Raw genomic sequence first — 230686 nt, 5'->3', positions numbered from 1 at the left:
AGATCACAATCACCTTCTAGTTGATCCCCAGCAAGCAGATTTGTATTTAACAAAAAATTAGGACGTTCAGCTGGTGCATTACGGTCACATGCTGACTCAGTCAAGTTACTTTGAATAACTGTTGCATCAGTAGCGTCAGAAAGACAATTTGTATTATTCTTAGCAATAATACTATTTGAAATAAATGCACCATCTTCTAATTTAGAGGTTGTCGTACCACCTGTTGTGGTAGTTGATGTCCATTTAGGTGCCTGTAAATACAATCCTGCATCATTATAAATCATGGTAATATTATTTAATATCATCCCACTACGTATGTTTGCAACATATCCAACTTTATTATTATAAATCGTTGAGTTTCTGATCCCAAAAGCACCTAGAGAAAGTGCATTTGCAACTGCTGCATCATTATATGCACTTTGCACATATAATATTGAACCCATTGATTTAACTTCATTATTTCGAATAACAGATTGAGCAATATAATAGCGTGGGATTTCACTATAAATAACTGCACCTTGATCAGCTTTATTTCCCTCAAAAAGGCTATTACTTATACTAACAATACCAGCCATTTTTTTGTCTGAAAGTAATCCTTTATTATAAATTGCTCCTCCAAAAGTCGCATTACCATTCATTAATTTTGAATATTGAATTGTTAATATTTCACGATTTAGAATCAGGCCACCTTCAACTACTTTCTGCGATGACCCTTTAAGATTTAGTTCTTTTAAGCCCACTGATAAAAGTTCATTTTCTACATTATTATCATCTATAATAAAAATACTTTCCGAACCCAACATTTTAATAGTAGCATTATTTAAACCTTTTTTATTATCATTAAAATCAGTACTGGAAGCAGTATTAATAGTCATCGCTGCTTTAATTTGTATTGCCTTATTTAGAGTATATTCTTTATCACGTTCTAGAATAATAATCGATGAAGCATCTTTATTACCACAACCATGATAACCATTTTCAAACTCTTTTTGAGTTCTCAAATTTAAAAATTCAACAGCTTCACGTAATGAACAAACGGTATCATCTTTGTCTTCATCAACTAATGTTGTAACTTGAATATCCGCAGAATATACATGTCCAGTAATCGCAAATAAAGCGCAGGCAAGCGTCCGTTTGAGCATACCGTTCTCCTTCTATTTTCATTTTTCTTAGTATTGCAAACTACAAATTTGCAACCACATTCCTTTGTGCGTACTTTGTCATAGCTGTCAAAATTACTCAAGAAATTTTATGCTATTAGTGATATTCATCAATCAGAGCAAAAATTTGCTTAATCGTTGTATTTGAGAGCTTTGTTTTCTCACCTTTCAACATCTTTTCAAGTTGGGCAAGTGTCTGTAATAAAATGGAAGCTTGATGTGGCCCATTACTCAACAAATAATCAATAATTTGTTGGTCAAAATGAATACCACGTCTCGTCATAACAGAGTGTAATAAAGCCTGTCGATCTGTATATGAGCTTCCATTTGGTACTTTGACACTGACCGCTTGAGTCAGCCTCGACTGTAAGTCAGGTAATTCTAATTTTAATTCTATCGGTGCTACACGCGATGAAAAGACTAGTTGGCCCTCATGATTATTCATTAAATGAAAAACTGCTTTTTGCCAATGAGGTACGCCACTAATTGCATCAATATCATCTAATGCCACTAAATCATAAAACTCTAATGAAGTAATCGCTTCAATTGGTGCATCTAATAATTCTAATAATGAGACTTTTATTGCTCGACGACCTAATTCTAAATATGAATCACAAATTGCAGAGAGTAAATGACTTTTACCAGTACCAGCACCACCATAAACATAAAAGCGATTTACCAGTCCAGTATGTAACTGTCGTATCGCATCAACTACATGACCCCACCCTGGCCCCGAGAAATCGCTAATTCGCGCATCGAGCTGTGGTTCTATATCTAGTTGTAGTTGACGCATATCGTTAATTTGTTCCTCAATTACTTTAGATCATTTGAATGTGAAGTTTCGCTATCTTGAGAGTTTTTAATCTCAATATCAAGTTCTACATCACCAGCATCAACATTTATACGTTGAATTTCACCATGTGGAATACTGACCTCTATTGGAGATCCGTAAAACCGGCTTTTTTCGTAATTATCTCTTGCGTGTTTAAGTAGCACGACGATAACAGCCGCTACAGGCAAGGCAATCAGCATCCCTAAAAAACCACCCAGTTGAGCACCAGCTAGTACCGCAAATACAACGGCAACAGGAGATAGACCAATTTTGTCACCGAGTAAGAAAGGCTGCAAAATATATCCTTCGACCATTTGCCCAATCATAAATACAATACCCACTAAAAGTAACTGCATCCAATCAAGACCAAACTGGAATAATGAAGCAATCACAGCCGCGATAATACCAACACCAAAGCCTAGATATGGGATAATACTGGCCAAACCAGCAATCATTCCAATAATTAAACCAACTTCTAAACCAATGATTTGCAAGCCAACGGCATACACTATTCCTAATAGCAGCATTACGAGAAACTGACCTTTAACAAACGCTCCAAGGACACTATGACATTCACGAACAATGACTAAAGTTGATTCTTCATATGGACGAGGTATTAAACGACGCATACTTTGCAACATTCTTTCCCAATCAAGTAAGAAATAGAATGAAATGATAGGAATCAAAATAAATACGCCACCTAATTGAATAAAATTCAAACCAGATTGTGCTAAACGTAAAGCCATGACTTGAATACTATCTGCACTATAATTCGTTTGAATGTATTCCATAATTGCTTTAGAAATCTGTTCTGTATCCAACTCCATTGGGACAACATTAAAAGTATGGGATACCCAAGGTAGAAATGTCGCATTTACCCAATGTATACCTGCTGGAATACTATCTCGCGCATAGATTAATTGCTTCCAAACCAATGGGACAAGGAACCATAAAACAACTGTTAAGGTTACGCCAATCCCAACAAAGACGAGACTGATCGCCAACCAACGAGGTAATTTAATTTTTACAAGGACATCTACAAGGGGGCTAAAGAGATAGGCAATAAAAAAAGCGCCAACAAATGGTAATACAACTGGTTTTAATAGATACAACACCCAAAGTAGTAATGCGAGTCCTGCGAGGATAAAGATACGACGTAGTACCTGATCTTGCATAAAATCTAGCCTTTTTTCGTGTAATCGTTATAAATGGGAAAAAAATTTAATTAAAGATAGCATTTTCGAGCATAAATAACATAAGAGTTTCGTATATTCAGGTTATAATCTGCCGCCAATGCGGAGACTTCACTATGAGCAACTCAACTTCTACCCCAAATACTGGTTTAAGCTATAAAGATGCGGGCGTCGACATTGAAGCGGGCGACGCACTGGTCGATCGTATCAAATCAGTCGCAAAACGCACTACTCGTCCTGAAGTAATGGGCGGTCTTGGTGGTTTTGGCGCACTATGCAAAATTCCAAAAGGCTATGAAGAACCTGTATTGGTTTCTGGCACAGACGGCGTAGGTACAAAATTACGTTTAGCGTTAAACCTAAATCGCCATGACACAATTGGTCAAGACCTTGTGGCAATGTGTGTAAACGATTTACTCGTTTGTGGTGCTGAACCATTATTTTTCCTAGACTACTATGCAACAGGTCATTTGAATGTTGATGTTGCAGCAAATGTAGTAACGGGTATTGGAAAAGGTTGTGAACTTGCTGGCTGTGCACTTGTTGGTGGTGAAACTGCTGAAATGCCAGGTATGTATGAAGGCGAAGATTACGATCTTGCTGGTTTCGCTGTTGGTGTAGTTGAGCATAGTAAAATTATTGATGGCACTAAAGTAAAATCTGGTGATGTACTGATCGGTGTTGCATCAAGTGGTGCTCACTCTAATGGTTACTCATTGCTACGTAAAATTTTAGATGTTAAGAATGTTGATTTAACTCAAATCGTTGATGGTCGCCCACTTGCAGATGTTGCAATGGAACCAACACGTATTTATGTAAAACCAGTACTTGAACTTTGCAAACAAGTTGATGTTCATGCAATGGCACACATTACTGGTGGTGGTTTACCAGGTAACTTACCGCGTGTTCTTCCAAATGGCGCACAAGCTGTAATTGATGAATCAAGCTGGGAATGGTCAGAATTATTCCAACTATTACAACGCGAAGGTAATGTAGAACGCTTTGAAATGTATCGTACATTTAACTGTGGCGTTGGTATGGTAATCGCTGTTGATGCAAGCGAAGCTGATAAAGCCATTGATGTATTAAATACTCAAGGCGAAAAAGCATGGAAAATTGGTTATATCCAAGAAAATGCTGAATCAGTTGAAGGCGCAGACGAAAAAATTCGCGTGATCTTTGCATAATGAGAATTGCTGTCCTTGTCTCAGGCAACGGTAGCAACTTACAGGCCCTGATAGATGCAAATCTGTCAGGGCAAATCATTGGTGTCCTCTCAAATAAAGCTGATGCCTATGCATTGCAGCGTGCTGAGAAAGCCAATATTGCAACCGCTGTTATTTCACATAAAGATTATCCAAATCGAGAAAGCTTTGACGATGCTATGCATCAGCAATTGCTTGCTTGGGAAATTGACTTAGTTATCCTTGCAGGTTTTATGCGTATTTTAACGCCAAACTTTGTCAGTCAATGGCAAGGTAAAATGTTAAATATCCACCCTTCTCTGCTGCCTTTTTATAAAGGAATTAATACACATCAACGTGTATTAAATACTGGAGATCGCTTGCATGGTTGTACCGTTCATTTTGTCACTGCTGAGCTAGATGCAGGACAAAGTATAGCGCAATCCGCCATTCATGTGAGTTTACATGATAATGTAGAAAGCCTAGCACAACGTGTGCATGAGCTTGAACACTTCATCTACCCTCAGGTTGCAGAATGGTTATGTAATGGTCAACTCACGTGGACAAACGGTCAAGCATATTTCAATAAAAAACCTTTAGAACGACCAATTCAATTTGCTCAATTCTAAAAATAAAACACATCTTCGGATGTGTTTTTTGAAAAATATAATTCTTAATTTTTAAATAATTAGATTTTAACCCCAAATGAGCGCATCTGAATTTGTACTGAAAAATCATCTACACATAAAACTTTGGACTCAAAGCTCTCCGATTGTACCTTTCACAGATATACCACCGCCGTCTTCGTATTATAAATACACAATTGTCCTTGAATTGTTTCAACCTCGTGGCGGAAGATTTCTCTATGGTTTATTGGGTGCAGAAGTTGATATAAATTTAAAGAATAGTGAAATTATCCTAAATTTAACAAAGCATGATTTAGAAAATCGTATTTTTCAATCTGATTTCCTGAATGAACTTGATGAAGCAAAATATGGTTTGCCAATTGAATACACTACAGAATTACAAAAATTTATATTAGAAATATCCAACCAGATGAAATTTAATGATTTATATAAAATAAACTTTTGTTTTTCGGCTCATAGTGATATTGGATCTAATATCAAAATTTTCAAATTTTTAGCATTATTAATCCTTCAATATATACAAAATAGTGACTTAACTTTAGATGATCTAAATCAAACACAAGGATTTTTAGATCAAAACATATAAAGCCCAAAGTATGTATTTAATAGAAATAGAAAATACATACTTTCTTATCGACATGCTTCATTTAAAAATTAATCAAACTTCTAATTTTTTCCACAGTTTCAGTCGGATGCTCTAATGGGAACATATGTCCACCATTAACAACTGAAAAAGGAATACCCAATTTCCGTTTAGCAACTTGAGGAAGTTTTTCTTTTAAGAATACACTATCACGACCAACAACTAAATGAACAGGTACTCTAGGTTTTGGCATAGGTAACCACCACATCGATGGTGTCGTTCTAAACATTGCAACCTCATCCACTTTCGGAATGGTTAAAGTCACTCCACCCCTCAATGGATCATTGCTCAAAGCATGCTGAATATAAGCTTGGAAGCAATCTGCATCAAAGTGTTGATAAAATCCTCTAGAGCCCAAAAGTTCTGCTGCTTGTTCTCGAGATTCCCAATGATCACGACGACGTACTGATAGACCTGCTGGCGTAATTTTATCGACCAATTTAGGTTTAAACACTTTAGCAAGATGAAAAGCAAATGATGCTTTACCTATAATAAATGGTGGATCCAGCATAATCACTTGAGAAAACAACTCAGGACGACGATAAGATGCCATTAGTGTTAATACAGAACCTAACGAGTGTCCCAAGCCAATTACTTTTCGACCTTGTGATTGTTGCACGATACTATCAATGATTTGATCAACTAAATGCCTCCACCCATGCGTAATTGGATAACGTTTATCAGTGCCAATTTCTGCAACATAGATAATGTCATATTGATCTTTTAACTGCTCAAATAGCTTCTGATAAACTTTAGATGGAACACCATTAGCATGTGCAAAATGAATCAAAGGTTTCATAAGCGTTTCTTTCAATTTATATATTGATTGGTCGATTATCTCGCGCTGCAAATGCTTTGCAATTTAAAAGGGAGAACTGCCCAGTTACGTTTAAAAATAAAAAAGGCTGTGAATGATCACAGCCTAATCTTAATGATTATTGTATTTTTGCATTTTGTTGGGTTTGTAATTGTGCAGAAAGTGAACTACTGATTCCTTCACCAATCTTTGTACCCATACGTCCTAAAATTGACTCTAAAGGATTGCGTTGAACGGTATAATCTACTTTCTGATCTACTTTAAGATCGCGCATTAATGTTGTAATACTACCACTACGATCTGCAACACCTAATGCGATTGCCTGTTCACCCGTCCAGAATAGACCAGAAAATACAGCAGGATCATTTGACTTCAAACGCTTTCCACGACCTTCTTTGACTGCATTAATAAAATGTGTATGAACATTATCTAAAACAGCTTGCACATGTGCTTGTTGAGCTGGATTAATTGGCTTAGTCATACTTAGAATGTCTTTATTATTACCAGAAGTTAAAGTACGGTCTTCAACACCAAGTTTTTGCGCTAAACCACTCAAACCATAGTTTGGCATAATCACACCGATTGAACCAACCAAACTTGATGGGTTCACAATGATCTCATCTGCCGCAGAAGCAATATAGTAAGCACCCGATGCACCCATATCACCAATCACAGCATAGACTTTTTTATCTGGATGTTGTTTTTTAAGGTAACGAATCTCTTGCCAAATCTCATCAGATTGCACTGGTGAGCCACCAGGAGAATTAATATTCAATGCAATCGCTTTACTGCCAGTGGCTTCAAATGCACGATTTAATGCTTTATTGGTGTCTTCACTATTGACAGTAGATTGACCACTAGAAGAATCAATAGTTCCAACAATATCAATCACAGCTAAATGATCAGAGCTAACATTCGTATTTGATTTTTCTACAGAAGTTGAGCAGCCTTTGCTCATTGCGATCAATACGATTAATAAATACGCAAAACCTAAGCATTTAAAAAAAATGCTCCAACGTCGACTACGGCGTTGTTCTTCGACAGAAGCCAAAACAGCTTTTTCTAAAATCTGCCATTCTTTGCCTGTCACATTATTGCTATTTGTAGGTTCATTTTGTGGTTTTGGTGGCCAATCGGACATAAGATTCCAATCCAATATATTGTAAAGTGAATTTATTATATACGCTGATTTATAGAAAACTGTTTAAATAACTTGTTTTAACTTATAATTATTTTATACGTTATACTCTCCTCTTGTAATTTTTTTAATGTTTGATATATGGCACACCCCAAATCAACAAATAGTAATTACCGTCTCATACAATTTCTGAGTCATCAACCACTTAAATTAGGTCGTTTTATCGCACGCTTTGTTGCGTTATTGCTCAATAGCTTCCAGCTTTCTAAACTCTCAAAAATTATACAATTGAATTTACAGATCGCATTCCCTGAAGCATCTCGACAAGAAATAAATCAATTAAAAAAACAGGCAATTAAAAATGAATTAACCTCTTATTTTGAATTTGTGAGCATTTGGGGAGCTTCAAATGAGAAAAATATTCAGCGCATTCACAAGATTCATAATGAGCATTATTTTCACGAAGCCCTCGCAGAGAAAAAAGGGCTTGTCCTGATTATGCCTCATTTGGGCACTTGGGAAGTGATGAACGCATGGCTATCCAAACATACTCAAATGACCATCCTTTATAAGCCAGTGAAAAATCCTGATGCTGATCGTTTTGTTCGTGATGCACGTAGCCGTAATCAAGCGAATTTAGTGCCTACTGATGAAAGTGGAGTTCGTCAGATTTTTAAAGCATTAAAACAAGGTGGTACAACTGTTATTTTACCTGATCACACCCCTGATCACGGTGGTGAAATGATTAAGTATTTTGGTATTCCATTGGCATCAAGTAGTTTAAGCGCAAAGTTAATTCAAAAAACAAAGGCACGAACTTTATTTCTTTATGCTTTGAGGAATGAGCAAGGAGGATTTGACATGCATATCGAGCGTATCAATCCTCAAATTTATGAAGGCAATGCCGAAGATGGTACGCTTATTATTCATCAAACTTTGGAAAATTTAATCCAACGTCTTCCAGTGCATTATCACTGGAGTTATAAACGATTCAGTGCGAACCCTAGCTTACACAAAATTTATGATATTGATGTCAACGAAGCTTTAGCAAAAGTTGCTGAAGTTCGTCAGCAAGAAAATACTCAGCTTTAATCCTATAAATATTGTGATATGAAAATATTACAATATTTAAGCTATTTTCTTTCCAACCATTTAATTTGTTGTCTTTGCTGTATGAGCTCAACATGACCATTTTCAAAAATAAAACGAATTGTTCCTGCTTGAACCGTAGTTAATAATGGAATGTGTAGCGCCTGTAGACGATTTTTCAACTCTTGACTGGGATGACCATAACGATTATCAAACCCTGCCGAGGCAATCGCAAGCTTAGGTTTTAAAGTCGCTAAAAAATCATAAGCAGAACTATGTTTACTCCCGTGATGTCCCAAGATCAAAACATCTACTTTTAAATCGGGATATTGTTGCATTAATTTATATTCAGCCTCCCAACCTGCATCTCCCATGATTAAGAAGTTTTGATAAGGCTGGGCATTTAGAAACTGCAAATACACCACACAGGAATACTCATTTTGCTGATCCTTTGCATGAATAAGCTCATCTGCTTTAGGGGATAGAATTTCAACTTTTAGATTTTGATAGGACCAATGCTGACTTTGTTGACAAAATGAGAAATTATTTTTGAACTGCATTTTTTGGTCATATTCATTTGACTGTACTTGAGATATTTCAAAGTTTTTTTGAATAATAGGAAAAGCACCGCTATGGTCTTGATCAAGATGAGATAAGATTACATGGTCGATGTGGCGTACACCTTGTTGCCGTATAAATGGAATAACAACCCGCTCTCCTAAACTAAATTTATTTTCATTGTAAGAGCCCCCTGTATCAATCATGAAGATTTGTTCGGGATGTTGTAAAAATACAGCTTGCCCTTGTCCAACATCTAAAATATTTAAAACCGTAGGTTGAGTCTTTACACCTATACATATAGGTAAAAAACAAATCAATGCCCAAGCTTTAGGAATCGTCCCCCTCGGCATAAATAAAATAAGCATACCAAGGATTAAAGATACCATCATTAAGGGTGTATAACTTACCCCATATAAATGCGGTGAAATATTTTGCAAGATGTCTAAAATTGACATCAATATAGATAATACAAAATCATTAATTTGAAATAAAAACTGCCCTAGTGCAGGAATGATGAGCCAAATACATGCAGCCAGAATATCTAATGGCACAACGACACCGCCAAGTAAAGGAATTGCAATTAAGTTACTTACAGGTGCAATCCAAGAAACTTGCTGAAAGAAAATCAAGACTAATGGTAATAAGGCGATAAAGATCTTAGATTGCGATTCAACCAAAGCTTTAGCAGCTAAAAATATTTTTTGAGTCCACGTAATAGGCTGATCTTGCGGTAATTGCGCAATGGTTTGATAAACTCTAAGTAGAATAAAACACGCACCATATGACAGCCAAAAACCAGCGGATAGAATACTAAAAGGATCAAAAAGCAATAATACACTGGCACTATAGATCAATAAGCTAAATAGGTGAATCGATTGACGAAAGAAGAGAAAAATACTTGCAAGCAAAGCAGTCAATAAAGTTCTGATTGCTGGAATCTCAAAACCAACAAATGCCACATACACCAAAACACTGAGTAAAAATGGCAATAATAATAAAATTTGTTTAGGCTGCCATAAGTATAGATGTGGGTAGTAACGCTGTATGAGCCGTTGTATCAACCAAGACAACATGAATGCGAAGATCAACACATGTGGACCAGAAATCGCTAACAAATGTGAGATTCCAAGCTGTTGAAATTGTTGTTTCACTGTGTTGGATAACAGGCTTTCGTCACCTGTCAGCAAGGCTAAAAGTAAACCTTTGTGCTGAAGGTTAGATGCTTGTAACATCTGCCGAAATTCTAAGCGTTTCATCTCAACGCTTAACAAAAATTTAGCAGAAATGCTTTGCTGTTGCTTTAAATGCCCTTGATAACCCAAACGATAAATTTCATCAAAGCTTAAAGGTTGAATAGACTGCACTGAAAATGCAGACATTATATTTTGCTGCAAAAACCATTTTTCCTGATCAAATGCACCCACAACAGCATAACTATGCGCTGGTTTAATTTGACCATGAACTCGATAATAATGCCCCAACTCTAAGCTTTGCTTCTGATTTAACTGATATTTGTCTTGTTTTAAATAAAGTAACCAGTTAACAGGTTGCTTATGTCGATTAAGTACTTCAGCGATTTGTTTATGACCATCATCACTCAATTCATCTATGCTTTTAATATAAACAATTGCTTCATAGGATTGTGATTGAAACTCTTTTAATTGCAGTCTTTGTTCTAATGCGGAATCTGCAAAATGATATCCTATTGTAAACAATCCCCAGCTTGCACTGAGTAAAATAAGTGCTTTATAAAAAGGTCGATAAAAATAGGATTCTTTCTTGTATATGCCAAAGCTAAAGATCAGGATTGCAATAGCCAACCAAATCCACCATGTCAGCTCAATAAAATCAAGATGAAATCCCATGACTGCAATACCAGCAATCCAGCCCAATAAAATAATTTTTAACATGTAATTTTTTAATTAAGTTTTTGTTTTTTCTGAGCGCAAAATTAAAGCCCGTTTTCAGGGCTTTAACAAGACATTAAACAAAATAAATTATTTTGGATCAATCCATAAACCATCTTGCATATGCAAAATCGAATCTGCTGATTGAGCCAATTGCTCATCATGAGTCACAATTAACATCGCCATATTCAGCTCTTTTTTGAGATCAGTCAGCAATTCAAAAATACTTAATGCTGTTTTCCGATCTAAATTACCAGTTGGTTCATCTGCTAATACAACTGCAGGTTTCGTCACTAATGCACGCGCCAAAGCCACACGTTGACGCTCACCACCCGATAATTCACCTGGTTTATGATCTAAACGATGCGATAAACCGACACGATCAAGTAGGTATTCTGCTTGTCTTTTAACATCCTTATAATTACTTTCACTACGTAGCATCAATGGCATGGCTACATTTTCTAAAGCAGAAAACTCAGGTAACAAATGGTGAAATTGATAAACGAAACCTAGATATTGATTACGCTTATAACCACGCTCTGCTTCGCCTAAATTATCAAAACGCTGTCCTTGTAAAAAAACTTGACCTTGCGAAGGTTGCTCTAGGCCACCAAGCGCATGTAATAACGTACTTTTACCTGAACCACTAGAACCGACAATGGAAACAAACTCGCCTGCTTTTACTTGAAGAGATAAACCTTTAATCACTTCAACTTTGCTTTTACCATCATCAAAATGTTTATAAATATCTTTGGCTTCTAAGACGATCTTACTCATAACGTAATGCCTCAGCAGGTTGAACTTTGGCTGCACGTAATGCAGGATAAATTGTCGCCAAAAAACTCATCAATAATGAAACAGTAACAATCACCGTAACATCTTGCCATCTGAGATATGAAGGCAGATAGTGAACAAAATAGGCATCAAACAAGTTCAAACCTAGAGCAGTATTGAACCAAGAAATAATATCACTTATGGTCAATGCTAAAGTTACACCTAACACTGTTCCTGCAATCGTTCCAATGACACCAATCACTGTGCCTTGTACCATAAAAATTTTAGTGATCATGGACGGTGAAGCACCTAGAGTTCGCAGAATCGCAATATCAGATTTTTTATCTGTTACGACCATTACTAAAGATGAAACGATATTAAATGCAGCAACCACAATAATCAGAACAAGAAGTAAACCCACTAAGGTTTTTTCCATCTGAATCGCATTGAAAAGATTACCGTGCGTATACGTCCAATTCGATGCATAGAAATTACTTGGTAACTGTTTCACGATATCATCTGCAACCGATGGTGCGGCAAAAATATCATCTAACTTTAACCGTACACCTTGTGCACCATCAGGTAAACGCAATAATGTTGATGCATCATTTAAGGCGATATAACCCACCATCGAATCAACTTCTGCACCTACACTAAAAATCCCAACGACTTTAAAACGTTTAAAGCGTGGCACAACACCTGCTGGTGATGGTGTTGCTTCAGGCAGAACTAAGGTGACATTGTCATTTAAACCAAGACCAAGTGCATCGGTCATGTCCTTGCCTAGAACAATACCAAACTCGCCTTTCTTCAAAGCATTTAAATCACCTGAGACCATATGGTTTTGGATAATTGAAACCTTCTTCTCATATTCAGGTTCAATTCCTGTCACCATAATCCCAGCAACCTGCCCCTGCGCTGTCAACATCCCTTGTAATTGGGTAAAAGGTGCAACGCCAGTAACATGCGGATGATGCTCAACTCTTTTTACAAGCTCAGGCCAATCTGTTAAAATTTGAGTAGAAGAAACTGTTGCTTGTGGAACCATCCCTAGAACACGATTTTTTAATTCACGATCAAACCCGTTCATAACAGACAGTACTGTAATAAGGACAGCAACGCCAAGGGTTAAACCAATCATGGAAACCAAGGCAATAAAAGAAATAAAATGATTACTTCGCCGAGCACGAGTGTATCTCAACCCTATATACAGCGAAATTGGCTTAAACATACCATCTAGTCCGAGGTGATTTATTATGGAAAATTCACAACATCAGCTTGTTGAGGACAACTCTGAACGTCGAGTGATGTCTCGTATTGATGCTGTGTTAAGAATCAACTATCAAGTCATTCCTGACGACGTTGCGCTGAATGATCCTTATGATTCTCACTTTGTATTGCCACGCTATTTTCTACTACTTGCTGAATTAGATCAATTTGATCATGCATTTCGCTACGAATTAGAACAATTAAATGAAAAAGATCAACAAATTGCTCGCATATTATCCCTTTTCAATCAAAAATTGAATCTGATTACTGGTTCTTTTTACGACAATATCGTGCAATCCCTACTACCAGTACCTGAACAAGTTAACTTTTCCGAGAATGGCTTGAGCTTCTTCAGCTCACAAGATCTTAATGAAGGAACCTATATTCATATTACGTTGAGTCATCCTGAAAACTACTTTCATATCGCAGCAACTGCTCAAGTTGCTTACAGCTCAGCAGATGAACAAGGTAAATTCCGTATTGGTGCTTATTTCATTACCCTTAATCCACAAGATCGTGCCAAATTAGCGGAAAGTATTCAAGATTCACAACAAACTGAGAGCAACCCAAATTAAATATGAAAACGTCGTTTTCATATTTTCAAACGGCGATAGGTATTAAAATCTTTATAAAAGTAAAGACACAAACCTAATAGAATGATGCTTGCCCCAACAAAAACCTGTGCAGACAACTGTTCATGATTGAGGTAAGCGCCTATGAGTATTGCCAACATTGGGGTCATCACCGTCGTCAGTGACAAAGTGGTGGCTTTCAAATTTTGTACCAACTTGAAATAACAAAACATCGCAATTAATGAAGCCATTACAACAGTATAAGTCAACGCTAACAATGATTTCGGCGAAGGAAAGTGCGTTGGTGCATGTTGCCAAATCCAAGGTAGTAATAATATGGCTAAGATTGTTGAAACTAGAATTGAACCGGTTGCTTGAGCCATCGGTTGCACATTCGCATTGATTTTTTTCACCAGAAAAATAGAAAGTGAATATGCAAAAACACTCATCAGCATTAAAACAATACCTATCGGCTGCACATGCTTTTGACTTCCACTCAGACAAATCATCGCTAATCCAATAATTGAGGTTACCATCCCCAACCACTGTAAACTCGCTAACTTTTGTTGAAAACCAAATCTTCCAATCAGCCCAGCCATGATCGGAGCTAAGCCAAACATCAATGCAATCAACCCAGAACTTAAATAAGGTGTTGCTGCGTAGGTAAATATTTGCGAACCGATTAAGCTTAATGAACCAGCTACATAACTTGATAACGCAATTTTATGAATCGGGAATTTAACCTTTAATAGCAATAGCACGCTAACAGCCAAAGGTAAGGCAATAAAAAAGCGCAATACCAAAGCCCACATAGGATGTAAATCAGCAACACTCCAAACAATTGCCAATGGCGTGGTTGCCCAAATGAATACTAATAATCCATACGTCAGTACTAAGTTGATTCGTGAAGGCATATTTAGCTCAAGAAGCGGTTTTGCGTTTTTGTTTGAAAATAGTTTGATCTAAAGAGCTTGAGAATTCACGTTTATCACGTTCAGAAATAGGTGGTGGACCACCTGTTTGGACACCAGCTCCACGCAAAGTATCCATAAAATCACGTAAATGCAAACGTGCTTTAACATTTGCAACCGTATAAATTTCACCCCGAGGATGAATTGCAATGCCGCCTTTTTCAATTACTTGTGCTGCAAGCGGAATATCTTGTGTTATCACAATATCATTTTCATGCATACGCTCAATGATTTCTTTGTCTGCTTGATCTGCCCCACTCATCACCTGAATCGAATTAATCCGTAGAGATGGCGTAATCCCAACATTCTGATTGGCGACAAAGGTAACTTCTAACTGATAACGATCAGACGCACGTAAAATCACTTCACGTAAAATTTTAGGTAAAGCATCCGCATCTACCCATAATTTAAATGGCAGCACGTTGGCACAAGCTCATAAAAATAAAAATATAGTGTAGCAGATTACGGTAAAAGTAGAGTTAGCATCATTCGACTAATTGCTGTTATCCATTTCATTGATTAGATTTGAGATCAAAAACAGAAATTTGAATTAATTTTTAATGAATTACATATCCAGACTTGAAAAATGGATGTTACCCTCGATTTAATAGAATAAGTTCAATCTTTTTAGCATCACGCTTTATGAAAAATCAAAACAGTCCTGAAACTATTAAAATTCAAGATCAAAATTTCGGTAATCATGTTGAGCATTGGAACCTATTGACTGATACACCTGAAACAGATGTTCCCAAATGGTTAGGATTGGCACTTGATGCTCCAGTGATGCCTATGGGCTTATGTGAAGATGAACAAGACATGGATCAATCATTTTGGTTGATTCAAGGGCCAAAGGGTCAGTCTATTTCAATCAATCAAATTATTGCGGTTGAAAATCAAAAACCACGCGCATTAAAAACAGCATTCCCAAGTTTTGAAAGCCCATATAAATATGATGCACAAATTGAACGTATTATTACTTGTGATTCTGCAACTCAAGCAGTATTACGTCTGAGTTTAAATAAAAATACGGTTATTTATGCATTTGATAATTTATTTAGTGTTAATAACTGCCAATATGATCAAAATCAAACTTATCAAGTTCAATTTAATGCTTGGGCATATGAATTAGAATCAGTTGCTGAAAATGAGAAAATCATTGTTGATGACCCTGCATCGATTAAACATCACCGTGCTTTAAATGCTATTTTGGCTGAACATAATGGTGTTGCACCAGAAAACTTACAAGAGCTGATTAACGACTGGCAACCACAAACACCTGAAGATCACGAACCTGTAACCGTTGATTTTTCTAAAATGGTGGCATATTTGTATGGTGAAACATTAGGTCAAGAAGATGAAGCTTGGTTCCAAGGTAATATCGTTGGCAAAACAACCATGCAATTTATGCAAGATGAATATACGTTGTATGATGTGACTTTAGTTTTAGAAGATGATTTACCTGCAATTTTAATTCGAATTGCAACAAAAAATGATTTGTATAAAAACTTTAACATTGGCGAATATATTCGCGGCAACCTATGGATTCAGGCGAATATTTATGCTAAAACTGGTATAAAGTGACAAAAAATCACATAAATAGCATTTCTAGGCGTTCTAATGAAAATTATACCAGAACAGACAACCACCAGTTTGATTCATTCGAGTGATCAAGGTCTTAAACTTGATATTGGTGCTTTTTGCTTTTTTTTACTTGGTATGTTTTTAGCAGCACTCATTTTTCATCAAATTGGCTTATTTTAATTTTTAGATTTAAATTGTATTAATAAAAAAGCCCTCGTTAATGAGGGCTTTTATTTTATGGATGATAAATTGCTTAACCGTGACGTTTTGCAAACTCGTCCATGAAATTAACCAATGCTTGTACACCGTCTAAAGGCACAGCATTGTAAATACTTGCACGCATACCACCCACAGAGCGATGACCTGCTAAGTTAAGCAAATGGCTTTGCTCAGCTTCTTTCAAGAAAGTTTTTTCAAGTGCTTCATCTGCAAGTGTAAATGGTACATTCATGATTGAACGATTTGGAATTGCGATTGGATTATTATAAAAATCACTAGAATCAATATATCCATAAAGCAATTTTGCTTTTTCTTGGTTTACTTTATACATTGCGTCTACGCCGCCTTGTTCAAGTAACCATTCAAATACTAAACCAGACAAATACCAAGCATAAGTTGCAGGCGTATTTACCATTGAATCATTTTTTGCCTGATCTGAATATTTCAAAATGCTTGGAATTTCAGGTTTTGCTTGATCTAATAAATCATCACGCACAATAACGATCGTTAAACCTGCTGGACCAATATTCTTTTGTGCCCCAGCATAAATTAAACCGAATTTACTTACATCTAATGGCGCAGACAAAATGCTTGAAGAAAAGTCACATACCAACGGCGTATTAACGTCTGGTACACCTGCAAATTGTAGACCACCAATCGTTTCATTATCCGCATAATGCACATAAGCCGCATCATTTGAAAGATTCCAAGTACTTTGCTCAGTAATGGCGTGTTTCCCATCAATGAGCGTACCCGCTTCAATTACATTGATGTCCCCATAACGTTTTGCTTCTTTCAACGCTTTTTCAGACCAAATACCAGTATGAATATAATCAGCTTTCGCATTCTTGCCGAGCAAGTTTAAAGGAATTGCTGAAAATTGAAGCGATGCTCCACCTTGTAAGAACAATACTTTATAGTTCTCAGGAATGTTCATGAGCTTACGCAAATCCGCTTCAGCTTTTTCAGCGACAGCAACATAGTCACTACTACGATGACTCATTTCCATGATCGACAAACCTTTACCTTGCCAATCCAACATTTCTTGTTGAGCTTTCTCTAAAACGGCAGTAGGTAATGCAGCAGGACCAGCGCAGAAATTATAAGCACGCATGAGTTTTCCCTTGTCAAAGTGAAACAAATTGAAATGGGGATTTAATCATAGATTAGCGAAGGTTGCAGCAGCTTATCGAGTAAATATTTAAATTTTCGTGCAAAAAACATATAAATTTTTTAATCTGCTTTTGATTATTTTGATGCATTTTATTCACTGATCACAGTTTAAATCCCATTCTTCTTTATAGATTAAAAACTCTATTTTTTACAAATTCAATACACCAATTGAAGTGATATAACTATTTAATTAAAAACATAATATTTCAATTTTATAAAAAGAATTTAGACTATCTGAGGATATTATTAAATTGCGACATGCTCTTATGTTGAAACGACATGATCGACCGAACCTTCAGGTCAAACGGTTTCCAAAACAGCTCAGCCTATGTATGAGCCTGATTAGTTGTACCCTATTTTCATTACCATCATTTGCTCAGACCTTCAGTTATAGCCAAGCTGAACAATATGTCGTGCAAAATGCTTATAGTTCTCAAGCGCAACAAGCCTTACAGCAAGCATCACAATTAGAAATGGAAGCTGTTAAAAATTTAGGCTTACCAAGAATTGATTTAAATGCTCGAGCCTATGCATTTCATAGTGAAACGAGCGTGCCTCTTGAATCAAGTAAACGTCGTTTAGAAAACTCATTAACAAATAGTTTTGATGGAAAATTATCTCAATGGCAAAATGTATTACCTCCAGAAGTCATCGATCAGGTCAGCCAAGGTTTTGATCAAGTTGTTAGCGATGGTTTAAATAAAGTTCCAAATAACTTAGATGTCACTGTTGAAGATCATGATGTTCGTACTTCAGTTTCAATGGTTATGCCGCTATATACTGGTGGAAAAATTAATAGCGCTAAACAAATCGCCACAATTCAAGCAAAACGCTCAAATATTAGTGAAAAACAACAGCAAGATACACAACGTTTTGAAATGATTCAGGCTTATTTCAATGTGCAATTACAACAACAATTAGCCAAGTCAGCGCTGTTTAATTTGAATGCCATGCAAGAACATTATAACAATGCGCTAAAACTTGAAAAACAAGGTTTTATTAACAAGGGACAGCGTATGCAATTTGAAGTTGCACGCAATAATGCTGAACGTACCTACCAAAATGCACAGTCTAATTTAAAAGCGAGCGAATTTAGTTTACAGAATCTATTACAAACCAAAGAAAGTGTCAGTCTAAGCACCCCACTTTTTGTGAATTTAACTCAGAATCATTCTTTGGATAAATTGCTTGCAAATTATGATCAGAACTCAAGTTTGATTAAAAAACTACAAATAGATACTGAATTAGCCAATGAAAATGTGAAAGTTCAACAAGCCTCTAAAAAACCAAGTGTTTTTGCTTTTGGAGAATATGGCTTAGATAGCAAAGAAAATTGGATTGTTGGTGTGATGGCAAAATACAATTTATTCTCAGGTATAGACAATAATAAAAATATCCGTGCCGCAGAGCTCAAAAAATATGCAGCAGAGCTTATGACTGAACGGACAAAACAAGAAGTCGAAAATGTTTTATACAAATCTTATAGTGAATTAAATTCTTCGCAAAATAGCCATCAACTACTTACCCAGAATACCAAAGCAGCTCAAGAAAATTTAAGAATCCAACAACTTTCATTTAAAGAAGGTATGGGTACTGCAACACAAGTGATTGATGCACAAAATGCTTTAAGTGCTTTAAAAACTGAAATGGCACTCAACTCGTATAAATATATTTTATCTTTAGCTACCTTATTACAAAGCTATGGTTCTATTGATGAATTTAAGCTTTACGTCAATCAACCACGTACTGACTATATCCGCTAATTGGAGAAATTTATGAGCCAGAATCCATCATCATCCAATTCAGAACGTGATACAGATCAAGTCAACCAAACAATAGATGCTCAAACAAAAGAAACAGCATCTGAACCAGTTTCTCTAATTGAACATACAGAAAAAGTAGAAGCTGAAACAGCACCTTTGAATAAAAAAATTCCACCGAATAAATCATCTAAAAATGGAAAATTCAAACTTATTGGGTTAATTATCCTTATTTTATTATTCGGTTTAATTGCATATGGTCTATGGAAAGCTTATCAACCTCAGACCATTGAATTACAAGGTCGCGTTGAAGCAGAAACAGTACATATCAGCACTAAAGTTCCAAGCCGTATTGAAGAATTTTACATCACTGATGGACAACCCGTCAAAAAAGGACAGGCTTTGGTTCGTTTTGTTAGTCCCGAGTTAGAAGCAAAGAAAGAGCAAGCACAAGCAGCTTTACAAAGTGCTACAGCATTTCATTCGACTGTGTATCGTGGTGCTCAACAAGAGAATATTGAAACCTTATACGCCAACTGGCAAGCAATGAAAACCCAAGCTGATTTGGCAGCAACCACTTATAAACGTGGTGAAAATCTATTTCAACAAGGTGTCATTTCTCGTCAACGCCGTGATGAAATGTTAGCCGCCCAAACTTCGGCACGTGAAACTGCAGAAGCCGCTTATCAACAATACGCACGCGCAAAACGAGGCAGTACGGAGCAACAAAAATCAACTGCTGATGCACAAGTGGCTATGGCTCAAGCTGCGGTAAAAGAAGCCAATGCTTTAAACGAAGAGACCAAACTATATTCACCGACTGATGGTACTGTTTCTAAAACTTACGGTAAACCAACTGAGTTAGTCGCGACAGGCATCCCTGTAGTAAGCATTCTTGAAGACCATGATTTGTGGGTAAGTTTGAATGTCCGTGAAGACATGTATAGCTCAATTTATAAAACTAAAACTCTGGAAGGTTTTATTCCTGCACTCAACCGTAAAGCAAATTTCAAAGTGAAAAAAATTGATGCCGAAGGTGATTTTGCAACGATTAAGACAACAAGACAAACTGGCGGTTATGATATTCGTAGCTTCAAATTTCATTTAGTACCAGAGCAAACCATTCCAGACCTAAAAGTCGGTATGAGTGTTTTATTTAATATTGCAGAGGCAAAATAACCGATGTTTGCAGTAATGCTTCGGGAGTTGCGCTATTTAAAACGCCATAAAGCTGATTTTTTTATGGCGATCATTGCCCCTTTGTTGGTGATTCTTCTTTTTGGCAATATGTTTGCATCGGGTAAAGCTGAGCATTTACCTATCGTTGTGATTGATCAAGATCAAAGTGAAATGAGCCGTAAAGTCATTCATGCACTGAGTATCAATCATACTTTACAAGTAAAAACCATCACCACTAGCCAATATGAAGCCGAACAGCTTATTAATAAAACTGAAGCATGGGGATTCGTTTTAATCCCCGATGGTGCAGAACAAAGATTAGTACAAGCACAAGATGCACAAATTAGTATTGCCTACAATCAATCTTTTTTTAGTATTGGGAATACCATTTCTTCTGCAATGCTGATGAGTACATTAAACGGTATGGCAGATTATATGGGAGAGAGTTACTTATCAAATGTAATCCCCTACTTGGATGTTCCAACACCTCATATCAAAATTTCTACACTATATAATCCTAATATGAGCTATGAACTGTTCCTTGAGCCATTCATGGTACCCGCAGTTTTACATTTACTGCTTTGCTGTTGTGTGGCTTTTGCGATAGGACAGGAGTTTAAAAGGAAAACCCTGAATGAATGGGTTGACTCAAAACACATTATTTCTTGCCTGTTGGGTAAAATCCTGACCTATGTCTTTATTTTTTGTGCGTGGACATGGTGCTGGATGTTTTGGCTAGCACATATTCGTGGCTACTTTATTGCAGGCTCGCTCAGCCTAATTTTGCTTGCACAATTTTTACTTTATTTTTCTTATGCTGTCATCAGCAGTACCGTTGTATTAGCGACCAAAGATCTACCTAAAACCTTTGGTTTTATTGCACTTTACGGTGGATCATCACCTAGTTTCTCGGGAATTACCCTCCCCCTGAATAATGCACCAGCATTTACTCAATTTTGGTCAATGATTATTCCGTATACGCCTTATGCAAAACTACAAACAGAGCAATGGGTGATTGGTAGTGATATTTCCGTATCTCTCATTCCTTTTGGCATTTTAGTTATTTTCTCTGCTCTTTATCTAGGTTTAAGTATTCGTTTATTGAAGAAAAATATTCAGGAGCAAAATCAATGAAATCATTTTGCTTCTATTACATCCAAACGTTTAAAAATATTGTTGCAAATAGTTCTGTATTTACCACATTGATTGCAGCTGTAATCATGTATAGTTTTTTCTACCCTACTGCTTATAAAGCTCAGTCGGCAGCAGATATCCCAATTGTGATTGTTGACCAAGAACAAAGTATTTTAACTTCAAAAATTATTAGTCAAGCTGCTAATAGTCCACATATTCGAATCACAACAGTTACCGATAATTTCCTAGAGGCTGAGAAGCTCGTAAAAAATCAGAAAGCTGAAGGCATTTTACTTTTACCCGAAAATCTTACCAATAGTTTGAAACGCGGTGAAATAGGTGGAATTGGTCTTTACCTAAGTACAGCCTATTTCATTCGAACGAAAGAGGTTGGAATAGGGCTTGCAGGTTCAATTGAATATACCCTGCAAGAATATTTAGAAAAATTTGGAAAAACTTCCTCATTTCATCCTGAGATCTCAATTCATCAAATTCCTTTGTTTAATACATTATCTGGCTATGGCAGCTATATTTTTCCTGCTGTGTCCAGTCTTATCATTCATCAAACCATATTACTCGGGCTCTCAATGTTGATTGCGAGCTATAGAGAAAAAGGTTGGGTTGCCAACCGATCAGAATTTCTTGCGATTTTTGCCGCAATATTAACCATCGGATGTTTAGGTTGTCTCTATTTATTTGGCTTTACATTTTGGCTATATGAATATCCGCATGGGGGTAATTTCTGGGGAATGCTATTCGCTGTTCCGATTTATGTGAGTTGTATTATTGGTTTAGCAATGCTAGTTGGTTCTCTGGTCGATATGCCCGAACGTGTTGGACATTTGATTGTTGTAACCTCTGTGCCTCTATTTTTGTTAACAGGTACAGCTTGGGCACATTCCGCTATGCCAGAATGGATGCAATGGTTGGCATGGTTACTTCCTTCTACACACGGCGTGCAAATGTTTGTGCAATTAAATCAAATGGGTGTACCTATTGCTATTGTCGTACCCAAACTAATTTTCTTAGCAACATTAGGCGCAATTTTATTAGCTATTTCTTACTTCAGATTGGTTAAGAAATAGCGTTTCATGGTTTAAGTTGTTATTAAGGATATCTAGGCATATTGCTTTAATCGAAATTAATTAAAAGGTAAGAGTAAATCTCTATCTTATTTTTTAATTGACCTAAATGAAGGCATGGATATGGCTAAAGTGTGCTATTGCGCTGACGATTTTGCAATGAACCCTGAAATTTCAGAAGCGATTCTATTGCTCGTGCAAAAAGGAGTTTTACATGCAACCTCATGTATGACTCAGTCTGCCTACTGGCCAATCTCAGCCCAACAACTTAAGCCATTATCGAATCATATTGATGTTGGTCTACATCTAAATTTTACTCATTTATTCGATCGACAAATACCTATCTTCAGCCTACCTCAATTGATGCTAAAAGCATGGTTTCATCGTTTAGATCCGAAAATCATTCAACAAAGCATTGAACAACAATGGAATCTATTTATTTCAGAAATGAAGAGACAACCTGATTTTGTTGATGGTCATCAACACATACATCAGTTTCCTATTATTCGAGAGGTATTAATCGATTTTCTCAAGCAACATCATTTTCAAGGTTGGATTAGAAACTTAGAGTACCCTGTATTCATTCCTCATTATTCAGCCAAAACCCGTTTACTTTCAATGCTCGGTGCGCCAACTTTGGCAGCGATATGTAAGCAGAAAAATATCTATCAAAATAAAAATTTTGCAGGCATTTATGATTTTGAAGATTTTGATTACGCTCGATTAAACCAACAATGGTTAATGCGAGCAAAAGATCATTTATTAATTATGTGTCACCCAGCTATGGATGCTATTGACCACAAAGACCCTATTGCAGCAGCGCGTGTAAGAGAATTTCAATATCTGAATTCATCACAATTTCGTGATGACTGTCGACTTTATCAAATTTCACTCGGCCCAATGGATGCATTAAAATGATAAACAATCCATTTTTATCTTGTGTCGTCCCTGCGTATAACGAAGCAGAAAATCTAAAAAAATTTATTCCTGCTTTAGCACAACAATTGGAACAACAAAACTTACGCTATGAAATCATCGTAATTGATGATGGTAGTCAGGATCAAACTGTTGCTGTTTTAGAACAAATGCTGAATGACTATCCGCTACGCATACTAAAACTTTCTCGCAATTTTGGTAAAGAAGCAGCTCTAAGTGCTGGATTAGATTATGTAACTGGAGATGCAGCCCTCCTAATCGATGCTGATTTTCAACATCCACTAGATGCAATTCCAAGCATGATTCAACTTTGGAAAAATGGCTATGACATGGTCTATGGAATTCGAGATCGAAGTACGGAATCATGGCTTAAAAAAGTCTTCACCCGTTGCTATTACCATATACTGAACTTAAGTTCTTCTGTCGATATTCCTGAAAATGCAGGAGATTTTAGACTTCTTGATGTAAAAGTAGTCGATGCAGTTAAAAAGCTTTCTGAAAAAAACCGTTATATGAAAGGCCTATATGCATGGGTAGGCTTTAAAAGTATTGGAATTCATTTCACAGAACAACAACGTCAACACGGTCAATCTAGTTTTAATTTTAAAGCCTTATTTCAACTAGCAATGTCTGGGTTAACTGGGTTTTCCGACCTTCCATTGCGGCTATGTATCTATCTCGGCGCATTACTTGCAATATTTGCGATGAGTTATGGGGTATGGATTATTATCGAAACGTTAATTGAAGGTATTCGAGTACCAGGTTGGGCCACACTTGCTGCTGGTATGACACTTTTAGGTGGCATTCAACTCCTTTGCATTGGCATTTTAGGTGAATATATTGGTCGAATTTATGCAGAAGTAAAAAATCGACCTAAATATATTGTTTCAGCAGAATATTCACATATTCAACCAAAGCCTGCACTACAAGAAAAATAAAATAATGTAGCTTCCTTCTAATGCAAGTGCATATCCTACAATTCTTTCGTTTTGGTATGGTGGGTTTACTCGCAGCACTTATACATTATGTTGTAGTCACGCTGCTCATCCAACCCCAATATCAAATCTCATTAAAATACGCCAACTTTTTCGCCTTTTTAACCGCTTTCTGGATTAGCTACTTTGGCCATCGTATTTTTACTTTCAGAGTAACTTATCTTCAGCACAGGCAAACATTAAAGAAATTCATTGCAGTAGCCACGCTAGGTTTTCTTTTTAATGAATTTATTTTGCTCATCAGCCACCACTATCTTCACTTTCAGGTTTCCTTACTCGTGATTGCTAGTATTTGCATCACTTCAATTTTTACTTTTTTACTCAATCGTTATTTTGCATTTCAATAATAGGGATGAAATACATGCAACAATGGCTGCGATCATCTAAGTTTTTACTTATTTTTTTACCTCTTTGGCTATTCATTAGCTCATGTATTCGTCCCCTATCTATACCAGATGAAGGACGATATGGTGATATTAGTCGCTATATGCTCGAATCTGGAGATTGGTTAATTCCACGCATTAATGGATTACCATTTATGCATAAGCCCCCCTTATTACATTGGCTTTCTACAAGCTTAATGGAAATATTTGGTGTGCATATTTGGGTGTTAAGACTCGTTCCAACCTTGGCAGGTTGTATGATGTTATTCAGTCTTTTTATTTTTCTGAAGAAACATGTTTCTGAAAAAATTGCTCAGTTAACGATGATTATATTAGCAACAAGCTTGTTATTTTATGGCAGCAGCCAATATATCAATCATGATCTATTAGTTGCTTCATGGATGACGGTGTGTATCCTTAGCTTCGTTGACTTTACGCTTTCAGGTAAAAAAACTATTCTATTTTTAGGTTATTTTGCAGCTGCGGCAGGATTTTTAAGTAAAGGTCTAATTGGTGTACTAATACCGGGGCTCGTACTCCTTCCTTGGTTACTCTACACGCGCCAATGGGCTAAAATTCCCGCTCTACTTAATCCCTTCGGCATTCTTCTGTTTCTTGCATTAACCGTACCGTGGATCTATTTAGTTCAGTTAAAACACCCTCAATTTTTACATTACTTCTTTATTGATCAACAGTTTAGCCGATTTAATTCCAATGAGTTTAATAATAAACAGCCTTGGTTTTTCTACTATTTAATTCTTCTTGTCAGTTTTTTACCTTGGTTTCTAATCAGCCACTTTAGTTTTCCAAAACAACTCTTTAAACAATCTTTACCTTCTTCTTTACTATCGCTGCTTTTATGGTGGTTTATTTCTGTCAGTATTTTTTTCTCAATTCCACCTTCAAAGCTAGCAGGATATATCTTGCCAGTTGTAGCTCCTTTAGCAATATTACTTGCTGTTACCATAAGTCCAATATTAGATAAGATTGATAAAAGCAAACTTCAAATTTGGGGCACTGCTGTTTTTATTTTCATACTCGGCCTTGGAATTATTTTAACACCACACATTATCAAAAATAATCATGATTTTTATATAAATCATGCCATACAAATTTATGTGATTGGCACAATTTTATGTATAACTCCATTCAGCTTAGTGCTGTTATTTAAACAGAAAAAAATAGATTATTTAACGGGAATTTTTTTAAGTTTAATCGTATTTTGTACTTCTATTTCAGTAGCAATAACTGTTTTAGATACAAAAAATAATGCTGACCAAGTCGATTTTTCCAAACTCATCAATCACAATTCAGATGTAGTTTTTTATTACAATTATTTCTATGACATTCCTTTTTTACTGGATCTAAAAAAACCAGCTTATATTGTCAATGATTGGGATAAAGTCAAAACAGATAACTCTTCACTTGAACTAAAAGATGGGCTGTTATTTGAACCTGAACGTCAACAATATCTATGGAATAAACAGCAGCTACAAAAAGCTTTGGATCAAAAACAGCCATTACTTCTTTTCAGCAATCCTAATGGATACACTCCAGAAGACCCAAATGTAAAGGTTTTACATTATCGTAATTATGATATTTTTTTCATTCATCAACATCCCTAAATAAAAAAGGAAGCTGATGAGCTTCCTTTTTTATGAATAGGATATTTACGCTTCTGGCGTATCATCTTTTGGTTCTACTGTCGCTTCTTCAGAAGTTACAGCCTCAACCTCTGTATTTTCCGTTTCTTCTGTAACGTCTAACTCTTCGTCATCTTCTACAGCTTCAATCGAAACAACACCGACTAAGGTTTCAGCATCGCTTAAGCGAATTAAACGAACACCTTGTGCATTACGACCTGTGGTTGCAACCTCAGCAGCACGCGTACGCACTAATGTACCACCATCAGAAATCAACATCAGTTCTTTGCTTTCATCAATAGATACAGCACCGACAAGCTCACCATTACGTTCGCTGGTCTTGATTGCAATCACACCTTTACCACCACGTTTCTTGGTTGGGAAGTCATCTACAGGTGTACGCTTACCATAACCGTTTGCACAAGCACACAACACTTCACCTGTTTCAGGTACAACCACGAGCGAAACAATACGACTGACAACATTCGAATCTGATGAATCATCATTGTCATCACTATCATCATTTTCGACTTCAGCATCTTCAGATTCAATCATATTGCTTGCAAAACTCACACGCATACCACGCACGCCTTTGGCAGTACGTCCCATCGCGCGAACATCTGTTTCAGCAAAACGAATTGCCTTCCCTTCGTTCGAGAACAACATGATCTGCTGATTACCATCGGTAATTGCAACACCGATTAAAGTATCTTCTTCGTTCAATTCAATCGCACGTAAACCATTAGAACGAACATTGCTAAATTGTGCTAATTCAACACGTTTAACCGTACCTGATGCTGTTGCCATGAATACATAGTGATTTTCAGGGAATTCAGTCAACGGTAAGATTGCAGTCACGGTTTCATTTGCATCCAATGGAAGCAAATTAATAATTGGACGACCTTTTGCACCACGTGAAGCTTGCGGAACCTCAAACACTCTTAAACGATATACTTTACCAACATTGGTAAAACATAGAACTGTTGCATGGTTTGATGCCACAATTAAATGTTGAATAATATCATCATCTTTCATCGAAGTTGCAGACTTACCACGACCACCACGACGTTGCGCTTGATAGTCAGAAAGTGGTTGAGTTTTCGCATAACCTGTTTGAGAAACAGTCAATACCACTTGTTCTTCTGGGATCAAATCTTCACGGCAGAAATCAACGCCTGATTCAACAATTTCAGTACGACGCCCATCACCATATTGTTGCAAGATTAAAGCAAGCTCTTCACGGATCACATTCATCAATAAATTAAAATCATTGAGAATTGCTGTTAATTCAGCGATTTGGCCTAAGATCTCAGAATATTCTGCATGTAACTTGTCTTGTTCGAGACCCGTTAAACGATGCAAACGTAATTCTAAAATTGCCGCCACTTGCGTAGGTGACAAGCGATAAATATCACCAGCCAGACCAAATGGACGAGCAGGATCTTCACCTTCAATCTCATCTGGACGAACAGAAATCGCACCTGCTTTTTCAAGCAATGCAACCACACCGCCACCTGCCCACTCACCTGCTTGTAAACGCTCACGCGCTTCAGCGGGGTTTGCAGAAGTTTTAATGGTTTCAATAATGGCATCAATATTTGCCAAGGCAACCGTTAAACCCTCTAAGATATGCCCACGCTCACGTGCTTTACGCAATTCGAACATGGTACGACGAGTCACGACTTCTTGGCGATGACGAATAAATGCCGCAATAATATCTTTCAGGTTCATCAACTTAGGCTGACCATTGTCTAAGCAAACCATGTTGATGCTGAACGAGTTTTGAAGTTGGGTATGCAGGAATAAATTATTCACTGCAACTTCTGCATTTTCACCACGCTTCAAGTCGATCGCGATACGCATACCGTCTTTATCAGACTCATCACGCAGTTCAGAAATACCTTCAAGTTTCTTTTCTTTGACTAACTCGGCAATACGCTCAATGGTTTTTGCTTTGTTAACTTGGTAAGGAATCTCAGTAAAGACAATCGTCGTACGACCCGTTTTTTGATCTTCTTCGAAGTGATATTTACCACGAATATGCAAACGGCCTTTACCAGTTCGATAGGCATCAACAATACCTGATTTACCGTAAATAATACCGCCTGTAGGGAAATCTGGACCCGTAATGTGTTCCATCAAACCTTCAATCGAAATATTCGGGTTATTGGCGTAGGCTAAACATGCATTCACGACTTCTGTCATGTTATGCGGCGCCATATTGGTCGCCATACCGACTGCAATACCAGTCGTACCATTAATCAAAAGATTTGGAATACGTGTCGGCATCACTTGAGGAATGCGCTCAGAACCGTCGTAGTTATCTTCCCAATCAACAGTATCTTTTTCTAAGTCTGCTAAGATTTCATGGGTCAACTTTTGCATACGAACTTCGGTATAACGCATTGCTGCTGCGCTATCCCCATCGACAGAACCGAAGTTACCTTGACCGTCAACCAACATATAACGCAAGCTAAAATTTTGCGCCATACGAACGATTGTTTCATATACTGCGCTGTCACCATGAGGGTGATATTTACCGATCACGTCCCCGACAACACGAGCAGACTTTTTGTATGCTTTGTTATAATCATTGCCCAATTCATGCATTGCAAACAACACACGACGGTGAACAGGTTTAAGACCGTCTCTCACATCTGGTAATGCACGAGATACAATTACGCTCATTGCGTAATCTAGATATGAATGCTTGAGTTCGTCCTCAATGGCAATCGGTCTAATTTCCGATACGCTCATGCATACTCCTTGTTTACAAGTAGATGGCTCTACTTGTTTTTATGTATTCAATCTTGCAAAAATTTAGCTCAGAAACTTGAACTAAAATTAAAAAATATAGCGAAAAATTATAGCATAAAGCACTTATCAACAGGGAGTTTGCTAATCTGAAAATAGCATTTTTTTACAATAAAAAGTTTATTAGAATTAATAAGTTAAAAATCTAGTTTTCCATTTTTTAGTGAATAGAATAAAAGGTTATTTTTTAATCAAAATAACAGCATTTTTAACAAAGTATTTAATCCAGTTTTTTTAAATCAGCGATATAAATAGGCATATTCTCTTTGAAAGAAAATTAAGTCTAGCTCCAAGGACTTTGCTGTTAGCTCAAAGATCATGCTGTGCATTTGACCTCGATGATGCGTTTGATGGTTAAATAGGTGTGCCAATATTTCAATCAAAGGCTCAGTATAAACTTGACCTCGACGGACATAAGTAATCATTTGATGGAATGAAACTTCATCATGTTCATGAATAAAATTAATCAGACTTTGATCATGTTCAATTCGAGCATTCTCTAATTGGGCAAGTTGATTATAAAGAATCTCATCCAAAGTATATGTTGATGCAACAACGCCTTTGATACGTTCAAACCAAAGTATATCTCCTACCAACACATGATTTGCCGTTTGCATAAGAGATTTAAAATAAGCTTTACAGTCTTGATTTAATTGCTCCTCTGTTAAGCTGATGAGTGTAGAAAATAACTTTTGGTTTGCCCACTGATTATAAAGAGCTAGCATCTGAAAATAAGTCTTAAAAGTATAATTCATCTAACCATGCTCTTATTTATTTTCCTTATTTTTAACATAAAAACGCCCCTTTCGGAGCGTTTGAGAACTGTAAGAATTAAGGTGATTTAACCTCGACATCCATAGGTGCAGCAGTACGCACCCATACAGAGCTCCTCCCAAATAGCGAAACTCCTTTAAATGCTCGCACTCTGAGCAAACGGCCATTATTGGTCACTTCCCCCTTACCCTGATAAGTACGACCGCTCAAAACCTCTAACAAAGTCGCATTATTATATTTGTTTGGGTTTTTGGGATCTTTGGTCACACCAGAAACAATCTCCATCCCTAGAATAGGCTTATTCGTATTTGGTGAAGCACATTTCACACAATGCGTTAAGATCACACCGCTAACGTTGGGGTAACGATGAACAATTGTTCCAGAATAAGTTCCATCAATTTTCTTTTTAAATTCGATGATAGATAAAGGTTCACCCGTACGGTCATCAATACTTTTCCAATACCCTTCGATCGAATCAGCTGCATAAACAGTTGTACTCGCTAACACTGCCCAAAATACCCCCAAAACCCATTGAGATAACGAGTTTATTTTCATTTTGCATCTCCCTATATTTTGCAAAATTATTTTTTAATTGAAGAAAATTTCTTTTACTTTCTGATTGCTTAGGTCTAATCGTTGCTGTTTTTACAACAAATAATGATTTCTTCTAATCTCTTAACCATAAAAAAACCCTTGCATCGCAAGGGTTTTCAAACTTAATTCAGAGAATTAAAGTTTAGATACCAATTCTGGTACAACAGTGTTCAAATCACCAACTAACCAGTAGTCAGCAACGCTGTTGATTGGCGCTTCTTCGTCTTTGTTGATTGCAACAATAACTTTAGAATCTTTCATACCTGCTAAGTGCTGAATCGCACCAGAGATACCGATTGCCAAGTAAAGATCTGGCGCAACGATTTTACCAGTTTGACCAACTTGGAAGTCATTTGGTACGAAACCAGCATCTACAGCAGCACGTGAAGCACCTTGAGCAGCACCAAGCTTATCAGCTAATGGGTCAAGTACTTTGTGATAGTTTTCACCAGAACCTACACCACGACCACCAGAAACAACGATACGCGCAGCAGTTAATTCTGGACGATCAAGTTTCACGATTTCTTCGCTTACAAACTTAGAAATACCAGCATCTTTCGCTTCAGCAACAGCTTCAACTGCAGCAGAACCGCCTTCAGCAGCTACAGCATCAAATGCTGTACCACGAACTGTACCAACGATAATTGCTTCGTCAGATTGAACAGTTGCGATTGCGTTACCTGCATAGATAGGACGCTTGAAAGTATTAGCAGATTCAACAGCGATGATGTCTGTAATCATGCTTACGTCAAGAAGTGCAGCAACACGTGGAAGAATGTTCTTACCCGTTGTTGTAGATGCAGCTAATACGTATTTGTAACCGCCTTTTGCGATGTCAGCAACTAAGCCAGCAACGTTTTCAGCTAATTGGTTCGCATAAGCAGCATTGTCAGCAAGTAATACTTTGCTCACACCAGCAACTTTAGCAGCAGCATCAGCAACTGCTTGAGCGCCAGAACCAGCTACTAATACAGTAATATCACCACCGATTTTTTGAGCTGCCGCAACAACGTTTAAAGTTGCACCGTTAAGTGACTGGTTGTTGTGATCAGCGATAACTAAAATACTCATGATTTTATCCTTCTGTATTAGATCACTTTCGCTTCATTTTTCAATTTTTCAACAAGTTCGTCTACAGACTTAACTTGTACGCCAGCTTTACGTTCAGCAGGTGCTTCAACTTTAACTGTTTTAAGTTTAGTACCAGTTGCAACGCCATAGTCAGCAGGAGACTTAGTATCAAGCGGTTTTTTACGCGCTTTCATGATGTTTGGAAGAGCAGCATAACGTGGCTCATTCAAACGTAAGTCAGTTGTGATGATTGCTGGAAGACCAAGCTCAACAGTTTGTAAACCGCCATCAACTTCACGAGTAACTTGTACTTTACCGCCGTCAACTTTAACTTCAGATGCAAAAGTACCTTGACCAGCACCAAGTAAAGCACCAAGCATTTGACCTACTTGGTTAGAGTCATCATCAATTGCTTGTTTACCAAGAAGAATTAGTTCTGGTTTTTCAGCATCAACAACGCCTTTTAAAATTTTAGCAACTTCTAAAGCGCCAATTTCATCAGCAGTTTCAACTAAGATACCACGGTCAGCGCCTAAAGCCATTGCAGAACGAATTTGTTCTTGCGCGTCTTTAGAACCCACTGAAACAACAACGATTTCTGAAATCGTTCCTTTTTCTTTTAAGCGAACCGCTTCTTCCACTGCGATTTCACAGAATGGGTTAATTGACATCTTAACGTTAGTAAGGTCAACCCCAGTATTGTCCGGCTTAACACGAACTTTAACGTTGGCATCAACCACACGTTTTACAGCGACAAGAGCCTTCATGTAATCCTCGGCTGTTCTAAGCAAGTAAATGTAGTGAAGAGCATTCTAACTCTTCGATCGAAACTTTTTAGGTGCCCTATCTTGCAATGTATTTGGCATTTCGGTCAAGTCACAATTTTCGCTATGACTGTAAAAAAGATGAAATGCTCAGTTCACTAATTTTGGCAGGTTATTCAGCATATAAATATTGTTATACTTTCAGCACATATATTAGACTTTGATTTAGCTAATATTTTATATAATTCAACCACCTAAAATGGCTATATAAAAACACGTACAAAAGATCTGTAACCGATCATTTCTGATAAATCTTAATCCAATTTACATTTTGCAAAAACTTGGCAATAAAGTAAGAATGTCTGTTCAATAAATTGCAACTACAAATAAAAAAAACAGTCGGTTATTAAACATTCAACTTTGCAACATCATGTATCTTTTATGATCTAATTTTACTCAAAAAAGAATACCGCAATTACCATTTAAACATTGGTAATGGACTCCATGGCTTATGCAAAAAGCGTTTAAATCCAAGAAAAATTAAACTCTTATGAAAACTGCAATTCGGATATTGTTGCGTTAAATATTTAAAAGTTTGAAAGGGAATATTTGAACGTAATAATCCTAATGAAAAATCGGCATAATCAGCCTTTCTAAAATGTTCAACCAAGGGATATTCATCACATTCGGTAGCTGTTAGCTTGTGATGCTCCGTAATCATTAAAGTCAGTTCATTTTGCCAATCAGATAATTGATTGATTTCAAGATATTGCCTCATCTGCTGCACAGAGGGTTGAATGTAATCAATCGTTTTTGCTGTCCAAATACCAATATCATGAAAAGCAGCAGCAATCGCAATTTTATCACGGGTTTGTTGGCAATCATCTTGAGCTAGGATTAAACAGCAAAAAGCCACACGCTTACAATGATTCAAATAACCTTGATAGTCTGCACCTATTATTGTTTGATATTGAAATAAAATCTTCTCAATATAATTCGCACACTGAATAGATACTTCATTATCCAACGATAAAGCTGTTTCTTGTCGTTCACTCATTTTTTTGTGCTCGCGGATGGGCTTGATCATAGACTTTTGCTAATTGATCAAAATCAACATGGGTATAAATTTGGGTCGTTGATAAATTACTGTGTCCTAACATCTCCTGAACTGAGCGTAAATCACCGCTTGCTGAAAGCATATGGCTGGCAAAACAATGGCGTAATAAATGCGGATGTACATCGACATTAACACCTGCTCTTTGTGCTTGCAATTTAACGCGATTTTCAATTTGTCGAGGTTGTAATGTATTTCCTCGTTGTGAGATGAAAACTGCTGATTCGGCAGTAAAATTTCCTTGCCAAATTCGGTAAACTTTAAGCCATTCAATCAAACCTTGTTTTGCCTTGCTTCCAAATGGCACAACTCTCGTTTTATTGCCTTTACCCGTTATACGCAACAATTGTCGATTAAAATCAATATCCTTAATCTTTAATCCTTGTAATTCGGCTAAGCGCAATCCACTGGAATAAAGAAGTTCAAGCATCGCTTTATCACGTAGCCATAATTGTTGTTCGATCGGCTTCTCTGGCGCTGCCTGATCTAGAATCTGATTCACTGTTTCAATATCAATCATCCCTGGCAAAGGACGCGGCTGGCGCTTTAACCGAAAGTCTTCAGATGGATTTTGTTGTAGATACTGACCTTGCTCAGCCCATTTCATAAACTGACGAATTGATGTTAAATGGCGTTGCAGACTACTCGAACTCAGTTGATCTTGCTCAACTCTTGCAGCCAAATATTCCCTTAAATCAGATGCTTCGACATCTTCTAATCGTAGCTTTTTATATTCACAAAACTTTAAAAAATCGGTTAAATCACGTTGATATGCTGCAATCGTATGTTCCGATTGATTTTGAATGATGCGTTCTTTTAACCACATGGAAAGAAGTTTTGTAGGAGTTTCCAAATTTCTCTCCATCTTGGAATATCGACCAACTTGTATTTTAACAAATTTTCTTCTGATTTATCTTTAAACAAATCTCGAAGTATATATAGCTGTGTAATACAATATATTTCAAGTTTTTTGTAGCGCCATCACCATGTCAATGTTGCTTATCCCCTATCTCATTGCAATCTCCATTCTTACGATTACTCCTGGTCTGGATACAACACTCATCATCCGTACCGCAACACTTGAAGGTAAAACGAAAGCATTTCAAGCAGCTTTAGGAATTAATCTAGGTTGTATTGTGTGGGGAGTGATCGTGGCCTGTGGCTTAGGTGCATTGTTGATGACTTCGGATCTTGCTTTTAATGCTTTGAAATGGATAGGGGCAATTTACCTAACATGGTTAGGACTCAATCTCCTTTTAAAACCTCGTAGCCAACTTGCGAGTTTAAATAATTCAGCAGTGACAACGCAAAATTGGTTTATGAAAGGTTTTTGGGGAAATTTACTCAACCCCAAAGTCGGTATTTTCTATATTTCCTTTTTGCCACAGTTTATTCCACAGTCTGCATCTCCAGTAATTTGGACCATGAGTCTTGTGATGATACATGTAGTAATCGGATTGATTTGGTCAATTTTTCTAATTGCTGCGATGCAGTCCATTTCCGCTTATTTAAAGCAACCTAAATTTATTCGATACATGGATCGCATCACAGGAAGTATTTTTATCTTGTTTGCACTAAAACTAGCTTTAAGTAAAAGATAGTACGTAAAAAGCGTGCTGTAACACAGCACGCTCAATATCAGTTTCAATCATGGTCTAAATCATTTTTAAATAGGCATTTATTTGTATCGCCACTTCATCTGCATCCTGCTTTGCCAGTCCATGATCACCACCCTCGACAATATAAAGTTTTGATTTTTTAAATATCTGATTTAAATACTGCCCAACTTCGATTGGGCTAACTGAATCTTGATCGCCCCAAATGAGTAGTGTTTCTACCTCTATCGTAGATAAAAATTCCTCATAATCGACCTTTGTCGTTACAAACCAATCAGGGGATGCCAAATATTCTTGTCGATAAAGCTGACGCCAATCTTGTACCTGAAATCGATCTAAATTGATTCCACCTGAAGTTGCAATCAATACGAGACCTTTAACCAAATCAGTTTTCTGTAAGGCCGCAGCAATCGCAAAAATTCCGCCCATGGATTGAGCGATGAGAATAGAAGGTTTCTCAATCTGTGCAACGACATAATTGCTCAGATCATCAAAATTGTTAATCTCTGGATCTGCGGTCACACCATGAAAGCCTGGATAATGAATTATTTGTTTGGTGTAGGCTTCTGGAAGTTTGGCAACCAAAGGATTCCAAAATTGAGTATTTCCAGACGCGCCTGCAAGAAAAACTAAATTCATTTCATAAGCCTTCTATCAATTGTATGAGTAAAGGCTCAACTATTTCTTTAGCTCTCAGCTGCTCTATCCATACATGAGGAATATTATCATATCCAAAAGCAAGTCCTGCTAATCCACCTGCCACACATGCTGTTGTGTCAGTGTCCCGCCCAAAAGAAATCGCTTTTTTAATCACTGCTTGATAATCTGGCTCTTGTAGCGCTAAATAAGCTGATTTTAAGCAATCTACAACATAACCACTTCCCATTCCTCGTTCTAAATCATCAGGACGGATAAAAAATTCTAATTGTTCCAAGTCATCAGGTCGTTTTTCACAATATTGTCGTAGGATAGTTACAGCATGTGACCATGCGGCATTAATCACCATTCCTTTTAAAATATATCTCGCCCATAAACAATACAAGGCACAACATACTTTCGAGCGTAAATGCGCATGCGTAATATGTGATTGTAAATATGCAGCTAAAATTAATGCTTCGTCTGAGCCTTGATGCCACAATGCTAAAGGTAAAACTCTCATCAAAGCACCGTTACCATTGGCATGTTCATCATCATTTGCGACTTGCATGACTGGCGTACCTTGTAAATATTTTCGAATAGCGGTTGCTGTCTGCACACCTACATCAAATATTTGATAATCGGGGGTCATATAACCAAACTGATACCAATTCGCAATACGATTCATTAAATCAACAGCATCTAACTTTTGACAATGAAGTAAAGATGTCAATAAACACAAAGCTTGAGCACCATCGTCTGACCATGTGCCAATTGGAACATCAGGATAAGTTCGACTAAAATCTTTAGGCGGAATCATATCAATATCGATAATATGAGGTAGTTGCTCAGGTAAGTGAAATTCGTAAGGCACACCAACTGCATCACCAATCAATAAACCATAAATTGCACCACGAAGCTTATTTTGCATTTTTCTCTCATTTTCTTATTGTAAAAATAAAGGGTAAAAAGCCCAACTTGAGACTTTTTACCCTAAGATCAATCTAATTTACCCTTGAAAATAACGTAAATCCAATCGTGCATCGTAGACATGCGTGGTTGGACCTGTCATCCACACCACATCACCTTCACGCCAAGCGATATGCAACTTACCACCTGCAAGCTGAACTTCAACTTCATTGGCAAGTAAACCACGGCGCATACCACTGACCGCTGCTGCACAAGCCCCTGTACCACAGGCTAACGTCTCGCCAACACCACGTTCAAACACACGTAAACGAATATGCTTTTCATCAATGATCTGCATAAATCCAGCATTCACCCGTGAAGGGAAACGTGTATGTGATTCTACTTGTGGGCCAATACGCTCAACATCAGCAGTTAATACATCAGGTACAATAGTCACAGCATGAGGATTACCCATGTTCACAACATCAATATTGATACTTTGATTGTCTACAAGTTCTAGTGCGTATAAGCCTTCAATATCTTCATGTTCTTGGGTAAGAAATGGAATTTCTTCTGGAAGAAATTTTGGTGGTCCCATATTGACACGAACCCACCCATTGGCACCCAACTCAGGCTCAACAATACCCGCTTTAGTTTGTACACGAATTTTAGTTTTGGTCGTCAGTTGACGTTCATGTACAAAGCGAGCGAAACAACGTACACCATTACCACACTGCTCGACTTCAGAACCATCAGCATTAAAAATTCGATATTTAAAATCAACATCAGGAAAATCAGGCGGTTCAACAATCAGAAGTTGATCAAAACCCACACCAAAATGACGATCGGCTAAACGTTGAATGGTTAAAGTATCTAAATAAGCTCGTTGCGTGATCAGGTCAACGACCATAAAATCATTGCCCAAACCATGCATTTTGGTAAATTCTAAATACATCTCAATTTACTCCTCAGGCAATAAACGTTCTTTTTCCCAAAGTGATTCTATGGTTTCACGTTCACGAATTAAATAAGCTTGATCACCACTGACCATAACTTCGGCAGCACGACCACGCGTGTTGTAGTTCGAGCTCATTACAAAACCGTAGGCACCTGCACCTAATACAGCAAGGACATCATTTTCTTGAAGTGCTAAATCACGCTCTTTACCCAAGAAATCACCTGTTTCACAGATTGCACCAACCAAATCCCAAGTTTTAACTTCAACATCAGGATTTGGATTGACTGACTGAATATCCATCCACGCTTCATATAAAGCTGGGCGAATTAAGTCATTCATCGCTGCATCAATGATGGCAAAGTTACGATGATTAGTCGGCTTGAGTAAATCCACCTTGGTGAGTAATGCACCTGCATTGGCAGAAATACTACGCCCTGGTTCCATATACACTTTGAGACCAAGCTTTTCTAAAGCTGGTCGCATTGAATTAGCATACTCTTCAACACTTGGCGGAGTTTCATCTTTATAACAAACGCCTAGACCGCCACCAATATCAATATGTTTGAGGTTGATACCCAAGCGTTTCAACTGCTCAATCATGACAATGACACGATCCAAAGCATCAACGAAAGGTTTGGTTTCTGTCAATTGTGAACCGATGTGGCAGTCAATACCGACAATCTCAAGATTTGGTAATGAAGCCGCATATTGATAAGTCTCATTGACCGTATCACTTGGAATACCAAACTTGTTTTCTTTCAGACCTGTTGAGATATAGGGATGAGTTTTCGCATCCACATCTGGGTTTACACGTAATGAAATCGGCGCTTTCTTGTCTAATTTCGCTGCTACTTTTTGAATCCGATCAAGTTCAGCATGAGATTCAACATTGAAACATGCAATACCTACGGTCAAAGCTTTTTCAATATCAGCTTCGGATTTACCTAAACCAGAAAATACAATTTTTGAAGGTTCACCGCCTGCTGCGAGAACACGTGCTAGTTCCCCACCCGTCACAATATCAAAACCTGCACCAAGTTTTGCTAATACATTCAGAACAGCTATATTCGAGTTTGACTTCACTGCAAAACAGATTTGATGATCAATAAAATCAAAAGCACGATGCATATCTAAATAATGCTTCTCAAATGTAGATTTTGAGTAAACATATAAAGGCGTGCCAAATTGCTGTGCGAGCTGATCTAATGAAGATTGCTCAGCATGCAATACTCCATTAATGCGAGTGAAACTCATGAAGATGTCCTTATTTACAAACTTAAGGTGAGGTTGTCTGTGATACTGTTGAAGAGGTTGCTGCTTGGTTTTCAGCTTTCACATCATCAGATGACGTTTTAGCCTGAGAGGTTTCATTTTTATAAAGCAGGTATTTTGCACGTTTGTCATGATTGATATCAGAAGGTAATTGCAATGCCCCTGACTGACCACATGCAGTAAGTACCACACTACTGAATAATAAACCGATCGAACAAATGACTTGACGCATCTGAGCACCTAACTTTTACAATTCGGAGCAGTATAACGTGATCATCAGATTGGCTAAAGTCTAAACTTGAAGGAATAAAACAATATCCATAAAAAAACGCCGACTTAGATGCCGACGTTCCTGTTCATTACTTCTTTAACGGCTTACTTCTTTTTATTTAAGAAATAACCAATTGCCAAAATAACAAACCAGATTGGGCTGACTTTAAGTGACTCTAAAGTGGTTTCGTCCAAAGCAAGGAAATAAATCGTTGCAAGGAAGAAAATAATCACTACCCAACAAGTAAACACGCCACCAGGAAGTTTAAAAGTTGATTGTGCATGTAACTCAGGACGGTTTTTGCGGTAGTTAATGTAACTCCACATAATCACAATCCAGACACAGATAAACAAGATAGTCGATAGAGTGGTCGCTAAGGTAAACGCAGTAACTTCATCATTGGTTCCTGTCTTCACTTTATAAACGAATTGAACGAAAGCACCGATAAAAATACAGATCGAAGAAAAGATTAATGCTTTTGCAGGAACTGCCGATTTAGAAAGTTTTCCAAATAATTTTGGTGCTTGTTTATCCGTTGATAAACCAAATAGCATACGACTGGTCGAAAATACACCACTATTCATTGATGACATCACTGAAGATAACACCACCAAATTCATAATAATCGCCGCAGAAGCAATACCTGCTTGTGAGAAGATGTTTACGAATGGACTGACTTTAGGGTTAATTTGATCCCAAGGTGTTACACACATCACCACAAACAATGCCAATACATAGAAAATAATGATACGAATTGGAATTGAGTTAATCGCTTTCGGTAAGTTACGTTTTGGATCTTGTGTTTCAGCGGCAGTTGTACCGACCAGCTCTACACCGACAAAGGCGAAAATTGCAATTTGGAAGCCTGCGAGGAAGCCATCTAACCCTTTAGGGAACATACCACCATGTGTCCACAAGTTGCTAATACTCGCCGTTGTACCCGCAGCATTAGTGAACCCCGTAAAGATCATCCATAAACCAACCGCAATTAAGACAATAATTGCTGTGATTTTAACCATTGCAAACCAGAATTCCATTTCACCGAATAATTTTACAGTGACAAGGTTCAACCCAAGTACAAATAGAATCGCAACAGTACTAATCAACAATCCGCCTAATGGAGTAAATGACTCTCCCCCATTGAAAAATTCAAGATAGTAAATAATGGCTGATAGATCTGCGATACCAATCGTGACCCAACATAGCCAATACGTCCATCCAACAAAATAACCCGCCCAAGGACCGATTAAATCAGTGGATAAATCAATAAAAGATTTATACTTTAAATTCGATAAGAGTAATTCACCTAAAGCACGCATCACGAAAAACACCATGATACCGATCAAGCCATAAATGAATAAAATAGATGGTCCAGCTAAACTAATCGTTTTACCCGAACCCATGAACAATCCCGTTCCGATTGCTCCACCAATCGCAATCAACTGTAAATGTCGATTGGAAAGGCTACGGTGTAGCTCACCGTTTTCATTTGGTGAACCAAGAAAATCATTTGACATTGTTATATTCAACTCTCGAGTTTTATGTCACAAAATTAGCCTAAAAATCTAACAATAGAAAAAGTTTTTTCGGCTTTTCATCACTTTTTTAAAATTTCAGAACTTTTTAGTTGCATTTTTAATCATCTTTTCCTCTTTTATAAACCTCGATGTACAATTCCTTGTAATTAGCAGTTTACGTGCCAAAATCGAGTTTGGCGACTGTTATAGATAAAATTTGTATTTCAGATTTCCATAAACCAAATTTTTTAAAAAATTAATTGATCTATCACGTATCTTTTACGAGTAAATATGAGCAAAGTTAAAACAGTTTATCGTTGTGAACAATGCGGTGCAGACCATCCTAAATGGGCTGGTCAATGTTCAGAATGTGGCGAATGGAATAGCTTAACGGAAGTACGATTAGAGCCTAGTATTTCACACCGCGCGCGACCTAAAGTAGGTGGCTATGCAGGGCAAGTAGCCAATATTACAACGCTGAATCAAATCTCTGTCTCAAATGAAACTCGACTACAAACTGGCATCAGTGAATTTGATCGTGTACTGGGTGGTGGCCTAGTTACAGGTTCTGTTGTATTGATTGGAGGTGATCCAGGTATCGGTAAATCAACAATTTTATTGCAAACCGCCACGCATATGGCTAGTAAGAAAAGTTCAGCTCTTTATGTCACAGGCGAAGAATCACTTTCACAAGTTGCCTTACGTGCTCAACGTTTGGATCTGCCCACAGATCAACTCAGAGTTATGGCTGAAACTTGCGTGGAACGTATTTGTGAGGTTCTCGCACAAGAGCGTCCTGCTGTGGCCATTCTTGACTCAATTCAAACACTTTATACTGAAACATTACAATCGGCTCCAGGTGGAGTTTCACAAATCCGTGAGTCTGCTGCTTTACTTACTCGTTTTGCTAAAAATAGTGGTACAGCCTTATTTATTGTCGGTCACGTGACCAAAGAAGGTTCGCTTGCAGGTCCACGTGTCTTAGAGCATATGGTGGATTGTGTACTTTACTTTGAGGGGCAATCTGACTCACGTTATCGCATGATACGTGCTGTAAAGAACCGTTTTGGTGCAGTGAATGAACTGGGTGTCTTTGCCATGACCGACAAAGGACTTCGAGAAGTTGCCAATCCATCAGCAATTTTTCTCAGTCGTTATGATGAAGCGATTCCTGGTTCAATTGTAATGATCAGCCGTGAAGGAACGCGCCCTCTCCTCGTCGAAGTACAAGCTTTAGTCGATGATGCACACGGGCAACCACGTCGAGTAGCACTTGGCTTAGAGCAAAACCGTTTGAATATGTTACTTGCAGTGATGCATCGTCATGGTGGTGTGCAAACATCAGGACAAGATGTTTATGTCAATGTAGTGGGTGGTTTAAAGATTACTGAAACCGGCTCTGATCTTGCGGTTTTATTGGCTTGTGCATCAAGTTTAAGAGGTAAAGCTCTGCCACAACAATTGGCAGTTTTTGGTGAGGTTGGACTGTCTGGTGAGATTCGTCCTGTACCGAATGGTCAAGAAAGATTAAAAGAAGCGACCAAGCATGGCTTTAAATATGTCATTTTACCAAGAGCTAATGCACCGCAAAAATCTATCGATGGCGTTCAAATCATTGCCGTTGCACGCTTACATGAGGCTCTCACCGAAGCAATGCAATTGAGTGACGAGTTGACATAAAAAAACATATTTTTATAGTTGAAATTACAGATAAATACCTGCATAAATACATTTACAAATAGGATTTAAATAGGAATTTTCGATGCAAGTACACCAGCGTGGCTTGATGGCAGCTCTTTTAATGGCAACATTGGTTGCTGCACCACTTGCAGAAGCAAAACGTGCAGGTGGTGGAAAAAGCCACGGTATGAGCAGATCTAGTTCATCTAGTCAGTCATACCAACAATCTAACCCATCTTATCAGCAACCACGTCAAGTTACGCCTGCTCCACAACAAACTGCACCTCAAAAATCAGGTCCCGGTGTTGGTTCAATGGTTGCAGCTGGTGTAGCTGGTGCGGCGGTAGGTGCAGTTGCAGCTAATGCCTTAGCTGATGATAAACCACATAACCCAACTGCCACTGATCAGCAAACAGCGAATGCTCAAGCTGCACAACAAGCCCAAGAGCAAGAGAAAAAAGATGGAATCCCAACTTGGATCTGGTTATTACTGATCGCAGGCGGTGCTTTCTTTATTTTCCGTAAGTTCAGCGGTAAACAAAAAGTAGCTGCAAACAATCCTTATGCGCCAAATAATAACGGTCAAAATAATTTTGGTCGCCAAAATACAGCGCCTGCAACTGACAATACCAATATTTTTGGTCAATCTGTCGGTGGCGGTACGGCTGCTCCTCAAGCACCATTTGGCGGAGCATCAATGAGTAGTGGCAATCAATTACCTGATGGTACTGAACCTGCTGCGTTCTTACGTGTAGCTCGTCAGCGTTTTAATCATATTCAATCAGTGAATAGTGCTAGTAATATTGAAGAAATTCGTCGTTATTTAACACCTGAACTTTATTCATCTATGTACAGTGACATTATGGCCAACCAAGACCAAGATGTTGCAGAATTTAGTAATCTAAACGCAATGGTTGCAGATAGTGCGACTGAAAATGGTCAATACGTTGTTAGCGTCCGTTTTACAGGAACAGTAAGCGAAGATTTAAACAGCTTGCCACAACCTTTCACCGAAATTTGGCATTTTGTTAAGCCTGCTGGCTCACAACAAGATTGGGTTGTTGCCGGTATTCAACAAGCTTAATTGAATTAAACCTCACGTAATACATCCAAAGAGCTGTTTCGACAGCTCTTTTTTTGTCGATGTTCAGAGATAGAAATAAAAAAAGCCACTCTCTATTTTGGAGAATGGCGGAGTGTAAACCCTAATTTCGATTGCCTATATTTTTTAATAGATTTAAACAGGCAGTTAAGTAAACTCTATATCTCAGTTATCTTAGCGGATAATCAAGAATAAAAATATTCCTCGTTTGGGGAATAAAACTATTTTTGTAATAGGTTCACATAGATCTTCTTAGCTTATTCAGGCATTCAGGCATTCAGGCATTCAGGCATTCAGGCATTCAGGCATTCAGGCATTCAGGCATTCAGGCATTCAGGCATTCAGGCATTCAGGCATTCAGGCATTCAAATTAGAACAGATCTATTTGAGTTAGAACCTAATATTCTTGGTTTGTGTCCGTATCTATCGCTATCTTATGAGCCATAAAAAAAGCTTTGCCGAGGCAAAGCTTTTTAAAATGATTTGGCTTTAAAGCAAATCAAATCATGATACAAACTGTAAGAATAACCAGTATAAACCACCAGATAAACAAATCGTCGCTGGTAAAGTAAAGATCCATGCAGAAAGTATTGTCTTCACTGTTGCGAAGTTCAAACCTGATCTATTCGCAACCATGGTACCTGCAACAGCACTGTTTAAAACATGTGTAGTCGATACAGGCATACCCAAACCATCAGCAGCAGCAATGGTACTCATTGCAACAAGTTCAGCAGACATCCCTTGACCATAAGTCATATGGTTCTTACCAATACGCTCGCCGACAGTCACAACAATGCGCTTCCAACCCACCATGGTACCCAAACCGAGTGCAAGTGCGACCGCAACTTTAACCCAATTTGGAATGTATTGTAGGAATGAATCAAGATTACTACGATACTCTTTAACGGTTTTAGCTTGGTCTTTATCCATCTTCGGTAAAGCTTCTGCTTTGTCTAAACGTTTAAAAGTTGTGGTACTTAAATACATATCATTACGGATTTCGCTTACAGCGGCCTCAGGAACAGCTTTAAGATCACCATAATTTGCAACGCGTGTTCCTAAATGTTCCGTCATACTTGCAAGCGCTGGAACAACTTCAGGTGTTTGCTCTTTGGTTTGAATATATTTAGTGAGTACAGCACGCGCTTTCTCATCAGATAATTCATTTTGATTTACATTCAATACAGCAGCTGTTTGACTTGAAAGCTTTTCAAATGATTGAAGATGATTTGCATCTAAGCTTTTGTTTAGTGAATATGCTAATGGCACTAAACCGATCAAGATCAACATGATTAAACCCATGCCCTTTTGACCATCGTTAGAACCATGCGCAAAGCTCACGCCCGTACATGTAAAAATCAAAATTGCACGGATAAGAGGTGGAGGTGGCTTATTACCTTCTGGTGGTTGAAAAAGTTCTAATTGGCGTTTAAAAATTGTTTTTACCAACAAGAATACAATTGCTGCGAAAGCAAAACCGATTAAAGGTGAGAATAATAACGCCTTACCCACTTTAATGACTTGATCCATATCAATGCCGCTGGTTGCACCAGTTGAAGCATTTAAGAAATGGTTCATGATCCCCACACCTAAAATCGAGCCGATTAAAGTATGTGAACTTGATGCTGGGATCCCAAGGAACCAAGTCCCTAAGTTCCAAAGAATGGCTGCGATTAACAAAGCAAATACCATTGCAAAACCAGCTCCACTGCCGACATTCATAATCAGTTCAACAGGAAGTAAAGCAATAATACCGTAAGCAACAGCACCACTCGCTACCATAACCCCAAGGAAGTTACAGAAACCAGCCCACATCACTGCAACAGGTGCAGGTAATGCATTGGTATAAATCACGGTGGCAACCGCATTAGCTGTATCGTGGAAGCCATTAACAAATTCAAAGCCTAAAGCAATGAAAAGTGCCGTAGATAGAAGAATAACTGAATATAAACTCAAAGGTGGTACATGCGCTAAGTCAGCACTCACCTGAAAACCAATATAAATAAGTGTTGCAATAATAATTGTTAAAAACACCGGCATAAAAAATTTCGGTGTAGGAACATGTACATTCGTCGATTTTGCCGTAGAACTGGCAAGCGGTGAATCCGAAACAGGAGGAAGATTAGAATTCATGTAGACGGTAAGAGGATAATAAAATCCTCTGTATTGTTTAATTAAATTATGACAATTATATGACAAAGGACTGTCATATGAAGCCAAATTTTCATATTTTTCTTACATTTTTTTATGTTTTTTTTGATTTAAACCAAGATTATTTTTATTATTGTATAATAAAAACAATATCTTAATTAAAAATAAATTCAATCAAATCTGTTTGTCTGATTTTGCAACAAACACAACAAAATATGAAACTTATTTGTCATATTTCGAAATATACGTTGTCTTTTTAGGCATTATTTACCGAAATTATTGCAATTTCATGAAGCTTTTATGACATTTTCAAACTGACTGGATGAATCACATCATCCTGATGCTGAAAATACGCGCTTTTTGTTCGCTTCTGTTACAATGCCCCTGCTTTTTTATCTTCATCATCGACTGGGGTTTCTGAATGTCCACGCTTACCACCCTACAATCACTTCTTGCCCAACGTATCCTGATTATTGATGGTGCAATGGGGACGATGATTCAACGCCATAAATTAGAAGAACAAGATTATCGTGGTGAACGTTTTGCAGATTGGGCTTCAGACCTAAAAGGCAACAATGATTTATTGGTGCTAACACAACCACATATTATTCAAGGCATCCATGAAGCTTATTTGGATGCAGGTGCAGATATTATTGAAACCAACAGCTTTAACGGCACGCGTGTTTCAATGTCGGACTATCACATGGAAGACCTCGTACCAGAGATCAACCGTGAAGCAGCACGTTTAGCGCGTGCGGCATGTGACAAATATTCAACTCCAGATAAACCGCGTTTTGTAGCAGGTGTACTTGGTCCAACTTCTCGTACCTGTTCAATCTCACCCAATGTAAATGATCCTGCATTCCGTAATATTACCTTTGATGAGCTCAAAGAAAACTATATTGAGGCAACTCATGCATTAATCGAAGGTGGTGCAGACATTCTCTTGATCGAAACTGTCTTTGATACCTTAAACTGCAAAGCAGCGATTTTTGCGGTAAAAGAAGTATTTAAGCAAATTGGTCATGAACTGCCGTTAATGATTTCAGGCACCATTACCGATGCATCTGGTCGTACCTTAACAGGTCAAACCGCAGAGGCGTTCTGGAACTCGGTTCGTCATGGCGATTTACTCTCAATTGGTTTTAACTGTGCGCTCGGTGCAGACGCGATGCGTCCACACGTAAAAACCATTGCTGATGTTGCTGATACTTTTGTCTCTGCGCATCCAAATGCAGGTTTACCAAATGCCTTTGGTGAATATGATGAAACACCTGAACAAACCGCAGCATTCATCAAAGAATTTGCTGAAAGTGGTCTCATCAATATCACGGGTGGTTGCTGTGGTACCACACCAGATCATATCCGTGCGATTTATAATGCAGTTAAAGATATCAAGCCACGTCAAATTCCTGAAACCAAACCAGCCTGCCGTTTAAGTGGTTTAGAGCCATTTAACATTTATGATGATTCACTATTCGTCAATGTCGGTGAACGTACCAACGTGACGGGTTCAAAAAAATTCCTACGCCTCATCCGTGAAGAAAAGTTTGCCGAAGCTTTAGAAGTAGCTCAGCAACAAGTTGAAGCCGGCGCACAGATCATCGACATCAACATGGATGAAGGGATGCTGGATTCGCAAAATGCGATGGTGCATTTCCTCAATCTTGTCGCTTCTGAACCTGATATCTCACGTGTGCCGATCATGATTGACTCATCGAAATGGGAAATCATTGAAGCAGGCTTGAAATGTGTACAAGGTAAACCTGTTGTTAACTCTATTTCCTTGAAAGAAGGTTATGACGAGTTTGTCGAAAAAGCACGCCTATGCCGTCAGTACGGTGCTGCAATTATTGTGATGGCCTTTGATGAAACAGGTCAGGCCGATACCGCTGCACGGAAGCGTGAAATCTGTAAACGCTCTTATGATGTTTTGGTCAATGATGTCGGCTTCCCTGCTGAAGATATTATTTTTGACCCGAACGTGTTTGCCGTGGCAACAGGGATTGAAGAACACAACAACTATGGCGTTGATTTTATTGAAGCCACAGGTTGGATTAAGCAGAACTTGCCTCACGCCATGATTTCAGGCGGTGTCTCAAACGTTTCCTTCTCCTTCCGTGGTAATGAGCCTGTGCGTGAAGCAATTCATTCGGTATTCCTTTACCATGCCATCAAACAAGGCATGACGATGGGTATCGTGAACGCAGGTCAAATGGCGATTTATGATGATATTCCAAAAGAACTGAAAGAAGCCGTTGAAGATGTTGTTCTGAATCAGAACCAAGGTGAGTCTGGTCAAAACGCCACAGAGAAACTGCTTGAAGTGGCAGAGAAGTTCCGTGGTCATAGTGGCGCACAACGCGAAGCTGAAAACCTTGAATGGCGCAATGAATCGGTTGAAAAACGTCTTGAATATGCCTTAGTTAAAGGTATTACCACTTATATTGATGAAGATACTGAAGAAGCACGCCTGAAAGCCAAACGTCCTTTAGATGTAATTGAAGGCGCTTTGATGGATGGTATGAACGTGGTTGGTGACCTGTTTGGTTCAGGTAAAATGTTCCTGCCGCAAGTCGTGAAATCTGCACGCGTCATGAAACAAGCCGTGGCATGGCTGAACCCGTACATCGAAGCTGAAAAAACAGGAAGCCAGTCTAAAGGTAAAGTGTTGATGGCAACTGTAAAAGGTGACGTACACGATATTGGTAAAAATATCGTGGGCGTGGTCTTGGGTTGTAATGGGTATGACATCGTTGATCTTGGTGTGATGGTACCTGCGGAAAAAATCTTGCAAACTGCGATTGATGAGAAATGTGACATCATCGGTTTGTCTGGTTTGATCACCCCGTCTTTGGATGAAATGGTGTTTGTTGCGAAAGAAATGCAACGTAAAGGCTTTAACATCCCATTGTTAATTGGTGGTGCAACCACATCGAAAGCACATACTGCGGTGAAGATTGATCCTCAATATCAAAATGATGCCGTGATTTATGTGGCTGATGCTTCGCGTGCAGTGGGTGTAGCAACTACCCTGCTATCAAAAGAAATGCGTGGCAATTTTATTGCAGAACATCGTGCTGAATATGCCAAGATTCGTGAACGTTTAGCCAACAAGCAACCGAAAGCGGCTAAACTCAGCTATGCCGAATCGATTGAAAATGGTTTCAAGGTGGATGACAACTATGTGCCACCGATTCCAAATCGTTTAGGTACGCAAGTCATTACCAATTATCCATTGGCGACATTGGTTGAGTACTTTGACTGGACACCATTCTTTATCTCTTGGAGCTTGGCAGGTAAATTCCCGAAAATCCTGACAGATGAAGTGGTCGGTGAAGCAGCCACTGATTTATATAACCAAGCGCAAGCGATGCTAAAAGACATTATCGAAAATAATCGTTTTGATGCACGTGCTGTATTTGGTTTATACCCTGCACAACGTACAGGTGCGGATACAGTCAGCGTGTTTGATGAGGCAGGTCAAAAAGTTACGCATACTTTTGAGCATATTCGTCAGCAGTCAGACAAAGTCACAGGCAAACCAAATTTATCTTTAGCAGACTTTATTAGCACCTCTAAAGACAATACTGATTATCTCGGTGGTTTCACGGTATCGATCTTTGGTGCTGAAGAATTGGCAAATGAATATAAAGCCAAAGGCGATGATTACTCAGCAATCTTGGTTCAGTCCTTGGCGGATCGTTTTGCCGAAGCCTTTGCCGAGCATTTACATGAGCGTATCCGTAAAGAATTCTGGGGCTATAAAGCCGATGAAACTTTGGGCAATGAAGAATTGATCAAAGAGAAGTATGTCGGTATTCGTCCTGCACCTGGTTATCCTGCTTGCCCAGAGCATTCTGAAAAAGCGGTGTTATTTGATTGGTTAGGTTCGGAAGCGAAAATTGGTACTAAGTTGACTGAACACTTTGCGATGATGCCACCTTCTTCTGTCAGTGGTTTCTATTATTCGCACCCTGAAAGTGAATACTTTAACGTAGGTAAGATTTCTCAAGATCAGCTTGAGGATTATGCAAAGCGTAAAGGCTGGACACTGGATGAAGCGAAACGTTGGTTAGCACCGAATTTGGATGATTCGATTGGTTAATCTGTCTATCCCAGAATCCCCCTAAATCCCCCTAAATCCCCCTAAATCCCCTTTTTCAAAGGGGTAATAATCCATTCGCATCAAATATAAAAAATCTCCTCTATTGAGGGGATTTATTTTCTTCAAATAAAATATTAAGATTATTCAACGCTCTATTAAATAAAACTATTATTTAAGGTAATGAAATGTATTTTTTAAAAAATGTGAATATTGTAGGTTTTTGGGGTACAAGATCAATAAATCTAAAATTCAAAGAACATAGTAACTTTTTAATAGGTATCAATGGTTCTGGCAAAACAACTCTTGTCAATTTAATTGTGTCTGCACTTGAAGGAGATTTCGAAAATTTAATTAACTCTGATTTTTCTGAAATTATAATTAATTTGAAAAAAGATGGTTCGACAAAAGTAGCATCTTTAAAAATCACTAAGAATATGGATAGCTTAAGATATTACTTTCGACAAAGTGCAAAAGATAGTTACATAGACTTTCTTATTGATGAACTTCAAGAGTTTTACAGATATCCTATGCATTTTAGACGAGAAGGAAGACGTATAAGTAAACATCTAGTCAAATCACAAATGTCAAAACTATTTAACCTAAGTTGGTTATCAATTCATCGTACTACAACAGATTTTAGAGAAATAAAAGAACGTTATGAATCTAGTATTGATCTTAAATTAGATGAACTTTCGAACGATTTAGTTAGATTATTTTCATTCTATAATCAAAGAATAACAACAGAAATTGACCAATTTCAGAAGCAAGTTTTCTTATCGTTACTATACAAAAGAGAAAAACAAGATAGCCTTGTTGATACCTTCTTAAAATTAGATTCAAAAAAAGAAAAAGAGGCGCTTGAAAGTATTTTTAAACAATTTAATTTAGATATAGAAAGCAGTGATCTAAAAGCTAAAATTAATAATCATTTCACAGCATTTGATAAAGCAAAATCTAGATTAATTGGTAATAATGCTATCAACCTAACTGAATTTTCAGTTCTATTTGGCACTGATCGAATTGACTTCATTGTAGAAAAATGGAATGAACATCTTACTAAAAAGAAAATCATAGAAGAACCTAAGCACAAATTTTTAAATATTTTGAATTCAATGATGCAGAGAAAAAATTTCTATATTAATAAAAGAAATGAGTTAGAAATTGAAACGCAATCTGGGAAAAATTTGTCTTTAAAGCAACTATCCTCAGGAGAAAAACAGTTATTAATTATTTTGGGTGAAGCATTTTTACAAGAAGGTAAACGTTTTATTTATTTTGCAGACGAACCTGAATTATCGCTACATGTTTTTTGGCAAGAACATTTGGTTCAACATTTAAAACAACTCAATCCCAATGCACAAATTATTTTTGCCACTCATTCACCAGATATAGTGAGTTGTTTTGGAGAAAATATTATTGATATGGAGCAAATCATCACTGAAAATGAGGTTCGCTCATGAATCGAAAGCCATTTTTAAGAACAAGTAGTGGACTGAATAATTTACCTAAATTTTCTAAATCTGATTTAGTGGCTTACACTGAAGGCGGTAAAAAAAGTTATTCAATAATACAAATAGACCAAGGAGAATTCTCATCCCAATCGATAGATATAGACTTTTGGAAAGAAATACTTAATATCCATGGATGTACTAGAAAAATTTATTTCAAAGCTATTGGCTCTAAAACTAGCGGTGATGAATTAACACAACGAATTATAGAAGGTAAAGTTACTAATACATTAATATTCAAAGATAAAGATTTGGACCACTATTTAGATAAATATATTTCACATCCGTCTATTATTTACACTAAAGGTTACAGTTGGGAAAATGATGTTTTCACTCAAGAAAACATTACTGAGATAATTAATGACTATATTTTTTATGATATTCCTTTTAAATCTAAAACCAATATAGAAAATAGTTTTAAAAATTTGGAAAAAATTGGTTCAAAACTGATTAGATTAGAACTAATTTTCAGAAAGCATGGAATTAGATTTTTAACAAATGTCTCAGGTGAAGCTATAATTAAAAATGGTGAAATTGATATGAATTTTCTTATTAAGAAAATTAAATCTATTGCACAAAGCAACAGCATCAAACGGCCCTTTAAATATGTAAAAATTCAAAAATCTTTTAATTTTTATCTAGATTGTTACGGAAAAATTTTTGAAAGTATTTCTTATCACCTCACAGCAAATATTTTGAAAGAATTAACAGATATAAAAAATTTCTCTAAAGAAATTTTTCAGAGAAATGCCTTACGTATTTTTTTCAATTCTCTAAAAATGAATCATGATACATATTATCTTTCAGTAGCAACAAATATTAATGCCGCTTAAGATCAAAGGCTTAACCGTATCTCTAATCTTTTTCAGAAAGAGATTAGAGATACGCTTTTCTACAAACTGATAAATCTTCTCAATCACATAATCCAACTGATTTATTACCTGCCCATTATCAAACCTCAGCACGTTCAACCCCAACTGCGCCAAAGTTTGATCTCGATTCTGACCAGCTTCCATCCCTTGTTCGGTATAGTGCTGACCACCATCACATTCAATAATTAAATTTGCTTTGAAACAATAAAAATCTACAATAAAATTTAGCATTGGCTTATGTCTATAAAACTGTAATCCTAAAATCTGTTTACGTCTGATTCTTTGCCATAGTAGTTGCTCAGCATTAGTCATATTGCTCCGTAAATCACGGGATGGTTGTTTTAAATTTTTGTTATAAGGTTTCATCAATTTATCAGCTTTAGAGTTATTAATTTCTTTAAAAATTATTTTAATTTACAAAGTTTAACTCACTTTTAGTTGAGCTCATTCAAAATATCTCAAATAAAAAAATATCTCAATTCTTTAGAACTGAGATATTTAAAAATAAACGAACTATTTAGCCTTTGTATTTGGCAAAAATATAGTTGCAAAGCCAAGCAAAGGTAAAAGTGAACATAAACCAAATACCCATTCGATTCCATTTACATCAGCCAAATGACCAAGCCCTGCTGCTGCAATACCACTAACACCAAACATCAAGCCAAACATTAAACCTGAGATCATACCCACACGCCCCGGAACAGCTTCCTGAGCATAAACTACCATTGCAGCAAAAGCAGACGACAACACTAAACCTGTTATCACGGATAAAACTGTTGTCCAAAACAAGTTGGCATACGGCATCATCAAAGCAAAAGGCGCCATCCCTACAAAAGACACCCAAATTACCGCTTTACGCCCAATTCGATCGCCAATCGGACCACCTGCAAAAGTACCTAAAGCAACCGCTGCCAAAAATACAAACAAATGTAATTGAGCCGTTTGAAGACTAATCTGAAACTTATGAATCAAATAAAAAGTAAAATAGTTACTAATACTCGCGATATAAGTAAATTTAGCGAACATCAATACACTAATCGTAGTTAGAGCAATAATTAATTGGCGACCATGCAACTTGGTTTGTGTTTGATTGACCTTGGCAGCAAATGAGTTTTTTGCATGGCTAATCGTCCAGCGACTTACTCCAAACAAAACCCAAATCGCTAATAGTGAAAATACCACTAACCATGCAACCGCATGTTGTCCAAAAGGTACAATAATTAAAGCAGCCAACAAAGGTCCAATTGCAGTGCCTGTATTACCGCCAACCTGAAAGGTCGATTGAGCTGTACCAAAACGTCCACCCGATGCCATTCTCGCCACACGCGAAGCTTCAGGATGAAAGGTAGCAGAACCTACACCAATCAATGCAGATGCGAGCAACAATACGGTAAAACTTGGAGAAAATGCGAGTAGTAAAATACCGCATAATGTGACCATCATTCCTAATGGTAAAAGATATGGTTTTGGATGTTTATCAGTATACAGTCCAATCCAAGGCTGAAGCAGCGAACCCGTAATCTGATACACAAAGGAAATCAGTCCGACTTGCGCAAAACTGAGTGCAAAGTTTGCTTTAAGCATGGGATAAATAGCTGGTAAAACTGCTTGAATTAAATCATTAAGTAAGTGTGCAAAAGCCACAGCACCAACGATCTTCATGATCATACCTTGAGGTTGCTCATTTGTAGCAGTATTTGCAATACCATCATTCAACTGTATTGAAGACGTCATATCCGAAAAACTCCAATATCTTTAGATAAGACGTTTATTGTAATTTGTCGCTTATAAGGTTATCTTCCAATAATTATCGTATAAGTGACAAATTTTAACTTAGATTATGCACGAATCTCTTATTCAGTCTGATCAATCTGAATTGGTCATTGGATTGTCCTCTGAACATACTTATCGTGAGATTACACCCACACATACCCATACTAGAGCACAATTTTTATATGCTTCAACGGGAAATATTCAGGTTTTCACACCCAATAATGTCTGGTTGGTTCCGCCGATGTGCGCGTTATGGATTCCAGCAAATATTGAACACAGTGTCATTTCACTGAGTCATGTTAAGCTCAATACTGCACTCGTTGAAGTGAATGCTGCGGCATTAATGGGACAAAATTGTTTTATTATTCGCGTCAGTAATTTGTTGCATGAATTGTTGATTCGACTTAATCAAATTACACAAGTAAATGCGCCAAACCTTATTTCATCTCAGGATATTTCAGAAGCTTTACAAATTCTAATTTTTGAAGAAATTCATAGTGCCAATCTAATTCCCATTCAAATCCCTTGGCCCAAAGACAGACGTCTATTAAAAATCTGTCAAGCACTGTTACATTCACCTAAGCATTGCAAAGATTTGACTCATTGGGCAGATGAGATTGGGACAAGTTCAAGAACCTTAATGCGTATGTTTCAAAAAGAAACTGGACTGTCTTATCGCGCATGGATTCAACAGATGCATATCGCTCATGCACTCAGTAAGATTTCCAATGGTGAGTCAATCTCACAGATTTCTGAAGCACTTGGCTATACCAATTCAAGTGCATTTAGTGCAATGTTTAAACGACATTTAGGTAAAACACCACAGCAATTTCGAACCAATAAAATAGATAAATAACTTCTCCTTTTATAATTCTTTGTGCTTTTCAATTAAATCCTCTAGATTTTGATAAACATGCAATATTCGATCTTTATGGGTTCGTGCATGATCCAAACGCTGTTCGGGGTCAACCAAAAGCAAGGTATGACCATCATCAATTAAACGATCAATCCCCTCTAAAAACATCCGTTTACCTACATCATGAATCAGTGAAATCTGACTCAAATCAATCACGATTGTATTCTTATTTACTGGCTCACACTGCAAAGTCCGTAACAACATTTCAGCTTCAGTAAATTTCAATACACCACGCAGCACATACACACTTAATGACGCATTTTTCCCTGTCAGATAATGGCTTTGTACAATGGTTTGTGCCGAAGATGTGCCTTCCATCAAATGTAAGCCCATGTCACGTGATAACCGTTCTAAAATATCGATACCACGAACACTATTGCCATGCTCGTCTAACTTTGGTGAAAAAGCCGCAATACTGACCTGCCCCGGCAATACACCCAAGATTCCACCTGCTACACCACTTTTAGCAGGAATTCCAACCGTCGTCAGCCAATCACCAGCAGCATCATACATACCGCAACTCATCATCACACTAAGGACTTGGCGTACCACGGCACGATTCAATAATCGTTTACCTGTTTTAGGATCAACCCCACCATTGGCAAGAACACTTCCCATACGAACGAGATCTTTCACAGTGACCAAAATCGAACACTGACGAATATAGCCATTCACAATATCAACAGGATCGCTCTCCAAAATCCCGACGGTTCGCAACATATACCCTATCGAAAGATTACGATAGGCAGTTTTTACCTCGGACTGATAGACAGCATCATCAAAACGTAGTTCACGTCCAGCCAGTTCGCTCATAAACTCACGTAGAATTTCTGCGCCTTGTAGCCCTTCTTTGATTGGAATTAATGAATGTGTGGTGATTGCACCTGAGTTAATCATTGGGTTTTTAGGACGGCGATCATTCCCAAGTGAAATCTCATTGAATGCTTCTCCAGATGGTTCAACACCCACTTTGTCTAATACCACATCTATTCCAAGCTTTTGTAGCACGTACGCATAAGTAAAAGGTTTAGACATCGATTGAATCGTAAACTCGATCTCATCATCGCCCACCGAATAGATTTCACCATCTACGGTAGACAACGCCAAAGCCAACCGATTGGGATTGGCATTGGCTAACTCAGGAATATAATCGGCTAGACGACCACTATTATCAGTATCACAGGCATCAATTACGTGTGCCAAATAATCAGGAAGAGGCGTTTTCATGGTTGTCTGCCTTTAAAGATTTAAAGTGTTCATATAAATTAAATTCTATAATACAGAGTACTGATAATATTCAAATTATAGCTTTTGTAATATTTTTAATGTCTCAAGCAATTGTCAAAGCTCACCATATATTTTTAATCTCTAACCAATAAACCTAACTCATGCGCTCTACAAACAGTATCCCATTTAAATGATCGACTTCATGCTGAACAATACGTGCAGGAAATCCTTCATAAATTGTTTCAATCACTTCACCTTGTAAAGTGTAATAACGCAATTTAATTGCCTGAGCACGTTCAACCTGCCCACGCTCATCTGGCACACTCAAACAACCTTCTTCACCCAAACAGGTACTTTGAGAAAACTCTAATATTTCAGGATTGACCATCACCACGGCATCCATTTCAGGTGCATCGGGATAACGTGGATTTGATCGCGAAGCAACGATGATCACACGTTTGGAAATATAAACTTGTGGCGCTGCAATTCCGACACCATTGCGATCAAGCATGGTACGGTGCATTGCTGAAGCTAATTGCATTAACCATTCACTATTAAATTCACTTGCTGCGACAGGAGCAGCTTGAAGTTCTAAAACACCCTCACCCCGTTGTGCTACAGGTAAAATCACACTCATTAGATGACCTTATTATTTTTGACCAGATAGTGAATTACATACTATTTGATATTAGGTTGAGCTGCCATAATTTTCATTTAAGAATACTGCCTTAATATATGCGCGATAAAAATAACGTATGGCTAAACACAATGAATGCAACTCAGCTTTTTCTAGGTGTCATCTTTGGCTCGATTGGCTTAGGCTATTTTATGTACGGCAAAAAGCAAAAAATGACCGTGCCTTTAGTTTGCGGTTTAGTTCTGATGATTTATCCTTATTTTATCGAAAGTACGGCTTTATTAAGTGTCATCGGTGTGGTTATCTCAATATTGCCCTATTTTCTTCGTTTCTGAAATAAAAAAACTCCCCTTACGGAGAGTTTTCAATCTATTCAGAATTATAGATTTTTCTTTAATTCTTCTTCTACAATCTCAATTTCAAGTTGGCTAAATTTACGAATTTCGCCTTCAGCATGTCTTTCTAACATGCCGCCAATCAAAGGCACTTTGACTTTTACATTCCACGTCAATGCAATTTCTACTTTTTCACTATTCCCAGTCACTTTACGTTCAGCTTTGGCTTCTAAAGGTAAATTTGCGCCTAGCTCTACCGTTGAGGTTAAATTTTTTAAATCAGTAATATCAGAACGTTTTAAACGAAATGCATTTTTTAATAATTTTTTAGCCACATCTGGGATATTTACATCAAGATTATATTCACGACGTAAGGTATAAATATCACCTTTTACAGCAGACTCAATAATTTCTAAGTTCTCACCCGGAATACGCTTACATACTGCTTCATGCAATGAAGTATCAGCAACCAGTCTTGAAAAATCTTCAATTGAAACACCGTGAATTGTTTCATTTACCGTAAATTGATGTGCCATTTTTAAATTTCCGTTTAGTTTTAATTAGGGTTTTATCATCGCGGCAAAGTATATCATTCTCATTTGAATCACAAAATGTGAACACGTAAATATTCGTGACTAATCGGATTAATAATTTTTATTGTAATGATGTCTTATACCTAATTTTACCGTTACTCGTTCCGTTCGGCTGATATAGAGATAGTGATTACCATATTCGATGACTGCATAAAACTGCTCAGCGCCATCATCTAATCCTGTAGCAGACCATGTCGTCCCTTGTGGAAACTCATCTAACCATTCAGCTTTATAAAAATCTGAAACTGAGTCAAATGCGAGATAGCTCTCTGGATCTGCCATAATTTTTGCTGCGATTTGATCAAATTTTTGTTGTTTGAATGCTTCTAAACTGAGTAACACGGATGTTCCTATGCCTATAAATATGAAGAAAAATTACAAAAATACAGAGATTCTCTTAGACCCATATTTTGCTGAGGGATTTCCTATATTTCTAGATTATTTTCAGCGTTATCATAGGTTTTAGATGATCGTCCCATTTGCTAGAGTGGGTTCAATGTGTTATCAACTGCTTATACTTTTATCTTTTACAACGATAAACTATAAGGAGTAAATATGTCTTATCAAAATATTTTAGTCGCTGTTGATGATTCTCCAATTTCTTATGCAGCAGTTGAACATACACTGTCTTTAGCAAAATTATCAGGGGCAAAAGTAACTGTACTCAGCGTGGTGGCTGTTGATCCATATGTCGGTGTTGATTTTTATCAAGTTGCACCAGCCATTACCGATCATTTTATGCAGGCTGAAGCGCATGCTAAAACCCAACTACAAGATATTTCTCAATCTTTCATTCGCGATGGAATTGAGGTTCAAACCAAAATTCAGCATGGTGCAGCAAGTGAGGGAATTATTTTTGTCGCCGATGAAGTCGGTGCGGATTTGATTATTATGGGTTCACATGGTCGTACAGGCGTAAAACGCTTACTACTGGGTAGTGTAGCGCGTGCTGTTTTAACTGAATCCCATATTCCTGTGCTGATTGTGAAACAATAACGATTTGCTTGAATTGAAAAAACCTTATGCATCAGTATAAGGTTTTTTATTGCCTAAAATTTATAGATATGACCGCCTTGCCCCCCATATTGATGATCTCCAACCCTATTCCATATATTTAAAAGATGTTTCACTCAAACTAAGGCATTGCATTCACTTTCCAATGAAAGCGAGAAGATGACCGTCAATAAAAACAGCATGTTTAAAAATAAGACACGGTTTTACAAGGATGATCAATATGAAACTCAATCCACTGGTGATTGCTCTGTGTGGAATGTGCATGAGTACATTTAACCACGCAGCAGCACTGGATCAATCAGGACAATCCATTCTCCCTTTTCTGGAAAATGGCAATTATGTCGAGGTCAATGCCACAGCTGTTGATGCTGACATTTCAGGAAAAATTCGTAATCGTCCAGAACTGGTCAATGATCAGCAGAATCTTAATTCAGGCAATATGGGCAATAGCTTTCAATATTATAGTGCCGCACTCAAGCTGCAACTGACGGATCGAATCAGTTTTGGTCTGCTCTATGATCAACCTTTTGGTGCTGATATTACGTATCCGATGCAGTCCAACAATACCTTTTCGGACAATGAATTTACCCAGCAAGGTACATCGGTCAATGTTGATACTGAAAGCATTAGCATGATTCTAGGTGTCAATCCTTTTAGCAATTTTCAAGTCTATGGCGGAGCTGTCTATCAATCGGTCAAAGGTGATGTGACACTGCGTGGTAATTCCTACAGTGTCGCCTTTAATGGCTATGATGCCGAATTTAAAAAGAATCATGCGGTCGGTTGGTTGGTTGGTTTGAGTTATCAAATTCCTGATATTGCCTTAAAGGCAGCGCTAACCTATCGCTCCAAAATCGACCACGACATGCAAGTGACTGAGACCCAGTTCGGTCAACCATTGGAAGCGACGACACCAAGTAAAACCAGAATTTCAACACCACAATCGGTGAATATTGATTTTCAAACAGGTGTGTATAAAGACACCCTGCTCTATACCAATCTACGTTGGGTCAACTGGAAAGATTTTCATATTCGTCCTACTCAATTTGGCGCAGTTACTGAATATCTCACTGGCGTAGTCAGTAATGGTGCATATACAGGTGGTTTTGATTTAGACAGTTATCAGAAAGATCAGTGGACGGTCAATGTCGGACTTGGACATCAGTTTACTGAAAAATGGAGTGCATCGACTGAAGTCAGTTGGGACTCTGGTACAGGCGACCCTGCATCCACATTGAATCCAACCAAAGGATCTTGGGGTATTGGTCTAGGGGCTCAGTTTAATCCTGCCCCAAACTACTTTATTGCCGCTGGAGTTAAGTACTTCTGGTTAGGTGATGCAGTTGCTGAAGATGGCACCTATTACATTCCTGTACCAGGGATTAAACCTATTGCTGAACAGGCCGATTTTAAAGATAACAGTGCAATCGCTTATGGTTTGAAAATAGGCTATCACTTTTAATCACGACGTCTCATCAAGCCAAATAGGAACAGATCTGCTTCTGGTCTTGCTCCTACTTGGCTATGTTCTGGCTTTCAATGAAAGGATTAGCTTAGAATCTCAACAACATTATTATGATAATGAGTGCAATCTCTGGGAAAAATCCAATGAAAAAAATCTCTCTTGTCTTTTCCATATTTATATCTAGCTTCGTTTTTCCTTTTACTACTTTTGCCAATCCGACTGATCCCAAAGAAAATATGGATATTTTTATGGGCACCTTAACCATACAGGATAACAAAGCCATTTTAACGCGATGCGATATTGCGCAGAATGAATATGTGTTGAAAGATGCAGACTGGTCGAATGATAAGGCGGTATCAAGTTTTCTCTCAAAAGCCACGACACTCAAACAGCCGATTTATGCAGAAGTAATTGCAGCATATAAAAACGAAAAAGATATTAACATCCTCTTGGTCGATTCCATTGACAATCTGACTGAAGCAAAAAGCTGCCATTTGAGTGATTTATTTTAAGGCTCAAAATACACGGCAAGCTTTTAGCTCGAATATTGGTAATCGCAATACCGTTATTCACTAAACGTTTGCCATGTCTCAAAAGCATGGTTGCGATACAGCTTTAGCTCAGAGAACTGAGGGATAATCGCTTCACTTTGTGTGGGTCTTAAAAATACAAAATCATCGACCTGAATATCACAATCCTTAGGCACATTGACCAACTCCTGATTACTGCTACGCCCATACAACACATGCGTATGCGCTTGAGCAGGATAGACATAATTAGCCAACCAATAGCCACCATAAATAAACAGCGCCTTACATCTATGTGGCAATTTATCCAATAAAGACATTGAAGGAAGCTGAGTAAATGGCAATATTTTTAATACAGGTGCAGCAATCCAGAATGCTGGTTGTAATGCCCTTAAAAAATCACTGTCAAAATCACTTGGTTTTAATAGCATTGAACCAAAAGACAAGTCATTGCAGACACTTTCAGTGGTATGAAAACTAAAGGTTGGACTGCCGCCACCATTAAAACAAAGCTCATCCCTCCACAACGTTGGGAACTGCTGCTTAATTAGCTTTTGGTAATCGGCATAGGTCTGCTGTGAGCTTTGATAAGCCAATTCAGGCTTTTTAATGATGGCTGGGATTTTAGTGACATGTGCATCATAGCCCATCAAACCAGAAAACTTTAAATACTGCGGATACTGTTGAATCAACTTTAATATTTCGACCATTTGTGCTGCCGATTGCACGCCTCCACGGTGTAAACCCACATCAATTTCAATGTTCACCTTTAGACAGAGCGAATAGGTCTTGGCAATCTCGATATATTGTTGTAAGCGTTGCTTGCTATCAATCAGCCACTGAATATTGGCATTTGACCATTCCGCATGCTGATCAAAAAATTGATGGACTGCTTGAGCAGGCATCGGCTTACCCAACAAGATATCGGCTTCAGCAAAATTTTCTAAGATTGAAATAATATGTGGTTGATGGAATACCATAAAACGTTGAGTATTGATCTGCTCAGATAACAATTTGAGTAAGTCTAGGCTCGCTAATGACTTCACCACCAAGCGCGCTTGTAAATGTTTGGCATGAGCAAGACGAATCTGAACATGCTGGATATTTTGTTTTAAAGCCGCTCCATCAATAATGAGTTGCGGAGTCGCAATCCCCTGTTTTTTTAGATCGAGATTGAGTTGTTTAAAATAATGATCCAACATGGCTATACCTTTTTTATTTAATCGTGATCCTAAAAACCATCTTATACGAGGGAATGTCATCTACAACCTGAGCAAGCCAAAGCGACTAAAGCTTTGGCAAAACGCAAGAGTTTAAATACATCTTGCGAAGCTTGAAATGCTTCTCAGGACGAAACCAAAGTAAATCTAGCTGAAAGCTTCACCCTTAATTGGATGGCAATTCGATATGATTCCGTTAAGTACTTTCAACTCATAAAAATTCGATTTAACCTAAAAACAACCTTTCCAAATAGGGATTTAAAAACTTGGCTTCTGGGTCAAGCCGCTGACGCAAAGCCATAAAATCATCCCATTTTGGATATAAAGCACGAAGCTGGGTCTTGTTCATTTGATGCATTTTACCCCAATGCGGACGACCCTGATATTTCTGCAAGATCGGTTCAACCACATCAAAAATCAAACGCGGATCTTGTTTATGGTATTGATGCACCGAGATCGAAATCGAATCCTGCTGGTAAAATGGGCTGAGCCAAATATCATCCCCTTTGACAAAGCGAAATTCGAGCGGAAAAAAAGTGGCCACTTTATACGTTCTTAAGGCATGCAACACTTCATCCAAACACTCTATTCCGCGATCAACAGGAATCTGATACTCCATTTCATTAAACTTGGTATTACGCGGTGTTGGAAATATCTTGCTCGACCAATCGATATAAGTCGTGGGTTTAACAAAAATGCCGAGTAGCTTCTGTAAATAAGGATTCAACGAAGGAAAGTTTTTGGTCAACTCTGAGCATAAAGTCAGTAAAGTATCATCCGATGGAAAATTTTCCTTACGAGGCAAAACCGCTTCATCGGTCTCATCCAAGGTTTTCAGCATCAACTGCTTTTCATGGGAAAACACAAAGCACTCAATATGTCGATGCTGATGTTTCCATTGCTGAATGTGTTGCATCATGTCCTCGACTGGACAAAGCTGAATATGTTCTTTGAGCTTGTAACGAGGGCGATTCTGCATGGTGATCTGGGTCAAGATACCCAAGCTACCTAAAGAAACCCGTCCTGCGGCAAAGATTTCAGGATGTTCAGTGCGACTACATTTTAGGATTTCACCCGAAGCCGTCAATAACTCAAATGCTTCAACATAGGCCGAAATACAATGCAAATTTGCACCTGTGCCATGTGTGCCTGTAGAGACAGCACCCGCTAAGCTTTGCTGATCAATATCGCCTTGATTCATTAAAGCCTGATTGATGAATTGCTGCTGTAAATGTTGATCTAGGTCATATAAACGCGTACCCGCATAAATGCTGCTCTGACATCGATCAAAATCCGTCGATGCAATTCCTGCAATATGATCCAAAGACAATAAGGTTGCATCGGTACACACCAACGGCGTAAAGGAATGCCCAGCACCGACTACCCGTATTTTTTTCTGCGCCTGAACAATCGACTGTAGTTCTTGAATATTGGCAGGTTGCAAAATCTGTTGCGGCTTGGCTTTTTGAAAGCCAGACCAATTTGACCAAATCCCTTGTTTTAGATCACTCATACTGCCTCTCCTTGGCTAACGGCAGTTTTTAAATTGCCATGATTAGTGCGTTTTGCGAGTTCCTGCACAGGAATATGCGGTGGTCGTGTCATTTCATCGTAATGACGTCTAGTTTTTTCTAATAATAATTGTTCTGCTAAGCCTTGGAACTTGCTCTGACAGGCTGCCAATGTCCATTGACCAAATAAGGTATGCCCACCTTCATACGCCTGCACTTGGTATTCTTCATAGGTGGTGACATAACCCATGTAATCATTGCAGTACGATGCTAACCAAACTCTTTCAATCGAAGCCTGTGCGGCAAGCATCTGTTTAACTGTATCAACCACCCGCTGCCCTGCAATAGTGGTAAATTCTCCCGGACAACATATCAATGCCAAAGATCCTAATCGTACAATCTGTAAGGGAACCACACTTGGGACTAAAGGACTGTGTTGAATCGCCCCTGCTTTCACTTGTCGGTTCATTTCTGCAATCAGCGGATCAAGAATACTTGGCAGAAAACCAATCGGTTGACCTAGAATCTTTTTGGTGCCCGCTTCCAGTAAAATCCGTTTCGGCCCTTGAGAGGCATAAAGCTGCTGATACACCTCAAAGTCTGCTGCTTTTGGATTCTTCATTTTTTGTTTACGAAATTGATCCGCTAAAAATTGCATCCCCATAATTAAGGGTTTGGGTGCACCTAGACCATCAACAGGTGTACCTGCAAAAAATGCGGTGCCATGACAGGGCTGACTGGTCTTTGCATGCTTTTGACCCGCTGCGAATTGATCTGGAATTTCAATATTGCTCAGGTCTACATAGGACAGAACAGCATCGATCTTGCCTTCGACTTTATGTAAATTTTTAGGAATATTTGACTGTAAAGCCGTCAAAGCCAGTTCACTTTGATATCGCCCGTTTTGTTGCGCGTACTGATATTCCTGCTCGCCTTTAATCTTATTACGAATCTTGAGCTGATCTTTGCCATGAAAATGCGGCGATACGTCCCCTGCGGTTGCTTGAGCAAAAATCGTGACTGGATTTTGAATCCCTTGCTCAATTAAAGCCTGCTCAGAGAATGCGGCTGCATAGCCTTTATTATCGCCATCATAGGCGTTTAAAGAATTTCCCAAACAGGTTGCATGTACCCCAAATAAGGAAATAAAGGACTGTAGTTTTTGTTCACGATAGAAACCAATCAGTTGCATTTCACGATTCAAAGCTAAATGCGTTTCAGCTTCGGTACGTGGCTGAACTTCTGGATTATGATTATAGGCTTTGATCGAACGATTCCACGCCACAGGCGTCTGTTCTGGAAAATGCTGTGTCCCTAGAAAAATCTCGGTGTCTTGTTCAGACTCAATCGCATTTTGAATACTTAGTACAATCGCCTCAACAATCGCCTTTAAATGTTCAGGCACAAAACCAGGGGTTGGCATATTATACAAAGCTTCATAACCACAACCACCAGGCCCAGAGTGGGTATGGGTTGCCATGATGACCAATTGATTTTCATCAAATTGTGAGCCTAGGATTTGCGTGAGTCGCGCTACCGTTTGGCTGCGTATGGCATGGGTGATACAACCTACGTCCAAACAACAGATGACTAATCGGTTATATTGTTGATCGACAATACTCACGCTACGTGCAAATAAAGCTGTTCGTTGTTGATAAGCCCGATGTGACCATTGCCCATAACCAAACATAGCATAGCCCTTCGGTGTAATTTTGATTTGCTGTTTGTCCCAACCCACCTGATACATTACGACATCCTGTTCAATTCTTTTTTTAACTGTCTTAAAGCATGTTGAAAGTTAATCAAAATTATGCGATACCCAACAGGGTTAAAGACACTTTTCTTTGGGGGGCAAAACGGACTTATGCCTATACGCAGCAACTGTAAAAATGAACAACAGCAATTTATTCCACCAACGATTTTGGCCAGCCTGATTCATTATGCAGAGCAGCAACAGTGGGATTATGCTGTATGGTTTCAGAATTCAGGTTTAGACATTGTACAAATACAGCAAACCCAAGCTGTGGTCCGTTTTAGCCAACTCTGTGATGTGGTTGGTCAAGCCATGACTGCCTATCAACAACCTAACCTTGGTTTAAAGCTTGGCAATAGCGAAGGTTTAATTTCAATGGGGATTCTCGGTTTCGCCATGCAATCCTGCAAGACTGTTGCAGATGCCTTAGACATTGCGCTGCGTTATCATCGTATTTCAGGCAGTGTCTTAAATATCAACTTTTCCATCCACGCTGATCTCTGTGAATTAGAAGTCACTGAAACCTCTCCCTGCAATGAACTCAAAGCTTTTTTCTATGATGAATTATTTAGCAGCATCATCACCTGTTTAAATGCGATGCTGGGTGATCATGATGATGTGATCAGTCTTGAGCTCAGCTATTTCCCCAACCAATACCAAGAACAATATAAAACTATCTTTGGCTGCCCGATTCAATTTAACAGTTCTAAAAATATCATCTGCTTTAATACAAGTATGTTGCAACGTGGCTTAAAGAATTACAGCCCAGCCAACTATGCAACTGCCATCCAAATCTGTGAACAGGCCCTAAAAGAAATTGATCAGCTCAATCAGGTGGGTTATGTGCATTTACTCGACCATTTAATTGAACAGCAATTACCTGAACGTTTCGAGATGCAGCAAGCTGCTGAGCATTTACGTATTAGTGAACGCCATCTAAGACGGCAATTATTATTGGAAGGTCTGAGTTTTCAACAAATTCGGCAAAATGTACTGGAACGTAAAGCAAAGCAACTCCTTGAACAAAACCTGTCCATGAGTGAGATCAGCCTGCAATTGGGTTTTAGTGAATTACGTGAATTCCGACGTGCCTTTAAACGTTGGACGGGACAAGCGCCTTCGATTTATAAACAAGAGGCTCATCTTAATTAAATATACTTTGAAAATTCTGGATTAATTAATTGGTGCTATCTAGCCTTGTATAAAGAACTTCTCTCTGGAATCACTGGTGCTACACGTCATCCACAACCTGCGTGAGATTAATCAAATGCTATTTCTGCGATTAATTTAAAGAGATGTTGGAAGTAAACAGGTTTTGTGGATGACAAAGTTTTTGGTTACTTTTTCAAAAAAGTAACTCCAGCCGAAGGCAAATCCTAAATTAGGATGAGATCTCTGTAAGATTCCACCGAAGCGATCAAATTATAAAATAAAACCGAAGGGATCAAACTATAAAATAAAAAAGCTCAGGATTTTACCCAAGCTTTTTATCTAAAACTAAATATTAACTTGCTGCTTGATAAAATGGCACATCACCATTAATCGTGGCACGATGCATAATTCGATGCGCATCCCCATAATCAAATAAAGCCTTGTGCTGTGTGCAACGATTATCCCAAATTGCCACATCACCCGCTTGCCACTGCCAACGCAAATGGAACTGCTCATTGGTGGCATGCGCAAATAAATACTGCAACAACTCAGCACTTTCCGTCTCATCCAACTCATTAATACGCGTGGTGAACCCTTCGCTCACAAACAAAATTGGCTGACCCGTTACAGGATGTGTTCTTACCACAGGATGAACAACAGGTGGATTACGCTTAAATGTGTCTTCCAGCTTTTGACGCTCAACATCATTATGTGCAAAACGCTCAATCGGGAAAGACTGGCGAATATCATGCGTTGCAGTTAAGCCTTTTAACTTCGTCTGTAAATCTTGATCTAGCGCAGCAAATGCAGCTGCTCCACTCGACCACAGCGTATCGCCACCTACAGGCGGAATCTTAATCGCTTGTAAGACACAGCCCAATGGTGGTTTTTGGCTAAAGGTCACATCGGTATGCCAAAGTTCATTGTCACGTAAATCCTGTTTCCAACTATCCAATACAATGATTTCGGGTACATTCGCAACTGATGGATAGATCGGATGAATATGCAAAGAACCAAAACCACGCGCCAACTCCGCTTGTGCCTGAGGTGCAAGCTGCTGATTGCGGAAGAAGATCACATGATGATCCAGCAAAGCTTGTTGAATTTGTTGCGTAGTATTTTCATCAGCCGTGTTTAAGTCAACATCGTGAATAATTGCACCGATTGTTGGTTTAATAACTTCAATATTTAAGGTCATTTTCTACTACTCACACTTATAACTGTTGGCCATACCAAGGAGATAATTGCTTCTGTAACCAACGCAAAAACAATTCAAAACTAACCGCGACGATCGCAATCACAATAATGCCGAGAACCACTGTATCAGTAATCAGGAACTGTGCCGCAGACTGCACCATAAAACCAATACCGCGATCTGCTGCGACTAATTCCGAAGCCACTAGAGTCGACCAGCCCACACCCAAACCAATACGAATACCCGTTAAAATATGCGGTAAGGCGGTCGGCAGAATCACATGCCAAAACACTTGTGATTGGCTTGCCCCTAAAGATAAAGCAGCACGTTCACGATTGAGCTGATGGCTGAGTACACCATGCGTACTGCTGATAATCACAGGTGCAAGGATCGAAAAGAAAATCAAAAGCACTTTGGTGGTTTCACCAATCCCGAACCAGATCACCAATAATGGCAAATAGGCCAAAGGTGGAATCGGGCGTAATAACTCAACCAATGGATCAAGCACCGCGCGCACCCATTTGTTCAAACCCATCCATAAACCTAAAGGTACACCAATCGCAATCGCAGCCACTAAAGCCAACAAAACACGAGAAATACTCGCGGCCAAATGCTGCCACAAAGTCGCTTTCATAAAGCCTTGTTGACTGATTTCAAGAAACTTTTGCCATACCGCTTGTGGGCTCGGCAAAAATAGACTCGGGACAATTTTTAATGCCGTGATCAAATACCAGATCACCAATACGCTCAAGACACTGGAAAGGCTCAGCGCTAAACTACGATGGCGTGTAAAAAAAGCACCAATTGGACTAAAAAACGAAACCGACTGTGCTTGGTTTGTCGATTGTAGTTCCTCGACCTTACTCACCTCATAGGCTGTATTCTTTGCTTGCCCTGTCATACAGCCACCTCATGCCCTGCTTGTTTCTGCACACGTAGGCGTTCAAATAATTGCTCACGTAATTGAATAAATTTAGGATCCGATTTAATCGCACGAATCGATTCACCTTGCTTATAACGTTCCGCGAAATCTAATTTTAAGGTTTCGACAATTTTGCCAGGACGAGCAGTCATCAATACCAATTGATTGCTCAGCAGCAAAGCTTCTTCAATATCATGCGTGATCAAGAAGAAAGACTTATTTTGTTCAATCCACAAATCCAGCACCAACTGCTGCATGGTTTCACGGGTAAAGGCATCAAGCGCAGCAAAAGGTTCATCCAACAAAATAAACGCAGCATGACTCACCAATGCACGTGCAATCCCCACCCGTTGCTTCATACCACCCGACAATTCCCAAATATTGGCTTGAGCGACATGGCTTAAGCCCACGATTTTTAAGATTGCATCGACTTGCTGCTGAATCTCTTGCGCTTTTAAACCCTTAAGCTGTAAAGCAAAACCAATATTTTCAGAGACATTTAACCAAGGTAGTAAAGCATGATCCTGAAACACCACCGCACGGCGCGCATCAGGTGCAGTCACCACTTCATGGTCCAGTGTAATCTGACCTGAACTTGGCTTTTGAAAACCCGCCAAAATATTCAGCAATGTTGTTTTCCCACAACCCGACTCGCCCAAAATCACAGTCAACGTACCTTCTTCAATCTTCAGATTGATATCTTGCAAGACAGGTACGGTCTGCTTTGGAAAAGTTAAATGAAGATGCTCCGCAGCTAATACGCTCATTTCGATCTCCTATGGCTGTAAGAAATTGGTGGTCACATTATCTTGATAATCAGGCTTCACTTGATCGACCTTGCCTTGGCTCTTTAAGAAAGTTGCGGTGTCGAAAATATTTTTGGCAAACTCACCTGATAAAGTCGCTTGTTGCTGCTGACGATCCAAATAAATATTTCCTGAAAGCAACAATGGAATATCTTTTACATCAGAACCCGTCAGTTGCGCGATTTTCTGGATATGGTCAGCATTCTGCTCAAATGCTTTTGGATCTTTCTGGTACGCCTCAACTTGTTTCAAGCTGGTTTGCACAAAGGCCTTTAAAAACTCTGGATTTTTCTCAGCGAAATCTTTACGGACTACCCATAAATCATAGGTTGGTGCACCCCACTCGCCGACCTGTTTTGAGTCTGTTAATACATGACCACTGGCTTTGACTTTACTTAAAGCAGGTTCCCAAACATAAGTTGCATCGATATCACCACGTTCCCAAGCTGCTGTGATTTCAGGTGGACGTAAGTTAATAATCTTGACTTGATTATCTGCAATATTCCAATGCTTTAAAGCTGACAATAAGCTGTAATGTGTGGTAGAAACGAAGGGTACAGCAATGGTTTTGCCAATCAAATCTTGAGGGTTTTTGATGCCTGATTTGTTACTCACCACCAATGCCTCTGAACCACCTAATTTAGCCGTCACCAGAAAGACTTCAATTGGTAAATCACGACTTGCAGCTGCAGCCAGAGGACTAGAACCAATATTCCCAATCACCACATCACCCGAAGCCAATGCATTGACCACATCTGAACCTGCATCAAATTTACGCCATTGAATTGCTTGATTACTATCACGTTCATAATCACCATTGGCTTGTGCAACCTTGGTTGGATCCACACCAGTCTGATAGGCAATTACCACAGCCTTGTTATTTTTAGACTGAACAGGCGTAGCATCTTTTTGATTTTGATAGACAATAAAAGCAACAATCGCCACAAGGACGATCGCTGTAACAATTAACGACTTAGAGTTCTTGATGCCCATAATTAGATGATCTTTCAACAATATAGGCTTATGGTATGTATTTAGCTTTATGATTAAAAATAAGAAAAAATGCGTTATTTATGTTTTTTTAAGATATAGAAATCAAAATAATTGGACTTCTGTCATCTATTTTTCAAATCACTTCGATATAAAACACATGAATATATGCAATTTTTAGATTTATAAAATTAATTTTATATGTAATATATATAACAAATTTGTTGAATATATTACATGAATATATCATTACTCATTTCATCACTCCCCACTCAAAGCACCACTGCCCGTATGCGAGTATGGCGGTCAATTAAAGCAAGTGGCGCAGCAACACTCAGAGACGGTGTTTACCTCTTACCTGCTGAGCATTCAGAAAAATTTACACCAATCGCGAATGACCTCATTTCAGAGCATGGTACAGCCTATATTTTTCAAACGACTTCGACAGAACAGCTCAGTTTGGCTGAAATGTTTAGTCGCAAAGATGAATATGATTTGCTTTATCAGCAATTGATTGGGTTAAGAGAAAATCTAAATGAAATCAATAAAAAAGAATCCCTAAAACAGATTCGTAAATTACGCAAAAACCTTGAATCACTTATTGAAATTGACTTTTTCCCAACAGAAGCCAAAACACAGACCAGCAATGAAATAAATAGCCTTGAACAAATTATTCTACGTCTAGGCGAAATCAATGAACCTCAGATGAACCAAGGCAATATCCAAACACTGCTGCAAGAAAATTTTCAAAACAGAGTATGGGCGACTCGAAAACGACCTTGGATTGACCGCTTAGCCTCGGCTTGGCTGATTCAAAACTTTATTGACCCTCATGCAACATTCCTCTGGTTAGAAGCGCCAACAGACTGCCCATCATCTGCTTTAGGCTTTGACTTTGATGGTGCTACGTTTAGCCATATTGAGCATTTAGTTACCTTTGAAGTGCTGTTGCATAGCTTCTCACTACATCAAAAACCTGCATTAAAGAAAATTGCAGAGATTGTGCATTTTCTTGATGTTGGTGGTGTTGAACCACCTGAAGCCATTGGAATTGAAAAAGTGATTCAGGGATTAAGAAGTAAAATCCAAGATGATCAGCAATTATTAGAATTATCCAATTACGTTTTTGATGGCTTATATGCCAATTTTTTTCGAGAATAGTCATGCAACAACAACAAATCACCCCACCAGACCACCCCATAGTAAGCATCTCTTTTTGGCAAGCTTTTTTATTTTGGCTGAAATTAGGCTTTATTAGTTTTGGTGGGCCAGCAGGTCAAATTGCAGTGATGCACCAAGAATTGGTCGAACAGAAACGTTGGATTTCTGAAAAAAGATTCTTACATGCACTCAACTATTGCATGCTTTTACCTGGCCCTGAAGCACAACAACTCGCCATTTATATTGGTTGGTTGATGCATCGAACCGCAGGTGGCTTAGTTGCAGGCATTCTGTTTGTTCTTCCTTCTTTATTTATTCTAATTGCCCTGTCATGGATTTATGTTCAGTTTGGTGATGTGCCGATTATTGCTGGATTATTTTACGGCATCAAACCTGCGGTCACGGCGATTGTGTTTCATGCAACCTATCGTATTGGCAGTCGCTCACTCAAAAATAATTTCTTATATTTGATTGCCGCTGCTGCTTTTATCGCGATCTTTTTCTTCAATATTCCCTTTCCATTGATTGTATTGAGTGCCGCGATACTGGGCTATTTACTGAGTAAAAAGCAACCGCACTTATTTGCAACTCAAAGTGCTCATCAAAGTAATCAAAAACATTATGGTGCTGCCCTAATTGATGATGATACGCCTCCTCCTGCTCATGCTATTTTCCGTTGGACTCAACTGACTAAAATCCTCGTTATCGCAGCATTGTTATGGTGCATCCCAATGATCAGTTTAACCCTAAGCTTAGGATGGCAACATGCTTATACCCAAATGGCATGGTTCTTTACCAAAGCTGCATTACTGACTTTTGGTGGGGCTTATGCTGTATTACCTTATGTTTATCAAGGTGCGGTGAATCACTATGCATGGCTCAGTCCAACCCAAATGATTGATGGACTGGCATTGGGTGAAAGTACCCCAGGCCCACTGATTATGGTGGTTGCATTCGTTGGATTTGTGGGGGGCTTTAATCATGCCTTGTTAGGTGCAGATCATCTGTTCTTGGCAGGTACACTAGGCGCTGTCATTGTCACATGGTTTACTTTTTTATTTTCCTTTGTATTCATTCTCGCAGGTGCTCCGATTATTGAATCCACCCATAATGAACTTAAATTTACTGCACCACTTACGGCAATTACTGCTGCTGTCGTGGGGGTTATTCTCAATCTGGCACTTTTCTTTAGTTATCATGTGTTGTGGCCACAGGGTTTCGATCACGCTTTTAATTATGAAGCGGCAATCATCACAATTGCTGCAATGATTGCGCTGTTTAAATTCCAAATCAATGTGCTTTATGTGATTTTCGCTTCTGCACTTTGTGGTTTAGTTCTGTACCTATTTGTATAAAAATTCGCACTAGAGTTGATTCACGAATCAACTCTAGTTATTCCAATCTATTCAATATGATGAATTTCCACTGACGCATGCACAATTTCCTCATGAATTGCCAATGCAGCTTTGACTTGATCAGGATTAAGGTCAGACATCGCTGTTTCTAATCCAAGAATACAAGAAAATTTGCCTCTTCCGACCTTCCAAACATGTAAATCTGTAATCTCAACTTGTGGAAATTCGGCAATCACCTCTTTAATTTCTTGCACCACAGGATGCCCCATTTCAGCATCAATTAAGGTTTTTCCTGTTTCTTGTATAAGTCCCCAAGACCATTTGGCAACCAATAATGCGCCAATAATTCCAAGCAAGGCATCTAAAAAATTCCAGCTAAAATATTTCGCAGCAAATAAGGCAATAATCGCGAGAACGGAAGTCACTGCATCCGCAACCACATGTAGAAATGCGGCTTTTTGATTTAAATCATGATGATGGTGATCATGTGGGTGATGATGGTCGTCATGATGATGCTCATGTGAATGATGGTGATGGTGTTCATGCCCATCCTCATGTAACAACCATGCGCAGATCAGGTTGACGATCAGCCCAATGACTGCAATTGGAATGGCCTCATTGAAATGAATCGTGACAGGATGAAATAATCGTTCGATGGACTGAATCCCCATCAATAAGGCAACCACCATCAGCAAAATCGCACTGCTATAACCTGCGAGTATTTCTATTTTCCATGTCCCAAAACTAAAGCGTGGGTCATCGGCATAGCGACGTGCCATTCGATAAGCAAAATAAGCTAGACCTAAAGCCAACATATGCGAGCTCATATGCCAACCATCAGCGAGCAATGCCATTGAGTTAAACAACCATCCCCCTAAGATTTCAAACACCATCATAATGGCGGTCAAGATTGTGGCGATGAGAATTCTTTTTTGTGCTAAAGGATTTCCTTGATCAAACTGATGAGAATGACGGCGTTCTAGGTTAGTATGCTGCATTTATTTTAGCTTTTAAATATACTCCCCCCTAGTATATATTTTTTTGGAAAAAAAGTATGTCTCATCTACACCATGACAAGAAAATTTTAAATCGCGTGAAACGGATTCAAGGACAAATGACGGCGGTAGAAAAGTCTTTATTAAATCCTGAAAGTTCATGTATAGAGGTATTACAGCAAGTTGCTGCGGTCAAAGGTGCAGTCAATGGTTTAATGAATCAATTGATGGAATTGCACTTGAAAGAGCATGTATTAAAAGATGTTGATCAGGTCAATGAGGAGGAAGTACAGAAATTTCTGGCTTTATTACAGCGCTATTTATAGATACCAAATTTCATGAGTGAGCTGCTCAATCTCAGATTTATCATGGCTGACATATAACATTGGAATGCCTAATTCCTGTTTGACCCTTTGAAAAAAAGGAATGATCTCTGCTTTATGTGCTGCATCCAATGCAGAAAGTGGCTCATCTAATAACAACAATTGTGGTGAATACAGCAATGCTCGTCCCAATGCGACACGCTGTTTTTCCCCGCCAGATAGCTTGATGGGCATTCGCTCAATCAGATGTTCTAACTTGAGTAACTCAATAATATAGTCCAGTTCAAACTGACGTTGCTGCGGTTGAATATGCTTAAATCCAAACAATAGATTCTGCTTGACGTTTTTATGTGGAAATAACTGCGCGTCCTGAAAGACAAGACCAATACGCCGTTGTTGTGTACTCAGATTAATTTTCTGTGCCTGATCAAACCATGTTTGATTTTTGATTTTGATCCAACCTGCTTGCGGCGTAACTAAGCCTGCAATGCTATGTAAGATCGTAGTTTTGCCTGAACCAGAAGCCCCAAATAAACCAATCACGGACTGATCAGACTGAAAGCGTTGATCAAGATCAAATTGCCCTTGTTTGAGTTGGATATGACAATCAATCATCGTTAATGCCCACGCTTATTTTTTTGATAACGATTGAACCATTGCGCAAACCATAATGCAAAAAACGCCACAGACAAAGACAAGATAATCAATCGCCATACTGCGGCTTCAGTATCAGGCTGCTGCATCAGACTATACATTGCTAAAGGTAAGGTACGTGTTTCACTGGCAATATTGCCAACAAAAGTAATGGTTGCACCAAACTCACCCAAACTTCGGCAAAAACATAAAATGCTCCCCACCAAAATACCACTACTGGCAAGAGGTAATGTCACCTGCATAAATGCCCCGAAGGAAGATGCACCTAAAGTTTTTGCAGCCATTTCTAAACGCTGGTCGACCAGTTCAATCGCGAGTCGAATTGATTGCACCAATAAAGGAAAGCCCATCACTGCAGAAGCCAACACAGCCCCTTTCCAATTAAAAGCAAACTCTAAACCCAAGGGTGCAAGGTATTGCCCCAAAAGTCCTCGATTGCCAAACAACTGCAATAGCAAATAACCAGGTACGACAGGAGGTAAAACCAAAGGTAAAAACACCACAGTTTCAAACAGTGATTTTCCCCAGAACTCTTTTCGAGCCAAAACCCAAGCAATCAAAATAGCAGGAATCAAACTAAAGATAAGACAGGTTGCTGCCACTTTACATGACAGCTTGAGTACATCGAGTTCTTCAGGAGTCAGTATCATGATTCAGTTACTTGAGTACACTAAAACCATATTTTTTAAATACTGTCTTTGCCTGACTACTTTGTAAAAATTTATAGAATTTCATCGACTCAGCATTCTTCTTGACGAGACCCATCGGATAAATAATCGGTGGATGCGTATACTCAGGGAATATACCTGCGACTACCACATCTTTACTAATTGCAGCATCGGTCGCATACACAATACCCACCTGACATTCACCACGCGCTACAAAATTCAAAGCAGCTCGTACATCTTCTGTTTCCACCAAACGTGGTTCAAGTTTATCCCACCATCCTAATGATGTAAGTGCTTGCTTTGCATATTTCCCCACGGGCACACTTTTGGTATCGCCAGTACAGAGTTTACCTTGAACAACTTTGGTAGGGTCAAAACTTTTATCTATTTTCAATTTAATTGGGTGGTTTTTCGGAGTAATCACCACTAGACGATTACCCAGTAAATTCACACGATCACTTGCTGATAACAATTGTTTATTCTGTAAATAATCCATCCATTGCACATCTGCCGAAATAAATACATCAGCTGGCGCACCTGCTTCAATCTGCTTAGCCAGCGTTGAAGAACCCGCATAAGAAGTCTTTACTTCAACTTTATTTTTTTGTTCGTAGATTGTATCTAATTCATTCACCGCATTGGTCAAACTTGCTGCGGCATAGACCGTTACAGACTCATTCGCAAAAACATTGCTACTAGAAAATACGCTACAACCAAAGATAGTACATAAAACACGGATCGCTTTCATATTGATCGACATGCCACTTTTCCCTCATAAATCGATATATTTTAAAAAACATATCGAAAGATAAAAATATGCTAAAAATAACAGAGATTAGTACTTTGCTATTTTTGATGATGTTATGAGTCAAAATAAAATCTCACAGCATGATGAAATTCGATTTCACCTAATGTGAGTTCTTCCCAGTTTGGTGCAAAAATTAAAAACAACTCAATTTAGTGCAATCCAAATTATGAAACCTTTTCCCCTTTTGCAAAGGTCGCATTTTAAAGATTCTAATTTTATTGAAATCAGAACGATAAAATATACTTCATACTTAACGATATATTCTCAAAAACATAGCGATAAGCAAAAGATTTCACTCCAAAAATACAAGAAATATCGTTAAATATGTTTCAAGAACGAATCAGACGAAAAATACTTTGTATCTATTCCTAGATTCTGGGCATAGATATTTTCAACCAGCATCAAGCAATAGCTATGCCAAAAAAATTGGATGATTAATGCAGCTCACATAGAAACTGGCTGCTTTTCATTTATCATCAAATGCAACATGGGCTAAATATTAATACTAAGTTCCTGACTCCAAGTCGATTCAGGTTGTTGATGAATATGCCAACAAACATTTTGAACCGATGTCATCAATGACCTATTTTGGCTATCCCAATCAGGCAGCGTACAGTACGCAATATGAATGCCTTTCGGATGAAACTCTCTCGCCAACGATTGTGATAATGCTCGAACACCTGCAAACATGCTTTGACTTAGAAGATCGATATGCGCTGCCATCGTCGGTTGCCCTCCAAGAAAAATCAATGTGTCACCTTGCTGACGAAGCATCTGCTTGATTATAATTTGTGAAACACTGACTGCACTCAATCCCGTATTTTGCCACTGCTGTTCAATCTGTTGAGTTAAGTCAGTTTCTTTTTGAGGATATGGACGAAAGCTAGGCTGAAAGATACATAGTTCAATCTGATGTGCTTGCCGTCGAATATGCTGCATCAAATCTTTTAAAGCCGCCTGATTGATTAAGTTCAAAGAGACAAACGTCCATTCAGAATTTTGAGATTCAATCTTTACCGATTTTTGATTGGCATCATGTAAGACCTGATAAACATGTATTGCTTTATGCTTATGCTGTTCGATAAAAATTTGGCTCAAGGCTTGAATATCATCGCCGAAGAGAACAATACAAGACTGTTGCTTGAAATGTGATTGAAACAATCGTGTGAATATTTTCTTCATTTAGAACCGCTCCTGATATGGACGTAGGTCCAATTCATGTGTCCATAAATCACTACTTTGTTGATACAGCATCCAATAATTTTCAGCAATTGCTTCAATATTTAAACCACCCGTTCCACGCGTCAACCGAGCCAAACGTCCTAAACCAAACAAAGCTTTATTAACACGATCACCATCGACCATGCCATCAACCACCACATGCGCCACATGAATGTTTTGCGACTTATAGTATTGTGCGAGATTTAAAGCATATGATCTTAATGCAGACTTCCCCATAGTAAATGCTGCGAAAAATGGTTTTCCTCGCATTGAGGCACTTGCTCCAGTGAAGATCAAAGTGCCCTTTTGTTGCTGCTCAAAAATCTTTAAGCTACTTTGCGATACCCAATAGGCAGATAAAAAAGTAGAACGCCACATTTTCGTAAAAAACTGGAGCGACGTTTTTAGAAAAATTGAAGGAACATTACCGCCAACATTATGAATCACTGCAGCTATCTCTTCCCCTGAATGCGTAATCGAATCAAATAAAATCTGAATTTGTGCAGCATCTTCAGCATCCAAAGATTTTGCAATCGCTGTTCCACCTTGTAATCGAATTTCAGCAGCAACATTTTCAACCTTCTGCAACGTACGTCCAACCACATAGACTTTTAAACCTGCATCAGCAAAACGTCGTGCGACGGCTGCACCAATGCCCTGCTGAGCACCTACACCAATCACCACTGCACATGGTATAGGATCAGTTAGTGTTAAGCTGTTACTTGGCACACTCATAATTGAACAATCCATTTCGCAATGTGAGGATAGCTCTTAATTTTTGCACCCCATACTTTACTCGTCCGCATGATTTCTAAAAGTTGTGAGCCAACTGCAATATCAGCTAGTGTTTGCACATCCCCAACGAGCCAACCTGTGTTGCTTAAAACCAATTCGATGCGTTCTAAATGTCGAATAAACTCAGCCTCAATATCTGCTTTTGCCATACGCCCTGTCCCTTGCATTTTTAGTTGCAAACTCAGCGCTGATTTTAGTAACGGTTTCATCAAAATGACTTCATGCTTTGGACGACCTTCAGCACTAATTGCCACAGCATGATTAAGCGCGTCAGCATCACTCACTCGGAAATGAATTTCATAAAAATATAGCAACTCATCAGCCCAATCTTCCCATAATTCAACATAGGCTTTTTGCAAAGGATCTACTGGATACAAACGAGGTAAATCAGGGTATCGCTCATCTAGGTAACGCGCAATTCGAGTACTGTCTTGAATGCGTTGACCATCAATATCCAATACAGGTACTTTCCCAACCTTACTCAACATTGGAACTTTAGCGCCCAAGACACCGTTATAGTTGATGGTTTCAAATTCAATCCCTTTGAATCTCAGCATTCTTGCTACTTTTTGACAAAAAGGTGAAATTTCCCACTGATGTAAAGTAACCATTATTTTTGTTTCCTGTAAGTTAATGTCTTTATCACGATCAGATTAGTCACGCTGATCAATATATTCAATATAACCACGACCCTGCGTAGTGACTCCTGATCTACTACCGTACCAGTGATACCCTCCCACATAGCCAGTCGCTAAACCAAAAAGCATTGGCGTATCGACAGTAGCATTGATATCAAAAAGTAAGGTTTTATCTTTATCTATGACTTGCCACTTAAATGTTTTAGGCAAACTCATTAAACTGCCATCTTGTCCCAGCGCAGCTTCAACTTGTAAACTCAATACTTCAAAATGTACATCTACATCTAAATGAATAGCTGTTCCATCTGCTTGTCTTAACATCGCAAATGCTGCAATTGAATGGTCTAAGATAGTCACATAGCCCAACAATAATTGTGTTGTTGCATCAATCGTCAAAACTTGATAAGTAAAGAAATCCGCAGGAATCTTCAACCATTTTGGAATGGTTCTATTCAATGGATATGCTAATGAAGGTGCTTTCCAATGTTCCCATGTGGCTAAACCTGATACTTTTTGCGTCTGATCTCGATAGCTAATTTCGCCCTCATAATTCATCAATAGGCTCATGTGCTGATAAATCGCACTGTGGGCAAACCAAGAGTTTGCACCGGTGGCTGTGAGTTTTAAATCAACAGTGAAATCTTCTCTACGACTCACTAATCGAAAATGAGGATACTGCCCTGATATTTCCGCATTCTCACCAAATCTGATTAAATTATTTTGAGGATCAAATTGCATATCATGCTGAATCGAATAACTCGAAAAAGCATTTTCATTTGCCAAAGCAGTACCATGAACCAAAACTGCTGTATTTAATGGTCCATCTTTAGGATCAACGAAAGCATCAGCGTCTACCACTTTTAACCCAAGCATGCCAAGAATTGAAGCAAAACTTAGAAAATAATGTGGTGCAGGTAAATCAGCAATCATGATGCCAAAATGAGTGCCTTTAAATGGAAAAGGATTATTAATGGCTTGATAAAAATCTGGACTGGGATACGGAATATCTTGATTCGGACGAGCAACCCCCATGATACGACTTGCTGCCTGAGTCAATAAACCGATGGCATGATCTTTAATGCCATGTTTAACTTTACGACTATTCGGCAACATTCGTCCTGTTACCGTAACTGGGATTTCAGATTGAATTTGTTTAGAGATCATTTTTATTCTCAATTCATCAAAAATGTTTATTTCTCTTTCAATAATTGAATTGCTAAAGTGAAAAAAGAAGGTTTTTATACCTTCTTTTTGGTTGATTATTTTTGACGAATAATCATATTGGTTGCTGTGGCGTGAGCATACAGCTTTCCGTCCTCATCACGCAGATAGCCTTCGGAAATCACCAAATTACGTCCAACGTTAATCACTTTTCCTTCAGCAATAAGTTTTTTATTAAATGGCATTGGACGGCACATTTTGATGGCTAAATCTGTCGTACCATAGCCCTCACCTGCTGCTAGAACGGTATGCGTTGCACAACCTGTAACAGAGTCCAATACTGTCGCAGCAAAACCGCCATGTACGCCCCCTAAAGGATTGGTATGTCTTTCATCCGCAGTCGCAATAAATACAATCCGCCCATATTCAACTTCAGCAACACCTTCCATACCCATTGTTTTAGCAATTCCTGGTGGTGGTACTAAACCTTGTTGAAATGCTTGCATGATTTCTAAACCCGTCATTTGATTTGGAGTTTTCATCTATTTAATCTCTTTATGCTGTTGTGAAATAAAATGTTTAAGCAATTTGCTTTGATCTACGCTGTGAAATGGATTGCACAAATTGCTGAATTTTTTCTGCAATTGGTTGCGGGTGACTCAAAATCCCCCAATGCCCTGCACTCACTTCGGCATAGCGAATATCCTCAACCCACTCTTCCATACCTCGGCTCAATGACAAGGGCACAAACGGATCTTGATTCATCAATAACATTTGTACAGGAATGCTGGTGCGACGACGTAAAGGATTCAAAAGTGGTTTTACTAAATTCTGACGATATAGCCCCAAACCGCTCTTTGCATTTCTCAGTTGTGTTGGGCTTGCTTCGACTGTGGTATTTTCTAAATAACCCACAAGCGTTGACCACAACTTATCTAAACCTAAATGCCACGTCAGTTCTGGCAATATTGGGATCTGAAACATTGCCATATAACCAGATGCGGTTATGCGCTTAGCGACATTAAAATAGCCTTGAAAATTTCGTTGAGCCAATTGACGCTGAAACCACCAACCCACATGATCCGCACTCGGTGCTAATGCGGTATAAGAGGCAATTTGAGGCTTTAAACGATCCCCTAATACGGCTTCCCAAGCTTGCAAAGCCCCCCAATCATGACCAACTAAATGAATGGCTTGATCTGGGCTCATTGCTTGAATAACTTGAGATAAGTCTTGTACTAGATAATCAAAAGCATAGCCTTGCGTAGTTTCAGGAATATCAGACAACCCTGTGCCTCTTACATCATAAGCAACCACATTGAAATCAGCCGCTAAACGTTCGGCAACCAATTGCCAGACATCGGCAGCATCTGGATAACCATGTACCAATACGATTGTTTCTCGATCCGCATCTAAATGCCCCCAATGATAGGCTGCTAAACAGATATTGCCTGAATGCACATAACGCTTGGTTTTTTCAAAATGATTCATGACTGCACCTGCATAAAGATCTCGGCTTTTTGCTGATGAGCAAGTACACCCGCAGATTGAGCCAAATAGTTTTGTGCAAGCTCTGTCGAAGCTTCGTAAAACGGGTGATAATTGGGTTTAAAGAACCGTAAACTAGTGGTCAAAAACCACACAGGGCCAGGCATATAACCATTTAAATCCGAACGATGCCAAGCTTTCCAAAACGCAGGTCGCCATAAGCTTTTTTGCTGCTTCGGAATCAATGGATCATCTTGTGCAAGTTGTACTGTACCCGCCGCCATCAGGTAAGTAAAAATAGGTGCTGTCACTGCCATAACCGCAATACGCAATAAATAACTCCCCGAAATATGCTGATAAACATCATAAGCTACCGTGCGATGTTCAACTTCTTCGGCGCTATGCCAAGTGAATAAATCACTGACCACAGGATCACTCCCACGAGCTTCCCAATCGGAACGCGTCAAAACATATTGACCAATTGCAGAAGTAAAATGTTCGGCAGCAGCAACAAGCCCGACACGTGCATTCAGCCAAGGTCTTTGCCATGATTTCGGTAAGTTAAACCCTAAAGGTTTATCCGCTAATACATGATCAAATAGATTGACGACACGTTTATATTGCTGCTCTACATCAACGCCATAACGAAATAAATATGCGTCAATTGAGCTTTTATGTGCTTGAGAATGAATGGCTTCTTGTCGAATAAAGATCTTGGTATCTTCTCTTAATTTTTCATCTTCAATCAACGGCAAAGCTTTATTAAACATGCGACAGAAAAAATACTCACCACGAACCAAGGTAAAACTAAAATGATTAACACCATGACTGGCTAATGGATCTTGTGGAATCCAATGTAAGGGCGAATCATTCCATTCAAATTTCACTTGTCGAGGAATCATCGCCCAACTTGCTTTTGATGCTTGTGATTGCATGGGTTATTCCTCAAACTTAAGCAGGTAAATGATTTTCGACTTGGGATAATCCAATTTTTACTTTGGTTTTTGCGACGATTTCAGACTCATCACTGTCATTTGGATGAAAATTAAAGCGGTAATAATCTAAAAATTTAGGGATAAAAACTTTATATTTCTCTCTGCCATGTTGTGCAAATTTACGCCATGATTTTAGATTTAATAGTTGTTGATCACGTTTCAAAAGTACCACTTGATATACTGTCGACATAACGGTAATCATGGCTAAACTAAAAGTGAAAATCGCAACGCGCGGGATATAAGCACCCAATCCTTTGCCATATAAATATTCATACATATCATAGGCAACTGCTTTATGCTCAGTTTCCTCAACGCTATGCCATAACCATAAATTACGAATGGTTTCATCAGTCATGAGTTCATTGACATCTTTCATCATTTCTACCACAAGTACAGCGGTATAATGTTCTAAGCCCACCGTAACCAATAAATTCCATTTTTTGGGAAAGGTTCGTTCAATCGCTTTCAGGATAATCCCTGTGGTTTTTTCTAATGATTCAGGATCTAAACCATACTGCTGTGCACTACGATGAAATGCATGATGTTCTTTGGAATGCATGGCTTCCTGACCAATGAATGCTCCAATATCACGATCTAACTGTTCATTATTTTTGATTCGATCTCGTAAGGCACGAACTGATCGCACAAAATAAGACTCCCCTTCTGGAAACAGTGTAGACAAGCCCGTGAAATAATGGGTAAACGCTGGCTCATTATTACACCAATACTTCGGCATATCCTGAAACTTATAATCCATACGACGTACTGGGAATGATGCAGGTGTTTTTTGCTTTGATTTTTCTTTCAACACTGACATAGACATAACTCACCTCAAGAATTCATCTTAAAATAGTAAGTTCTAAAAAGGAACTTATGCAAACAAAATAACTATGCTAAAATAGCTTGTCAATAAAGTAGATATGATGGTGGCTAAAGTTGTCCTAAAATGACAGCTTGCTTCCTCTAAAGACAAACCGATGGTGTAAGCAATGAAATGGCATGAACTCGGCGAAATGAACTGTCCAATTGCAAGGACATTATCCATTTTTGGTGATCGTTGGACCTTGTTAATTATTCGTAATGCATTTATGGCAACACGACGTTTTGATGACTTCCAAAAACAGTTGGGTATCACGCGCCACTTGCTTACCGAGCGTATTAACCGCTTGGTTGAAAACAAGATTTTTGAAAAAGTGCTTTATCACGAAGCTCCCAAACGCTATGAATACAAACTGACAGAAAAAGGGTTAGCACTTTATCCCATCATTGTCTCGATGAGTGTTTGGGGGAATTTATGGCAGAATGAAGATAAACAGTTCCCAGAACTTCGCTACTTACACAAAAGTTGTGGCAATGTCATTCAACCAACGCTGAGCTGTAATTGTTGCGGTCAAAAATTAGATGCTCGTTTGATGTCACCTGTTTATTTTACTGAAAATATTTCATAGTCTATATTCAAGTTTTAGCTGTTTATTTAAATGCCCATACTGCTTAATTTAAAAGCTCTCAATCCAATACGATTAAAAAGAATTGCAGTATTCACAAGAACTTTACAACAGAAAAACTATATTTAAATTTTTAAGCGTGAAAGCTTATGCGCTACGGTTTAATTTTAGGTGATCAACTCTCGGAAGAGATCGCCACATTAAAAACACTTGATAAACATGAAGATGTGATTTTAATGGCAGAACTGGTTGAAGAAACCACCTCCGTAAAACATCATCCTCAGAAAATTGCACTCATTTTTAGTGCAATGCGGCATTTTGCCAAACATCTTAAACAACAAGGATGGACTGTTCGTTATCAAGTTTTTGACCGTTCAAAAACAACAAACAATTTTCTTCAATTTATTAAATATCAACTAGCTAAACAAGATGCAAAAGTTTTAGTTATAACCGAATGTGGAGAATACCGCTTACAATATCAAATCGAAAATAGTTGGGAAAAAGAACTCAACATTCCCATACAAATCCTTATAGACGATCGTTTCTTCTCTTCGATTCAAGCTTTTAAACAATGGAGTTCAACTACCAAAGTCCTACGGATGGAGTTTTTCTACCGAAAGTTAAGACAACAAACAGGCTATTTGATGCAGGCGGATAAACCAATTGGAGGAAAATGGAATTTTGATAGTGATAATCGTCAAAGGTGGAATGGAAATCCCTCTATCCCTCCTACTTTGGATTTTACTCATGACCAGATTGATTTAGATGTGATCGCTTTAGTTAAAGCAGAGTTTCAAGATCATATTGGTCAAATTGATCATTTCAACTGGGCAACTACACGCCAGCAGGCTCTTCAAGCCCTTAATCATTTTATCCAACATCAATTAGTCCATTTTGGTCAATATCAAGATGCTATGGTCAACCAACAAGATTATATGTTCCATAGCCTCCTTTCTCCCTACCTAAACTGTGGATTACTGTCGCCCAAAGAAGTTTGTGATGCTGCTGAATTAGCTTATTACAATAACCAAATTCCGTTGAACGCTGCGGAGGGTTTTATTCGACAAATACTAGGTTGGCGTGAATTTATTCGAGGCATTTATTGGCTGTGCATGCCGAATTATCGTGATCTCAATAAATTAAATGCTGAAAGAGACTTGCCCAGCTATTTTTGGACTGCTGAAACAAAAATGCAATGTATGCATGAATGTTTAAGAAACTCTTTGGAAAATGCTTATGCTCACCATATTCAACGCTTGATGGTGATTGGTAATTTCACATTACTGAATGGCATTTCACCCAAGCAAGTCAATGAATGGTATTTAAGTGTCTATGCTGATGCATTTGAATGGGTACAACTTCCGAATACTCATGGAATGGTTTTATTTGCAGATGCTGGTCTTGTTGCAAGTAAACCTTATGCAGCATCAGGTAATTACATTCATAAAATGTCTAATTACTGTCAACACTGCCATTACAATGTAAAAACCAAAACTGACCATGATAGTTGCCCATTCAACAGTTTATATTGGGACTTTCTACATCGAAATCGAGTCTTTTTTAGTTCAAATCCGCGAATGACAATGATGTATAAACAGTGGGATAAACTAGAATTATCTGAACAAAATCGTATTTTAAAACGTGCCTCCCATCTTCAAAATCAGATCGAAGAACTCTAAAAATGCATAAAAAATACATTTACCCGAGAAAGTTTGTCTAAATTGCCACCTTACATTTTCTTGGCGTAAAAAATGGGAACGATGTTGGAATGAAGTTCAATATTGCTCTAAAAAATGTAAGTCACAAGCTAAAACTAATAGTAAAAATCAGGCATCCAACTGAGATACCTGATTAAATGTCAAAAGCTTATGGTGTCCGATGAGGAGTTTTGATGAGCTTAGATAAGTCGTAACCTTGTTGTTTAGCTGTTTCAAGGTATGAGTTATAGGTAGCGTCATCAATTGTTGGTGTCTTAGAAAGAAGCCATAAATATTTCGTCGATGGCCCGCCTACCAATGCAACTTTATATTCAGGATCTACTCGTAAAACCCAATAATCGCCTTTCGTAAATGGCAGCCAACGTAAGCCTTTAGGTAAAAAACTAACTTTCAATTTACTATTCCCACTATTAGCAGGATAAGCCACACCTTGTGAACTATCCATTTGCCCTGTTTTAGTTCTACAGCTATTTAAGACCCCGATGGTTTTATCAGGATTAAGCGTATACACAGCAGTCGTATCACTTAGACAGTGTCGTTGAAAGTACATTGGTAAATGAGCGATCTCGTACCATTTTCCAGCATATTGGTTCACATCAATTTTATCGACAGCAGAGGGTTTTTCAGCATTTGCTTGCATTGGTATTACAACAGCAGTCATTGCAGCAGACAATATTGTCATGCCAAATAAAGTTTTAGCTTTCATTTTATCCTCTTGATTTTATCAAAATTAACTAAACAATTTATAAAGATAAAACCGTGAATAAAATGTGAGATTTACTCTTTATTACATTTAAAAACAATTATTTAACAACATCAATATTCAGTAAAAATACAGATATTTAACTGTCTAATATTCATCGATTGCGCTCAAATGAAAATTCATATTATTTCATTTAAACAATCTAAGACATTTCTTGGTAGGTTTTTGGTAGGTAGGAAAAATTTTTAAGCCTTGCATACTGAGCTTACAGTGATGAGATCACTGAATAACAAACAATGGAATATGGAAGAAGGAATCGCTCCATGGCTTTTAAAAATATTGCAGATCAAACTAACGGTTTTTACATCCCTTGTGTATCTCTCTTCGGGCCAGGCTGTGCAAAAGAAATTGGCACAAAGGCACAAAATCTCGGTGCAAAAAAAGCGCTGATTGTAACTGACCAAGGCTTATTCAAATTTGGCGTTGCAGACACCATTGCACAATATTTAAAAGATGCAGGCGTTGAAAGCCACATCTTCCCCGGTGCAGAACCAAATCCAACTGACATCAATGTACATAATGGCGTACAAGCCTACAATGACAATGACTGTGACTTTATTGTCTCTTTAGGTGGTGGCTCATCACACGATTGTGCAAAAGGGATTGGACTCGTCACGGCCGGCGGTGGTCATATCCGTGACTATGAAGGTATTGATAAAAGTACAGTACCAATGACCCCACTCATTGCGATTAATACCACTGCGGGTACTGCATCAGAAATGACACGCTTCTGTATCATTACCAATACCGATACCCACGTAAAAATGGCAATTGTTGACTGGCGCTGCACACCATTGATTGCAATCGATGACCCTAAACTCATGGTTGCAAAGCCAGCAGGTTTAACCGCTGCAACGGGAATGGATGCACTTACACATGCTGTTGAAGCTTATGTATCGACTGCAGCAAACCCAATCACCGATGCCTGTGCAGAAAAAGCCATTACCATGATTAGCCAATGGTTACGCCCTGCGGTTGCAAATGGTGAAAATATTGAAGCACGTGATGCAATGAGCTATGCACAATACCTCGCAGGTATGGCATTCAACAATGCATCTCTAGGTTATGTCCATGCCATGGCTCATCAATTAGGCGGATTCTATAATCTCCCACATGGTGTATGTAATGCGGTATTGCTCCCTCATGTATGTGAGTTCAATCTAATTTCTTGCCAAGATCGTTATGCAAAAATTGCTGAACTTATGGGTGTAAATACTGAAGGGCTTACAGAAACTGAAGCTGCTTACGCCGCAATTGATGCAATTCGTGAACTGTCATCTTCTATCGATATTCCATCAGGTTTAACTGAACTTGGCGTAAAAACAGAAGATCTTGCAATCATGGCTGAAAATGCTCAAAAAGATGCCTGTATGCTGACTAACCCTCGCAAAGCAACTCATGCCCAAGTTGTTGAAATTTTTAAAGCAGCATTGTAATCCACGCTTTTCCCGAGAAGTAAGCTGAATCTCTCCGACCGTTAGCTTACTTAATTTTAGGAATACCCCTCAAAAGGTATTCCCTTTTTTTATTTCATTCAGCTTCTCAATATCCAAAATCTAATCAAATTTCAACGATCTTGTGAACCATTTTTTCTAAATTAACCGTGTCTTTGATAAGGTCAAACGCTGCTATATTGTTTAAAAGTTATGAACTAAATTAAGTCAACCATATTGTTTTACGATTTGATTAGATGACATGTCTTTAGACAAATTTTTGTATTGCGAGCTAAATGACATCCCAAAAGATATCATCCATTGTTATTGAATAATAAAACAAAATTTTATTTTTTAGATCCGCTGTAGTTATGACATATCTCTGAATTTGCTCAGCGATTGATGAGCAGGATGATCTAAAGGTAACAATTCAATTAATCTTTCAACGGCATCAATTGCTTCAGGAAAATGAGCAACATGTTTCAGTAATACATCGATTTCTTTGGTTTTAAAAATCATATCGCTGAGACGTGATTCAAGACAATCTCGCCATGAGCATAGGAAAGGACTTTCTGTTTTTGATAAGAAGATACCCTTATACAATTGTAATGCTGAGGCGATATAACCTGAATCAAGTGCTTGTTCCACATACAAAAAATCAGCTTCTACATTTGCCAGTAAGCGATAAGGTCTTGAGCCTAGCATTCCGCCCAAAATATCACGTAACTGTGACATCTCAGCCTTTAACGTTCCAACACTGACTTTACGCTCACCATAAAGCGCTTGATGTAAATTTTCTAAATTTAAACCATTCGGACAGAGCGCTAAAATTGCCAAAATTTCAATTTGACGCGGCGTTAAAACCAAAGATTTATTATTAAACATCACTTGCGGTGAAGCAAAAGCACGGATATATAAACGCTGACGTTGCTGTTCAATCAGAGCAGTTTGAATAATAGATGCACAACGTTCAGCAGCTAATACACCGAGCGTATTGTGATTTTTCCAAGTTGTAGATAAATCCACGACACCTAACACTTGTTTGGAGTAGGGATCAATCACTGGCGCTGCATAACAAACCCAGTCATGTACTGACTCCATATAATGCTCATTTGAAAACACGCAACTAGATTGTTGAGTCTTTAAAGACAGAGCTAAGGCATTCGTGCCGACCTCTTCTTCTGCCCACTGACCGCCTGCAATAAAATGTACCTTTTCAGCCGCGCTTTGCATCTGCGTGCTCGATGCGGTCCAAATAATTGTACTCCCAACATCTCCAACGGCGATGACCATGGATGACTGGGCGGCAATATGACTGAGATCATTTGAGCACGCTTCTAAGGCTAAATCTAAAGTCGTTTTTGCTTTCTTATGTTGTGCCAATAAAGGTGCAGCCAAGCGCTCTTTTGGAATAGCAGAAGATGCTGAGCGTTGCCAAGAACTGGCAATACTTTGTCCTAACATTTCAGCACTTTGCGGCGACAAACTATTGTGTCGTTTCAGTTGATCAATTGATGTTCGTTGTTGTAATAGGTCTCGTTTTGTAAACATTTGTGTATCCCTTACTAATGACCACGGTTTCCAACCTTTCTCCAACCTTCCCAGCTATATCCTAATCAAATAGCGTACAAAAGTACCTTATACCAAAGCTGTAGATGCTTAACAGATCAATTATAAGCAAAGGAATATATATATGCGTTATGTCGATCCTAATCAACCTGATTCAAAGGTTCAATTCAAAGCTCAATACGAGAACTTTATTGGCGGTCAATGGGTAGCACCTATTAAAGGAGAATACTTCGATAATGTCTCACCTGTCGATGGCAAAGTATTTACAAAAATACCGCGTTCGTCAGCTGAAGATATCGAACTCGCATTAGATGCAGCACACAAAGCCAAAGCTGAGTGGAATAAAAGCTCTCCGACAGTACGTTCAAATATTTTACTTAAAATCGCTGATAGACTAGAACAAAATCTAGAATATCTTGCCGTTGCAGAAACTTGGGATAATGGTAAGCCTGTTCGAGAAACACTTGCTGCCGATATTCCATTGGCAATTGACCACTTCCGCTATTTTGCTGGTTGTATCCGTGCACAAGAAGGTGGCATTTCAGAAATCGATGAAGATACGATTGCTTACCATTTCCACGAACCTTTAGGTGTCGTTGGACAAATTATTCCATGGAACTTCCCAATTCTCATGGCTGCATGGAAACTTGCTCCTGCATTAGCAGCAGGTAACTGCATCGTATTAAAACCAGCAGAACAAACACCTGTAGGCATTCTACTCGTTTTAGAGTTAATCCAAGATATTTTACCTGCTGGTGTATTAAACGTTGTGAATGGCTATGGTGCCGAAGTAGGTCGTCCACTTGCCACTAGTCCTCGTATTGCCAAAATTGCATTTACAGGTTCAACCCAAGTTGGACAGTTGATCATGCAATATGCAACTGAGAATATTATTCCAGTCACTTTAGAACTCGGTGGAAAATCTCCAAATATTTTCTTTGAAGATGTTATGGATCAAGAAGATGATTTTCTTGATAAAGCACTTGAAGGCTTTGCAATGTTCGCACTCAATCAAGGCGAAGTTTGTACTTGTCCATCTCGCGCATTAGTTCAAGAAAGTATTGCGGATAAGTTCTTAGAAAAAGCCATTGAGCGTGTGAAACGTATTAAAGTAGGTCACCCACTTGATACTGAAACAATGGTTGGTGCTCAAGCTTCACTAGAACAACAGGAAAAAATCCTACGTTGCATTAACACGGGTCGAGAAGAAGGTGCTGAACTTCTTACAGGTGGTGGTGCTAGACAAGAAGTAGGTGAAGGTTTCTATATCGAGCCAACTGTCTTCAAAGGACACAATGCCATGCAGATCTTCCAAGAAGAAATTTTTGGACCAGTTCTATCTGTAACAACTTTCAAAGATTTTGATGAAGCCATCAAAATCGCAAATGACACCATCTATGGTTTAGGTGCTGGCGTTTGGGCTCGTTCTGCACATACTTCATACCGCGCTGGTCGAGCAGTTGAAGCTGGACGTGTTTGGACAAACTGTTACCACATCTATCCTGCTCATGCTGCTTTTGGTGGTTATAAAAAATCAGGCGTTGGTCGTGAAAACCACAGAATGATGTTAGATCACTATCAACAAACCAAGAATTTATTGGTGAGTTATTCAACTAAACCTGCTGGTTTCTTCTAAAACACGAAGAGCGATATTGCCCTATAAGTAAATATCCCAAATCAAATAAAAAGAGCAAGTGCTACGGTACTTGCTCTTTTTTTACCATCTCTATTTGAAGTTTTTTTAAAATTATATAAACAGCCAAATGATCATTTCCTAAAGTAAAAAAGACGAATCGCAACTCAAAGATTCTGAGTATAGATTCGTCTTTTATGAAAAATTAAGTTATACAGTTAAGCTTTGTTTTTATAAAAGATATTGTAGCTTGCATAGCATGCGATAATAAATAGAACACAGCAGACAAAACCAACTTGCATTGACGGATCTGCTACCATACTAATACAGGTAATGACACAGAATGCCCCACCTAAAATTGGTGTCAACGGAAACAACGGCGCAGCAAATTTAAGATCTTTTACCGTTTTTCCAGACTTGATCCATTGTCTACGGAAATTAAATTGGCTCACACAAATTGAGATCCAAACCACAACCATAGTAAAAGCGGCAACACCCAATAAATTTTTGAAAATGGTTTCAGGCGCAAATTGTTCAGATAATAAACCAGGAATTGCACCAAACATGGTGACAATAATGGCAATAATTGGCGTACCTGAACGTGTCAATTTTGCAAAAACTTTAGGGAGTTGATTCTGCGTTGACAATGACCACATCATTCGAGAAGCAGCAAATAAGCCAGAGTTGGCAGCCGATAATAGTGCAGTAATAATCACGAAACGAATAATATCTTCCGCATATGGAATACCGATGTAATTAAATACAGTTACAAACGGACTATTACTTACGCCACTCGCGTTAAGTCCAGCCATTTCATAAGGTAAAAGTGCACAAATCACCACGATCGTACCCACAAAGAAAATCAACAACCGCCAAATCGCAGCATTGATTGCTTTCGGTACTGTTTTCGCAGGTTCTTCAGCTTCGCCAGCGGCAACCCCAATCAATTCTGTACCAGAGAATGCAAAATTCACAATCAACATGGTCGCAAAAATTGGGTAAATACCATTTGGAAACCAACCATGTTCGGTCAATTTACTAAACAGCGGTGCTGATTCATGTCCATGGTAAGGAATGAAACCGAAAATCGCAGCTAAACCCAATGCAATAAAACAAATAATGGTAAGCACTTTAACCAAAGACAGCCAAAATTCCGACTCAGCAAATAACCGAGTGGAACTCACATTCAGCGTAAAGACCAGTGCCGCAAACAATAAAGTCCATGTCCACATGGATATGGAAGGAAACCACTCTTGCATGAGTAAAGCTGCAGCTGTGAACTCCGTACCTAATGTTGCTGTCCAAGTTAACCAATACAACCAAGTGATCATATAGCCTGTACCTGGTCCAATATAGGTTCTGGCATATTCACCAAATGAACCTGAAACAGGCATCTGTACTGCTAGTTCGCCTAAACACAGCATCACCATGTAGGCAATCACACCGCCTAAAAAATAAGAGAGAATTGCACCAATGGGGCCTGCCTGAGAAATGACATCACCTGAGCCTAAAAATAGCCCCGTGCCAATTGCACCGCCCAATGAAATCATCACCAAATGACGTTTCGTCATAGCACGTTTCAAGGGCTTACCCACTTCTCCTGATAGTGACATACTTGATTGGCTGGATGTGTCTTGCTGGGGCACATATTGCTCACTCAGGCATTCCCCGGATAGAAATGACTTTTCATTATTGTTACTCATACACGATCACTCCAACTATCTTTTTATGACAACCTGTCCTTGCTTTCCACTTCATAAAAATGAATATCCAATGGATATTTTTTCCGATCTTTTGTTTTCTACTGAACATCCATATTCAAACTCCGTTTCAGTTCATTCCTTGTTTACATCTCATATAACCGTTCGATGTATCCTATTTAATTTCCTTTAAAATCAATCCTGCCCGTAGTCCTGTTTTTACATTGGGGTTCGGAAATAAGATCCAGACTTGCTGATCATTTGCAACATAATTGCTCACTTGCTGAGTTGCGATCACTTCACCTTTCTGAAAAGTAGAGAAATTCGGTGCATCGGCATTGAGTTGCAGTTGAAAATCATCACTCTGTTTTAATATTGAATCGATGACCTTAAATTGGCGAATCGTGTGCTTTGCTCGAACAGGCAATATCTGTTCTGCAAGAACTGCACGCAACATTTGGTCTGTACTCGCAAATTCAGATAAATCATTTTGACCAAAAGGCTTAGCTTTGCCTAACTCCAAGGTACTACTCGCCGCCTGAAAACGTTCAGCAGTAAAATGAGTAAAGGTTTTTCCAACCGCATTGTGATAGACCAAAGCATCGAGATCCGCAGCATTTAAGCTTTGAATCAGGAAGTCATCATAGGGCTGTGTTTGATAGGGAAATAATGCAAATACAGGCAGTAATGATGCACGAATTGCAGTGTGCAGATCATAATGATAGCGCTGTGCTTCAGACTGACTTTGCTCAAAAAACTCCGAAGTACACTGTTCTAATTGTGCTGCTCGATGCGTTTCATCATCTCGTGCTAACTGCTGATATGCACCACAAAACATTCGGTTCATATCATTTTCAAGATAACGAACACCTTGTCGAATTGCCTTAGGATTACCTAAAACAAAGAGTACACGCACCGCTAATTTTAAATGCTGAGCAAATAGGTCATTAATGATGTGAGACAATAATTCAATCGGTGCTGTTTCATTGCCATGAATTCCAGCAGAAAGCACCATGGTTTTTCTATACGCTGTTTTAGGTGTACATTGTAGTAACCCTTCACCTAGCCATTGCCATGTAAACTCAACTGTTTCACCCTTCATTTGCTCAGGTGCCTGTTGCGCTAAAGTCAACGCGAGTAGATCAACCATGTACTTTCATCCTTAAAAGCCGTTCTTTGCTGTTTTATCTTTGGAAGTGATAAACCGAGCCTAAATTTAAAATCTTAGTGAGTTCATCTAGCGCAGTACGACTCTCAATCAATAGACTTGGATCAGCCAAATCATCCTGTGTTAATTCATCACGGTAATGCTGATCCACCCACTGATTGAGTGTTTTGAACAAAGCATCATTCATAAACAAGTTTGGGTTGACTGCATTCAGCTCAGCTTCGTTTACAGCAACACGTAGTCTTAAACATGCAGGTCCGCCGCCATTCCGCATACTTTCACGCAGATCAAATACTTTAATGTCGTCAATTGGTGTTCCCATTTGAATCATGTCATTCAAGTAACTCCAAACGGCTGAGTTCTGACGAGATTCTTCTGGTACAACAATGCTCATGCCACCATCAGCACGGGTTAAAATTTGACTGTTGAATAAATAAGTTGAAACTGCATCTTCAACCTTCACTCGACTTTCAGGGACTTCAATCGAGATAAAATCTTGCTCAATTTCGGCCATCTTGTGACGAATTTCATCTAAGGCAGCAGATTGATTTAAAAATGCATGTTGGTGATGGAACAACACCTGTTGGTTACTGACGGCGATCACATCATTATGAAATACGCCTTGATCAATCACGTCAGGATTTTGCTGAATAAATACAGTACGCTTTGCATCTAACCGATGTAAACGCGCAATCGCTTCACTCGCCTCACGTGTTTGACGTGCAGGGAATTTTTGCGGTGCAACCGTACCACCAAGTTGTTGTTGACCATAAACAAAAACTTGCACGCCAGCCTGATCATAAGCACCGCCTAGACGATTATGATTAGCTGCACCTTCATCACCAAATAATGCAGCTTCTGGTAATGCTTCATGATGCGCGAAATATACATCATTCTTGAACATCGCTTGAAGAATACGAGTCGTTGTATGATGCTCAATTGATCGATGGAACTTATTATTTAGGTTTGCAGCAGTAAAATGCATCCGCCCGTCAGCACTGTCAGCCGATGGTGATACCGTACACGAGTTCGCGGTCCACATCGATGACGCTGAACTCAATGATGATAACAACGCAGGTGCCGTACGCATGGCTTGAGCAATCACATCAATATCACTACCCGTAAAGCCTAAACGACGCAGTGTTGGTACATGCGGACGCTCTTGTGGTGCAAACACGCCTTGTTTGAGTCCTAAGTCTGCAAGGGCTTTCATTTTCTTCAAGCCTTGTTTTGCCGCAAGCTTAGGATTTGATGCGTTATTACGGTTTTTAGTTGAAGCCACATTACCAAATGATAAGCCCGCATAATGATGCGTCGGACCAACTAAACCATCAAAATTGATTTCATAACCAGACATTTTATTCTCCATGTGTCCCGATGCGATCCGTCTTAGAGCACAATGCCCGGTGATAATTTTGCAGGAAGCGTCACGTTATCACTTTCCAATGATGCCATTGGCCAAGCACTATAATCTGCTGCATAAAAGGCACTCGCTCGGTGATTACCAGAAGCGCCTACTCCACCAAACGGTGCTGCACTTGAAGCACCAGTCAATGGTTTATTCCAATTCACAATACCCGCACGTGCTTCAACCAACACACGATCAAATAAATCTCGATCAGGTGAAACCAAACCAACCGCCAAACCAAATCGAGTGTTATTGGCGATGCTTAATGCTTCATCAAAAGTGTTGTAGCGATAAATCGTCGTCAATGGACCGAAGTATTCATCATCAGGAATACCATCGACCTGTGTTAAATCTAAAATACCTGCGGTCAACAATGAACTGTCTGCTTGTGGACGTGTCATTTCTAATAATGGTTTTGCGCCTAAAGCGATCAGTTTAGTTTGTGCTATTAACATTTGTTCAGCAGCATGAGAAGAAATCACACCACCCATAAATGGTTGTGGTTCAGCATTCCACTCACCAACAACTAGATTCTTCGCTACTTCCACAAAACGTTGAATGAAGGCATCACCATTTGCACCCTGCTTAACAATGATTCGGCGTGCACAAGTACAACGTTGTCCTGCCGAAACAAAAGCCGATTGAATGGCTAAATTCACCACAGCATCAATATCAGTTGCTTCGTCAATGATGAGGGCATTATTGCCACCCATTTCCAAAGCAAGGATTTTTTCAGGCGCGCCCGCCATTTGCTTATGCAAGTGATAGCCTGTATTGGCACTGCCTGTGAACAACAAACCGTCAATTTGTTCAGCCGCAGCAAGTGCCTCACCTGTACTACGCCCACCTTGTACGATATTCAATACGCCATTCGGCAAACCTGCTTGCTGCCATAACTTTGCCGTTTCTTCCGCAGTCCAAGGGGTAAGTTCACTTGGTTTAAACACTACGGTATTGCCTGCAATCAATGCAGGAACAATATGACCATTTGGCAAATGACCTGGGAAGTTATATGGACCAAATACAGCCAAAACACCATGTGGACGATGACGTAGTGAAGCAATACCATCTGGCATTCTAGTTTCACTGAAACCCGTACGTTGATCATAAGCACGAATTGAAATCGCGACTTTACCAACCATCGATTGCACTTCGGTCAATGTTTCCCAAAGTGGTTTACTGGTTTCTTGACTAATGACTTGAGCCAATTCATTTTTATTCTGCTCAAGTAGACTCGCAAAACGTTCAATAATTGCGATACGATCTTCTAATGGCATACGTGCCCAAGCAGGAAATGCCTGACGAGCAGCGAGACATGCCTGCTCAACATCAGCTTGGCTGGCTTCATGACCTGCCCAAATTTGCTGATTGTTAACAGGGTTGGTTTTACTGAATGCGGTTCCTTGTCCTTGGATCCAAGCACCATCAATTAATAATGCACCTTGTGACATTAGTTCTTCTCCATTTTTTCTAATGCTAAAACGCGTACTTGATCGTGTTCAGCAATATTCAGTGCTTGTGCTTGTGCTGCTGTCATCTGCAAAGTGTCACTTTCAGTGATTTTGTTATTGATCAACAACACGCAATAATCTTGGTATTGGTCGTTCGCAACCAAAAAATGTGTTTCTGTCGTTTCAACTTGCTCAGTGATTTTAACGTTGAGCAAACGACTCTCTTTGACTGCACGTAGTTCAGGGATATTGGCTTCCAGTGTTGGTCCTGCATCAAAAATATCCACATAACCCTGATATTTAAGCCCTTCTGACATCAGCACTTTTGCCGCAGCCAATGTGTGTGGATGTACTTCAGCAATCACAGCACGCGCCTCTGAGGTCAGCAAATCAACGTAGACTGGAAATCTCGGCATGAGTTCTGCGATAAACGCTTTTTGTCCTACACCACTTAAATAATCCGCAGCTGCAAAATCCATATTGAAAAATAGATAACCGAGCGAATCCCAAAATGGCGAATGTCCATTTTGATCTGAAAAACCACGCATCTCAGCAATCAATCTTTCTTCAAAGAAAGAACGGAAGGCAGCAATAAACAGAAAACGTACTTTTGATAAAAACTTACCGTTTTGGTTTTTGCGGTATTCAGGATCAAGGAACAAAGTGCAGAGTTCACTGCAACCAGTATGATCATTACTTAAAAAAAGAGTATCTAAAGTCTTATACACATTTAAGGCTTTAGAGGCATGCACCTGTTTTGCTACACGGAAGTTGTAAAATGGTTCTTTTAAACCAACTGCAACTTCAATCGCACTCACACCCACAATTTTGTGAATACTGGTATCTTCTAAAACAAACAAATAACTTGCCTCACACTTTTCGGTTAAGCCCGCTAAAGTGTGAGTCGTACGTGTAATACGTTCAGCTAAGATTTCTTTGTTTTCTGGTAAGGAGGTCAAGCCAATGCCCGACTCTCCTGCTCTTTGCGCTAAACGATAAATATCATCTAAGTCCCGATGCGCTGCATGTCTAACAATCATCATGGTTAGATGCTCACAACAAGATTTAGAGGCGTGCTAAGGCACGAGCAAAACGATTTAAACCTTCGTCAATATCTTCCATTGGAATAATTAGTGAAGGAGTGAAACGTACGACATCAGTACCTGCAACCAACGCCAACAAGCCTTCTTCACCCGCTAAGGTCACGATATTTTTTGCTTTGCCTGCATATTCATCTTTCAGAACGCAACCAATTAATAGACCTTGACCGCGGATTTCTTTGAATAAACCGTATTCAGCATTGATTTTATTCAAAGCATCGATGAAATATTGATGACGTTCTTTAACGCCATCTAAAACTTCTGGTGTATTGATGAATTCAAACACCGCACCTGCCACTGCACAAGCCAATGGGTTACCACCATAAGTCGTACCGTGATCACCCACCGCATACATGTTGGCATAATGATCTGTAGTAATCATTGCACCAATTGGGAAACCACCACCTAAGGCTTTTGCCGTCGTTAAAATATCTGGGGTTACGCCTGTATTCATATAGGCATAAAGTGAACCTGTACGACCAACACCTGTTTGTACTTCATCAAAAATCAGCACAGCGCCTTTTTCATCGCACAACGCACGTAAGCCTTTCAAAAATTCGATGTCAGCGGGTAACACACCACCTTCACCTTGGATCGGTTCTACGATCACCGCACAGGTATTTTCAGTAATAATAGCTTTAGCAGCATCTAAATCATTAAATGCCGTATGCTCGATTCCACCAGGTAAAGGTGCAAAATCTTGAGAATATTTAGGTTGTCCACCTGCTGTTACGGTAAACAAAGTTCGACCGTGGAATGCATTTTTAAATGCAACAATATGATTTTTATTTGGATTACCACTGAGTAAACCAACTTTACGTGCCAATTTTAATGCTGCTTCGTTCGCTTCTGCACCAGAGTTACAGAAAAAGACTTTGTCAGCGAATGTACTTTCAACCAATTGTTTTGCAAGGCGTAATACTGGCTCGTTGGTATAACCATTACCAATATGCCAAAGTTTTTGAGCTTGTTCTGTTAAAGCATTTACCGCAACTGGATGGGCATGACCTAAAGCATTAACCGCAATACCACCTGCAAAATCAATATATTCTTTATCGTTTTGATCCCAAATACGAGAACCTTCGCCACGAACCAAAATGAAATTTGCTGGAGCAAAAACAGGCACCATCCAATCATTAAAATTGCTACGTGTAATTGCGACTTCGCTCATTTTATTTACTCACTTCCTGTTTTTGATATGCAGGCTCATTGAATATTCAATGAGCCGTTTGCTTTAACTTTATGGATGGTTTATCCCGGGAAAATACCGCGCTCTTTACGAGCTTTGAGGATACGTTCACATGCTAAAATATAAGCTGCTGTACGCAAGCTACATTCCTTTTGCGCTGCGGTATTCCACACATCACTCATAGCCTGAATCATCAGCTTGTCGAGACGTTCATTAATTTCGTCTTCGCTCCAGAAATAACTCGCCATATCTTGAACCCATTCAAAATAACTGACGGTTACACCACCTGCGTTACAAATTACGTCAGGAACTACAGTAATGTTACGACTAACGAATACATCATCTGCTTCTGGATAAGTTGGTCCGTTTGCACCTTCAAGCACAATTTTCGCTTTGAGTTTTTGTGCACGTTCAACCGTAATCTGACCTTCTAATGCTGCTGGAATCAGAATATCCATATCGACATCCCAGAACTCTTCATCCGAGATCACAGTGGCTTCAGCAAAACCTTTCACGCCACCCTGTTCAGCAACATGCTTTTGTAATGCTTTTACGTTAAAACCTTCAGCATTAAAAATTGTGCCTGTGTGATCTTGCACAGCAACAATTTTTGCACCTGCATGATTAAACAAATAAGCAGCTTCATTACCTACATTACCAAAGCCTTGAACCGCAACTTTGCTACCTTCGATAGGTAATTTGATACGCTCTGCAACTTGCATACCTGTAACAAATACGCCACGACCTGTTGCACGAACACGACCTAATGAACCACCTAAATGCACAGGTTTTCCAGTCACAACACCCGTAACCGTATGACCTTTAATACTTGAATAAGTATCCATCATCCAGCCCATGATATTGGCATTAGTACCAACATCAGGTGCAGGAATATCAATTTGTGGACCGATAATTGGGCTAATTTCACTAGTAAAACGACGAGTTAAACGCTCTAATTCACGTGTTGAAAGTTCTTTAGGGTTAACACGAATACCACCTTTTGCGCCGCCAAATGGGAGATTAAGCACCGCAGTTTTAATGGTCATCCATGCTGATAACGCCATGACTTCATTCAATTCAACATCTTGGTGATAACGAATACCACCTTTACCAGGACCACGAGAGAGATTGTGCTGTACACGATAGCCTTCAAAATGACGAATTGTGCCATCATCCATCACGATTGGCACATCAACAATTAGCGTACGTTTTGGAGTTTTCAGTGTGTTGACAAAGTTGCTGAGGTCGGCATCCAAATAAGGTGCTACACGATCTACTTGAGTGAGAAAGGTTTGCCAAGCACTACCATTTTGAGCCGCATATGATAAAGACATCATCTTTTCCTTAATTAATCAATTGTCCCTGTTATCTACAGATTCCCTTACTGCAAAGGTTTCCGCTCACCCCATCGTTCCGTGTCAACATAGATCTCTTGATTCATTCGAAAAAAATGTTTGGGGCTTCGTATATTGATTATTATTAAGAATCAAATTGATTCACAAAATTCTTTATAATGATTAAAATGAATTAATTTTTATCAATTTGCTAATAGTAAGTATCAAAATGAACAATATTGATCATATTATCTTAGGTTTACTCAAAGATAATGCCCGGATCTCAATTACAGATCTGGCTGCAAAAACACGTGTATCAAGAGCAACGGTACAAAAGCGAATTGAATATATGGAATCGACGGGCATCATCACGGGATATACTGTACGCTTCCGCCCAAATGTAGAGAAAAATATTATCCGTGCTTGGATGAATATCATGGTGGAAGGAACCAAAGCGCAAGCGGTTATTCGTGAATTACGCTTAGAATCAGCCGTTGAACGCCTGCATACTACAAACGGGAAATGGGATATTTTGGTTGAATTACAGTCCGACAGTTTAGAAAATTTTGACAAGGCACTCGAACGAATTCGAAATATTTCAGGTATTTATAATAGTGAAACCAGCATTTTACTTTCTACATATAAAACATAATGATAGATGATAATTCACCTTGAAATGAATTAACTAGGATGCTCACACAAATTAAATGAGCATCCTTAGATTAAAGAATATTTTAACTTTTTTTCAAAGTTTTTTTGGTTAAAAAATCTAATGCTTGAGAATAATGAGTTGGTGTAATCCGCTGAATCAAATCTAAAATCTTCGCATCATTCCCAATCAATATTCGAGCTTTGTCATGTTTAACCGCCTCTAAAATGATTTTTGCAGCTTCCTCAGGTGGAGTTTTCAGGACTTTATTAAATGATCGACTAGCCTTTGCTGGATTCATACCCAAAGAACGGATACTGTCACTCATACGAGCACTATTAGCGATATTGGTTCGTATACCACCCGGATGCACACAAGTCGCACTGACACCATTATTTTGCATATTTAATTCTTGACGTAATGATTCGGTAAAACCACGCACTGCAAACTTTGTTGCATTATAAGCACTTTGAGAAGGTTGAGCAGTGAGTCCAAATAAACTAGAAATATTAATGATATGCCCTTCACCACTTTGCTTTAAATAAGGCAAAAACTCTTTTGTGCCATAGACAACACCCCAAAAATTAATATTAAAAATCCATTCCATTTCTTCATAGCTCATACCTTCTACGGTGCTTGCTAATGCAACGCCGGCATTGTTAAAAATCAAATTGATTTTGCCGTGATCTTTGAAACTATTCTCCGCCCATTCACGTACAGCTTGCTGATGAGAAACATCCAGTTTGGTTAAAGTGACTTTCACAGGATATTGTTTTACTAAAGACAATGTTTCAGCTAAACCTTGATCATTCACATCGCTCAAAGCTAAATCAGCGCCTTGCTGTGCTAATAAAATTGCAAGTTGTTGACCGATTCCAGAACCTGCACCTGTAATTGCAGCAACTTTTTGATTAAAACTTTTCATATGATGACTCTAATTTAATTGATAAAAATTGGCAGCGTTTTGTCTAAAAATGGAATACATCGCTTGATTACCATAAGGTGTAATCATTTCAATATAAGCTTGGATCAAATCGCTTAGCGTTGTATTTGCTTTATCCATAGGAAAATTTGAAGCAAAAATGATTCGATCTGGGCCAAATACCTGTATTGCATGTTGAATCAATGGTGTTAATAAATTCACCATTTCATAGACGGTTGCAGTACGGTATTGTTGATAAAATCGGTGTCCCAACACGGGCATCATCAGCCCTGAAATCTTGGCATAGACATTTTTCTGCTCAGCCAAAACTGCCAAATCATGCCGCCATTGCTGGAAAATGGCGGCACGTTGTGACGGTGTTTGGCCAGTTTTTTTGCCAATAGGGCCAAAAAGTCCTGCGGGTGTTGCCAAATGATCAATGACTATAGCTGTTTGAGGAAATTGTTTCGCTAATTTTGTAATTTCTGAAATTTGTGTTGAATAAGTCCATGCATCAAAAGATAAATCCATTTTGGCAAGTTGTTCAAAGCCTTTAAGGAATTTTTTAGACTGATATAAATGTGCTTGATCACACCAACGATAAATACCAGAATCCTCATGCCAAGAAGCCATTTTACGAATACCTCTAAATAAAGGACTGGCATCTTGATGCGCGTTTAAAATCTGTTTAAATTTTCGATCTCGCGGGTCAGCAGTGGCAATAATTGCACCTAGCTTTAAATTTTGGTCTTTAAAATTTAATTGTTGAATCCATTTGGTTTCTTCGACAACACCAAAGCCTTTATGATGATGCCAATTTGCTTCGACATGTACTACGCTTTCAATCGCATGATGTCCCATATCTTCATGATAATTTTGAGGGAGATAAGGACTCAATGCATATTCAGTTAATCCTAGTGTGTCTAAAAGTGGCTTCGGTTTAACGAATCGCACAACTTTATCCATCACACGGGGATAATTCCCCAAAGCTTTAACCAACAAGGCAGCAGAATGTGGAGTATGGTATGGATCCCATTGATGGATATGCGGATCTATAATTGCGAAATCGAGTTTTTTCATTCCGATACTCTTTATTATTTCAAAAGATGAAGATGTGATGATCATCGTCCCAAATCATCATTTATTTAATTTTTAAAATACGGCTTATTTTTAGAGTACAGAACAAAAATCTATGAATAAAATGATTTATTCTAATGAAGAGCTATGAATATTATTCATTGTTTTGAATGGCTGGATGAATATAACTCAAGCAGCATCTAGTAGATGTTGATCATCGTAGCGAAACAGACTCGTAAGCTTAAATTTACTATATTAAATGAATAGCTAAACAGTGCTATAAATCAAGCTTGAAGCTGATTTTAAAGAAAATATTCCCAAATGATGTAGCCTAAACCAAAACCGATAAAAGCATAGAGTGTGATAATAAAAAATACGAAACTCGCATTATTTTTCTTTTTTAAAAAACTCATATTTAGCCCATTCGTATCAACTTCGTTATACTTTGAATGAATACAGATAATAAAGGTAGATACAGATTTTATAAAAAAAATATAACAGATAGTTTTATGAGAGTAATAATAAGCTAAAAACCTGAAAGATCATTCAAGAGCAGTCAGGTTTTGTTTTAGATTACAAAATTACATTTACGTTTCAGCAATCAGACTAGATCTGGCTCAATCAAAAAGTAACTCGGCGATAATTTCGATATTCAGGTGTCCAAAAATTATCTTCAATCACATTTTTCAGCACATCATTGCTCATGGGTACTGCTAATCCATCTGCCATAGCAGCTTTTGCAACTTTAAAAGCAATGAATTTGGAGACTTGATGAATGTCATTAATATTTGGCAATAGATCTGCAGCTGGATTTTTTAAACGCGGTGAACAATCTGCCAATGCTGTGCTTGCAGCCATCAACATTGCATCACTAATATGATTTGCACCACACGCAATCACACCCAAGCCTATTCCTGGGAAAATATACGAATTATTACACTGAGCAATCGTATAAGTTTTACCTTGGAAATATACTGGTGCAAAAGGACTACCTGTCGCAACGATTGCAGCACCTTGCGTCCATTCAATAATATCTTTTGGCTGAGCTTCTACTTGAGAAGTCGGGTTAGATAATGGCAAAACAATCGGATGCTTATAATATTTAGCCAAAGTTTTAATCACTTCTTCACTAAATAAACCTGCTTGCCCTGATACACCAATCAGAATACTTGGTTTAGCATTTTTTACGACATCAAGTAGCGCAATCTCTTGTCCTGCATATTCCCATTCTGAAATTGCATTCACAGGTGTTGCGAGTTTTTGTTGAAAGTCGAGTAAATTGGGCTGTTGATCGGTCATTAAACCGAAGCGATCAACCATGAAAATACGTGAACGGGCTTCATGATCGCTCAAACCTTCATCCATCATTTGTCTAACGATATGCTCAGCAATACCACATCCTGCTGAACCAGCACCAACAAAAGTAATTGTTTGATCTCTAAGTTGTTTACCAAGTGCTCTAGATGCAGCAATTAAACTAGCAACTGTAACTGCTGCAGTTCCTTGAATGTCATCATTAAAGCAGCAAATTTTATCTCGATATTGAGTCAATAATGGCATTGCATTAATTTGGGCAAAATCTTCAAACTGTATCAACACATTCGGCCAACGTTCACGCACAGCAGAAATAATCTGTTCGACAAATTGGTAATATTGCTCCCCTCTGATTCGAGGTTGCTTCAATCCCATGTAAATTGGATCATTGAGTAATTCTTGATTATTGGTACCAACATCTATTGTAATTGGTAACGTATAGGCAGGACTAATACCTCCACATGCGGTATATAGAGATAATTTTCCAATTGGAATTCCCATACCGCCAATACCCTGATCACCTAAACCAAGGATGCGCTCACCATCGGTAATAACAATCACTTTGACATTTTTCTTATTCACATTATGAATAATTTGATCGATGTATTGACGTTCAGCATATGAGATGAAAATCCCACGATGACGACGATAAATATCAGAAAAACGCTGGCAAGCTTCGCCGACGGTTGGTGTATAAATGATGGGTAGCATTTCATCTAAATGCTGACTCAATAAATTATAAAAAAGTGTTTCATTTGTGTCTTGAATATTTCTTAAATAAATATGCTTATTCAAGTTATTGTCAAATGACAAGTACTGCTGATAAGAGCGTTGCGTTTGTTCTTCGATGTTTTCGATATTGTTAGGTATCAGTCCATGCAAGTTAAACTGCTCACGCTCTTCAGTCGAAAAAGCTGAACCTTTATTCAAGAGTGGAAGTTCTAAAAGAGCGTTCCCAGCATAGGGAATATATAAAGGTTTTTGGGTTTTACTAGGATTTGCGGGCATACCTTACTCTTTCGATGATCTATCAAATATCAAATTTTCTTTGCTCAAGATGGAATTAAAATCACCTTAAACGAAGTGCATAATTTACACCAATAGACACCTAAAGCTGCATATATCTCAGTATATAAAAGGTGATTGGTTATTTAGGAAATAAATACTCTGTTTAAATTATATCCATTCTGACCGTAACAATCGTAACAATTGGTATATCACTTTAAGAGCGAAGAGCCAAAATGTAATCACTTGAGCAAACATCACCAACATGCTGTGTAATGTTTGCTCAATCGTTTAATTAGTTATTTTCTTGTTCATATTCCTGAATCGCTTCTTTGGCAATTCGGAAACTATCTACGGCTGCCGGTACACCACAATAAATTGCGACTTGTAGCAGCACCTCACGAATTTTTTCTTTAGGTACACCATTACGCAAAGCACCTTTGACATGAAGCTTCAACTCATGTGGACGATTAAGCGCAGAAATCATGGCAAGATTGATTAAGCTTCGCTCAGGTTTGCTCAGTTCCTCTCGCCCCCAAACTGCACCCCAGCAATACTCTGTGACTAACTCTTGTAAAGGTAAGTTAAAATCATCAGCATTGTTGATCGAATTATTGACATAAGCTTCACCCAACACTTGTTTACGAATGGCTAAGCCTTTTTCAAATTTTTCATTACTCATGCATTCAATCCCCCAAATAAGGTGTATTTGATTTCAAGATAATCTTCGATCCCGTATTTTGAACCTTCACGACCTAAGCCCGACTGTTTGATTCCACCAAATGGTGCGACTTCATTGGAAATTAAGCCCTTATTAATTCCAACCATACCGTATTCAAGCTGCTCACTCATCCGCCAAGCGCGCCCTAAATCTTTGGTATAACAATAAGCCGCTAAGCCAAATTCCGTCGCATTTGCCATTTCAATGGCTTGTTGTTCAGTTTCAAACTTGAATACAGCAGCCAATGGACCAAATGTTTCTTGAGTCGCCACCTCCATCTCAGCGGTGACATCAGCAATAATGGTAGGTTCATAGAATAACTCACCTGCACTATGACGTTTACCACCAGCAACCAAACGACCTGCTTTAGCTAAGGCATCAGCGACGTGAGCTTCAACCTTTTTCACTGCATTCGCATTAATTAATGGACCAATTTCACTCCCAACATCCAAACCATTGCCGATTGCAAAAGCATTAACTTTTTCACTTAATGCGTGAATGAATTTTTCGTAAATTCCTTCTTGAACAAGAAAACGATTCACACAAACACAGGTTTGTCCTGCATTGCGATATTTAGCAATTAATGCCCCTTCGATTGCAGCATCCAAATCTGCATCATCAAAGACAATAAAAGGTGCATTACCGCCCAATTCTAATGAAACTTTTTTCAGAGTTTGCGCTGAACGTTGATACAGTAATTTTCCAACGGGTGTTGAACCTGTGAAGGTAAATTTCCGCACATCATCACTTTCAAAGATTGCATCCCCAATCGTGACCGCATCACCTGTAATGACACTAAAAATCTCAGCAGGTACGCCTGCTTGAATCGCTAAATCGACCAAAGCCAATGCCGTAAATGGGGTTTCTGGCGCAGGTTTAACGATACAAGGACAACCCGCAGCCAAAGCCGGTGCAACTTTACGAGTAATCATTGCCGCAGGGAAATTCCACGGCGTGATTGCTGCAACAACCCCAATCGGTTGCTTGCTCACGATAATCCGTGCATCTGGATAAGGACTTGGAACAATATCACCATAAACACGCTTTGCTTCTTCAGCAAACCATTCAACAAAGCTAGCAGCATATAAAATTTCACCTCTCGCTTCTGCTAAAGGTTTTCCTTGTTCGCTAGTCAAAATAAATGCAAGTTGATCTGCATTTTCAACCATCAAATCGAACCATTTTTTTAAAATCGTTGAGCGATCTTTGGCTGTTTTATTTTTCCATACAGCCCAACCTGCAACTGCTGCTTGAATTGCGCGTTCGGCTTCTGCCTTGCCCATATTCGGTACAGTACCAATCACTTCTTGTGTTGCAGGGTTATAAATATCAGAAGTTTGTTGATTATCGGCATCACACCATTGTCCAGCAACAAAAGCTTGTTGATGAAATAATGGCAATTGATTAAGTTGCATACTGATTATCCTATTTAGACTTCGGCATTAATACACAGAACATTTTACAAAACAGTATCAATGTTCTGGTATTAAATAAACCTGTATTATGGCATACCAAATAAATCTTGAAAAAAATTTTCGGTTGCCCGAATGTTATAGCTGATTTTAGAAGTAATAGAATAGCGTTAAGTTGAGTAACTTATTCCATTTACCATCATCTCCAACTGCCAGTGATTTTTCAGTACCACCAATGAAGGGATCATTTTGACTCATAATGTATTCTGCGACCAAAGAAATCTGTTTATGGTCGATTGAAACACCAAGGATATTACGGGTTGAATCTTGAGAACCAGCCAAATCCTTATTGTACCGACTGTGCATAAAATACGGCGTGATATTGCCAATTTGCTTAACATCTTTAAAAGTGTAGCCAAGATCAGCTGTATAGTAAGTCGCTTTGTTTGCAACATAATATTCGCTGTCATATGAACCCATCAAAGATGAAGTTGCATCAACAACGTCTTTATTACTGACATCATTTTTACCACCCGTTAAGGTCAGACCTAGATTGCCATAATTGATTTTGCTAAATAATGCCCACGCATTACGTCGACCCGTTTGAGATGTGGTTTTATTGTCAATCTCTGAAGTCCAATATGAAGCACCGACTTGAGTAGTTAAACCTTTTACACCCAGATTAATATCTTGGGTAATACGTCCAACCCACATGTTTTTCTCTTCGATATCACTTTTCGTAATGTCATCAGAACTTACATAGTTCGCACTATAGCGACCAGAGTCCTTGGTGGTACCTTCATAGTGACCCGCATCTGCCGCAAAATAACCGACATCAAATTTAGTCGCACTCGGCAATTCAAAATGATAGTTCAAACCTAAATTATGAACATCTTCTAAACCTGCTGTAGTATTGATACTACCGTACAAACTATTGCCCCAGAAACGTCCTGGTCCAAATGGAATAGCTTGCATTCCTGCCACAACCTGATCAGTTTCATTTAAATGATAACCTGCATACGCATCGATCAAGGTTGAAAAATCACACAGCGTATCGTATTGATAACAGCGATATTCAGCATGTCCAAATAGTTTGCCGCGTTCATAATCAAGTTTTAGTTGTGCAGCATCAAAACGGATCTTATGTTCTGAAGCAGGTTCACCGTAATCTTTGTCTTGATAATTGGCACGTACATAACCAGAAACCGTTAACTTGCCTGAGTCGGCATTACTGTCGCCAAAACTAATTCCTGCATAACTTGGTGTAACCATACTGGTTAATGCAGTTGCCAATGTGAGTTGTAAATAACTTTTTTTCATGTCATCGATTCCATTCTAAGCATGTTTAATGTTGCGCTTTTACATTGAGTGATGGGCTACTGCATTTAATCTTTTCGAGATTAAAGACGTAGTACACAACAAAACTCACTACCAATCCGATTACCCAAGAAATATCCACATCCTGAATGACGTTTGCGAATGGGCCTGTAAAAAATGCATTGGTAAGAAAAGGGATTTGAACCACGATTCCAATGAAATATGCAGTTAAAGCTTTGCCATTAAATTTGCCGTAGATGCCACCATCTTGTGCGAAGATCGACTGAATATCATAAGATTTCTTATTGATCACATAGAAATCCAATAGGTTAATCGATACCCAAGGCACTAAAATAAATAGTAAGGCAAAAATGACGTTCAGGAAGAAGCTAATAAAGTTGCTTGATGCCCAAAGTGCTGTAAACGTAGCGAGGATTAAAACCATAATCGACAAAATAATACGGACATTCTTACTTGGCATCCATTGACCTGCAAAGGTTTGGATCGAAGTAATACACGATAAAACCGCACCATATAAATTCATGGCATTGTGACCGATGATATTACAAAGGAATAAAATCATCAGAATCGAACCGAAAATACCTGTACCCGATTTCACCGCTTCCATCGCATCGGTACCAGAACCAATACTCACCGCCACTGTACCAAATGCCATCGCAAAGATCGTTCCAAGCGAAGCGCCCAAGTAAGTGAAGATAAATGGTTTAAAAATCCCAATCGACTTGGGTAAATAACGTGAATAGTCTGAGGTATAAGGTGAAAAACTAATTTGCCAAACTGCACATAGACCAAACATGGCAAACCAACCTTTTAGGTTAAATGAGCCTTTGGCAAGTACTTCAGCATTAATTTGTGGCAACATCATCAATAAGCCGATCAGCAATGAGCCGCCCATTAACCATGTCCCAATTTTATTAAAATTATGGATTAGATGATAACCCACTACCCCAATGGTCGTTGCTGCAATTGCACCAATCACCGTCGCAGTTGGAACAGGGATTGCGGGAACGACGGTATGTAAGGTTTTACCTGACAAGATAATGTTGGAAATAAAGAAACCGAGATAAATCAGTGTTGTAAATAATACGACTAATAATGCACCATAACGCCCAAACTGTGCTCGGCTTTGAATCATCTGGGGAATGCCGACTTGGGGTCCTTGAGCAGAAGTTAAAGCTAAAATTGCTGCACCAAAGAAATGGCCACAACAAATCGCCACTAGCGCACTTATCAAACTGAGGTTAAACGTTAGCATCGACATTGCACCAGTAATCACAGCTAAGGGTGCAATATTGGTACAAAACCAGAGCGTGAATAGATCACGTACTTTTCCGTGACGTTGAGATGGATCAACATAATCAATTGAATTGCTTTCAATGGCGAAAGCACTATTTTCATTTTGGCTCATATCCTTAATCTCTCTTTGAGGACTTCATTTTCCTCAATATCAAATATTTGTGAGAGTAAACTTAGGTTTCACAACCTGCCTGATCAGCGCCATATCCAGATGACCTGACCTTTATTTCTCTTGTTTTACAGACGAATCACATCAACTTTGGTTAAAGAAATGGCAAAAAAAGATAAAGGAAACCTTGTTGAGGCTCTTGAAGCTCAACCAATATTATCTTACGTATGCCTTGATCAGATTTATGTGATTTTGAAATTCAACTGCGTCATCTTTTCATCCTTGAAATTTAAATCCTAATAACTGTTGTGATGTATTAACGCATCACAAAAGGGTCATCAATCGGTTGATCTGAGGTACGTAACCACACAGTTTTAGTGGTGGTATAGTCCAACACCGCATCTGAGCCAGCTTCACGACCATGTCCTGATAGACCATGACCACCAAAAGGTGCAAGTGGAGAAACAGCGCGATAGGTATTCAGCCAAACAATCCCTGAACGAATTGCTTTGGTCATACGATGCGCACGGCTTAAATTGTTGGTAAACACACCCGCTGCGAGTCCATAAGGCGTACTGTTGGCTTTTTGAATCGCGTCTGCTTCAGTGTTAAAACTCACTACAGACAAGACAGGACCAAATAACTCGGTCATGACGCAATCGGCTTGTGGTACATCACTACAGTCTAAAATTGTGGGTGGATAGTAATAACCTGCTCTTTCAAGCGTTTTCCCACCTGCCAATAATTTCGCCCCTTGCTGAATCGAGCGAGCAACGACTTGCTCAATTTTTTCACGTTGGCGCAAGGTGCACAGAGGGCCATATTCAGTTGCCATATCATCAGGCAAACCAATCTTGATACTTTGCACACGCTCAACCAAACGTTGAACAAATTCATCTTTGATACTGTCTTCAACCAGCAACCGTGAACCAGCAACACAGCTTTGCCCTGTTGCTGCAAAAATCGCTGCGACTTGTGCATTTACTGCGCTCTGTAAATCAGCATCTGCAAATACAATAAAAGGAGATTTTCCACCTAACTCTAATGAGACTTTGGCAAGGTTCTCAGCAGAGTTGCGCACGATATGGCGTGCTGTTTCTGGACCACCAGTAAATGCCACATGAGCAACATCTGGATGACTACTTAAAACTGCACCACATTCAGGGCCAAAACCTGTAATAACATTCACCACACCTGCTGGAAATCCTGCTTCGTGTACCAAACGCGCAAAAGCAAGTAAAGGTGCTGGTCCCTCTTCAGAGGCTTTCAAAACAATACTGCAACCTGCCGCCAATGCTGGACCAACTTTAACTGCAGACAAAAATAATTGGCTATTCCACGGAACAATTGCAGCAATCACACCTACTGGTTCACGGATGGTCCATGCTTGCATATCTGGTTTATCAATCGGTAAATAGCTACCTTCGAGCTTGTCTGCAATCCCTGCATAGTAACGATAATATTCAGCTACATAAGCAATTTGGCTCGACGTCTCACGAATAATCTTACCTGTATCACTGGTTTCATATTGAGCCAATTGCGGTGCAGCTTTTTCGATTAAATCAGCAAGTTTATATAACAACTTTCCACGCTGTGAGGCGGTTAAACCTGCCCAAGCAGCATCTTGCAGAGCCTGAGATGCCGCGGCAACTGCACGATTGACTTCATCTGTACGTGCTTCAGGCATTTTCGCCCAAACTTGCTCTGTCGCTGGATTGATGCTGTCAAATTGTGCAGCACCATCCTCAAATTGACCATTGATATACAACTGGAATTGAGAAGTCATGTCTTCTCTCCTATGCAAATGCAGGCATCACTTCATTAATCATACGTTGTAACGATGCTTTTTTACGCTCAAAGCTCATTCCTGTATCGATCCAGAATGAATATTCGTTATAACCCATTGCTTCATAAGCTTTTAAGCGATCAATCACTTCTTGCGCCTGACCAATTACATTATTTTTACGCATAGCTTCTGGCGTATAAAATGGATGAGCTGCAATTTCTTCATCACTCAATGGCGCGATTAGACCTTGCGTAATTTCACGCTCATTTTTAAACCATGCGCCAAAATAGTTATAGAATGTATTGATTTCATCTGCTGCTAATTGAGCATCTTCTTCACTATCAGCGACATAGGTATGACGCAATAACATAATTTCAGGACGAGGAATATCAGCAAACTTTTCACAGGCGGTATTGAAATGTCCCATGAGCTTTTCAACTTCATCATCACCAAAATGTAATGGTGTGACTTGTACATTGCAGCCGTTTTGCACTGCAAATTCGTGGCTATTTGGATCACGTGCCGCTACCCAAATCGGTGGATACGGTTGTTGTAACGGTTGAGGCGCAGAAGTCGTTTTTGGGAACTGCCAAAACTCACCATTATGCTCATAATCACCTTTCCACAGGTTTTTAATCGCTGGGATCATTTCACGTAAACGCTGACCCGCACTCCATGCATCCATACCAGGCACCATACGCTCATATTCAAACGAGTAAGCACCACGTGCAATGCCAATATCTAAACGACCATTGGTAATGATATCCGTCATAGCAGCTTCACCTGCCAATTTAATTGGATGCCAAAATGGCGCAACCACTGTGCCCGTGCCTAAACGTACATTTTTGGTTTTATTCGCAATATCAACTAAGTTAATGAATGGATTAGGTGCAATCGTGAAATTCATCGCATGATGTTCACCTGTCCAAATCGCATGCATACCGCCTTGATCGGCAATTTGGCAAAGTTCAATCATTTCATCATAGAGCTGCTTCTGCGTTTGTTGATCAGAAACACGTTCCATGTGTACAAATAATGAAAAACGCATAGTTAAACTTCCTCTTTAACAATTTGACGAACCGTACCGCTAATTTGATTACCGTAATAAACACCATAGGTTTTGAGGTGGTTTTCTTTACGATAACGCATCAACATACTTTCTAAAGCGCTATCTACAAAAGTCAGTTGTTCTAAATCATTTAAATCAACAAATTGACCTTTGGTCGCATGTGCGATCGGGGTATTACATAAAAATGCAATATATTGCTGCTGGGTGGTCACATCATCATAGACAGAATAGATAAAGCTTGGTGAGGCTTCTGGCTGATAAGCTGCAAAGATTTTTTCCAGTGCTTTTTCTGCACCATCTTTTTCAACCATCAAATGTGGTAATGTCCACTTTTGATCCTGTGTCTGTTCAAGCAAGATCTGATTTTCATGTCCAATCAATGCCATCATCATGACTTTCATACTTGAAATCACATCAGTAGATGATTTGGCAGGTGTGAAATAAGCTCCACGGTAATACCCTAAACCAGCAAAGCCTGCTGAACCAAAATCTTCAACTTTACCAATTAAAATCGCATGATCACCTGCATCTACAACTTGATACGTCGTGCAATCAAACCAAGCACTGACTTGATCAATGACAGGGTTATGAGATGCGCTCTTTGTCCATGCTAAATTTGCAAATCGATCGTCACTTGGGCGAGCAAAAGTATTCGAAACATCTTTTTGCTCTTCTGCCAAAATATTAATTGCAAAATGTGAAGCATTGGCAAAGTTATTATAATTGCTTGATGTCTTGGCAATGCTGACCAGCAGCAAAGCTGGGTCCAAAGACACCGAAGCAAAAGAGTTCGCAGTAAAGCCTAATGGTGTTCCATCATCTTTACAGGTGGTTACGACGGTTACGCCAGTCATAAATGAGCCAAAGGCATCACGTAGTTCGCGTATTTTATTAACACTATCCATTTCACTCATTGTCATATTCCTTCATCAATGTGTGGCAATTTAGACTTGGGTTTCTAACCACGCCTGCATTGCAATATTTACTTGGTCTGGTGCAGTCAAATTCACCATATGACGCTCATTTTCAATCACAATAGCGGTGCCATTTCTCGCTTGGCTTGCCATTTGTATTGCCATTTCTGCTGTTGAATTTGGATCATCAGTTCCAGTTAAAACCAGTGCTGGACACTGAATTTTGCTCCAGTCATCTGCATAAATTTGATCGCCATGTGCAAATGCCGCATACGCTGTGGTATATCCAGACAAGTCCACATTTTCCAACCAAGACTTGACTTTTCCAGCAGCAATTTGTTCTGACTCACTGTTACCAAACCAGCGTTGTAGTGGTGTTTCAACGTCAATATGACCTGTTTTTAACTCTTCTGCACGATTCACAACAGCATCACGAGCTTGGCTTGTCCGCTTGTATACACCGTTCAACACCGCCATTCGTTTGACTAAATCAGGACGAGTTGCGCTTACTCCTGTCGTAATCAATGAACCCATCGAATGACCCGCCAAATTCACTGCACCTAAATTCAATGCTGTAATAAATTCGATCGCCCAATCAACAAATGCTTTTAAAGGTGCACCATCCGCAAGTTTTGTACTTTTTCCATGACCCGGCATATCCACCGAAATCACTCGATAATGTTTCGAGAAATATTCAATTTGTGGATACCAAGCGGCTGCTTGCATACCTACACCATGGATGAGAACCAAAGGCTCTCCTTCTCCTTGCTCAAAATAATGAGCAATCCGATTATTTGACAGCTGCAGGGTTTTTGAGATCATGACCTAACTCTTCCAAATCTTGATAACGATCGCCAATACGATGATGTGGACGTCCACCTGTCGCTGCACCAATTACAATCACAATTTCATCGGCAGCAGGTGCATCTGGAATTGCAAATTGAAGAGTCAAATAATGAGAACGGCGACCTTCATCATTTTTATCCATCATTGGAACAAGAATCGAAGCATTCGCTGGACCACGCGTGTTATTAAAAGCGAGATAAGACTTAGCCCCGACCGCATTACGATATGTATTTCCAAAATGTAAGGTATGAATGAGGGCTGATGCATGCTCTAGCTCACCATTCAAACCTACGACCGCACTTTTACCAAATGCTTCTACTGCTTCACCTGAACCAACTTCATCAAGAATCAGTTGAGTTAAATGCTCACTTAGAATCGGAGCAATACGGCGAATCTCAGGTGTTAGGTTTTCGACATAACCCTGACCAGCCCATGGGTTTTTGATCACAGCAGCAGCAGCCACCATTTTTAACGGTTTTGTTGCTTCTTTATCGCCATCGACATAAGTCGTTTCAACATGAAGAACTGTTTTACGGATTAGATTCATGGCATTTCCTTGCGAGTGAATTTATTTTTGCATTCGTATTATGGTATACCATAATACATAATGAAAAAAAAGCAAGAGTTTGGTATGCTAATTTTCAGCTAGAAACATGTAACAAAATTTTGACTTATTAAAATCAGGAAAGATTAATCATCTATGAATCTTAAAATTGAAAATCCACCTGTGACTTTACGTGAGCTTTGTTTGAATAAAGTACGTAACGCGATCATTACAGGCTATTTCCCTTCTGGAAAAAGATTAGTCGAAAGAAGCTTGTGCGAAGAATTAGGAGTAAGTCGCTCTGTTGTACGTGAAGTCATTCGTTATTTAGAAGCAGAAGGTTTAGTTGAAATTCTGCCAAACAAAGGCCCAATTGTTTCATTATTGGATTGGGAAATTGCATCACAAATTTATGAAATTCGACTATTACTCGAACAAAGTGCCGTTGCGGATTGCACCCAAAACCTAACTGCTCAAACAACAGAAACGCTGAAAGTATTATTGATTGAACTTGAGCAAGCCTTTGCAGCAGATGACATTAATTTAATTATTTCTACCTCTTCAAAACTTTACGAAACTATTTTTACAACTGCAAAACATCATATTGCTTGGGAAGTAGTACAACGTTTGAATGGTCGAATTAGTCGTCTTCGTGCAATGACCATGAAATCGACGAAGCGAGAAATTTCTGGCTATCAACGTATTAAAAATATGTGCGAAGCAATTTATCTGCACCAAGATCCTGAAAAAGCAAAACAAGCCGTGGCTGAACATATTGCTGAAGCTGCTGCGGTTGCAAAAAATATTTTGAATGCTTAGTGCCTCAATCTGTAACTAAAATGGTTTTTTTAATTTAGAAATAAAAGGATAAGGAAATGTCTGCTTACTGGATTGCACATGTCACCATTCACGATATGGAACAGTACAAAGAATATATGGCGTTAGCTCCCTTAGCATTTGAAAAATATGGTGCTAAATTCCTTGCTAGAGGGGGAAAATCAATCTGTATGGAAGGTATGCAGTTTCAACGCCATGTGATTATTGAATTCTCTGATTTGGCAACTGCACAAGCTTGTTATGATTCTGAAGAATATACTAAAGCAAGGCTTGCTCGTGAAAATTGTGCCGAAGTCATGATTAGTATTGTTGAAAGTCTAGATTGATCAAAGAAGAGAGATCGCCTCTCTTCTTTTTCTTATTCAACGATACATTTGAAACAATGAATTTATTGAAATAAAAATTATTACATCATCGTAAAAATCAGGTTTATTTCTGTTTTCTACCATTGTAAGTGCACGATCAGGCCGCCTGTTTCATGATTATTTAAAACTAAGCGCATACCATGTAATTGAGCAATTTTAGATACTATTGCCAATCCTAATCCTGAAGCTCCCACATCACTTCCACCAACTTGGGTAAACCGATTGGTAACCTCACCTAAAAACTTTGGATCAATCCCCGTTCCAGCATCAACCACTTCAAAAATTATCATTTGAGCTTGCTTAAATAACTTTACTGAAATGACAGCATTATTTGGCGAGTGCCTTAGAGCATTATCAAATAAATTACGTAGCAACGAGAGTAAAAGCGCCGAGTCTCCATTGATAGTCACCTCTTCAACATCTAAGTGAAATTCAATATTTCTCTTAAATGCCAATGGCATGAGTTGAGCAATTGCCTCTCGAATTAAAGCTGAAAAAATAACAGTTGTGGTATGTACAGACATTTGCCCCGCTTCTAAACGGGCCAACAAAAGCATTTGTTCGACCACTTGCTGATTACGCTCTACACTTTCAGATAAACGCTGTAAAATCGTTTCTCTTGCATCAGGTTGAATAAGTGCTTGTTCAACTTGTAATTTAATCACAGTAAGTGGCGTTCTTAGTTCGTGCGCTGCATCAGCTAAAAAACGTTTTTCTCTTTCTAATGAAGAATCTACTCGATGAAATAGATCATTTAACTCCGTTATCACAGGTTTCAATTCGTCGGGCGAATGAGGTAAATGCAACGCACTTAAATCATTAAAATCGCGTTGAGAAATTTTCTCACCTAATTCTACTAACGGTGCAAATGCTTTTTTAAGTTGAAGTTTTAATAAACATAAGGCTAAAAAAAGTGCAAAAATCAAACTGAGTAATAGACTAGCTTCGATATTGGTTGATAGCTCCTTTCGAATATCTAATCGCTCTGCAACAGCAAGCCAGCTCTTTTTGTTAGGCAGCCAAACGGTATAAACCATCCAATCATATTCCCCACCTTGAAATTGTGTTAATCCTTCTTTTAATGGTGCTAAAGCATGATTTGGGGCACTGGCCGAACGAAGGACTAAATCGCCCTCTTTACTCCAGACCTGAATTGCAATCTTCTTTTCATAGGCATGACCATTGAAGCGTTGATCACCTGAACTGATATGTTCAAGTAATGTTTCATCAAGGCTTTTTTGCAAATCTATCCAATTTTGATGTGCCTGTTCTGAATCAATTAAACCCTTAATAATTCTGGTATTATCAATTAGAGTTGCGTCAAACAACTCATTTACTTCATGTTTTGTCGCAAGATAGCCTAAAATACTACTCAACACTAATGCGAGAATAAGCGCATATAAACTTGTTCTAACAACTTGTTGTTTTATCGATAATATTTTCTGCATTACAGTTCTACTTGAACTAAATATCCAACACCGCGAATGGTTCGAATAAACTCAGGAAATAGCTTTTTACGTAAATGATGGATATGTACCTCTAGAGCATTACTTTCTAATTCATCTTTATCTAATAATGCCGTTTCCAAACGATCACGGGTGATCACCTGTCCGATATGCTCCATCAGCAACTTCAGCAAGCGATATTCTTGACGCGATAAGCTAATTTTCTGATTTAAATAAAAAACTTGATGTGAGCTTGGATCTAAACAAACCTCACCAATTTTAATTTTGGTCTGCGCACGGCCACAACGTCGTCTAATTAAAACACGAACTCTTGCCAGTAATTCAGATAAGTCAAAAGGTTTTAAAACATAATCATCTGCACCAAGATCGAGACCAAAAACTCGGTCTTGAATCATGTCTCGTGCCGATAAAATCAGAACAGGCAAGTCTTGTTGCATTTCCCGTAATTGGGCAAGTAACTCAAAACCAGAAATTTTAGGTAAACCAATATCCAAAATCATCAAGTCATAGCTTGAAGTTTGCAAGCAGCTCATAACCCGTTCAGCATTCTTATGCCAATTTACCTCTGCACCTTGAGCTTGCAAGATTTCGGACAAAGACTCACCTAGCATAAGATCATCTTCAACTAAAAAAATACGTTGTCCACTTAGTCGATAATCCATGCTTGCCCCTCTGATTGTTCTGCTAAGAACTGTTTTGCACCTGCGCCTTCTAACATTGCCAAGGTCGCTAACATGCCAGCTTGAATACACGTTTGAGCATAAACGGTAATTGAACGCGGTGCATCTTTTACAGAGGCCCCTGTTAATGGATTTAAAATATGGCTATAACGAACACCATCTTTGAACAAATACTTTTTGCTATCACCACTGGTCGCCATAGCCCCTGTATTTAAATCAAAATAGGCTTGAGCTTGATTGTTTTGCTCAGGTGTTTCTAAACCGATTCGCCATGCCAAACCTGATTTTCTTGGCCCTCTCGCTCTGAGATCCCCACCAAAATTGACTAAATAAGCTTGCTGACTTAATTGCTCAATGATTTCGGCACAACGATCCACTGCGTATTCTTTACCAATTCCACCAAAATCGAGTGACATTCCTTGAGGTAAATAAATTTTTTTCTGAGATTGCTTCCATTTTACTTTGTCCCAACCAATATGAGGCAAAAGCTGATTGATTTGCTCAATAGTTGGAACTTGCTCTGAACCATCAAAATGCCAAATTTTTCCAAGTACACCAGAGGTAATATCAAATTTTTTTTCGGACAATTGATATAAAATTTCAGAAAAATCAAATAATTTTGCTGTTTCGTCATCCACATCAAACCAACAATCGGTATTGCGATGCAAAGCAGCTAAAAAACTATCATTACGATAACGGCTATATTTCTGTTCAATGCGTAAACATTCTGCATAAACAGCTTGTGCAATATGTGCTGCGCTCGTCCAATCAGTATGATCTAATAAAATTTGGCAAGGGCTTGCCATCGCAGTAAAGCGAATTTGATGAAGCGCGTCATTTTCTTGTATTAATTCTAATCTATGAGACATCATACTCAGGCTTAGTTTAAATCAGTATAAATTATGAAACCTACCACTCGAAAGTAATAGGTTTTAACAGCTTAGATTAAATTATTACCATTTAAAACTATAACCAAGTTGAACAAAGGTTGCCGATAAATCTGGTTGCAAAATTTGTCCTGCTAAATTTCCACCAATCGGTTTTAGGTCTTTGGCTTTCTGATCATATTGTTCGACACGGAAACTCAGCTCACGGTCATTCGCAAGATTCATCCCAAACTTAACGCCGTAGGTCGTTGCATCAAACGCACCCAAGCGGCTATCCGCTGATGCATACTGTACGGTCGGAACAGGTTCACCTTGAGCATCTAATTCGATACCATCCCCCACTTTTAAGTAGCTATGATAGAAATCAGCAGTTGTTTGGGTATAGTAACGAACATGAGGTTCTACAAAATATTTCTCGTTAACCGCATAACGATATTTTGCATCAAATGTGTGTGATTTAACGCCCCAGTCATCTGTGGTAAAACGATATGAGACATCGGCAACATCACCACGATCAAACCCATATTTATATTCACCAAAGAAGCTATGACGTGTTCTTTTCTCTGGACGATTTTCAAATAAGTAGAAATTATTGCCTGCCGCAAAGTCCTGATCAGCAATTAAATTGCCATTAGCATCGACTAGCGTCAAAATTTTATATGGGTCGTTTTGGTACCCATTACTCATCGATAATGAATAGTTGAGTTGTACCAATGAGTGACGATCAATTACTTGCGTTAAACCAAGTAAAACATCAGAAACATTCTTGCTCTTTGTACCTTGTTGTTTCTGTCCATCCAATTGTGGAGTTAGAGGTACAGGTGCACCACCAACCGCATCAATACTGTCATACTCAAATGCGCCACCCAATGACACAGTGGTATTTTTGTCATTAAAGTCTTTCGCAATGCTCGCATTTGCTCCGATTGATCTAAAATCGTATTCATTTGAGACATTTCCACCCACATTCAGCTTCATATCTGGTGCAATCGGTTGTTGCCAATTTGCGGATGCTGCAACACGGGTATCGTGAAATTCATCATCTAAGGGTAATTGGTTTGCTGGCGTTGGTTTCGCAGCATTACCTGATGGGCCTGTAAAAGTTTGTGGCACATTGGCTGATGTCGCACCGTTCGGTGAAGCACCTGTGAGTGAATCAACAACCACTTTTCCAGATAAGATATGTTGGTCGCCAAAGTCTTTTTCAAAACGAACACTCGGTTCGATCGCTTGAACACGACTATCCGCCTCTTTATACATCAACACCGCAGTATCAACTTTCCAACCCGGCTCTACGATTTTAGATAAACTAAAAGGTGAAGTTGTGCTTTCTTTGTTAGAAGTTGCAGTCGTTTCAGCATGTGCAACGTGACTACTTAATAAAACTGTTGAAGCCTGAGTCAAAGCAAGCGCAATGTGGCGTGCTGATTTTTTTGTTAATTGCATCCGCAACCTCCACCACCAAAACCACGACCGCCACTGGCTGCTTCTTTACTAAAATAAATATGTTCATCATAAGCTGCATCTAATGGTGCAGCATCTAATTGCATCGCTGGGCGAGCCAAAATATCACGCTCCCAAGGCTTAACCCCTAAAGTTTGCATCTTCGTTGGCATATGACTACATGCTGATAACAACAGACTCGGCAATAAGATGCCTAGACTGCTTAATATCTTTAAACTAAGTTTCAAATTTCACCTCTGCTCTAAGTATTTTTATTGGAGAGTAAACGCACAATCTCAGCCTCATACTCGGCTTCTTTGGCCTTGAAGAAACCTTGATGTTTTGCTGCTGGCTGACCATCGCGCCCAAGAATGAATGTGGAAGGCATTCCTGGTACCTTAAATTGGCTGGCTAACTTTCCTTGTTGGTCTGATCTAATTTCAAAATTAGGCTGATATTGCTGAATAAACTTGAGCGCTAATGCAGGATCTTTGTCTACATTGATTCCTACGAAGACCAATCCATCTTTTCCGTACTTGGCTTGCATTTGTTTCATCCACGGAAAAGATTCTCGACAAGGGCCACACCAACTGGCCCAGAAGTCAATCACAACCACTTTCCCTGCATATTTCGACCAATTAATATCGCTCGCTGGCAACATTTTATTGTTCGCAGAAACTGCTGATGGTTCTGCTGCCTGAATTGTGCTGACGCTCAGAGCACCACCACAACTCAGTAATGCTAAAACTGCAATTCGCCATTTTATTTTTGCTAACGTTTGTTTTTCCCAAGCCATCGACTGACTCCACATTTTCCTCAGCTCATAGACTAATGAAATGCAATCGGTCAAACATTAACACTTGCTTAAGACAATCCAGCAATCGCTTAAGCAAGTGTTAAGGCAAGTTGTGATTAACTTCAGTACGCTTCATCCAGCAAAAAATGTACGTCCGTATAAATGAAATTAGGGGATGTCTGGATGAGACCGTTCTTCAATCCGATTCAAGATGTTTATAGATCTACACTGCATATTTTTATTGTTTTAATTTTAGGTTTTTTATCACTGCAAATCGTGAATGCAGCTACACCTGATTTCTCGAAAGTTGTGGATACAACTCAAGATAGCTTTTTGCCTGTAGAACAAGCATTTTCATTAAAAGTACAACCAGATCAAAATCAAGCTGCACTAAATTTGAAATGGACGATTGCACCCAATTACAGTTTGTATCGAGATCGAATTCATGTAGAAGTCTTCACACCAAAAGATGTGACGATAGATACAAGCGAACTTGCTGGTCATATGGTATGGAAACAAGATCCTAATTTTGGACGTGTGGCTGTATTTCATGATGCTGCAACAATGAAAGTTGGTATTACGCATTTAGGTAGTGGCCAACCAGAAACAGTCCAAATCAAATTGCGTTACCAAGGTTGTGCTGATAGTGGCTTATGCTTTCCACCTGTAGATGAAGTACTCACCATTCATCCCAAAGGATTAAAATTGGTTTCTGCAACTAGTATTAAAAAGCCCAACACCACACTAGAAACCATAAGTCCTGTAAAAAATAAAGATGAAAATTTCGATCTGAATAACGCCTCTAGTCTTGCTGCATTTTTAAATCATGCGAGTGTGCCACTTATTTTATTAACACTTTTAGTCTTAGGTGCAGGTCTGGCATTTACACCTTGTGTATTTCCCATGATGCCGATTCTTTCAGGTTTGATTGCAGGTGAAAAAAGTGAGCGATTAACAGGATGGAGAGGTTTTAAACTGTCCCTTGCTTATGTACTGGGTATGGCGGTGTGTTATGCCATCATGGGAACACTCATGGGGTATTTCGGTGCGAAAGCAAATCTTCAACTATGGCTACAATCACCAGCGGTACTTATCAGCTTTGCTATTTTGTTTATTGTTTTGGCTTTTGGTATGTTTGGTGTATACACCCTACAATTGCCACATTTTGTTCAAAACAAATTAGATCGATTTTCTCAACAACAAAAAGGTGGGCGCATTGGTTCGGTTGCACTGATGGGTGCACTTTCAGCACTTGTTGTTTCACCCTGTGTTTCTGCGCCTTTAGCGGGTGTATTGGTCTATATCAGTGCCACTGGTGATGCTTTACTTGGTGGAATGGCATTATTTAGTTTAGGACTAGGTATGGGAATTCCATTAATTATCCTAGGCACCACAAGTGCTAAATTATTACCACGCTCTGGAAGCTGGATGGAGCAAATCAAGAGTATTTTTGGTGTTGGATTAATCGCTGTCGCAATTTGGTTACTATCTCGCGTTTGGACAGGAAGTGTAACGCTATGGATGTGGGGTGCCTTACTTGGAGGCTATGGGGTTTGGTTAGGTGCTTTTGAACAAGCAAAAAACCATAAAGATCGCTTAGTCAAAGCATTTGGTCTTGGGCTTAGCGTATTGGCGCTATTTTTATGGATCGGTGCTGCAACAGGCCAAGATGATCCTATACACCCACTTGCTGCTTTAAGCCATACGGCAGTATCACCCGATACCACTAAACCAGCGAATGTAGTCTTTGAAACAGTGAGTCAACCGCAAGCTTTACAAGCCTTATTAGATCAAGCCAAACAAAATAAACAGACTGTTGTAATCGATGTATCTGCTGATTGGTGTGCTGCTTGCCAAGTTATGGAACGTTCAACGTTTCGCGATAGCCGTGTGATTGAAGCATTTTCGAAATATAAAAGAATTCGTTTTGATATGAGCGAAAGCAGTCAAGTACAAAAAGAATGGCTACAAGCCATGCATTTGTATGGCCCACCTGCACTCATTTTTATCGACAATAATAGCAATGAATTAAAAAGTTTACGCGTTCAAGGGGAAATAGAAGCTGATAAACTGATTGCACATCTTAAATAAATCATCCAAATCGAGGCATCTTGAATATAATTTATTCTAGATGCCTTTGCATTTTGAATGCCTCACTATATTGGATCAATATGAGTGACAACATCAATGACATTATGATTTTTAAGGACTTCATTTCTCGCCTCTACTGCAATTCTGTGCCCTTCTTTGACACTTTGTTCGCCACTGACTTCCAAATGAACATCGACAATAATCATGTCACCCATTTTACGTGTTCTCAGTTGATGCAGACCTAGTATCCCGTCTTTCTTCAACAAAGTTGCTTTGATCGCGGCTATTTCATCTTCGTTCGCCGACTTGTCCATCAAATCATGTAAACCCGTCCAGCTAAACTCAAACCCCATTTTGGCAATCATTAACCCGACAATTAAGGCTGCGATTGGATCAAGAATTGGATATCCTGCGAGATTACCTAAAATCCCTAAGGCAACAACAAAAGAAGATGCTGCATCTGAACGTGCATGCCAAGCATTTGCAATCAATAAACTTGATTTTACTTTTTTGGCAATAGCGAGCATATAACGGAACAAAAGTTCTTTACAGATCAAGGCTGTTATCGCTACCCAAAGCGCCACACTATGTACTTTAAGAATTTGTTCGGGATGAAGGATCTTATGCGTAGCTGTCCATAACATGCCGATACCAACAATGAATAAGATCAGACCAAGTATAAAAGATGCTGCATTTTCAAAACGAAGATAACCATATGGATGTGCATCGTCAGGTGCTTTTTGGCTATGACGGTTCGCTATCAATACAATAAAATCCGCAACTAAATCACTTAAAGTATGAATTCCATCTGCAACTAGACCTTGTGATTTTGAAAAAATACCAATCAATATCTGTCCAATCGACAAAAAGATATTAACAACAACACTTATCCACGTTGATTTGGAAGCAGCTTTTGCTCTCGACCCAAGATCAATATTTGATTCAATCATAATCTTTTAAGCTCTTGGTTCATTTTTTAAAATAAAGCATACTTTTCAAAACATTATCTTTAAATACATAATGATGAATTAAGGCAGCTAATGCATGTAAACCTATAAGTACCATGAAAAAATTTCCAAGAAATTCATGAGTTTCACCAATTATTTCTACGTCCCATGAATTACTTATTAAAGGTAAATTCACTCCAAACAACTGATAACTTTCGGTTAATCCAGATAAAGTAAACCAACCCAATACAGGAATTAAAAATAACAATGAATAAAGTGTATGTTTCACCATTAAAAATAAAATTTTCTGATATTTACTCATAGGCTTATTGTGTGGGAGATCTTTTTTATAAATAGAAATCATTATAATTCTGATAAAAAATAACAGAAATACAGAGACTCCAGCAAAAACATGCAGTTCCCCACTTTTTAGATGCACTGTTGGATCTCCACCAGTGATATAAGCAAGTACGACAAGAAGAAACGTTAACCAATGCACTGTCATTACAGGAAAAGGATATTTATTTTTCATACCACCCCGACATTAAAATTCATATTTCAAAAATATATAAAAACATTCTATTACATTATAAAAGGGATCTTAAATTTAAATTAATTTTAAAAAAAATAGTTTAAATATCAAAAACTAAAAATAAATATCATCTAACACTAAATAAAAGTAATCATTCTCAATTTCATTCATTATAAATTCATGAGTAAATACAACTCTAATTATTTTCATGTATAATCCAAAAGTATTTTATGCGAAAATTCAATATAAAATACTTGGATATATGAATTATAAAATTGGCTCAATCCGCCCAAATAATGCTAATAAGTGAATCAGTAAATATTACAACCATTCACTCGTATCATCGGCGACTGCTGTACCATGAATGATATGCATAATCATGGCATAGGCAATGCTGCCTTTAAATGGGATTTCTGGAAGTTGATCAAATTTAAAAAATTGAGCATCACTAATCTCATCTTGCTGTAATTCAATTTCACCCGCGTGATAATCTGCTTTAAATGCAACCATCAAATTGCTTGGAAATGGCCAAGGCTGACTTGCCAAATATTTTATATTTTTAATGTGTAGGCCTACTTCCTCAAGTGTCTCACGTCGAACGGCATCTTCTAATGTTTCCCCTACCTCAACAAAACCCGCGATCAAACTATACATTTGCGTTTTATTTCGTGCATTTTTTGCGAGTAGAATTTCATCATCACCACGTGTAATAATCGTAATGACACATGGATTCACTTTTGGATATTGTGTATAGCCACAACTTGAGCAAACCATCGCAAACTGCTCAATGCTCTGGGTAGTTTTAGTTCCGCATCGACCACAAAACTGATGATTACGTCGCCATTCAAGTAGTTGTACGGCTCGACTTGCTTGCTCAAATTGCGTCTTATTCCAAAACTGTACTAATTGACGAATCGGTACAAAATCGAATCCTTCAGGAATGGTTTCATTTTCACATAAATCTCGAGCAATCACGTTATGATCACTTGATAACGCCAGATCGTTATGCAATCTTTGGACTTGAGGAAGTTGGAAATCTTGATCCACTAAAAGCTGCTGTTTTTGAAAAATATAAGCAATTGATAAATTAGACATTACTTTACCTTAGTGATATGCAAGTGATCTATATAAATAAAATCTATGCTGTAGAATTGGTTATGAATGAAAGCTTCTAATTTGTCACTGAACTTATTCAATGATGTTTATATTGACGTGAGCAGTAACCACGAGAAACTTCAGGCGAACGCAACTGCAAATGTTTTGTCTTCCGTCCACTTACTCTCTTCCGCCAAAGCTTAAAGCTATTGGTTTGTAAATGAAGCCGCATAAGTCGGATTACAGCTGATTCATTCAAACCATATTCACGAGAGATCGCTTCAAATGGGGTTCTGTCTTCCCAAGCCATTTCAATAATTCTGGATATATCGCCATCGAGATATTGAGCTGTCTGAATCACAAAATCATCCTTACTTTTTAGAATTAAACTCAAAAATTCATGCAATAGATGACTATCAATCATCTGTTATCAGAATTTAAATATTTGGATGATATTAAGATGTTATAGATGAAAAATTTGTGATTTCTTAAGATGAAGTAGTATAAAGAAATGATCTAAACAAGGGAGACGTTAGATCTCCCTTAAAAACATAAGTGATTGATCTACAAATTTATAGAATTCATTTTATACGACAGCGGTCTTTTTAGGATGTAGTCTTGCCTCAGCTACGTCAAGATCAGGAACTTCAACAGATGGAAGAATTGAGTCTTGTTCAATTTGTTTATTGATACTTAAGTCTTGATTGGCCTTTTCTGATTTAGCCTTAACCTTTTGCTCACGCAATCCTTTAGCTGGTGCCCATTGTAAAATAGGTAAAGCTCGAGCCACAGCAAGTAAGATACGGTCATTCAATGCTTCACTTTTGACTGTATATTCAGGAGTAAAGTCTCGATCTGTTGCATACACACCTATAGGTAAAGTCTGTGCTTGGAAAAAGCTGAATAAAGGACGAAGTTGATGCTCAAGTACCAAAGCGTGGCGATCACTCCCACCAGATGCAGCAAGTAATACTGGAACATCCACTAAAGCGGTCTGCTCGACAAAATCAAATAAGTGTTTAAACAGCCCCGTAAAAGAAGCACGATAAACTGGTGTACCAACGATTAAGGCATCAGCGGCTTCAATAGCAGCCAAATCATCTTGTACTTCTTTGGGTAACTGACTCCGATAAATTGCACCACCCAATAAAGGACCAATTTCACTAAGTTTTACAAACTTCACATTTATTTCTATTGCCTGTGCTAATTCATCCAAAATCGTTTGAATCAAACTTTCAGTTTTTGATGGACTGTTAAGACCACCTGAAACCGCGACAATGTTGAGTGGTTTATCATTTGAATATGACATTACTTGACCTTTAGAAAAATTAATACTTTGACTTATATGGAACAAACCAAGACTTCTATTTAAAGTCTTGGTTGAATAGGATTGAGAGCGATTCTAAGCAATACGATACTTTGATTCTTCGGGTATACGTTGTAATACCTGACGTTGGTTTTTAAAATGCGGTAGAACGTGTTCACCCAAACGATAAGCTTCTTCTAAATGTGGGTAACCGGCTAGGAAGAACAAGTCGATTCCAATACTGTTATATTCCTTAATACGTTCAACAATCTGTTGGTAGCTACCCACCAAAGCAACACCTGGAGGGATACCAATGTAGCCAAAGCCAGACCAAACATTGGGATGAATGAAGAAATCATTCACATTTTTGCTGCCATCTTTATCCGCATATTCTTTTTCAAAACTGAGTACTCGCGCTGATCTGAGTCCTGCATGGGCAGCTGAAGCATGTAAACGTTGCTTCTCTGCTGCTTCATCTAAATAGCGTTGCGCCTCAGATAAAGCTTCTTGTTCTGTACGGCGAGCGATTGTATCAATGGATAGACCAAACTTGATGTTGTCTCGACCATACTTCGCAGCACGTTGACGTACATCCGCAATCAACGCGGCAATCTCACTTGGTTTTTCAGCACGCATTAAATAATAATCTGCGTGCTTAGCGCCAAACTCACGTGCGGCTTCAGAAGAGCCAGCTGTACAAATGATCGGTAACTCAGCTTTATTGAGTGGATACTTTAATCCGCCGCCCTCAGCAGAATAATATTTGCCTTGGTAATGGAATGATTCGTTATACCAATAACCTTTTACAACATCGAGAAACTCAGTTGCGCGGATATAACGGTCATCATGAGGCGTGGCATCTCCAACCTGACGTTGAATCACCTCGGATCCACCATTAATAATATTCCACACCAAGCGATTGCCTGTTGCACGTTGGTAGGTTGCAGCACTTTGTACCGCATTGTATGGACTAAAGTGATAAGGCTGGAATGCCGTCACAAAATTCAGTCGCTTGGTTTCTCTGGCTAATAGCGAACAAACAGTCCAAGGTTCCTCTCCTGTTGGTGCATTGACCATCAAAGCACCTGCGAAACCATTGATTTCTGCTGCGCGTGCCACCTGTGCTAAATAGTCAATATAAGTAAAGTCATCACCCACTTGATAGTTGGATGTTGCTCCCGTATTTTCCACGCCAGATACGCGCGCCCAATCACCACGATTACGAGGATCGCCTGCTAAAAATTCAGCTTCACCATGCAAAGGTAAACGAGTAAAAAATTCAATTCCCATGATGTTCTCCTTATAACAGTTAGAATTTGGCTGTGAGAGAAACACCAACTTGGCGTGGGTTTCCGTAGGTTAAAACATATTGTCCTGTTGGGCCATTTGGACGACCATGTACCTGATATTCTTCATTCAGCAAATTCTTAACATAGGTATTGACCTGATATTTATTATTTGCGCTGTGATAACCAATATTGGCATTCCACAAAGTATAAGATTTTTGGCTTAGGATTGGATCAACCGAATAGTCTTGACGATTCACCAAGAAATATTCACGGTCACGATAACTTGCGTCAGTACCAACAACGATACGAGCGCCATCATTTAAATTGAAGGTATATTCACCACCAACCCCGATGGTATATTTGGGTGAACGGACTAAACTGTTCCCAGTATTGTCAGCATTGACCACATTTGTTACCGGGTTCTTGTCAACGAAGTCAGTATATTCGCTATCTAAATAAGCCCCTGCAAAACGTAACCGTAGATTTTCAGTGGCTAAATAATCCAGCTCTAACTCTGCACCTTTCACTTCTGCTTTTGGCCCATTGGCTAAAACTGAAGTAACACCGCCCCCTTGCCCCTCTGTTGCAACTAATAAATTGGTCTGGATATCTTTATAGTCATAATAGAAAATATTGGCATTTGCGACTAAATCCCCACCCAGTAAGCTAGATTTCAAACCGAGCTCGTAACTGTTTAAATATTCAGGGCTAACGTCAGCAAGTTCAGTTAAACTACGCGATAAACCCGTATTAAAACCACCAGAACGGAAACCACGTGCAAATCTGAAATAAGTATTTAAATCAGGTGTAATTTCATATTCTGGTGTAATGTCATAGGTCAACTCATTCCATGTTTTCTTACGGCTTGTTGAACCGTTCGCATTTGGAGTTGGGTTATAGATGGCACTGCTATACCCATCTTTTTTCCACCAACTGCCTTTGGTGTAGTCGCCTGTTGTAATCTGAGTCAGGTCGAGATCAATATCTTTTTCTTCACTGGTCCAGCGTAATCCACCAGTCACCTTAAATTTATCTGTAAATTTATAAGTACTATTTCCAAATACGGCAAAACTTTGTGTGGCTTGATTATAAGTAATGTCTCTAAATGCAGGGGTTGATGCCGTTTGTGCCGCAGCACCATTTGGCAACGTTTTGTTTACACGTGCACTCACACCTGTAGAATCTAAGTCTTCGTTAAAATAATGTAATCCTGCAATCCAACTTAAACGTTTGTTCGCATCGGATGAAATTCGAAACTCTTGGCTATATTGACGCCATTCATTATCGCTATAACTTCGCGCAACGTCATAAGGGGTGTAATCACCATCTGAAATCGACTTTTGTGTGGTCTTGTCAAAAGCCGTGATTGAGGTAAAGCTATGGCCTCCACCCAAATCTCCATTTAAAGTAAATGAAGCACCATCATGTTGAATTTTATTACTTTCATCTAAATCTAAATTGGTATTACGTCCCTCTGGCCTTTCATAAATGCCCCAATATTTGCCTATACTTAAGGAACCATTGTTTCCTAAACCATTATAGGTTTGACTATGTAAATTAACTAATGCATTCCATTGGTCATTCACTTTACCTAAAATCTGGAAACGGAAAGATTTCTTATCAACATCACCATAATCTTCGCCGTTAGCCAAATTCTTTGCATAACCATCACGATCTTCAGAGTAAAAAGCTCCCCGCACTGCAATATTGTCTGAGACTTTGCCATTGGCAGCCCCCTCGAAAGTACGTAGGTTATGATCACCTACACCTATCGTTGCATAGCCATTTGGTTTTTCTGAGAAAGTTGGTCTTTTAGAAATATAATTAACCGCACCTGCTGTAGTATTTTTACCGTAGAGCGTCCCCTGTGGCCCACGTAAAACCTCGATCCGCTCTAGATCGAATAAGTCTCCTGCACCTGCAACGGGTGCATTCAAATAAACACCATCTGCATAAATTCCAACAGGGAACACAGTCGATGCAGCAACATCCCCTGTACCCAAACCGCGGATATACCAACGTGGTCGGCTATCACCATCTGGATTTTCCGCTGCTGCATTCGGTGTATACGTTAAAACATCACCAATAAAAGTTGAGCCCTTGGCAGCCAAATCTTTACCAGAAACAGCCGTAATCGCAGTTGGAACTTTTTGAATATTTTGTGCTCGATATTGCGCAGTTACAATCACATCACTTAATTTTTTGACATCCTTTGCATTAACTACCTGTGCTTGTTGCTCAGCTGTAATGCCTGTATCGATCTCTTCATTTGCCAAAGCCAGTGTCGAAACACTTGCAGTTACTCCCCACATAGCAGTTAAAATACTCTGCCTAATTTTTGTGACCTTAAACATGGTGACTCCATTTAAATAAATCTATTCTTATATTGGCAACTTCCATGCCACTTAATTTATTTTATAAATTTCAATATCTTAAAAAAATAAAAGTAAAACTTATGATTAGATTTTGCTGATAGATAAACATTTTCCCCTATGTTGTTGTTGTTATTCCAACATTGTTTGTTTTTGAAAAAAATGAAAGAAAAAATAGCCATACAACTGTATGGCTATTTAGAATTAAAAATATTTCATGTATTTAAAATTTATAACTAAATTGTCCCTGCACCGTGAGTGGACGCATTGGTTGTAAGAATTCACTATTTGCGCCAGCTAAACCATTCACAAAATTACGTTCATTGGTTAAATTCAGAATATTTAAACCCACAGTCCATTGTGGTTGTCGATAGTATAATCCCAAATCTAAATTATAGTTATTTGGAACTTTAACCGTCTGGCTTAAATTGGTATACCAGTCACTTGTCCACCACCCTGAGAGATTTACACCAAAACCTGACTGATGTTGATAATCCACATAAGCACTGGCAGAGTATTTCGGAATGCCCGCCGCATCATAACGCCCTGCTTTACGCTGGTTTAACCCATTACTGTCCCCCCAGACAGTCGCATTATCTGCGTGGAAGCCAAAGGGAGAAAATCCTGCTGGAATAATTGAGGTATATTCAGCATTCAAATAGGTTAAGTTTCCACCTATCGCAATATTTTTTTGTAGCTGCCAACGTAGTGAAGATTCAATCCCTTTCACTTCAAAGCGTGCCATATTGCCATTTGTATCAGGCGATAAATCTCGCTTCTGCTCAAATCCGCTTAATGTGAGAAATAGTTGATCGATGATCGGTTCATATTTAAATCCCAATTCTTTTAATTCACTTTGACTGTCAAAAGCTAAAGGATTCAGTTGATTGCCTGCCCCCCAAATTAGAAATGGGCCGAAAACACCTGTGTTAAGCGCAGTGCTCTTATCATAGGTAAAATACAGGGTACTTTTTTCTGTTGGCTTGATAAATGTACTGGCTTGATAACTGAGCAAACTATATGTATTGCGATCTGAACGGACATCTGTCGGCACTAAGACCAACGGGTTTTCCAGTTTGGCTTTGATTGAACTGTGATTAACCCCAAGATTAATGCCAAACACATCATTAAAAGTAAAGTTCTGCTGAGTAAACACACTCCACGTATCCCAAGACCCCGTTCCTGTATAAACAGCACCACCACCATTGGGAGGGAAACCACCTTTTTCAGCATATAAGCCATGGCCGACTGGATACATCCTTGGCAAATTTAAATAACCAAAGTATTGAGAATATTGAGGAACACCAGCCTGTCCAATCCAACCTCCTGTTGAACTGTTATTATTGATCAACCCAAGTAAATCCCCTGGATTTTTTTGAGAAGGATCATTGGTCAGATCATAAGGATTAATATTAAAACTATTATTTGCCGCTAAAGAAGTAAATTCCTCACGGCGAAATGCGCCTCCTGTACTGCTTTTATTATTCACTTTCAGGCCAAACAACTCGAATTCATAATCAGCGAGGAATTCTAAGCGATTATCAAATAACTCATGTTCCAGATCAGTAAAGAAACTCCCAACTGAATCACCTAAATCCTTATTATTTTGATAAAGCGTACTATTAGAAACAGACCAATGCGTATTCAAATCTTTAACTAATTTTAATTGGGTGCTGAATCGTTTGGCACTATTTTTATCTTCACTTCGACCAGAAATATTATCGTCTAGTTTGACCAAGCCATTGCCAGGTATAGATGGATCATAGACCCAACCTCGAATCGTTCCAGCCTGATTTGCTGTTGCATTAGGTAAAGGTGTTGTTTGAACTGGGCCTACAGCAATATATTGGTTTTTATCATTCTTTTGTCGATTCTGCCAACCAATCACTTTGGAATTCGCAGCTCCAGATTCAAATACAGGTGACCAGAAAGCTGAACCATTTTGAATAATTGGCGTAGCTCTACCTTTGTAATACTGACGGTTATCAACAGATTGTTGTGTTGCCCTATTCCAACCATGTGTCACATTAAAATCATAATAATCGTCATAACTTATATTCCAGTCGACACGTAGACTATCATCTGGACGCCAAGCTAAGGCGCCATAGAATGCATTAAAATTATTTTTCACATTGTCATAATAATCATCAGTTTTTTGGGCTGTTGCACTGACACGAAATGCAAGTTCTTTAGAAATCGGGGCTGTATGATCAATACTGACAGAAAAATTAGGTTCTGTACCTTTTCCTGCATAGATTGAACCAACTGAGCCAGAAATCGTTGTTTCTGCTTTATTAAAGTTAGGTTTTTTAGTGAGATAATTAATATATCCACCTGAACCCGAAGTAGGCGCAAAAATCACTCCCGTCGGCCCCGCAACAATATCTGCTGCTTCATAGGCATTTAAATTGGTCGGATGACGGGTACTATAAATTCGTTGACTATCTTGAAAGACTTCTGAATTTTGCCCCCGTATCTGTGGTGCAAAATTGGCATTTTGTCCACCGCCTCGGGTAATACTCGGCGCATATTTAACAAGATCATCCGCACTACGAATCACATCTTCACGAAATTGTTGTTCCGATACTTGGGACACTACACGAGGTGTGTCTAATACAGAGCTATCCGTTCCATAGATTGAAGTCACTTTACGTTTGGGAACAACAGTTTGTTTTTTATTTGCACCAGTCACCACGACATCTGCCAAAGTAATCACATCACTTTCAGTATTTGCCGATGTATTTTGGGTTTCTTCGGCAAAAACATGTATGGGTAAAGATGCCCCCGAAAAAGCTAAGGCAATCACTAAAGGTTTTAATTGATAAGGCTGCTTCATATCATACTCAGTAAAGTAAATTTACAGTACGTTACGCAAGGCCTATGCCAATCATTAAAAATCCTCAAAACGACACCCAAGATATTGATTTAATAGTTTTTAATTTTTATATATTTAGATATCAGCTTTATAAATGTTTATTTTTTCAACAGATTTGTTGAAATAAAGACAGTAAACAAAAACCACAATCAAATAAGGCGCTGATAAATATAAATAAATTATTGGCATTTATTCTGCAAGTCCATAAAGATGACTATCCAATATGAGTATTTATAATGACAAGTCGATCAATTCTATTGTCACGTCGAAAGTTTTTAGCACAAAGTCTTACCGCAGTAGGTGGTGTTTCTTTAATAGGGAGCTTGTCTGGCTGCGATCAATCACCACAAAAGGGTACTGAAGCACAGAGCCCATCTTCACGCTCTCCCAAACATGGTGGAACGATTCGATTGGGTCTAATTGGTGGACAACAGTCAGGCAGTTTAGATCCACATCTGTCTACTTCAAGCGCAGGAATTACCCGAGGTTTTGCCATATATAACAAGCTATGGGAATGGGATGAAAATATGCTGCCACGTCTTGCTTTGGCTGAATTTTCTGAACCAAATCATAATGCGAGTGAATGGACCATTCGTCTACGTAAAGGTCTAGAATTCCATCACGGTAAAACAATGACTGCTGATGATGTGATTTTCTCAGTCAAGCGTTTAACTGACCCAAAGCTTGCGTCACCGTTTCGAAGTCTGGTGCAATGGATTGATCGGGATCGCATTCAAAAATTAGATGAATATACCGTTCGTATTCCTTTTATCAATTCAATTGCTGGTTTCGTTGCACTACCTGAAACTTGGGTGAATTTTGGTGGAATCGTACCTACCGACTTTGATCCAATCCACAATCCAGTCGGCGCTGGGCCTTATAAAGTCAAACAGTTTATCCCTGGTCAACGTTCTGTCTTCACCCGTTTTGAAAACTATTTTAAAGCGGATAAACCTTATGCAGACAGTTTTGAAGTGATTGATTTTAAAGATCAAGTCTCACGTTTAAATGCTTTATTAGCAGGACAAATTGATATCGCCAATGCCATTTCACCTGAATACATTAAAATTCTGGAGCAAGCGAAACATATTCAAACCATTCGTTCTGAAACCAATACCCATAATGGTTTTGACTTTAATACGCAACAGGCCCCTTTTAATGATCCTAAAGTCCGTCAGGCATTTCGTTTAATTGCCAATCGTGAGGAACTTGTACAACGTGGGTTAAATGGTCAGGGGCGTATTGCCAATGATCTCTACTCACCACAGGACCCTGCTTTTCTTAACCTACCCCAACGTCAGCAAAATATCGAGGAAGCAAAAAAATTATTAGCACAAGCTGGTTTTAAAGATGGTTTAAATGTTGAACTTGTTGCGCCTGCTGGCAGCGCCCAACCTGCACTGATCTTTGCAGAACAAGCAAAACATGCCAATGTGACTATACGAGTCAAACAAGTCGATGCCGCTACATTTAATGGAGCAGACCGCAATAAATGGCAATTGTCGAGTAACGCAACCAATGTCGGTACACCCTATTTATCTACTGCTGTTGTCAATGATGCACCGATTTCAACAACCAATAAAATCAATTTTAAAGATCCTGAATATAGTGAGTTGTTTTATAAGGCGCTTGCCGAACCAGATTTAGCAAAGCGAAAAGTGTATTTGACCCAAGCACAGAAAATTCAACATGAACGTGGTGGAATGCTGATCTGGGGATTTAGCCATACCATTGATGCAGCCACAAAAAATATTGGAGGCTTAGCCCCAGAACATACTATTTTTCCAACGTGGCGTTTTGAGAAATTATGGAAGGCTTAAGTACATCCCTTTAACTTTGCTTCCCCTCTTTATGAGGGGATTTTTATTCTGCTGGCAGAATAAATTAAAAAAGCTGCCGAAGCAGCTATTTAAGATGTGGCTGGGATTATTGAGGAACAGTGATCACCGATAATTTATCTACACCAACTCGTTCAATACTTGCCAATAATTTTGCCACAGTTCCATACGGAACAGTTTCATCTGCATTCAGGTTCAAAGCCAGCTTCGGGTTGCTATTCTTGCGTGACTGAATTTCTTGTTCAAAACTTGCAAGTGACACTTTGTCCTTATCCAAAAATATCTCACCCTGTGGATTAACACTAATCACGACAGCTTTATTCTGATCAGTGGATTGAGTCGGTGCGGCCTTAGGTAAATTGACTTTCACCGTATTGGTCAGCAAAGGTGCTGTGACGATAAAGACAATCAGCAAAACCAACATCACATCCACCAGCGGTGTAATGTTGATTTCACTCACCACATCATCGTCTTGAGAGGTAGAAATTGCCATTATGCAAATACTCCTTTCTCTTTCACTTCTTTTGTTGAAGCATCATTCAGAATCGTACTCTCTGCTGTATTTTTGGTTTTAGCAGTCGGCAATTGAAAACCAGCCTTTTGATTTAAACTGACAAAATCTGTTGCAAAATCATCTAAGTCTGCACCAATCGCTTTAACTTTACGTACAAAGTAGTTATAGGCAAGCACTGCAGGTACAGCAACAGCGATACCAATTCCTGTTGCAATCAATGCTTCACCAATCGGTCCAGCAACGACATCCATACTTGCATTACCAGAATGGGCAATCGCCTGTAATGCATGAATGATTCCGAATACTGTGCCAAACAAACCAATAAAGGGTGCATTGTTACCAATAGATGCCAATAGCGCTGAACCTTTCTCCAATTGACGACGTTCAGTTAGAATCTGTTTACGTAAGTGACGTTCCAATAGGTCCTGACGGCTCCAACTGTTTTGCAAGTCATGGTGTGTTTTTTCATCTGCTTCTATCAGTGTTTTAAACCCCGCATTTGCAACACGTGCTGCTGGTCCTTGACCCGATTCAGATTTAGTCACGGCGTCAGATAAATTTTTTGCTTTCCAAAACGCCTCTACGAAACGTTTATCTTGTTTTGATGCTCTTTGGGTCTGAACGATTTTAATTACAACCAGTGCCCAAGTCACAATAGAGAAAGCAACCAATAACCAGATAGTGCCGTCATGGATCAATGAATTAATGTCAGTCATGTGAATATCCTCTTAATCTATAAAATTAAATTTATTTCGGTAATTGATAATGAATTGGAACATCGACCCAACCTTCTACAGGGGTTTTACCTTTTAAAGCGGGTGAAAATTTCCATTGCTTTACTGTTCTTACAGCAGCGCTATCTAAAAGTTTTTTGCCACTACTTTGCTTGACACTGACCGTATCAGGGCTACCATTTGCTAATACTTTGACCCTTAAAATCACAGAACCCTCCCAACCACGTTCGAGTGCCTGTTCTGGATATTCGGGTGCAGGGTTACTCAGATAACCTGCATATCCTTTCGCTTCCGTCACAGGTAAGTTGTCATCGACCGACTTCACAGGTTCAACCACTTTCTGAACAGGTGCAGGAGTCACCTCTTTGGTCACAACAGCCTCTTCAACTTTTTGTGGCGTAGGCTGAGTAATTGCTTTAGGTTGCTCTACCGCTTTCTGTACAGGTTTGGGTTGTTCAACCTGTTTAACTATTGGTTTTGGCTTTTCCACAACCGGTGGAATTTTAGGTTTCTCTGTTACAGGAGGAATTTTAGGTTCAATCACTTTGGGTGGTTCTTCAGGTTTTACAATTTCAATCACCACGGGTTCTGGCTTATGAATATCCAAAGTAGGTGTAGGCAAGTGTTTTGCGATATACCAAATTCCTAAATGCGCAGAAGCAACTGCAATAATCGCAATCAACACTTTATTCAAGCGTGGTGGAGAAGGTTGCCTAAGCGCCAAGGAATGCCGTGTAAACGGATCTGCTATGTTGTTTGAACAAGCTTCAGGTGCATATTGTTCAAATAGCAACGCCCGTTTATGCGAGTTAAATAGTAGTTCACTCATGGGGTTTTAAAAGAAAAATAAAATATTGAATAAAAAATTGCACAAGTCATGCCAAAAGAACAAGTATTTGATTTTTATATCTTTAATCAGAACTTCTCAATTAATCGATATTCAATATGTTGGTTTTCAGACAGTGTTATGCTGTTCAAACAACAAGATCCCTTTGATATATCAAAGGGATCTAAATTTATTATTTTAATTTATATCCAACCAGCGGTAAGACCTCTTCTGCTACCCGATAGGCTTCTTCCAAATGAGGGTTACTGGCTAAAATGAAATGACCAACACCAATATCAATATATTCTTGCAAACGCTCTGCAACCTGTTCATAGCTACCCACTAAAATACAGTTTGGTCCGCCACGTACATTAGACATACCCGCCCAAACGTTCGGACTTACAAATAAGTCTTCGAAACGATTGCCCTGCGCCAAAGCCTGCTGACGTTTTGCACCAACCGACTCAGTATCTTTTCGTTCAAAGGCATGACCATCAACAGCAATGGTTTCATACATCTGTTTAAGCTCCTGAAAAGCTTGCTCTTGGGTTGGTCGCGCTAAAATATCAATACGCATACCAAATTTAACGTTACGATCAGGCGAGTTTTGTTTAAAAAATGCTCGCGCCTGTTCAATGACTTTTTTCTGTTGCTCAACAGGTTCACCCCAAGTTAAGTGAATATCAGCATGACGTCCTGCGACTTGTAAGGCGGCATCACTCGCACCAGCCAACCATAACCGAGGTACATCATATTGATTCATTGGGTATCTCAACCCACCCTGCTCAACATGAAAAAACTTGCCATCATAGTCAAATGGAGCATGATGTGAATAACCTTTTACAAACTCCAAAAACTCGTTGGTCCGTGCATAGCGCTGGTCATGTTCAATAAAATCACCGTAAGCACGTTGCTGTGCACCGCCTCCACCTGAAATGACATTCCACTCTACTCTCCCCTGACTTAAACGCTGTAAACTGGCAGCCATTTGACTGGCATAGGCTGGATGAATAAACCACGGCTGAATCGCAATCAACAGTCGAAGTCGTTTGGTTTCCCTTGCCAATGCTGAAGCCAATACCCAAGGCTCTTCAGTATGAGGAAAAGCGGGAATCAAAGCGCCATGAAAACCAACAATATCAGCCGCTTTTGCCACTTGTTGTACATAATCATAATAGGCAAACAACTGATCTTCATGTTGCGGTGCCACGCGTTGTGGAGATTGAATTGCTGGATTTAACTGATTCCATTCACCACGGGTATGTAACTGATGTGCTCGACGACCATCCCCATGAACAGGAATTCTCCATAAAAACTCAACTGACATAATAGTTCTCAATAATTAAACATTTCACGACATCGTGTTCGTTAGCTATGTCATGAGCAGAAATCATGCCGCTTTTTATTCGATATTTTTTTAACATATATCATTGTTTTATTTAAACTTTGTAAAAATACACCAAAACACAGTGTTGAAATTTCAACACTTCTATACATTTAAATGTCTGTTTCACAGCATACATGACTGACTCAACAACAATAATCAGCATAAAAAATAATAAATAATTGATTTTTATATATTAATTATTTTGGCTTAGTTCTTGCTCTATTCCTCTATATTTTTTAATTCTTATGACGATATGCGTATTCTTCCTAGCTTATTTTTAAGTTTTAGTCTCTTAGGACTAGTCGCTTGCGATGCAAAACAAAACGAACAAGCATCTGAGAGTAAACCATCTCAGCAGCAGTTGCGTATTGCTGTCGTAGCAAATGGAACATCAGGTAGTCTGGACTTTATTGGCGTACCACAACTCATCTCTCAAGACCCTATTTTTCTCAAGGCCTTAAAGCAACAACATATTGAGTTGAAATGGGAGCCAGTAACAACTGCTGCTGTAGCGACTTTAGTGAATGAAAGTTTCCTGAACAATAAAATTGATTTTGCTTTTTATGGCAACCTACCAGCTGTCGTACTGAATGCAACTGGGGTCAGAACACAAATTGTTGTGCCTGGGGGGATTGGTAATAATGTCTATCTGATTGTGCCACCTGATTCACAGGTAAAAAGTATTGAGGACTTAAAAGGTAAAAAAATTGCTTTACATCGTGGCCGTCCTTGGGAAATCAATTTTGGTCAACTCATACAAAGCAAAGGTTTAAACCTCAAAGACTTTCAGATTATTAACCTCAATCCTCAAGCAGGTGCAGCAGCTTTATCTGCCAAAAGTGTGGATGCATTTTTTACATTAAGTGATGCGCTGACGTTACAAGACCGCCATCTCGGTAAAATTATATGGTCATCTCAATCCTTGCCTGCTGACTGGAAAATGCGTGCGGAATTATGGGGACGTAAAAACTATATTGAACAATACCCAGAGACCACCCAGTTACTTGCTGATGCAACTGTTAGAGCAATGAACTGGATATCCCAACACCAAGATGAATTTCAGCAGAGTCAAACCAAGTTTGGTCAACCTTTAACTGTGATTCAACGTGAAAGTCAGAATAGTGCAAGTACATGGCAACAGGATTGGTCACCTGAATACAAAGTTGATTTCCTTAAACAACACTATGCCAAAGTCATTGATCATGCTGTGAAAAACCAGTTGATTCAAACGTCAGTCAAGGCAGATGAACTGCTAAATCCAAAATTTGCCGAGCAAGCAATCCAAAATTTACATGCAAACGATCAGCAGAAGAAACAGGGAGACTAAGCGATGAAAACGCTCGTGAATCCTCCTCTTGAAAAGAATATCGTTGTAGATAGATCGCCGTTATGGAGGAGGATTTCTGCTGAGCAGTTGTATGGGCTGCTCTCGCTGATTTCCCCTATATTGGCTTTACTTACTTGGCAATTTATTTGCTCTTTACAAATTTTTCCAACTCAAATTCTGGTGCCACCCGCAACGGTCTGGAATACATTTATTAGTTTATTGCAAAGTGGTGAACTACAACTGCACTTAAAGGATAGTCTTGCTCGATTATTTTTTGGATTTTCTATTGCAGCACTCAGTGCCATTGCTTTTGGAATTGCCTATGGTTCAATCACCACATTCCGTAATTACACTTATATCTTATTTAATCTGCTTTACCAGATTCCGATCTTTGTTCTTATTCCTATTTTTATTCTCGTTTTTGGGATTGGTGAACTGTTTAAAATTTTACTCATTATCAAAGCCTGCTTTTTCCCGATTGCTTTGGCAACAGCAGATGCAGTGAAAAATATTCCAAAGCAATATATTGAACTCGGTCAAATCTACAAACTTAAACCGCGAGCATGGCTTAGGTACATCGTCATCCCCTCAACATTACCGCCATTAATCAGCGGACTGCGAATCGCTTTAGGCCGAGCATGGTTGATTTTAGTCGCCGTTGAATTACTTGCAGCAGGTACTGGCATTGGTCAGATGATGGAGCTTGGACGACAAATGCTTCGTTTAGATGTAGTGATGGTCGGGGTATTTATTACAGGTGTGATTGGTTTTAGCCTCGATAAACTTTTACGTTTGGTTGAACAGCGCTTTATATCACCTGCACTCAGTTCAAGGGGGAAATAATGTCACTATCACTTAGTTTGAAAGGTGCATTACAACAGCCTGTGGTTCTATTACAAGGTCTCGTACTTCCATTGATATTGCTCGCTTTATGGCAATACAACTCAGGACTAGGTTCTAGTCATGCCTATGCCTTTGTCCCTTTACAGCATATTTATTTTGCTTTTCTTCAGCTGTTAGGAACTGGTGAATTATGGCTGAATACATGGGGTAGTCTGAGAAAAGCGGGCTTGGGCTTTTTATTGGGTTCAACAGCTGGACTAATTTTAGGTGCCTTACTCGCCTATTCAAAAATTTTAAATGCACTCGTTTCTCCGCTGTTTAACAGTATTCGACAAATTCCTCTGCTCGGTTTGACTCCATTAATTGCTTTATGGTTTGGCAATGGCGAAGAAGCCAAGATCTTTATTATTGCATTGGCATCTTTTTTCCCTTTGGTCATTAATACCTTTCAAGGACTCAGTCACTACGATGAAAAATACAGTGAAGTCGCCCGCATGTATCGGTTTTCATTTTGGCACGAGTTTAAAAGAATCCGTTTACCACAAGCCCTGCCACATATCTTAACGGGGCTAAACTTAGCCGTACCCTTTACTTGGATTACAACTACGGCAAGTGAGTTGTTATTCAATGCAGGCGCAGGCTTAGGCAATCTCATGATGAAAGCTGAAATTAATGCCGAAATGGACATTCTACTGGTATGCGCAATTACGGTCACGATCAGCGGTATTTTAATGACTGCCTGTATCCATCTTATTTCAAAACGTCTGCTGCAATGGCGGGCTTAGCCTTTAATTTAAAAATACATATCAGGATTTCAACATGTCTTTTCCTTTACTCTCGATTAAGAAACTCAATAAATCATTTCAACGTGATCAGAACAAATTAACGGTTTTAGATGGTATTCATCTCGACATTGAGCAAGGCGAATTTATCTCCATTGTCGGCAGCAGTGGTTGTGGAAAATCGACTCTACTGCGTCTAATTGCAGGACTAGACCCAGACTATCAAGGTGAAATTTTACTCAATCAAATTCCAATCCAAGGGACAGATTTAAAACGAGGTTTAATTTTTCAAGAACATCGTTTGCTGCCTTGGCTGACCGTTTCCGAAAACATCCATTTGGCACTGGAAGAAACAGAGTTAAGCCGTTCAGAAAAAAATGCTCGGGTGAAAGCGCATATCGAAATTGTTGGGCTCACTGGATTCGAGAATGCCTATCCTCATGAACTGTCTGGTGGCATGGCACAGCGGGTAGCAATAGCACGTGGGCTAGTCAACAAACCCGATATTTTACTTCTAGATGAACCGTTTGGTGCATTGGATGCCATGACTCGGAGTCATTTACAGGCTGAACTGCAACGTATCTGGCAACATGAAAAAATCACCATGATTCTTGTGACGCACGATATTGAAGAAGCTGTCTATCTTGGAGAGCGTGTAATTGTGATGTCAGCCCGACCAGGGAAAATCAAGGAAATTATCCCAATTCCCTTGACTCATCCAAGACATAAAGACAGTGAAAGCTTATTCAATTTCCGTAATCAAGCACTTCATCTACTGGATCACACAGCATAATAGACTTCTTTCATAAATTCCTTTTGTTTCTCCCGATGGGAGAAATACAAAGAGGGTGTAAATCATAATAAAAGAGGTCTAATTAAATCGAATATTGATCGATATTAATATGATTTAGAAAACAGACGATGTCGTGATATTAATAGTCTTTATTATATATTATTTAGGAGTTTCACTATGGGTTTATCTATTTGGCATATTCTATTATTTGCCGTTATCGTTATTTTATTATTTGGCACTTCAAAGCTAAAAAATCTAGGAAAAGATTTGGGTGGTGCGATTAAAGACTTTAAAGACTCTGTTAATCCTGACGATCCAAAATTAATACAGAATCAACAATACAAAGATATTAATTCGTTAGAATCAAATAGCGAGAAGCAGACCAAGTTATAAGTGATATATTGCCATGTTTAATATCAGTTTTGGGGAACTATTTGCTTTTGGCATTATTGCCCTCATCATTTTAGGGCCTGAAAAGCTTCCTCAAACATTAAGAACGGTACTATTCAAATATAGAGCAATTAAAAACCACCTCAATAAAATCCAGAATGATCTAGAAAATGAACTGGAATTGATTGAACTCAAAAGAATCATGCAAGAAGAGCTGCAAAAAATAAAACAAAATGAAGAACAGCTCAAACAACAACTCGCTCTCATGCAACAAGAAATTGAAAATGTACAATCCACTGTTTCTTTGGAACAAAGAACCAAAGCAACGTACACCACGGATTATGTCTATATCCAATCACATGACAAGTTAAGGACGCCATTTTTAACTCATTTTAAAATAGTAAATAAATTCAATGAGGATCAAGCCGCATGACTGAACATCTCGTCAGTGAAAACCTCACTGAAATGAAATATAGCGAACACCTGAAAGAGTTAAGAAAGCGTTTGATCTATAGCATTGGTGCGGTTGTTACCATTTTTTTAGTGCTTCTCCCGCTTGCCCAACAAAACTATCATGTTCTTGCTCGACCTTTAATCTCATTATTACCTGTTAACTCAACCATGATTGCAACGGATGTGATGGGTACATTTTTAGCTCCGTTCAAACTCAACATTTATCTGGCAACTCTAGTGAGTATTCCCTTTATCCTGTATCAGTTTTGGCAATTTGTTGCACCTGCACTCTACCAAAACGAGAAAAGATTTGGTGTCGCTCTAGCCGTTTCCAGTATGTTTTTATTTTATCTCGGTCTCTTGTTTGCTTATAGCCTGATCTTACCCTTAGCCTTAAAATTCTTTGTATTGGCTTCTCCTGAAAATGTATTACCGATGACAGATATCAATAGCTATCTGGATTTCTGTTTAAAGCTTTTTCTTGCTTTTGGTCTGGCATTTCAGATCCCAGTATTAACTTATATTCTTATTTTTATTGGAATTCTATCTATTCAACAATTAGAAGAACATCGCAAACACATCATTGTGTTCTTCTTTTTTATTGCAATGTTCATTACCCCTCCAGATGTGTTCAGTATGCTTGCCCTTGCTGTCCCCATGTGGCTGCTATTTGAATTGGGCTTATGGATCACTAAATTAACAACCATAAAAAAAGAACATCCATAGGTCAAAAATGGATGTTCTTAAAACCAAATATTCTGTCTTTTTTTATGCGATTTCATTTTCATTCTTATTGGGTAATAAATTATACCGAGACAAAAGGTTACGCAAAACATTGCGCGAAAGACCCAACATTTTTGCAGTCTTCACCTGATTATTCCAGCAACTTGAAAATGCTGTATTCACAATCTTATCTTCAATAATATGCCATGCTTCTCCATCATACTCTTGAAATAGGCGCTTTAGAACATTTTCAAACTCTTGGATTAGATCATTATCTGGTAATGCAGTTGAGCTGCCTTCTTCCGAAAATCTTAAATGTTCAATATCAATTGTTTTCCCGCCACTGATAAGCAGTGCATAGTGAATATTGTTTTCTAGCTCACGGATATTACCCGGCCAGCCATAATTTAATAGTGCATTCCTTGCTCGGTCACTAATATTAGGCTTTGTTGTAATCAATTTCTGTGAGTACGAATTTAAGAAGAAATCAACCAAAGGTAAAATATCTCCTTTACGTTCACGCAAGGGTAAAATATTTAGAACCACAACATTCAAACGATAATACAAGTCTAAACGGAACTTATTTTCTGCAACAGCTTTACGTAAATCGACATGTGTACCAGATAAAATACGGACATTAATTGGAATCGGTTTTCGCCCACCGACACGAACCACTTCTTTTTCTTGCAGTACACGTAATAGCTTGACTTGTAAAGATAGTGGTAACTCACCAACTTCATCTAAAAATAAAGTACCACCATCTGCGGTTTCAAAAATTCCTGCCCGAGTTTTATTTGCCCCAGTGAATGCTCCGGCCTCATAGCCGAATAACTCAGACTCTGCCAGTGTTTCCACCAAAGCACCACAGTTCACAGCGAGGAATGGCTTGTTTCTTCGATCACTTTTCAAATGAATTTCGCGTGCAATCAATTCTTTACCAGTACCAGATTCACCTTGAATGATGACACTTGCAGAACTTGGCGCAATTGTTTCAACTTGGTTTAATAACTTACGGGAGTTTTGATCAGAAAAAATAATTGCTTTTGCTCTTATGGGTTTTACAGGAACACCATTATCAGGCAAAGTAATTACTTTATAATCATTATCTAAAAAAGATTTCATAATTACCCCTAAAGCTTATGATATAAGCATTTTTAAAACACCATCTTACATTTCAGTTCTTTTTTTAATAAATAACAAATTAAGATATTTAATCCAAAATTCACATTTCATCTTAAGTTTTGAATTTATTTATAAATTAAAATTAAATATATTTCTATTTTTATGATATGTTGTTTTTAAAACATTATGCTTTAATATTGATCAAATACAAACACCTTTTAAATAATAAAATTTTAAAACTCCTCATTTATAAAGCCTCAGCAATTGGCATTTATTTTGCTATTTTATATTAAATATACAAAGTAGGTTGAGTAAAATGAGTATCGAATTTGTTGGTATGGTTTTTCCAAATCAATGGTCAGAAACTAAAGGAACACGAATTGGTCATAAAATAGACCTCGACTATCTACGTTATCATGCACGGGCACATGAATATGCTGGTTTTGATAAAGTCTTAATTGCTAGCGGACCAAGCAGCCCAGATAGTACACAAATCGCAGCTTATCTCGCACAGCATACTGAGCAACTCGGGTTTATGATTGCCCATCGTCCCGCGCTTGTAACACCAAATCTGGCTGCACGTTCTTTTGCTACACTTGACCATACTACAGGTGGTGGAAGAATCCGATTACATGCAATTACGGGAATTACAGCGGAGCCTCAAGAAGGTGATTATATTGTTGATAAAGTTCAGCGCTATGAACGGACGGGTGAATATTTAGATATTATTCAGAAACTCTGGAAAAGCGATCAACCGATTAGTTATGAAGGTAAGTACTTTAAGCTAGAAAATGCTTTTTGCCCGTTAAAGCCAGTCAATGGAACAATCCCGATTTCATTCGGTGGCTCATCTGATATTGCTTATGATATTGCAGTCCGCCATGCAGACCTGTATTCACTTTGGGGAGAACCACTGGCTGGTGTAAAAGATCAAATCACAAAATTAAAGCTGGCAGCAGAACAAGCCAATAAACCGCAGCCATCTGTTAGCTTATCCGTACGCCTTATTATTGGCCCAACCGAAGAACTTGCTTGGCAGCGTGCAGAACAGATTCTTGCCGATATTCAGAACAATCCAACTTTTCAAAATAACGGTACATTGTCAGGGCACAAAATCAAAGGCATCGGTTCACAGCGTTTATTAGCAGCAGCCCAACAAGGTGATCGACATGATCGTGCCTTATGGATGCCCACAGCAACTGCTGTAGGTGCTTATGGTGATACCACTGCCCTAGTTGGTACACCAGACACCATTATTGCGGCATTACTCGATTATGTAGATTTAGGCGTTACCACCTTTTTAAATCGAGGCTACGATCCGATCTATGATACGGTCGATTATGGCCGCTATATCATCCCTGCTGTACGTGAAGAGGCTGCAAAAAGATTAAAGCGCATCGCTTAAACATTTAAATTATAAAGCCACTCTGCAATATCTTTGAAGAGCGGCTTTTTAAAATAAAGATTTTCTTCAGTGAGAAAATCTTTATTTCATCTTTTATTGTAGGTCAGGCTTACAAATAGCCTGAATTTTCTCTTCTGCAATCACCTTTTTAGCAAATGGAATCGAATCTTGTAATGAAGCATTAACGGTCTCGCTATGCCCTAAGCCATGATACAAATGGCCTTCGACTACGGTACCCGCTTTACATGCATCGGCCACCAGCTTCATTTGAGATCGGGCATCAGGGGTGCGGTCGTTTGCCCCTGTTCCGATAAATAGTGGGTGACTGATTTTTAATGTCGGATAATAACCATAATCATTCGATTGTTTCTGTTGCAGCTTTTTATAGTTTGCAGGTGGATTAGGTTTATACGCTTGTGCTGGCGAAAGACCCGCAGTTTGAATATCCCCCATAAAGCTTGTTAAGCAGGCATTTCTTGCTTGCTCCACTAAAGGCACTGCTTCAGGTGTAAAAATATCTTCTGTTTTTATTTCTGGATATAAACTTTGCGTCACTAAAAAACTATAGATGCCATAAGCAAGCGACGGACTGACTTCATAAGGATTTAACTTTAGTTGATTCTTTTCAGGCGTCGCTTCAGGATCTTGATAAATCACGCCCGTACCAATTGAACCTTTAATATTTAAGTCCGGTGCATACGTGGCCGAATAGGAAGAAGCCGAAACAGCGCCAGCGCCTCCTTGAGATTGGCCAACAATCACAAACTTATTTGCAAGTGGTAACTTGGCTTTTAGAGCAGCTCTACCACTATCTAAAATACTATAGGCCAGCATGGGGTTATTGATTAACAAATGCGGTCCTGCAACACCCAGGCCTTCATAATCTGTGGCAACGACTGCAAATCCTTCTTTCAGCCAACGATTTAAATATTGTACATCTCGGTATGATCGGCCACTCCAAGACGGTGCACAAGCATCGGCCAAGCCTACAGTACCATGTGCCCATAACACCACTGGCCAACCTTCTTTCGGTGGCGTTCCTTTTGGTAAATGAATACTTCCTGAAACCACGATAGGTGTTTTGCTATCTTTGCCACTGGTCGAACTATAAAGAATTCGAATAGCCTGACTGTCATTTGCCAAGCGAATATACGGGTTATGAATAGACTCTGTTTTTAATAATTTTCCTGCCTGTACTGGAATAGCTGATTTCCATGTATAAAACTCAGAAACTCGGCCATCTCCATATTGATCTTCAGGTGCTGGCGCTTGTTGAGCAGTCGCCAAACAGCTCGAAGTTAACATCGTTGTGATGAAAGAAAATTTGCATAACGTTGATAAAAAAGTAGGTTGCATTGTCATTTACCTTAAAATTTGTTTAATCATTTTTAATTTAAAATTCGTAACTTACGCGGCCATATAAATACGTTCCAAATGCTCCTTCAGGCGCATTAAAACTATATTTGACAATGTTGCCGACCGAAGAATCTTTGGCTTTGTCAGGATGGCTATTCAATAAATTGATTGCCCCTAAATTGAACTTGAGGCCTTTCACAAATGCATCCGCTTTGTAGCCGATATCCAAATCTGCAATCCACTGCGGATCAAAAGTCTGGTCTAATGTAGTGTTGGTATTATTTAAGGTCGTCCATTTATCATAGCGACGGATTGCGGTATTGACGCTCCACGCTTGGTTTGACCAAAGTGCGCCAAGGGTCAGCTTTGTTTTCGGTGCAGTAGACTCAATCAGGCTTTGTGTATTTCGTCCTGCAATGCTTGAAACGGGAATTCGCTCACCTTTTGCGGTGATAGAATCTCTGGTTTCAGTGATTTCATTTTTGTTATAGGCCAGACCTAGATTCAGATTTAACTTGCCATATTGTTCAAGGTTTAAATCATGCTTAAACGCGAGCTCTAAACCTCTGGTACGTGTGTCTAATAAATTATTAAAGAACGCCACGTTGGCAATATTCGAATACGGTGTATTGGCAAAAGCATTGGTAATTACACTTCCAGTAATATTGTCTGAAAGCAAAATACGATTTTTAATATCGATTTGATAAAGGTCTAAAGTTGCCGAGGTATTAACAAGTGGCTTCCAAACAAAACCTAAAGAGTAATTTGTGGATTTCTCTGGTTTAAGTGAGCTTCCGCCAATAAGTAAAGCGGCCTCACTTCCTGCAACTAAAGTTCGTTGTTGAACATCTTGCCAACCTGAAGGGGTCTGCACTGTTTGTACGCTATAAGCAGAATAGCCCTGCTGTGCCAATGACGGCGCTCTATAGCCTGTATTGACTGAACCACGTACCGCAAACTGAGGTGATACATCATATTTAGCAAATAATTTTCCGTTTGTGGTCGACCCAAAGTCTGAATATTTTTCACTTCGAACAGCTGCGCCCACATTCAAATTTTTAAAAATGTCTGCTTCTAAATCTAGATAGACACCATAAACATCACGACTAATTTTTCTTTCATCTTGGTCTGTAATTCCAGCATATATCCCAGGAACACCAACACCCAAAGTTGTGCTTGGATTGAAATATGGGCCACGGGTATAGGCAATCGGATCACCCGCATTTTGCTTATATTGCTCCCAACGATATAAAACCCCTGTAGACAACGTCAGTGGACTTGCTAACCCATCAATTGCAATATCACGGCTATAATCTAGACCTGTATTTAATTGCGAAAAAATATTTTCGCCTAAATCATAGTTTGAAGGTGAGTTTGAACCATAACTTGGGTTAATGCCGTTGCCTTGTTCTGTGCTGACTTTATTTTGCCCATAAGTTGCATAAAGATCATATTTACCTGACTTCAACTCCCCTTTTTTCACTCCAACTGTGGTGGTAAAATCATCTACAGTGACTAAGCTTAATGGCGAGCGTCCATCTGGATAACGTTCTTTAAAATAGCTGGATTGATTCAGTACTGTTTTGGTCGTTGGTGGCTCATAAAAGTTTTCACCTATCGTTTTACGGTGTCCATAGCTACTAAAACCATAAAGTGCAAGGTCATCTGTCAAAGGTAAATCTAGATTGGCAATCACATTGACTTGATCTTTTTGTTCGGGTGAACCAAATTTCCATGTTCTATAAGGTGTATTTTGTTCTGTATATTGAGCTTTGGTTGAACCATCATAAAAAGTTCGCGTATCAGGTGCCGTGTTACTTGCAGCTTCACGTTTGCCTAAATCTAATGCAACCGTCAACGCACCATCATTAGGGAGCGCAAAACCTTTCCAAAGATTAACTTTATGCTGTTCACCATCTCCTTGAGTATAGCCACCAGTTTGATAACTTACCCCACCCCCATGATCACGTGATTTCAAGATAATATTAACGACACCAGCGATTGCATCCGATCCATATTGTGCCGCAGCACCATCCCGCAAAATTTCTATGCGTTCAATTGCACTCACTGGAATTAAACTTAAATCAGTTACTGCTGCTCCTCTTCCACCAGCATATGCTTGGCGGGTGAAATACGCTGCTGTATGTCGGCGTTTCCCATTAACCAAAATTAAAGTTTGATCCGCAGATAATCCTCTGAGCGCAATACTTGGTGGAACTGATGCACCAAACCCTCCTGCTGGAGAAGTCGGTAAACTCACAGAAGGAGACAACCGTGTTAATGCTGCTGCAAGATCAGTTGCACCAGTCTCTTGTAACTCTTTGGCAGTTAAAATATCCACGGGTGCAGGTGCATCAAGAGAGCTACTAATTGCTCGTCTTGAACCCGTGACCACGACAGATTGTAATGTGATGACATCCTCTTTCTCAGACAAATGTTTCTGATCATTTGCCATCGCAATAGAGGCAGTGAGTGTACTCAGTGTAAAAAGTGAGGAGTGAAGAATGAATTGAGAAAAATATGTACGCATATAAGCTTCCTTAACGATCTAGACCGATATAGCAAAGCCAATGCCAATAAATTTAATAAATAATAACAAATACTTATAATTAAAAATAAAAAAATCATTGTTTAAATTTAAACAATGATTCAAAAAAATGTTTATAAAACTACAATTTAAGAGATCTGATCAATTTAAAGCAGTTGATTCTGTAAATAAGACTGATATAAATGAAAATACGCTGTTTCTGTTTGCATCAATTGTTGATGCGAACCCTGTTCAACGACAGTACCATTCTCAATCACAACGATTTTATCTGCTTCTTGAATAGTACTCAGCCGATGAGCAATCACAATACACGTTCTATTCTGACATAAGCGCCGTAGTGCATATTGGATTTTCTGTTCAGTATAGATATCAATCGCTGAAGTCGCTTCGTCCAAAATTAGAACTTTGGGATTAACAAGATACGCACGTACTAAACACACCAATTGTCTTTGACCATGACTAAGATTTTTTCCGAGTGTTCCTACTTCAGTAAAATATCCTTGTGGAAGTTGTTGCAAAATCTCATCTGCTCCTAAATCCTCAATTGCTTGGCAAAGTTCTTGGTCTGAGATATTCGGCCGAACCAAACGTAAGTTGTCTAAAATTGTTCCGCTAAATAAAACATTATCTTGCAAAACAATACTGACGTGTTTTCTTAAACTGTTGAGATGAATGTCCTGTAATGGATAACGATCTAAAAAGATGCTTCCTTGTTGCGGTTCATAAAACCGTGTTAGCAACTGTGCCATGGTACTTTTTCCATGTCCTGTTGGCCCGACTATCGCTACAACAGTTCCTGCTTCAATATCCAAATTAAAGTTCTGCAAAACAGGTTTATGTGTATATGCAAAATCGACTGCTTGAAATCGAATATGTCCATTAAGCTGCTCAAGTTTCACTGCATTTGATTGCTCTTGAATAGCAGATTGGGTATCTAAAAGTAAGAAAATACGTTGCGCACAAGCTGCACCATTGGCATAACGTTCAAATAAATCAGTAAGCTCTTGCAAAGGCGCTAAAAATAAAAAAACATAAAAAATACTTTCAGCAAACTGTCCAATACTGATTATGCCGTCACTATAAGCATAACTACCAATCACAATAAAACCCGCAGTTGCAATAGTCGAAAGCAATCCTGTAAACGGTGCAAACCAACTGGTTCGTTTACTGCCATAAATAATAGAATCATTAAAGTCTTTTAGTAAATCTTGATAACGAGATTGATTGGTATCGGTATAATTTAATTGCTGAATGATTTTCGCACCGTTGACGGTTTCAACTAAATGAGCTGTAAATCGACTACGTTCCTCTGCAACCTTCCCCCAATGCTTTTGTGATGATTTCTTAAAAATGGCTGTCATCAAAAATAAAATGGGTAAAGTCGCAAATAGGCACCAAAAAAATGGTGGATAGATATGCCAAAGTAATACTGAAGCGAGTCCACATCTCAAAATTGCTGAAAGCAACTCAGGTGGTCCTTGTATCAACACAGGTTCTAAGGTTTCAACATCACGATCTGCTCTTGAGATAATCCTTCCAGCTTTAGTTCGGTCAAAATAGCCGATATTCAAACTTTGAATATGCTGAAATAAACGACGTCGCAAATCATTAATGACACGTAAAGCCGCGCGTCCTGAAAGATATTTTGATACGCCTGCCAAAGCAAAGCGACAAATCCAACTCACAGCTAAAATACAAAGTGCTGTCAATATAATGGATTGGTGTAATACCATGTTCCCAGCAACTTTCTGAAAACCATGATCTAAAATGTATTTTACAGCCCACGGTCTAACAAAAATGCTCAACACTTGTAAAATTTCGACCACAATTAAGGCCAAAATCAAATAACGGATTGGATAAATTAACGGAATCAGTCTATTCAACATTCCCCGATGAATTGAGGTCTTTGCTAAATTTTCTTCGATTTGTAGATCAGCTGATTTTGCGAAAGGGTGGAAATTTTTAACACTGGTATTCATGCATTAATCTCCTGTTGTTGTAACTTAAATCCCATTAACTCTCGATAAAATGCACAACTTTCTACCAACTCAAGATGTGTACCTTGAGCAACAATTTGCCCCTGATCAAGTACAATAATTCGATCAGACAATGCGATGGTGGTTTGTTTATTAGAATTAATAATAATAGTTTTCTTAATCTGATTTTCATGCTCAGAGAGATCGGATAATCGCTGTAATACTTGTTTTTCTGTCATTGAATCCAATGCACTGGTTGAATCATCTAAGGCTAATATTAGCGAATTTTTTAAAATAGAACGTGCTAGCGCAATTCGCTGTTTTTGCCCGCCTGACAAAGTTACGCCTTTATCTCCAATAACAGTTTCCAATCCATCATCTAGCCGCTGTAATAATTCAGATGCTGAAGCCAAATGTAAAGCTTCCTGCATCTGTTGTTCTGTTGCATCTCGTTTGGCAATTCGTAGATTATCTGCCAATGTTCCCGAGAAAAAGAAATTCTCTTGAGGAATGATTTGTACAAAGTTACGCAACTCACATAAGCTTAAATCTCGAACATTCTGCCAACCTTGTTGCTCAGACCCAATCATCACTTTTCCTTCCGTTGGATCAATAAAACGATTCAGTAAATTCATCAAGGTACTTTTACCAGCACCCGTTTTTCCAACAATCGTTACGATTTCACCTGCCCGAAACTCAATTTGGCATTGTTTTAAAATGTACTTCTGCGTTGTTTTATCTTGAAAACTGACATTATCCAATCGAATATTGAGGCCATTATCATATTGCAACGTTAACGGATTTGTTTGATCTCGAATTGCTGATTCCTGATCCAGCATTTGCCAAATTCTGCTTGCTGAAGAACGTGCATCCGCAAAAATATGTAAGACTTGCCCAATACTTTCGATACGAAAAACCAGTAAATTTGCCATTAGTACTGCTGCGACAAATTGCCCCACTTGTAATTGATTTTGACCAATTAAATAAGCCCCAAAACCAATCACCCACAAATATGAACATGCGATAATGATTTGTGGAATAGGTAAACGTTTTGCACTGGTACTAATCGTCTGAATAGAATGATGAATAAAATCATCAACCACATTGTTAAAATGACCTAACAGTTTATCTTCTAATTGAAATGCTTTAATAACACGAACGCCATTCACACTTTCAGCTAAAGTATCACTGACTTTTTCATAAGCATGTGCAACTTGATGATCCAATGCAACCAATTGATTGGTCAGTCTAAAAAGTATCCAAAGACCCAAGAAAATAAAACATAACGGTATTATGCCAAGCCACGGATCATACCAACACAATAATCCAATCGTTACCGCCACAACAAGACTAGACTCAAAGACTTGTCGCCAAAAATTAATGAGTGCTTCTTTTAATTTATCTGAATCTCGTGTCGTTCTGGATAGCACCTCCCCTAAACCATGTTTCCAATGCCAAGACACATCTAAATGCTGTACTTGGCTAAAAATTCTCTCTCTTAGAATGCTGAGTAATTGCTGCCCAATAGTCAAAGCACTCAGGCCGGCCAAATACTGAATTACAGCCCGTAGCAGTGCAATACTTACCAACAAGATAAACCAAAACCAAGGGTTTAAAGGATTTGTTAATGTGTATTGAAATAAGATATTCGGTTGGCTGTGTTTAAGCGTATCAATCGCATGACCAATCGAATATTGTTGAAGTGCTAAACCAATATTTGCAATAACAAATAAAGTTGCTGTCAGTACAAAACGAAATGGCATGAAGCGGTATAACGCTAAACTTCGCAATAAAGGATAATTTTTAAACATAAAACATAATAAAAACTTAAGATTTCGAGTTATTGCGAGATTTATGCCAACCTTTTTCATTAAAAATTTTTTTTAATCTATTGTTTTATATTATTTTTTATAAACATCTAATTATACAAGTGTTGAATTTAAAGCAACGTCGCTAATGATCTGCTGTTATCGCAACAAAATTTGATATATCAACATCACAAAAAAAGATATTAAGAATAATTAATAAATATCAATAATTTAATTAATGGCATCAATTTTGCTTTAAAGCATGAAAACCACAAAAGGATGTCATAATGACAACACTTCAAACTCAACCATTAAACACACTTTGGTATACACGCTGCCCTGTGCCTACAGGTTTAGGTATTGCAATTCAAAAGGGTTGGCTAAAAGAAAAATTTCATGAACAACAAATTGAAATTAAATCCATTCGAGAATCTAATTCCAAAGATGTTCGAAACTCTCATTTCAACCATACACTTGCCAATTCAGTTCGGCATGGCGGTAGTATTCCTGCAATCTGGGCATATGCTTCTGGTCAAAAAACCAAAGTGATTGGCTTATCTTGGGCGGATGAAGTTCAATTGCTACTCACACGTTATGATTCCAACATTAAAACTGTTGCGGATTTAAAAGGTAAACGTTTTGGCTTACCTCTTAATCAAGATGCCATTATTGATTTTTCACGCGCTCAGGCAATTCGTGGTTTAGAAAACTCATTAAAAACGGTCAACTTAAGCGTAAGCGATTTAGAATTAGTTGATTGCTTACGAGCAGATATTATAGCGGCACAACAACAGCAACCAGAAGAAAATGATTCTAGTTTCTACGGAGACCGCAACAAACTCAATGCAAGTGCTGAGATTGTCGCTTTAATTAAAGGTGATGTTGATGCGATTTTCTTAAAAGGTGCTCATGCAGCACAAATTGCACATGATTTCGCTTTACATACGATTATTGATATTGGCTCACACCCTGATCCTATCCTACGTTCAAATAACGGTACGCCTCGTACACTGACTGTGGATGAAGATTTCCTCTCACACTATCCTCAACAAGCGCAATCAATTGTAGATGCAGTACTGGAAGCTGAACAATGGGCACATATTCATGCAGATGAAACTCATCGTTATTTAGCAAAAGAATGTAACAGTAGTGAACAATGGGTATATGCGGCTTATGGCGCTGATGCACATCTTAAATTGAAAACCAATTTTGATGAGACCTCTGTACTTGCCTTACAAGATTTAAGTGACTTTTTATATCGCTGGAAGTTTATTCCTGAGCAAATCGATGTCAAACAATGGTTAGCTCCTGAAAGTTATCAATCATTGCTTTAATCTTTAGTTTACTCTTTGCTGATAATCAAACAGAACTTAGAGATCAAAAGTTCTGTTTGATGAAAGACTTTCAGCGATATTGCAAATTAAATGTTTTTCTCCAAATACGACATTCATTTCAATGGAAAATAAATTCGTTTTCCAATTTGATAGACAATTTCCAACACAGTCTCATTTCATAAGTCTCTCGTCATTTATACTTCTATTGCTGCATTTTTTTATATTCCTATAAATGCTTATTTTTCTGCTATTTATCAAAACTAGATATATAAATAGATATTCCTTATTTTCCTGTAAAAACAAACAAGCGTAGCATCACTCTTATGAATTCCAAATAGTATGAAATAGGAATAAAGAATATGAATGCCCAAGTTAACGTAGGCTCTGCCTCATTTGAAAACATCTTATCTGAAGCTCAACAATATGCTACGGAACATGAATTAGATTTTACGGGTAGTTTAAAACCGACTGACGCTTGGCTTTTAGTTGAACAAGGTCATGCAATTTTGGTCGATGTACGTACCAACGAAGAACGCAAATTTGTAGGTTATGTTCCTGAGAGTATTCATATTGCATGGGCGACAGGCACAGCTTTTAATCGTAACCCTCGTTTTTTAAAAGAATTAGATAGTAAAGTTGGTAAAGACAAAATTATCTTATTACTCTGTCGCAGTGGTAAGCGCTCAGCTTTAGCAGCAACAGCTGCATTTAGTGCAGGTTTTGCTCAAGTTTATAATGTACTTGAGGGCTTTGAAGGTGATTTGAATACGCATAAGCAACGTAATTCAACAAATGGCTGGAGACTTCATCAACTGCCTTGGTTGCAAGATTGATGTTCTTATTTACCCCTCCGTATTTCAAGATGAAGGAATATTTGTGACACATTGGAATCTCAAACCTGTCATCCAAGGTTTACAACAAGCTCGGCATGAATGGCGAGAACAACAGCACCGCCTAAAAGAAATAGGAGGTCGTGAATTGCCATCTAAAAATGCTTTAAAAACGATTTTAGATGACCTATGCGGTATCTTATTTCCAATGCGCTTAGGACCAGCAGAACTGCGTCAAGAAGCAGAAGATTATTACATTGCCTATACTTTGGATCGAGCGCTCAGTGATTTATACCAGCAAGTACAGCTTACGTTGAATTATCAAAATAAACGCCAAGCCAAACTTATAGACTTAAACTCAGATGCAGATACAGCAAACGAAAAAATATTCGATCCTGCCCGTGAAATTGTTCAAGCACTTGCAAATGCACTTCCCAATATTCGTCGTGCATTAGATGCAGATGTTTGTGCAGCCTATGATGGTGATCCTGCTGCTCACAGCGTGGATGAAATTTTACTCTGCTATCCGGGCATTTTTGCGATTATGTATCATAGAATTGCGCATCAGTTATATGCTCATGTCCCTTTACTATCTAGAATCATTTCTGAACTTGCTCATTCAGCTACAGGCATTGATATCCATCCTGGCGCACAAATTGGTCCCGGCTTTTTTATTGATCACGGCACAGGCGTCGTCATTGGTGAAACCTGTATCATCGGTGAACGTGTCCGCATTTACCAAGCTGTGACCTTAGGAGCAAAACGTTTTGAAATCACGGAAAATGGTGGCTTGAAAAAAGATTATGCGCGCCACCCAATTGTAGAAGATGAGGTCGTTATTTATGCAGGTGCAACGATTCTTGGTCGCATTACCATTGGAAAAAATTCAGTGGTAGGGGGCAATGTTTGGCTCACTCACTCTATCCCTGCAAACAGTCAAGTCTTCCAACAAAACAATGAACTCGCTTTAAAACTATCCTCTTAAGATCACTTGTCATTCATCTCCCTACTAGGCTGACCTAGTAGGTTTTTTGCTGTAGCAACCAATTATCTAATTTATAAATAATTTAAATATATAAAAATGATATATAACAATCCTTCATGATCAATTCACTTCTTAATATTTTTAAAATCATTCACTTACTTTTAGTCTGTTGAAATACCAACAACCGCCAACTTGAAGGAAAAATTCACAAATGGCACATACAACAGACAAAGTCCAATTGGCTCTCGGAGACCATGCTGCAAGGCAATTGGCAAATGCCACCAAAACAGTTCCACAACTTTCAACTATTACCCCTCGTTGGCTCACTCATTTGTTGCAATGGTTGCCTGTCGAAGCAGGTATTTATCGTGTTAACCGTGTAAACAATACAGATGATATTCAAGTTGCCTGTACACAACGTGATGAAGCCACGCTCCCACAGACTTTTGTGGATTATGATCCGCAAGCACGTGAATATTTCTTAAATGGTGTTTCGACCGTTTTGGATATTCATACTCGTGTTGCTGATCTCTACAGCAGCCCACATGATCAGATTAAAGAACAATTACGTTTAACCATTGAAACCATTAAAGAGCGTCAAGAAAGCGAGCTGATCAATAACCCTGAATATGGTTTATTGGCAAGCGTGGCAGATGAACAGCGTATCTCTACCTTAAATGGTCCACCGACACCCGATGACTTTGATGATTTACTCCGTAAAGTTTGGAAAGAACCAGGCTTCTTTTTGGCACATCCAGATGCAATTGCTGCATTCGGCCGTGAGTGTACTCGTCGTGGTGTTCCACCACCAACGGTCAGTTTATTTGGTTCGCAGTTCATCACATGGCGTGGTGTACCACTGATTCCATCGAATAAGATTCCAGTGGAAGATGGTAAAACCAAAATCTTGTTGTTACGTGTTGGTGAAAAACGCCAAGGTGTGGTGGGATTATTTCAACCTGGTCTAGCAGGTGAGCAATCTCCGGGGCTTTCTGTACGCTTCATGGGTATCAATCGTAATGCCATTGCCTCTTATCTGATCTCACTGTACTGCTCATTAGCGGTATTGACTGAGGATGCGTTGGCTGTGCTCGAAGATGTGGAGGTGGACAAGTATCATGACTACCCAGTTAACTACAAGTAATTTTCAAGGTAGTCCAACGGGTTCTGAAGTGGTCGGTGTTAGCCCACCGTCCAACTTCCCAGATGAAGCAACACTTTCACGACTTGCCTCTGAATTTTTTGCTGCCTTGCCAAATTCTGGTAGTGGTCATTCCTCTGGTTTGAATTTGGACTTGCCTAATGTGGGTACGCCACCTCATCAACCACAACCCGCTGAACCTTTCGCTGCGCTCAGTGGTCGTGCGCCGAATATTGCTTATGAAAAAAGTTTGAATCCTGAATATCCTGAGCATATTCCGAACTATCCTGACTATCCTGAACGTCGTGCGATCGCCTCTGCGCCAGTCGTGGGGGGTGCCAATTTACCACGTCCACCCATTGAACCTAATTTTCCACAAGCGGTTCATAGTGCGCCGAATGTACCTTTAGTTGAACCATCTCGTCCTTCAACAAACGATGCGTCACCCTTTTATTTTTTAAATGATTTTACAACACCGAGTTCGTCAAGTTCTGAATTTGATGCTGCCAATTTTGCCACAGCACAATCATTTCAATTGCCTCATGGTGATGCGTTAAAAAGTTTGTTGCAGCAAGATTCTCAAGCTTCAACTCAAGCAAAAAATAACGCCTCTTCAGGCTTTTATTTCTTGGATCTGCCGCAACACAATGCGGGTTACGGCAATTATCAACCTTCACAGCCACACTTTGTTGCCAATGCCGCTCAGCCCTTAGATATTCAAGCGATCCGTCGTGACTTCCCCATTCTGCAAGAACGCGTCAATGGTCGTCCTTTGGTCTGGTTTGACAATGCAGCAACGACACAGAAACCACAAAGCGTGATTGATCGTATTGCCTATTTTTATCAGCACGAAAATTCCAACATTCATCGGGCTGCACATGAACTGGCAGCACGAGCAACTGATGCTTATGAACACGCCCGTAATGTAGTGGCACGTTTTATTGGGGCAAAATCATCAAAAGAAATTATTTTTGTTCGTGGCACCACCGAAGGCATCAACCTGATTGCCAAGACATGGGGTGAACAGAATATTGGTGAGGGTGATGAGATTATTGTTTCGCATCTTGAACATCACGCCAATATCGTACCATGGTTCCAGTTGACCAAAAAAGTCGGTGCCAAACTGCGTGTCATTCCTGTGGATGATACGGGGCAAATCATTTTGGAAGAACTGCCAAAACTGATTAATGAGCGCACCAAACTGATTTCGATTACCCAAGTGTCCAATGCCCTTGGTACGGTCACACCTGTGGCAGAAGTGATCAAGATTGCCCATGCCAAAGGTGTCCGTGTCTTGGTCGATGGTGCTCAATCTGTTTCGCATATGCCAACTGATGTCCAAGCGATTGATGCCGATTTCTTTGTATTTTCTGGGCATAAAGTATTTGGACCGACAGGCATTGGTGCAGTTTATGCCAAACCTGAAATTCTGGAGACCATGCCCGTTTGGGAAGGTGGCGGCAATATGATTCAGGATGTGACCTTTGAACAAGTCATTTACCAACCGGCCCCAAATAAGTTTGAAGCAGGAACAGGTAATATTGCTGATGCGGTAGGTTTAGGTGCTGCTTTAGAATATGTTGAGCGCCTTGGTATTCATAATATTGCACGTTATGAACATGACTTACTGGAATATGGCCAGCATGCGTTAAGCAGTGTCACGGGGTTAAGACCCATTGGTACAGCCCGAAACAAGGCCAGTGTGATGTCCTTTACCCTTGAAGGTTATTCCACTGAACAAGTGGGCAAAGCACTCAATCAACATGGCATTGCAGTACGTTCAGGGCATCATTGTGCTCAGCCTATCTTACGTCGTTTTGGTGTGGAACAAACTGTGCGCCCTTCTTTGGCATTTTATAACACCACTGAAGAAATTGATTTGTTGGTATCAGTCTTACATCAACTTTCAAGAAATAAGCGAAGTAGTTAAATCTACTCCAATAAAAAAAGACTGCCTCAGCGCAGTCTTTTTTATTGGCATTATTATGAATGGGATGGGCTAAATTTAGTCACATTTTCCGCCTGTTTCTTTAGAAGTACGGAGTTGTATTCTCCTGGTGGAATATTATTTAAATAATAATTTCCAACATGATACAGCCTCCAGCGAATTGGATCATGCGTGGTGTGAGTTCGTGCATTACGCCAGAAACGGTCTAGGTTCCATTTCGATAAAGTTGAACTTGCCCCAAGTAATCCAAAAATTTCACTCGAAATTTTTAAAGATGCATGATCAGACTGACTACGGGTGGCAGCAACCGATAAAATCAATTCAGTTTGTAAGTCTTCATCTTCTACATTTGCCAAATGCTGTTCAAAAATTTGTGCCGAACGATCCAATAGTACCTCAGCTGAACGAACCAAAACAGCAAATTCACCAATCTGTTTGATGATATGAGGTTCATGCGTAGGCGAATCGACCCCACTTTCTACCCAAGGTCGAGCATGATGTTGTAAATAATCGATCCCGCCTTGTAATGCCCCCTTGGCAATTCCTGTGTCCATTGCAGCGTGTAAAATCTGAGGCCAAGTCAGTCCCGTACGTAAAACCGTGCCTAAACCACCCGTATTTCGCTTGGCAACATAACGTTCATCAACAACCACATCTTTAAAATTAACAGTGCCACTGACGCTATTATTTTGTCCCATCGCATCCCAGTCATCAAGCAACTCCACTCCCTGTGTATCTCGATGAATTAAAATCGAGACTGGTCCATCATCACTACCGGCAAATAAAGAAATCCATTCTGCAAGTAAAGAGCCAGTAGAATAGAATTTACTGCCATTTAAAATTAATTGCCCTTCTGAATTTCGCTCTACACGCGTCTTATGCTGAAATTTATCTTTACCACCCACTTCTGCAAGAGCATTACCCAAACGCTTTCCGCTTAAGATATCACCCAGTAACTGATCACGAATTTCATCATCATAGCCCGTTAAAACGCCTCGGAACATGGTGAAGTGAATCTGTAATAACTGCCCGACACCACCATCAGCGGATGAAATAATTTTCACCACATTGACCAAGGTTGAAATACTGGCGCCTAAGCCCCCAAATTGCTTGGGTACAATAATCGCAGTTAAACCAGATTCTGAAATTAAGCGAGCTTGTTCATAAGGTACGGTCTTGTTATAACTGGGATCACGAGCAAATTGATTCAGTTGATCCGCCACCTCTTTTGCAATATCAAGTGCTTCTTGCTCACTTTGAATATGCCTGATACTACCTAATTCTAAAAAATTACGTTGGTTAATGTCGTTCATTGTTAACTCCGGAAAATCTGTTCTTTTTTATGCGCAAACTTCAAGTACATTGTTTTTAAACAAGCTTGGCGCATGGGTAAGCAAAGTTTTGGTATATGTATGTTGAGGATGACTCAGCACTTGATCTGTTTCGCCATATTCAACAATATGTCCATTTTTTAATACGGCGACTCGATCTGCGATTGCACGAACAACCCCTAGGTTATGGGTCACAAATAGTAAGGTCACACCTTGCTGTTGGAGGTCTTGTAGCAGTTTTAAGATGGAAGCCTGAACTGAAACATCCAAAGCAGATGTAATCTCATCACAAATCAAAACATCAGGTTGGCACAGCAAAGCTCGCGCGATAGCCACTCGTTGTCGCTCCCCACCCGATAAATCTCTTGGATAGAGTTCTTGAACCTGTATAGGCAGAGAGACTTGTTTAAGTACCTGCGTGACTTTTTCTATGGCTTCTTGTCGAGATGCTCCAAAGAAATGCTGTACAACTTTAATTAATGTCTGACCAATCGTATGCGCTGGATTCAAAGCCTTATAAGGGTTTTGAAAGATATATTGCAGTTTATGCCGCTGCTGCAAATGACGCTGTTGCCCATGCAACGACAAGACATCATCTGCTAATGTAATTTGTCCATCTGCATTTTCATTCAGGCCAGCAATGACACGCGATAAAGTGGTTTTTCCTGAACCCGATTCACCCACCAATGCTAAACATTCGCCTTTTTTGAGTTGAAATGAAATATCAAAAAGTGCCTGTTGTTGCCCATACCATGCATTAATATGTTCAACTTTTAATAAAGCTTCCCGGTCTGTTTCTCTTTCAATCACTTGATGATCAATCTCTTTAAAATGAATCACACCGACGTGGTCCGAATGGTGACAAGCAACAAAATGCGGATCAAACTCATCTTTTAATTGAGTTAATTCAGGTTGTTTTTGACGACATATATCTGTGGCGAAAGTACAACGTGCCGCAAAAGCACATCCCACTGGACGCTCATTGGGCGAAGGAGCATGTCCTTCAATTGGAGATAAATATTTACGAATGGCCACATCGGGAATGGCGTTCAGTAAACCTTGCGTATAAGGGTGCTTAGGCGTTTCAAATAGTTGGGTTAATGCCGCATCTTCTGCAATTCGACCCGAATACAGAACAATCACCCGATCTGCAATATCTTTTACCACCGTTAAGTCATGCGATACATAGATAGCAGCAACGTTATATTCCCGACATAATTTACGAATGATATTCAACACCAATGTCTGTGTCGTCACATCTAACGCGGTGGTTGGCTCATCCAAAACGATCAAACGTGGCTGTAGCAAGAATGCCAAGGCCAATAAAATTCGTTGTTGTTGCCCACCCGAAAGCTGATGAGGATAGCGCTTTAAAAATAGATCATCATGCGGCAATCCCACTTCATTTAAAATTTTGGCAACCTTTTGGTATTTTTCCTTACTAGATAGCTGTGTTTGATGGACGTCTAATAGTTCAAATAAATGTTGACCAATACTTAATGCTGGGTTGAGTGCTGTTCCAGGATCTTGAGCGACATGACTGATTTTATAACCACGAACCTGACGTAAAGCATGATCATCTAAACTGAGAATATCTTGATTCTCTAGCTCAATTGAGCCTTGAATAATCTTGGCTCCATAGCGTGCATAGCCCAATAAGGCACTTGATAATGTCGTTTTACCTGAGCCACTTTCTCCAACTAGCCCTAGAACTTCTCCTTCTCGTAGGCTAAATGAAATATCAGAAACGATGTGATTGCCGGTGTTGACCAATGCCACGGTTAGATCTTTTACAGTCAATACGGTATTTTTAAATAGATATGCCATGCTTATTTTTCCTCAATCCGAGCTGCTGCACGTCCAACGCCCTCAGCCAATACATTCGTTCCGAGCGCAAACAAAGCAATTAAGATGACAGGAGCAAATACCGCCCATGGCTGTACCAATAAACCAGCGCGATTTTCATTAATCATGAGTCCCCAATCTGCTGCTGGAGGTGCCACACCATAACCAAGAAAAGCCAAACCAGATAACATACCCACAGCCCATGTCAGCATCACACCAAGATGGATGAGTAAAGGCGTCAACATGTTGGGTAAAATTTCACGAAATAAAATATAGGTTTTTGAGTACCCGAGAATTCTGGCTGCTTCGATATATTCTTGTTCCACCAGATTCAGTGCAACGCTTCGCGCAAGACGCACTACGCCAGGAATAAAAGCAATTGAAACCGTTAAAACGATGAGCCAAGGTTCCCGACCTAACATTGAAACGATAAGCAAGACCAATATAAGGTCCGGAAAGGCCATAAAAACATCAGTCAGCCAAGTCACAAACTGATCAATCTTATTTCGAGCAAAAGCAGCGAGTATGCCTAAACTAGAGCCAATAATTAATGCAACCAAACTGGCAGCCAGTGTCATCCAGATAATAGAAGCCCCACCAGCAAGGACACGCGACCACACATCATGACCAATATAATCATATCCAAGAAACGATTTTCCTTCAGGCGGACCATATGTCATGCCGATCAAAGCAGTGGGCTCAAATGGAACCAATAGCGGTCCAACCAGTGCAAAAATCAACACTAACGTCGTGACTACAAATCCAAAACGTACTTGTCTTTCACGAATTAATGTTTGAAAAAAATTTCTTTGATACCAATGAAGTGAGCTCATTTCCCACCTCCTTGCTGAATGTTCTTTAACGCATTGCGGCGGTCAACAGGTTTTACCGTAATTGGTCGACCCGACTTCCATAAACGTAATGCCTGACGACGGCCTGGCGAACGTGCTTTATGTCTTTTGGCTGTTCGTATTTTTGGTGTGAGTAAGGTCGTTATTAAATCGGCAATTAAATTAACGGCTACCACACAAATGGTCAGCAATAAAACAATTGCTTGAATGGTCGGGATATCTCTTAATTCAATTGCTGCATTGAGTGCATTACCAATACCAGGATAACTGAAAACCACTTCAATAATGAGAGCTCCACTCAGCAGAACCCGTATCGTTAATGCTGTTCCCTGCACCACTGGCACCAATGCATTTGGTAAAACATGTTTCCATATGATCCGTCGCTCAGGAATACCACGTAATCGTGCAGAGGTCACATAGTCCGACTCAAGTGCATCAATCATGGAACCCCGCACCAACCGCATCAGATATGGAATAAGCGATAAGGCCAAGGTTAAAATCGGTAAAACTAAGAACTCTATTTGGCTAAAAGCTGACTGCTCTGGAATCAACAAAGATGCAGCTGGCAATATGTGCAGGATTGAGGTTGAGAAAAACATCATTAACCAGATTGCAATCACAAATCCTGGAACAGCCTTGAATAGAATAGAGCTAGAAACAATAATACGATCTAGTTTGCTATCGCGACGGAGTGACAGCCATACACCCAGTACCACAGAAATTGGTACAGTAATGACAATAACTAAGATCGTTAATGCAACGGTGTTACCAAAATAATTCTGAACAATCTGCACAACAGGTACATTTGAATCAATCGAACGGCCGAAATTACCTTGCAATAATTGACTCAACCAATGCCAGTATTGAATCAATATTGGATCGTTCAGGCCCAATTGTTCACGAAGTATTTGAACCGTCACTTCTGGTGCTTCTGGGCCCAAAATGACGCGAGCCGGATCAGATGGGAGTGCTTGTGTGGCAATAAATACAATGAGACTAATCACAAATACAACCAATACACCTGACAACAACCGTGTGAAAAACCAAGGTAACCATGCTGGTATTTCAAATGATCTCGTCATTGTTTGATGTGAAATGGCTGTCTCTATATTGCTGGATTGCGTTGTCATAGCGGTCATCCCCTACGCCAAAATTCATCTGTACGCCACGCAGCAAAGCCTGTGCGATCGGGTGTTACGCCACCAATTTGGCCAGAATGTGCATCGAGTACATTATTAAAACCCCAAATGACCAAACCACCTTGCTCATGTTGAATATGCTGTGCTTCATGAATGAGAACTTTGCGTTTTTCCAAATCAGGCTGTTGTAATGCTGTATGAACCAATTCAGTAAAACGTTGATTGTTAAATCGGGTTTTATTATTTGCCGCACCCGGCCCATCAATTTGCAAGACGGTTAATAAAAAAGGTCGTGAAACGTTTGAACCAGTACTAAATGCCCAATCCTGTTTTACAGCATCCGCAAAGGTGGCAGCTTCAACCTGTTTAACATTAACGATAACACCAGCCTGAGCCGCATGCTGAGCAAAAACCAATGCGGCATTGCTATCTGGCCCTGTATACAAATCAACCGCCAAGCTATTGCTAAAACCGGCTTCTTTCAACAATGCCTTAGCTTTATTTAAATCTTGCTTACGCTGTAGAATACTGTGGTCATACACAGGATCACTAAAGGAATAGAGATCATTTGCAACTCGTCCTTGACCAGCTAAAGCCCGTTTAACCAAATCATCTCTATTGGCAATCAATCTAAAAGCTTGACGTACTCGAGGATCATTGAAAGGTGCTTTTGAGGTATTCATATCAAAAGATTGCCAAGCATCTGTTTCAGATGAAACGAGATTCAATCGTTTATTGGCTTGAATTAAAGAAATATGCTCGGCACTTACCCCTGAAGCAATGTCAATTTGACCAGATTGCAAAGCAGCAAGACGTCCTGTCTGATCTTTAAAATCAATGATTTCTATTGCATCAGCATAAGGCTTATTTTCTTTCCAATAGTTTTCAAAACGAACAAAGCGTGAACGTTGACCTGGCGTAAAACTGTCAAGCTTAAAGGGCCCAGCCCCGACCACATTTTTAACTGGGTCATAATCTGTAGGAACAATCCCTCCCCAACTCATCCATGCCTCAGGTAAAGCAACTAAGCCTTTTCCTTGAGCAAAAGGGATCTCAACGGTGTATTCATCGACCTTCTTAACTCCATCTCGTTGCAATGAATAAAGATAGGCAGCAAACGGAGACGCGAGTTTAGGATCCGTCAAACGGCGTAAGGAGAAAATAACATCATCAGCAGTAATCGTTTTACCGTGATGAAATTCGAGACCTTTTTTTAGGCGAATGGTCCATTTCGTTCCATCATTATTTGGTTCCGCAAATTCAGCAAGTGCAAGTTTAGGTTGGATATCTCTGCCCCATTCCCATAATTTGGCATATAAAGGCCACCCTCTAAATGCACTGGACATACCAATAGGTTTATGTGCGTCTAAATTACCTGCTTGATTGCCATTGATTACTCCAATTTTGATCACACCGCCTTTTTTCGGTACATCATTTTGAGCTGTGCTTGCAGGAGCATTGTCAGAACTTGAAGAATCAGTTTTAGAACATCCTATAAGGCTAATTGCAGCAACAGCTCCAACACCTAATCCAGTTTGTTTAATCAATTCTCGACGTGTAATTTTGTTCATTTTTTCTCCCTTAAACTGCAATTTCTTGATTCAAGAGAGAATCAATGGATGAATTTTTATTGAGCTTAGGTAACTCAAAACCATGATCTAGCTCTAATAAAGGGAACAATAAATCAGCTACACGATAGGCTTCTCCAATTAAAGGAAAACCAGATAAGATAAAGGCTGATACGCCATAGCTCTCGTATTCTTTAATTCGCTCAGCAATATTTTCAGCACTACCAACCAAGGCAGTACCTGCTGCTGGGTTTAAAATATCAAAACCAAATAAAGATGGCCCCGTCCAAACATTAGGATAAATTTCAAAATCTTTTGCGTGAGGTAATACCCCTTGTCGTAACAAAGTGAGATTTCTTTGAACGATCGGATTTGAGCTTTGATAACTCTCAAAAGTTTCATCAGAAGGAAGCTGCCGTTTAACCGCTTCAATTGCATAATCTATATCAATCTTGTCGAGTAACGACTGAGCATACTGCCAAGCCTCTTCTTCTGTTTCCCGAACAATAATTTGTAATCGAGTACCAAATTCTAAAGTACGTCCAATTTTTGCCGCCTCAACGGCAACTTTGCTGAACTTTTCTCCAAGCAGCGGAGGCGTATTCGCAAAACTTAAATACACATCGAGTAATTCAACAGAATGCTGAACGCCTTTCGTAGAAGTTCCTGCTCCCCATAAAGGTACACCCTGCTTTTGAGTTGGACCACGCCATTTGGACATAGGAGATCCACCTTCTAGACGTGGAGCAATTTGAATAAATTCCCCCTCAAATCCAGTCCTATCACCTAAATAGTTTTGTTGAAATGCTGTCCAGTATTCTTTACTAAAGTCATAACGATCATCATGAGTATAGTGAATACCTAAAGCTGCCAACCCTTTATCATTTCCATTGACGACATTAAACAACAAACGCCCTTTAGAAAATGCATCAAAAGTTTGCGCATATTTTGCCAAAACTGCTGGCTGGACTTCTCCAGGATGTTGGGCAACCAGAAACTTTAAACGTTCAGTAAATGGAATTAAACTCGCAGCAACAGCAAGTGTTTCATATTCACTGGTACCCATAAGTGAACCATAAAAGCCAAGTCGATCCGCAGTAATCGCAATCTGTTGCAAGTGTTCATAATCGGTATCCCACCGCCCAGATTCCAACCAAGGATATGGCCCATCTGGAGAAGTGAGATACCATAAAAGTTTTACAGCCATAGTATTCTCTATATTTATATTTGAATCAGATTTCTAATGAAGTGGAAGTAATCCAAGCGACTTCGCTTTATCGGTTAAACCACTCATTCGCCACTGCTGGTGTAAAACACCCTGTCCGTATTCACGGCTTCCCCCAGCTAATTCAGCAAGTAGCTGAATCTGTGCACCTTCCTCAAGCAATAAGATAAATTCAGCTGTTTCTTGTAATCCCTGACGTCCCCATACAGTTGCACCACCGTTAGCTTCTAAAATTGCTCGATGTTCGATATCAACTTTGAGTTGATCTAAAATGAAATCTACTTCTGCCTGACGGCGATCAATATAAATCGGTAGTTCTTTAAATAAATGAAAGCGCTGAACAGGCACATAACGAATCGGTAAGGTACGATGGGTTTGCGCCCAAGCCCCTAAATTCGGCGCGTGTACATGAGATATTGTGGTGACATCTGCATGCTCGCGAAAAAGTTTGTTATAACGCCCACCTGCATTTTTTCTACCCAATAAAACTTCACCATCAATTGTCTCCACAAGTACTTTGCTTTTTTGATCTTTAGACCACGGTCCTGCATAGTTAAAAGTGACTAAGGTATTATCAGGTCCACGTTCAACAAAATTAACCGTTCCATTTGCCGTGATTGTTCTTGTTTCACGGAACACTTCAAAAGCAAATTCAGCTTTTTCACGATTCGATTCGATAAAATCATTGAGTTCAGGAGACAGTGGGGTTTGAATAAGTGTTGTCATGATAAATATCCTATTAAAATTGTTTATTTTGGCGGCGCTTTAAAACTTCGAGCAAAGGACGGTGATCAACCCAAGTATTAATATCGACATCACGCTCGAGAAAACCGTGTAACCAAAGGAAATCTTTTTGTTGTCTTAACAGCTCTAAACGCTCTTCACTTAATGATGGATGTAAAGACTTATGAAAATTATTACGGTAGGCTGTCGCGACACTCTCTGCACCTGCAATCGTTTCATCTTCAAGAATAACCAGCACTTCATCTAAATGATCTTGAGCCCAATCTGCGGTATCAAACAGCTCTTCCAGAAAATCAACCACAACCTCAAAGTGATCTTTCAATAAGTCTTCATGTACAGTAATTGGACGAGGCGTACCATTGTTTACACGAGAGGTCACATCCTCAAATTGATCCAAATCAATCCCAACTTTTAAACCGCGTTTTGTCGCAGCTTCGACAGCCGATGCTCCTTTAACATAAACAGCATCAACTTCACCTGTGATTAATGCATCTAATCCAGACCAATAGGTACTGGCATCACGTTGTTGTGTATTCGATTCTGCTCGTTCAGGGACTTCAATAAAATCCACATCACGGAAGGTTAAATTTGCGAGTTGCAAAGCACCTCGAATACCCTGTAAAGACATCGCTCTAAAAATGCTACCTGCCCGTTTGTCTGCATATTCAGGTAAAGCAACTTTTACATTTTTTAAATGCTCCGGTTTGCTGATTTCAGAATCAGGGCGAACAATGATCACTTGCCATTCATCAATCCATGTCAAACCAATGAGTCGACTTGGAGCACCTTCAGAACGAGCAGCTAATGCTGGAACATTTCCACCTTCACGGAATAATGCGGGTAGTTGATGATCAAAATGATGAACAGATAGACCTTTACGGGCATCTTGTAAAACAGCAACATCAATACCATGCTGTTCAAACTTTTCGATCAGTGTCCCACGTTTTAGTGAGATACCTGTTGCTGTTGGTACTGGACATCGAGTGACCCAGATTTCAGATAATGGACTTTTTACAAATTCTTTAGAATTTTCTTTTTTATCGATAACAAGTGACATAGGTATTCCTTAGGATATTTCCAATTTCATATCACTTGTATTGAGCAGTTTTTATGCCAAGAAATCTTATTTTTATTTTTCAATTACTTAAGTTTTTATAGATAAAAAATTGTTTCTTTTTCACCAACCATTTTTATCTAATGTTGTTTTATCAACAGAGATCTTACAAAATTTAATCAGGTTTACAATCAAATCTTATAACTACTGATTTAAAATTTTTTTAGCGTCATTTATGTTAAAAATAACTAAATATAAAAAAAGCCACATCTGGAAATGTGGCGAAAGGTGTAACTATGCTTGTACGGCTTTACCGTATTTTTAAGTTAACTGAATTAGCTTAAATCAAACTGAATTTATAGAACTAAAGGGAATGCTCTCCAATCTATATTGATTATAAGACTGATAAAAAATATAAGTTTTATAAGATATAAAATGAGCTTCATTAAAAATATATGATTTATTTTTTGTAGTTTTTTAAGTGAATAAATTAGATAAAAAATAAGCCCTTGTAATAACAAGGGCTTATTTAGATATTTGGCGGAAGCGGTGAGATTCGAACTCACGGAGGACTCACACCCTCGTCGGTTTTCAAGACCGGTGCATTAAACCGCTCTGCCACGCTTCCAATGGCGGCTATCATATAAATAAAAATTAGAATTAGCAAATCTTTTATTCAAAACAATCAATCAAATGCTCAAAATAAAATCAAAACAGTAAAAATTTAAACATTTTTAGATTTTTCATAGCAAATTGAGTTGATATACCACACTTTTTTTCCTAATGGAGTAATGACTTCCACCTCATCATCCACCTCTTTGCTCAATAATGCACGTGCCATTGGAGACTCAATCGAAATATGCTGGGGATGATGATCATAAATTTCATCTATCCCAACAACCCTTAATTTTTTTTGCTCCCCGTCATCATTTTCAATCTCTACCCAAGCTCCAAAATAAACTTTGCCCTCTTGTTCAGGCATATAATCGACAATTTTTAATTCTTCTAAACGTTTTCCTAAATATCGGACACGACGATCTATTTTTCTGAGTATTTGTTTATTGTATTGATATTATAACCCCACCTTAAAACATACTATTTCTAGTATTCTGTATTGACAATAGATCAAATAATGATAAGTTTAAATTGAGAAAACCTCATACTTCATACTAAATAGTATATGGCTTACGTTAAGAAAATTTATGTAAATTACAAAGATTGTTCTACTCAAACCACCTTAGTCTTGCCTTGCCTCTTGACTGAGAAAGGAATCATCATTTCTCATTTGCGCTATTTGGCTTGGTTTAATTCAAAAAGTGAATCATGGAAAGAAAGATCTTGTTATGCACTTAAACTTTTATTGAAGTATATAAATTCAGTTCCACAAATTGAGAATGCTACTAAATTACTGAAAGCTTTCACCGAGGCATTAATCACAGGCACAATTGACCCAACAACCCGTACAGATTCTCTTAATCTTTATTGGCGACCACGCACAGTCAGAGATACCAATAATCTATTATTTCATATTACCCATTACACTGATTTTCTGACTTCACAGGATGAACATTCAACAATTCGTATAAATCCATTTCGCAAAGCCACAAGTTATGAAGAGCGTCTAAATTGGTGCGCTTATTATCATAAACAAGCAAATGTCTTTCTAAATCATTTAACTAAAAGAGATTTATCACAGCAGCAAGTTCGTTTGGTTGGATCGTTCAATGAAGACCTGATTGATTTTGAATATGCAGTTCGTTTCCCTGAAGATCAAATTGAAAGATTGATTTACTTAGGGTTCGAAAAAAATGGTAAATATGACTATAAATCGCAAGCGATTACGATGTTGATGAATTACGGTGGGCTTAGGAAAAGTGAAATTTTTCATATTTACACTTCAGATATCACATTAAACCCAAACCGTCCTCAAGAAGCTCTTGTTCGTGTTTATCATCCTGAATTAGGTCTAGCTCCAGACCCTCATTTCAAAAATAGACGTGAATTTCTTTTATCCAAAACATCATTGAAGCCTAGAAATAACTATCCATTTACCGAACGTTTATATGCAGGATGGAAGTCCCCATTACTTACATCTAAACAAGGTTACTTTGAGGTTGTATTTAACCCTCCTGAAAAAGCTAAAGATTTCTTATTAATTTGGGCAAACTATCTCAAATATCAGCGTGTAGAGCCGCTGAAAAGTAATCCACATCCTTTTGCATTTACAAATAATTTAGGTCAGCCTGAAACTATAAAAAACTTTCAACGCCTGCATAAACGTGCAGTAGAGCGTATCGGGCTAATTTGCAAAAAATCTCTTGGTACGACTGAGCATGGTCATCGTCATGCATATGGATTTCGTGCGCGTCAGGCTGGTTTAAATCAAGTCGAAATTCAAAAAGCTATGCATCATAAAAGCCCAACATCATGTCTTGTTTATATCAAACCAACAATTGAAGAAGTCCAAGAAAAGTTGAGAGCGATTAAATGATTAAACCTCAAGCAATCAGACGAATTGAAAGTAAACGATTTAATAAAGAGTTTTCGACTTTTCCTAGCTTAGATTCTTTAAAACAATTTTGTAAAAATGAAGGTATTACAAACTCAGTACTCTATAAACAGAAATATAGAGAATATGGGCTACCTGCTCATCCCGAAAGAATTTATGACGAATGGATTAGCTATAAAGATTTTTTTGAAATAGCTGATTTTATTTCATATGTCGAACTAAAAAATTTGATTGAAAACAAAAATCTTAAAAATGCGAAAGAGTACAAAGCTTTTATTTTAAAATTAAATGATCTAAGTCTTCCACTTGATCCACAAACTGCATATCCAAATGAATGGGAAAACTGGTATAAATTTTTAGGTAAAACAGAACCATTTAAGCCAGATTTTATTTCTTCTGACTATGTCACTTGGGCAATAAAAATTAAAGAATTTATGACTAAAGCTCGTGGTGGAGGTACTAAAGAAACTCAGCTTTGTCGTTTCGTTCGTCTTTATATTGAACAATTTGATAAAAGCAAAACACCACATGCTTTTCTTATACAGGAAAAATTCGATGTAAAACCCTTTCGAGATATTCTTGAAAATATAGAATCTGAACCTATGAGGAGGAAACTCGTTGTTTATGTCAATGAATTCTTAGATTACATTATTGACAATGATTTAACGATTGAAGATGAAGAAACAGGCGAAATAGTACGAGTCGATAATGCTAGAAATCCGTTCAGCCTTTTACTCAATCAACAAAATATATCATCTAGCTCAATCCGCTCTGAAACAACAAAGCCATGCTTACAATACCATTTTGTTAAAAAAGCTCAAGAATGGATTATTCCAACCAATGCAAAAAACTTTCAAGATTTAGAGCACCTTCATAAATTCGATGCAGATTGGGTAAAAGTAAGCTTTGATCAATTAGATTTACATGATTTAGATTGTGTATACCGTGTAATTGATAATCAAGCATATTTATGGTGCCCAACTGACTGGATTCATACTTATACACTCACCAAAGTTCCCTTAAGAGGACGACAAATCGCCTATAATGATTCTGGTGAAGCCGATGAGTATATTGCAGATTTAGATCAACAAAACAAAATCATTTGGCTAAAAAATAATTCCCCACTTTCACGATTAACCAAAGAACAATCGTTCATCAAAAGAATGCCTGATGGTCAAACAGGTATGTTTACCACTACAAATAAAACAAATAACAATGGGCAAGGCTACACAATTCCGTGGATACCCGAAGACTTAGCATATTGGCTTATTAGGCTAAGGAAATGGCAACAAAAATATAATTCTATCTCATACCCCAGTGCTTGGATTAATTGCCAAAGAACAAATTTAAATGAGGTACAAAGAAAAGCCAAAGGATTGAATTGTTTTCTTTTTAGGCGCTTTAATGATTTTGAACCAGCAAATGTCGGAAATGCTTTAACCCCAAGATTAGCGGCTGCTCTTTATAATATACAGCCCTCAAATCTTTGCTTAGCTACACTTGAAGGAAATAGAGCAATTTTAGGTGCATATAAGTCTAAATATACACCTCATAGCATGCGTGTTAGCCTCATTACAGCCTATGTTCTTGAAATGGGTATGCCTATTGAAATCGTGATGAAGATCGTTGGCCATAGCTCCGTGATCATGTCGATTTATTATTGCAAAGTTTCCAATCATGATATTAGAACTCGATTAGAAGAAGGTGAAAAAATAGCCTTAAAATCTGAAGTTGAATCAATTCAAAGGACAATTGAGCAAAATAAAATTGAAAGTGTTAAAAACCAATTAATTGGTAATAATTTGGAGTTACTGCAAGCTTTATCTAATGAGGTTCCTGCAGGAAATTTTATTTTTAGAGATTACGGTATTTGCCCTTTTGCAGCTTCAAGATGTGAGGATGGTGGTGAGTTAATAAAAAGTAGTTCATTCTATACCCCTACACCCCAAGGTTATTTAGGAACTCAGAATTGTATCCGTTGTAGACATTTTATAACTGGGCCTGCCTTTATTGGTGGTTTATTGGCAATTACAAATGAGATCTTACTCCAATCCAATGATCAATCTGAAATATGTTCGAAACTACAAATTAAAATCAATCAGATTAATCAAGATATTGATAATATTGAAAAAGAAGAATATATAGCCAATTTGAAGAAAGAAAAATTTGAAGGCACAGCAAACAGATCCAAGCTTGAGACTGAACTTCGAAATTTCGAATCTGAATATGAAACAGCCGCTAAAAAATTGGATATGCTTTTATGCGATATCCAATCGGCTTATAGTCATATTACGAAATGCCACAAGCTCATCAACAACAATCCCCTTATAGAGAGCGATGAAAAACTTTCCTTAATTACAGCCCCTAATGCTGAATTGATATTAGAAATGGAAGAAGTGAGCCATTATCAACAATTACAAGAAGTCTGTGAAAATGCAGCCATTTATAAATCTTGTAATGCAGATCAAGCTATTTATCCAAGAACTCAGCTCATTGATAAAATGGCAATGTTTAATGAAATTATGCCCGCTTTATTCATGTTATCTAAAGAACAGCAACTTTCAGCAGGCAATCAAATTTTCAAGTTATTGATGAGTCGTCTCAAATCTTGGGATAAAGTGCAAAGTGTTATAGATGGAAAGCTTAAACTAATAGAACTTTCTGAAACTGAACAAATTTCAAAATCAGAGATTGAACTCATTCTACATAATTCACCAAATTTAATTGAGGTAAGTCGTGAATCCTGAAGAGTTATTACATAAGTTAAAACATGGATCATCACTTAAAATCCAACAGTCACTCGATGCAATCTATGAAGTATGTATGGAGCAACAGGAACGTGGAATTCAGGATTTTTCTGTAAGTACGATTGCTAATTTAGGATTTAACAGAGGTGTTCCTAAAGCGCAAAGCATCAGAAATAAGACAGGTGAAAAATATAGAGCACTGATTCAATGTTTTGCAGATTCATCCCAGACGACTAAATTAACAAAACCATCTCCAACAGACAATGCGTGGATTGAAGAAATTCAAAACCCCAAACATCAGTTGCTTGTCCGTATTATGGCATCTGAGTTAAAGGAAGCTCAACAAATGATCCGTGAAATCATTCCACCTAAACAAAGGATTGATATTTATGATCATAAGAATATGATACCCGATGAATCTTTTAAGCTTTCTGATCAAGAAGTACGGGCATTACAATATTTATTGTCTACAGATTTCCAAAAAAAATGGAATTTAAAGCCTACACATTATGGTGAGCTTGTAGATGAGTCAAATAAGCCTGTTTTTAAAGTGTCAACATTGGATGCCTTACGCAAGGCTTTGGAGTATTTGTCTTGAATCGTAAATTATTAACGGTTGAAGGTTATCAACGTTTACAAGATGAGTTAAATGATTTAGTTCGTAAAGAACGTCCTGAAATTACTAAAATTGTGTCTTGGGCAGCCAGTCTAGGCGATCGATCGGAAAACGCTGATTACATCTATAATAAAAGAAAGTTACGTGAAATTGATCGTAGAATTAGATACTTAACCAAGCTTTTTGAGGTGGCACATAAAGTTGAATATAGCCCTGAACAAGATGGAAAAGCGTATTTTGGTGCTTGGGTTGAATTAGAGAATGACGACGGTGAAACCATTAAATTTCGCATAGTGGGTGACGAGGAGATTTATGGTAATAAAGACTATATTTCCCTCCAATCACCTATGGCTAAAGCTTGCTTAGGTAAGTCTGTAGATGATGAAGTCCAAGTACAAACACCTACTGGTAAGAAAATTTGGTATATTACAAACATTGTTTATAAAAAAGTCACTTAATAGTTTGTTTTTTCAAAATAAATCTAGTATAAAAAAACATACTTATAACATTTAAATAATTTGCTATGTCTGATTCAGATAGAAGTGCTGTTGACACACTAAAGGGTTATTTTTATCAATTTGATCAATCCATTCTTAAATTATTGAGTCTTGAATCACCTGAGGATAGCGTGGCTATAGAATGTCTTGAGGATATAGATATAAAAACAGCTACTGAGGTCTCAGCTATACAGTGTAAATATTATGCTAAGACAGAATACAATCATTCAGTGATTAAAGATGCTGTAAAGCACATGCTTAATCATTATAAAAAAGTAACTAAAGGAGAAAAACAAAAAATAAATTATCAAATCAATGGACATTATAAATCTGGTCATGAGAAGTTGCCTAATGAGTTAGACATAGATTTCCTAAAAAAACATTTTTTAACTTATACTGTAGAAAAAGTTAAACATGAACATCATATTGAACTTGGATTATCAGATACTGAGCTTGAAGATTTTTTATCATGCTTAAATATTAATATTAACTCCCCAGAATATACAATACAATACAATCAATTAATAGATTCACTGTGCACACACTTTAATTCAACAAGATATTCAGCAGAATCATTTTATTACAATAATTCCTTGCGAATTATTAAAGATTTATCAATTAATTCAATTAAGAAAGATAGGATGATTACTAAAAAAACATTCTTAGAAAAAGTAAATAATTCCAATATTCTTTTTAATGAATGGTTTATAAAAATAAAGGGAAAGAAATCACATTTTAAAAACCTTAAACAAGAATACTTTACATTCTTGAATATTGAACCATTTGAAAGATTCTTTTTAATAGAAATAGATCAAAGTACTTATTTTCGAAATGAACTCAAAGAATTAATTTTTATCATTTCTAAAAAGTGGTCAAAAATTTCAAAATATGGAACAATTTCTTTTTGTCCTTACATCTTAATTCATGGAATAGATTATTCTGAATTAATCGAGATTAAAACAGAGTTATTCAGAGAAAGATATAAATTTATTGATGGTCATGATTTCCAAGGAGCTGAATTTAATCCAACTTCAATTGTACAAGCAGCAACTTACCAAAATCAAATTAAGATTAAAATATTAAATATGTTGACAAATTTGGAACTGACCCTTAATTCTATTCCTACTAAAACTAAGAAAGTTTATCAATTTTTTATCACGTCTCCTTACTTTGAATGCTCAAACCCTTCAATTGGAATACACAACATTCAAATTGAACATATTACAGATATTAAGGAAATCATATGATTGTTTCGAATCCAGATGAAAAAATAAATGCTCAAGTCATAGCTGTATTCCCCGATAAAGTAAAAATCGTTGTCGAAGATTTAGAGAATTTTAAAATTGCTGAAGAGTCATTAAAAGTTGGTTCATATTTAAAAATTGCAGATAATGAAAATGCAGTTTTAATAGCTGTAATTGAAAATTTTCAAATTTCTGTAGGCGAAGGTGTACAAAACTATATCATTGAAGCATTTCCTTTAGGGGTGCTTAGAAATGGAAAATTTGAACGTGGAGGTGATTCATTAGCTATTCCTCCAAAAGAAGTAGTTCCAGCAACTATAGAAGACATAAAAAAGATATATGAGGATACAGTTAATTCAGCAGAAAGCTTTACTTTTTCAAATCTTTCTTCAAATACAGAGGTCGCTGTACCAATTAATGGGAACAAGTTTTTTAATAAACATATTGCTATAGTTGGTTCAACTGGTTCAGGAAAATCTCATACTCTAGCAAAAATTATCCAAAAGGCGACCTCTGAGAAAAATGAGAATTTTCATTTAAATAATTCTCACGTTATCGTCTTTGATATTCATTCTGAATATAAAATGGCTTTTCCTAATGCAAGTTACATTGATATTTCGAATTTAACTCTTCCATATTGGATGTTAAATAGTGAAGAATTAGAAGAATTTTTCCTAGATACAGAAGCTAATGATCATAATCAACGTAATATTTTCAAAGAATCTATAATATTAGATAGAAAACAAAAGTTTACTGGTGAAGAGCAAGATAAACAAAGAATTCATCTTGATTCTCCAATACCATTTGATATTAATGAGGTTTTAAATTTTGCTAAATTTAAAAATACTGAACAAATTGATACTGGCGATACTTATGCTTCAGGTGAGAAAAAAGGACAACCTAAACTTAATCAAGGTAGTCTGTATGGCAAATTAACAAATTTTATTAATCGACTCGAAAATAAAATTAATGATAAAAGACTAGATTTTTTCCTTGGGGATAAATCTAAAAATATTACATTTGAAGAAACCTTACAATCTCTTTTAGGTTTCACCCCAAATAAAGAATCAAATATCACTGTTATTGACCTTAGTGGTGTTCCTTTTGAAGTATTGAGTATAACAGTATCTCTAATATCAAGATTAGTCTTTGAATATGGTTATATATACAAAAAATTACGTTGCTTAGATAATCCTGATGAAAAAATTAATAATGATGCACCTATTCTACTAGTATATGAGGAGGCACATAAATATGTGCCTAATAGTGATTTATCAAAATATAGATCTTCAAAAATGTCAATTGAAAGAATCGCCAAAGAAGGACGAAAATATGGTGTCACTCTGCTGTTAGCGAGTCAGCGACCTTCTGAAATTTCTGAAACTATTTTTGCACAATGCAATAACTTCATAGCGATGAGACTTACTAATCCTGTCGATCAAGCCTATGTCAGAAAACTATTACCAGACTCTTTAGGTTCATTAATTGATAAAATGACTTCATTTAAACAAGGTGAGGCTCTCTTAGTTGGTGAATCTATAATTCTTCCATCTATTGTTCAGATCGAACCATGCTCTATTGCTCCATCATCAAATGATATCCCGTATTGGGAACTATGGAAAAATAAATGGAAAGATATAGATTTATCTAAAATAAAAGCTGAATGGCACAAATAATTTAGATTATCTTGACTAAGAGTGAATAAATTATTTTCTCTTAGTCAATTAAAAATAATTTTTTAATTTCAAAGCAAAACTGTATTAATCTGCTCGTCCAAACTACGTCCAAATTCATCTTGCTTTTTCGCCATCAAGAAGAGACGGTTACCATTGCTGTCTTTAGCCCATTGCTTACCAATAGCATTTTTCACACGAGCATCATCAGCCGTATCTAAATGCCCACCTTTGTATTCCAAAACAAAAATCGAACCATCCACTAATTCGGCAACGAAGTCAGGATAAAAATAATCTTTCTCTGTTGGTAACCAAAATGAAGTATGTGGCTGTTTAGGAATATTACGCACCCAATATTTAACTTTAGGGTGTAGATCTAATAGCTGGGCGCATTGAAATTCTTCTGAAATCTTGCCTGAATCGGTCTTTTCTCTTAAATCATCGATTGCAACATAAAAATGCTTTTTAAATTTATAGCTTCCACGATAAGGCATTCGGACTGGATAAACACCTCGTTTAAACTCAAAATTATTTTCAAGTTTAGAGTCATGGCTGACTTGTAACTGACTGAATAAATCACCTTGGAATGCTTTTTTACGTGCAAGCTCAAATAAACGATCTAATTCATTGGACACAGCTAAAGCCAACTGGAACTGTGCACGATGCAATTGAGTCAAAGTAAAATTACGCACATTCAATAAATAGCTGATCAGCTTAGTCAAATAAGCTCGCAATTGAATTTGCGTAACACCCTGTCGTCTTGTTTTACGATCAAGCCAATTGAGCAAATCATTTTCAGTAATTGGTGTTGGCATATCTGCAAATTGGATTTGCTGACTGTTTAGATGTTCGTAACTTAATTGTTGATCTTGAAGATTAAGGTCAATCTCAAAGCTATTTACAGTTTCTTTGATATTAAAACCGTCCAATTGAACAGGATAATCCAGCAAGTCCCATTCAACAGAATCTTCAATCGTTTCTTTATCTGCAACTTGCCACACACCATCAACAAATAAACCGAGCTGTGGAATTAAGGCAAATGTCGCATCCCAGTTTTCAGGTGCTTGATAGGCTTGTCGTTCAGCACGAGCATCTTTAAATACTTCTTGCACATGCGTTTTTTGTTTAGGCGTAGCTTGCTCAATAATGGCTTGTTCAATTCGATCAAATTCTTCGTCTGACGTACCTTTATTGATAATTAAAGCCGTACCTTGACTGGTTTCTCTCGCTTGAACTGCTGCTTTCACGTCATTGGGTAAATCGTCTTGTTTCAATGCAAATGGCACAGAAATCAGCACTTCAGGTGTTTTGGGCTTTGTTATTTCCCCACCCGTTTGTTCTAAATCAAATTGCTGCTGTGGATTTGCTACAATTGCGGTGTCAGCTTCCCATTTGTTAAAGCCCATATTTGCAACCATACGGTCTTTTAGGGTGGCTGTGGCTTGTGCAATAGAACTAGAAATCACATGGGCATAGGCTTTGTTGAGTTCGTCATTTTGGCGTAATTTAGCATAAGGCATCCGCAATACACGACCCAGCAATTGTTCAACATCTGTTGCCGAATTAATGTTTTGTAGACTCGCCAAAACATAGGCAAATGAACAATCCCAACCCTCTTTTAACGCTTCAACGGTTATCACAATCTTGATTTTACAATCAGGACTAAACAAATTCTGATCATCCAATTCTTTGGTCTGACCTGTCGAAATTGCGATCCAATCTTCGGAGATATTTTCATAGTCATTTAGCAAATGTTGCTTTACCACTTCAACATTGGCTTCACCATTTTTATCTTGTGCCTGTATGAGCAAAATCGGTCGAATGTACTCATGTTCTTTCTGTGCAAGCAACTCCAATTTTTCACGCTGGATCAGTGCATCTCGAACACAATCTTGCCAACTATGCGGGTGCTCTGTCAGTACCACAGGCAATTTAATCATTTCAGCTGCTTTTAATTCCGCTGCGGAAACGGAATACAGTACATTATTGTCTTTTGGGGTTGCTGTCAGCTCTACTAAACAACTTGGATTCAAGCGTTGTAGCGTTGGAAAAAAGGTTTTGCCGCCTCTGTTTTTATGTGCCTCATCCACAATAATAATCGGTCGATGCAAATGAAAAAAATTGACCAGTGAATGTTTTACACGACCAATGTCTTTTTCAGTCAAAAACTTTTGGTATTGCAATGTGTCTGCTGTGACCCTATCCATATTTTCAATTTTTGCAGGGTTCAGTTTGGTAAAATGTTCACTTAATGATTCATCAAACGCATAGGCATTGCGCTGGAAAGTTTTTTCTTTATCAATGTTAAAAATTTGAATCGTAGTCACAATCACAATGCACGATTGACCCACATCATGTTTGTTTAGTGTTTGCAGGCTTTCAATATCACAAACTTTTAATCGGTCGCCATAATGACTTTGCAAGGCTTGGCGATACGGATGTTGCACATTCGAGAGTGCAGCCAAAGTTTGCTGACGGATCATGTCTGTTGGCACAAGCCATAACACAATTGGGCTATCTGTATTCACATAGTTCTGTGCTGCAATAGGGATACTATGCGCTGCAAGCAAGGTTTTACCGCCACCAGTTGGCACACGCAAACAAACACTTGGAATACCATCTAATCGGTCGCTATAAGCAATATGCTCACCAACACACCGCTTAAAAGCTCTTTCTGCCCCAAATGATGCAGCTAAGGTAAAAAATTGCTCTAAAGCTTGTAAAGACTGATGTTGATAATTTTTTAATTGAAGTGACATGAATAATCCTTACTTAGCCTTATTGCCATAGAGTGAATATGGAATTTGTTTAAACTCGATATTCAATGCTTCCAATCGAGCAGGACTTAAACGGGAGGCTTCGCCAATCACGATTCGTTTACCATCATGGGCATGACATTCATTCAAATGATTCAATACAGATGACGTAAGGACATTTCCACCATTTGGTCGTCGATCACCTAAAATACCGTTATACAGCAAATAGTAGGCTGTACCTTCATGAATACCTAAGAATGGATTATCAAAATTTTCAGTTTGGTTTAATGCAAATTTTGTTTCTAACCACCATACATAACTAGCAAGGTCTTTAAACTTCACATCGGCATTTAAGAAACCGTTATCATCGAAAACAGGGCTACCTAAAGTATAGAAGCTAAAACCACCACCACCTTGCCAATTAACAGCTTTGGAAATACCACCTTGTTCACCGTCAATGACTTTTTCAAGACGTGGGATCACATGGGTTTTTGCATGCTCACCCATTTCGATACCGATATAATGTCTTCCCATCTTGTGGGCTACAGCTACAGTTGTTGCCGAACCAAGGAAAGAGTCAAGAACAATATCACCTTGATTTGATGCAATATGAATAACTTTTTCCATCAATCGTTCTGGTTTAGGGCTAGAAAAAGTTTCATCCTTTCCAAATAAAAATTGGCTCTCTTTTTTTGCTTCATCAGTATGACCATGGTCATCATGATTCCACCAAGTCCATGGAACTACACCCTTAACCTCAGATAAATAACGAATAATATTTGGCTGAGAATCACTATTTTTACCAAAATATATTCGTCCCTCTTCTAATAATCTATCGAATGTAGCTCTTGAAACCCCCCAACAACGCCCTTCAGGAGGTGTAAATGTCTTTCCAGATGGACTTACAACTTCATAAAATTGTTCAGGTGTAGCATGACCAGCTTGAGCCGTCATTGGAATACCACGCCATCTACCTTTTGGATCATTATTTGGATTTTTATATACTTTTGCTTGTGTTTCATTCATTGGAACGAGATTTCGAACTTGCTTAAAGCTCATTATATTTTTTGCATAGACAAGCAAATGATCATGTGCGTCACCGATTGCTTCGCGATTTTCTCTAGAATATCTTTTCTGCCAAACTATATTTGCTACAAAATTTTTACGACCAAAAATCTCATCACATAAAACTTTTAAATAATGAGCTTCATTATCATCAAGTGTAATCCAAATCGAACCATCTTCAGTCAAAAGCTCTTTTAATAGTTGTAAGCGTGGATACATCATCGAAAGCCATTGGGCATGCTCTAACTTATCGTCATAATGCTCAAAAGCGGTTTGTGTATTGTATGGTGGATCAATAAAAATACATTTCACCCGACCACCATAAAGTGGTAACAAGGCTTTCAATGCCTGTAAATTATCACCTTGAATAATCAGGTTTTCTTTTGCTTGTTCGACATCACCATATGATTTTTCGAATTTTAAAAGGTGATATGGAACTTGGGTTGCTGTTTCTTCAGCTTGGTTTCGATTGACCCAATCAAGTAAAGGCATGACATCACTGAATGTAAGATAAAAATTGACTTTATTTTATCAAAAACTAGCCTTTAAATGTTGATTAGATTTTTTACTGCTAAAAATTAAAAATCAGGTTTTATCGTTACTTTATCACTATTTAACCACTTATGTATTAACTCATCACCACTAAAAGTAGTCCAAGAGAGTCCATCATTTATTATACTTTTACAAACAAAGTACTCTAAGCAAGTATAACTCCAATTAAATCCAATATTTCGTGTATGAGATGGAACTTTATTATTTAACTTACAATGTTCTAAGTAAGATGTGATCCTCGCGATAAACATCTTATTCACAGAATAATATCTATCTTTTCTTTCTCCATGCTCTAAGCTATACAAATTTGAAGCAACTTTATCCGCATGATAACTTAACATACTATTTACAACTAAGAGATTATACTTTTCAACTAACTCAATAATTACGTGATCCAATTCAATAGATTTTTCAATTGGGATGGGTTTATATTTTTGTATATTTAAAATTAACTCATATGCATCAATTTTCTTTTGCTCGATAACAAACTCTCTAATTTCTTTAACATCTAAATAATCCAGTTCATAATAGTCTAATTCTATACTTAATTCTTCCAACATTTGGTTAAAACTTCCACTAATTAGATCTAAATTTAAAAAGGTGTTCCCATCAAAAAAAATATACTTGTATTTTTTATATCTACTGGCTAGTTCAGCACGTATTAAATGTGAGTTTTTATAAAAAAATTTATTTGTATCATTAAATACCCCAATAATTTCATCTGTTTTTTTACTATTAAAAATGACTCTTTTTTTATACAATGACTTAATTAAGAAGTTCTGATTAGCTCTTTCAGTAATAAACATATCTTTCCAAATTTCTTTATCCAATTTACCATACTGATTTACTTGGCATTTAAGAGCAATTAGATACAAATAAATTTTTTCTAAATAAGTTAAATTAAATGAATTTTTCATAAATAAAAATGAATAGTCATCTTTTATAACTGATTCAATTTTTTCTATAATTACTTCAGCTTGGTTATTTATATCTTTACTTAAACAATTTTGGCAACTTAATTCATCTTGAAAAAGCTTTTTTAACTCCATACGTGATCTAGCCTTAATTTTTTGATTACAACTAAGACAATTTGAATTTTCAATAGTAGATGTAACAAAACTAAATTTAGCAATGATAGCTTCTAAGTTAGAAATATTATTGAATCCATGTTTTTTTACAAGATTTTTTAATGAATATTCAAAATCATGTGTTTCCCAACTTAATGCCCAATAATCCTTAATAAGTAAATCATAAGTTTTTGATTCATCATCTATAACGTGTATTAAGATATTTTGTTTAGTCATTGTGGAAAATTTTATCAATAATTTCTTAAAGTATTCTATTTTTCAACTAGTTAAACTCTAGATCCATTATTGAATTGTAACTGAAGTATAATAGTACAACTAAATAGTATACATACTATTTATAAGTTTTTGTTTTTTATTAACAATTAATATTTTAGTATGAAATATAGGGTTATTTAAACAAATCTGCATTTTCTGAACGATCTCCTAAACTTGCAGCCCAATTTACTTTTTTAGTAATTTCTGGGCGTTCGTCATGCCATAGTCTTTTCAACTCAGCAACCAATAAATCATGTCCAGTTCGCGTAATTAAGTTCGATTTCATGGGTTCAAATACGTTAAAACAACATTCTATTTACAAGTTTTTGCATTGTATTCCTTATTTTAGCATGACAACAGTGTATAAATTTTATTCTTTTTCAAATCATGCATTTGTGGGGTATTTCTCATTTTTTTATTGATCAAAATTTGACAATCCTTTTTTCGGCGCTTAATATGCGCCCCTAAGTTGGTTTTGTTTAATTTTTGTACACTTTGTGAATGATGTGTAACACGAACATCATTTCTCCCATTAATCCTATGTCATTTTGAATGGCGTCATGACTTGCCCACCCTTATTGAATTTATCAACTTTTAAAAGTTAAAGCTTTGTTTTGCTGAACTTTTTGGGCATAAATTACCTGTAGCGGAGACAACATGCACAGTAATTCAAGTTCTGGGTCGAGGCCTAGCCTTAACTCTTTATCTTCTAAACTTTCATTTCAAACGATGGTATTAGGAATTGCAATCCTTCCATTTAATAGTTTGAACGCAGAAAAATCACATCAATACAATACAGTTGTAACAACCAATACATTAACGGTAGTTGCTGTTGAAAACCCAACAACTGTATTTAAAGACGGGCAATTTTTGCATGGTTTTGGCTATGATTTAGCACGAAATTATGCCCAGAGTTTAAATGTCAAACTCGATTTTAAAACGGTTCCTGATAATGCAACTGCGTTAAAGTGGATTGCTCAAGGTAAAGCTAATCTTGCTATGACAACTGCAAATTTAGCAGCCATTGAAAGTAAACAACTTGTCTCTTTTTCTGCAAGTTGTGGTGATCAAGCTACTTTAAGTAAAAATGGATTAAATCCTCAACTCAATTGGGTACTTAAGCAAGCTGATGATCCGTTAACGCTCACTGCCAGTGGATTTGTTTGTCAAAGCAAACAGCTTGGTACAACCCAACAACTTGCTTCCTTTTATAATCGCAATGTGGTTAAACCTGAAGCATGGTCTACGATTCAAAAAGACCTGAATCAGCGTTTGCCAATTTATAAAGCAAGCTTTAAACAAAGTGCCTCTAAGTATAATTTAGATTGGCATTTGCTCGCTGCTATTGGCTATCAAGAATCTTATCTGAAACCCACTTCAGTCTCTCCCACTGGCGTGCGTGGTTTGATGATGTTGACCAATAGCACCGCTCAAGCAATGGGTGTGAGCAACCGATCTGATCCAATACAAAGTATTCAAGGTGGTGCGAAATATTTTGATCTGATGCTAGATCAATTTTCGAATGTACCTTATCCAGACCGTAATTGGTATGCTTTGGTCGCCTATAACATGGGACCAGGTGCAGTCAATCAGATTCAAAACCGAATCAAAAACCAAGGGAAAAACCCAAATCAATGGGTAAATTTATATGATTATTTACAGCGTAACCAAGCGCGAAATGGTCGATATAAACAAGCAGTTCAATACGTGACACGTATTCGAACTTACTTAGAACATTTAAAGACCAACAGTCGTATTGATGTCTAAGTTGAAAATAAAAAAGCTTACCTCTCGGTAAGCTTTTTTATGACAAAAAGACTTAAGCAGTTTGCTCAAGTACTTTCTTGAATAAATCTTTTTGTTCTTGGCTTGGCTTGGCTGTTTGTAAAGCCATAAGTTGAGACATATCGCCTTGTACTTTGATCTTACCAGTCATAAATGCTTGCATCGCAGCAGCCATATCAAACTCTAAGAATACTTTACGTAATGTTTCAGCATCCATGTTTAAAGTTGTTTTAGCATTTGCAGACAAACCTTTTTGGATTTTACCAGCATCTAAAGCCAATTCGGTATTACCAGCTGCATCTGTTACAACTAAGTTAATCGCTAAATTCGCAAGTGCTGGTGGTAAATTTAAATCACCCGCTTCAGCAGTAAGTTTTTCAACAGTTGCAAACCAATCATCAGTTAAAAATGCAGCCATGATTATTCCTCAAATATATTTGTTCAATTTCTTGTGTCATCTATCCAGATAACATTAAATGAAGCAATTTGCTTGTGCCCTGTTATAGCACGTAATTTTTATTTTAGGCTATGGCTTTTTGTACGAAGAATTCACTTTTTAGCTCTTTTTTATAAAAAAAAAGACACTTAAATAAGTGTCTTTTCAAAAAGTTTTACATTTTATTCAGCAGCAAAACTCAAGTTCACCACATCAAGACGATTTTTCATCTCTTCAGGGTCTTTCATATCAAATTCGCGTTGCCCATCTAAGGCTTCGAAATCAAACAATTCACGGTCAGCCAATTGTGAAGGCGATACATTCTGTAAGGCACCAAAGATGCTATGTAAACGTTTTGGATGTTGTTTATCCCATTCACGTAGCATGTCATTAATAATTGCACGTTGTAAGTTTTCTTGTGAACCACATAAGTTACATGGAATGATTGGGAACTTTCGTAGATCAGCATATTTAATAATGTCTTTTTCTTCGACATAAGCCAAAGGACGAATCAAGATATTCTTTTTATCTGAAGAAAGAAGTTTTGGTGGCATTGCCTTTAAGCTACCGCCATGGAATAAATTTAAAAAGAAAGTCGCCATAATGTCATCGCGATGATGACCTAATGCAACTTTGGTTGCACCGATTTCTTGTGCGAAGCCATATAACGAACCACGGCGTAGGCGTGAACATACCGCACAGTAGGTTTTACCTTCAGGCGTTAGGCGTTTAGTAATCGTATAAGTGTCTTTTTCAAGAATGTAATATGGAATGTTATTTTCTTCCATATAACGTGGTAAAACATCTTCAGGGAACCCTGGTTGTTTTTGATCAAGATTCACAGCCACAACATCAAAGTTAATCGGCGCGATACGTTTAAACTGCAATAAAATATCAAGCAACGTGTAACTGTCTTTACCACCAGACACACAGACCATGACTTTGTCGCCATCTTCGATCATGTTGTAATCACGAATTGCATGCCCTACTTGACGACGAAGCTTTTTCAACAGGCGATAATATGCCGAACTCGTCGGAAGCTCAGGCTTAAAATTAAATCCTTGGTTGGACTCCACTGGCGCGTACATAGACGTGATTTACTCATAAACAAAAATACCGCAAGATTTTATCCGATTCCGAAAAGATGCGCACCTAAAGAATTTTTCAATTTCGTGCAATCGTCATATTTCAGTTTCATACTGGTAAAATTCTGACCAAATTATGTCAAAACGGTCTGGATTGCTTATATTTCAAACTTTTCCACAGTTTTCCACAAAAGCTGTGGATAAAATTGTGGATTTCTTCGCTATTGACAAAGTATTTTTATGTGAGAACAAGGCTTACAATCAAATTGATCATTTTTTAACCAATGATTTTTATTTAATAAAAACAATGCTTTAAATATGTCAAGACTTAGATTTTAAAAAAAATAATTTAATTTTTTTTGCTGAACATTCGCACAAATCGACTTGCTTTTTGTAAGACAGTGGAAATAAAAAAATTGTAGCTAAAGTTTTTTTTATGCTTTTTTTTGTTACACTGCTGTGAAGAACTCATGCTCATCTTTTGTGAATATTATAATGATGGACAAAACAAAATATATTTTCGTCCTTTTTTTGGGGACAATCGGTTTTTTAAATACGACAGTATCTAGTTATGCTGGTCAAACCATTTATCAATTTAAAGATGATAATGGTACAACTTTACTTACCAATAAAAAGAAAGCTGAATACAATCACCTAAAAGTGATTAAAGCGACCTATTATCCTGATAGCAATATTCACAGCTATAGTAACTGGGGGTCAAGTGAAGCCTCTGTTCTACCAAGTTATAGTCGTAATAAAAATGCTTTTGATCAGATGATCCGTCAAGCAGCGCAACAGCATGGCGTCTCAGAAGGTCTTATTAAAGCCGTTATGCATACTGAGTCAGGTTTTAATATTAATGCTCGCTCGCCTGTAGGTGCTCAAGGATTAATGCAACTGATGCCTGCAACTGCACGGCGTTTTAACGTAAGTAATGCTTACGACCCTCAACAAAATATTTTTGGTGGTGCTAGATATCTAAGTTGGTTGTTAAAACGTTTTAATGGCAATACGCAACTTGCTATTGCTGCTTATAACGCTGGTGAAGGCAATATTGATAAATATGGTGGAATACCGCCATTTCGTGAAACACAAGATTATGTCCGTCGTGTCACAAGTCGTTTTCAAAATCTCTATTCATCAGGTCTAAGTTCAACTTCGAGTTCTAATAATGCAAATACTCAAGTGATTGCTCAATCGGCAAATTATACATCTTCAAATTCAGAAGCAGTGTCCGCACCTAAACAATATAGCCGTCAAATTATCACATTGGCCGATGGTACTTTTACAGATGCACCAGGCACATATACCACAGCCAATGCAACTGCATCTGCACGAATCCGAGTAAGTGATTAAACAAAGACATCACTTATTCTCACATCATGATTTTATTTGTTTTTTTCAAATAAATTAGTCGTTTCCCCCTTCTTAAAACACTTCTATTGTTTTATTAGCTTAATGTATCTACGCTCATTTTTTGCTTGAATTTTTAGGGTTCGCCCTGCATATTAGCGTTATGATTTATAATTTATAAATCAGATCAGTTTTTATTTATAAGAGGATTTTCTCAATGATGCGGATTGGTTTGTTCTTGCTGACCAACCTCGCGGTACTGGTTGTAGCTGGCATTATCTTGTCACTCTTCGGTGTCGGTAGTTACCATGGCGCGGGTGGCTTGAATCTAGGCAACCTTTTAGTCGTCTGTTTTGTCTTTGGTATGGTGGGTTCTTTAATTTCCTTATTCATGTCGAAGTGGATGGCGAAAAAAACCACTGGAACTGAATTAATTGACCCAAATGCTCCTCGTAGTCAAGCAGAAGCTTGGTTACTACAAGAAGTGGCACAACTTTCTCAACGTGCAGGTATTAAAATGCCTGAAGTTGGTATTTTCCCTTCTTACCAATCCAATGCATTTGCGACAGGTTGGAATAAAAATGATGCTTTAGTCTCTGTCTCGACAGGCTTACTTGAGCGTATGAACAAAGATGAACTTCGTGCTGTACTTGCGCACGAAATCGGTCACGTTGCCAACGGCGACATGGTAACCCTTGCATTAATTCAAGGTGTAGTGAACGCCTTCGTGATGTTCTTTGCACGTATTGCAGGTGACTTTATTGACCGTAATGTGTTCGGTCGTGAAGATGGTGAAGCACCTGGTCTTGCTTATTTTGCTATTACGATTGTACTCGACATCGTATTTGGTATTTTGGCCTCTGCGATTGTAATGTGGTTCTCTCGTCAACGTGAATATCGCGCAGACGAAGCTGGTGCACGTTTAGCAGGCAAACAAGCAATGATTTCTGCTCTACTTCGTTTACAAGCAGAATCAGAAATGCCAGATCAAATGCCAAAAGAAATGAAAGCATTTGCAATTGCGGAAGGTAAGGAACAAGGCTTTAGCTTAGCGGCTTTATTCCAAACTCACCCAACCATTGAACAACGTGTTGCCGCTTTACAGCAATTAAATGTTCAATAATCAGTATCAGATAAATGATAAAGCCTCCGTTATGGAGGCTTTATTTTTGCTTAAAATCTAGTGTGTTTGAAAAGATTGATAAAACTGCCACAGATAACTAAAACCTGCCCAAACTGCAACAACCAATAAAATTAGTACGGCAATACCCAATAAATCTGGGATACGTAACCAAATCCAACTCACAATCGGATTACGCCAGAAAGCTGAAGTTTTCTGCTTTTGTTCTAGGGATTCATGCAAGAATGGATGCACCACATGAATATCACTGTGCACTTGATATTCCTCACGGATATGGTCATGTACAATTTCCAGTGTCTTACGACTTGGACGAATAAATACGTCAAATAAGGTACCGACAATCGGTACAAAACCCACCAACATATCCATAATTGCCAGTTTAACCACACCCTTCAATTTATGCTGTGGTACGCCCACTTCTCTGGCTTTTTTAAAAGCATATAGTGTTAAAACAAAACCTGCTATATCGCCCGCAAAGGGAATGGTACTCAATGCAGCATCTGCCCCGACTCCCTGTTTGGTAAAAGGAATCCGAACCAAACTGTCCATGGTATTGGCAAATTTTGCTAAATCACGTTCAACAGCAATCGCTTGCTGCTGAGTTAATTTTTTTTGTTCTGTTGGAGCAATCATTCACTCAACCTAAAAACCATGTTTATGCTTGAGAATAAAGCAGATTTTCCGTTTTGTCGGTACAATTATTATTACCAATCAGAATAAAATCATTGAGGCGATAAATAGATACACCAACACTCCAGTTGCATCACAAATTGAAGTGACCAAGGGTGCCGAAGCACTGGCAGGGTCAAGTCCAGCCTTATTTAAAATAAATGGTAAGCTCATACCAATTAGACACCCCATGAGTACAATTCCCATCATACTCAGCGCCAAAACTAAAGCTACCATCTCATCGCCACGGAAATAACCCAGCAATGACACGGCAACCGCCATAGTTCCCCCTAAGCATAAAGCGACCAAGCTTTCCCGTCCGAGCAGATGGAACCAGTCTTTAAATTGCACATCACCTGTCGCTAAAGCACGTACCATAAGTGTTGAAGACTGAGAACCAGCATTGCCTCCACTTCCCACCAATAGTGGTAAAAAGAATACTAAGACAAGATTTTTCGCAATCACATCTTCATAATGAGCAATACCAATCCCTGATAACAAGCTACCAAACACGAGAAATACTAACCAAAACACTCGTTTCTGGTAAAGTTGCAAAATGGGGGCAGACTTGATACTGAGTTTAGAAGATGCATTGACCGCACCGACTTTTAAGAAGTCTTCGGTTGCTTCTTCACTGGCTACATCCATCGCATCATCGTAGGTCACGATCCCGACCATCATCTGATGATGATCAATAATCGGCAATGCAAGTAAGTCATAACGAGCAATGGTTTTTGCGACCTCATCTTGGTCGGTATCCACATAAGCGGTTAAGACATTGGTCTCCATCAACTCATTAATATTTTGATCTTCAGGTGCCAAAATTAACTGCTTTAAAGACAATACGCCCAAAATCTTACGCGCTTCATTCAGTACATAAGCGAAATAGATCATTTCGGTATCAGGTGCTTCTAGGCGTAACATTTTGATCGCATCATTGACCAGCATATTCGGCTTTAAAGTCGCATATTCCGAGCTCATGATTGAGCCTGCCGTTCCCTCTAAATAGGAAGATAGTTGACGTATATCTTCGCGTTCTGCTTGCGCCAAAGCAGGCAACAACGCATTTTGTTGTTCTTGATCCAAGCATTTGAACACGTCCGCACGTTTATCCGAGGACATTTCGCCAATAATTTCAGCCAAAATATTTCTGGGCATGGCTTGGGCGAGTTTGACTTGTTCACTGGGAGGAAGATAGGAAAAGACATAGGCACGATCAGGTAAATGTGTGAGCAGCAATTGACTTTGTTCAGCAGAAAGCTGTGTCAATACATCTGCAATATCGATGGCTTGAAAAGTTTTAACTGATGCAAGTGCAAGATCAATATGATTATTTTTGAGTGCGTCGCTTAATAAATATAAAAAGTTATTGTAGCTCATTTCTGCCTCTTCACTACAAATCATCTGCAATGAAGGGTCAAACGCAGCAAATTATTTTACTGTCGAATAAGAAGCTTCATTCAGATTTTGATGAATATAAAAATGTGTAATTTGGATTAAACTACAACTCTGCGTGTCCATTTAGGGCATTAAACCTAGTTAAACCGTTTATACGGCAGAGCCATACTACAAATATTTTTTTATATTCTCAACTTACACAACAAAAATGAACAATTCGTGTTTTAAATTAATCCATGAATAATTCATTTCTATTGCTTGGCTTTCATTATTTTTATTTAAAAATTTCAATTTCTTCTTTAGGTTTAAAGATATTAGCAACAAGTACAAACATAAATGGAATAAATATCAGTACCAATACTGTCCCGAATATCACACCACCTAAAACACTGATACCAATTTCTTGACGGCTTACAGCCCCTGCTCCAAATGCAAAAACCAGTGGAATAACTCCCGCGCCAAATGCAAAAGAAGTCATTAGAATAGGACGCAAACGCAGCCCTGCACCTTGTAGTGCTGCTTGAATGGCATTTTTTCCTTGTGTTTGTGCCATCGCTGCAAATTCAACAATCAAAATTGCATTTTTACAGGATAAGCCAATTGTTGTAAGTAAAGCGATCTGAAAGTAAACATCATTTGGTAAACCAAAAATATGGGCAAAAATAATACTACCGCCAATCCCTAAAGGAATTGCGGTCATCACAGCCATAGGAATACGCAGACTTTCATACAACGCGGCTAAACATAGAAAAATAAATGCAATAGAAATTAAATATAGCCAAATTGCTTGATTAGTCGATTGCTGCTCTTGATAAGAAAGCCCAGTCCATAGTAAACCTAAGCCTTCTTGTTGACCCACCAACTGTTCAATATCTTTCATGGCTTGGCCTGAAGATTGACCACTGACAACGTTAGCTTGTAATTGCAAAGCACTGTATCCCATATAGCGTTGTACAATGCTTGGTGTCCCTCCCCATGATGTCGTTGAAAATGAACTAAAAGGAACCATTTGATTTTGATTATTGCGTACTGACCAGCTATATAAGTCTTCAGGCTTAGAACGGAATGGTGCATCACCTTGTAAAATAACTTGTTTAATTCGACCACGGTCAATAAAGTCATTCACATATGTCCCACCCCATGCGGTCGACAAAGTACTATTAATTTCATTTAGATTTAAACCATTTGCCATCGCTTGCTTATGGTCAATCTTCACATTCAAAGTAGCTTTACTATCAGTGGATTGTTTATCTAAGTTTTCAAAACTTGAATATTTTTGTCCCAACTGTTGCAGCTGTTTAACACTTTGATCGAGGAATTGTTCACCTTGCCCATTGATATCCTGAATCCATAAATCCATTCCATCTGTTGCGCCTAATCCATTTACAGAAGCAGGCAACGTCACATTAATCTGTGCATCGGGAAATTGGCTAAAATATTTAAGTGCTCTCTTGCGAATAGCTTCAGCAGAGTTTTTCTTCCCAGTACGGTTGTCCCAATGATTTAATGAAACAAAGCCTTGTCCAAGATTTTGCCCCGTTCCAGAATTATTTCGTCCGTAGCGAATAAGCACTAAATTGACATTTGCTTTTTCATTCTGAAGAAAATAATGACGAATTGCCTCACCGACCTCCTGACTTTTTGAAAGTGGTGCACTATCCACTAATTTAAATTGAACACTTAATATCCCTTGGTCTTCTTTTGGTAAAAAACTACTTTGCAGACTGCTATAGAACAAAGCAAATACGGCAATTAATGCAATAAAAATCACAGATACAGAGATTTTATAACGAAGCATGGTTTGCACTAGAGATAAATACTTATTTTTAAGTGTGTCTATCCTGTTATTGAACCGAATCGCCCATGACTTGGGTTGATGGTTTGGCTTTAAAATCAAAGCACATAAAGCAGGTGTAAGCACCAAGGCGACTACTAAAGATAAGACCATCGCAGCAACTAAAGTGATTGAAAACTGACGATAGATAACCCCAATTGAACCCGCAAAAAAAGACATTGGAATAAAAACGGCTGTTAACACCATGGTAATTCCAATCAATGCACCGCTAATTTCTTGCATAGATTCAACGGCTGCTTGTTTGGGTGACAAATGCTGCTCATGCATAAGCCGTTCAACATTTTCCACCACAACAATTGCATCATCAACCAACAAACCAATAGCAAGCACCAATGCAAAGAGAGTTAAGGTATTAATACTAAATCCAAGTAATTCAAGTACAGCAAAAGTCCCTAAAATCACGATCGGTACAGTAATACTTGGAATAAGCGTCGCACGCCAACTTTGAAGAAAAAGAAACATGACTAAAATAACTAAACCAATTGCTTCGACAAGTGTTTTAATCACCTCTTTAATAGATTCTTGCACAAAGGGAGTATTATCTCTTGGATAAACGATCTTATACCCTGTTGGAAGCTTGCTAGAGAGTTCATCTAAAGTTTGATGAATAAACTTAGATGTTTGAATCGCATTGGCACCCGAAGATAAAGAAATGCCAAGACCTGCAGCTGGATAACCATTGATCGTATTAAATGATTGATAATTTTCTGCCCCTAATTCAATCCGAGCAATATCTTTTAATTGAACAAAACTTCCAGATACATCTGATTTTACAATAATTTGTTCAAAATCTTGAATCGTCTTTAAGCGAGAACCTGCTGTTACTTTTGCATTCAAGTATTGACCTTGAACAACAGGCAAATCTCCGATCGCACCTGCTGCAACCTGTGTATTTTGAGTGGTAATCGCGGTAACGACATCATTTGGAATTAAATTATATTGAGTCAATTTATTTGGATCTAGCCAAATTCGCATTGCATACTGCGATCCAAAAACATCTGTTTCACCGACGCCATCAATCCGATTTAAATTATCAAGGACATGTGTAGATAGATAATCAGACAACGCAATATTATTTGCTTGCCCTGTACTGTCATACAGTCCAATCACCATAAAGGTATCACCCAAGGACTTAGTGACATTAACTCCCTGCCGTTGTACCGCATCTGGGAGACGGCGTATCACGCCACTAATTTTATTTTGTACTTGAACCTGTGCTGTATCGGGATTTGTGCCATTTTCAAAACTAATCGTAATACGGCTACGACCAGCTGCATCGCTGGTTGAACTAAAGTACAGTAAATGGTCGAGACCTTGGATTTGCTGCTCTAAAACTTGAGTTACACTTTGTTCAACTGTTTTAGCATCAGCGCCACTATAGTTGGTCGATACTGTAATTTTCGGTGGGGCAATATCAGGATAACGTTCAACTGGCAAATTCAGAATTGCGAGTATTCCTAATGCCATAACAATAATGGCAAGCACACTTGCGAAAATTGGACGCTCAATAAAAAATTTAGATAGCATGGCTGCTCATTCCATTGTGGAAACAGTCAATTTTTTCAAAAAGATAGGAAAATAGAGGCACTTTCAATCTACGATCATTACCGAGCTTTCAAGGAAACACCATCCTTATTAACATATCATTGCAAAAAGCGAAAATTACGGAGAAATAATGGATTTTTTATTGATCATCAGCATATCTCATCGAAAACAAATGAGGTCAAAAATTTAATTTACTATCCAATCAAATACTTCTTAATTTTAGATTGACACTCCACTCACTTAAACCGATAGTAGCACGCTCCCTGTTGCTCCCTTATTTTTCTAGGCATATATGAAGGCCAGTTTTAAACATTTTAATATTCTGCTCCTAATTCTATTGCCCGCATTAATTACTGGGGGATTACTTAGTATTGCTGGTAATTTATCTGATGGTTTAAGACTGGGATTCCTTTCTTTGCCAGGTGTAGGTTTAATTTGGCTTGCCATTAAAACACAAAAAAAATATTGGTATGGACTTACTGTTTTATGGTGGTTTGCGACTTGGCTTGATGTACTCCTACGTTCGAGTACGTGGTTTTTATTTAATAGTGATAATGAAGCCTATTTTATTATTGAAGCCATAGCCAATACCAGTCAGCAAGAAACGTGGGAATTCATACAACTACACTTAAGCACAATCTTAAGTGTGATTTTTAGCCTACTTTGCTTGCTAATTATTTACAGCATTTCTACTTTCAAACTGATTAAAGCTCACCATCTTGATCAGATGTGGCAGAGTCGAATTTATCGTAGTTGTATCGTTTTACTTGTTCTATTAACAATAACAAGTTATTTAATGAAGCCATCACGTAAAGTTCATCCCATCATTTTTTGGTCAGACTATCAAACAAAACTTCAGGATTTTAAAAATAGAATTAAACAACATCAAAATGTACACAGACAATGGGACATCAGTGCAAAGCAAAATTTAACTCTAACAAAAAAAAAGGATGAGAAACAAACACATGTGTTAATTCTCTCAGAGAGTTTAACAAGTTTAAATTTAGGTGTTTGTGGTTATCAACGCGAGACGACTCCAGAATTAGCAAAAAAACTTGATGAGTTAAAAATCTTTTGTAATGCATTTTCACCGTCACCTTCAACGATTAATGCGCTACGTGTTTTATTGACTGAAAGTCCTGCATCTGCGCATGATCAATATTCTTCAGAAAGCGTTTTAGCTTACGCTCGAGCAGCAGGCTATAAAATTTATTGGTTAAGCAATCAAGATGATAGTTATTTATCTTCATTATTTGGTTCTTATGCAGATACGGCTGTTTATAAAAATACACGATCAGGAAGAAGTAGTAATTCATTAGACGAAAAACTTATTCCCGTTTATCAACAAGCTCTTGCAGATCCAGATCCTAAAAAACTGATTATTCTTCATTTGATTGGTGCACATCCAAATTACCAAGAACGTTACCCATTAGCGTTTAATAAATTTACTGGAGACAGTAATGATGCTGTCGAACTCGACCTCAAGAATCGTAATATTGATCCTTGGGTTCGTTCACTACGTAATGATTATGATAATGCAGTGTTATATGAAGACTCGTTGCTTGCCAGATTTTTAGATGATCTAAAGGCTGATAATAATTCTGATTTTAGATCTTTTATGGTCGTTTCAGATCACGGAAATGAAGTTGGTCATGAGATTGACTATGCGGGTCACAGCCCGAATACAAAAGCTGGATACCAAGTTCCTGTGATTATATGGCATGACAATATGCAAGTCACGGGTGTCAATAAAGACAAAATACTCAATACAGCAGAACTTGATAACAACTTAATGCGTATCATGGGTCTTAAAAATAAAACTGCTTCACCACAATCTTATTGGTTAGATCGTGATTATCGTTTTACGCCTGAAGTAAATTGGCCTTATTGGAAACAGAAGTCATAATCTCCCTCCATACCCCGCTTTATCAAAGCCTGAAATGAGATATTGAATTTCAAACATTCAGTTAAAAAATTTCATTATTTTCATAAAATTATCATCTGATTGTCATCCATTTGATAAATTAAAACGACAAGATCAATGCTTTAAGAAAAACTAATGAGTTAAATTATGTTCAAAAAAGCATTAGTCTGTGTCAGCTTGATCGGTCTGACAGCTTGCCATGATGACAACAAAGATCAACACAGCACGGCGCAACCTGAACTTCAATTACCGCAAGTGATTGGACATCGTGGCGCAAGCGCACTTCGGCCAGAACATACACTTGCATCCTATCAAAAAGCCATTGATGATGGTGCTGATTTTATTGAACCAGATTTGGTATCAAGCAAAGACGGCATATTGGTTGCTCGCCATGAAAATGAGATCAGCGGCACAACCAATGTTGCAACGCTTCCTCAATTTGCAGACCGTAAAAGAACTAAAATCATTGATGACGTGAGTTTAACAGGTTGATTTACTGAAGATTTTACTTTGGCCGAGCTAAAACAGCTCAAAGCACGTGAGCGTATTCCCCAGTATCGCGCTGCCAATACACAATATAATGATCAATTTGAAATCCCGACACTTGATGAAATCATTGATTTAGCTGCAAAGCATTATCAAAAAACGGGCAAAATTATTGGTCTTTATCCAGAAACCAAACACCCGACCTATTTCCAAAAACAGAATTTGGCAATGGAAGATACTTTGTTAAAAACCTTATCCAAATACCAATATAGCCGCGATATTGCGCCTATTTATTTACAATCTTTTGAAGTTGGCAATTTAAAATATTTAAAAAACCAACTCGATTTACACAAGAGTGTTAAGCATGCACAATTAATTCAGCTCTATGATTCGCCTGAAGCAAGACCAGCAGATTATGTTGCACAAAACAATCCTAAAACCTATGCAGATCTGGCAACGGCACAAGGTCTCAAAGATGTTTCGACCTACGCCAATGGTGTAGGTCCTTGGAAAGTCTATGTCTTTAAAGATGCCGCAATGACACAGACCACCTCTTTTATTGCAGATGCTCATAAAGTCAATTTAAAAGTACATCCTTATACCTTCCGTCCAGAAAACAACTTTCTACCAGACAACTTAAAATGTAGTAAGGATACGTCCAAAGCAGCTGAGCGTTGTGAGTCTGGTTCAATCAAGGAAATGCAACTTTACTTCAAGGCTGGCGTAGATGGTGTATTTACTGATGATCCTGCATTAGGTCGTCAGGCAGTGCAAAGTTATCAAGCAACTAAATAAGTCAAAGTAGTGAATAAGGGCAGTTCTACTGCTCTTATTTTTAAGAAAGAGTGAGTTGCTTGTGTTTGACTTGTTCCCATTGCCACCAACCATATGCAGCCAACAACACAAAAGCGGCATACAATCCTGCGGTTAAAAATAATTCTTTATAAATAAACATACCTACATAGACAATATCGACAAATACCCAAAGTACCCAAGTTGCAATATGTTTACGACTCGTCCAATAGGTTGCCAATAAACTAAAAGCAGCAAGTTGGGCATCTAATAACGGTACAGCAGCATCGGTAAAATGTTTAAGCGTTAAACCAAACAATAATCCACCTATTGTTGCCAAACACATTTGCATCAGTACTGTTTTGACAGCAATTGGTTCGATCCGAATCTCATGGTCTTGGCGTTTACCTTTCAGCCAATAATAAAAACCATAGAAATTAATCAGCATAAATAAGAATTGTAAAATCGTCTCACCGTATAATTTAAAGGTGAAAAAAAGGTAAGCATATAAAATAAATGCCAAAAAATTAAACCACCAACACCACATATTCCGTTTTATCGTAAGCGCAACACCGAGCACACTAATAATAACGGCAATAATTTCTAAAGAAGACAAGAGTAAACAACTTTGAAAAACTGAATCACATCATTATCAAAAGATTCTTTATTTAAGCAACAAAAAAATTCTAACATCATTTTAGATTGAAATTATTTTTCAGATAACGACTACTTTTCGCTCAAGCCTTATGCTATAAAAATGAAAAGTTTTTTTAATTTTTTAATATGCTTCTCAACACAGTTTCCAAAATGCGTCTTATTGATATCTCACATTGTATTCCCGCCAATGCAATGTGGCGACGCGTCTGCATTTTTATGCGAGGGGACTTTGCACAGCTTCATCCGATGATCATTTAAACATCTCATCATTTGAAAAAAGGTCGCCTCAATCGCGACCTTTTTTATTGCCTTCATTTTTTAATCACTCAAATACAGTATTGCTATCAAACTAAACAGGAGCATTTTCATGACACAGTTTCAACAAAAGAACTTTATACAAACGACACAGATTCAACCGACTGTAGCACCCAACTCCCCTCGCCTAGCTACAGTCGGTCAATTTATTGCAGTTGTGCTGATTTGGTCTTTTACTCCATTGGCGGCTGTCTGGACAGTACATGAAATTCATTGGGCGTGGGGCTTATTCATTCGATTCACTCTCGCCATTCCTCTTGCCCTAATTTGTCTTTTTTATTTTCGACTTAGACTCATTCTAAACTTTAAAGCCATGATGAGTTATGCCGCTGGCGCGATTGGTTTATTTGGATCAATGGCATTCTGTTATATGGGGGCAACTAAGGTTTCATCTGGAATGATCTCGATTATTTATGGAACAGCACCTTTATGGTCAGGCCTGATTGCAGTTTTTATTTTGAAACGTGAGCATTTTTTTCAACGTCAATGGTATGGATTATTGCTTGCCATTTTGGGGCTATCACTCACACTCGGTGTTGGCTCTAAGCAAATTAATATGGACCTCGTTGGTGTGCTGTATGAAATTATTGCTGTGCTACTTTATGTAGTTTCGATGTTTCTCGTTGCTAAAATTGGTGCTTCGATCCATCCTATTATTCAAACGACAGGGTCAACAATTTTTTCATGGTTCGGCTATTTATGTTTACTACCATTCTTTATGACTCAAATGCCAGTGCAGTTACCAAGTTTACAGGTGTGTCTTGCTTTACTTTACAGCGCCGTTTTTTCATCAGTATTAGCTATGATTTTTTACTTTAATCTTATTCAAAAACTTAACCCAACGACAGTGATGCTGATTACGATTATGACGCCTGTATTAGCAAGTTTTTGGGGGATATTTTTCAATCATGAGCCGCTTAGCTCACATTTGATTTTAGGGTTAATCTTTTTATGTGCGGGATTGTTCTTATATGCTTATCGCTCAAGTCCACATCGAATTAAATAGTATAAAACTGATAGGTCAATAAAATGACCTATCCTTTATAGTCTCAATCCGTTTCACACAGTAAACTACACACCATCCAATTAGAATTTCCCACAGATTTGCTCAAGGATGAAAGAATCTATGCGTTCAAATATTTTATGGCTTTGCTTTGGCATTTTTTTGCTATTACAAGGTTGTGTCAATGCGACAATTCGACCTCAAAAAATTCAATCGCAACCAACAGAATTAAAACAACGTTATTTTCAAGCAAAAACAATCGCAGCAGATGGAACAATCATTGCCTTTACAGTGTATCAACCTCATTTAAAAGTAGGACAAACAGGCCCTTTGCTGCTACATACACATGGTTTTGGTTTATCTCGAATGAAAAGACCAGAATTAAGCTTATATGGTTTTTTACTTCCGACGGGTCAAGTAGCCAAAACAGCGTGGAAAAATGGCTATTGGGTAATCAGCTATGATCAACGTGGTCATGGAAATAGTCAGGGTAAAATTCGCTTAACCGATCCTGAAAAAGAAGCTCAAGATGTCATCAGCATCATGAACTGGGCTGAAAAAAATTTGCCGCAACTCGCACAAAACACAAATGGGGTTCGTACGGGCATGATTGGCGAATCTTATGCAGGAGGTGTGCAATATATTGCTTCCGCTTTAGATCCTCGCTTACAAGCAATTGTACCTATCACAACTTGGTATGACATCGTCGAAAGTCTTGTGCCTAATGGTGTCCCTAAAGGTGACTGGCTAAGTTTCTTGAATTTGATTGGCGATTGGTGGAATTGGAACAAATTTGATCTGCAACTTAAACAAGCGTATCAAGATACCCAACAAGGTCAGTTGAAACAATCAACTTATGATTTTCTAAAGACACATCAAGCAAGTTGGTTTTGTGAAACTGCACAAGCCCCTCAAGCAGATGCGCTCATCATTCAAGGATTTAGAGATGTTCTATTTCCTTTTAACCAAGGTGTAAAGGCAGCTCAATGTATTCACAAAGCGCAGCATGAAGTGCATTTAATCGGTGTACAAGGTGGACATTTACAACCATTTGCACAGCATTCTCCATTGGGTGATACTCCTTTTTGGTATATTGGTAAATCTGTCACCTGTGGAAATCAAAAAAAATATAAATTACAAGACACGATCATGGGATGGTTTGATCAAAAACTCAAAGACCAAACCGCAACAATTGATTTACCAGAATTATGTGTCGACAAAAGCCCAGTCTATAAGTTCAAAGATTTGGATGCAAAAACACAATACACGTTAAATAAAACTTGGATCGAACCTCAGAATTCGCAAGCTGTGTTTGTTCCGATCCATACGATAACTGAATTGGCACATATCACAGGTACACCACAACTTACTTTAAAGATCGAAACGCCAAACAATAAAGTAGAACCAACACTATTTATTTCTATGGCCATTAAATCTGGAAAAATAGGTAAATATGCTATTTTAAACGATCAAACAACAGCATTAAATCCAAGCAAAAAACATACTTTTGACCAAGTTATTTCTAATAAAAATTCAGCATCGAAAGAAAATCAAGCTATTGAATTACCTAGTATTAATGGGCGTTTAAACAAAGGCGATACTTTAGGCTTACTGATTCAGACCGAAAGTATTTATTATCAAAAAATTAAACAACCTAAAATTGAAGTATGGATTTCAGGTCAAATTACTTTACCTAAATTTTGGAGTGATATTTCAAATAAGGAATAATTATAATTTCTAAACGTCGAGAGTGAATTTTACCACTCTCGATTTGCAATCAATTGTTCCATTTCAATCTCAAAATAACCAGCTTCTTGCACAATCATCATCATAGCTTCAGCAATGTAATCCGCAGCCGTATCATCTAAACTTGAATCTAGGTCTTCAAACTGGGGTTTCATCTCATTAATTGCGATCATTGTATGATGAGCAAAATGATATATTTCTGCTTCAGTTAAACCTGAACGACTCACCTTTTTGGAAAAGTATTTAATCTGTTGTTTAACTTCGGCAACGAGAATATCAGGATAATATTCATCATCAAACATGGGGAGAAGGAGATCTTCGAACATAAATAAAATAATATGCCAATAAAACGCCATGCTTATAACATAATCTCATACAAATCACGATATTTAGACATAAAAAAAGCGATCTTTCCGACCGCTTTTTTAAAAAGATAATTTAGTCTTTTTTAGTGCTTAAACTTTTTGCGATCTTGGCAAGCTCTATAAATTCCTCACGCATTTGGTAAGGATCTGGTTTTGCAGATTGCTGGGCTAACTGAATAATTTGATCCCACCCCATAGCAGCATTGTATTGCCCACCTTTTAGCTGCTGGGCATAGGAAGCCACTGCAATGGCAAAACGAGTATCGCTATTGGCCTGAGCAAGGGACTTACTTTCAGCTTTTACAGCTTGGTTTAAAAGAATACTCTTCTCTTGATTTGGCAATTTATAGCGCAAATTTACAAACGCATATTCAGATTTTTTTGTTGTATCTGTTTTTGTCGATGCCTGATAACGTGAATCATTGAGCCAGCCTTGTTGTCCAACTGGAACGATTTCATAAATTGCTGTTACGTTATGCCCTGCTCCAATATCTCCTGCATCTACTTTATCATTATTAAAATCTTCCTGTTTTAGCATCCGATTTTCATACCCCACCAAACGATATTCCTTCACCGTCGCAGGGTTAAATTCAACCTGAATTTTGACATCCTGAGCAACCGTTGCAAGTGTCGATGAAAGCTGCCGTTCTACGACTTTTTTTGCTTCATTTTTATTATCGATATAGCTGTAATTTCCATCACCTGCATCCGCCAATTGTTCCATGAGCTGTTCATTGTAGTTTCCAGTACCAAAACCTAATGTTGTTAGAGAAATACCACTTTTGCGTTTCTCAGCGACCATGCCTTTTAAAGTACTAAAGTCAGTAATACCAACATTAAAATCACCATCTGTCGCCAGTAAAATGCGGTTAATACCATTTTTCACAAAGGCTTTTTCTGCTTGCTTATAAGCCAGTTGAATCGCTTGTTCTCCTGCCGTTGCACCACTTGCTTGTAATGTATTAATCACTGCTAGAATCTTATCTTTTTCATTACCGGCTGTCGGTTCTAATACCAATTTTTCGCCGCTCGCATAAGTAATGATGGTGACTTTATCCTGAGCTCGAAGTTGCTCCGTGAGTAACCGCAAAGTTTGTTTAACTAATGGAAGTTTATCTGCAGCATCCATACTGCCTGAAACATCAACCAAGAATACCAAATTGGCAGGTGGCAATTGTTTGGTGCTTAAATCTTTAGCTTGAATCCCAATTTTGATCAGCTTGGCATTTTCTTTCCACGGCGAGTCGACAGTTTCAGTACTGACTGAAAATGGATGTACATTATTTGGCTGCGGATACTGATAATCAAAATAATTAATCATCTCCTCTGCACGAACGGCGTCAACAGGTGGTAAACGTCCATCATTCAAAAAACGGCGTGTATTGGTATAACTACCTGCATCTACATCAATACTAAAGGTTGAAATAGCTTGATCTGCGACTCGATGAACGGGATTAACATCATTCTTTTGGTATTTTTCCGTATCTTGTTCTAAACGCGATCTTTCCATTGCTGGCATCGCCGCAATGTATGATGCTGGTGCGATCATTTTCTGCGTGCTATTCATAGACGATAGTGGTGCAGGTACGGGCATTCCGGTCTCAACGACAACATGTGCTTGTTGTTTGACTGGATTACTACACGCCATAATCATACAACTAAGCAAACTCAATGTAAGTATTTTTGTTGATTGATGCATTATTCAATTCCCCAATTCTATTTTGTCTTTTCAAATAAAGTCGATATATGCAGAATTGTATGAAAAAAAAGATAGATACATCGTGTTCGAATGTATCTATCTAAAAATTATTTATTTTCGATCTAAATTAAGTTTCTACTCAATTGCATAATTAATAGTGACGACCACACGGGCAATTTTATTAATAGTCGCTTTATCATAAGCACCCCCATAATCACTATCATCATCCGAACCACTTTCTGGCAGAATATAGAATGCACCTTGACTAGCTGAACGCATCATCCCCACTTGAACATTACCAACTTTAGCAAACTCATTGGCACGGCTATGCGCATTCTTGGTTGCATTGGCAATCAAGGACATTTTGATTTCTTCTAAATTCGAAACGAGATATTCAGGTTTCTGTTCAATAGCGATGCCCTTTTCATCCAAGATATAAGCATCTTTAGCCGCTTGTTCAATCTTCTTAATATCACGACTATTGATCACTAAAGATTGTAATGCCATATAGCCTTTAAACTCACGATTGATCCGCCCTTCCCCCATATTCACTTCTTCATAATAGGGCTGAGAACTTTTATTTCCGAATTGCATATTTTCGGCTTTGAATCCGTGTTCAACAAAAAAACTTTGTAGTTCCTTCATGTGTTGATCGAGTAATTGATAAGCTTCTGGGATCGTCGCTGAAGTGTGGTTGGTTTGTAAGTTGATTTCCCAACGTGCTGAATCTGCTTGAATCGGTTTCTCAGCTAAACCTTTGACTGTAATTGAATTTTTGGTGCCATTAAACTGTTTAAGCGCATAGCCCATCACAGCAGCAGAAGCAATAAAACCGAGACTCAGAATAAGAGCAAACACCCATAAACTTTTATATGTGATTGTTTTATTTTCCATTTTTTAATATCACTCAATTTAATTATACATTTGTTATATTTAATCTGATTCAGCAAGTCAATAGAGCCATAGGGCCCTATTGAGGTATACCAGCTTAATGATTTTGCATCATATTCCAGACTTTAATCGCATCGCTTGTGGCTTTAACATCATGCGCTCGTACAATACTAGCCCCCTGCTGAATACTCAACAAATGCCCTATTACACTCCCAACGGCGCGTTCCTGCGCAGGTACACCATTTAGAGCTTCTCCAATAAAACGCTTACGCGATAGACCTGATAAAATTGGATATCCCATTCGATTGAGTTTCCAAAACTCATTCAGCAATTGAAAATTTTGCTGCGCATTTTTAGCAAAGCCAAAACCTGGGTCAATAATGATATTTTCGGGTTTAACACCAATCGCAATAGCTTGATCTAAACGTTGTTGTAGTTCTTGAATCACATCTTCAGTTACATCTTGATATTGATCGAGCTGATTCATATTGGTAGGTTCTCCACGCATATGCATCAGCACCACAGGAATATTCAACTCAGCAGCGGTTTCCAAGGCCTGTGGACGTGTTAATGCACGAACGTCGTTCCAGATATGCGCACCTGCTTGTACCGCAGCACGCATCACTTCTGGCTGACTAGTATCAATCGAAATGATTACATCATAATTGGATAATACTTCAACCACAGGAATCACTCGACGAAGTTCTTCTTCTAGCGCTACAGGCGATGCATTTGGACGTGTAGATTCCCCACCAATATCAATAATCTTTGCCCCATCTTCAATCATTTGTAAGGCATGTTGAAGCGCCTGATCTTTTCGATGGTGCTGTCCGCCATCACTAAATGAGTCAGGTGTTACATTAAGAATACCCATAATCTGTGGCTGAGATAAATCCAGTGTAAAATGACCGCATTGTAACTGGCACGGTGGTAATGGCATCAACTGCATCAAGCTTCTCCATTTCTAATAACGTATATTTTAGCAATGATCAGTTGATCTAGGTGTTCCTTTATTTTCAATCTTTTTTATCTGCTCAATTTTCATTATAAATTTTCAAAAATGACAAAAAATTCATCCAAAAATTGATAATCCATATCAAGAATGAGTTTGTAATAACCCAGTTTTTTATTTTTTTCCTGAAAAATATCAAGTTTGCAAATAAATACAGATTGATAATAATTCTTGTCTACTTCTTGTAAAATAGATGCTGTCTGAAATTGAAGTAAATCAAAATCACATAATATATCTAAATCATTCAAAGTATTTTTCTGAAACATTCTATCTAAATATCTATAAGCTAAATTTTCAACCTTCAAAAATAATGCTGATAATCTTTCAACTCTAGACATTTTAATTCACTCTTTTTATTTGGCCATAAAAAAGAGCCGCTCTTGAGCGGCTCTTTTTTGAATTCAATGATTAGCCCATTGCTGGTAATGGTGGTGGTGTAGATGGACCATCTTTTGGTGGTTCAAATGCAGCCACGGGATTTTCAGCAATATAAACTTTAGGTGGTTGTGGTTCACGACCTTCCATAATGTCACGGATTTGGTCGCGATCAATGGTTTCCCATTCCATCAACGCTTTCACCATTGCATGTGCGATATCCTTATTATTTTCCAAGATATCACGAGCAACTTTATATTGTTCATCCAAGATACGACGTACTTCTTCATCAACTTTTTGCTGAGTTGCTTCTGAAATTGTACGGCTCCCCACATTACCGAAGAAACCATTTTGGTTTTCATCTTCGTAAACCATTACACCAAGGGCATCAGACATACCATATTTAGTCACCATTGCACGCGCCATTTTAGTCGCACGTTCAAAGTCGTTTGATGCACCTGTCGACATTTGATTAATGAAAACTTCTTCGGCAATACGACCACCGAATAAAATTGAAAGCTCATTCAACATCTTATCTTTGTAATGGCTGGTTTGATCTTGTTCAGGCAACTGCCAAGTGACACCCAATGCCCAACCACGTGGCATGATTGTTACTTTATGCACTGGATCTGTACCCGGTAAAATTTCAGCAACAATTGCATGTCCAGCTTCATGGTAAGCAGTCGCACGACGTTCTTCTTCACGAATAACCATCGATCTACGTTCTGGACCCATGTAAATCTTGTCTTTTGCATCTTCAAAGTCATGCATATCGACCGTGTTTTTATTACGGCGAGCAGCAAACAACGCAGCTTCGTTGACTAAGTTCGCAAGTTGAGCACCTGAGAATCCTGGAGTACCACGTGCTAGAACTTTAACATCCACACCTGTAACAGATGGAAGTTTCTTCAAATGAACATTTAAGATTTGCTCACGACCACGGATGTCAGGTAAACCAACCATCACTTGGCGGTCAAAACGGCCTGGACGAAGTAATGCTTTATCTAGCACATCAACACGGTTAGTTGCTGCAATGACGATCACACCCTCATTACCTTCAAAACCATCCATCTCAACAAGCATTTGGTTCAGGGTTTGTTCACGCTCATCATGACCACCTCCTGTACCAGAACCACGATGGCGACCAACAGCATCAATCTCATCGATGAAAATGATACATGGAGCATGACGTTTCGCTTGTTCAAACATGTCACGGACACGTGAAGCGCCGACACCAACAAACATTTCAACGAAGTCAGAACCAGAGATACTAAAGAATGGAACTTTAGCTTCACCGGCGATTGCTTTGGCCAATAATGTTTTACCAGTACCTGGAGGACCAACCATCAATACACCACGAGGAATGGTTGCACCAAGACGTTTGAACTTAGAAGGATCTTTCAAGAAGTCAACGATTTCAACCACTTCTTGTTTTGCTTCATCACAGCCTGCAACATCAGTAAACGTAATCTTAATCTGATCTTCAGATAACATTTTCGCTTTTGACTTACCAAAACTCATTGGGCTGTTTTTGCCACCAGCGCCCCCACCCATATTACGCATAAAGAACATGAATAATAAGATGATCAGTAATACAGGGAAGCTTGCAATGAGAAGTTGCATCAAAATGCCTTGACGTTGTGGCGCAGTACCTTCAACGACTACATTCTGTTTATTCAAGCTTGGAAGCAATTCAGTGTCTTCTACTTGTGGACGAACCGTTTCAAAAGAAGAACCATTGGTTTTTTCACCACTAATGTTTAAACCGTCAATTGTGACTTGTTTAATTTGCCCAGCATTCACCGCTGCAACGAAATCAGAATATTTCATCGCTGCAGGCTTATTGCGGTCACTGACGTTGCTAAAAATCAAAATCAGAACACCGAGTATGATGAGCCACAATACGGCATTCTTGAAGTAATCGCTCAAGGCTTTATTCCCATATCAATCTAATTTGATCATACCTAATCTTGGCTGACCTTCACAAAAACAGCAATGAATTTGCGTTGCAAAAAACTTAAAAGGTACAAAATGCACAATTTTTAACAACTTGGCAAGTACACTTTTATTGCAATGCCTTTTTACGACCTTGGCCAATCAAAAAAACTTCTTTTGATCGAGCACGAGATGCCGCAGGTTTGGCTGTTTTTAATACATCAAAACTATCGACAACTTGTTTTCTAAACTCATCAAATCCTGAGCCTTGGAACACCTTAACAATAAACTGTCCATTTGGGCCTAAAACTTTTTGAGCAAAATCCAATGCCAACTCACATAAGTAAATCTGGCGTGGTTGATCGACAGCCCTATTACCTGATGTATTGGGGGCCATATCTGAAATTACAACGTCTACTTGACGTCCATTTAAAATATTTAACAATTTTTCGAAAACTTCTTCTTCTCGGAAGTCGCCTTGCAAAAATGTCACATCTGGAAGAGCGTCCATTGCGAGAATATCTGAAGCAATCACTAAACCATTTGCGCCGACTAATTTACCTGCAATTTGTGACCAACTGCCTGGTGCTGCACCAAGATCGACAACGGTCATACCTGGCTTGATCATTTTATATTTTTCTTGGATTTCAAGTAATTTATATGCTGCACGTGCGCGATAACCTTCCTTCTGTGCTTTCTTTACAAAAGGGTCATCTAAGTGTTCTCTCATCCATGCACGACTGCTTTTAGACAATTTTTGATTGGTAATGCGTGTCGCCATAACTCACTAAATTTCAAAAAACTTCTGATTGGTCATTGTACGTGAAAATTACTCCCATTACAGTACGGATGTAGTTCATTCACACGAACTTTTACAGATTTTTTCTGATTGTCATGATTGGCTATTTGCCTAATTTTCACATATTTGTTTCAAGTGCCTGTCTGCTAAATCTATCTTAGAACCGGGATGCAAGTTATACTAGGTCGTTTTCCCAATCAGGTATTTTTAATGGCGGCTTTATCTATCCATGAACGTAAGCGTTTACGTCAAATTGGCCACGCACTTAATCCAGTTGTAATGATTGGTGGCCAAGGTCTTACAGAAAACGTCATTGAAGAAACTCATCGCGCACTAAATGATCATGAACTCATTAAAGTGAAAATTGCAGGTGAAGATCGTGATGCACGTGCAGCAGTAATTGATGCACTGGTTGAAGCAACAGGTGCTGAATCTGTACAAAAAATTGGTAAAATTGTTTTGCTTTATAAAAAAGCAGCAAAACAAAACCAGCATCTTTCTAATTTAGTTCGTTTTGCTCATTTAAGTAACAAGTAATCAAAATGGCAAGTTATGAACTTTCTGCTTTCGATCGCTTTAATGCTATTACTGTCGTTGGAGCAATTGAGCAACAAACACCAGCGACATTAAATGTTGGTTTTTGGGTTCGTGATCCCAATCAGTTTCTGATTTACCCAGATCAAGTCAAGGCTCATCCTCGCCAAGACTTTTTATGGGAACAGACTTGTTTTGAGATTTTTATTGGTGTGAAAGATCAAGATTTTTATCGTGAAATCAATCTTTCCCCTTCTCAAGCTTGGCAAACCTATCAATTTGAAGAATATCGTTTCCCTGAGGATATGCCGCCCGTTGCTGCATATGACATTGAGTTAAATCATTTACAACGCACACATTATGGTTTAAATGTCAGTCTAGATTTATATACATTTATGCAACAGAATAAATTGAAATGGTCTGACTTATATTTAGGTTTAAGTGCGGTTTTTAATACCACTCAAGGTAATTACTATTTTGCAATGCAACATAGTAGCCCACAAGCCGACTTTCATAATAAACGCGATTGGTTACATCAATTCTAAAAAATAAAAAAAGCGAGAATGATCTCGCTTTTTTTATTTAAATACTTGTTAGCTAGCACGAACTTTATTCCAAGCTTCTACTGCTTGCTCTTTAGTGCGCTTAAAACTACCGACCAAAGTATCTTTATGCTTCACTGAAATTTGACTTATATCATCTTTCAACTCTTTGCTGACCTTCGTTAAATCTTCAATTAAAGCATTTAACTCAGTTTTTAATGCATTCGTTAATTCAACTAAATTGCCTTGTGATGAATTCAATTGAGTTTTAATAACATCAATACGCTGCAAGATATCTTGCTTAATTTGTGCAAGCTGATTTTGGATATTTTGGTTGAGTTCTTTCGCTTCAGCCTCAATTTTTTCTTGAGTTTCAGCTAATACTTCTTTCACTTGCTCTTGAGTCTCAGCAATCACTTCTTTCGCTTGTTCCTGAGTCTCAGCAATCACTTCTTTCGCCTTCGCTGTTTTTTCAGCTACAACTTCTTTCGCTTTTGCAGTTTTCTCAGCAACTACCTCTTTCACTTCTGCCGTCTTTTCAGCAACAGCTTCTTTGACTTCAGCAGTTTTCTCTGCAACAACTTCTTTTGCTTTCGCTGTTTTTTCAACCACAACTTCTTTAACTTCTTCAGTTGCTGGTGTAGTTTGATTATCAGCCATTGTGTTTCCCCTCTATATTGTTTGTTGATTTTTTGGCTAAATATAAGATAAAACGCTTTACTTTTAGACTATGAAAAAATTGTTAGACAATTTGCATAATATCTCATGATATAGATAGAAGAATGATTGATTTGGCAATAGACATAACAACAGTCCAACTTATAAAAGAAAAACTACAATTACTCGCTTTAGCCAATAAAACAGATAGACTTTTGAACTACTCATGCGTATAATGCGCTGTTAAGTTACAAGCGAGCAGACTGGAAGGAGGGGCATGTTTTTAAAGACAGCCTGCCTTTTTTTATGTCTTCTCGCTTTTTTACAGCCCTATTTTTGTGGTTTTAGTTCAGGAGCTTTGGTTTGAGCACCCCCGCCATTTTAGCCCTCGCAGATGGAACGATCTTTAAAGGAACGTCTATCGGTGCATCGGGAAGTACGACTGGTGAAGTCGTTTTTAATACAGCCATGACTGGCTACCAAGAAATTTTGACTGACCCAAGTTATGCGCAACAACTTGTGACGCTGACTTATCCTCATATTGGAAATACAGGCTGTAATAGCGAAGACGTTGAATCAGGTCGCATCCATAAAGTATGGGCGAACGGTTTAATTATTCGTGATCTTCCTTTATTACATAGTAATTTCCGTTCAGAACAATCTTTAAGTGAATATCTAGAACAACATAATGTTGTTGCAATCGCGGATATTGACACGCGTAAATTGACACGTATTTTACGTGACAAAGGTGCGCAAAACGGTTGCATCCTTGCTGGCGAAAATATCACTGAAGAAGAAGCAATTGCGAAAGCACGTGCCTTCGGTGGTTTAAATGGTTTAGACCTTGCAAAAGAATGCTGTGATCCTGAAGGCTTTGAATGGACTGAAGGTTCTTGGACTTTAGGTCAAGGCTTTACTCAACCTGAATTTAAATTTCATGTCGTTGCATATGATTATGGTGTCAAAACCAACATCTTACGTATGCTCGCAGACCGCGGTTGTAAATTAACAGTTGTTCCTGCACAAACTCCTGCTGAGAAAGTGCTCGCTTTAAATCCAGATGGCGTGTTCTTGTCAAATGGTCCTGGTGATCCAGCAGCATGTGACTATGCAATTGAAGCAGTAAAAACGATTGTTGAAACCACAACTTTACCTGTATTTGGTATTTGTTTAGGTCACCAAATTTTAGCACTCGCTTCTGGCGCGAAAACCATGAAAATGAATCATGGTCATCACGGTGCGAACCATCCTGTACAAAATCTTGAGAATGGTACAGTGATGATTACTTCTCAAAACCACGGCTTTGCTGTCGATGAGAGTACTTTACCTGCAAACTTAAAAGTGACACATCGCTCTCTGTTTGATGGTACAAACCAAGGTATTCATCGCACTGACAAACCAGCATTCAGCTTCCAAGGTCACCCTGAAGCAAGCCCTGGTCCACATGACTGTGCTCCATTGTTCGATCATTTCATCGAACTTATTGAAGCATCTAAGAAGTAATTAAGGAGCGAATAATGCCTAAACGTACGGATATTAAAAGCATCTTAATTATTGGTGCAGGTCCAATTGTGATCGGTCAAGCATGTGAGTTTGACTACTCAGGTGCGCAAGCATGTAAAGCACTTCGTGAAGAAGGTTACCGTGTTATTTTGGTGAACTCTAACCCAGCAACCATTATGACTGACCCTTCAATGGCGGATGCAACTTATATCGAGCCAATCACTTGGCAGACTGTTGCTCAAATCATTGAAAAAGAACGCCCGGATGCAGTCCTTCCTACCATGGGTGGCCAAACTGCATTGAACTGTGCGCTTGCATTAGATGCCAACGGTGTTTTAGAGAAATACAATGTTGAGTTGATTGGTGCATCAAAAGAAGCGATTGAAAAAGCAGAAGATCGTAAACTGTTTGACATCGCCATGCGTAAAATCGGCTTAGAGTGTCCTCGTGCCGATGTTGCTGAAAGTATGGAACATGCACTGGAAATTCAGTCACGTTTTGGCTTCCCAGTGATCATTCGTCCATCATTTACCATGGGTGGTTCTGGTGGCGGTATCGCATACAATAAAGAAGAATTTATTGAAATCTGCGAACGTGGTTTCGATCTTTCTCCAACTAAACAATTATTGATCGACGAATCTTTAATTGGTTGGAAAGAATACGAAATGGAAGTTGTTCGTGACAAAAACGACAACTGTATCATCGTATGTGCGATTGAAAACTTTGACCCAATGGGCGTACACACAGGTGACTCAATCACTGTTGCCCCTGCGCAAACATTGACAGACAAAGAATATCAAATCATGCGTAATGCATCGGTTGCTGTTCTTCGTGAAATTGGTGTTGAAACAGGTGGTTCAAACGTTCAATTCGGTATTAACCCGAAAGACGGTCGTATGGTTGTGATCGAGATGAACCCTCGTGTTTCTCGTTCATCTGCGCTTGCATCTAAAGCAACAGGTTTCCCGATTGCGAAAATCGCGGCAAAACTTGCGGTTGGTTATACCCTTGATGAATTGAAAAATGACATCACTGGTGGTATCACTCCTGCAAGCTTCGAACCAGCAATTGACTATGTTGTAACCAAGATTCCTCGCTTCAACTTCGAAAAATTCCCACAAGCTGAGCCTGTATTGACAACTCAGATGAAATCTGTGGGCGAAGTCATGGCGATTGGTCGTAACTTCCAAGAATCTGTTCAAAAAGCGCTTCGTGGTCTTGAAGTGGGTGTTAGTGGCTTTGATGAAAAAATCGAAGTTGGTACGGCTAATGCCAAAGATATCATCTTAAAAGAACTTAAAGTTCCAGGCCCTGAGCGTATTTGGTATGTAGCTGACGCATTCCGTCATGGTTTCTCATTAGATGACGTATTCGAAGCAACTAAGATCGACCGTTGGTTCTTGATCCAAATCGAAGACATCGTCAAAACTGAAGCTCAAGTAAAAACTTTAGGTTTTGGTGATTTAAACGCTGATAATATTCGTTCATTCAAACGCAAAGGTTTATCTGACCTTCGTATTGCTGACTTGATGGGTATCTCACAAAAACAATTCCGTAAACAACGTTGGAACTTGGGTGTCTATCCAGTTTACAAGCGTGTTGATACTTGTGCTGCCGAATTTGAATCTGGCACAGCTTACATGTACTCAACTTACGATGAAGAATGTGAAGCGAATCCATCTAACCGTGACAAAATCATGGTGATTGGTGGTGGTCCGAACCGTATTGGTCAAGGGATCGAGTTTGATTACTGCTGTGTACACGCTGCGCTTGCAATGCGTGATGACGGTTATGAAACCATCATGGTGAACTGTAACCCTGAAACGGTTTCAACTGACTATGACACTTCAGATCGTTTATACTTCGAACCTGTAACACTTGAAGATGTACTTGAAATCGTACGTACCGAAAAGCCTAAAGGCGTGATCGTACAGTACGGTGGTCAAACACCATTAAAATTGGCGCGTGCTTTAGAAGAAGCAGGTACACCAATCATTGGTACATCTCCTGATGCAATTGACCGTGCAGAAGACCGTGAACGTTTTCAACAAATGATTCAACGTCTACAGCTTCGTCAACCAAACAACAGCATCGTTAAATCTGCTGAAGAAGGTATTTCAGAAGCAGCGAAAGTGGGTTATCCACTGGTTGTTCGCCCATCTTATGTATTGGGTGGTCGTGCAATGGAAATCGTTTATAACGAAGATGAGCTAAAACGCTACCTTCGTGAAGCAGTTCAAGCTTCAAATGAAGCCCCTGTTCTACTTGACCGTTTCCTAGATGATGCAACTGAAGTGGACGTAGACTGCGTATCTGACGGTAAAGACGTTGTGATTGGCGGTATCATGCAGCACATCGAACAAGCAGGGATTCACTCAGGTGACTCAGCATGTTCAATCCCTCCTTACTCGCTTTCACAAGAAGTTCAGGATGAAATGCGTCGCCAAACGGTTGCGATGGCAAAAGAACTTGGCGTAATCGGCTTGATGAACGTTCAGTTTGCAGTGAAAGGCAACAACATTTATGTACTCGAAGTGAACCCACGTGCATCACGTACTGTTCCTTTCGTTTCTAAATGTATTGGTGAATCTTTAGCAAAAGTCGCTGCACGTTGTATGGCTGGTCAATCTTTAGAATCTCAAGGATTCACCAAAGAGATCATCCCGACTCACTTTGCAGTAAAAGAAGCTGTATTCCCATTTGCTAAATTCCAAGGTGTTGATCCAATGCTTGGGCCTGAGATGAAATCTACAGGTGAAGTGATGGGTGTCGGTCAAACTTTCGGTGAAGCATTCTATAAAGCAGTACTTGGTTCAAACGAACGTTTACCAGGCTTGCCAACAGAAGGCGAAGTGAAACATGCATTCTTATCTGTACGTGAATCAGATAAGAAATACATCGCAAACATTGCAAAACAATTAATTGCTTATGGTTTTAAACTGGTTGCGACTAACGGTACGTATCAAGTACTACAAGAAGCTGGTTTAGAATGTGAAGCTGTCAATAAAGTCACTGAAGGTCGTCCACATATTGTAGACCGCTTGAAAAATGGTGAGATTCATCTTATTGTCAACACAACTGAAGGCAAACAAGCTCAATATGACTCTGCCATGATTCGTCGTGCTGCCCTACAAGGTAAAGTATATTACACTACGACCATTAATGGTGCTGAGGCTGTTTGCCAAGCATTTGCTGTGAAATTGCCAATGGATGTATACCGCTTGCAAGATTTACAAACTGTAGGTTAATTCTCTACCGATAAAGTCCCGTCACCTTATCGGTGGCGGGCTTTTTCTTTTTTTAATCCTGTATTTTCCCAACCAATTTAGAGGGACTGAAATGCAACGTTATCCTATGACTCCTGAAGGCAAGGTTGCCTTAGAGAAAGAATTACAACAGCTAAAAACAGTGGATCGCCCACGTATTATCCAAGCGATCGCGGAAGCTCGTGAGCACGGTGATTTAAAGGAAAATGCTGAATATCACGCTGCACGTGAACAGCAAGGTTTTTGTGAAGGTCGTATTCAGGATATCGAAGGCAAACTGGGTGCAGCTCAAGAGATTGATGTCAAAACACTTGAACAAAACGGTCGTGTTGTGTTTGGTGTTACAGTAACCATCGAAAACCTAGACACTGAAGAGCGTAAAACTTATAAAATCGTAGGTGATGATGAAGCAGATTTTAAAATAAATAAAATCTCAGTGAACTCACCGATTGCCCGTGGCCTTTTAGGTAAAAGCGAAGGCGACGAAGCAAAAATTCAGACACCGCAAGGTGAGGTTGAATACGAAATCGTGAGCGTGGAATATATTTAATTCCAAGTCACTAACCCCTCTATTTGAGGGGTTTTTCTTCTCATTTATTTTTCTTTTATTAGCTTTTAAAAAACTTAGAATTCGTTTTTACTTCTAAGAGTTTCAATCATAATCGATATCGTGAGATTTTAGAAATGAACGACTCTTTTCAATCTCTGGAATAAAAGAATCTTTCATGCCAACTTTTTCATCATTCATGAAGACGCAAAGAAAATATACCCATTCGGTATCATCCTTTTCTATTGCCTTATCAATGACTCGATCAAAAGAATTTTTTAGCTTATGAATATCTATCTCAGCTAAGTATCCATACAAAATTCTAGATCCAGGCCAATTTAAATCCATAAAACCTTCTAATAACTGATCTAAGTTTTCTTCTACGATTTCTCGCGGAAGATATGGAATCATCATTGTCAGATTTTCCCATTCAGAACAACTATATGGCTGAATTAATACAGAGAAATCTAACTTCCTACTTCTCAATTTTCTTTTAATTTCAAATGCTAAATCAATTAAATCATGTATATATAAAAGTTTTTCACCAATAATTTTTAAAATTGAACTTTCATTTATTGGTTCAATCATTAATATTTATCCTTTTGTTATAATTCAGATATTATGTATTTATAAATGAATTCAGTTCAATATTTTTTTATTCTTTTCCTTTAAACCCATAATTTTATTACCAATAGCGTCGATTAAATTAAATATGCAAAATTTACTCAATTATATCTAAAATTAATCTCTAACAGATTGAATGGTTCTTTTGTTTCAAGAGCATCCTATTTCTAAATACAATAAAAATGAAATAAAGGAATGCAAGATCGACTGATCAGTAGCATTATGTATGAGATTACTAGAATAATCCTATGGATTGCTGTTGTAATCGTATGAGCTTTCCATATCATTCTTATGACCAATGCAGTACGCTGTATGCTATTCTAGACTTTGTATTTCCGAATCAAATTCAATGTTTGTTGATTTGGTTTTGGAAATTCTTCTTCAACTAACGCTCTCTCCTGATATAAAAGCTATAATAGCGCCGATTTCTTTTAGTATTTTGTCTTAGTTATGGATTCATTGATCAACTCCCCTGTTAAACATTGGTGTGAATTCGAATTTATTTCCAAAACAGTAAAAAATCCAAATATCCATATCAAAGGTAATTATTCTTATTATTCTGCTTATTGGGATCAGGGCTTTGAACGTTGTGTGGTACGTTATCTACATGACAAACCTGCTACACCTGAAAAACCAATTGATCAACTGCATATTGGCAATTTTGTCTGCTTTGGTGCTGAATGCGTGATCATGATGGGTGGCAATCAATTACACCGTCCTGACTGGATTTCGACCTTCCCTTTTGATACCCGTAGTTTCCTGCCTGCTGGTGATACTTTCATTGCCGATGGTTGCTGGATTGGTAGTCGTGCCATGATTATGCAGGGCGTGAAATTGGGTGAAGGTGCTGTGATTGCCACTGGTGCTGTGGTTACCCAAGATGTGCCACCTTATGCAATTGTTGCTGGTGTTCCAGCTAAAATCATTAAATACCGCTTTTCCTCAGCAGATATAGAAAAATTGCTTTCACTTAAACTCTATAACCTAGAAGAAAAGCAGATTTTAAAAATGCGTGAACAATTGCAGACGGATCAACTCGTAGATTTATGTTCATATTTAGACCAAAGTCTATAATCTTTCCAAATCTAATATTCACTTTAATATTTTTAAAAAAAGATTATTTTTTTCAATGGATTGAATAATTAAAAACTGCTTTAACATCTAATTATTCTTATAAAATTACTAGGTTTTATTATGCTACTAATAAGTTTAATATGAAACATAGATCTTATTTTAAACAAAAATTTAGAAACAACTCAAAGTGCAATAATAAGGAGTAATAAACATGGCCTATCAAAAAATCTTGGTTGCAATTGATGACTCTGAAATCTCCGATAATGTCATTCAACAAGCGGCTCAACTTGCAAAAGCCCTAAATAGTGAAATCACTGTGGTTGAAGTGATGACTTTAGATCCATATTTGGCAGATGCATATCTTAGACTCGGTCAAAGTAATGAATTGATTGAACGTGTTCGTAGCTATGTACAAGAAAATTTAACCAAAGCGGAAAAGAAATTTGAAGCTTTAGGACTGACAGTCGCAACTCAAGTGTTGGAAGGCTTCTCTGTAAATGGGGAGATTATCAGTGCTGCACAGAACTTAGGTGCTGATCTGATTATTATGGGATCACATGGTCGAACTGGTTTCAAAAAATTTATCTTAGGCAGCGTAGCTCAAAAAGTATTAGGTGAAAGCCATATCCCTGTTTTGGTTGTACGTTAAATCTTCTAATTTTTAGTTTAATATAATATCGTAACCCGCCTGAAACCTTAAGTTTCAGACGGGTTATTTTGATTATTGAGTTTTTAATTCAATAGGTTTTGCTTTTTGTAAAACTTCTTTTGGTAACTCAGTCGTAGAAACGATTGTCAATGACTGTGTATTTGCTTGAATATTTTCTTTCTTAAGATCATTCAGTACAACATTGGTATCTTTAGTACTTAAGCTATACATTGCACCTGTTGCAGGATCGATAATTAATAAACCTAATACCCCACCAAATAATAGATTTCCAACATACCAACCATTTACGTGTGCAGAAATATTAATAGTTTTGGTTTCATAACCTTCTTTTTCAAACACTACAGTGTATTTTTCAGGAACAAAGAAGCCTGAACTTCTTTTTAAGCTTACAGTCGCAGGTGCTTGTCCTACATGAACTTTTTTACCAGCTTTATTTAAAATCGTAATATTACTAAGTTCAGGTGTGCTCTCAAATGTCATTGTTTGAGTTCTTCCAGACATGATACTTGCGCATCCAGATAAACTGATAACAGCAATCCCACACATAACAGCTAATTTTTTCATTTAAGTACCAATTATACATATGTATTCTTTATGTACAATTATTGTAAAATAAAATAAAAACAACAGCAATGATATTTATACAAACCAGTCTGTTTATTTTTATATTAAGGCATCCAACTAAATTCTTTTAAACTGACTTTACCATTAGGCAAGTAAATACCTTCTTGCTCCAACAAGCTTTGTTGCACATTCTCACCTTGCTGATTGATGCGAGTCACACTGATCTTTCCTTGTGAATTTATCACTCGATACCAAGGGATTTCACTGCTCTTATCTAAATGCTTCAAAACATAACCGACTAAACGTGCATGCTTAGGCAAACCTGCTAATTTTGCAATTTGACCATAGGTCGCTACTTTTCCATATGGAATCAAAGCGATAACCTCTAATATTTGTCAATGTAGTTCATTAGTATCTTGCATAAAATAACCTATAAAAATCTGATACTATGATTAAAGCGACAGTTAAAAGCTTAAACAAGAAATAAAATAACTTATGTATTTAGAGAATAAAAATGCAGCTAAAAACAGTTTTCTTCATCATATTTTGTCTAAGCATCAATTTCTCATGTTCAACTAAACAATCATCTCATATTCAAATTACGCCTTATCGATACCCGATAGACTCAAAAGATCATCTACCAATCGTATACGTTAGTTTTATTTTTACCATCAATCGACCACAAGCTAAATTATTAGACACTCAACTGCAAATGTATAAAGAACTAGAAATTTTAAATCATTACTTTGTAGATGAAAAAAATCAAAAAATATTTAAATTTAAAATTAATCACTACCTCTCATACCAAGACTTTACAAAGAAGAAATGCGATCTCACAAATCAATTAAATCAAGCTTCACCGCTAATCACTGAAAATCTCCCGAATGCTATAGACACTTGTTTCCCTCACAGAAAAAGTAAAGAGGTTCTATTTATTATTTATGATTCCTATACTGAGAAACTTAAATACAGTGACATCACCAGTTGGGGATTTAGAAATCAAGGTCGTCCATTTATATTGATTGATTGGGAACGTTTAAATTATCAAACTCAAGCAGCATCTATACATGAGATGGGCCATGCTTTTGGTTTGGGGCATGTTTGCGCGCCAGATGCAACAAAAACAACACCTACCAATATTATGACCAGTTACGATTGTAAACTCGGAAGTGGAGGTTTACGTAATTTAGGTTTCACCGCAGAACAACTCAGCATCATTTTAGATAATTATTATAAATATCCTTAGAAGTTCATCTCGATATAGTGCCCTAGATGGTCTTTCCCTTCGAAAAAGTCCTTTTGAATCAGCCGTGTGGTCAAATTTTCTTTTGCCTGTTTAAACTGAATATCAGTCACTGCACAAGGCTGCCAAAAAGTTTCTAGGTTATTGGTAAATATAGGATAAAGCTTTATTAGATTTTCGATTAGATTAATCTTGACAATGAGGCCATAGGCTAAAGCCTGATATTTTTCAAATTCCCCGTTACTATTAAATACCCCGTTTCCAATCCCCAAAATAACAGGTTTATGATTAATTTTTTGAATTGGTTGAATCGTATGGGCACCATGTCCAATCACCAAATCAACGCCTATTTTAGTCAAAATATCTGCCAATTTTTCTTGTTCAACTCGTGTTGTTTGGAAATCTTGCCCCCAATGACAAATGACAATAATTTTATGCGTTGGATGGAACTGCCTATATTGCATGATCTGCTCAAATAAAATCGCATTTAAACAAGCCACACCTGCACGATCACCAAGTGCATAAAAATCATAATCTTGATAAGCACTCTCTCTATGCCAATACCCATTAAAAATAGCAACATTTTGCTGTTGAGTTCTTATCTGAAAATATTGATGAGCTTGCTGCTGATTATTCCCTGCCCCAATCCAATTTATCTCACTTTGATCTAACACCGCCAAGCTATGAACTAAACTTGCTGTGCCGTAATCTTTTAAGTGATTGTTCCCAAGACACAGCGCATTGATATGAATACGCTTAAATTCAGTCAGTGTTTGCTGTGAGTCTGCACCCAAGATAAAATCTTTTTTTCCATGTAAAGGTGAATATTCATCTAGGTTAAAGACAGCTTCAAAATTGGCAATATTGAGGTCATCTTCAGAAAAAAATTGTTTTATCCTTTCAAAAGAATGTTGATAACCATAACGTTGTAAAGCATCATCAATTCCTTTTGCTTTCCTTCGTTTTGTATAGTATTCCCCGAAATAAGTATCACCAATGATATTGATATAATGATTTTTCAAAGAGATTTGCTTTGCAGGCAATAGACCTGAATTAAAATAATGATAATAAGGTACTAAATGATCAATACGATGGATATCATCCAGTAATTGAAAGATGCCAATATTCTGATTTTTATTACAATAAGTGAAATAATATTTTTTATATTTGCTAGTTATACATAAAACAGCATCTAACTGATGACAGGTAAATAAAGAGCTAATTGGTCTAATTTTTTGACTGCCAATACTCAGTTTTTTAATGAATACTTCTCGAATCAAATCAATCGGCATACTAAAAATAGCTCGGGCTACGACATATAAATTTTGAATCGTATTCGTAATATAAGTGTCAGAAGATATGTCTATCCCAAATGACTTGGCTTTTGAAATAATTGTTTTCTGTGCTTGCCCTTCATCACCAAAGATATATTTAGCAATTAGCAAACTGAGTTCGTAGCTCTGGGTAAAAGCTAAATATTGTAGTAAAAATCCTAATTCATATGAATCTTCAACTTGAGTCACATCAAGCGGATATAATTGAAACCGTTGTGGGATTGGAATTTTATTAGTCAATTTGAGTTCATTTTTTTGGATTTTTTCAAATATCAAAAGTAATAATACCCAGTGTGTACAACTTCCTTCAATTTGAGTGTGCCAAATAGCATGCTTAAAATTTTCTTGTCTTATTTGACTGATTATTTTTATTTCTTGAGGTACATCCATAATTTAGCCTCAATTATTCAATCTTGATAATGCTGAACATAAGCAACATAGCCTGAAAGGTTATGCTCTTGATCATCAATGCGAACCCGAAAACGATCATGCCGAACATAAAAGGCATTTAAGATTTTATCTGGGCATGCCATGTACATTGCCACTTCAGGATAGAAAAAACCAGTACGCTGAAACTCAGTGCGAAACTCGATTAATTTTTTTAAATCTTCAAATTGCGATTTTGCAAATAACTCATGTAATTCTAAATTTCGCACCCGACATACCATTTGATAAGCAGCCATCATCATTTCTAATAAAGTTGCATATGCAGTTTTACGATTACGAATAAAAATCATATGCCTTAAATAATTATTGATACCAAATTGAAAATATTTTTCTTCTGGACAAATTTTAGTGAGTTCATTGGTACAGTAACTTAACCAATGATCGTGATAACGCTCATATTTTTTTTCAATAAATTGTTCAAACATCAATTGAACAGTTTCTAATAGTCGCGGAGCACTATCAAGCTGATACAACCGTAAAAGTGCGAGCGCAGCTTCACCATCATAATAAATGATGCGAAATTTTTCTTTGATTTCATAACTTGGAAAACTCAGCACATGAGTTGTTTCCCCTTGTTTATCGATCATAGATAATATGCCATTCGCCAAAGCCTTTGCATATTTTAAATAAGACTGATCCCCAACCATACTTTGATATTTGGTCAGCATTAAAATTGCTGCTGCATTTGCACCTAATTTAATTTCATCAAGTTGATTCAAATCAGCGCTATCTAACATGTAAGCGAGATCATCATCTTTTTCGACATAAAAATTTGTCAATGCATAATCAATTGCAGACTGAATTTTACTCACCACGTTTGGTTGTAAATCTAATGCCAAGGTCTCAATCAAAGCATAAGTCGTCGTACAATGTCGGACTGTGTTGTAGCTACGAATTTCTCGGTCATAGGCTGGAAAAAAACCGTAAATATATCGTCCATTCGTTTGGATTTGGTGAGACAAAAACTCAGCATTTCCTTTAATCATTTTAGTTAAATGTTGTCGCTTAGATTCGGTTAAATAACGAACCCCATTTTCAGTAAAACATGTTTGTAATGGTATCAATTGTCCATTTTCGTAAAACACGGCATGGGTATCAAATGTCCATATATCCTGAATTTCATTGATTTTTAGCGCAACATTGTTATCTTGATATTTTCTTATAATGGCAATATTGAGATTATTTTGATCAAAAAAATTGGGCGTGTCGTAACTTAATCCTCGGATAATGGCTTTGCCATATAGCTCTTGTTCTAAAAAACTAATCTTAAAATTCTCATCAAAACTGATGCCCTTACGATAATGATTATTATGAAATTGATTCTTTAATGTTTGCTCAATCTCATACCATTTTTCTTGTTGAATATTGCATGCAATATCAAACTTTAATAATTCAGCTAATTTATTATTACTTGTGAACTGCTGATCGAGAAATTCAAAAAGTTCTTTTTCAAGAATCGGAAATGTTGAAAAGGATGAGTTCCAGACCTGACAGCGTTCTGTCTTTTCTCCATATGAATAGAAAACTACCGTTTTATCTAAGTTTATATATTTTTGAACTTGTTTGATGTATCCAGTCAATTCGTATTTGAGCTTTTCAAGCTCTAAAGCCGTCACAATCGTCATAGTATGTATTGTTAGAATTTTTAATTACTTCAATCAAGATACCACATATTTTTATGCTTTTAACAAAATCAAAAAAGAGAACCCTAGGGTTCTCTTTTTTAGGAATTAGTGTTTAAAGAACATGAAGTTGATTATTCGCAATCAAATCATTCAATGTTGTATCGACATCAATGGTAAGCAATGTCACGCTACTGTGGGCAGCGCCGCCTGCACCATCTCGATCAATACTAATAGTTGTTGTAGTGCCATCTGAACTTACACTCACAAAACCTGCTAACGAAGCAGCACTTCCGTTTCCTGTATATCCAACTAGAAGGTTAGAAATATCGATAATATCGGCATTTGGATCTGTTGCTGTATTACCCTCATGGAAGCCATTCCAAGTGTCATGACCATTACCACCAGCATTGTCAGCATTATTCAACACATTAAAGATTAATGTATCTGCACCACCCGTCGCGCTTTCCAATACATCATTACCAGATGTACTCGTAACGATATCGTTTGATGAGCTGAGATTGAAGTGTTGTCCTAAAGAAATGGTCAATGTTGATTGAACTTCAGTTCCATCAAAAGACACCAGTTTATAATCGATTACATCAGTTGCAGATGAAACCACCATGTCACGTTGATAATAATATGAACCATCACTGTACATGTACAATGTGCCTTCGCCCGTATCAATACTTTGACCAGCAGCTAACTCATATAACCCAGAAACAGGATTTAATACATATAACTGAGTACCGACTGTAACATCAGCAACACCACCAAGAGTATCTCCTTCTAAGATGTTTCCATGTATCCAATCGGCTGTAGGACTTGTATTGGTAAATTGATCAACATAAGTAATATTCACATCAGCATTTGTACCAATCAACATCACAGCACCACCAATTAATGGGGTTTGGATTGTTGTTTGTACACGATAGTTACCTGCGATCAAATTCAAACTTGATAGGTCTATCGATGCAATTTCACCTAATGCTAGAACAACACCAGTATGAACATCAGTGGTTACATTTACCCATGTTGTAGGACCTGTTTGTCTTTGTAAGGCTAACGTTACATTGGCATTACCTAGGCCTAAGGCATTGACACTTAAGATGCCAGATGGATCCATACTATTGGTTAAAGTAAAGGCACCACTGGTATAAGTTTGCGTAGTCGCAATAATACCGAGTGTGTTCCCACTCGCATTAAAGAAGTTATTATTGACCACATTTTGCACATCCACTAATGAAGCTGCTGTATCAGGATTTGCTTGTGGCGCAGGAATAACCGCATCTAGCGATGGATCAATTGGATCCCATGTGAAGCTCACATCATTAGAACCAATTTGGATGTGTAATGATGCAGTGCTATCAGCCAACCCATTTGTAGGATCAGACAAGGTATAAGTGAAACTATCAACCTTACCAATGTTTGCAGGATTCACATCTGGTTGATAGCTATAGCTACCATCAGAATTAATGGTCAATGTACCATAGTTGCCGACAATCACCGTTGGAACACCCACAGTCACATTCAAGCTATTACTATTACCAACCTCAGAAGAAGCGACATGAGTCACTGTTGTGGTTGATGTAATGAAATCATGATCATAGTTCATACCGTATAGCGCAGAATTATCATCTGACATCACATTACCTGTTATCGCTGCACCAGTAATAACTGGAGCTTGGGTAATATCACCATGATTTAAGGTAATGTCTGCGGTCACACTACCTAGTGCAGTCAGTAAAGTATTACTTTCCATGAACAAGGTGTATGTGCCAGCAGCTAAGTTTTTAGCTTCGAACTGAACTGTTGACCCAAAGATACCTAATAAATCAAGTAAACCATTGTTAGAGCTATCTGCAACTACAGTGGTAGAACCATCTGGGTTAGTTCGAGTCAGAACCACGTGAAGACCATCAAGTAGTGTTCCAAGAGAACCAAAGTTCACAGAAATTACAGCGTCAGTCAGATTACCTGGATCAACTGTAAAGTTTGCCGAACCACTTGAGCTACCAATCACTAATCCACCAACACCCAATAACCAACTATAACTAATTGCATTATTGAGATTTTCAACTGTTACTGGATACTGATAATCAATGGAAGCCACATCAACATTACTGAATGCATCTAAAGGTAATGGATCATTAATAACTGCAGGTTGAGATGGATCTGCTGCATTCCAAGTCATATCAATCGTATTACTATCAAGATGTACATAGAATGTTGCATCCGAAGTATCACCCGTTATTGGATCAAAAAGTGTATAGGTGAATTGATCAACTTGACCAAGACCAGTCATATTTGCATTTGGCGTGTAAGTATAGTCACCATTTGGATAGATCACTAAACTACCGTAAGTTCCAGTAATCGTCGTTCCTGCTGGATCGATTGCGATGCTATTTACTTCACTGATAACCGTATTTATAGTGGCAATATCAATATCACCATTCGTATTTGGATCTGAAATTAGATTGCCATGTACTGCTACAGCTTCATAACTATCAATAATATGTGGATTATAAACATCCATCGTACCAGTCAGAGTACCACCGAGGCCAACTCCGATCAGTCCGTCATAAGCCATAAATGCTCGATATGAACCTTCAGTTAAACCACCTATTTGTGCTGCTGGTGTTGAACCTAGTAATGTCAGATCAATGAACGAAGCATTTGTTCCACCAGTTATGGATTCCCACTGACCAGTAATATCATTGTATTTTTGAACAACGACTGTGTAATCACCTAATGCAGAAGCACCAAGTAAAGTACTGAAGGTGAACGTTGCAACCCCTTCTAAATTATCTGCGACCGAGAATTCAATGGCATCTGTTCCAAGTAATTGGAAGTCAAGTCCAGCCAACGAAACGAGTGCGAGATAAGAAGAAGAACCTAAAGCAGCATCATTTTCCACTAACAATGGTTGAGGATCTAATTTAGCTTCTATTAAGTTATCAGCAGCTCTAATTGAACCAAGATCAATGTAAAGCGTCGCTTGAGCCAGATCTCCTGTTGCAGAATCGAGTAAGGTGTAATTGAACTGTTCTGTTTGTCCAATACCTGCACCATTAGGAAGTGGTATATAGATATAACTACCATCTTGGTAGAAGGTAATTGAGCCATAATCACCCGAGATAGTTGTTCCTGCCGCGCCAATTGAAACACCATCTACACTGGTTACATAAGTCGTTGGTGTTACGATATCGACATCACCACTAGAGTTTACGTCAGTAATTACATTACCTTGTGCATCACCAAGTTCATATCCACCCACTTGAGTCAAGTCATAAACATCCATTGTGCCAGATAATGTACCGAGTACACTTGCACCGAGTAACCCATCAAAAGTCATAAAAGCACGGTATTGTCCTTCTTCTAAACCTTCTAGGATGGCACCAGGTGTCGCACCTATACCTAATAGACTTAAACTAATCAGAGAAGCATCACTGTCTCCATGCAATGACTCCCATTGACCAGTGGTCGTATTATATTTTTGAACAACTAGAAGGTAATCAGATAACAAGCTCGCATCAATTAAGGAACTATACGTAAATGTTGCTGTTCCTTCTTGATTTGCACCGACCGTGAAACCTACTGAATTTGCTCCAAGTTGAAGATCTAACCCAACTAATGAGGTAAGGATGAGATAGCTTGCACTTCCTAATGCTTGATCATCAATCACCAATAAAGGTTGTGGGCTGATCACAGCATTATCAAAATTATCAAATGCTGCTAATGGATTTGCATCAACCGCTAAAGTACCTGTATCTAACCCAATATTTCCTGCTGGATCAGTTGCGGTTACAGTGACCGTATAACCTCCATCAGCTAAGGATGGCAATGTATTGTCTGCTAATGTCCAAGTTCCATCACCGTTGTTAGTCGCTGTGTAATTTATACCATTTACAGTGACAACAATTGTTGCTGTTGGATCATCAGTCGTACCTGTTAATTGAGGCGTAGCATCATTAGTCGTTAAATCATCAAAGGTTACGGTTGGTGCTGTCACATCAATTGTTAATGTGCCCGTATCTGTTCCGATGTTACCTGCAGTATCAGTAGCGGTTACAGTCACTGGATAAGCTGCAATCGCCAACAGTGGTAAGGTGTTGTCTGCTAAGGTCCACGTCCCATCACCGTTGTTGGTGGCGGTGTAGTCGGTACCGTTCACATTCACCACCACGGTCGCGGTTGGGTCATCTA

Annotated in this window: 198 protein-coding genes, 1 tRNA gene and 4 pseudogenes (1 of these 203 cut by a window edge); 74 read left to right on the top strand and 129 right to left on the bottom strand. The window is 38.3% G+C overall.

Going from position 1 to position 230686, the window contains the following annotated elements; translation table 11 throughout:
* The 3 genes from rbtA to cxpE form a co-directional block, all read right to left on the bottom strand.
* On the bottom strand, positions 1–1142 hold the 5' portion of the coding sequence (gene rbtA / locus IEV17_RS05135) for a rhombotarget A (protein ID WP_004661140.1). 709 nt of this gene lie to the left of the window's left edge; 1142 of the gene's 1851 nt are visible here — the first part of the coding sequence; the start codon lies at positions 1140–1142; the stop codon falls past the left edge of the window.
* A 115-nt stretch (positions 1143–1257) separates the two neighbouring features.
* A complete protein-coding gene (gene hda / locus IEV17_RS05130) occupies positions 1258–1953 on the bottom strand; it encodes a DnaA regulatory inactivator Hda (protein ID WP_004661138.1) in 696 nt (231 codons plus the stop codon).
* Positions 1954–1973: 20 nt separating this feature from the next.
* Positions 1974–3167, bottom strand: coding sequence for a chloramphenicol efflux transporter CxpE (cxpE, locus tag IEV17_RS05125; RefSeq protein WP_004661136.1), 1194 nt, complete (start codon positions 3165–3167; stop codon positions 1974–1976).
* A 134-nt stretch (positions 3168–3301) separates the two neighbouring features.
* On the opposite strand from cxpE, the gene purM reads away from it, so the two are divergent.
* From purM to IEV17_RS05110, 3 genes are all read left to right on the top strand, one after another.
* The gene (gene purM, locus IEV17_RS05120) at positions 3302–4372 is read left to right on the top strand and encodes a phosphoribosylformylglycinamidine cyclo-ligase (RefSeq protein ID WP_004661134.1); all 1071 of its coding nucleotides are present in this window, start codon (positions 3302–3304) and stop codon (positions 4370–4372) included.
* On the top strand, positions 4369–4998 hold the full coding sequence (gene purN, locus IEV17_RS05115) for a phosphoribosylglycinamide formyltransferase (RefSeq protein WP_171062425.1): 630 nt from the start codon (positions 4369–4371) through the stop codon (positions 4996–4998). The genes purM and purN overlap by 4 nt, the downstream gene beginning before the upstream one ends.
* A 76-nt stretch (positions 4999–5074) precedes the next feature.
* Positions 5075–5602 carry a hypothetical protein gene (locus tag IEV17_RS05110; protein WP_004661130.1) on the top strand — a complete coding sequence of 176 codons (528 nt, stop codon included), beginning with the start codon at positions 5075–5077 and terminating at the stop codon, positions 5600–5602.
* Between the two features lie 61 nt (positions 5603–5663).
* Here the strand turns inward: IEV17_RS05110 and IEV17_RS05105 are convergent, their stop codons facing one another.
* Together IEV17_RS05105 and sppA are read right to left on the bottom strand one after the other, a co-directional pair.
* Positions 5664–6458, bottom strand: coding sequence for an alpha/beta fold hydrolase (locus IEV17_RS05105; RefSeq protein WP_004661128.1), 795 nt, complete (start codon positions 6456–6458; stop codon positions 5664–5666).
* A 136-nt stretch (positions 6459–6594) separates the two neighbouring features.
* A complete protein-coding gene (gene sppA, locus IEV17_RS05100; RefSeq protein ID WP_004661126.1) occupies positions 6595–7617 on the bottom strand; it encodes a signal peptide peptidase SppA in 1023 nt (340 codons plus the stop codon).
* A 138-nt stretch (positions 7618–7755) separates the two neighbouring features.
* On the opposite strand from sppA, the gene IEV17_RS05095 reads away from it, so the two are divergent.
* Positions 7756–8706 (top strand): lysophospholipid acyltransferase family protein, encoded by a 951-nt coding sequence (locus tag IEV17_RS05095; RefSeq protein ID WP_004661124.1) that lies wholly within the window; start codon positions 7756–7758, stop codon positions 8704–8706.
* Between the two features lie 41 nt (positions 8707–8747).
* Here the strand turns inward: IEV17_RS05095 and IEV17_RS05090 are convergent, their stop codons facing one another.
* From IEV17_RS05090 to IEV17_RS05080, 3 genes are all read right to left on the bottom strand, one after another.
* The gene (locus tag IEV17_RS05090) at positions 8748–11174 is read right to left on the bottom strand and encodes a DNA internalization-related competence protein ComEC/Rec2 (protein ID WP_004661122.1); all 2427 of its coding nucleotides are present in this window, start codon (positions 11172–11174) and stop codon (positions 8748–8750) included.
* An 87-nt stretch (positions 11175–11261) separates the two neighbouring features.
* Positions 11262–11948, bottom strand: coding sequence for a lipoprotein-releasing ABC transporter ATP-binding protein LolD (gene lolD, locus IEV17_RS05085; RefSeq protein WP_004661121.1), 687 nt, complete (start codon positions 11946–11948; stop codon positions 11262–11264).
* Entirely contained in the window at positions 11941–13176 is a 1236-nt protein-coding gene (locus IEV17_RS05080; RefSeq protein WP_004661120.1) for a lipoprotein-releasing ABC transporter permease subunit, read from the bottom strand. Before IEV17_RS05080 ends, lolD begins: the two co-directional genes overlap by 8 nt.
* Positions 13177–13201: 25 nt before the next feature.
* On the opposite strand from IEV17_RS05080, the gene IEV17_RS05075 reads away from it, so the two are divergent.
* Positions 13202–13789: a PilZ domain-containing protein gene (locus tag IEV17_RS05075; RefSeq protein ID WP_004661119.1), complete on the top strand. Its 588-nt coding sequence runs from the start codon at positions 13202–13204 to the stop codon at positions 13787–13789.
* A gap of 17 nt (positions 13790–13806) precedes the next feature.
* Here IEV17_RS05075 and IEV17_RS05070 read toward each other — a convergent pair whose 3' ends face one another.
* Both IEV17_RS05070 and IEV17_RS05065 read right to left on the bottom strand, forming a co-directional pair.
* Entirely contained in the window at positions 13807–14700 is an 894-nt protein-coding gene (locus IEV17_RS05070) for a DMT family transporter (RefSeq protein ID WP_004661118.1), read from the bottom strand.
* Positions 14701–14707: 7 nt separating this feature from the next.
* On the bottom strand, positions 14708–15178 hold the full coding sequence (locus tag IEV17_RS05065; RefSeq protein WP_004661117.1) for a YaiI/YqxD family protein: 471 nt from the start codon (positions 15176–15178) through the stop codon (positions 14708–14710).
* A 221-nt stretch (positions 15179–15399) separates the two neighbouring features.
* Here IEV17_RS05065 and IEV17_RS05060 point away from each other — a divergent pair, with 221 nt between their 5' ends.
* Positions 15400–16338 (top strand): hypothetical protein, encoded by a 939-nt coding sequence (locus tag IEV17_RS05060; protein ID WP_004661116.1) that lies wholly within the window; start codon positions 15400–15402, stop codon positions 16336–16338.
* 36 nt (positions 16339–16374) lie between these two features.
* Complete coding sequence (locus tag IEV17_RS05055; protein WP_004661115.1) at positions 16375–16518, top strand: hypothetical protein; 144 nt, start codon at positions 16375–16377, stop codon at positions 16516–16518.
* A 73-nt stretch (positions 16519–16591) separates the two neighbouring features.
* On the opposite strand, the gene serC is transcribed toward IEV17_RS05055, so the two are convergent.
* Positions 16592–17671: a 3-phosphoserine/phosphohydroxythreonine transaminase gene (serC, locus tag IEV17_RS05050; RefSeq protein WP_004661114.1), complete on the bottom strand. Its 1080-nt coding sequence runs from the start codon at positions 17669–17671 to the stop codon at positions 16592–16594.
* A gap of 325 nt (positions 17672–17996) precedes the next feature.
* Between serC and IEV17_RS05045 the strand changes: the two genes are divergently transcribed.
* From IEV17_RS05045 to IEV17_RS05010, 8 genes are all read left to right on the top strand, one after another.
* Positions 17997–19493: a TolC family protein gene (locus IEV17_RS05045; RefSeq protein ID WP_034601123.1), complete on the top strand. Its 1497-nt coding sequence runs from the start codon at positions 17997–17999 to the stop codon at positions 19491–19493.
* A 12-nt stretch (positions 19494–19505) separates the two neighbouring features.
* Positions 19506–20669 (top strand): HlyD family secretion protein, encoded by a 1164-nt coding sequence (locus IEV17_RS05040; RefSeq protein ID WP_004661111.1) that lies wholly within the window; start codon positions 19506–19508, stop codon positions 20667–20669.
* Positions 20670–20672: 3 nt separating this feature from the next.
* Complete coding sequence (locus tag IEV17_RS05035) at positions 20673–21803, top strand: ABC transporter permease (RefSeq protein WP_004661110.1); 1131 nt, start codon at positions 20673–20675, stop codon at positions 21801–21803.
* A complete protein-coding gene (locus tag IEV17_RS05030) occupies positions 21800–22888 on the top strand; it encodes an ABC transporter permease (RefSeq protein WP_004661108.1) in 1089 nt (362 codons plus the stop codon). Before IEV17_RS05035 ends, IEV17_RS05030 begins: the two co-directional genes overlap by 4 nt.
* Positions 22889–23008: 120 nt before the next feature.
* Positions 23009–23803: a ChbG/HpnK family deacetylase gene (locus IEV17_RS05025; protein ID WP_004661106.1), complete on the top strand. Its 795-nt coding sequence runs from the start codon at positions 23009–23011 to the stop codon at positions 23801–23803.
* Positions 23800–24759 (top strand): glycosyltransferase family 2 protein, encoded by a 960-nt coding sequence (locus IEV17_RS05020; protein WP_004661105.1) that lies wholly within the window; start codon positions 23800–23802, stop codon positions 24757–24759. The genes IEV17_RS05025 and IEV17_RS05020 overlap by 4 nt, the downstream gene beginning before the upstream one ends.
* Before the next feature lie 20 nt (positions 24760–24779).
* Positions 24780–25163 carry a GtrA family protein gene (locus IEV17_RS05015; RefSeq protein WP_004661104.1) on the top strand — a complete coding sequence of 128 codons (384 nt, stop codon included), beginning with the start codon at positions 24780–24782 and terminating at the stop codon, positions 25161–25163.
* 14 nt (positions 25164–25177) lie between these two features.
* A complete protein-coding gene (locus IEV17_RS05010) occupies positions 25178–26824 on the top strand; it encodes an ArnT family glycosyltransferase (RefSeq protein ID WP_004661101.1) in 1647 nt (548 codons plus the stop codon).
* 45 nt (positions 26825–26869) lie between these two features.
* Here the strand turns inward: IEV17_RS05010 and gyrA are convergent, their stop codons facing one another.
* The 7 genes from gyrA to xerA all read right to left on the bottom strand — a co-directional run bounded on the left by gyrA (position 26870) and on the right by xerA (position 34799).
* Positions 26870–29599, bottom strand: a complete 2730-nt coding sequence (gene gyrA / locus IEV17_RS05005) for a DNA gyrase subunit A (protein ID WP_004661099.1) — start codon at positions 29597–29599, stop codon at positions 26870–26872.
* Positions 29600–29895: 296 nt separating this feature from the next.
* Positions 29896–30411 carry a DinB family protein gene (locus tag IEV17_RS05000; protein WP_004661097.1) on the bottom strand — a complete coding sequence of 172 codons (516 nt, stop codon included), beginning with the start codon at positions 30409–30411 and terminating at the stop codon, positions 29896–29898.
* Positions 30412–30487: 76 nt separating this feature from the next.
* The gene (locus IEV17_RS04995; RefSeq protein ID WP_004661094.1) at positions 30488–30985 is read right to left on the bottom strand and encodes a DUF2147 domain-containing protein; all 498 of its coding nucleotides are present in this window, start codon (positions 30983–30985) and stop codon (positions 30488–30490) included.
* Between the two features lie 174 nt (positions 30986–31159).
* On the bottom strand, positions 31160–32095 hold the full coding sequence (locus IEV17_RS04990) for an FAD-binding protein (protein ID WP_004661092.1): 936 nt from the start codon (positions 32093–32095) through the stop codon (positions 31160–31162).
* A 17-nt stretch (positions 32096–32112) separates the two neighbouring features.
* Positions 32113–32862 carry an electron transfer flavoprotein subunit beta/FixA family protein gene (locus tag IEV17_RS04985; protein WP_004661090.1) on the bottom strand — a complete coding sequence of 250 codons (750 nt, stop codon included), beginning with the start codon at positions 32860–32862 and terminating at the stop codon, positions 32113–32115.
* A 472-nt stretch (positions 32863–33334) separates the two neighbouring features.
* The gene (locus tag IEV17_RS04980; protein ID WP_004661089.1) at positions 33335–33916 is read right to left on the bottom strand and encodes an HDOD domain-containing protein; all 582 of its coding nucleotides are present in this window, start codon (positions 33914–33916) and stop codon (positions 33335–33337) included.
* Positions 33909–34799 (bottom strand): site-specific tyrosine recombinase/integron integrase, encoded by an 891-nt coding sequence (gene xerA, locus IEV17_RS04975; protein WP_161794027.1) that lies wholly within the window; start codon positions 34797–34799, stop codon positions 33909–33911. Before xerA ends, IEV17_RS04980 begins: the two co-directional genes overlap by 8 nt.
* Positions 34800–34959: 160 nt before the next feature.
* Here xerA and IEV17_RS04970 point away from each other — a divergent pair, with 160 nt between their 5' ends.
* Complete coding sequence (locus IEV17_RS04970; RefSeq protein ID WP_004661085.1) at positions 34960–35574, top strand: LysE family translocator; 615 nt, start codon at positions 34960–34962, stop codon at positions 35572–35574.
* Between the two features lie 54 nt (positions 35575–35628).
* Here the strand turns inward: IEV17_RS04970 and IEV17_RS04965 are convergent, their stop codons facing one another.
* The 6 genes from IEV17_RS04965 to IEV17_RS04940 form a co-directional block, all read right to left on the bottom strand.
* Entirely contained in the window at positions 35629–36228 is a 600-nt protein-coding gene (locus tag IEV17_RS04965) for an alpha/beta fold hydrolase (RefSeq protein WP_004661083.1), read from the bottom strand.
* A 1-nt stretch (position 36229) separates the two neighbouring features.
* Positions 36230–37156 (bottom strand): ADP-ribosylglycohydrolase family protein, encoded by a 927-nt coding sequence (locus tag IEV17_RS04960; RefSeq protein ID WP_004661081.1) that lies wholly within the window; start codon positions 37154–37156, stop codon positions 36230–36232.
* A gap of 78 nt (positions 37157–37234) precedes the next feature.
* Positions 37235–38089, bottom strand: a complete 855-nt coding sequence (dapF, locus tag IEV17_RS04955; RefSeq protein ID WP_004661080.1) for a diaminopimelate epimerase — start codon at positions 38087–38089, stop codon at positions 37235–37237.
* A 6-nt stretch (positions 38090–38095) separates the two neighbouring features.
* Positions 38096–39346: a diaminopimelate decarboxylase gene (gene lysA, locus IEV17_RS04950; RefSeq protein WP_004661078.1), complete on the bottom strand. Its 1251-nt coding sequence runs from the start codon at positions 39344–39346 to the stop codon at positions 38096–38098.
* 22 nt (positions 39347–39368) lie between these two features.
* Positions 39369–39596: an LPS translocon maturation chaperone LptM gene (lptM, locus tag IEV17_RS04945; RefSeq protein ID WP_004661075.1), complete on the bottom strand. Its 228-nt coding sequence runs from the start codon at positions 39594–39596 to the stop codon at positions 39369–39371.
* Positions 39597–39739: 143 nt separating this feature from the next.
* The gene (locus IEV17_RS04940; RefSeq protein WP_004661074.1) at positions 39740–41152 is read right to left on the bottom strand and encodes an amino acid permease; all 1413 of its coding nucleotides are present in this window, start codon (positions 41150–41152) and stop codon (positions 39740–39742) included.
* A 291-nt stretch (positions 41153–41443) separates the two neighbouring features.
* Here IEV17_RS04940 and radA point away from each other — a divergent pair, with 291 nt between their 5' ends.
* Together radA and IEV17_RS04930 are read left to right on the top strand one after the other, a co-directional pair.
* The gene (gene radA / locus IEV17_RS04935; protein ID WP_004661073.1) at positions 41444–42832 is read left to right on the top strand and encodes a DNA repair protein RadA; all 1389 of its coding nucleotides are present in this window, start codon (positions 41444–41446) and stop codon (positions 42830–42832) included.
* Between the two features lie 82 nt (positions 42833–42914).
* On the top strand, positions 42915–43916 hold the full coding sequence (locus IEV17_RS04930) for a Tim44 domain-containing protein (RefSeq protein ID WP_004661072.1): 1002 nt from the start codon (positions 42915–42917) through the stop codon (positions 43914–43916).
* A gap of 522 nt (positions 43917–44438) precedes the next feature.
* On the opposite strand, the gene IEV17_RS04925 is transcribed toward IEV17_RS04930, so the two are convergent.
* A complete protein-coding gene (locus IEV17_RS04925; RefSeq protein ID WP_004661071.1) occupies positions 44439–46067 on the bottom strand; it encodes an inorganic phosphate transporter in 1629 nt (542 codons plus the stop codon).
* A 439-nt stretch (positions 46068–46506) separates the two neighbouring features.
* On the opposite strand from IEV17_RS04925, the gene metH reads away from it, so the two are divergent.
* From metH to IEV17_RS04910, 3 genes are all read left to right on the top strand, one after another.
* Positions 46507–50193: a methionine synthase gene (gene metH / locus IEV17_RS04920; RefSeq protein ID WP_004661070.1), complete on the top strand. Its 3687-nt coding sequence runs from the start codon at positions 46507–46509 to the stop codon at positions 50191–50193.
* A gap of 185 nt (positions 50194–50378) precedes the next feature.
* The gene (locus IEV17_RS04915) at positions 50379–51653 is read left to right on the top strand and encodes an AAA family ATPase (protein ID WP_004661068.1); all 1275 of its coding nucleotides are present in this window, start codon (positions 50379–50381) and stop codon (positions 51651–51653) included.
* Complete coding sequence (locus IEV17_RS04910; RefSeq protein ID WP_004661066.1) at positions 51650–52534, top strand: hypothetical protein; 885 nt, start codon at positions 51650–51652, stop codon at positions 52532–52534. The genes IEV17_RS04915 and IEV17_RS04910 overlap by 4 nt, the downstream gene beginning before the upstream one ends.
* On the opposite strand, the gene IEV17_RS04905 is transcribed toward IEV17_RS04910, so the two are convergent.
* On the bottom strand, positions 52505–52939 hold the full coding sequence (locus IEV17_RS04905; protein ID WP_004661064.1) for an endonuclease domain-containing protein: 435 nt from the start codon (positions 52937–52939) through the stop codon (positions 52505–52507). The genes IEV17_RS04910 and IEV17_RS04905 overlap by 30 nt on opposite strands.
* A gap of 147 nt (positions 52940–53086) precedes the next feature.
* Positions 53087–54307: an MFS transporter gene (locus tag IEV17_RS04900; protein ID WP_004661062.1), complete on the bottom strand. Its 1221-nt coding sequence runs from the start codon at positions 54305–54307 to the stop codon at positions 53087–53089.
* 106 nt (positions 54308–54413) lie between these two features.
* On the opposite strand from IEV17_RS04900, the gene IEV17_RS04895 reads away from it, so the two are divergent.
* A complete protein-coding gene (locus IEV17_RS04895) occupies positions 54414–55202 on the top strand; it encodes an AraC family transcriptional regulator (protein ID WP_004661060.1) in 789 nt (262 codons plus the stop codon).
* On the opposite strand, the pseudogene IEV17_RS04890 reads toward IEV17_RS04895, so the two are convergent.
* Both IEV17_RS04890 and def read right to left on the bottom strand, forming a co-directional pair.
* Positions 55172–56489: pseudogene (locus IEV17_RS04890) on the bottom strand (glutaminase); the annotation flags it as partial. The gene IEV17_RS04895 and the pseudogene IEV17_RS04890 overlap by 31 nt on opposite strands.
* A gap of 154 nt (positions 56490–56643) precedes the next feature.
* Positions 56644–57126 (bottom strand): peptide deformylase, encoded by a 483-nt coding sequence (gene def, locus IEV17_RS04885; RefSeq protein WP_004661057.1) that lies wholly within the window; start codon positions 57124–57126, stop codon positions 56644–56646.
* A gap of 131 nt (positions 57127–57257) precedes the next feature.
* Here def and IEV17_RS04880 point away from each other — a divergent pair, with 131 nt between their 5' ends.
* Positions 57258–57461, top strand: a complete 204-nt coding sequence (locus tag IEV17_RS04880; RefSeq protein WP_034601112.1) for a hypothetical protein — start codon at positions 57258–57260, stop codon at positions 57459–57461.
* A gap of 44 nt (positions 57462–57505) precedes the next feature.
* On the opposite strand, the gene IEV17_RS04875 is transcribed toward IEV17_RS04880, so the two are convergent.
* Positions 57506–57997, bottom strand: coding sequence for a DUF2505 family protein (locus tag IEV17_RS04875; RefSeq protein WP_004661054.1), 492 nt, complete (start codon positions 57995–57997; stop codon positions 57506–57508).
* A 108-nt stretch (positions 57998–58105) separates the two neighbouring features.
* On the bottom strand, positions 58106–58396 hold the full coding sequence (locus IEV17_RS04870) for a hypothetical protein (protein WP_004661052.1): 291 nt from the start codon (positions 58394–58396) through the stop codon (positions 58106–58108).
* 213 nt (positions 58397–58609) lie between these two features.
* Here IEV17_RS04870 and IEV17_RS04865 point away from each other — a divergent pair, with 213 nt between their 5' ends.
* The 3 genes from IEV17_RS04865 (at position 58610) to IEV17_RS04855 (ending at position 61045) form a co-directional block, all read left to right on the top strand.
* A complete protein-coding gene (locus IEV17_RS04865) occupies positions 58610–59050 on the top strand; it encodes a universal stress protein (protein ID WP_004661051.1) in 441 nt (146 codons plus the stop codon).
* 238 nt (positions 59051–59288) lie between these two features.
* Positions 59289–60530 (top strand): OmpP1/FadL family transporter, encoded by a 1242-nt coding sequence (locus IEV17_RS04860; RefSeq protein WP_004661049.1) that lies wholly within the window; start codon positions 59289–59291, stop codon positions 60528–60530.
* A gap of 146 nt (positions 60531–60676) precedes the next feature.
* Positions 60677–61045: a hypothetical protein gene (locus IEV17_RS04855; protein WP_004661046.1), complete on the top strand. Its 369-nt coding sequence runs from the start codon at positions 60677–60679 to the stop codon at positions 61043–61045.
* Between the two features lie 53 nt (positions 61046–61098).
* Here the strand turns inward: IEV17_RS04855 and IEV17_RS04850 are convergent, their stop codons facing one another.
* The 3 genes from IEV17_RS04850 to IEV17_RS04840 all read right to left on the bottom strand — a co-directional run bounded on the left by IEV17_RS04850 (position 61099) and on the right by IEV17_RS04840 (position 65538).
* Positions 61099–62262: an alanine racemase gene (locus tag IEV17_RS04850; RefSeq protein ID WP_004661045.1), complete on the bottom strand. Its 1164-nt coding sequence runs from the start codon at positions 62260–62262 to the stop codon at positions 61099–61101.
* Between the two features lie 244 nt (positions 62263–62506).
* On the bottom strand, positions 62507–63793 hold the full coding sequence (locus IEV17_RS04845) for a D-arabinono-1,4-lactone oxidase (RefSeq protein ID WP_004661042.1): 1287 nt from the start codon (positions 63791–63793) through the stop codon (positions 62507–62509).
* Positions 63790–65538 (bottom strand): neutral/alkaline non-lysosomal ceramidase N-terminal domain-containing protein, encoded by a 1749-nt coding sequence (locus tag IEV17_RS04840; RefSeq protein ID WP_004661039.1) that lies wholly within the window; start codon positions 65536–65538, stop codon positions 63790–63792. Before IEV17_RS04840 ends, IEV17_RS04845 begins: the two co-directional genes overlap by 4 nt.
* A gap of 63 nt (positions 65539–65601) precedes the next feature.
* On the opposite strand from IEV17_RS04840, the gene IEV17_RS04835 reads away from it, so the two are divergent.
* Positions 65602–66696, top strand: coding sequence for an AraC family transcriptional regulator (locus tag IEV17_RS04835; RefSeq protein ID WP_004661038.1), 1095 nt, complete (start codon positions 65602–65604; stop codon positions 66694–66696).
* Positions 66697–67048: 352 nt separating this feature from the next.
* Here the strand turns inward: IEV17_RS04835 and tauD are convergent, their stop codons facing one another.
* Genes tauD through tauA form a run of 4 tightly spaced genes read right to left on the bottom strand, consistent with a single transcriptional unit; the run spans position 67049 to position 70630 of the window.
* Positions 67049–67894: a taurine dioxygenase gene (gene tauD, locus IEV17_RS04830; RefSeq protein ID WP_004661035.1), complete on the bottom strand. Its 846-nt coding sequence runs from the start codon at positions 67892–67894 to the stop codon at positions 67049–67051.
* Positions 67895–67910: 16 nt separating this feature from the next.
* A complete protein-coding gene (gene tauC / locus IEV17_RS04825) occupies positions 67911–68792 on the bottom strand; it encodes a taurine ABC transporter permease TauC (RefSeq protein ID WP_004661033.1) in 882 nt (293 codons plus the stop codon).
* Positions 68789–69580: a taurine ABC transporter ATP-binding protein gene (locus tag IEV17_RS04820; RefSeq protein WP_004661032.1), complete on the bottom strand. Its 792-nt coding sequence runs from the start codon at positions 69578–69580 to the stop codon at positions 68789–68791. The genes tauC and IEV17_RS04820 overlap by 4 nt, the downstream gene beginning before the upstream one ends.
* Before the next feature lie 9 nt (positions 69581–69589).
* Positions 69590–70630: a taurine ABC transporter substrate-binding protein gene (gene tauA / locus IEV17_RS04815; protein WP_171062405.1), complete on the bottom strand. Its 1041-nt coding sequence runs from the start codon at positions 70628–70630 to the stop codon at positions 69590–69592.
* A gap of 216 nt (positions 70631–70846) precedes the next feature.
* On the opposite strand from tauA, the gene IEV17_RS04810 reads away from it, so the two are divergent.
* A complete protein-coding gene (locus IEV17_RS04810) occupies positions 70847–71770 on the top strand; it encodes a chromate resistance protein ChrB domain-containing protein (protein WP_004661029.1) in 924 nt (307 codons plus the stop codon).
* A gap of 2 nt (positions 71771–71772) precedes the next feature.
* Positions 71773–73125, top strand: coding sequence for a chromate efflux transporter (chrA, locus tag IEV17_RS04805; RefSeq protein WP_004661026.1), 1353 nt, complete (start codon positions 71773–71775; stop codon positions 73123–73125).
* 47 nt (positions 73126–73172) lie between these two features.
* Here chrA and dmeF read toward each other — a convergent pair whose 3' ends face one another.
* On the bottom strand, positions 73173–74123 hold the full coding sequence (gene dmeF / locus IEV17_RS04800) for a CDF family Co(II)/Ni(II) efflux transporter DmeF (protein WP_004661025.1): 951 nt from the start codon (positions 74121–74123) through the stop codon (positions 73173–73175).
* Between the two features lie 56 nt (positions 74124–74179).
* Here dmeF and IEV17_RS04795 point away from each other — a divergent pair, with 56 nt between their 5' ends.
* A complete protein-coding gene (locus IEV17_RS04795; RefSeq protein ID WP_004661023.1) occupies positions 74180–74446 on the top strand; it encodes a metal/formaldehyde-sensitive transcriptional repressor in 267 nt (88 codons plus the stop codon).
* Here the strand turns inward: IEV17_RS04795 and IEV17_RS04790 are convergent.
* From IEV17_RS04790 to IEV17_RS04740, 11 genes are all read right to left on the bottom strand, one after another.
* A complete protein-coding gene (locus IEV17_RS04790) occupies positions 74441–75058 on the bottom strand; it encodes an ATP-binding cassette domain-containing protein (RefSeq protein ID WP_004661022.1) in 618 nt (205 codons plus the stop codon). The two genes, IEV17_RS04795 and IEV17_RS04790, sit on opposite strands and share 6 nt — an antisense overlap.
* A 2-nt stretch (positions 75059–75060) precedes the next feature.
* Positions 75061–75747, bottom strand: coding sequence for a molybdate ABC transporter permease subunit (modB, locus tag IEV17_RS04785; RefSeq protein WP_004661021.1), 687 nt, complete (start codon positions 75745–75747; stop codon positions 75061–75063).
* A 7-nt stretch (positions 75748–75754) separates the two neighbouring features.
* Positions 75755–76513 carry a molybdate ABC transporter substrate-binding protein gene (modA, locus tag IEV17_RS04780; protein ID WP_227554458.1) on the bottom strand — a complete coding sequence of 253 codons (759 nt, stop codon included), beginning with the start codon at positions 76511–76513 and terminating at the stop codon, positions 75755–75757.
* A gap of 552 nt (positions 76514–77065) precedes the next feature.
* Positions 77066–77755 carry an SDR family NAD(P)-dependent oxidoreductase gene (locus IEV17_RS04775; protein WP_004661018.1) on the bottom strand — a complete coding sequence of 230 codons (690 nt, stop codon included), beginning with the start codon at positions 77753–77755 and terminating at the stop codon, positions 77066–77068.
* A complete protein-coding gene (locus IEV17_RS04770) occupies positions 77756–78529 on the bottom strand; it encodes an SDR family NAD(P)-dependent oxidoreductase (RefSeq protein WP_004661017.1) in 774 nt (257 codons plus the stop codon).
* Complete coding sequence (locus IEV17_RS04765; protein ID WP_004661014.1) at positions 78526–79200, bottom strand: glutathione S-transferase family protein; 675 nt, start codon at positions 79198–79200, stop codon at positions 78526–78528. Before IEV17_RS04765 ends, IEV17_RS04770 begins: the two co-directional genes overlap by 4 nt.
* Positions 79201–79242: 42 nt before the next feature.
* A complete protein-coding gene (locus tag IEV17_RS04760; protein WP_004661012.1) occupies positions 79243–80391 on the bottom strand; it encodes a DUF6670 family protein in 1149 nt (382 codons plus the stop codon).
* Between the two features lie 95 nt (positions 80392–80486).
* Positions 80487–80930 carry a PaaI family thioesterase gene (locus tag IEV17_RS04755; RefSeq protein WP_004661011.1) on the bottom strand — a complete coding sequence of 148 codons (444 nt, stop codon included), beginning with the start codon at positions 80928–80930 and terminating at the stop codon, positions 80487–80489.
* 37 nt (positions 80931–80967) lie between these two features.
* Complete coding sequence (locus IEV17_RS04750; protein WP_004661008.1) at positions 80968–81879, bottom strand: alpha/beta fold hydrolase; 912 nt, start codon at positions 81877–81879, stop codon at positions 80968–80970.
* Positions 81876–82811, bottom strand: a complete 936-nt coding sequence (locus tag IEV17_RS04745) for a metal-dependent hydrolase (protein ID WP_004661005.1) — start codon at positions 82809–82811, stop codon at positions 81876–81878. The genes IEV17_RS04750 and IEV17_RS04745 overlap by 4 nt, the downstream gene beginning before the upstream one ends.
* A gap of 16 nt (positions 82812–82827) precedes the next feature.
* Entirely contained in the window at positions 82828–83694 is an 867-nt protein-coding gene (locus tag IEV17_RS04740; protein WP_004661004.1) for a metal-dependent hydrolase, read from the bottom strand.
* Positions 83695–83860: 166 nt separating this feature from the next.
* Between IEV17_RS04740 and IEV17_RS04735 the strand changes: the two genes are divergently transcribed.
* The 3 genes from IEV17_RS04735 to IEV17_RS04725 all read left to right on the top strand — a co-directional run bounded on the left by IEV17_RS04735 (position 83861) and on the right by IEV17_RS04725 (position 86158).
* Positions 83861–84319, top strand: coding sequence for a winged helix-turn-helix transcriptional regulator (locus IEV17_RS04735; RefSeq protein ID WP_004661001.1), 459 nt, complete (start codon positions 83861–83863; stop codon positions 84317–84319).
* A 146-nt stretch (positions 84320–84465) separates the two neighbouring features.
* Positions 84466–85995 (top strand): cryptochrome/photolyase family protein, encoded by a 1530-nt coding sequence (locus IEV17_RS04730; protein ID WP_004661000.1) that lies wholly within the window; start codon positions 84466–84468, stop codon positions 85993–85995.
* A 13-nt stretch (positions 85996–86008) separates the two neighbouring features.
* Positions 86009–86158, top strand: coding sequence for a DUF2256 domain-containing protein (locus tag IEV17_RS04725; RefSeq protein ID WP_081399792.1), 150 nt, complete (start codon positions 86009–86011; stop codon positions 86156–86158).
* Positions 86159–86182: 24 nt separating this feature from the next.
* On the opposite strand, the gene IEV17_RS04720 is transcribed toward IEV17_RS04725, so the two are convergent.
* The gene (locus IEV17_RS04720) at positions 86183–86740 is read right to left on the bottom strand and encodes a lipocalin family protein (protein WP_004660998.1); all 558 of its coding nucleotides are present in this window, start codon (positions 86738–86740) and stop codon (positions 86183–86185) included.
* 320 nt (positions 86741–87060) lie between these two features.
* Here IEV17_RS04720 and mdh point away from each other — a divergent pair, with 320 nt between their 5' ends.
* Positions 87061–88233: an iron-dependent methanol dehydrogenase gene (gene mdh, locus IEV17_RS04715; RefSeq protein ID WP_004660995.1), complete on the top strand. Its 1173-nt coding sequence runs from the start codon at positions 87061–87063 to the stop codon at positions 88231–88233.
* Positions 88234–88599: 366 nt separating this feature from the next.
* On the opposite strand, the gene IEV17_RS04710 is transcribed toward mdh, so the two are convergent.
* Positions 88600–89781, bottom strand: coding sequence for a hypothetical protein (locus IEV17_RS04710; protein ID WP_004660993.1), 1182 nt, complete (start codon positions 89779–89781; stop codon positions 88600–88602).
* Between the two features lie 142 nt (positions 89782–89923).
* Here IEV17_RS04710 and exaC point away from each other — a divergent pair, with 142 nt between their 5' ends.
* The gene (gene exaC / locus IEV17_RS04705; RefSeq protein ID WP_004660991.1) at positions 89924–91435 is read left to right on the top strand and encodes an acetaldehyde dehydrogenase ExaC; all 1512 of its coding nucleotides are present in this window, start codon (positions 89924–89926) and stop codon (positions 91433–91435) included.
* 215 nt (positions 91436–91650) lie between these two features.
* Here exaC and IEV17_RS04700 read toward each other — a convergent pair whose 3' ends face one another.
* The 7 genes from IEV17_RS04700 to IEV17_RS04670 all read right to left on the bottom strand — a co-directional run bounded on the left by IEV17_RS04700 (position 91651) and on the right by IEV17_RS04670 (position 100785).
* Positions 91651–93045 (bottom strand): amino acid permease, encoded by a 1395-nt coding sequence (locus IEV17_RS04700; RefSeq protein WP_161794026.1) that lies wholly within the window; start codon positions 93043–93045, stop codon positions 91651–91653.
* A 262-nt stretch (positions 93046–93307) separates the two neighbouring features.
* Entirely contained in the window at positions 93308–94282 is a 975-nt protein-coding gene (astE, locus tag IEV17_RS04695) for a succinylglutamate desuccinylase (protein WP_004660987.1), read from the bottom strand.
* Positions 94283–94316: 34 nt separating this feature from the next.
* Complete coding sequence (gene astB, locus IEV17_RS04690; protein ID WP_004660985.1) at positions 94317–95657, bottom strand: N-succinylarginine dihydrolase; 1341 nt, start codon at positions 95655–95657, stop codon at positions 94317–94319.
* A 32-nt stretch (positions 95658–95689) separates the two neighbouring features.
* Entirely contained in the window at positions 95690–97159 is a 1470-nt protein-coding gene (astD, locus tag IEV17_RS04685) for a succinylglutamate-semialdehyde dehydrogenase (protein ID WP_004660983.1), read from the bottom strand.
* Positions 97159–98202, bottom strand: coding sequence for an arginine N-succinyltransferase (gene astA, locus IEV17_RS04680; protein ID WP_004660982.1), 1044 nt, complete (start codon positions 98200–98202; stop codon positions 97159–97161). The genes astD and astA overlap by 1 nt, the downstream gene beginning before the upstream one ends.
* Positions 98203–98224: 22 nt before the next feature.
* A complete protein-coding gene (locus IEV17_RS04675; RefSeq protein ID WP_004660979.1) occupies positions 98225–99430 on the bottom strand; it encodes an aspartate aminotransferase family protein in 1206 nt (401 codons plus the stop codon).
* A gap of 80 nt (positions 99431–99510) precedes the next feature.
* Entirely contained in the window at positions 99511–100785 is a 1275-nt protein-coding gene (locus tag IEV17_RS04670; RefSeq protein WP_155757114.1) for a Glu/Leu/Phe/Val family dehydrogenase, read from the bottom strand.
* Between the two features lie 226 nt (positions 100786–101011).
* Here IEV17_RS04670 and IEV17_RS04665 point away from each other — a divergent pair, with 226 nt between their 5' ends.
* Positions 101012–101434 carry an Lrp/AsnC family transcriptional regulator gene (locus tag IEV17_RS04665; RefSeq protein ID WP_004660976.1) on the top strand — a complete coding sequence of 141 codons (423 nt, stop codon included), beginning with the start codon at positions 101012–101014 and terminating at the stop codon, positions 101432–101434.
* A gap of 82 nt (positions 101435–101516) precedes the next feature.
* On the opposite strand, the gene IEV17_RS04660 is transcribed toward IEV17_RS04665, so the two are convergent.
* From IEV17_RS04660 to IEV17_RS04600, 13 genes are all read right to left on the bottom strand, one after another.
* On the bottom strand, positions 101517–102356 hold the full coding sequence (locus tag IEV17_RS04660) for an SDR family NAD(P)-dependent oxidoreductase (RefSeq protein WP_004660975.1): 840 nt from the start codon (positions 102354–102356) through the stop codon (positions 101517–101519).
* Positions 102357–102365: 9 nt separating this feature from the next.
* Entirely contained in the window at positions 102366–103433 is a 1068-nt protein-coding gene (locus IEV17_RS04655) for an amidohydrolase family protein (RefSeq protein WP_004660974.1), read from the bottom strand.
* A gap of 299 nt (positions 103434–103732) precedes the next feature.
* Positions 103733–103843 (bottom strand): hypothetical protein, encoded by a 111-nt coding sequence (locus IEV17_RS04650; protein WP_087543379.1) that lies wholly within the window; start codon positions 103841–103843, stop codon positions 103733–103735.
* 208 nt (positions 103844–104051) lie between these two features.
* A complete protein-coding gene (locus tag IEV17_RS04645) occupies positions 104052–105752 on the bottom strand; it encodes an NAD-dependent malic enzyme (protein ID WP_004660973.1) in 1701 nt (566 codons plus the stop codon).
* Between the two features lie 292 nt (positions 105753–106044).
* Positions 106045–106431 carry a carboxymuconolactone decarboxylase family protein gene (locus tag IEV17_RS04640; RefSeq protein ID WP_004660972.1) on the bottom strand — a complete coding sequence of 129 codons (387 nt, stop codon included), beginning with the start codon at positions 106429–106431 and terminating at the stop codon, positions 106045–106047.
* Positions 106428–107885: an NAD-dependent succinate-semialdehyde dehydrogenase gene (locus IEV17_RS04635; RefSeq protein WP_004660971.1), complete on the bottom strand. Its 1458-nt coding sequence runs from the start codon at positions 107883–107885 to the stop codon at positions 106428–106430. The genes IEV17_RS04640 and IEV17_RS04635 overlap by 4 nt, the downstream gene beginning before the upstream one ends.
* Positions 107886–108032: 147 nt before the next feature.
* On the bottom strand, positions 108033–109202 hold the full coding sequence (locus tag IEV17_RS04630; protein WP_004660970.1) for a hypothetical protein: 1170 nt from the start codon (positions 109200–109202) through the stop codon (positions 108033–108035).
* 25 nt (positions 109203–109227) lie between these two features.
* Positions 109228–110628 carry a purine-cytosine permease family protein gene (locus tag IEV17_RS04625; RefSeq protein WP_004660969.1) on the bottom strand — a complete coding sequence of 467 codons (1401 nt, stop codon included), beginning with the start codon at positions 110626–110628 and terminating at the stop codon, positions 109228–109230.
* A 313-nt stretch (positions 110629–110941) separates the two neighbouring features.
* The gene (tgnC, locus tag IEV17_RS04620; protein ID WP_004660967.1) at positions 110942–112411 is read right to left on the bottom strand and encodes a (Z)-2-((N-methylformamido)methylene)-5-hydroxybutyrolactone dehydrogenase; all 1470 of its coding nucleotides are present in this window, start codon (positions 112409–112411) and stop codon (positions 110942–110944) included.
* Between the two features lie 10 nt (positions 112412–112421).
* Positions 112422–113459, bottom strand: coding sequence for a flavin-dependent trigonelline monooxygenase oxygenase component (gene tgnB / locus IEV17_RS04615; protein WP_004660965.1), 1038 nt, complete (start codon positions 113457–113459; stop codon positions 112422–112424).
* Positions 113460–113461: 2 nt separating this feature from the next.
* Positions 113462–114394, bottom strand: coding sequence for a flavin-dependent trigonelline monooxygenase reductase component (gene tgnA / locus IEV17_RS04610; RefSeq protein WP_004660963.1), 933 nt, complete (start codon positions 114392–114394; stop codon positions 113462–113464).
* A 30-nt stretch (positions 114395–114424) separates the two neighbouring features.
* Positions 114425–115216 (bottom strand): alpha/beta fold hydrolase, encoded by a 792-nt coding sequence (locus IEV17_RS04605; protein ID WP_004660961.1) that lies wholly within the window; start codon positions 115214–115216, stop codon positions 114425–114427.
* On the bottom strand, positions 115185–115787 hold the full coding sequence (locus IEV17_RS04600; RefSeq protein WP_004660959.1) for an amino acid synthesis family protein: 603 nt from the start codon (positions 115785–115787) through the stop codon (positions 115185–115187). The genes IEV17_RS04605 and IEV17_RS04600 overlap by 32 nt, the downstream gene beginning before the upstream one ends.
* A gap of 153 nt (positions 115788–115940) precedes the next feature.
* On the opposite strand from IEV17_RS04600, the gene IEV17_RS04595 reads away from it, so the two are divergent.
* Both IEV17_RS04595 and IEV17_RS04590 read left to right on the top strand, forming a co-directional pair.
* On the top strand, positions 115941–116603 hold the full coding sequence (locus IEV17_RS04595; RefSeq protein ID WP_004660958.1) for a GntR family transcriptional regulator: 663 nt from the start codon (positions 115941–115943) through the stop codon (positions 116601–116603).
* Positions 116604–116659: 56 nt separating this feature from the next.
* Positions 116660–116947, top strand: coding sequence for a DUF1330 domain-containing protein (locus IEV17_RS04590; protein WP_004660955.1), 288 nt, complete (start codon positions 116660–116662; stop codon positions 116945–116947).
* 116 nt (positions 116948–117063) lie between these two features.
* Here IEV17_RS04590 and IEV17_RS04585 read toward each other — a convergent pair whose 3' ends face one another.
* The 6 genes from IEV17_RS04585 to IEV17_RS04560 form a co-directional block, all read right to left on the bottom strand.
* Complete coding sequence (locus IEV17_RS04585) at positions 117064–118434, bottom strand: ATP-binding protein (RefSeq protein ID WP_004660954.1); 1371 nt, start codon at positions 118432–118434, stop codon at positions 117064–117066.
* Positions 118434–119114, bottom strand: coding sequence for a response regulator (locus tag IEV17_RS04580; protein ID WP_004660952.1), 681 nt, complete (start codon positions 119112–119114; stop codon positions 118434–118436). The genes IEV17_RS04585 and IEV17_RS04580 overlap by 1 nt, the downstream gene beginning before the upstream one ends.
* Positions 119099–120001, bottom strand: a complete 903-nt coding sequence (locus IEV17_RS04575; RefSeq protein WP_004660950.1) for an FAD:protein FMN transferase — start codon at positions 119999–120001, stop codon at positions 119099–119101. Before IEV17_RS04575 ends, IEV17_RS04580 begins: the two co-directional genes overlap by 16 nt.
* Before the next feature lie 84 nt (positions 120002–120085).
* The gene (locus IEV17_RS04570) at positions 120086–121465 is read right to left on the bottom strand and encodes a DUF3570 domain-containing protein (RefSeq protein WP_004660948.1); all 1380 of its coding nucleotides are present in this window, start codon (positions 121463–121465) and stop codon (positions 120086–120088) included.
* Complete coding sequence (locus tag IEV17_RS04565) at positions 121456–121710, bottom strand: DUF4266 domain-containing protein (RefSeq protein ID WP_004660946.1); 255 nt, start codon at positions 121708–121710, stop codon at positions 121456–121458. The genes IEV17_RS04570 and IEV17_RS04565 overlap by 10 nt, the downstream gene beginning before the upstream one ends.
* Before the next feature lie 14 nt (positions 121711–121724).
* Positions 121725–122258: a TlpA family protein disulfide reductase gene (locus IEV17_RS04560; protein ID WP_004660943.1), complete on the bottom strand. Its 534-nt coding sequence runs from the start codon at positions 122256–122258 to the stop codon at positions 121725–121727.
* 183 nt (positions 122259–122441) lie between these two features.
* Between IEV17_RS04560 and dsbD the strand changes: the two genes are divergently transcribed.
* On the top strand, positions 122442–124349 hold the full coding sequence (gene dsbD / locus IEV17_RS04555; RefSeq protein WP_004660940.1) for a protein-disulfide reductase DsbD: 1908 nt from the start codon (positions 122442–122444) through the stop codon (positions 124347–124349).
* Positions 124350–124414: 65 nt separating this feature from the next.
* Here the strand turns inward: dsbD and IEV17_RS04550 are convergent, their stop codons facing one another.
* The 8 genes from IEV17_RS04550 to IEV17_RS04515 form a co-directional block, all read right to left on the bottom strand.
* Positions 124415–125299, bottom strand: coding sequence for a cation diffusion facilitator family transporter (locus tag IEV17_RS04550; RefSeq protein WP_004660938.1), 885 nt, complete (start codon positions 125297–125299; stop codon positions 124415–124417).
* A gap of 19 nt (positions 125300–125318) precedes the next feature.
* On the bottom strand, positions 125319–125828 hold the full coding sequence (locus IEV17_RS04545; RefSeq protein ID WP_004660937.1) for a cytochrome b: 510 nt from the start codon (positions 125826–125828) through the stop codon (positions 125319–125321).
* A 321-nt stretch (positions 125829–126149) separates the two neighbouring features.
* The gene (gene nudC, locus IEV17_RS04540) at positions 126150–126923 is read right to left on the bottom strand and encodes an NAD(+) diphosphatase (protein ID WP_004660933.1); all 774 of its coding nucleotides are present in this window, start codon (positions 126921–126923) and stop codon (positions 126150–126152) included.
* A 97-nt stretch (positions 126924–127020) separates the two neighbouring features.
* A complete protein-coding gene (locus IEV17_RS04535; RefSeq protein ID WP_034601686.1) occupies positions 127021–127284 on the bottom strand; it encodes a TIGR03643 family protein in 264 nt (87 codons plus the stop codon).
* A gap of 225 nt (positions 127285–127509) precedes the next feature.
* Positions 127510–128232, bottom strand: coding sequence for an FMN reductase (gene msuE / locus IEV17_RS04530; RefSeq protein WP_004660929.1), 723 nt, complete (start codon positions 128230–128232; stop codon positions 127510–127512).
* Positions 128233–128325: 93 nt separating this feature from the next.
* Positions 128326–129519 (bottom strand): LLM class flavin-dependent oxidoreductase, encoded by a 1194-nt coding sequence (locus IEV17_RS04525; protein ID WP_004660926.1) that lies wholly within the window; start codon positions 129517–129519, stop codon positions 128326–128328.
* A 19-nt stretch (positions 129520–129538) separates the two neighbouring features.
* The gene (locus IEV17_RS04520) at positions 129539–131872 is read right to left on the bottom strand and encodes a TonB-dependent receptor (protein ID WP_004660925.1); all 2334 of its coding nucleotides are present in this window, start codon (positions 131870–131872) and stop codon (positions 129539–129541) included.
* Positions 131873–132113: 241 nt separating this feature from the next.
* Positions 132114–134726 (bottom strand): TonB-dependent receptor, encoded by a 2613-nt coding sequence (locus tag IEV17_RS04515; protein ID WP_004660924.1) that lies wholly within the window; start codon positions 134724–134726, stop codon positions 132114–132116.
* A 275-nt stretch (positions 134727–135001) separates the two neighbouring features.
* On the opposite strand from IEV17_RS04515, the gene IEV17_RS04510 reads away from it, so the two are divergent.
* Entirely contained in the window at positions 135002–136585 is a 1584-nt protein-coding gene (locus IEV17_RS04510; protein WP_004660923.1) for an ABC transporter substrate-binding protein, read from the top strand.
* Between the two features lie 106 nt (positions 136586–136691).
* On the opposite strand, the gene IEV17_RS04505 is transcribed toward IEV17_RS04510, so the two are convergent.
* The 4 genes from IEV17_RS04505 to IEV17_RS04490 all read right to left on the bottom strand — a co-directional run bounded on the left by IEV17_RS04505 (position 136692) and on the right by IEV17_RS04490 (position 140004).
* On the bottom strand, positions 136692–137096 hold the full coding sequence (locus tag IEV17_RS04505; protein ID WP_004655022.1) for an ExbD/TolR family protein: 405 nt from the start codon (positions 137094–137096) through the stop codon (positions 136692–136694).
* Complete coding sequence (locus IEV17_RS04500) at positions 137096–137833, bottom strand: MotA/TolQ/ExbB proton channel family protein (protein ID WP_004660922.1); 738 nt, start codon at positions 137831–137833, stop codon at positions 137096–137098. Before IEV17_RS04500 ends, IEV17_RS04505 begins: the two co-directional genes overlap by 1 nt.
* A gap of 31 nt (positions 137834–137864) precedes the next feature.
* Entirely contained in the window at positions 137865–138680 is an 816-nt protein-coding gene (locus IEV17_RS04495; RefSeq protein WP_004660920.1) for an energy transducer TonB, read from the bottom strand.
* Positions 138681–138870: 190 nt separating this feature from the next.
* The gene (locus IEV17_RS04490; protein ID WP_004660917.1) at positions 138871–140004 is read right to left on the bottom strand and encodes an LLM class flavin-dependent oxidoreductase; all 1134 of its coding nucleotides are present in this window, start codon (positions 140002–140004) and stop codon (positions 138871–138873) included.
* Between the two features lie 313 nt (positions 140005–140317).
* Between IEV17_RS04490 and IEV17_RS04485 the strand changes: the two genes are divergently transcribed.
* The 7 genes from IEV17_RS04485 (at position 140318) to tatC (ending at position 145378) form a co-directional block, all read left to right on the top strand.
* Complete coding sequence (locus IEV17_RS04485) at positions 140318–141391, top strand: ABC transporter substrate-binding protein (protein ID WP_004660915.1); 1074 nt, start codon at positions 140318–140320, stop codon at positions 141389–141391.
* Between the two features lie 3 nt (positions 141392–141394).
* A complete protein-coding gene (locus IEV17_RS04480) occupies positions 141395–142234 on the top strand; it encodes an ABC transporter permease (protein WP_004660913.1) in 840 nt (279 codons plus the stop codon).
* Complete coding sequence (locus IEV17_RS04475; protein ID WP_004660912.1) at positions 142234–143019, top strand: ABC transporter permease; 786 nt, start codon at positions 142234–142236, stop codon at positions 143017–143019. Before IEV17_RS04480 ends, IEV17_RS04475 begins: the two co-directional genes overlap by 1 nt.
* 34 nt (positions 143020–143053) lie before the next feature.
* Positions 143054–143809 carry an ABC transporter ATP-binding protein gene (locus tag IEV17_RS04470; RefSeq protein WP_004660910.1) on the top strand — a complete coding sequence of 252 codons (756 nt, stop codon included), beginning with the start codon at positions 143054–143056 and terminating at the stop codon, positions 143807–143809.
* Between the two features lie 177 nt (positions 143810–143986).
* Positions 143987–144202 (top strand): Sec-independent protein translocase subunit TatA, encoded by a 216-nt coding sequence (locus IEV17_RS04465; protein WP_004655037.1) that lies wholly within the window; start codon positions 143987–143989, stop codon positions 144200–144202.
* A gap of 13 nt (positions 144203–144215) precedes the next feature.
* The gene (gene tatB, locus IEV17_RS04460; RefSeq protein WP_004660908.1) at positions 144216–144632 is read left to right on the top strand and encodes a Sec-independent protein translocase protein TatB; all 417 of its coding nucleotides are present in this window, start codon (positions 144216–144218) and stop codon (positions 144630–144632) included.
* Positions 144629–145378 carry a twin-arginine translocase subunit TatC gene (gene tatC, locus IEV17_RS04455; protein ID WP_004660905.1) on the top strand — a complete coding sequence of 250 codons (750 nt, stop codon included), beginning with the start codon at positions 144629–144631 and terminating at the stop codon, positions 145376–145378. Before tatB ends, tatC begins: the two co-directional genes overlap by 4 nt.
* Before the next feature lie 42 nt (positions 145379–145420).
* On the opposite strand, the gene IEV17_RS04450 is transcribed toward tatC, so the two are convergent.
* Positions 145421–146497 (bottom strand): sigma-54 interaction domain-containing protein, encoded by a 1077-nt coding sequence (locus tag IEV17_RS04450; RefSeq protein ID WP_004660903.1) that lies wholly within the window; start codon positions 146495–146497, stop codon positions 145421–145423.
* A gap of 316 nt (positions 146498–146813) precedes the next feature.
* Here IEV17_RS04450 and IEV17_RS04445 point away from each other — a divergent pair, with 316 nt between their 5' ends.
* Positions 146814–147902, top strand: coding sequence for an LLM class flavin-dependent oxidoreductase (locus tag IEV17_RS04445; RefSeq protein ID WP_004660901.1), 1089 nt, complete (start codon positions 146814–146816; stop codon positions 147900–147902).
* Positions 147903–147995: 93 nt separating this feature from the next.
* Here IEV17_RS04445 and IEV17_RS04440 read toward each other — a convergent pair whose 3' ends face one another.
* The 4 genes from IEV17_RS04440 to IEV17_RS04425 all read right to left on the bottom strand — a co-directional run bounded on the left by IEV17_RS04440 (position 147996) and on the right by IEV17_RS04425 (position 155593).
* Positions 147996–149258, bottom strand: a complete 1263-nt coding sequence (locus IEV17_RS04440; RefSeq protein ID WP_004660899.1) for a lipase family protein — start codon at positions 149256–149258, stop codon at positions 147996–147998.
* Between the two features lie 37 nt (positions 149259–149295).
* On the bottom strand, positions 149296–151788 hold the full coding sequence (locus IEV17_RS04435) for a TonB-dependent receptor plug domain-containing protein (RefSeq protein ID WP_004660896.1): 2493 nt from the start codon (positions 151786–151788) through the stop codon (positions 149296–149298).
* Positions 151789–151952: 164 nt separating this feature from the next.
* Positions 151953–153785, bottom strand: a complete 1833-nt coding sequence (locus tag IEV17_RS04430; RefSeq protein ID WP_004660894.1) for an ABC transporter ATP-binding protein — start codon at positions 153783–153785, stop codon at positions 151953–151955.
* Complete coding sequence (locus IEV17_RS04425; protein WP_051063518.1) at positions 153782–155593, bottom strand: ABC transporter ATP-binding protein; 1812 nt, start codon at positions 155591–155593, stop codon at positions 153782–153784. Before IEV17_RS04425 ends, IEV17_RS04430 begins: the two co-directional genes overlap by 4 nt.
* A gap of 284 nt (positions 155594–155877) precedes the next feature.
* Between IEV17_RS04425 and IEV17_RS04420 the strand changes: the two genes are divergently transcribed.
* From IEV17_RS04420 to IEV17_RS04400, 5 genes are all read left to right on the top strand, one after another.
* Positions 155878–156924 (top strand): ABC transporter substrate-binding protein, encoded by a 1047-nt coding sequence (locus tag IEV17_RS04420; RefSeq protein ID WP_004660892.1) that lies wholly within the window; start codon positions 155878–155880, stop codon positions 156922–156924.
* Positions 156925–157283: 359 nt separating this feature from the next.
* Positions 157284–157757 carry a rhodanese-like domain-containing protein gene (locus IEV17_RS04415; protein WP_004660890.1) on the top strand — a complete coding sequence of 158 codons (474 nt, stop codon included), beginning with the start codon at positions 157284–157286 and terminating at the stop codon, positions 157755–157757.
* Between the two features lie 43 nt (positions 157758–157800).
* Positions 157801–158739 carry a serine O-acetyltransferase EpsC gene (gene epsC / locus IEV17_RS04410; RefSeq protein ID WP_004660888.1) on the top strand — a complete coding sequence of 313 codons (939 nt, stop codon included), beginning with the start codon at positions 157801–157803 and terminating at the stop codon, positions 158737–158739.
* Positions 158740–158950: 211 nt separating this feature from the next.
* On the top strand, positions 158951–159883 hold the full coding sequence (locus IEV17_RS04405) for a family 2A encapsulin nanocompartment shell protein (protein ID WP_004660886.1): 933 nt from the start codon (positions 158951–158953) through the stop codon (positions 159881–159883).
* Positions 159858–161810, top strand: a complete 1953-nt coding sequence (locus IEV17_RS04400; RefSeq protein WP_004660884.1) for a family 2A encapsulin nanocompartment cargo protein cysteine desulfurase — start codon at positions 159858–159860, stop codon at positions 161808–161810. The genes IEV17_RS04405 and IEV17_RS04400 overlap by 26 nt, the downstream gene beginning before the upstream one ends.
* A gap of 53 nt (positions 161811–161863) precedes the next feature.
* Here the strand turns inward: IEV17_RS04400 and IEV17_RS04395 are convergent, their stop codons facing one another.
* The 10 genes and pseudogenes from IEV17_RS04395 to IEV17_RS04350 all read right to left on the bottom strand — a co-directional run.
* Complete coding sequence (locus IEV17_RS04395) at positions 161864–163141, bottom strand: acyl-CoA dehydrogenase family protein (protein WP_004660882.1); 1278 nt, start codon at positions 163139–163141, stop codon at positions 161864–161866.
* Positions 163142–163168: 27 nt separating this feature from the next.
* A complete protein-coding gene (locus tag IEV17_RS04390) occupies positions 163169–164986 on the bottom strand; it encodes a dipeptide ABC transporter ATP-binding protein (RefSeq protein ID WP_004660878.1) in 1818 nt (605 codons plus the stop codon).
* Between the two features lie 2 nt (positions 164987–164988).
* A complete protein-coding gene (locus IEV17_RS04385; RefSeq protein WP_004660876.1) occupies positions 164989–165837 on the bottom strand; it encodes an ABC transporter permease in 849 nt (282 codons plus the stop codon).
* Entirely contained in the window at positions 165834–166985 is a 1152-nt protein-coding gene (locus IEV17_RS04380; RefSeq protein ID WP_004660874.1) for an ABC transporter permease, read from the bottom strand. Before IEV17_RS04380 ends, IEV17_RS04385 begins: the two co-directional genes overlap by 4 nt.
* A gap of 5 nt (positions 166986–166990) precedes the next feature.
* The gene (locus tag IEV17_RS04375; protein ID WP_004660873.1) at positions 166991–168565 is read right to left on the bottom strand and encodes an ABC transporter substrate-binding protein; all 1575 of its coding nucleotides are present in this window, start codon (positions 168563–168565) and stop codon (positions 166991–166993) included.
* A gap of 10 nt (positions 168566–168575) precedes the next feature.
* Positions 168576–169769 (bottom strand): LLM class flavin-dependent oxidoreductase, encoded by a 1194-nt coding sequence (locus tag IEV17_RS04370; RefSeq protein WP_004660872.1) that lies wholly within the window; start codon positions 169767–169769, stop codon positions 168576–168578.
* A 33-nt stretch (positions 169770–169802) separates the two neighbouring features.
* Entirely contained in the window at positions 169803–170513 is a 711-nt protein-coding gene (locus IEV17_RS04365; protein ID WP_004660870.1) for a class II aldolase/adducin family protein, read from the bottom strand.
* Between the two features lie 13 nt (positions 170514–170526).
* Entirely contained in the window at positions 170527–171588 is a 1062-nt protein-coding gene (locus IEV17_RS04360) for an ABC transporter substrate-binding protein (RefSeq protein WP_004660869.1), read from the bottom strand.
* A gap of 535 nt (positions 171589–172123) precedes the next feature.
* Positions 172124–172213 (bottom strand) — tRNA-Ser (locus IEV17_RS04355).
* 96 nt (positions 172214–172309) lie between these two features.
* Positions 172310–172657: pseudogene (locus IEV17_RS04350) on the bottom strand (GreA/GreB family elongation factor); the annotation flags it as partial.
* 108 nt (positions 172658–172765) lie between these two features.
* Here IEV17_RS04350 and gmtY point away from each other — a divergent pair.
* The 6 genes from gmtY (at position 172766) to IEV17_RS04320 (ending at position 180874) form a co-directional block, all read left to right on the top strand.
* Positions 172766–174076: a gamma-mobile-trio recombinase GmtY gene (gmtY, locus tag IEV17_RS04345; RefSeq protein WP_004660863.1), complete on the top strand. Its 1311-nt coding sequence runs from the start codon at positions 172766–172768 to the stop codon at positions 174074–174076.
* Positions 174073–176841, top strand: a complete 2769-nt coding sequence (gene gmtZ / locus IEV17_RS04340) for a gamma-mobile-trio integrase GmtZ (protein WP_004660861.1) — start codon at positions 174073–174075, stop codon at positions 176839–176841. Before gmtY ends, gmtZ begins: the two co-directional genes overlap by 4 nt.
* Positions 176831–177439, top strand: a complete 609-nt coding sequence (gene gmtX / locus IEV17_RS04335) for a gamma-mobile-trio protein GmtX (RefSeq protein ID WP_004660860.1) — start codon at positions 176831–176833, stop codon at positions 177437–177439. Before gmtZ ends, gmtX begins: the two co-directional genes overlap by 11 nt.
* Positions 177436–177915, top strand: coding sequence for a transcription elongation factor GreB (greB, locus tag IEV17_RS04330; protein ID WP_004660857.1), 480 nt, complete (start codon positions 177436–177438; stop codon positions 177913–177915). The genes gmtX and greB overlap by 4 nt, the downstream gene beginning before the upstream one ends.
* A gap of 65 nt (positions 177916–177980) precedes the next feature.
* On the top strand, positions 177981–179201 hold the full coding sequence (locus tag IEV17_RS04325) for a DUF4297 family anti-phage-associated protein (protein WP_004660856.1): 1221 nt from the start codon (positions 177981–177983) through the stop codon (positions 179199–179201).
* Entirely contained in the window at positions 179198–180874 is a 1677-nt protein-coding gene (locus IEV17_RS04320) for an ATP-binding protein (protein WP_004660854.1), read from the top strand. The genes IEV17_RS04325 and IEV17_RS04320 overlap by 4 nt, the downstream gene beginning before the upstream one ends.
* A 68-nt stretch (positions 180875–180942) precedes the next feature.
* Here IEV17_RS04320 and IEV17_RS04315 read toward each other — a convergent pair whose 3' ends face one another.
* The 4 genes and pseudogenes from IEV17_RS04315 to IEV17_RS04300 form a co-directional block, all read right to left on the bottom strand.
* On the bottom strand, positions 180943–183630 hold the full coding sequence (locus tag IEV17_RS04315) for a DEAD/DEAH box helicase (protein ID WP_004660852.1): 2688 nt from the start codon (positions 183628–183630) through the stop codon (positions 180943–180945).
* A gap of 9 nt (positions 183631–183639) precedes the next feature.
* Entirely contained in the window at positions 183640–185184 is a 1545-nt protein-coding gene (locus IEV17_RS04310) for a site-specific DNA-methyltransferase (RefSeq protein WP_004660851.1), read from the bottom strand.
* Positions 185185–185270: 86 nt separating this feature from the next.
* Positions 185271–186548 (bottom strand): hypothetical protein, encoded by a 1278-nt coding sequence (locus IEV17_RS04305; RefSeq protein ID WP_004660848.1) that lies wholly within the window; start codon positions 186546–186548, stop codon positions 185271–185273.
* Between the two features lie 184 nt (positions 186549–186732).
* Positions 186733–186873, bottom strand: a pseudogene (locus tag IEV17_RS04300) (transcription elongation factor GreB); the annotation flags it as partial.
* A 371-nt stretch (positions 186874–187244) separates the two neighbouring features.
* On the opposite strand from IEV17_RS04300, the gene IEV17_RS04295 reads away from it, so the two are divergent.
* A complete protein-coding gene (locus tag IEV17_RS04295; protein ID WP_004660845.1) occupies positions 187245–188354 on the top strand; it encodes a transglycosylase SLT domain-containing protein in 1110 nt (369 codons plus the stop codon).
* Positions 188355–188406: 52 nt separating this feature from the next.
* Here the strand turns inward: IEV17_RS04295 and IEV17_RS04290 are convergent, their stop codons facing one another.
* Both IEV17_RS04290 and ttcA read right to left on the bottom strand, forming a co-directional pair.
* Entirely contained in the window at positions 188407–188790 is a 384-nt protein-coding gene (locus tag IEV17_RS04290) for an SCP2 sterol-binding domain-containing protein (RefSeq protein WP_004660844.1), read from the bottom strand.
* Between the two features lie 200 nt (positions 188791–188990).
* Positions 188991–189896 carry a tRNA 2-thiocytidine(32) synthetase TtcA gene (gene ttcA / locus IEV17_RS04285; protein ID WP_004660841.1) on the bottom strand — a complete coding sequence of 302 codons (906 nt, stop codon included), beginning with the start codon at positions 189894–189896 and terminating at the stop codon, positions 188991–188993.
* Between the two features lie 492 nt (positions 189897–190388).
* Here ttcA and IEV17_RS04280 point away from each other — a divergent pair, with 492 nt between their 5' ends.
* Positions 190389–191249: a lytic transglycosylase domain-containing protein gene (locus tag IEV17_RS04280; RefSeq protein WP_004660839.1), complete on the top strand. Its 861-nt coding sequence runs from the start codon at positions 190389–190391 to the stop codon at positions 191247–191249.
* A 214-nt stretch (positions 191250–191463) separates the two neighbouring features.
* The gene (gene htpX, locus IEV17_RS04275) at positions 191464–192369 is read left to right on the top strand and encodes a protease HtpX (RefSeq protein WP_004660837.1); all 906 of its coding nucleotides are present in this window, start codon (positions 191464–191466) and stop codon (positions 192367–192369) included.
* Positions 192370–192426: 57 nt separating this feature from the next.
* On the opposite strand, the gene IEV17_RS04270 is transcribed toward htpX, so the two are convergent.
* The 3 genes from IEV17_RS04270 to IEV17_RS04260 form a co-directional block, all read right to left on the bottom strand.
* The gene (locus tag IEV17_RS04270) at positions 192427–193020 is read right to left on the bottom strand and encodes a DUF4112 domain-containing protein (protein WP_004660834.1); all 594 of its coding nucleotides are present in this window, start codon (positions 193018–193020) and stop codon (positions 192427–192429) included.
* A 78-nt stretch (positions 193021–193098) separates the two neighbouring features.
* Positions 193099–194436: a magnesium transporter gene (mgtE, locus tag IEV17_RS04265; RefSeq protein WP_004660831.1), complete on the bottom strand. Its 1338-nt coding sequence runs from the start codon at positions 194434–194436 to the stop codon at positions 193099–193101.
* Positions 194437–194728: 292 nt separating this feature from the next.
* Positions 194729–197836, bottom strand: a complete 3108-nt coding sequence (locus tag IEV17_RS04260) for a multidrug efflux RND transporter permease subunit (RefSeq protein ID WP_004660830.1) — start codon at positions 197834–197836, stop codon at positions 194729–194731.
* A gap of 310 nt (positions 197837–198146) precedes the next feature.
* Here IEV17_RS04260 and IEV17_RS04255 point away from each other — a divergent pair, with 310 nt between their 5' ends.
* Positions 198147–199760, top strand: coding sequence for a phosphoethanolamine transferase (locus tag IEV17_RS04255; RefSeq protein ID WP_004660829.1), 1614 nt, complete (start codon positions 198147–198149; stop codon positions 199758–199760).
* Between the two features lie 165 nt (positions 199761–199925).
* Positions 199926–201059: pseudogene (locus tag IEV17_RS04250) on the top strand (glycerophosphodiester phosphodiesterase).
* Between the two features lie 40 nt (positions 201060–201099).
* On the opposite strand, the gene pnuC reads toward IEV17_RS04250, so the two are convergent.
* Positions 201100–201672 carry a nicotinamide riboside transporter PnuC gene (gene pnuC / locus IEV17_RS04245; protein WP_004660822.1) on the bottom strand — a complete coding sequence of 191 codons (573 nt, stop codon included), beginning with the start codon at positions 201670–201672 and terminating at the stop codon, positions 201100–201102.
* A 408-nt stretch (positions 201673–202080) separates the two neighbouring features.
* On the opposite strand from pnuC, the gene IEV17_RS04240 reads away from it, so the two are divergent.
* Both IEV17_RS04240 and IEV17_RS04235 read left to right on the top strand, forming a co-directional pair.
* Positions 202081–203034 carry a DMT family transporter gene (locus IEV17_RS04240; protein ID WP_004660819.1) on the top strand — a complete coding sequence of 318 codons (954 nt, stop codon included), beginning with the start codon at positions 202081–202083 and terminating at the stop codon, positions 203032–203034.
* Positions 203035–203154: 120 nt separating this feature from the next.
* A complete protein-coding gene (locus IEV17_RS04235) occupies positions 203155–204759 on the top strand; it encodes a CocE/NonD family hydrolase (RefSeq protein ID WP_004660818.1) in 1605 nt (534 codons plus the stop codon).
* Positions 204760–204788: 29 nt separating this feature from the next.
* Here IEV17_RS04235 and IEV17_RS04230 read toward each other — a convergent pair whose 3' ends face one another.
* The 7 genes from IEV17_RS04230 to rlmE form a co-directional block, all read right to left on the bottom strand.
* Complete coding sequence (locus tag IEV17_RS04230; protein ID WP_034601677.1) at positions 204789–205103, bottom strand: DUF5713 family protein; 315 nt, start codon at positions 205101–205103, stop codon at positions 204789–204791.
* A gap of 112 nt (positions 205104–205215) precedes the next feature.
* Entirely contained in the window at positions 205216–206841 is a 1626-nt protein-coding gene (locus IEV17_RS04225; protein ID WP_004660813.1) for a vWA domain-containing protein, read from the bottom strand.
* A 135-nt stretch (positions 206842–206976) separates the two neighbouring features.
* Positions 206977–207735, bottom strand: a complete 759-nt coding sequence (locus tag IEV17_RS04220) for an SIMPL domain-containing protein (RefSeq protein WP_004660811.1) — start codon at positions 207733–207735, stop codon at positions 206977–206979.
* 94 nt (positions 207736–207829) lie between these two features.
* On the bottom strand, positions 207830–208681 hold the full coding sequence (gene folP, locus IEV17_RS04215) for a dihydropteroate synthase (protein ID WP_004660810.1): 852 nt from the start codon (positions 208679–208681) through the stop codon (positions 207830–207832).
* 95 nt (positions 208682–208776) lie between these two features.
* Entirely contained in the window at positions 208777–209082 is a 306-nt protein-coding gene (locus tag IEV17_RS04210; RefSeq protein ID WP_004660809.1) for a hypothetical protein, read from the bottom strand.
* Between the two features lie 70 nt (positions 209083–209152).
* Positions 209153–211048 carry an ATP-dependent zinc metalloprotease FtsH gene (gene ftsH, locus IEV17_RS04205; RefSeq protein ID WP_004660808.1) on the bottom strand — a complete coding sequence of 632 codons (1896 nt, stop codon included), beginning with the start codon at positions 211046–211048 and terminating at the stop codon, positions 209153–209155.
* A 136-nt stretch (positions 211049–211184) separates the two neighbouring features.
* On the bottom strand, positions 211185–211835 hold the full coding sequence (rlmE, locus tag IEV17_RS04200; protein WP_004660807.1) for a 23S rRNA (uridine(2552)-2'-O)-methyltransferase RlmE: 651 nt from the start codon (positions 211833–211835) through the stop codon (positions 211185–211187).
* Between the two features lie 228 nt (positions 211836–212063).
* On the opposite strand from rlmE, the gene yhbY reads away from it, so the two are divergent.
* Together yhbY and IEV17_RS04190 are read left to right on the top strand one after the other, a co-directional pair.
* The gene (gene yhbY / locus IEV17_RS04195; protein ID WP_004660805.1) at positions 212064–212390 is read left to right on the top strand and encodes a ribosome assembly RNA-binding protein YhbY; all 327 of its coding nucleotides are present in this window, start codon (positions 212064–212066) and stop codon (positions 212388–212390) included.
* A gap of 5 nt (positions 212391–212395) precedes the next feature.
* Entirely contained in the window at positions 212396–212932 is a 537-nt protein-coding gene (locus tag IEV17_RS04190; protein WP_004660804.1) for a DOMON-like domain-containing protein, read from the top strand.
* Between the two features lie 48 nt (positions 212933–212980).
* Here IEV17_RS04190 and IEV17_RS04185 read toward each other — a convergent pair whose 3' ends face one another.
* Entirely contained in the window at positions 212981–213589 is a 609-nt protein-coding gene (locus IEV17_RS04185) for a hypothetical protein (protein WP_004660802.1), read from the bottom strand.
* A gap of 360 nt (positions 213590–213949) precedes the next feature.
* On the opposite strand from IEV17_RS04185, the gene carA reads away from it, so the two are divergent.
* The 3 genes from carA to greA all read left to right on the top strand — a co-directional run bounded on the left by carA (position 213950) and on the right by greA (position 218905).
* Positions 213950–215089 carry a glutamine-hydrolyzing carbamoyl-phosphate synthase small subunit gene (carA, locus tag IEV17_RS04180; protein WP_004660800.1) on the top strand — a complete coding sequence of 380 codons (1140 nt, stop codon included), beginning with the start codon at positions 213950–213952 and terminating at the stop codon, positions 215087–215089.
* A gap of 14 nt (positions 215090–215103) precedes the next feature.
* Positions 215104–218337 (top strand): carbamoyl-phosphate synthase large subunit, encoded by a 3234-nt coding sequence (gene carB, locus IEV17_RS04175; RefSeq protein ID WP_004660797.1) that lies wholly within the window; start codon positions 215104–215106, stop codon positions 218335–218337.
* A gap of 91 nt (positions 218338–218428) precedes the next feature.
* Positions 218429–218905, top strand: coding sequence for a transcription elongation factor GreA (gene greA, locus IEV17_RS04170; RefSeq protein WP_004660795.1), 477 nt, complete (start codon positions 218429–218431; stop codon positions 218903–218905).
* Positions 218906–219007: 102 nt separating this feature from the next.
* Here greA and IEV17_RS04165 read toward each other — a convergent pair whose 3' ends face one another.
* Positions 219008–219490: a DUF5071 domain-containing protein gene (locus tag IEV17_RS04165; protein ID WP_004660794.1), complete on the bottom strand. Its 483-nt coding sequence runs from the start codon at positions 219488–219490 to the stop codon at positions 219008–219010.
* A gap of 486 nt (positions 219491–219976) precedes the next feature.
* Between IEV17_RS04165 and IEV17_RS04160 the strand changes: the two genes are divergently transcribed.
* Positions 219977–220600, top strand: a complete 624-nt coding sequence (locus IEV17_RS04160) for a CatB-related O-acetyltransferase (RefSeq protein ID WP_004660791.1) — start codon at positions 219977–219979, stop codon at positions 220598–220600.
* A gap of 211 nt (positions 220601–220811) precedes the next feature.
* The gene (locus IEV17_RS04155) at positions 220812–221249 is read left to right on the top strand and encodes a universal stress protein (RefSeq protein WP_004660790.1); all 438 of its coding nucleotides are present in this window, start codon (positions 220812–220814) and stop codon (positions 221247–221249) included.
* A 72-nt stretch (positions 221250–221321) separates the two neighbouring features.
* On the opposite strand, the gene IEV17_RS04150 is transcribed toward IEV17_RS04155, so the two are convergent.
* Positions 221322–221834 (bottom strand): hypothetical protein, encoded by a 513-nt coding sequence (locus IEV17_RS04150; RefSeq protein ID WP_004660787.1) that lies wholly within the window; start codon positions 221832–221834, stop codon positions 221322–221324.
* A 104-nt stretch (positions 221835–221938) separates the two neighbouring features.
* Positions 221939–222226, bottom strand: a complete 288-nt coding sequence (locus IEV17_RS04145; RefSeq protein WP_188363580.1) for an MGMT family protein — start codon at positions 222224–222226, stop codon at positions 221939–221941.
* 122 nt (positions 222227–222348) lie between these two features.
* On the opposite strand from IEV17_RS04145, the gene IEV17_RS04140 reads away from it, so the two are divergent.
* Positions 222349–223080: a zinc metalloprotease gene (locus IEV17_RS04140; protein WP_004660783.1), complete on the top strand. Its 732-nt coding sequence runs from the start codon at positions 222349–222351 to the stop codon at positions 223078–223080.
* Here the strand turns inward: IEV17_RS04140 and IEV17_RS04135 are convergent.
* The 3 genes from IEV17_RS04135 to IEV17_RS04125 all read right to left on the bottom strand — a co-directional run.
* Positions 223077–224801: a CapA family protein gene (locus IEV17_RS04135; protein ID WP_004660782.1), complete on the bottom strand. Its 1725-nt coding sequence runs from the start codon at positions 224799–224801 to the stop codon at positions 223077–223079. The two genes, IEV17_RS04140 and IEV17_RS04135, sit on opposite strands and share 4 nt — an antisense overlap.
* Before the next feature lie 17 nt (positions 224802–224818).
* Positions 224819–226483: a hypothetical protein gene (locus IEV17_RS04130; RefSeq protein ID WP_004660780.1), complete on the bottom strand. Its 1665-nt coding sequence runs from the start codon at positions 226481–226483 to the stop codon at positions 224819–224821.
* Between the two features lie 112 nt (positions 226484–226595).
* The coding region (locus IEV17_RS04125) for a beta strand repeat-containing protein (protein ID WP_188363577.1) at positions 226596–230686 on the bottom strand (4091 nt) is incomplete at its 5' end.

This window comes from Acinetobacter modestus, assembly GCF_014636095.1.
Classification (GTDB): Bacteria; Pseudomonadota; Gammaproteobacteria; order Pseudomonadales; family Moraxellaceae; genus Acinetobacter; species Acinetobacter modestus.
The sequence above is the reverse complement of the archived record's forward strand: the minus strand, read 5'-3'. Positions and strand labels throughout refer to the sequence as shown.

Bases quoted from the DNA above. Each gene is read 5' to 3' on its own strand.
- hda (WP_004661138.1), bottom strand. From the start codon at position 1,953: ATGCGTCAACTACAACTAGATATAGAACCACAGCTCGATGCGCGAATT.
- cxpE (WP_004661136.1), bottom strand. From the start codon at position 3,167: ATGCAAGATCAGGTACTACGTCGTATCTTTATCCTCGCAGGACTCGCA.
- purM (WP_004661134.1), top strand. From the start codon at position 3,302: ATGAGCAACTCAACTTCTACCCCAAATACTGGTTTAAGCTATAAAGAT.
- IEV17_RS05110 (WP_004661130.1), top strand. From the start codon at position 5,075: ATGAGCGCATCTGAATTTGTACTGAAAAATCATCTACACATAAAACTT.
- IEV17_RS05105 (WP_004661128.1), bottom strand. From the start codon at position 6,458: ATGAAACCTTTGATTCATTTTGCACATGCTAATGGTGTTCCATCTAAA.
- sppA (WP_004661126.1), bottom strand. From the start codon at position 7,617: ATGTCCGATTGGCCACCAAAACCACAAAATGAACCTACAAATAGCAAT.
- IEV17_RS05095 (WP_004661124.1), top strand. From the start codon at position 7,756: ATGGCACACCCCAAATCAACAAATAGTAATTACCGTCTCATACAATTT.
- IEV17_RS05090 (WP_004661122.1), bottom strand. From the start codon at position 11,174: ATGTTAAAAATTATTTTATTGGGCTGGATTGCTGGTATTGCAGTCATG.
- lolD (WP_004661121.1), bottom strand. From the start codon at position 11,948: ATGAGTAAGATCGTCTTAGAAGCCAAAGATATTTATAAACATTTTGAT.
- IEV17_RS05080 (WP_004661120.1), bottom strand. From the start codon at position 13,176: ATGTTTAAGCCAATTTCGCTGTATATAGGGTTGAGATACACTCGTGCT.
- IEV17_RS05075 (WP_004661119.1), top strand. From the start codon at position 13,202: ATGGAAAATTCACAACATCAGCTTGTTGAGGACAACTCTGAACGTCGA.
- IEV17_RS05070 (WP_004661118.1), bottom strand. From the start codon at position 14,700: ATGCCTTCACGAATCAACTTAGTACTGACGTATGGATTATTAGTATTC.
- IEV17_RS05060 (WP_004661116.1), top strand. From the start codon at position 15,400: ATGAAAAATCAAAACAGTCCTGAAACTATTAAAATTCAAGATCAAAAT.
- IEV17_RS05055 (WP_004661115.1), top strand. From the start codon at position 16,375: ATGAAAATTATACCAGAACAGACAACCACCAGTTTGATTCATTCGAGT.
- serC (WP_004661114.1), bottom strand. From the start codon at position 17,671: ATGCGTGCTTATAATTTCTGCGCTGGTCCTGCTGCATTACCTACTGCC.
- IEV17_RS05045 (WP_034601123.1), top strand. From the start codon at position 17,997: ATGTTGAAACGACATGATCGACCGAACCTTCAGGTCAAACGGTTTCCA.
- IEV17_RS05040 (WP_004661111.1), top strand. From the start codon at position 19,506: ATGAGCCAGAATCCATCATCATCCAATTCAGAACGTGATACAGATCAA.
- IEV17_RS05035 (WP_004661110.1), top strand. From the start codon at position 20,673: ATGTTTGCAGTAATGCTTCGGGAGTTGCGCTATTTAAAACGCCATAAA.
- IEV17_RS05030 (WP_004661108.1), top strand. From the start codon at position 21,800: ATGAAATCATTTTGCTTCTATTACATCCAAACGTTTAAAAATATTGTT.
- IEV17_RS05025 (WP_004661106.1), top strand. From the start codon at position 23,009: ATGGCTAAAGTGTGCTATTGCGCTGACGATTTTGCAATGAACCCTGAA.
- IEV17_RS05020 (WP_004661105.1), top strand. From the start codon at position 23,800: ATGATAAACAATCCATTTTTATCTTGTGTCGTCCCTGCGTATAACGAA.
- IEV17_RS05015 (WP_004661104.1), top strand. From the start codon at position 24,780: ATGCAAGTGCATATCCTACAATTCTTTCGTTTTGGTATGGTGGGTTTA.
- IEV17_RS05010 (WP_004661101.1), top strand. From the start codon at position 25,178: ATGCAACAATGGCTGCGATCATCTAAGTTTTTACTTATTTTTTTACCT.
- gyrA (WP_004661099.1), bottom strand. From the start codon at position 29,599: ATGAGCGTATCGGAAATTAGACCGATTGCCATTGAGGACGAACTCAAG.
- IEV17_RS05000 (WP_004661097.1), bottom strand. From the start codon at position 30,411: ATGAATTATACTTTTAAGACTTATTTTCAGATGCTAGCTCTTTATAAT.
- IEV17_RS04995 (WP_004661094.1), bottom strand. From the start codon at position 30,985: ATGAAAATAAACTCGTTATCTCAATGGGTTTTGGGGGTATTTTGGGCA.
- IEV17_RS04990 (WP_004661092.1), bottom strand. From the start codon at position 32,095: ATGAGTATTTTAGTTATCGCTGATCACAACAACCAGTCACTTAACGGT.
- IEV17_RS04985 (WP_004661090.1), bottom strand. From the start codon at position 32,862: ATGAAGGCTCTTGTCGCTGTAAAACGTGTGGTTGATGCCAACGTTAAA.
- IEV17_RS04980 (WP_004661089.1), bottom strand. From the start codon at position 33,916: ATGAGTGAACGACAAGAAACAGCTTTATCGTTGGATAATGAAGTATCT.
- xerA (WP_161794027.1), bottom strand. From the start codon at position 34,799: ATGTGGTTAAAAGAACGCATCATTCAAAATCAATCGGAACATACGATT.
- IEV17_RS04970 (WP_004661085.1), top strand. From the start codon at position 34,960: ATGTCAATGTTGCTTATCCCCTATCTCATTGCAATCTCCATTCTTACG.
- IEV17_RS04965 (WP_004661083.1), bottom strand. From the start codon at position 36,228: ATGAATTTAGTTTTTCTTGCAGGCGCGTCTGGAAATACTCAATTTTGG.
- IEV17_RS04960 (WP_004661081.1), bottom strand. From the start codon at position 37,156: ATGCAAAATAAGCTTCGTGGTGCAATTTATGGTTTATTGATTGGTGAT.
- dapF (WP_004661080.1), bottom strand. From the start codon at position 38,089: ATGTATTTAGAATTTACCAAAATGCATGGTTTGGGCAATGATTTTATG.
- lysA (WP_004661078.1), bottom strand. From the start codon at position 39,346: ATGAGTTTCACTCGCATTAATGGAGTATTGCATGCTGAGCAATCTTCA.
- lptM (WP_004661075.1), bottom strand. From the start codon at position 39,596: ATGCGTCAAGTCATTTGTTCGATCGGTTTATTATTCAGTAGTGTGGTA.
- IEV17_RS04940 (WP_004661074.1), bottom strand. From the start codon at position 41,152: ATGTCAAATGATTTTCTTGGTTCACCAAATGAAAACGGTGAGCTACAC.
- radA (WP_004661073.1), top strand. From the start codon at position 41,444: ATGAGCAAAGTTAAAACAGTTTATCGTTGTGAACAATGCGGTGCAGAC.
- IEV17_RS04930 (WP_004661072.1), top strand. From the start codon at position 42,915: ATGCAAGTACACCAGCGTGGCTTGATGGCAGCTCTTTTAATGGCAACA.
- IEV17_RS04925 (WP_004661071.1), bottom strand. From the start codon at position 46,067: ATGAATTCTAATCTTCCTCCTGTTTCGGATTCACCGCTTGCCAGTTCT.
- metH (WP_004661070.1), top strand. From the start codon at position 46,507: ATGTCCACGCTTACCACCCTACAATCACTTCTTGCCCAACGTATCCTG.
- IEV17_RS04915 (WP_004661068.1), top strand. From the start codon at position 50,379: ATGTATTTTTTAAAAAATGTGAATATTGTAGGTTTTTGGGGTACAAGA.
- IEV17_RS04910 (WP_004661066.1), top strand. From the start codon at position 51,650: ATGAATCGAAAGCCATTTTTAAGAACAAGTAGTGGACTGAATAATTTA.
- IEV17_RS04905 (WP_004661064.1), bottom strand. From the start codon at position 52,939: ATGAAACCTTATAACAAAAATTTAAAACAACCATCCCGTGATTTACGG.
- IEV17_RS04900 (WP_004661062.1), bottom strand. From the start codon at position 54,307: ATGACGTCTTCAATACAGTTGAATGATGGTATTGCAAATACTGCTACA.
- IEV17_RS04895 (WP_004661060.1), top strand. From the start codon at position 54,414: ATGCACGAATCTCTTATTCAGTCTGATCAATCTGAATTGGTCATTGGA.
- def (WP_004661057.1), bottom strand. From the start codon at position 57,126: ATGAGTGTGATTTTACCTGTAGCACAACGGGGTGAGGGTGTTTTAGAA.
- IEV17_RS04880 (WP_034601112.1), top strand. From the start codon at position 57,258: ATGAATGCAACTCAGCTTTTTCTAGGTGTCATCTTTGGCTCGATTGGC.
- IEV17_RS04875 (WP_004661054.1), bottom strand. From the start codon at position 57,997: ATGGCACATCAATTTACGGTAAATGAAACAATTCACGGTGTTTCAATT.
- IEV17_RS04865 (WP_004661051.1), top strand. From the start codon at position 58,610: ATGTCTTATCAAAATATTTTAGTCGCTGTTGATGATTCTCCAATTTCT.
- IEV17_RS04860 (WP_004661049.1), top strand. From the start codon at position 59,289: ATGAAACTCAATCCACTGGTGATTGCTCTGTGTGGAATGTGCATGAGT.
- IEV17_RS04855 (WP_004661046.1), top strand. From the start codon at position 60,677: ATGAAAAAAATCTCTCTTGTCTTTTCCATATTTATATCTAGCTTCGTT.
- IEV17_RS04850 (WP_004661045.1), bottom strand. From the start codon at position 62,262: ATGTTGGATCATTATTTTAAACAACTCAATCTCGATCTAAAAAAACAG.
- IEV17_RS04845 (WP_004661042.1), bottom strand. From the start codon at position 63,793: ATGAGTGATCTAAAACAAGGGATTTGGTCAAATTGGTCTGGCTTTCAA.
- IEV17_RS04840 (WP_004661039.1), bottom strand. From the start codon at position 65,538: ATGTATCAGGTGGGTTGGGACAAACAGCAAATCAAAATTACACCGAAG.
- IEV17_RS04835 (WP_004661038.1), top strand. From the start codon at position 65,602: ATGCGATACCCAACAGGGTTAAAGACACTTTTCTTTGGGGGGCAAAAC.
- tauD (WP_004661035.1), bottom strand. From the start codon at position 67,894: ATGACCTTAAATATTGAAGTTATTAAACCAACAATCGGTGCAATTATT.
- tauC (WP_004661033.1), bottom strand. From the start codon at position 68,792: ATGACAGGGCAAGCAAAGAATACAGCCTATGAGGTGAGTAAGGTCGAG.
- IEV17_RS04820 (WP_004661032.1), bottom strand. From the start codon at position 69,580: ATGAGCGTATTAGCTGCGGAGCATCTTCATTTAACTTTTCCAAAGCAG.
- IEV17_RS04810 (WP_004661029.1), top strand. From the start codon at position 70,847: ATGAATATATCATTACTCATTTCATCACTCCCCACTCAAAGCACCACT.
- chrA (WP_004661026.1), top strand. From the start codon at position 71,773: ATGCAACAACAACAAATCACCCCACCAGACCACCCCATAGTAAGCATC.
- dmeF (WP_004661025.1), bottom strand. From the start codon at position 74,123: ATGCAGCATACTAACCTAGAACGCCGTCATTCTCATCAGTTTGATCAA.
- IEV17_RS04795 (WP_004661023.1), top strand. From the start codon at position 74,180: ATGTCTCATCTACACCATGACAAGAAAATTTTAAATCGCGTGAAACGG.
- IEV17_RS04790 (WP_004661022.1), bottom strand. From the start codon at position 75,058: ATGATTGATTGTCATATCCAACTCAAACAAGGGCAATTTGATCTTGAT.
- modB (WP_004661021.1), bottom strand. From the start codon at position 75,747: ATGATACTGACTCCTGAAGAACTCGATGTACTCAAGCTGTCATGTAAA.
- modA (WP_227554458.1), bottom strand. From the start codon at position 76,513: ATGAAAGCGATCCGTGTTTTATGTACTATCTTTGGTTGTAGCGTATTT.
- IEV17_RS04775 (WP_004661018.1), bottom strand. From the start codon at position 77,755: ATGAAGAAAATATTCACACGATTGTTTCAATCACATTTCAAGCAACAG.
- IEV17_RS04770 (WP_004661017.1), bottom strand. From the start codon at position 78,529: ATGAGTGTGCCAAGTAACAGCTTAACACTAACTGATCCTATACCATGT.
- IEV17_RS04765 (WP_004661014.1), bottom strand. From the start codon at position 79,200: ATGGTTACTTTACATCAGTGGGAAATTTCACCTTTTTGTCAAAAAGTA.
- IEV17_RS04760 (WP_004661012.1), bottom strand. From the start codon at position 80,391: ATGATCTCTAAACAAATTCAATCTGAAATCCCAGTTACGGTAACAGGA.
- IEV17_RS04755 (WP_004661011.1), bottom strand. From the start codon at position 80,930: ATGAAAACTCCAAATCAAATGACGGGTTTAGAAATCATGCAAGCATTT.
- IEV17_RS04750 (WP_004661008.1), bottom strand. From the start codon at position 81,879: ATGAATCATTTTGAAAAAACCAAGCGTTATGTGCATTCAGGCAATATC.
- IEV17_RS04745 (WP_004661005.1), bottom strand. From the start codon at position 82,811: ATGCAATCACAAGCATCAAAAGCAAGTTGGGCGATGATTCCTCGACAA.
- IEV17_RS04740 (WP_004661004.1), bottom strand. From the start codon at position 83,694: ATGTCTATGTCAGTGTTGAAAGAAAAATCAAAGCAAAAAACACCTGCA.
- IEV17_RS04735 (WP_004661001.1), top strand. From the start codon at position 83,861: ATGAAATGGCATGAACTCGGCGAAATGAACTGTCCAATTGCAAGGACA.
- IEV17_RS04730 (WP_004661000.1), top strand. From the start codon at position 84,466: ATGCGCTACGGTTTAATTTTAGGTGATCAACTCTCGGAAGAGATCGCC.
- IEV17_RS04720 (WP_004660998.1), bottom strand. From the start codon at position 86,740: ATGAAAGCTAAAACTTTATTTGGCATGACAATATTGTCTGCTGCAATG.
- mdh (WP_004660995.1), top strand. From the start codon at position 87,061: ATGGCTTTTAAAAATATTGCAGATCAAACTAACGGTTTTTACATCCCT.
- IEV17_RS04710 (WP_004660993.1), bottom strand. From the start codon at position 89,781: ATGTTTACAAAACGAGACCTATTACAACAACGAACATCAATTGATCAA.
- exaC (WP_004660991.1), top strand. From the start codon at position 89,924: ATGCGTTATGTCGATCCTAATCAACCTGATTCAAAGGTTCAATTCAAA.
- IEV17_RS04700 (WP_161794026.1), bottom strand. From the start codon at position 93,045: ATGTCACTATCAGGAGAAGTGGGTAAGCCCTTGAAACGTGCTATGACG.
- astE (WP_004660987.1), bottom strand. From the start codon at position 94,282: ATGGTTGATCTACTCGCGTTGACTTTAGCGCAACAGGCACCTGAGCAA.
- astB (WP_004660985.1), bottom strand. From the start codon at position 95,657: ATGTCTGGTTATGAAATCAATTTTGATGGTTTAGTTGGTCCGACGCAT.
- astD (WP_004660983.1), bottom strand. From the start codon at position 97,159: ATGTCACAAGGTGCATTATTAATTGATGGTGCTTGGATCCAAGGACAA.
- astA (WP_004660982.1), bottom strand. From the start codon at position 98,202: ATGATGATTGTTAGACATGCAGCGCATCGGGACTTAGATGATATTTAT.
- IEV17_RS04675 (WP_004660979.1), bottom strand. From the start codon at position 99,430: ATGAGCGAAGTCGCAATTACACGTAGCAATTTTAATGATTGGATGGTG.
- IEV17_RS04670 (WP_155757114.1), bottom strand. From the start codon at position 100,785: ATGATGTCTTTATCATATGCGGCTCAAAATGGTAGTGCTTGGCAAACC.
- IEV17_RS04665 (WP_004660976.1), top strand. From the start codon at position 101,012: ATGAACAATATTGATCATATTATCTTAGGTTTACTCAAAGATAATGCC.
- IEV17_RS04660 (WP_004660975.1), bottom strand. From the start codon at position 102,356: ATGAAAAGTTTTAATCAAAAAGTTGCTGCAATTACAGGTGCAGGTTCT.
- IEV17_RS04655 (WP_004660974.1), bottom strand. From the start codon at position 103,433: ATGAAAAAACTCGATTTCGCAATTATAGATCCGCATATCCATCAATGG.
- IEV17_RS04650 (WP_087543379.1), bottom strand. From the start codon at position 103,843: ATGAGTTTTTTAAAAAAGAAAAATAATGCGAGTTTCGTATTTTTTATT.
- IEV17_RS04645 (WP_004660973.1), bottom strand. From the start codon at position 105,752: ATGCCCGCAAATCCTAGTAAAACCCAAAAACCTTTATATATTCCCTAT.
- IEV17_RS04640 (WP_004660972.1), bottom strand. From the start codon at position 106,431: ATGAGTAATGAAAAATTTGAAAAAGGCTTAGCCATTCGTAAACAAGTG.
- IEV17_RS04635 (WP_004660971.1), bottom strand. From the start codon at position 107,885: ATGCAACTTAATCAATTGCCATTATTTCATCAACAAGCTTTTGTTGCT.
- IEV17_RS04630 (WP_004660970.1), bottom strand. From the start codon at position 109,202: ATGAAAAAAAGTTATTTACAACTCACATTGGCAACTGCATTAACCAGT.
- IEV17_RS04625 (WP_004660969.1), bottom strand. From the start codon at position 110,628: ATGAGCCAAAATGAAAATAGTGCTTTCGCCATTGAAAGCAATTCAATT.
- tgnC (WP_004660967.1), bottom strand. From the start codon at position 112,411: ATGACTTCTCAATTCCAGTTGTATATCAATGGTCAATTTGAGGATGGT.
- tgnB (WP_004660965.1), bottom strand. From the start codon at position 113,459: ATGCGTTTTTCATTATTTGTACACATGGAACGTGTTTCTGATCAACAA.
- tgnA (WP_004660963.1), bottom strand. From the start codon at position 114,394: ATGAGTGAAATGGATAGTGTTAATAAAATACGCGAACTACGTGATGCC.
- IEV17_RS04605 (WP_004660961.1), bottom strand. From the start codon at position 115,216: ATGATCTCAAAAACCCTGCAGCTGTCAAATAATCGGATTGCTCATTAT.
- IEV17_RS04600 (WP_004660959.1), bottom strand. From the start codon at position 115,787: ATGAATCTAATCCGTAAAACAGTTCTTCATGTTGAAACGACTTATGTC.
- IEV17_RS04595 (WP_004660958.1), top strand. From the start codon at position 115,941: ATGAATCTTAAAATTGAAAATCCACCTGTGACTTTACGTGAGCTTTGT.
- IEV17_RS04590 (WP_004660955.1), top strand. From the start codon at position 116,660: ATGTCTGCTTACTGGATTGCACATGTCACCATTCACGATATGGAACAG.
- IEV17_RS04585 (WP_004660954.1), bottom strand. From the start codon at position 118,434: ATGCAGAAAATATTATCGATAAAACAACAAGTTGTTAGAACAAGTTTA.
- IEV17_RS04580 (WP_004660952.1), bottom strand. From the start codon at position 119,114: ATGGATTATCGACTAAGTGGACAACGTATTTTTTTAGTTGAAGATGAT.
- IEV17_RS04575 (WP_004660950.1), bottom strand. From the start codon at position 120,001: ATGTCTCATAGATTAGAATTAATACAAGAAAATGACGCGCTTCATCAA.
- IEV17_RS04570 (WP_004660948.1), bottom strand. From the start codon at position 121,465: ATGCAATTAACAAAAAAATCAGCACGCCACATTGCGCTTGCTTTGACT.
- IEV17_RS04560 (WP_004660943.1), bottom strand. From the start codon at position 122,258: ATGGCTTGGGAAAAACAAACGTTAGCAAAAATAAAATGGCGAATTGCA.
- dsbD (WP_004660940.1), top strand. From the start codon at position 122,442: ATGAGACCGTTCTTCAATCCGATTCAAGATGTTTATAGATCTACACTG.
- IEV17_RS04550 (WP_004660938.1), bottom strand. From the start codon at position 125,299: ATGATTGAATCAAATATTGATCTTGGGTCGAGAGCAAAAGCTGCTTCC.
- IEV17_RS04545 (WP_004660937.1), bottom strand. From the start codon at position 125,828: ATGAAAAATAAATATCCTTTTCCTGTAATGACAGTGCATTGGTTAACG.
- nudC (WP_004660933.1), bottom strand. From the start codon at position 126,923: ATGTCTAATTTATCAATTGCTTATATTTTTCAAAAACAGCAGCTTTTA.
- msuE (WP_004660929.1), bottom strand. From the start codon at position 128,232: ATGTCATATTCAAATGATAAACCACTCAACATTGTCGCGGTTTCAGGT.
- IEV17_RS04525 (WP_004660926.1), bottom strand. From the start codon at position 129,519: ATGGGAATTGAATTTTTTACTCGTTTACCTTTGCATGGTGAAGCTGAA.
- IEV17_RS04520 (WP_004660925.1), bottom strand. From the start codon at position 131,872: ATGTTTAAGGTCACAAAAATTAGGCAGAGTATTTTAACTGCTATGTGG.
- IEV17_RS04515 (WP_004660924.1), bottom strand. From the start codon at position 134,726: ATGAAGCAGCCTTATCAATTAAAACCTTTAGTGATTGCCTTAGCTTTT.
- IEV17_RS04510 (WP_004660923.1), top strand. From the start codon at position 135,002: ATGACAAGTCGATCAATTCTATTGTCACGTCGAAAGTTTTTAGCACAA.
- IEV17_RS04505 (WP_004655022.1), bottom strand. From the start codon at position 137,096: ATGGCAATTTCTACCTCTCAAGACGATGATGTGGTGAGTGAAATCAAC.
- IEV17_RS04500 (WP_004660922.1), bottom strand. From the start codon at position 137,833: ATGACTGACATTAATTCATTGATCCATGACGGCACTATCTGGTTATTG.
- IEV17_RS04495 (WP_004660920.1), bottom strand. From the start codon at position 138,680: ATGAGTGAACTACTATTTAACTCGCATAAACGGGCGTTGCTATTTGAA.
- IEV17_RS04490 (WP_004660917.1), bottom strand. From the start codon at position 140,004: ATGTCAGTTGAGTTTTTATGGAGAATTCCTGTTCATGGGGATGGTCGT.
- IEV17_RS04485 (WP_004660915.1), top strand. From the start codon at position 140,318: ATGCGTATTCTTCCTAGCTTATTTTTAAGTTTTAGTCTCTTAGGACTA.
- IEV17_RS04480 (WP_004660913.1), top strand. From the start codon at position 141,395: ATGAAAACGCTCGTGAATCCTCCTCTTGAAAAGAATATCGTTGTAGAT.
- IEV17_RS04475 (WP_004660912.1), top strand. From the start codon at position 142,234: ATGTCACTATCACTTAGTTTGAAAGGTGCATTACAACAGCCTGTGGTT.
- IEV17_RS04470 (WP_004660910.1), top strand. From the start codon at position 143,054: ATGTCTTTTCCTTTACTCTCGATTAAGAAACTCAATAAATCATTTCAA.
- IEV17_RS04465 (WP_004655037.1), top strand. From the start codon at position 143,987: ATGGGTTTATCTATTTGGCATATTCTATTATTTGCCGTTATCGTTATT.
- tatB (WP_004660908.1), top strand. From the start codon at position 144,216: ATGTTTAATATCAGTTTTGGGGAACTATTTGCTTTTGGCATTATTGCC.
- tatC (WP_004660905.1), top strand. From the start codon at position 144,629: ATGACTGAACATCTCGTCAGTGAAAACCTCACTGAAATGAAATATAGC.
- IEV17_RS04450 (WP_004660903.1), bottom strand. From the start codon at position 146,497: ATGAAATCTTTTTTAGATAATGATTATAAAGTAATTACTTTGCCTGAT.
- IEV17_RS04445 (WP_004660901.1), top strand. From the start codon at position 146,814: ATGAGTATCGAATTTGTTGGTATGGTTTTTCCAAATCAATGGTCAGAA.
- IEV17_RS04440 (WP_004660899.1), bottom strand. From the start codon at position 149,258: ATGCAACCTACTTTTTTATCAACGTTATGCAAATTTTCTTTCATCACA.
- IEV17_RS04435 (WP_004660896.1), bottom strand. From the start codon at position 151,788: ATGCGTACATATTTTTCTCAATTCATTCTTCACTCCTCACTTTTTACA.
- IEV17_RS04430 (WP_004660894.1), bottom strand. From the start codon at position 153,785: ATGAATACCAGTGTTAAAAATTTCCACCCTTTCGCAAAATCAGCTGAT.
- IEV17_RS04425 (WP_051063518.1), bottom strand. From the start codon at position 155,593: ATGTTTAAAAATTATCCTTTATTGCGAAGTTTAGCGTTATACCGCTTC.
- IEV17_RS04420 (WP_004660892.1), top strand. From the start codon at position 155,878: ATGACAACACTTCAAACTCAACCATTAAACACACTTTGGTATACACGC.
- IEV17_RS04415 (WP_004660890.1), top strand. From the start codon at position 157,284: ATGAATGCCCAAGTTAACGTAGGCTCTGCCTCATTTGAAAACATCTTA.
- IEV17_RS04405 (WP_004660886.1), top strand. From the start codon at position 158,951: ATGGCACATACAACAGACAAAGTCCAATTGGCTCTCGGAGACCATGCT.
- IEV17_RS04400 (WP_004660884.1), top strand. From the start codon at position 159,858: ATGACTACCCAGTTAACTACAAGTAATTTTCAAGGTAGTCCAACGGGT.
- IEV17_RS04395 (WP_004660882.1), bottom strand. From the start codon at position 163,141: ATGAACGACATTAACCAACGTAATTTTTTAGAATTAGGTAGTATCAGG.
- IEV17_RS04390 (WP_004660878.1), bottom strand. From the start codon at position 164,986: ATGGCATATCTATTTAAAAATACCGTATTGACTGTAAAAGATCTAACC.
- IEV17_RS04385 (WP_004660876.1), bottom strand. From the start codon at position 165,837: ATGAGCTCACTTCATTGGTATCAAAGAAATTTTTTTCAAACATTAATT.
- IEV17_RS04380 (WP_004660874.1), bottom strand. From the start codon at position 166,985: ATGACAACGCAATCCAGCAATATAGAGACAGCCATTTCACATCAAACA.
- IEV17_RS04375 (WP_004660873.1), bottom strand. From the start codon at position 168,565: ATGAACAAAATTACACGTCGAGAATTGATTAAACAAACTGGATTAGGT.
- IEV17_RS04370 (WP_004660872.1), bottom strand. From the start codon at position 169,769: ATGGCTGTAAAACTTTTATGGTATCTCACTTCTCCAGATGGGCCATAT.
- IEV17_RS04365 (WP_004660870.1), bottom strand. From the start codon at position 170,513: ATGACAACACTTATTCAAACCCCACTGTCTCCTGAACTCAATGATTTT.
- IEV17_RS04360 (WP_004660869.1), bottom strand. From the start codon at position 171,588: ATGTCACTTGTTATCGATAAAAAAGAAAATTCTAAAGAATTTGTAAAA.
- gmtY (WP_004660863.1), top strand. From the start codon at position 172,766: ATGGCTTACGTTAAGAAAATTTATGTAAATTACAAAGATTGTTCTACT.
- gmtZ (WP_004660861.1), top strand. From the start codon at position 174,073: ATGATTAAACCTCAAGCAATCAGACGAATTGAAAGTAAACGATTTAAT.
- IEV17_RS04325 (WP_004660856.1), top strand. From the start codon at position 177,981: ATGTCTGATTCAGATAGAAGTGCTGTTGACACACTAAAGGGTTATTTT.
- IEV17_RS04320 (WP_004660854.1), top strand. From the start codon at position 179,198: ATGATTGTTTCGAATCCAGATGAAAAAATAAATGCTCAAGTCATAGCT.
- IEV17_RS04315 (WP_004660852.1), bottom strand. From the start codon at position 183,630: ATGTCACTTCAATTAAAAAATTATCAACATCAGTCTTTACAAGCTTTA.
- IEV17_RS04310 (WP_004660851.1), bottom strand. From the start codon at position 185,184: ATGCCTTTACTTGATTGGGTCAATCGAAACCAAGCTGAAGAAACAGCA.
- IEV17_RS04305 (WP_004660848.1), bottom strand. From the start codon at position 186,548: ATGACTAAACAAAATATCTTAATACACGTTATAGATGATGAATCAAAA.
- IEV17_RS04295 (WP_004660845.1), top strand. From the start codon at position 187,245: ATGCACAGTAATTCAAGTTCTGGGTCGAGGCCTAGCCTTAACTCTTTA.
- IEV17_RS04290 (WP_004660844.1), bottom strand. From the start codon at position 188,790: ATGGCTGCATTTTTAACTGATGATTGGTTTGCAACTGTTGAAAAACTT.
- ttcA (WP_004660841.1), bottom strand. From the start codon at position 189,896: ATGTACGCGCCAGTGGAGTCCAACCAAGGATTTAATTTTAAGCCTGAG.
- IEV17_RS04280 (WP_004660839.1), top strand. From the start codon at position 190,389: ATGATGGACAAAACAAAATATATTTTCGTCCTTTTTTTGGGGACAATC.
- htpX (WP_004660837.1), top strand. From the start codon at position 191,464: ATGATGCGGATTGGTTTGTTCTTGCTGACCAACCTCGCGGTACTGGTT.
- IEV17_RS04270 (WP_004660834.1), bottom strand. From the start codon at position 193,020: ATGATTGCTCCAACAGAACAAAAAAAATTAACTCAGCAGCAAGCGATT.
- mgtE (WP_004660831.1), bottom strand. From the start codon at position 194,436: ATGAGCTACAATAACTTTTTATATTTATTAAGCGACGCACTCAAAAAT.
- IEV17_RS04260 (WP_004660830.1), bottom strand. From the start codon at position 197,836: ATGCTATCTAAATTTTTTATTGAGCGTCCAATTTTCGCAAGTGTGCTT.
- IEV17_RS04255 (WP_004660829.1), top strand. From the start codon at position 198,147: ATGAAGGCCAGTTTTAAACATTTTAATATTCTGCTCCTAATTCTATTG.
- IEV17_RS04240 (WP_004660819.1), top strand. From the start codon at position 202,081: ATGACACAGTTTCAACAAAAGAACTTTATACAAACGACACAGATTCAA.
- IEV17_RS04235 (WP_004660818.1), top strand. From the start codon at position 203,155: ATGCGTTCAAATATTTTATGGCTTTGCTTTGGCATTTTTTTGCTATTA.
- IEV17_RS04230 (WP_034601677.1), bottom strand. From the start codon at position 205,103: ATGTTCGAAGATCTCCTTCTCCCCATGTTTGATGATGAATATTATCCT.
- IEV17_RS04225 (WP_004660813.1), bottom strand. From the start codon at position 206,841: ATGCATCAATCAACAAAAATACTTACATTGAGTTTGCTTAGTTGTATG.
- IEV17_RS04220 (WP_004660811.1), bottom strand. From the start codon at position 207,735: ATGGAAAATAAAACAATCACATATAAAAGTTTATGGGTGTTTGCTCTT.
- folP (WP_004660810.1), bottom strand. From the start codon at position 208,681: ATGCAGTTGATGCCATTACCACCGTGCCAGTTACAATGCGGTCATTTT.
- IEV17_RS04210 (WP_004660809.1), bottom strand. From the start codon at position 209,082: ATGTCTAGAGTTGAAAGATTATCAGCATTATTTTTGAAGGTTGAAAAT.
- rlmE (WP_004660807.1), bottom strand. From the start codon at position 211,835: ATGGCGACACGCATTACCAATCAAAAATTGTCTAAAAGCAGTCGTGCA.
- yhbY (WP_004660805.1), top strand. From the start codon at position 212,064: ATGGCGGCTTTATCTATCCATGAACGTAAGCGTTTACGTCAAATTGGC.
- IEV17_RS04190 (WP_004660804.1), top strand. From the start codon at position 212,396: ATGGCAAGTTATGAACTTTCTGCTTTCGATCGCTTTAATGCTATTACT.
- IEV17_RS04185 (WP_004660802.1), bottom strand. From the start codon at position 213,589: ATGGCTGATAATCAAACTACACCAGCAACTGAAGAAGTTAAAGAAGTT.
- carB (WP_004660797.1), top strand. From the start codon at position 215,104: ATGCCTAAACGTACGGATATTAAAAGCATCTTAATTATTGGTGCAGGT.
- greA (WP_004660795.1), top strand. From the start codon at position 218,429: ATGCAACGTTATCCTATGACTCCTGAAGGCAAGGTTGCCTTAGAGAAA.
- IEV17_RS04165 (WP_004660794.1), bottom strand. From the start codon at position 219,490: ATGATTGAACCAATAAATGAAAGTTCAATTTTAAAAATTATTGGTGAA.
- IEV17_RS04160 (WP_004660791.1), top strand. From the start codon at position 219,977: ATGGATTCATTGATCAACTCCCCTGTTAAACATTGGTGTGAATTCGAA.
- IEV17_RS04155 (WP_004660790.1), top strand. From the start codon at position 220,812: ATGGCCTATCAAAAAATCTTGGTTGCAATTGATGACTCTGAAATCTCC.
- IEV17_RS04150 (WP_004660787.1), bottom strand. From the start codon at position 221,834: ATGAAAAAATTAGCTGTTATGTGTGGGATTGCTGTTATCAGTTTATCT.
- IEV17_RS04140 (WP_004660783.1), top strand. From the start codon at position 222,349: ATGCAGCTAAAAACAGTTTTCTTCATCATATTTTGTCTAAGCATCAAT.
- IEV17_RS04135 (WP_004660782.1), bottom strand. From the start codon at position 224,801: ATGGATGTACCTCAAGAAATAAAAATAATCAGTCAAATAAGACAAGAA.
- IEV17_RS04130 (WP_004660780.1), bottom strand. From the start codon at position 226,483: ATGACGATTGTGACGGCTTTAGAGCTTGAAAAGCTCAAATACGAATTG.